This is a genomic window from Streptomyces sp. SM18 (assembly GCF_002910775.2).
Lineage (GTDB): Bacteria > Actinomycetota > Actinomycetes > Streptomycetales > Streptomycetaceae > Streptomyces > Streptomyces halstedii.
The window spans coordinates 2,054,729-2,285,414 of sequence record NZ_CP029342.1; the positions used below are offsets into that span (position 1 = coordinate 2,054,729).

Annotated in this window: 185 protein-coding genes, 7 tRNA genes and 4 pseudogenes (2 of these 196 cut by a window edge); 75 read left to right on the top strand and 121 right to left on the bottom strand. The window is 71.7% G+C overall.

Features of this window, described 5'->3' with window-relative positions; genetic code table 11:
• Window positions 1-690 carry the 3' portion of a carboxyl transferase domain-containing protein gene (locus B9S64_RS09205; protein ID WP_103488591.1) on the top strand. The gene continues 642 nt to the left of window position 1, outside the view, so the window shows 690 of its 1,332 coding nt (coding positions 643-1,332); its start codon lies beyond the left edge, outside the window; its stop codon occupies window positions 688-690.
• Between the two features lie 156 nt (window positions 691-846).
• On the opposite strand, the gene B9S64_RS09210 is transcribed toward B9S64_RS09205, so the two are convergent.
• Window positions 847-2,112 carry an MFS transporter gene (locus B9S64_RS09210; RefSeq protein ID WP_103488592.1) on the bottom strand — a complete coding sequence of 422 codons (1,266 nt, stop codon included), beginning with the start codon at window positions 2,110-2,112 and terminating at the stop codon, window positions 847-849.
• Window positions 2,113-2,732: 620 nt separating this feature from the next.
• Here B9S64_RS09210 and B9S64_RS09215 point away from each other — a divergent pair.
• Window positions 2,733-4,538 carry a thiamine pyrophosphate-dependent enzyme gene (locus B9S64_RS09215; RefSeq protein ID WP_103489140.1) on the top strand — a complete coding sequence of 602 codons (1,806 nt, stop codon included), beginning with the start codon at window positions 2,733-2,735 and terminating at the stop codon, window positions 4,536-4,538.
• Window positions 4,539-4,786: 248 nt separating this feature from the next.
• Window positions 4,787-5,380 (top strand): hypothetical protein, encoded by a 594-nt coding sequence (locus B9S64_RS09220; RefSeq protein WP_103489139.1) that lies wholly within the window; start codon window positions 4,787-4,789, stop codon window positions 5,378-5,380.
• Between the two features lie 27 nt (window positions 5,381-5,407).
• Here the strand turns inward: B9S64_RS09220 and B9S64_RS34385 are convergent, their stop codons facing one another.
• Window positions 5,408-5,944 (bottom strand): SMI1/KNR4 family protein, encoded by a 537-nt coding sequence (locus tag B9S64_RS34385; RefSeq protein WP_181012142.1) that lies wholly within the window; start codon window positions 5,942-5,944, stop codon window positions 5,408-5,410.
• A gap of 403 nt (window positions 5,945-6,347) precedes the next feature.
• Between B9S64_RS34385 and B9S64_RS34945 the strand changes: the two genes are divergently transcribed.
• Together B9S64_RS34945 and B9S64_RS09235 are read left to right on the top strand one after the other, a co-directional pair.
• Window positions 6,348-7,613 carry a hypothetical protein gene (locus B9S64_RS34945; protein WP_258037708.1) on the top strand — a complete coding sequence of 422 codons (1,266 nt, stop codon included), beginning with the start codon at window positions 6,348-6,350 and terminating at the stop codon, window positions 7,611-7,613.
• Window positions 7,614-7,615: 2 nt separating this feature from the next.
• A complete protein-coding gene (locus B9S64_RS09235; protein ID WP_103489138.1) occupies window positions 7,616-8,209 on the top strand; it encodes a hypothetical protein in 594 nt (197 codons plus the stop codon).
• Between the two features lie 52 nt (window positions 8,210-8,261).
• Here B9S64_RS09235 and B9S64_RS09240 read toward each other — a convergent pair whose 3' ends face one another.
• Window positions 8,262-8,516 carry a hypothetical protein gene (locus B9S64_RS09240; RefSeq protein WP_103489137.1) on the bottom strand — a complete coding sequence of 85 codons (255 nt, stop codon included), beginning with the start codon at window positions 8,514-8,516 and terminating at the stop codon, window positions 8,262-8,264.
• A gap of 1,858 nt (window positions 8,517-10,374) precedes the next feature.
• Here B9S64_RS09240 and B9S64_RS09245 point away from each other — a divergent pair.
• Both B9S64_RS09245 and B9S64_RS34395 read left to right on the top strand, forming a co-directional pair.
• Window positions 10,375-10,605, top strand: coding sequence for a hypothetical protein (locus B9S64_RS09245; RefSeq protein ID WP_103505080.1), 231 nt, complete (start codon window positions 10,375-10,377; stop codon window positions 10,603-10,605).
• A complete protein-coding gene (locus B9S64_RS34395) occupies window positions 10,602-11,027 on the top strand; it encodes a type II toxin-antitoxin system HicB family antitoxin (RefSeq protein WP_181012141.1) in 426 nt (141 codons plus the stop codon). The genes B9S64_RS09245 and B9S64_RS34395 overlap by 4 nt, the downstream gene beginning before the upstream one ends.
• Before the next feature lie 359 nt (window positions 11,028-11,386).
• Here the strand turns inward: B9S64_RS34395 and B9S64_RS09255 are convergent.
• From B9S64_RS09255 to B9S64_RS09265, 3 genes are all read right to left on the bottom strand, one after another.
• Window positions 11,387-11,460: transfer RNA gene (locus tag B9S64_RS09255), tRNA-Ile, on the bottom strand.
• Window positions 11,461-11,682: 222 nt separating this feature from the next.
• Window positions 11,683-11,755, bottom strand: a tRNA-Asn gene (locus B9S64_RS09260).
• Between the two features lie 5 nt (window positions 11,756-11,760).
• A tRNA-Asn gene (locus B9S64_RS09265) sits at window positions 11,761-11,833 on the bottom strand.
• A gap of 181 nt (window positions 11,834-12,014) precedes the next feature.
• Here B9S64_RS09265 and B9S64_RS09270 point away from each other — a divergent pair.
• From B9S64_RS09270 to B9S64_RS09285, 4 genes are all read left to right on the top strand, one after another.
• Window positions 12,015-12,323, top strand: a complete 309-nt coding sequence (locus B9S64_RS09270) for a hypothetical protein (RefSeq protein WP_028439814.1) — start codon at window positions 12,015-12,017, stop codon at window positions 12,321-12,323.
• 207 nt (window positions 12,324-12,530) lie between these two features.
• The gene (locus B9S64_RS09275; protein ID WP_103489135.1) at window positions 12,531-13,985 is read left to right on the top strand and encodes an FGGY family carbohydrate kinase; all 1,455 of its coding nucleotides are present in this window, start codon (window positions 12,531-12,533) and stop codon (window positions 13,983-13,985) included.
• A gap of 124 nt (window positions 13,986-14,109) precedes the next feature.
• Window positions 14,110-15,843 (top strand): ABC transporter ATP-binding protein, encoded by a 1,734-nt coding sequence (locus B9S64_RS09280; protein WP_103489134.1) that lies wholly within the window; start codon window positions 14,110-14,112, stop codon window positions 15,841-15,843.
• Window positions 15,843-17,765 (top strand): ABC transporter ATP-binding protein, encoded by a 1,923-nt coding sequence (locus tag B9S64_RS09285; protein ID WP_103489133.1) that lies wholly within the window; start codon window positions 15,843-15,845, stop codon window positions 17,763-17,765. The genes B9S64_RS09280 and B9S64_RS09285 overlap by 1 nt, the downstream gene beginning before the upstream one ends.
• 108 nt (window positions 17,766-17,873) lie before the next feature.
• Here B9S64_RS09285 and B9S64_RS09290 read toward each other — a convergent pair whose 3' ends face one another.
• The 4 genes from B9S64_RS09290 to B9S64_RS09305 form a co-directional block, all read right to left on the bottom strand.
• Window positions 17,874-18,938 (bottom strand): RNA polymerase sigma factor, encoded by a 1,065-nt coding sequence (locus tag B9S64_RS09290; protein WP_103489141.1) that lies wholly within the window; start codon window positions 18,936-18,938, stop codon window positions 17,874-17,876.
• A gap of 218 nt (window positions 18,939-19,156) precedes the next feature.
• Window positions 19,157-21,064: a DNA primase gene (dnaG, locus tag B9S64_RS09295; protein WP_109492016.1), complete on the bottom strand. Its 1,908-nt coding sequence runs from the start codon at window positions 21,062-21,064 to the stop codon at window positions 19,157-19,159.
• A gap of 97 nt (window positions 21,065-21,161) precedes the next feature.
• The gene (locus B9S64_RS09300; RefSeq protein WP_103488424.1) at window positions 21,162-22,421 is read right to left on the bottom strand and encodes an NAD(P)/FAD-dependent oxidoreductase; all 1,260 of its coding nucleotides are present in this window, start codon (window positions 22,419-22,421) and stop codon (window positions 21,162-21,164) included.
• A gap of 138 nt (window positions 22,422-22,559) precedes the next feature.
• The gene (locus tag B9S64_RS09305) at window positions 22,560-23,903 is read right to left on the bottom strand and encodes a deoxyguanosinetriphosphate triphosphohydrolase (RefSeq protein ID WP_103488423.1); all 1,344 of its coding nucleotides are present in this window, start codon (window positions 23,901-23,903) and stop codon (window positions 22,560-22,562) included.
• 164 nt (window positions 23,904-24,067) lie between these two features.
• Here B9S64_RS09305 and B9S64_RS09310 point away from each other — a divergent pair, with 164 nt between their 5' ends.
• Window positions 24,068-24,820, top strand: coding sequence for a vancomycin high temperature exclusion protein (locus tag B9S64_RS09310; protein ID WP_103488422.1), 753 nt, complete (start codon window positions 24,068-24,070; stop codon window positions 24,818-24,820).
• Window positions 24,821-24,958: 138 nt separating this feature from the next.
• On the opposite strand, the gene B9S64_RS09315 is transcribed toward B9S64_RS09310, so the two are convergent.
• From B9S64_RS09315 to B9S64_RS34950, 3 genes are all read right to left on the bottom strand, one after another.
• Window positions 24,959-26,104: a methyltransferase domain-containing protein gene (locus B9S64_RS09315; RefSeq protein ID WP_103488421.1), complete on the bottom strand. Its 1,146-nt coding sequence runs from the start codon at window positions 26,102-26,104 to the stop codon at window positions 24,959-24,961.
• Window positions 26,105-26,124: 20 nt separating this feature from the next.
• Window positions 26,125-26,988, bottom strand: a complete 864-nt coding sequence (locus B9S64_RS09320; RefSeq protein ID WP_103488420.1) for a radical SAM/SPASM domain-containing protein — start codon at window positions 26,986-26,988, stop codon at window positions 26,125-26,127.
• Window positions 26,989-27,437: 449 nt separating this feature from the next.
• Complete coding sequence (locus B9S64_RS34950) at window positions 27,438-27,629, bottom strand: hypothetical protein (protein ID WP_258037651.1); 192 nt, start codon at window positions 27,627-27,629, stop codon at window positions 27,438-27,440.
• 181 nt (window positions 27,630-27,810) lie between these two features.
• Here B9S64_RS34950 and B9S64_RS09330 point away from each other — a divergent pair, with 181 nt between their 5' ends.
• Window positions 27,811-29,157, top strand: coding sequence for a transcriptional regulator (locus tag B9S64_RS09330; RefSeq protein ID WP_103488418.1), 1,347 nt, complete (start codon window positions 27,811-27,813; stop codon window positions 29,155-29,157).
• A 75-nt stretch (window positions 29,158-29,232) separates the two neighbouring features.
• Window positions 29,233-29,490: pseudogene (locus B9S64_RS09335) on the top strand (hypothetical protein); the annotation flags it as partial.
• 174 nt (window positions 29,491-29,664) lie between these two features.
• Here the strand turns inward: B9S64_RS09335 and B9S64_RS09340 are convergent.
• Both B9S64_RS09340 and cutA read right to left on the bottom strand, forming a co-directional pair.
• Window positions 29,665-30,153, bottom strand: coding sequence for a gamma-glutamylcyclotransferase family protein (locus B9S64_RS09340; RefSeq protein ID WP_109492017.1), 489 nt, complete (start codon window positions 30,151-30,153; stop codon window positions 29,665-29,667).
• On the bottom strand, window positions 30,150-30,488 hold the full coding sequence (gene cutA, locus B9S64_RS09345; protein ID WP_028439804.1) for a divalent-cation tolerance protein CutA: 339 nt from the start codon (window positions 30,486-30,488) through the stop codon (window positions 30,150-30,152). The genes B9S64_RS09340 and cutA overlap by 4 nt, the downstream gene beginning before the upstream one ends.
• 280 nt (window positions 30,489-30,768) lie before the next feature.
• Between cutA and B9S64_RS09350 the strand changes: the two genes are divergently transcribed.
• The 8 genes from B9S64_RS09350 (at window position 30,769) to B9S64_RS09385 (ending at window position 37,882) form a co-directional block, all read left to right on the top strand.
• Window positions 30,769-31,215, top strand: a complete 447-nt coding sequence (locus B9S64_RS09350; protein ID WP_103490068.1) for a hypothetical protein — start codon at window positions 30,769-30,771, stop codon at window positions 31,213-31,215.
• A 61-nt stretch (window positions 31,216-31,276) separates the two neighbouring features.
• Entirely contained in the window at window positions 31,277-33,439 is a 2,163-nt protein-coding gene (locus B9S64_RS09355) for a hypothetical protein (RefSeq protein ID WP_103490067.1), read from the top strand.
• A 3-nt stretch (window positions 33,440-33,442) separates the two neighbouring features.
• Window positions 33,443-34,090, top strand: coding sequence for a hypothetical protein (locus B9S64_RS09360; RefSeq protein WP_103490066.1), 648 nt, complete (start codon window positions 33,443-33,445; stop codon window positions 34,088-34,090).
• 489 nt (window positions 34,091-34,579) lie between these two features.
• Window positions 34,580-34,873 carry a hypothetical protein gene (locus B9S64_RS09365; RefSeq protein ID WP_103490065.1) on the top strand — a complete coding sequence of 98 codons (294 nt, stop codon included), beginning with the start codon at window positions 34,580-34,582 and terminating at the stop codon, window positions 34,871-34,873.
• Window positions 34,874-34,993: 120 nt separating this feature from the next.
• Window positions 34,994-35,788 carry an aminotransferase class IV gene (locus B9S64_RS09370; RefSeq protein WP_103490070.1) on the top strand — a complete coding sequence of 265 codons (795 nt, stop codon included), beginning with the start codon at window positions 34,994-34,996 and terminating at the stop codon, window positions 35,786-35,788.
• Window positions 35,785-36,270 (top strand): DUF5990 family protein, encoded by a 486-nt coding sequence (locus B9S64_RS09375; protein WP_103490064.1) that lies wholly within the window; start codon window positions 35,785-35,787, stop codon window positions 36,268-36,270. The genes B9S64_RS09370 and B9S64_RS09375 overlap by 4 nt, the downstream gene beginning before the upstream one ends.
• 334 nt (window positions 36,271-36,604) lie before the next feature.
• Complete coding sequence (locus B9S64_RS09380; protein ID WP_109492018.1) at window positions 36,605-37,225, top strand: hypothetical protein; 621 nt, start codon at window positions 36,605-36,607, stop codon at window positions 37,223-37,225.
• Window positions 37,226-37,249: 24 nt separating this feature from the next.
• Window positions 37,250-37,882: a class F sortase gene (locus tag B9S64_RS09385; RefSeq protein ID WP_103490095.1), complete on the top strand. Its 633-nt coding sequence runs from the start codon at window positions 37,250-37,252 to the stop codon at window positions 37,880-37,882.
• 51 nt (window positions 37,883-37,933) lie between these two features.
• Here B9S64_RS09385 and B9S64_RS09390 read toward each other — a convergent pair whose 3' ends face one another.
• From B9S64_RS09390 to B9S64_RS09425, 8 genes are all read right to left on the bottom strand, one after another.
• Entirely contained in the window at window positions 37,934-38,725 is a 792-nt protein-coding gene (locus B9S64_RS09390) for a TSUP family transporter (RefSeq protein WP_103490096.1), read from the bottom strand.
• Between the two features lie 187 nt (window positions 38,726-38,912).
• Entirely contained in the window at window positions 38,913-39,329 is a 417-nt protein-coding gene (locus B9S64_RS09395; protein WP_181012202.1) for a VOC family protein, read from the bottom strand.
• Between the two features lie 199 nt (window positions 39,330-39,528).
• A complete protein-coding gene (locus tag B9S64_RS09400; RefSeq protein ID WP_103490098.1) occupies window positions 39,529-40,542 on the bottom strand; it encodes a helix-turn-helix transcriptional regulator in 1,014 nt (337 codons plus the stop codon).
• A 548-nt stretch (window positions 40,543-41,090) separates the two neighbouring features.
• Complete coding sequence (gene ppdK, locus B9S64_RS09405) at window positions 41,091-43,802, bottom strand: pyruvate, phosphate dikinase (RefSeq protein ID WP_103490099.1); 2,712 nt, start codon at window positions 43,800-43,802, stop codon at window positions 41,091-41,093.
• A 573-nt stretch (window positions 43,803-44,375) separates the two neighbouring features.
• On the bottom strand, window positions 44,376-45,524 hold the full coding sequence (gene dusB / locus B9S64_RS09410) for a tRNA dihydrouridine synthase DusB (RefSeq protein WP_103490100.1): 1,149 nt from the start codon (window positions 45,522-45,524) through the stop codon (window positions 44,376-44,378).
• Window positions 45,525-45,707: 183 nt separating this feature from the next.
• Window positions 45,708-45,917: a DUF6243 family protein gene (locus tag B9S64_RS09415; protein WP_103490101.1), complete on the bottom strand. Its 210-nt coding sequence runs from the start codon at window positions 45,915-45,917 to the stop codon at window positions 45,708-45,710.
• A 202-nt stretch (window positions 45,918-46,119) separates the two neighbouring features.
• Window positions 46,120-46,320 carry a hypothetical protein gene (locus B9S64_RS09420; RefSeq protein WP_103490102.1) on the bottom strand — a complete coding sequence of 67 codons (201 nt, stop codon included), beginning with the start codon at window positions 46,318-46,320 and terminating at the stop codon, window positions 46,120-46,122.
• A 95-nt stretch (window positions 46,321-46,415) separates the two neighbouring features.
• Window positions 46,416-47,798, bottom strand: coding sequence for a glycine--tRNA ligase (locus B9S64_RS09425; protein WP_028439791.1), 1,383 nt, complete (start codon window positions 47,796-47,798; stop codon window positions 46,416-46,418).
• Between the two features lie 217 nt (window positions 47,799-48,015).
• On the opposite strand from B9S64_RS09425, the gene B9S64_RS09430 reads away from it, so the two are divergent.
• The 4 genes from B9S64_RS09430 (at window position 48,016) to B9S64_RS09445 (ending at window position 51,263) form a co-directional block, all read left to right on the top strand.
• Window positions 48,016-49,026 (top strand): metal ABC transporter substrate-binding protein, encoded by a 1,011-nt coding sequence (locus B9S64_RS09430; RefSeq protein ID WP_103490103.1) that lies wholly within the window; start codon window positions 48,016-48,018, stop codon window positions 49,024-49,026.
• A 40-nt stretch (window positions 49,027-49,066) separates the two neighbouring features.
• Window positions 49,067-49,867, top strand: a complete 801-nt coding sequence (locus tag B9S64_RS09435) for a metal ABC transporter ATP-binding protein (protein WP_103490104.1) — start codon at window positions 49,067-49,069, stop codon at window positions 49,865-49,867.
• 2 nt (window positions 49,868-49,869) lie between these two features.
• Window positions 49,870-50,763: a metal ABC transporter permease gene (locus tag B9S64_RS09440; RefSeq protein ID WP_103490105.1), complete on the top strand. Its 894-nt coding sequence runs from the start codon at window positions 49,870-49,872 to the stop codon at window positions 50,761-50,763.
• 65 nt (window positions 50,764-50,828) lie between these two features.
• On the top strand, window positions 50,829-51,263 hold the full coding sequence (locus B9S64_RS09445) for a Fur family transcriptional regulator (protein ID WP_103490106.1): 435 nt from the start codon (window positions 50,829-50,831) through the stop codon (window positions 51,261-51,263).
• 67 nt (window positions 51,264-51,330) lie between these two features.
• Here the strand turns inward: B9S64_RS09445 and B9S64_RS09450 are convergent, their stop codons facing one another.
• From B9S64_RS09450 to leuA, 5 genes are all read right to left on the bottom strand, one after another.
• A complete protein-coding gene (locus B9S64_RS09450) occupies window positions 51,331-52,143 on the bottom strand; it encodes an isoprenyl transferase (protein WP_103490107.1) in 813 nt (270 codons plus the stop codon).
• Window positions 52,144-52,164: 21 nt separating this feature from the next.
• The gene (gene recO / locus B9S64_RS09455) at window positions 52,165-52,911 is read right to left on the bottom strand and encodes a DNA repair protein RecO (RefSeq protein ID WP_028439786.1); all 747 of its coding nucleotides are present in this window, start codon (window positions 52,909-52,911) and stop codon (window positions 52,165-52,167) included.
• Between the two features lie 77 nt (window positions 52,912-52,988).
• Window positions 52,989-55,097, bottom strand: a complete 2,109-nt coding sequence (locus tag B9S64_RS09460; protein WP_103490108.1) for an MMPL family transporter — start codon at window positions 55,095-55,097, stop codon at window positions 52,989-52,991.
• A 384-nt stretch (window positions 55,098-55,481) separates the two neighbouring features.
• Complete coding sequence (locus B9S64_RS09465; RefSeq protein WP_103490111.1) at window positions 55,482-56,183, bottom strand: TerB family tellurite resistance protein; 702 nt, start codon at window positions 56,181-56,183, stop codon at window positions 55,482-55,484.
• 201 nt (window positions 56,184-56,384) lie between these two features.
• Complete coding sequence (leuA, locus tag B9S64_RS09470) at window positions 56,385-58,169, bottom strand: 2-isopropylmalate synthase (protein ID WP_103490109.1); 1,785 nt, start codon at window positions 58,167-58,169, stop codon at window positions 56,385-56,387.
• Between the two features lie 292 nt (window positions 58,170-58,461).
• Here leuA and B9S64_RS09475 point away from each other — a divergent pair, with 292 nt between their 5' ends.
• On the top strand, window positions 58,462-59,538 hold the full coding sequence (locus tag B9S64_RS09475) for a M4 family metallopeptidase (protein ID WP_103490110.1): 1,077 nt from the start codon (window positions 58,462-58,464) through the stop codon (window positions 59,536-59,538).
• A 54-nt stretch (window positions 59,539-59,592) separates the two neighbouring features.
• Entirely contained in the window at window positions 59,593-59,859 is a 267-nt protein-coding gene (locus B9S64_RS09480) for a protealysin inhibitor emfourin (protein ID WP_028439781.1), read from the top strand.
• Between the two features lie 188 nt (window positions 59,860-60,047).
• Here B9S64_RS09480 and era read toward each other — a convergent pair whose 3' ends face one another.
• Window positions 60,048-61,022, bottom strand: a complete 975-nt coding sequence (gene era, locus B9S64_RS09490; RefSeq protein ID WP_181012181.1) for a GTPase Era — start codon at window positions 61,020-61,022, stop codon at window positions 60,048-60,050.
• 50 nt (window positions 61,023-61,072) lie between these two features.
• Complete coding sequence (locus tag B9S64_RS09495) at window positions 61,073-61,426, bottom strand: cytidine deaminase (RefSeq protein ID WP_103489720.1); 354 nt, start codon at window positions 61,424-61,426, stop codon at window positions 61,073-61,075.
• 193 nt (window positions 61,427-61,619) lie between these two features.
• Here B9S64_RS09495 and B9S64_RS09500 point away from each other — a divergent pair, with 193 nt between their 5' ends.
• Both B9S64_RS09500 and B9S64_RS09505 read left to right on the top strand, forming a co-directional pair.
• A complete protein-coding gene (locus B9S64_RS09500; RefSeq protein ID WP_109492020.1) occupies window positions 61,620-62,879 on the top strand; it encodes a sensor histidine kinase in 1,260 nt (419 codons plus the stop codon).
• Window positions 62,864-63,511 carry a response regulator transcription factor gene (locus B9S64_RS09505; protein WP_103488622.1) on the top strand — a complete coding sequence of 216 codons (648 nt, stop codon included), beginning with the start codon at window positions 62,864-62,866 and terminating at the stop codon, window positions 63,509-63,511. The genes B9S64_RS09500 and B9S64_RS09505 overlap by 16 nt, the downstream gene beginning before the upstream one ends.
• Before the next feature lie 52 nt (window positions 63,512-63,563).
• Here the strand turns inward: B9S64_RS09505 and B9S64_RS09510 are convergent, their stop codons facing one another.
• The 5 genes from B9S64_RS09510 to B9S64_RS09530 form a co-directional block, all read right to left on the bottom strand.
• Window positions 63,564-63,917 (bottom strand): MmcQ/YjbR family DNA-binding protein, encoded by a 354-nt coding sequence (locus B9S64_RS09510; protein WP_028439778.1) that lies wholly within the window; start codon window positions 63,915-63,917, stop codon window positions 63,564-63,566.
• A gap of 20 nt (window positions 63,918-63,937) precedes the next feature.
• Window positions 63,938-65,236 carry a hemolysin family protein gene (locus B9S64_RS09515; RefSeq protein ID WP_103488621.1) on the bottom strand — a complete coding sequence of 433 codons (1,299 nt, stop codon included), beginning with the start codon at window positions 65,234-65,236 and terminating at the stop codon, window positions 63,938-63,940.
• Entirely contained in the window at window positions 65,233-65,730 is a 498-nt protein-coding gene (ybeY, locus tag B9S64_RS09520) for an rRNA maturation RNase YbeY (RefSeq protein ID WP_028439776.1), read from the bottom strand. Before ybeY ends, B9S64_RS09515 begins: the two co-directional genes overlap by 4 nt.
• Window positions 65,731-65,742: 12 nt before the next feature.
• Entirely contained in the window at window positions 65,743-66,762 is a 1,020-nt protein-coding gene (locus B9S64_RS09525) for a PhoH family protein (protein WP_078551702.1), read from the bottom strand.
• Between the two features lie 104 nt (window positions 66,763-66,866).
• Window positions 66,867-67,991 (bottom strand): carbohydrate kinase family protein, encoded by a 1,125-nt coding sequence (locus tag B9S64_RS09530; RefSeq protein WP_103488620.1) that lies wholly within the window; start codon window positions 67,989-67,991, stop codon window positions 66,867-66,869.
• Window positions 67,992-68,360: 369 nt separating this feature from the next.
• On the opposite strand from B9S64_RS09530, the gene B9S64_RS09535 reads away from it, so the two are divergent.
• Window positions 68,361-69,692, top strand: coding sequence for an MFS transporter (locus B9S64_RS09535; protein ID WP_103488619.1), 1,332 nt, complete (start codon window positions 68,361-68,363; stop codon window positions 69,690-69,692).
• Here the strand turns inward: B9S64_RS09535 and B9S64_RS09540 are convergent.
• The 7 genes from B9S64_RS09540 to hrcA all read right to left on the bottom strand — a co-directional run bounded on the left by B9S64_RS09540 (window position 69,677) and on the right by hrcA (window position 76,348).
• The gene (locus B9S64_RS09540) at window positions 69,677-70,669 is read right to left on the bottom strand and encodes an adenosine deaminase (protein ID WP_103488618.1); all 993 of its coding nucleotides are present in this window, start codon (window positions 70,667-70,669) and stop codon (window positions 69,677-69,679) included. The two genes, B9S64_RS09535 and B9S64_RS09540, sit on opposite strands and share 16 nt — an antisense overlap.
• 18 nt (window positions 70,670-70,687) lie before the next feature.
• Window positions 70,688-71,596 (bottom strand): ribonuclease Z, encoded by a 909-nt coding sequence (locus B9S64_RS09545; protein WP_103488617.1) that lies wholly within the window; start codon window positions 71,594-71,596, stop codon window positions 70,688-70,690.
• A 15-nt stretch (window positions 71,597-71,611) separates the two neighbouring features.
• A complete protein-coding gene (locus B9S64_RS09550) occupies window positions 71,612-71,971 on the bottom strand; it encodes a histidine triad nucleotide-binding protein (protein WP_028439770.1) in 360 nt (119 codons plus the stop codon).
• A 297-nt stretch (window positions 71,972-72,268) separates the two neighbouring features.
• On the bottom strand, window positions 72,269-73,012 hold the full coding sequence (locus B9S64_RS09555) for a 16S rRNA (uracil(1498)-N(3))-methyltransferase (protein WP_103489146.1): 744 nt from the start codon (window positions 73,010-73,012) through the stop codon (window positions 72,269-72,271).
• Window positions 73,009-74,085, bottom strand: a complete 1,077-nt coding sequence (locus tag B9S64_RS09560; protein ID WP_103489147.1) for a nitronate monooxygenase — start codon at window positions 74,083-74,085, stop codon at window positions 73,009-73,011. The genes B9S64_RS09555 and B9S64_RS09560 overlap by 4 nt, the downstream gene beginning before the upstream one ends.
• 106 nt (window positions 74,086-74,191) lie before the next feature.
• The gene (gene dnaJ, locus B9S64_RS09565; protein WP_028439767.1) at window positions 74,192-75,331 is read right to left on the bottom strand and encodes a molecular chaperone DnaJ; all 1,140 of its coding nucleotides are present in this window, start codon (window positions 75,329-75,331) and stop codon (window positions 74,192-74,194) included.
• Window positions 75,332-76,348, bottom strand: coding sequence for a heat-inducible transcriptional repressor HrcA (gene hrcA / locus B9S64_RS09570; protein WP_103489148.1), 1,017 nt, complete (start codon window positions 76,346-76,348; stop codon window positions 75,332-75,334). It lies immediately after the preceding gene.
• A gap of 163 nt (window positions 76,349-76,511) precedes the next feature.
• Between hrcA and B9S64_RS09575 the strand changes: the two genes are divergently transcribed.
• Together B9S64_RS09575 and B9S64_RS09580 are read left to right on the top strand one after the other, a co-directional pair.
• Entirely contained in the window at window positions 76,512-77,234 is a 723-nt protein-coding gene (locus B9S64_RS09575) for an MBL fold metallo-hydrolase (RefSeq protein WP_103489149.1), read from the top strand.
• A gap of 25 nt (window positions 77,235-77,259) precedes the next feature.
• Complete coding sequence (locus tag B9S64_RS09580; RefSeq protein WP_103489150.1) at window positions 77,260-78,078, top strand: DUF3097 domain-containing protein; 819 nt, start codon at window positions 77,260-77,262, stop codon at window positions 78,076-78,078.
• Window positions 78,079-78,241: 163 nt separating this feature from the next.
• Here the strand turns inward: B9S64_RS09580 and hemW are convergent, their stop codons facing one another.
• The 4 genes and pseudogenes from hemW to lepA form a co-directional block, all read right to left on the bottom strand.
• On the bottom strand, window positions 78,242-79,483 hold the full coding sequence (gene hemW, locus B9S64_RS09585; RefSeq protein WP_103504957.1) for a radical SAM family heme chaperone HemW: 1,242 nt from the start codon (window positions 79,481-79,483) through the stop codon (window positions 78,242-78,244).
• Window positions 79,484-79,485: 2 nt separating this feature from the next.
• A pseudogene (locus tag B9S64_RS09590) lies at window positions 79,486-81,445 on the bottom strand (SpoIIE family protein phosphatase).
• Window positions 81,446-81,779: 334 nt separating this feature from the next.
• On the bottom strand, window positions 81,780-83,669 hold the full coding sequence (locus tag B9S64_RS09595) for a long-chain fatty acid--CoA ligase (protein WP_103490190.1): 1,890 nt from the start codon (window positions 83,667-83,669) through the stop codon (window positions 81,780-81,782).
• 350 nt (window positions 83,670-84,019) lie between these two features.
• Window positions 84,020-85,894 carry a translation elongation factor 4 gene (gene lepA / locus B9S64_RS09600; protein ID WP_103490189.1) on the bottom strand — a complete coding sequence of 625 codons (1,875 nt, stop codon included), beginning with the start codon at window positions 85,892-85,894 and terminating at the stop codon, window positions 84,020-84,022.
• Window positions 85,895-86,110: 216 nt separating this feature from the next.
• Here lepA and rpsT point away from each other — a divergent pair, with 216 nt between their 5' ends.
• Entirely contained in the window at window positions 86,111-86,377 is a 267-nt protein-coding gene (gene rpsT, locus B9S64_RS09605; RefSeq protein WP_014045865.1) for a 30S ribosomal protein S20, read from the top strand.
• A 311-nt stretch (window positions 86,378-86,688) separates the two neighbouring features.
• Here the strand turns inward: rpsT and holA are convergent, their stop codons facing one another.
• Window positions 86,689-87,678 carry a DNA polymerase III subunit delta gene (holA, locus tag B9S64_RS09610; RefSeq protein ID WP_103490192.1) on the bottom strand — a complete coding sequence of 330 codons (990 nt, stop codon included), beginning with the start codon at window positions 87,676-87,678 and terminating at the stop codon, window positions 86,689-86,691.
• Window positions 87,679-87,879: 201 nt separating this feature from the next.
• Between holA and B9S64_RS09615 the strand changes: the two genes are divergently transcribed.
• Window positions 87,880-88,143: a hypothetical protein gene (locus B9S64_RS09615; RefSeq protein ID WP_103490188.1), complete on the top strand. Its 264-nt coding sequence runs from the start codon at window positions 87,880-87,882 to the stop codon at window positions 88,141-88,143.
• A 37-nt stretch (window positions 88,144-88,180) separates the two neighbouring features.
• Here the strand turns inward: B9S64_RS09615 and B9S64_RS09620 are convergent, their stop codons facing one another.
• The 15 genes from B9S64_RS09620 to B9S64_RS34410 form a co-directional block, all read right to left on the bottom strand.
• Window positions 88,181-89,065 (bottom strand): YceI family protein, encoded by an 885-nt coding sequence (locus B9S64_RS09620; RefSeq protein WP_103490187.1) that lies wholly within the window; start codon window positions 89,063-89,065, stop codon window positions 88,181-88,183.
• 308 nt (window positions 89,066-89,373) lie between these two features.
• Window positions 89,374-91,911, bottom strand: a complete 2,538-nt coding sequence (locus tag B9S64_RS09625; protein ID WP_103490186.1) for a ComEC/Rec2 family competence protein — start codon at window positions 91,909-91,911, stop codon at window positions 89,374-89,376.
• Complete coding sequence (locus B9S64_RS09630) at window positions 91,908-92,912, bottom strand: ComEA family DNA-binding protein (protein WP_258037767.1); 1,005 nt, start codon at window positions 92,910-92,912, stop codon at window positions 91,908-91,910. Before B9S64_RS09630 ends, B9S64_RS09625 begins: the two co-directional genes overlap by 4 nt.
• Before the next feature lie 748 nt (window positions 92,913-93,660).
• Window positions 93,661-94,506 (bottom strand): DegV family protein, encoded by an 846-nt coding sequence (locus tag B9S64_RS09635; protein ID WP_103488388.1) that lies wholly within the window; start codon window positions 94,504-94,506, stop codon window positions 93,661-93,663.
• 102 nt (window positions 94,507-94,608) lie between these two features.
• On the bottom strand, window positions 94,609-95,400 hold the full coding sequence (locus B9S64_RS09640; RefSeq protein ID WP_109492021.1) for a hypothetical protein: 792 nt from the start codon (window positions 95,398-95,400) through the stop codon (window positions 94,609-94,611).
• 145 nt (window positions 95,401-95,545) lie between these two features.
• Window positions 95,546-98,413 (bottom strand): leucine--tRNA ligase, encoded by a 2,868-nt coding sequence (gene leuS / locus B9S64_RS09645; protein WP_103493082.1) that lies wholly within the window; start codon window positions 98,411-98,413, stop codon window positions 95,546-95,548.
• A gap of 382 nt (window positions 98,414-98,795) precedes the next feature.
• Window positions 98,796-98,868, bottom strand: a tRNA-Ala gene (locus B9S64_RS09650).
• A 181-nt stretch (window positions 98,869-99,049) separates the two neighbouring features.
• Complete coding sequence (locus tag B9S64_RS34400; RefSeq protein ID WP_181387626.1) at window positions 99,050-99,223, bottom strand: hypothetical protein; 174 nt, start codon at window positions 99,221-99,223, stop codon at window positions 99,050-99,052.
• A 398-nt stretch (window positions 99,224-99,621) separates the two neighbouring features.
• A tRNA-Ala gene (locus B9S64_RS09655) sits at window positions 99,622-99,694 on the bottom strand.
• A gap of 116 nt (window positions 99,695-99,810) precedes the next feature.
• Window positions 99,811-100,464 carry a histidine phosphatase family protein gene (locus B9S64_RS09660; RefSeq protein WP_103493083.1) on the bottom strand — a complete coding sequence of 218 codons (654 nt, stop codon included), beginning with the start codon at window positions 100,462-100,464 and terminating at the stop codon, window positions 99,811-99,813.
• Entirely contained in the window at window positions 100,461-100,892 is a 432-nt protein-coding gene (gene rsfS / locus B9S64_RS09665) for a ribosome silencing factor (protein WP_103493084.1), read from the bottom strand. Before rsfS ends, B9S64_RS09660 begins: the two co-directional genes overlap by 4 nt.
• Window positions 100,893-100,960: 68 nt before the next feature.
• Window positions 100,961-102,688, bottom strand: a complete 1,728-nt coding sequence (locus B9S64_RS09670) for an LCP family protein (protein ID WP_109492022.1) — start codon at window positions 102,686-102,688, stop codon at window positions 100,961-100,963.
• A gap of 19 nt (window positions 102,689-102,707) precedes the next feature.
• The gene (gene nadD / locus B9S64_RS09675) at window positions 102,708-103,325 is read right to left on the bottom strand and encodes a nicotinate-nucleotide adenylyltransferase (protein WP_028439748.1); all 618 of its coding nucleotides are present in this window, start codon (window positions 103,323-103,325) and stop codon (window positions 102,708-102,710) included.
• A 39-nt stretch (window positions 103,326-103,364) separates the two neighbouring features.
• Window positions 103,365-103,523: a hypothetical protein gene (locus B9S64_RS34405; protein ID WP_037631821.1), complete on the bottom strand. Its 159-nt coding sequence runs from the start codon at window positions 103,521-103,523 to the stop codon at window positions 103,365-103,367.
• An 84-nt stretch (window positions 103,524-103,607) separates the two neighbouring features.
• A complete protein-coding gene (locus B9S64_RS34410) occupies window positions 103,608-103,760 on the bottom strand; it encodes a hypothetical protein (RefSeq protein ID WP_037631822.1) in 153 nt (50 codons plus the stop codon).
• Window positions 103,761-103,870: 110 nt separating this feature from the next.
• Between B9S64_RS34410 and B9S64_RS09680 the strand changes: the two genes are divergently transcribed.
• The gene (locus B9S64_RS09680; RefSeq protein ID WP_103489286.1) at window positions 103,871-105,013 is read left to right on the top strand and encodes a M48 family metallopeptidase; all 1,143 of its coding nucleotides are present in this window, start codon (window positions 103,871-103,873) and stop codon (window positions 105,011-105,013) included.
• Here B9S64_RS09680 and B9S64_RS09685 read toward each other — a convergent pair.
• The 13 genes from B9S64_RS09685 to B9S64_RS09750 form a co-directional block, all read right to left on the bottom strand.
• Complete coding sequence (locus B9S64_RS09685) at window positions 104,946-106,070, bottom strand: hypothetical protein (protein WP_103489285.1); 1,125 nt, start codon at window positions 106,068-106,070, stop codon at window positions 104,946-104,948. The genes B9S64_RS09680 and B9S64_RS09685 overlap by 68 nt on opposite strands.
• A gap of 307 nt (window positions 106,071-106,377) precedes the next feature.
• Window positions 106,378-106,968 (bottom strand): hypothetical protein, encoded by a 591-nt coding sequence (locus B9S64_RS09690; protein ID WP_103489284.1) that lies wholly within the window; start codon window positions 106,966-106,968, stop codon window positions 106,378-106,380.
• Window positions 106,969-107,216: 248 nt separating this feature from the next.
• A complete protein-coding gene (locus tag B9S64_RS09695) occupies window positions 107,217-108,500 on the bottom strand; it encodes a glutamate-5-semialdehyde dehydrogenase (RefSeq protein WP_103490205.1) in 1,284 nt (427 codons plus the stop codon).
• A gap of 272 nt (window positions 108,501-108,772) precedes the next feature.
• Window positions 108,773-109,258 carry a hypothetical protein gene (locus tag B9S64_RS09700; protein ID WP_028439743.1) on the bottom strand — a complete coding sequence of 162 codons (486 nt, stop codon included), beginning with the start codon at window positions 109,256-109,258 and terminating at the stop codon, window positions 108,773-108,775.
• Window positions 109,259-109,387: 129 nt separating this feature from the next.
• On the bottom strand, window positions 109,388-110,506 hold the full coding sequence (proB, locus tag B9S64_RS09705; RefSeq protein ID WP_103490204.1) for a glutamate 5-kinase: 1,119 nt from the start codon (window positions 110,504-110,506) through the stop codon (window positions 109,388-109,390).
• A gap of 340 nt (window positions 110,507-110,846) precedes the next feature.
• Window positions 110,847-113,564 (bottom strand): CDP-glycerol glycerophosphotransferase family protein, encoded by a 2,718-nt coding sequence (locus tag B9S64_RS09710; protein ID WP_103490203.1) that lies wholly within the window; start codon window positions 113,562-113,564, stop codon window positions 110,847-110,849.
• Window positions 113,565-113,789: 225 nt separating this feature from the next.
• Window positions 113,790-115,010, bottom strand: coding sequence for a glycosyltransferase family 2 protein (locus B9S64_RS09715; RefSeq protein WP_103490202.1), 1,221 nt, complete (start codon window positions 115,008-115,010; stop codon window positions 113,790-113,792).
• A 250-nt stretch (window positions 115,011-115,260) separates the two neighbouring features.
• Window positions 115,261-117,399: a hypothetical protein gene (locus B9S64_RS09720; RefSeq protein WP_103490201.1), complete on the bottom strand. Its 2,139-nt coding sequence runs from the start codon at window positions 117,397-117,399 to the stop codon at window positions 115,261-115,263.
• 153 nt (window positions 117,400-117,552) lie between these two features.
• Window positions 117,553-119,052, bottom strand: coding sequence for a bifunctional cytidylyltransferase/SDR family oxidoreductase (locus B9S64_RS09725; RefSeq protein ID WP_103490200.1), 1,500 nt, complete (start codon window positions 119,050-119,052; stop codon window positions 117,553-117,555).
• 469 nt (window positions 119,053-119,521) lie between these two features.
• On the bottom strand, window positions 119,522-120,958 hold the full coding sequence (obgE, locus tag B9S64_RS09735) for a GTPase ObgE (RefSeq protein ID WP_028439738.1): 1,437 nt from the start codon (window positions 120,956-120,958) through the stop codon (window positions 119,522-119,524).
• A 169-nt stretch (window positions 120,959-121,127) separates the two neighbouring features.
• The gene (gene rpmA / locus B9S64_RS09740; protein WP_014045902.1) at window positions 121,128-121,385 is read right to left on the bottom strand and encodes a 50S ribosomal protein L27; all 258 of its coding nucleotides are present in this window, start codon (window positions 121,383-121,385) and stop codon (window positions 121,128-121,130) included.
• 14 nt (window positions 121,386-121,399) lie between these two features.
• Window positions 121,400-121,720 carry a 50S ribosomal protein L21 gene (gene rplU, locus B9S64_RS09745; RefSeq protein ID WP_014045903.1) on the bottom strand — a complete coding sequence of 107 codons (321 nt, stop codon included), beginning with the start codon at window positions 121,718-121,720 and terminating at the stop codon, window positions 121,400-121,402.
• 193 nt (window positions 121,721-121,913) lie between these two features.
• Window positions 121,914-123,428, bottom strand: coding sequence for a N,N-dimethylformamidase beta subunit family domain-containing protein (locus B9S64_RS09750; protein WP_258037770.1), 1,515 nt, complete (start codon window positions 123,426-123,428; stop codon window positions 121,914-121,916).
• Window positions 123,429-123,713: 285 nt separating this feature from the next.
• Here B9S64_RS09750 and B9S64_RS09755 point away from each other — a divergent pair, with 285 nt between their 5' ends.
• The 3 genes from B9S64_RS09755 to wecB all read left to right on the top strand — a co-directional run bounded on the left by B9S64_RS09755 (window position 123,714) and on the right by wecB (window position 126,703).
• Window positions 123,714-124,316 (top strand): acyltransferase, encoded by a 603-nt coding sequence (locus B9S64_RS09755; RefSeq protein ID WP_103490198.1) that lies wholly within the window; start codon window positions 123,714-123,716, stop codon window positions 124,314-124,316.
• Window positions 124,317-124,400: 84 nt separating this feature from the next.
• Window positions 124,401-125,606 carry an acyltransferase gene (locus tag B9S64_RS09760; protein ID WP_258037769.1) on the top strand — a complete coding sequence of 402 codons (1,206 nt, stop codon included), beginning with the start codon at window positions 124,401-124,403 and terminating at the stop codon, window positions 125,604-125,606.
• The gene (gene wecB, locus B9S64_RS09765; protein WP_103490196.1) at window positions 125,603-126,703 is read left to right on the top strand and encodes a non-hydrolyzing UDP-N-acetylglucosamine 2-epimerase; all 1,101 of its coding nucleotides are present in this window, start codon (window positions 125,603-125,605) and stop codon (window positions 126,701-126,703) included. The genes B9S64_RS09760 and wecB overlap by 4 nt, the downstream gene beginning before the upstream one ends.
• A gap of 114 nt (window positions 126,704-126,817) precedes the next feature.
• Here wecB and B9S64_RS09770 read toward each other — a convergent pair whose 3' ends face one another.
• The 18 genes and pseudogenes from B9S64_RS09770 to B9S64_RS09855 all read right to left on the bottom strand — a co-directional run bounded on the left by B9S64_RS09770 (window position 126,818) and on the right by B9S64_RS09855 (window position 154,443).
• The gene (locus tag B9S64_RS09770) at window positions 126,818-128,371 is read right to left on the bottom strand and encodes a glycosyltransferase family 4 protein (protein WP_181012212.1); all 1,554 of its coding nucleotides are present in this window, start codon (window positions 128,369-128,371) and stop codon (window positions 126,818-126,820) included.
• 34 nt (window positions 128,372-128,405) lie between these two features.
• On the bottom strand, window positions 128,406-129,689 hold the full coding sequence (locus tag B9S64_RS09775) for a nucleotide sugar dehydrogenase (protein WP_103490194.1): 1,284 nt from the start codon (window positions 129,687-129,689) through the stop codon (window positions 128,406-128,408).
• Between the two features lie 5 nt (window positions 129,690-129,694).
• Window positions 129,695-131,314 carry a glycosyltransferase family 2 protein gene (locus B9S64_RS09780; RefSeq protein ID WP_103490193.1) on the bottom strand — a complete coding sequence of 540 codons (1,620 nt, stop codon included), beginning with the start codon at window positions 131,312-131,314 and terminating at the stop codon, window positions 129,695-129,697.
• The gene (locus tag B9S64_RS09785; protein WP_037877056.1) at window positions 131,311-132,339 is read right to left on the bottom strand and encodes a Gfo/Idh/MocA family protein; all 1,029 of its coding nucleotides are present in this window, start codon (window positions 132,337-132,339) and stop codon (window positions 131,311-131,313) included. Before B9S64_RS09785 ends, B9S64_RS09780 begins: the two co-directional genes overlap by 4 nt.
• Window positions 132,336-133,454, bottom strand: coding sequence for a DegT/DnrJ/EryC1/StrS aminotransferase family protein (locus B9S64_RS09790; RefSeq protein ID WP_028439731.1), 1,119 nt, complete (start codon window positions 133,452-133,454; stop codon window positions 132,336-132,338). The genes B9S64_RS09785 and B9S64_RS09790 overlap by 4 nt, the downstream gene beginning before the upstream one ends.
• Window positions 133,455-133,796: 342 nt before the next feature.
• The gene (locus tag B9S64_RS09795) at window positions 133,797-138,188 is read right to left on the bottom strand and encodes a ribonuclease E/G (RefSeq protein ID WP_109492023.1); all 4,392 of its coding nucleotides are present in this window, start codon (window positions 138,186-138,188) and stop codon (window positions 133,797-133,799) included.
• Window positions 138,189-138,416: 228 nt separating this feature from the next.
• Window positions 138,417-139,199 carry a TIGR03936 family radical SAM-associated protein gene (locus tag B9S64_RS09800; protein WP_037877061.1) on the bottom strand — a complete coding sequence of 261 codons (783 nt, stop codon included), beginning with the start codon at window positions 139,197-139,199 and terminating at the stop codon, window positions 138,417-138,419.
• Window positions 139,200-139,666: 467 nt separating this feature from the next.
• Entirely contained in the window at window positions 139,667-141,592 is a 1,926-nt protein-coding gene (locus B9S64_RS09805; protein WP_030625837.1) for a TIGR03960 family B12-binding radical SAM protein, read from the bottom strand.
• 51 nt (window positions 141,593-141,643) lie between these two features.
• Window positions 141,644-142,543 (bottom strand): annotated as a pseudogene (locus tag B9S64_RS09810) (CHAD domain-containing protein); the annotation flags it as partial.
• Between the two features lie 109 nt (window positions 142,544-142,652).
• Complete coding sequence (gene rodA, locus B9S64_RS09815; RefSeq protein ID WP_103491243.1) at window positions 142,653-143,843, bottom strand: rod shape-determining protein RodA; 1,191 nt, start codon at window positions 143,841-143,843, stop codon at window positions 142,653-142,655.
• Window positions 143,843-146,011, bottom strand: a complete 2,169-nt coding sequence (gene mrdA / locus B9S64_RS09820) for a penicillin-binding protein 2 (protein ID WP_103491242.1) — start codon at window positions 146,009-146,011, stop codon at window positions 143,843-143,845. The genes rodA and mrdA overlap by 1 nt, the downstream gene beginning before the upstream one ends.
• Before the next feature lie 145 nt (window positions 146,012-146,156).
• Window positions 146,157-146,816 (bottom strand): rod shape-determining protein MreD, encoded by a 660-nt coding sequence (mreD, locus tag B9S64_RS09825; RefSeq protein WP_103491241.1) that lies wholly within the window; start codon window positions 146,814-146,816, stop codon window positions 146,157-146,159.
• An 11-nt stretch (window positions 146,817-146,827) separates the two neighbouring features.
• A complete protein-coding gene (gene mreC / locus B9S64_RS09830; RefSeq protein WP_103491240.1) occupies window positions 146,828-147,886 on the bottom strand; it encodes a rod shape-determining protein MreC in 1,059 nt (352 codons plus the stop codon).
• A gap of 98 nt (window positions 147,887-147,984) precedes the next feature.
• On the bottom strand, window positions 147,985-149,004 hold the full coding sequence (locus tag B9S64_RS09835; RefSeq protein WP_028439723.1) for a rod shape-determining protein: 1,020 nt from the start codon (window positions 149,002-149,004) through the stop codon (window positions 147,985-147,987).
• 294 nt (window positions 149,005-149,298) lie between these two features.
• On the bottom strand, window positions 149,299-149,712 hold the full coding sequence (gene ndk / locus B9S64_RS09840; protein WP_103491239.1) for a nucleoside-diphosphate kinase: 414 nt from the start codon (window positions 149,710-149,712) through the stop codon (window positions 149,299-149,301).
• Between the two features lie 95 nt (window positions 149,713-149,807).
• Window positions 149,808-150,170, bottom strand: a complete 363-nt coding sequence (locus B9S64_RS09845) for a DUF4233 domain-containing protein (RefSeq protein ID WP_103491238.1) — start codon at window positions 150,168-150,170, stop codon at window positions 149,808-149,810.
• 3 nt (window positions 150,171-150,173) lie between these two features.
• Window positions 150,174-151,697, bottom strand: coding sequence for a folylpolyglutamate synthase/dihydrofolate synthase family protein (locus B9S64_RS09850; protein ID WP_028439720.1), 1,524 nt, complete (start codon window positions 151,695-151,697; stop codon window positions 150,174-150,176).
• Between the two features lie 124 nt (window positions 151,698-151,821).
• Window positions 151,822-154,443, bottom strand: a complete 2,622-nt coding sequence (locus tag B9S64_RS09855) for a valine--tRNA ligase (protein ID WP_103491237.1) — start codon at window positions 154,441-154,443, stop codon at window positions 151,822-151,824.
• A 136-nt stretch (window positions 154,444-154,579) separates the two neighbouring features.
• Here B9S64_RS09855 and B9S64_RS09860 point away from each other — a divergent pair, with 136 nt between their 5' ends.
• Window positions 154,580-155,566, top strand: a complete 987-nt coding sequence (locus B9S64_RS09860) for a hypothetical protein (protein WP_103491236.1) — start codon at window positions 154,580-154,582, stop codon at window positions 155,564-155,566.
• A gap of 69 nt (window positions 155,567-155,635) precedes the next feature.
• Here the strand turns inward: B9S64_RS09860 and clpX are convergent, their stop codons facing one another.
• The 5 genes from clpX to B9S64_RS09885 form a co-directional block, all read right to left on the bottom strand.
• Entirely contained in the window at window positions 155,636-156,934 is a 1,299-nt protein-coding gene (clpX, locus tag B9S64_RS09865; RefSeq protein WP_103491235.1) for an ATP-dependent Clp protease ATP-binding subunit ClpX, read from the bottom strand.
• A gap of 156 nt (window positions 156,935-157,090) precedes the next feature.
• Window positions 157,091-157,774 carry an ATP-dependent Clp protease proteolytic subunit gene (locus B9S64_RS09870; protein ID WP_030625847.1) on the bottom strand — a complete coding sequence of 228 codons (684 nt, stop codon included), beginning with the start codon at window positions 157,772-157,774 and terminating at the stop codon, window positions 157,091-157,093.
• 80 nt (window positions 157,775-157,854) lie between these two features.
• Window positions 157,855-158,460 (bottom strand): ATP-dependent Clp protease proteolytic subunit, encoded by a 606-nt coding sequence (locus B9S64_RS09875; RefSeq protein WP_030625849.1) that lies wholly within the window; start codon window positions 158,458-158,460, stop codon window positions 157,855-157,857.
• Between the two features lie 287 nt (window positions 158,461-158,747).
• Window positions 158,748-160,166 carry a trigger factor gene (gene tig / locus B9S64_RS09880; protein WP_164343735.1) on the bottom strand — a complete coding sequence of 473 codons (1,419 nt, stop codon included), beginning with the start codon at window positions 160,164-160,166 and terminating at the stop codon, window positions 158,748-158,750.
• A 163-nt stretch (window positions 160,167-160,329) separates the two neighbouring features.
• Window positions 160,330-160,406 (bottom strand) — tRNA-Pro (locus B9S64_RS09885).
• 167 nt (window positions 160,407-160,573) lie between these two features.
• Here B9S64_RS09885 and B9S64_RS09890 point away from each other — a divergent pair.
• Window positions 160,574-160,647: transfer RNA gene (locus tag B9S64_RS09890), tRNA-Gly, on the top strand.
• A gap of 111 nt (window positions 160,648-160,758) precedes the next feature.
• Here B9S64_RS09890 and B9S64_RS09895 read toward each other — a convergent pair.
• Window positions 160,759-160,953, bottom strand: a complete 195-nt coding sequence (locus B9S64_RS09895; protein WP_028439713.1) for a hypothetical protein — start codon at window positions 160,951-160,953, stop codon at window positions 160,759-160,761.
• A gap of 533 nt (window positions 160,954-161,486) precedes the next feature.
• Here B9S64_RS09895 and B9S64_RS09900 point away from each other — a divergent pair.
• Window positions 161,487-162,659, top strand: coding sequence for an acyltransferase family protein (locus tag B9S64_RS09900; RefSeq protein ID WP_103491233.1), 1,173 nt, complete (start codon window positions 161,487-161,489; stop codon window positions 162,657-162,659).
• A 59-nt stretch (window positions 162,660-162,718) separates the two neighbouring features.
• On the opposite strand, the pseudogene B9S64_RS09905 reads toward B9S64_RS09900, so the two are convergent.
• A pseudogene (locus tag B9S64_RS09905) lies at window positions 162,719-163,209 on the bottom strand (HD domain-containing protein); the annotation flags it as partial.
• 149 nt (window positions 163,210-163,358) lie between these two features.
• Here B9S64_RS09905 and B9S64_RS09910 point away from each other — a divergent pair.
• Complete coding sequence (locus tag B9S64_RS09910; protein ID WP_103491231.1) at window positions 163,359-164,537, top strand: cation:proton antiporter; 1,179 nt, start codon at window positions 163,359-163,361, stop codon at window positions 164,535-164,537.
• A gap of 156 nt (window positions 164,538-164,693) precedes the next feature.
• Here B9S64_RS09910 and B9S64_RS09920 read toward each other — a convergent pair whose 3' ends face one another.
• The gene (locus B9S64_RS09920; RefSeq protein WP_103491229.1) at window positions 164,694-165,839 is read right to left on the bottom strand and encodes a PP2C family protein-serine/threonine phosphatase; all 1,146 of its coding nucleotides are present in this window, start codon (window positions 165,837-165,839) and stop codon (window positions 164,694-164,696) included.
• A 104-nt stretch (window positions 165,840-165,943) separates the two neighbouring features.
• Here B9S64_RS09920 and B9S64_RS09925 point away from each other — a divergent pair, with 104 nt between their 5' ends.
• A complete protein-coding gene (locus tag B9S64_RS09925; RefSeq protein ID WP_103505252.1) occupies window positions 165,944-167,176 on the top strand; it encodes a GNAT family N-acetyltransferase in 1,233 nt (410 codons plus the stop codon).
• Window positions 167,177-167,223: 47 nt separating this feature from the next.
• Here B9S64_RS09925 and B9S64_RS09930 read toward each other — a convergent pair whose 3' ends face one another.
• The 3 genes from B9S64_RS09930 to B9S64_RS09940 all read right to left on the bottom strand — a co-directional run bounded on the left by B9S64_RS09930 (window position 167,224) and on the right by B9S64_RS09940 (window position 169,350).
• Window positions 167,224-168,036: an Fpg/Nei family DNA glycosylase gene (locus tag B9S64_RS09930; protein WP_103491228.1), complete on the bottom strand. Its 813-nt coding sequence runs from the start codon at window positions 168,034-168,036 to the stop codon at window positions 167,224-167,226.
• A gap of 83 nt (window positions 168,037-168,119) precedes the next feature.
• Entirely contained in the window at window positions 168,120-168,608 is a 489-nt protein-coding gene (locus B9S64_RS09935; RefSeq protein WP_028439706.1) for a ribose-5-phosphate isomerase, read from the bottom strand.
• A 148-nt stretch (window positions 168,609-168,756) separates the two neighbouring features.
• Window positions 168,757-169,350, bottom strand: a complete 594-nt coding sequence (locus tag B9S64_RS09940; RefSeq protein ID WP_103491227.1) for a biotin transporter BioY — start codon at window positions 169,348-169,350, stop codon at window positions 168,757-168,759.
• Window positions 169,351-169,723: 373 nt separating this feature from the next.
• Between B9S64_RS09940 and B9S64_RS09945 the strand changes: the two genes are divergently transcribed.
• Complete coding sequence (locus tag B9S64_RS09945; RefSeq protein WP_103491226.1) at window positions 169,724-171,130, top strand: amino acid permease; 1,407 nt, start codon at window positions 169,724-169,726, stop codon at window positions 171,128-171,130.
• A 44-nt stretch (window positions 171,131-171,174) separates the two neighbouring features.
• On the top strand, window positions 171,175-171,819 hold the full coding sequence (locus tag B9S64_RS09950) for a CatB-related O-acetyltransferase (protein WP_103491225.1): 645 nt from the start codon (window positions 171,175-171,177) through the stop codon (window positions 171,817-171,819).
• A 33-nt stretch (window positions 171,820-171,852) separates the two neighbouring features.
• On the opposite strand, the gene B9S64_RS09955 is transcribed toward B9S64_RS09950, so the two are convergent.
• Window positions 171,853-172,830, bottom strand: coding sequence for a helix-turn-helix transcriptional regulator (locus B9S64_RS09955; RefSeq protein WP_103491224.1), 978 nt, complete (start codon window positions 172,828-172,830; stop codon window positions 171,853-171,855).
• Between the two features lie 59 nt (window positions 172,831-172,889).
• Between B9S64_RS09955 and B9S64_RS09960 the strand changes: the two genes are divergently transcribed.
• The gene (locus tag B9S64_RS09960; RefSeq protein ID WP_181012282.1) at window positions 172,890-174,095 is read left to right on the top strand and encodes an MFS transporter; all 1,206 of its coding nucleotides are present in this window, start codon (window positions 172,890-172,892) and stop codon (window positions 174,093-174,095) included.
• Between the two features lie 60 nt (window positions 174,096-174,155).
• Here the strand turns inward: B9S64_RS09960 and B9S64_RS34955 are convergent, their stop codons facing one another.
• Window positions 174,156-174,473 (bottom strand): hypothetical protein, encoded by a 318-nt coding sequence (locus B9S64_RS34955; RefSeq protein WP_181012281.1) that lies wholly within the window; start codon window positions 174,471-174,473, stop codon window positions 174,156-174,158.
• Between the two features lie 54 nt (window positions 174,474-174,527).
• Between B9S64_RS34955 and B9S64_RS34960 the strand changes: the two genes are divergently transcribed.
• The gene (locus tag B9S64_RS34960) at window positions 174,528-175,211 is read left to right on the top strand and encodes a hypothetical protein (protein ID WP_181012280.1); all 684 of its coding nucleotides are present in this window, start codon (window positions 174,528-174,530) and stop codon (window positions 175,209-175,211) included.
• 112 nt (window positions 175,212-175,323) lie between these two features.
• Here the strand turns inward: B9S64_RS34960 and B9S64_RS09970 are convergent, their stop codons facing one another.
• Window positions 175,324-175,779 carry a GNAT family N-acetyltransferase gene (locus B9S64_RS09970; protein WP_103491222.1) on the bottom strand — a complete coding sequence of 152 codons (456 nt, stop codon included), beginning with the start codon at window positions 175,777-175,779 and terminating at the stop codon, window positions 175,324-175,326.
• Between the two features lie 82 nt (window positions 175,780-175,861).
• Window positions 175,862-176,593, bottom strand: a complete 732-nt coding sequence (locus tag B9S64_RS09975; protein WP_103491221.1) for a type 1 glutamine amidotransferase — start codon at window positions 176,591-176,593, stop codon at window positions 175,862-175,864.
• A gap of 215 nt (window positions 176,594-176,808) precedes the next feature.
• On the opposite strand from B9S64_RS09975, the gene B9S64_RS09980 reads away from it, so the two are divergent.
• Window positions 176,809-177,450, top strand: coding sequence for a superoxide dismutase (locus tag B9S64_RS09980; RefSeq protein ID WP_028439697.1), 642 nt, complete (start codon window positions 176,809-176,811; stop codon window positions 177,448-177,450).
• A gap of 182 nt (window positions 177,451-177,632) precedes the next feature.
• Here B9S64_RS09980 and B9S64_RS09985 read toward each other — a convergent pair whose 3' ends face one another.
• On the bottom strand, window positions 177,633-178,283 hold the full coding sequence (locus tag B9S64_RS09985) for a DsbA family protein (protein WP_103491220.1): 651 nt from the start codon (window positions 178,281-178,283) through the stop codon (window positions 177,633-177,635).
• 187 nt (window positions 178,284-178,470) lie between these two features.
• Between B9S64_RS09985 and pepN (B9S64_RS09990) the strand changes: the two genes are divergently transcribed.
• From pepN (B9S64_RS09990) to B9S64_RS10025, 8 genes are all read left to right on the top strand, one after another.
• Window positions 178,471-181,056, top strand: a complete 2,586-nt coding sequence (gene pepN, locus B9S64_RS09990) for an aminopeptidase N (RefSeq protein ID WP_103491219.1) — start codon at window positions 178,471-178,473, stop codon at window positions 181,054-181,056.
• A gap of 170 nt (window positions 181,057-181,226) precedes the next feature.
• A complete protein-coding gene (locus B9S64_RS09995) occupies window positions 181,227-182,234 on the top strand; it encodes a hypothetical protein (RefSeq protein WP_103491218.1) in 1,008 nt (335 codons plus the stop codon).
• A gap of 174 nt (window positions 182,235-182,408) precedes the next feature.
• Window positions 182,409-185,717, top strand: a complete 3,309-nt coding sequence (locus B9S64_RS10000; RefSeq protein ID WP_181012279.1) for a S8 family serine peptidase — start codon at window positions 182,409-182,411, stop codon at window positions 185,715-185,717.
• A 188-nt stretch (window positions 185,718-185,905) separates the two neighbouring features.
• Window positions 185,906-186,934: an aspartate-semialdehyde dehydrogenase gene (locus B9S64_RS10005; protein WP_103491217.1), complete on the top strand. Its 1,029-nt coding sequence runs from the start codon at window positions 185,906-185,908 to the stop codon at window positions 186,932-186,934.
• A gap of 168 nt (window positions 186,935-187,102) precedes the next feature.
• Window positions 187,103-189,679, top strand: coding sequence for an aminopeptidase N (pepN, locus tag B9S64_RS10010; RefSeq protein WP_103491216.1), 2,577 nt, complete (start codon window positions 187,103-187,105; stop codon window positions 189,677-189,679).
• Between the two features lie 212 nt (window positions 189,680-189,891).
• On the top strand, window positions 189,892-190,329 hold the full coding sequence (locus tag B9S64_RS10015) for a type VII secretion target (RefSeq protein ID WP_103491215.1): 438 nt from the start codon (window positions 189,892-189,894) through the stop codon (window positions 190,327-190,329).
• A gap of 186 nt (window positions 190,330-190,515) precedes the next feature.
• Window positions 190,516-191,553 (top strand): hypothetical protein, encoded by a 1,038-nt coding sequence (locus B9S64_RS10020; RefSeq protein WP_146060118.1) that lies wholly within the window; start codon window positions 190,516-190,518, stop codon window positions 191,551-191,553.
• A 26-nt stretch (window positions 191,554-191,579) separates the two neighbouring features.
• On the top strand, window positions 191,580-191,819 hold the full coding sequence (locus B9S64_RS10025) for a hypothetical protein (protein ID WP_103491213.1): 240 nt from the start codon (window positions 191,580-191,582) through the stop codon (window positions 191,817-191,819).
• Between the two features lie 103 nt (window positions 191,820-191,922).
• On the opposite strand, the gene alc is transcribed toward B9S64_RS10025, so the two are convergent.
• From alc to B9S64_RS10055, 6 genes are all read right to left on the bottom strand, one after another.
• The gene (alc, locus tag B9S64_RS10030; protein WP_103491212.1) at window positions 191,923-193,071 is read right to left on the bottom strand and encodes an allantoicase; all 1,149 of its coding nucleotides are present in this window, start codon (window positions 193,069-193,071) and stop codon (window positions 191,923-191,925) included.
• 105 nt (window positions 193,072-193,176) lie between these two features.
• Window positions 193,177-194,100 carry a LysR family transcriptional regulator gene (locus tag B9S64_RS10035; RefSeq protein WP_103491211.1) on the bottom strand — a complete coding sequence of 308 codons (924 nt, stop codon included), beginning with the start codon at window positions 194,098-194,100 and terminating at the stop codon, window positions 193,177-193,179.
• A 79-nt stretch (window positions 194,101-194,179) separates the two neighbouring features.
• Complete coding sequence (locus tag B9S64_RS10040) at window positions 194,180-194,407, bottom strand: hypothetical protein (protein ID WP_078551689.1); 228 nt, start codon at window positions 194,405-194,407, stop codon at window positions 194,180-194,182.
• Window positions 194,408-194,427: 20 nt separating this feature from the next.
• The gene (gene malQ, locus B9S64_RS10045) at window positions 194,428-196,578 is read right to left on the bottom strand and encodes a 4-alpha-glucanotransferase (RefSeq protein ID WP_103491210.1); all 2,151 of its coding nucleotides are present in this window, start codon (window positions 196,576-196,578) and stop codon (window positions 194,428-194,430) included.
• Window positions 196,579-196,890 (bottom strand): hypothetical protein, encoded by a 312-nt coding sequence (locus B9S64_RS10050; RefSeq protein WP_103491209.1) that lies wholly within the window; start codon window positions 196,888-196,890, stop codon window positions 196,579-196,581.
• A 247-nt stretch (window positions 196,891-197,137) separates the two neighbouring features.
• Window positions 197,138-197,728, bottom strand: a complete 591-nt coding sequence (locus tag B9S64_RS10055; RefSeq protein ID WP_103491208.1) for an HNH endonuclease — start codon at window positions 197,726-197,728, stop codon at window positions 197,138-197,140.
• A gap of 319 nt (window positions 197,729-198,047) precedes the next feature.
• Here B9S64_RS10055 and B9S64_RS10060 point away from each other — a divergent pair, with 319 nt between their 5' ends.
• From B9S64_RS10060 to B9S64_RS10145, 18 genes are all read left to right on the top strand, one after another.
• Window positions 198,048-199,106, top strand: a complete 1,059-nt coding sequence (locus B9S64_RS10060; RefSeq protein WP_103491207.1) for a mechanosensitive ion channel family protein — start codon at window positions 198,048-198,050, stop codon at window positions 199,104-199,106.
• Between the two features lie 233 nt (window positions 199,107-199,339).
• Window positions 199,340-200,554, top strand: coding sequence for an ROK family transcriptional regulator (locus tag B9S64_RS10065; protein ID WP_103491206.1), 1,215 nt, complete (start codon window positions 199,340-199,342; stop codon window positions 200,552-200,554).
• 85 nt (window positions 200,555-200,639) lie between these two features.
• The gene (locus tag B9S64_RS10070) at window positions 200,640-201,974 is read left to right on the top strand and encodes an ABC transporter substrate-binding protein (protein ID WP_103491205.1); all 1,335 of its coding nucleotides are present in this window, start codon (window positions 200,640-200,642) and stop codon (window positions 201,972-201,974) included.
• Window positions 201,975-201,978: 4 nt separating this feature from the next.
• On the top strand, window positions 201,979-202,920 hold the full coding sequence (locus B9S64_RS10075) for a carbohydrate ABC transporter permease (protein ID WP_103491204.1): 942 nt from the start codon (window positions 201,979-201,981) through the stop codon (window positions 202,918-202,920).
• A 3-nt stretch (window positions 202,921-202,923) separates the two neighbouring features.
• A complete protein-coding gene (locus B9S64_RS10080; RefSeq protein WP_103491203.1) occupies window positions 202,924-203,826 on the top strand; it encodes a carbohydrate ABC transporter permease in 903 nt (300 codons plus the stop codon).
• A gap of 1 nt (window position 203,827) precedes the next feature.
• Window positions 203,828-205,093, top strand: coding sequence for a 6-phospho-beta-glucosidase (locus tag B9S64_RS10085; RefSeq protein WP_103491202.1), 1,266 nt, complete (start codon window positions 203,828-203,830; stop codon window positions 205,091-205,093).
• Window positions 205,084-206,058, top strand: a complete 975-nt coding sequence (locus tag B9S64_RS10090) for an N-acetylglucosamine kinase (RefSeq protein WP_103491201.1) — start codon at window positions 205,084-205,086, stop codon at window positions 206,056-206,058. The genes B9S64_RS10085 and B9S64_RS10090 overlap by 10 nt, the downstream gene beginning before the upstream one ends.
• A gap of 348 nt (window positions 206,059-206,406) precedes the next feature.
• Window positions 206,407-207,792: a hypothetical protein gene (locus B9S64_RS10095; RefSeq protein WP_103491200.1), complete on the top strand. Its 1,386-nt coding sequence runs from the start codon at window positions 206,407-206,409 to the stop codon at window positions 207,790-207,792.
• 11 nt (window positions 207,793-207,803) lie between these two features.
• Window positions 207,804-208,838: a glutamate ABC transporter substrate-binding protein gene (locus tag B9S64_RS10100; protein WP_103491199.1), complete on the top strand. Its 1,035-nt coding sequence runs from the start codon at window positions 207,804-207,806 to the stop codon at window positions 208,836-208,838.
• 76 nt (window positions 208,839-208,914) lie between these two features.
• Entirely contained in the window at window positions 208,915-210,258 is a 1,344-nt protein-coding gene (locus B9S64_RS10105; RefSeq protein WP_103491198.1) for a hypothetical protein, read from the top strand.
• Complete coding sequence (locus B9S64_RS10110) at window positions 210,255-212,984, top strand: tetratricopeptide repeat protein (protein WP_109492024.1); 2,730 nt, start codon at window positions 210,255-210,257, stop codon at window positions 212,982-212,984. The genes B9S64_RS10105 and B9S64_RS10110 overlap by 4 nt, the downstream gene beginning before the upstream one ends.
• Window positions 212,985-212,986: 2 nt before the next feature.
• A complete protein-coding gene (locus B9S64_RS10115) occupies window positions 212,987-214,447 on the top strand; it encodes a PP2C family serine/threonine-protein phosphatase (RefSeq protein WP_103488655.1) in 1,461 nt (486 codons plus the stop codon).
• 115 nt (window positions 214,448-214,562) lie between these two features.
• A complete protein-coding gene (locus tag B9S64_RS10120) occupies window positions 214,563-215,921 on the top strand; it encodes a VWA domain-containing protein (RefSeq protein ID WP_103488654.1) in 1,359 nt (452 codons plus the stop codon).
• A gap of 80 nt (window positions 215,922-216,001) precedes the next feature.
• The gene (locus tag B9S64_RS10125) at window positions 216,002-217,375 is read left to right on the top strand and encodes an FHA domain-containing protein (protein WP_103488653.1); all 1,374 of its coding nucleotides are present in this window, start codon (window positions 216,002-216,004) and stop codon (window positions 217,373-217,375) included.
• Between the two features lie 77 nt (window positions 217,376-217,452).
• Window positions 217,453-217,857: a globin gene (locus B9S64_RS10130; RefSeq protein ID WP_103488652.1), complete on the top strand. Its 405-nt coding sequence runs from the start codon at window positions 217,453-217,455 to the stop codon at window positions 217,855-217,857.
• 151 nt (window positions 217,858-218,008) lie between these two features.
• Window positions 218,009-221,311 (top strand): ABC transporter permease, encoded by a 3,303-nt coding sequence (locus tag B9S64_RS10135; RefSeq protein ID WP_109492025.1) that lies wholly within the window; start codon window positions 218,009-218,011, stop codon window positions 221,309-221,311.
• Between the two features lies 1 nt (window position 221,312).
• Window positions 221,313-224,084: an FtsX-like permease family protein gene (locus B9S64_RS10140; protein WP_103492234.1), complete on the top strand. Its 2,772-nt coding sequence runs from the start codon at window positions 221,313-221,315 to the stop codon at window positions 224,082-224,084.
• Window positions 224,081-225,076 carry an ABC transporter ATP-binding protein gene (locus B9S64_RS10145; RefSeq protein WP_103492235.1) on the top strand — a complete coding sequence of 332 codons (996 nt, stop codon included), beginning with the start codon at window positions 224,081-224,083 and terminating at the stop codon, window positions 225,074-225,076. Before B9S64_RS10140 ends, B9S64_RS10145 begins: the two co-directional genes overlap by 4 nt.
• A gap of 54 nt (window positions 225,077-225,130) precedes the next feature.
• Here B9S64_RS10145 and B9S64_RS10150 read toward each other — a convergent pair whose 3' ends face one another.
• The 6 genes from B9S64_RS10150 to B9S64_RS10175 form a co-directional block, all read right to left on the bottom strand.
• Window positions 225,131-225,820, bottom strand: a complete 690-nt coding sequence (locus B9S64_RS10150) for a hypothetical protein (protein WP_103492236.1) — start codon at window positions 225,818-225,820, stop codon at window positions 225,131-225,133.
• Window positions 225,817-226,239 (bottom strand): thioesterase family protein, encoded by a 423-nt coding sequence (locus tag B9S64_RS10155; RefSeq protein ID WP_028439661.1) that lies wholly within the window; start codon window positions 226,237-226,239, stop codon window positions 225,817-225,819. Before B9S64_RS10155 ends, B9S64_RS10150 begins: the two co-directional genes overlap by 4 nt.
• A 2-nt stretch (window positions 226,240-226,241) precedes the next feature.
• Entirely contained in the window at window positions 226,242-227,906 is a 1,665-nt protein-coding gene (gene ettA / locus B9S64_RS10160) for an energy-dependent translational throttle protein EttA (RefSeq protein ID WP_103492237.1), read from the bottom strand.
• Window positions 227,907-228,272: 366 nt separating this feature from the next.
• Window positions 228,273-229,763, bottom strand: coding sequence for a Cys-Gln thioester bond-forming surface protein (locus B9S64_RS10165; RefSeq protein ID WP_103492238.1), 1,491 nt, complete (start codon window positions 229,761-229,763; stop codon window positions 228,273-228,275).
• 232 nt (window positions 229,764-229,995) lie between these two features.
• Window positions 229,996-230,421 (bottom strand): single-stranded DNA-binding protein, encoded by a 426-nt coding sequence (locus B9S64_RS10170; protein ID WP_103492239.1) that lies wholly within the window; start codon window positions 230,419-230,421, stop codon window positions 229,996-229,998.
• 97 nt (window positions 230,422-230,518) lie between these two features.
• On the bottom strand, window positions 230,519-230,686 hold the end of the coding sequence (locus B9S64_RS10175; RefSeq protein ID WP_109492026.1) for a GTPase. 2,031 nt of this gene lie beyond the right edge of the window; only the last 168 of its 2,199 coding nucleotides appear in the window; its start codon lies beyond the right edge, outside the window; the stop codon is at window positions 230,519-230,521.

The window sequence follows — 230,686 nt, forward strand, 5'->3', positions numbered from 1 at the left end:
ACGGCGCTCACGGTGACGGGCCCGGCGCGGCCCGCCCCGGTGCCGGGGGCGCTGTCGGCCACCGGGCTGCCGGAGACCGGCTGGGACGCGGTGGAACAGGCACGTGCGGCGGACCGGCCCCGCGCCGCCGCCTATCTGGACGCGTACTTCGACGACCGGCTGGCGCTGCGCGGCGACCGCTGCGGGGGCGTCGATCCGGGGATGCTGTGCGGGGTCGGACTGCGGGCCGGGCGGCCGGTGGCGTACGCGGCCCAGTGCGGCACCGCGACCCGCCCGGCCGGATACCGCACGGCGGCCCGGGTGATCCGGCTCGCGGACCGGCTGGGCCTGCCGGTGCTCACCCTGATCGACACCCCCGGCGCGGCCAACGACGCCGAGGCGGAGCGTACGGGGGCGGGCGCGGCCATCGCCGAGGTGTTCGCGGCCGTGGCCGGTGCCCGGGTGCCGGTGACGAGCCTGGTCATCGGCGAGGGCGGTTCGGGCGGCGCGCTCGCCCTCGCCGCACCGGGCAACACCCATGTGACCGCCGACAGTTACTTCTCGGTCATCGCCCCGGAGTCGGCGGCGGCGATCCTGAAGCGGGGCCCGGAAGAGGTACGCGCCACCGCGGGCCAGCTCCGGTTGCGCCCCCAGGACCTGGTGGACCTGGGGGTGGCCCGCTCGGTGGTGGGCCCGGTGTCCGGCGGCTGACCGACGCGGGTCGCGGCGCGGCTGCGGGCCGGCTGCGGCTGTGGGGCGGCTACGGCTGCGGTCTCGGCTCGGCCACGGCTACGGGTCGTGACTCGGCTACGGCTACGGCTGCGGGTCGCGGCTCGGCTACGGCTACGGCTGCGGGTCGCGGCTCGGCTACGGCTGCGGGTCGCGGGCGTCGTAGCGGGCGAACCCGCGTCGGCGCAGCCCCAGCAGGACGACCAGCAGCACACACGCCGTTCCGCCGCCGGTCACCGCGACGGCCGGGGACGCGAGGTCGGCCACCGAACCGGCCAGCAGGTCGCCGAGGCGGGGGCCGCCCGCCACGACGACGATGAACACGCCTTGCAGCCGGCCGCGCATCTCGTCCGGCGCGGCGGCCTGGAGCATGGTGTTGCGGAAGACCATCGAGATGGAGTCGGCGCATCCGGCGGCGGCCAGCAGCACCAGCCCGAGCCAGAGCTGCCGGGTCAGCCCGAACACCGCGATGGCCGCGCCCCAGCAGCACACGGCGATCAGGACCGCCAGCCCGTGCCGCCGGATCCGTCCCAGCCATCCGGAGAACACGCTGCCGAGGAGGGCGCCGAGGGCGGGGGCGGCGACCAGCAGACCGGTCGTCTTCGCGTCGCCGCCGAACCAGAGGACCGCGACCACCGGGAACAGGGCGCGGGGCTGGGCGAGCACCATGGCGCACATGTCGGTGAAGAAGGTCATCCGGAGATTGGGGCGGGTCCCCAGGAAACGCAGCCCGTCCGCGACCGACGCCCGCTCGGCCGCCTTGCCCGCAGTCCGGTCGGGAAGCATCGAGGGGAGCCGCCACATCGCGTAGAGGGAGGCGGTGAAGGTGACGGCGTCCACGGTGTACGCGGCCCGGTAGCCCCACCACCCGACGATGAGGCCGCCGAGCATGGGGCCGACCAGGCCCCCGGTGGTGGACGTCATCGCGTTGAGCGCGTTGGCGGAGGGCAGTTGTTCGGCCGGCAGCAGCCGCGCGATCATCGAGCTGCGGGCCGGTGAGTTGAGGGCGAAGCACACGGCCTGGAGGGAGACGACCGCGTAGAGGAATCCGACGTGCTCGATCCCGGCGAAGGCCACGGCGGCCAGGGCTATGGAGAGGACGAAGGACCCGGCGGCGCTGTAGAGGCCGAGCTTGCGCCGGTCGACGGTGTCGGCGATCGCACCGCTGTAGAGCCCGAGCAGCACCAGCGGCACGAACGAGCAGAGACCGATCAGCCCGACGGAGAACGCGGACCCGGTGATGTCGTAGACCTGGAGCGAGACGGCCAGCGCCGTCATGCCCTGCCCGACCCAGGAGACGGTGTTGCCGAACCAGAGCCGCCGGTAGTCGAGTGAGGTCCGCAGGGGCGTCAGGTCGGCGAGGATACGTATGTGGGGTACACGTGGTTCGGCTGTTTCGGTCACGAGGGATGGTAACGACCGGCCGCCGGACCCCGGCGCCCCGGGGCGGCGACCGCCCCGGCACCTGGGCGGCCACGGCCCCCGGCACCGGGCCGCCGGGGCTGGTCCGTCGGCCGGTGGTCCGCGGCCGGGAGGCCGGTCTCCTCGGGCGGGGAGCGCAGCACGGCACGGGACGTCCCCGCCGGCTCCCGTCCGCCACCGTGCCGGAGCCCGCGCGGGGGCCCGCGCGGTCGCGCGAACCGGGCGGGCGGTCCGGCGGGCTGGTCACCGCATGCCCCAACTGGCTTGGTGAGGTGCATATATGACTGCCCATCACGTACATGCTCAGGAAGCGCAGTTCGTCCGGCAACCCAGAATGTCCACGAGGACGCGGGACGGACCGCGGTCCCGCTTCCCGACGTACCCGGGCCGAGGTCCGCTCCCCGCCCGGGGGCGGCCGGCCCTCGGCGCGTACGCGGGACGACGCCGTACGGTCCCTCCTCGCCCGGTACCGGCCCAGCGGGGCACCCGGCCCGAACGGACGCCGTACGCGTGCGGCCCCCACCCCGGTCGGCTTGGCTGAACGCCGGACCCGAAGAACGTCCCGCCACGGCGGCCGCCGGGCGACGAGGGAAAGGCACGCCGTGGCACGGGCAGAAGCGAAGAAGACCACCTCCGACCTGATCATCGAACGCCTGCTGGCATGGGGGGTCGATACCTGTTTCGGCATCTGCGGTGACCAGGTCAACGGGTTCTTCGAATCGCTGCGCACCCACCCCGAGATGAAGTTCACGCACGTACGGCACGAAGAGAACGCGGCGCTGGCGTGCGTGGGCTACGCGAAGTTCACCGGCCGGCCCGCCGTGTGCGTGGCGACCGCGGGGCCGGGAGCGATCCATCTGCTGAACGGCCTGTACGACGCGCGCATCGACGGGGCTCCGGTCATCGCCGTCACCGGCCTCGCGTACCACGACACCGTCGGCGCGCACTTCCTGCAAGACGTGCCCTCCGACCGGCTCTTCGAGCAGGCGTGCATGTTCTCCGAGCGCGTGATGGGCCCGGCCCACGCGATCACCGCCACCGACCTGGCCGTACGCAGCGCGCTGATGAACCGCACTCCGTCACACCTGGCCATCCCCATCGACGTGCAGTCCTGGACCCTTGAGCAGGACACCGTCTCGGACAAGAACGTCCCCGGGCACACCTCGACGGCGGGGCAGCGCTTCGAGGTGATGCCGCCGCAGGAGCAGATCACGGCCGCCGCGGAGGTCCTGAACTCATGCCGCCGGGTGGCGATCTGCGCGGGTGCGGGCGCCCGGGGCGCCGGGGCCGAACTGGAGCGGGTCGCGGAGGCTCTGGGAGCGCCGATCATCAAGGCCGGCCTCGGCAAGGACTGCGTACCGGACGACAGCCCGTACACCACCGGCGGCATGGGCCTGATCGGCACCCGCGCCTCGCAGGAGGCGTTCGAGGACTGCGACGGGTTCCTGATCGTGGGTTCCTCCACCCCGTACTACGACTTCTGGCCCCGCCCCGGCCAGGCGCGCGGGGTGCAGATCGACCTGAACGCCGACCGCATCGGCATGCGCTACCCGGTCGAGGTCGGTCTCGTGGGCCACGCCGAGAAGGTGCTCCAGGCCCTGCTGCCGCACCTGGAACGCAAGGACGACCGCGCGTTCCTGGAGCGCGCCCGGAGCAGCTACCGGGCGTGGTGGGACCTCATCGGCGAGCAGGCCGCCTCTTCGGGCACCCCGATGCGGCCGCAGGTGGTCACCTGGGAACTGTCCAAGGCCCTGCCCGACCGCGCGGTGATCACGGGCGACGCGGGCACCGTCACCGCGTGGGGCGGACGGCTGCGGCTGCGCGAGGGCATGAACTACTCCTTCTCCGGCACCCTGTGCAGCATGGGCGCCGCCCTGCCCTACGCGATCGGGGCCCAGCGCGCACACCCCGACCGCCCGGTGATCGCCTTCACGGGCGACGGTTCGCTGTCCATGGGGATGGGCGAGCTGGCCACCCTCGCCCAGTACGACCTGCCCGTCAAGGTCGTCGTACTCCACAACAACTCCCTGGCCCTGGAGGTGTGGGAACAGACCGCCCTGCTGGGCAACCCCCAGTACGGCTGCGAACTCCACCCCATCGACTTCGGGTCGGTGGCGCGCGCCTGCGGCCTGCGCGCCTTCCGTATCGACGACCCGGCCGAGGCCGCGCAGATCTTCGCCGAGGCCATGGCCTACGACGGCCCGTGCCTGATCGAGGCGATCACCGACCCCTACGAGGCGCCGTTCGGCGAGAGCCTCAAGCCCGTCCACGCCCAGCACCTCGCCCAGGCGTTCGACAAGGGCGAGAGGGCGTCCGCCGCCATGGCCCGCAACCTCCTCGAAGAGCACCGGGTCGCCATGTCCCCCGCGCTCCAGCAGCACCAGGACGAACTCCGCCGACACCTGTGAGCGGCGGGACGGTACCGCCTGGGCGCCGTATCCGAGGGCTGTGGCCGCACGGGGTGCCGTAGCCTGCCCCCATGGTCGGCTCACACTCCCACCCGCCCTCTGCGGACGTCGCACACCGCGCCGTCCACCGAGCCGCGGCCGCCGGCACCGGCGCGCCATGTGGCCCTGCCCGCCGTGCCCGCCCGCGCGGCAGGGGCCGTCAGCTCGCCCACCACCGCTTCCCGCCGCTGCGGACGGGACGGTAACCGATGGACAAGAAGTGGTTGCCGCTGGCCATCACGCTCGGCGTCGCCGGGGTGGCCGTGGTGACGGCGAGCCTCTGGCCCGACCACGAGGAGAAGCCGCCGCTGTCACAGAGCCTGTGTCACGGCGCGCTCAGCCGGGAAACGGCGGAGCTGATAGACGACGGCCAGGGGGGCGAGGTCAGCACGGAGGAGTGGGAGAGCAGGGGCAAGAGCACCGACTACGTGTTCAAAGCATGCTCCGTGCAGCGCGCCGATCCGGACAGCGATTACCCCCGTAGCGTCTACAAGCTGATCATCGAAGACACCCCGAGCCCCCCAGGCCGCAAGAAGGGCTCCGTCCCTCTCGGCCCAGGGTTCACCGGCTGGGCACTCCCCGACGAGGCCACGGTCACGTTGCCGGCCGGCTGCGCCGCGGGCATGGGCTCAACCACCCCGTACATCAGGGCGTGGCTCGAAGTGCCCTCGCAGGATGAGAAGCGGTTGGCCAGGATGGAGGAGGAGCCGCCCGTCGACCCGGACACCGCCACGCACAACAACGCGACCGTGATGCGAGAAGTAGCCACCAGGCTCGCCAAGCGGTACGACTGCGCCGCCTGAAGCCAAGCCACCTCCCCGTGCCGATCCCTACACGCCGCGCCAGCTCACGAACTCATGCCCTCCGCGCGCCGAGAGCAGTTCGCTGAACGGGTGCGCCTCGCCGGTCAGAGCCGCCACGCACAACGCCGCCGTTCCCCCGTCGAACACGGTCCAGCGGCTCGTCCCGTGCGGCGTCTGCCTCCGGAAGACAGCCACCCGCCAGTCGTCGGGAGCGCCCTCGCGCAGCCAGAACGCGACATCGCTGCTCGCCGAGTCCGCGAAGGGCAGCAGCGGCGGCAGTACGCCTCCCGGCAGAAGGGCGCCCAACTCCACGCGGTCCCGGTCCGAGAGAGCGGGTCCGCCTCTGTCCAGGAGATCCCCGTACGGCGAGCCGGGGACCGGCGGCGTGCTCACGGACAGGTACGCGTCGATCTCACCGCCGCCGTACAACTCCACGAGCTCACGGTAGTCGGCCGGGAACACCAGCCCCGTCGTCCGCTCGACCCGCTCCCAGTCCACCGCGTCGCCACCGGAGCCGGGCGGCGGGAGCAGCTCGCGCAGACGGGCGACAGCGGGGTGAGACATACGGAGTTCCTTGCCCTTGCAGAGTGGACGGCCAGGCTCACGGCTGCCCTGGTGGCAGAAGGTCCGCGCCGGTGCGCCTGGCAATGGCGGGACGGACCATGTTCGCACCCAGTGCGTACGCGCATGATCCCGGCTCCCGGGAAAGCACGCGCGGGTGACCCGGTGGACCGATCTCCTCGACCAGGCGGTCCAGGCCGTCACCGACGCCGACGACGGCATCAGGCCGGCCCCTCGCAGCAGTCGTGGTCGACGCCGATTTCGTGGACGGGACCATGAAGTGGGGGTCATGGGCCCGCTGACAGGTGGAGCCCGGCGGACGCGGGCCCAGGAGCGTTCGATACGGAGGTTCCCACCGCCCACGAGCTCCGAGCCCTGACGCGGGATCAAGCAATGGCCACAGGTCTTGCGCGACTACCAGACCAAGGTGTGGGACAGGCACAACTGGAACTCCGGCAAATCGACTACGTTCCCTGGTGGTATCACCATTTCCGACGATGACATGGGGCGGCTGCACACGGTGGGCTTCGCTCAGGAATGCGACATGCGCGGTAGCAGCACCTGCACCCAGGATGTGAACAGTGGCTCAGCGCCCGGGCTGGCACCGGCTGCCCCTGGGCGCGAAGGGTCCCGCGGGGACGCCCTGCTACTCACGTCCTGTTCGAGTGGCGGCGGGGGTGATCACCGGGTGACGGGCGGACAGGCCTCGTACTGGGGGAAGGACATGGGTGCCGCAGAGGCATCAGCGTTCATGAAGGTGGCGGTGCCCGAGAGCGCGACCGAGGTGAAGCAGACCTCGGCCCGCACCGAGTTCGGCGCCGCTCTCGAGGCTGCCGCCACCGGCCGTGAGCCGGGCAGCCCGCTGCACGGGGTCCCCACCCACCACGACGGCGCGGAGACCGCGGTCTTCGAGCGAATCATCAAGGAATACAGCGGCGAGGACGCGCCGAAAAACCAGAGCTCCGTGCCCCTGTCGATGCGCTCGAGCGTGGGCAACATGATCGGGGACTATGCCTCGGACGTGCACCAGATCCTCGGCAAGAACATGGATGGGCCCACCGACTACAACCACCTCGAGATCGAGCGCGGCGACCTCCTCCGGACCATGCGCGGCGTCGCTGAGGATCCCAAGGCGTTCGGTGTCATGCACCACTCACAGAGTGTGGTCATCGCCGAGGGGATGAACGACTACCCGGCGAACTCGTTCCGTAAGGAGGACGAGGGGCTGCGTGCCTGGGTCAAGCAGTCCGCGTCTGTGCTTGGCCAACTCGACGGGGTGCGCGGCGATGTCATCTACGACCTCGGCCAAGCGGAGAAGGACACCAACGGCTGGAACAAGATGATGAACTACCACGTCATCGGCGCACCCCTGACAGCCATTCCCATCGTCGGCGACACGGTCCAGCGCGCCGTCGACGTGGGCACAGCCAGGTACATGAAGGATCTCAACGACACGGTCGACGCGGAAACCCGCAAGAACATGGTCGATCACTTCGAGAACGGCGAGAACCAGATGAACGCCATGATGCGCGAGATGGCGTTCAAGAAGGGCCTTACGACGGAGGAACTTGACGCGAGTCCAGGCGAGTACGAGGACCATCTCCAGACGACTACCGAGAACTGGTACCAGTACGGCATCGAGGACGCCCAGAAGAAGATGGGACAGCCGTAGCCATGAACAAGAAATACCTGGCCCTGCCCGCCGTACTCGTCGTCGCGGCAGCGGTCGTCACGACGATCAACCTCTGGCCGACGGAGCTCAAGAAGCTGCGCGAGCAGAACCTGTGCCTGGGCATGCTGACGGAGCGGACCGCGGGCCTGCTCCAGGACGGCAAGGGCGGAGCCGTCGTGGTCGACGAGTTCGTCCCGAACAGCGCGGGGTCTGCGACCAAGCCGGCGGACCCGGTCTTCGCCACCACATGCTTCGTCAACCGAGGGAATACTGACGACAAGAGCAGCATGCGGCTCCAGTACACGCTGGACGTGACGTCCACGAACACACTGAACGATCCTCCGAAGGACGCCACCCCCATCGGCAACGGCCTCACGGGCTGGATCGGCCAGCGGCAGAGCGAAGTCCAACTGCCGGACGGATGCGCGAAGGAAATGAAGCGGCCCGACGCCCAGCACATCGGAGTCACTCTCAAGATCTCGCCGGTCGCCATCGCAGGACGGGACTGGGATTACGCGTCGCTGATGAAGGATTCTCACACTGTGATCCTTGAGGCCGTGGAGAACCTGACCAAGCAGTACGGCTGCGCCGCCTGACCGGTCTGGCCGCTCGCCGCCATGTGCCCCTTCCACCAGACGGAAGGCCTCGCTACCCGCAGGGGGCTGCGACAGCCAATGCAGTTGCCTTTACGTACGAACCGTCGGCGAGTTCTTCCCAGGCGGTGCCGAGACGGTTGGGCTGAAGTCTGACCAGCAGGTTCGCGCCCGTCGCGGTGAGGGCGTGCGCGAACTCGACCGACCAGAAGCCGCGGTCGGCGATGACCAGGCCGCCCGGGACGGTAGAACTGGCCAGCGGGTAGGCGAGGCTGCGTACTGGCGTCGCGATAGCCGCCGAGGCGGGCATCGAGCACTCCGTGGGTTCCGATTTCGGCGAGTACCACCGCCCTCACCTGCGGGATTCCGAAGGGGATGCCGCTGGAGGAAGGACCGTCAAAGGTGTCACCGTTGCTTGCCGAGTCCGGAACGTCGAACTGTGTGCCGTCCAGGACGAGAAGCCGCAGTCCGCGCCACCATGCTCCAGGCGTGTCCGGAGTTGCGAGCGGCCCGGCCACCAGCCTGAACAGCTCCATGACGTCTTCACCGAGCTGTAAGCGAGCTCGGCATAGCGACGACCGGTTCACCCATGAGATCCAGCCGATTCAACTCGGCGCCCCCAGTAAGCGGAAGGCGGCCTTGTCCAGCGGTATCCGCTCCAGCGTCTCCCCGTTTCTTCAGATCCTCCAGGAGCTATTCTGCGTCGGGGAGATAGCACGTCCCGCCGAACATGCATCCCGGTATGCATCTGCAGTTCAGGCGTCCATCGAAACTACGGCGGGACGTTGCGCAGGGAAAAACCCAGAATCAACCTTCTGCTGACAACATGGGCAGCGCGTGACCGTGGCGGGATCCACCACGATCCGACCGAAATCAATCTGGCGAAGCTCTCGTTCACACCGTTCCTTCTCTACGGCGAGCCCTGAGAGGGCGCAGCGCATTTGGTGCAGCAAATCCCTCCGCTCGCTGCACCTTTTCTCTTCCAGTCCCACTCTCCACCAAGCGACCTCAGACGGATCGAACGCCGTCCCACATCTCTTGTTGACGAGTGCTACCACGCGCTGCAGATTGACGCGGATCGGAGTCTCGCTGTAGCACCCGTTCCTGAATGCCGACAGGACCTCGTCGCTGCTGGGCGGACGGTAGCCGTGGGCGTCGACCCCATACATCGCGCCTGAGTGCACGTCGGTGACATGGCACCGAAGCCAGCTCTCTTCCGGAGTACCGCACAAGCGCGGCCCGGCGTGCCTGCCACTGTCCCCATAGCGCAACATCTCAACATCGTGCATCTGCTCGGCCGCTCGCCGGATATTCTGAACATCACTTTTTGTTCCACACCCATACCCATAGACTCTTACAGCGAGACTGGGCCAGGTCATCCAAACTGGGTACGGCTCAGAAGTCCTTGCGGCGGCCAGCGCCTTCCTGATTCGTTCACGCACCGGCGCAACTCTTCTCGTCATGAGCACAGATGCTAGTGGCCCACCAGGAGAAAATGCACGCTCGTCACACACAATCACAGGAAGCAGTGCGAGGAAATCAATAGGCAAAGGTCTACATCCTAGGATTACCCTCTGATAGACCTCCCTTTAGTGGCGCCCGGTCAGCCTCTGGTTACTCCTTCCACGTAGTGGCGGCATCTTCAGGTCAAGCCAGGTTCGACCGTTCCCACGCCTTCCGAAGCGGTCCCTCACATCCTCCAGTAGATCGCCCGACCATCCCTGCCGCCCGATCCGCGTGCCGACGTACCCCTTCTCCAACTCCCTGCTGGGCCGCCGCCGAGAGGTTCGTGCCCTCCTCCCGCAGCACGTACCTCCGGGTGTGCGCTGCTGCCCGAGGAGGGGGCGCCCAGCCTCTGCGGTGCGCTTCCTCCTGCGTTCGACCACAGCGGCTGTCACCGTGTTGCGCCCCTGTGGTTCGAGCGCTCGCGGACAGGTAATCCGGTCGCACCAGCCCGCTCGATCGGCGTGTGGTCACGATCCTTGCCCTCCTGCAGGCGACACACGAGCGGACCCGGGCGAGCACCGCCACGAGCGGAGGGCGATCTCCGACTCGCCACCCCTTGAAGTCGCCTGAGGTCGCTGAACCTCCGAGGCTTCTAGAAGGGCACGAACCTCGAACTCAAATCACTCTTGAGTTTGAACTCAATCCGCACTAGAATTGCTCGCGTGAAGCGCAGAGACCTCATGAAACGGCTGAAGCAGATCGCAGCTGAGAAGGAGGTTGACTTCACGGGGCCGGAAGGCAGCGGGCGCGGGCGGCACGAGACGTACAAGATCGGCGCCGTCAAAGTCCATGTCCCCCGGCACTCCGAGATCGCGGAGGGCACCGCCGAATCGATCATCCGGACGGCCGTCTCCACACCATCGAGCCGAGCGAAAAAGGGGCGCACTGAATGACCACGTACAAGGCAACAGCAGAGCGTCAGGGACGCTTCTGGGTCGTGCGCATCGACGGCCTTCCAGTAGGAGAGCAGAACGTCACGCAGGGCCTCACCTGGACCGAGGCCCACGAGAACGCGCGGGAGTTGGTCAGTCTCGTTCTGGATGTCGAGGACGATCCGGCTGCCTATATCGTCGATCTCGTTCCGGCCGACCCGGCGATGTTCGAGGTCGTACAGGAGGCCGATCAAGCCGACACCGCCGTTCAAGAGGCGGAGAAGCGCCGCCGCGTAGCGATGACACGAGCGGCACAGACACTCGTCGGCCTCGGGCTGACACAGGCCGAGGCCGGTCGCATGCTCGGTGTCACGCACCAGCGCATTGCCCAGCTCGCGCCTAAGGCACCGAACAAGAGCACCAAGAAGAAGCCCGCCGCCTGACGAACACGCTGTGAGCGGTGGTGCCGCTGACACGTCCGACTCGCCGCCCTTGCCGACGAGTTCGACAGTCCCGCTTGCGGCATGCCGGCGCTCCCACCGCTCGCGGACCGGACGGGCCCAGTGCGCATGAGGCAGACCAGGTGCGACGGGACCGAGACGGGACCGTCCCCCTCAACAGCCACGGGACTGGCCATCACCCACGGGAAGGGCCCCGAAACACCCAGGTCACCGCCGTTCAAGGACCGCTCTGACGCAGGAAGGCCCACGCTCGCCACACCGCCGTGAGACGAACGCCGCACGTGAGAGCCCCAGAAAACGCGTATCCCCAGGCCAGAACGATTCTGCCTGGGGACGCCCGGTGGGGCGGGTGGGACTCGAACCCACGGCCGACGGATTATGAGTCCGCTGCTCTAACCGGCTGAGCTACCGCCCCGTATCGGCGTGGCGCGTACACCTGTGCGCGCCGTCTGCCGCAGCATAGCCGGTCATACGATCTCTCGCTGCGGATGGCCGGCTTCGCGTGACCATGAAGACAGCGCTGCGTGCTGCCCGGTTCCGGCCTGCGGGAGATTGCCCCGAAAGAGTCGCGGCCGGGGGCCCCGGCCGGGGCCGGACGGGACGCGAAAAAGGGCCCCGCGGGGCCCTCTTCCGATCGCTCCCCCGACTGGACTCGAACCAGTAACCCTCCGGTTAACAGCCGAATGCTCTGCCAATTGAGCTACAGGGGATCGCGCTCCCCCGACTGGACTCGAACCAGTAACCTGCCGGTTAACAGCCGGCTGCTCTGCCAATTGAGCTACAGGGGATTGCTGCTGCGCCTCGAAACGTACCTGCCTGGCTGCTGCCGAGCGGCGCACGTTCGCTGCGACACATACATTAGCGCAAGCAGGGGGGTGCTCCGCCAATCGGTAGGGCCGGGGTGATCTCGGGTGCCCGTGGGTAGGCGGGCAGGCACACGTCGCACAGAGCGTAGGAAGGGTGGCAGCCATGCGGTACCGGCTCACGTTCATCGCCGGAGTGGCCCTCGGATACGTGCTCGGCACGCGGGCCGGGCGCGAGCGTTACGAGCAGTTGAAGCAGTCCGTGCAGCGGCTGGCCGAGAATCCGGCCGTACGCAACGCGGCGGAGTCCGCCGCGCAGGGCGGACGGGACTTCGCGGGCAAGGCCTACCACTCGGTGAGCGAGAAGGTGGGCGACAAGGTGCCCGCGTCGGTCTCCGGCCGGGTGCGGTCGCTGCGGGAGCGCAGCGGGCACAACGGCCACGGCGGCGACGACTGGGGCACCACCGACACCTGACGGGCCCCGCGCCGGGTACCGACATCGGACGGTGCCGCGCCGGGTGCCGACACCTGATGGGGCCCCCGCCTTGCGCGGAGGAGGCCCGGCGCGGCACCGTCCGGGGGCCGGGAGGGCATCGGGAGGGCACCCGGTGTGATGCCCGATACGTGCCCGAATACGGCTCCCGGTGCCGGTCGGCTCCGCCGGTGCGGCAGAATCTCGGGTATGGGCATAGTCGCCGGCTTGGACAGTTCATCCGCCTTCACGCACATCGTCGTCTGCGACACGGACACCGGTGCGGTGCTGCGGCAGGGGTACGCCGCGCATCCCGTCGAGGCCAAGGCCACCGAGGTGGACCCGCAGGCGTGGCTGCTCTCCCTCGGTGAGGCGGCCTCCGGGGGCGTCCTCGAAGGCGTGGAGGCCATCGGTGTGTCCGCGCAGCAGCACGGGCTGGTGCCGCTGGACCGCCAGGGCAATCTCGTACGTCCGGCGCTGCTGGGCAACGACCGCCGGGCGCAGGCCTCCGCCGCGGACCTGATCGACGGGCTCGGCGGTCGGCAGGCGTGGGCCGAGGCCGTCGGGTCCGTACCGCAGGCCGCCCAGGCCGTCGCGAAGCTCCGCTGGCTGGCCCGGACCGAACCGGAGAACGCGCGGCACGTCGCCGCCGTCCTCCAGCCGCACGACTGGCTGGTGTGGCAGTTGCTGGGCCGGCCGGCCCGCCGGACCACCGACCGCGGCGCGGCCTCCGGTACCGGTTACTGGTCGGCGGGGTCCGGCTCCTACCGGCCCGACCTCGTGGAGCTGGCGCTCGGCCACCAGGCCGCCCTGCCCGAGGTGCTGGGCCCGGCCGACACCGCCGGGACGACGCCCGAGGGGCTGCTGATCTCGGCGGGGACCGGCGAGATCATGGCCGCCGCCTTCGGGCTGGGGGTCGCGGCCGGTGACGCCGTGGTGTCGCTGGGCGCCTCCGGGTCGGTGATGGCCGTGCACCACGAGGCGCTGGCCGACCCGCGCGGGATGATCACCTCGTTCGCCGACGCGACCGGGATGCACCTGCCGGTGGTCCACACCTCGAACGCGGTACGCGCGCTGCGCGGCACCGCCGAGATGCTGGGTCTGGACGGCGGGCCGGAGGAGCTGTCGGAGCTGGCGCTGAAGTCGACGCCGGGCGCCTCGGGGCTCGTCCTGCTGCCGTACCTGGAGGGCGAGCGCACTCCGCGCCTGCCGCACGCGGCGGGGACGCTGAGCGGGCTGCGGCGCGAGTCGATGAGGCCCGAGCACCTGGCGCGGGCCGCCTTCGAGGGCATGCTGTGCTCCCTGACCGACGCGCTGGACGTGCTGCGCGGCCGGGGGGTGGAGGTGCGGCGGGTGTTCCTGCTGGGCGCGGCGGCCGAGCTGCCGGCGGTGCGGGCCCTGGCCCCCGCGGTGTTCGGTACGCAGGTCGTCGTACCGCAGCCCGAGCAGTACGCGGCGCTGGGCGCGGCCCGCCAGGCGGCGTGGGCGCTGGGGGTCTCGCGCGGGACGCTCGATCCGCGTACGCCTCCGGCCTGGCGGGGCGCGGCGGCGCAGGTGCTGGAGCCCGGGGACGAGCTGGCGGTGGGCCGTGCCGTGCGCCAGCAGTACGCGGCGACGCGGGACCAGATCCACCCGGGGGCGTTCGGGGACGGGGACGCGGTCTGACGGCCCGACCCCTCGGGCATCACCCTGGTTTTGACCGGGGTTTGGGGAAAAGCGATGGAAGTCGTGGCGGCGTGTACCGCAGGATGGACCGGCCTCTGCCCTTCGCCGACTCCGAGAGACACGTGTGCTCATAACACTCCTGCGGGCTTTCCTGGGCCCGTACAGAAAACCGATTCTGCTGCTGGTGGCACTCCAGTTCCTCCAGACCTGCGCCAGCCTCTACCTGCCCAGCCTCAACGCGGACATCATCGACAACGGTGTCGTACGGGGGGACACGGGCTACATCCTGGAGTTCGGCGGCGTGATGATCGCCGTCAGCGTCGTCCAGGTCCTCTGCAACATCGGCGCGGTGTACTTCGGCGCCCGTACCGCGTCCGCACTCGGTCGTGACGTGCGGGCGTCGGTCTTCGCCCGGGTGCAGTCCTTCTCAGCGCGTGAGGTGGGGCGGTTCGGCGCGCCCTCGCTGATCACCCGGACGACCAACGACGTCCAGCAGATCCAGATGCTCGTCCTGATGACGTTCACGCTGATGGTGTCGGCCCCCATCATGTGCGTCGGCGGCATCGTGATGGCGCTCGGCCAGGACGTCCCGCTGTCGGCGGTGCTGCTGGCGGTGGTGCCGGTGCTGGGGATCGCGGTGAGCCTCATCGTGAAGCGCATGCGGCCGCTCTTCCGCACGATGCAGACCCGGCTGGACACGGTGAACCGGGTGCTGCGTGAGCAGATCACCGGTAACCGGGTCATTCGCGCCTTCGTCCGCGACACCTACGAGGAGAAGCGTTTCCGCGGTGCCAACACCGAGCTGACCGCCGTCGCCCTGTCGACCGGCCGGCTGATGGCGCTGATGTTCCCGACCGTGATGACGGTGGTGAACGTCTCGTCCGTCGCCGTGATCTGGTTCGGCGCGCACCGCATCGACAGCGGCGGGATGGAGATCGGCGCGCTGACCGCGTTCATCGCGTACCTGATGCAGATCGTCATGTCGGTGATGATGGCCACCTTCATGTTCATGATGGTGCCGCGTGCCGAGGTCTGCGCCGAGCGCATACAGGAGGTCCTGGGCACCGATTCGAGCGTGGTCCCGCCGAAGGCCCCGGTCACCGAGCTGCGGACCCATGGGCATCTGGAGATACGGGGCGCCGAGTTCCGCTACCCGGGCGCCGAGGAACCGGTGCTGCGGGCGGTGGACCTGGTGGCACGCCCCGGTGAGACGACCGCGGTCATAGGGTCCACGGGCAGCGGGAAGTCGACGCTGCTCGGGCTCGTACCGAGGCTGTTCGACGCGACCGGCGGTGAGGTGCTCGTCGGCGGCAGGGACGTGCGGACCCTGGACCCGGCGCTGCTGGCGGAGTCGGTGAGCCTGGTCCCGCAGAAGCCGTACCTCTTCTCCGGGACGGTCGCCACGAACCTGCGGTACGGGAACCCCGACGCCACCGACGAGGAGCTGTGGCACGCCCTGGAGGTGGCCCAGGCGAAGGAGTTCGTGGAGCGGCTGGAGCACGGCCTCGACGCCCCGATCGCGCAGGGCGGCACCAATGTCTCCGGCGGCCAGCGGCAGCGGCTCGCCATCGCGCGGACGCTGGTGCGGCGGCCGGAGATCTACCTCTTCGACGACTCCTTCTCGGCCCTGGACTACGCGACGGACTCGGCGCTGCGCGCCGCCCTGTCGCGGGAGACGGCCGGGGCGACCGTGGTGATCGTGGCGCAGCGGGTGTCCACGATCCGTGACGCCGACCGGATCCTGGTGCTGGACGAGGGCCGCCTGGTCGGCACGGGCAGCCACCGCGAACTGATGGACGGCAACGAGACCTACCGGGAGATCGTGCTCTCCCAGCTGACGGAAGCGGAGGCCGCCTGATGGCAGGACCGGGCGGACGGGCGGCCATGGGGCCCGCCGAGCGTTCCGCGGACTTCAAGGGGTCGGGCAAGCGGCTGCTGGGGCGGTTCAGCAAGGAGAAGTCCTCGCTGTACCTGATGCTGGCGGCCGGCACGCTGAGCGTGGCGCTCTCGGTGGTCGGGCCGAAGATCCTCGGCCGCGCCACCGACCTCATCTTCGCCGGGGTCGTCGGCCGGCAGATGACGGCGGGGACGACGAAGGAGCAGGCCGTCGACGGCCTGCGCGAACACGGCGACGGCGGGCTCGCCGACATGCTGGGCGGGGTGGACTTCGTCCCCGGCCACGGCATCGACTTCGGCGCGGTGGGCGACGTCCTGCTGCTGGCCCTTGCGGTGTACGTCGGCGCGGGGCTGCTGATGCTGGTCTCCTCCCGGGTGTCGATCCGGGTCATCAACCGGGTCGTCTTCCAGCTCCGCGAGGACCTCCAGACGAAGCTGGCGCGGTTGCCGCTCTCGTACTTCGACCGGCAGAAGCGCGGTGAGGTGCTGAGCCGGGCGACCAACGACATCGACAACATCTCGCAGACGCTCCAGCAGACGATGGGCCAGCTGGTCAACTCCCTGCTGACCATCGTCGGCGTGCTGTTCATGATGTTCTGGATCTCGCCGCTGCTGGCTCTGGTGGCGCTGGTCACCATCCCGCTCTCGGTGCTGGTCGCGGCGCGGGTCGGGAAGCGGTCGCAGCCGCAGTTCGTGGCGCAGTGGCAGACGACGGGCAGACTCAACGCGCACATCGAGGAGATGTACACCGGTCACGCCCTGGTGAAGGTCTTCGGGCGGCAGGAGGAGTCCGCGAAGGACTTCGCCGAGCAGAACGACGCGCTGTACGAGGCCGGTTTCAAGGCCCAGTTCAACAGCGGGATCATGCAGCCGCTGATGATGTTCGTGTCCAACCTGAACTATGTGCTGGTCGCGGTCGTCGGCGGGCTGCGGGTGGCGTCCGGCACGCTGTCGATCGGTGACGTGCAGGCGTTCATCCAGTACTCGCGGCAGTTCTCGATGCCGCTGACGCAGGTCGCCTCGATGGCCAACCTGCTCCAGTCGGGCGTCGCGTCGGCCGAGCGGGTCTTCGAACTGCTGGACGCCGAGGAGCAGGGGCCGGACCCGGTGCCGGCCGAGTCGCCGAAGGAGCCGCTCGGCAGCGTCTCGCTGGAGAAGGTGTCCTTCCGCTACGACCCGGAGAAGCCGCTCATCGAGGACCTGTCGCTGAGCGTGGAGCCCGGTCAGACGGTCGCGATCGTCGGCCCGACCGGCGCCGGCAAGACGACCCTGGTCAATCTGCTGATGCGGTTCTACGAGGTGACGGGCGGCCGGATCACCCTGGACGGGGTGGACGCGTCGAGGATGTCGCGGGACGGACTGCGCTCCGGCATAGGGATGGTGCTCCAGGACACCTGGCTGTTCGGCGGCACGATCGCGGAGAACATCGCGTACGGCGCGGCGCGCGAGGTCACCCGCGAGGAGATCGAGGAGGCGGCGAAGGCGGCTCACGCCGACCGCTTCGTGCGCACCCTGCCCGACGGGTACGACACGGTCATCGACGACGAGGGGTCGGGGGTCAGCGCGGGTGAGAAGCAGTTGATCACCATCGCGCGGGCGTTCCTGTCGGACCCGGTGATCCTGGTGCTCGACGAGGCCACCAGCTCGGTGGACACCCGTACCGAGGTGCTGATCCAGAAGGCGATGGCCCGCCTGGCGCACGGTCGTACGAGCTTCGTGATCGCCCACCGGCTCTCCACCATCCGGGACGCGGACGTGATCCTGGTGATGGAGAACGGGGCGATCGTCGAACAGGGCACGCACGACGAGCTGCTGGCGTCCGACGGTGCCTACGCCCGGCTGTACGCGGCGCAGTTCGCCGCGGCACCGGCCGAGGTGGACTGACCGGGCGCGGACACACCGGCCGGCTCCGGGCTCGGTCCTGACGGCCACGGAGCCGGCCGGCGCGGTCCCGGGCTCGGGCCCCGTTTCGGTCCCGGGTCCCCGGCCGGCTCAGTCCAGGTAGCCGCGGAGCTGGTCGGCGTAGGCGTGGTCCCGCAGCCGGGCGAGGGTCTTGGACTCGATCTGGCGGACCCGTTCGCGGGTCACGCCGAAGATCCGGCCGATCTCCTCCAGGGTGCGGGGCCGCCCGTCGTCCAGGCCGTAGCGCAACTGGACCACCTTGCGTTCGCGTTCGCCGAGGGTGGAGAGCACCGCCTCCAGGTGTTCGCGCAGCAGCAGGAAGGCCGCCGACTCGACGGGTGAGGGCGCGTCGCCGTCCTCGATGAGGTCGCCGAAGGCCACGTCGTCCTCCTCGCCGACGGGGGCGTGCAGGGAGACGGGTTCCTGGGCGAGGCGCCGGACCTCGACGACGCGTTCGGGGGTCAGGCCGAGCTGGGCGGCGACCTCCGCGGCGCCCGGCTCGTAGCCGCGTTCCTGGAGCAGGTGGCGCTGGACGCGGACGACCCGGTTGATCAGCTCCACGACGTGCACCGGGACCCGTATGGTGCGGGCCTGGTCGGCGAGGGCGCGGGACATCGACTGGCGGATCCACCAGGTGGCGTACGTGGAGAACTTGTAGCCCCGGGTGTAGTCGAACTTCTCGACGGCCCGGATCAGTCCGAGGTTCCCCTCCTGGACCAGGTCGAGCATGGTCAGCCCCCGCCCGGCGTACCGTTTCGCCACCGAGACGACGAGGCGCAGGTTGGCCTCGATGAGCCGGCGTTCGGCCGTACGCCCCAGGACGACCAGCCGGTCCAGGTCGCGGGCGAGCCGGGCGTCCGGGCCGGGGGTCCGGGCGAGGCGCTCCCCGGCGAAGAGTCCCGCCTCGACGCGGCGGGCCAGCTCGACCTCCTCGGCGGCGGTGAGCAGCGGGATCCGGCCGATCTCGCGGAGGTACTGGCGGAAGAGGTCGGACGAGGGCCCGCCGGGCTCCGGGCGGCCGCGCGGCTCGGGCGCGTCCACCGGCTCCTCCAGCACCGGTCCGGGCGCGGCCGTGTTCTCCGGGTGGCGGGCGGCCCGGTTCTGCGCGGGGATGGCCGGGATGTGCTCGGTCGTCGTCACGGTCCGGGTCTGCACGGGGGCGACCTCCAGGTGAGCGGACCCTCTCCACGCCCGTACCAGGTCCGGGCAGGCCCACGACGCCCTGCCCGGAGCGCCGTACTGGGCCTTGGGTACCGCCACCAGTGTGGGGTACGACACATCGCCGCCACGAGGGGCGTGCGGTGACTTTCTGGCCCCGGCGCGTGACGGGGCACGGTCGCTCGGAGCGCGCGGCGCCGGGACCACGCGGTCGCTCAGAGCGCCGCGGCCCCGTGGCTGCGCAGGGACTCGGCGTACTGCTGGAGGACCCACACCTCGTTCTGCGCGGCGGCGAGGTGGTCGGGGGCGACGTTGTGCCCGAGGCGGGCGAGGCTGCCCTGGACGTCGTGGATCCTGCGGTCCACGGCGCGCAGCCGGACATGGACGAGCTGCATGCCGGCGTACGTCTCGTCGATGGACTTGCCGTGGAACACCTCCACGGCCAGCTCGGTGACGAGGTTGCGCACGGTGTCGTCCGGGGCGGCGTCCAGGACGGCGGCGAGGTACTCACGGGTCTCGGCCAGGCCCTGTTCGGTGCCGCCCGCCTCCGCGACACACCGGCGCACCGCCGCGTACGGCGGGGCGGTGAACTCGTCCTCCCCGTAGGCGTCGAAGGCCGGGGAGACCAGGGCGGGCTTCTGGAGGGCGAGCTTGAGCAGTTCCCGCTCGGTGCGGTGGGCGGGGCTGCGGAGGTTGAGCGCGGGGCCGGAGGGCGCCCTCGGCGCGGGCTCCTGCTGCCGGGCGGGGCCGCCGCGCGAGGGGCCGCCCGGCTGGGGTCCGCGCTCGCCCCGGTCGCGGGCCCAGCGGGCGAGCTGGCCGACGCGCTTGACGACGAACTGGGTGTCCAGGATGCCCAGCAGCCCGGCCAGCTGGACGGCGACCTCGTGCTGCGAGGAGCTGTTCTTGATCCGGGCCACCACGGGCGCCGCCTCGTCGAGCGCGGCGGCGCGGCCCGCCGGGGTCTCCAGGTCGTAGCGGCCGACGATCTGGCGGAGCGCGAACTCGAAGAGCGGGGTGCGGGGTTCGACCAGGTCGCGCACGGCGTCGTCGCCCTTGGCGAGGCGCAGGTCGCACGGGTCCATGTTGTCGGGGGCGATCGCGATGTACGTCTCGGCGGCGAACTTCTGGTCGTCCTCGAAGGCGCGCAGGGCGGCCTTCTGCCCGGCGGCGTCGCCGTCGAAGGTGAAGATCACCCGGGCGCTGCCGTTGTCCATCAGGAGCCGGCGCAGGATCTTGATGTGGTCGTTGCCGAAGGAGGTGCCGCAGGTGGCGATGGCGGTGGTGACCCCGGCGAGGTGGCAGGCCATGACGTCGGTGTAACCCTCGACGACGACGGCCCGGCTGGCCTTGGCGATGTCCTTCTTGGCCAGGTCGATGCCGTAGAGCACCTGGGACTTCTTGTAGATCGCGGTCTCGGGGGTGTTGAGGTACTTCGGGCCGTTGTCGTCCTCGCGCAGCTTGCGGGCGCCGAAGCCGACGGTGTCCCCGGAGGTGTCACTGATCGGCCACATCAGCCGGCCCCGGAAGCGGTCGATGGGGCCGCGCCGGCCGTCCTGGGACAGCCCGGAGGAGATGAGCTCCCGGTCGGTGAAGCCCTTGCCGCGCAGATAGCGGGTGAGGTGGTCCCAGCCGGCCGGGCTGTAGCCGACGCCGAAGTGCGCGGCCGCGTCCTGGTCGAAGCCGCGCTCCGCGAGGAAGCGGCGGCCGGCCTCCGCCTCGGGTCCGTTCAGCTGCTCACGGTAGAAGTCGGCGGCGATCTTGTGCGCCTCGACCAGCCGGATGCGCTCGCCGCGCTGGTGGGAGGGGTTGTAGCCGCCCTCCTCGTACCGCAGGGTGATGCCCGCCTGGCCGGCGAGGCGCTCGACCGTCTCGGAGAAGGTGAGGTGATCGATCTTCATCACGAAGGCGATCGTGTCGCCGCCTTCCTGGCAGCCGAAGCAGTGGAAGAGGCCCTTGCTCGGACTGACCTGGAAGGAGGGGGACTTCTCGTCGTGGAAGGGGCACAGGCCCTTGAGGTTGCCGCCCCCGGCGTTGCGCAGCTGGAGGTACTCGGAGACCACGGCGTCGATCGGGACCGCGTCCCGGACCGCCTTCACGTCGTCGTCATTGATCCTGCCTGCCACGTGTGAAGTCTACGGGTCGGCCGCCGGTCCCCGGAGGGACGGCCCGGCCGGGGCGCCGCCCGGGTGCGCGGCGCCCCGCCGGGGCTCCGGGCGGCGCTCAGACCAGGGACTCCAGCGGCACCGACGGGTCGCCCAGGGCCTCGGGGTCCGTCTCCCGGCCGCCGCTGATGAGGCGCTGGATGTTCTCGGTGACATCCCACACATTCACGTTCATCCCGGCGAGCACCCGCCGGTCCTTCAGCCAGAACGCGATGAACTCCCGCTTGCCGGCGTCCCCGCGGATCACCACCTGGTCGTACGAGCCCGGCGGCGCCCAGCCCGAGTACTCCAGGCCGAGGTCGTACTGGTCGGAGAAGAAGTACGGCACCCGGTCGTACACCACGTCCTGGCCGAGCATGGCGCGGGCGGCGGCCGGGCCGCCGTTCAGGGCGTTCGCCCAGTGCTCGACGCGCAGCCGGGTGCCGAACAGCGGGTGTTCCACGGACGCGATGTCCCCGGCGGCGAAGATGTGCGGGTCCGAGGTGCGCAGCGAGGTGTCCACGGCGACCCCGCCGCCGTGCTCCGGGGCGGCCATGTCGAGCCCGGCGGCCTCCGCGAGCGCGGTGCGCGGGGCGGCGCCGATCGCGGCGAGCACGTCGTGCGCGGGGTGCTCCTCCCCGGTGTCGGTACGGGCGGCGAGGACCAGGCCGTCCTGGCCGGTGATCTCGGTGAGGCGGGCGCCGAAGTGGAAGCGGACGCCGTGCGCGGTGTGCAGATCGGTGAAGATCTGGCCCAGCTCGGGGCCGATGACGTGGTGCAGCGGGGTGGCGGCGGGCTCGACGACGGTGACCTCGGCGCCGTATCCCCGGGCGGCCGCGGCGACCTCCAGGCCGATCCAGCCGCCGCCCGCGATCACCAGGTGGCCGTTGTCGCGGCCGAGGGCGGAGAGCACGTGGCGCAGCCGGTCGGCGTGGGCGAGCCGGCGCAGGTGGTGGACGCCGACCAGGTCGGTGCCGGGGATGTCGAGGCGGCGCGGTTCGGCACCGGTGGCCAGGAGCAGCTTGTCGTAGTGGACGACGGTGTTGTCACCGAGCTGCACCGAGCGGCCGGCCCGGTCGATGGAGGTGACCACCTGGCCGAGGTGGAGCTCGACGTCGGCGCGCGCGTACCAGGCCGTCTCGTGGACGAAGACGCCGTCCCGCTCCTCCTTGCCGGTCAGGTACCCCTTGGACAGGGGCGGCCGTTCGTACGGATGGTCGCGCTCGTCGCCGATCAGGATCACGCGGCCCGTGAACCCTTCCTCGCGGAGTGTCTCGGCCGCCTTCGCTCCTGCCAGTCCACCGCCGACGATGACGAACGTCCGGTTTGCGTCGACCACTTGAAGCCTCCTCGGTGCTGTGCTGCGCGGCGCCACCACCCGCGAGCGTCCCGCACGCGGCGTGATGGCGAAAGGGGGTGTGCCCCGATCAGGTCACGTCCGGGGCCCGTCGCCGGTGCCCCGGGTCATGTGACCCGGTCATGTTCCAGTCTGCCGGGTGCCGGTGAGCGACCGGTGCAGGGTGCGGGCCGAGGCGTCCGTGAGGGCGGCGATCTGGTCGACGAGGACCCGTTTGCGTGCCCGGTCGTCGGGTGCCGCGGTGAACAGCGCGCGGAACTGGGGCTCCAGGCCGTCCGGCGCGCGGGCGGTGAGCGCGGCGGCGAGTTCGGCGATGACGATCCGCTGGTCGGCGCGGAGCACCTCCTGCTCGGCGCGCTGCATGACGTAGCGGTCGGCGACGGCCTTGAGCACGGCGCACTCGTCGCGGACGTGGGCGGGGACGACCAGTTCGGCACCGTACCGGGTGAGCGGGCCGGGGCCGTACACCTGACGGGTGGCCGTCTCGGCGGCCTGGCAGAAGCGGCCGATGAGCTGGCTCGTGGCGTTCTTGAGTCCGGCCTGGGCGACCGCGGTGCCGTCGTAGCCGTGCGGCCACCACTCCTGGGCGACGAGCCGGTCCAGGGCGTCGGCCAGCTCCGCCGGGTCGGTGTCGGCGGGGACGTACCGCCCGACGGCGACGCCCCAGATCTCCTCGCGCTCCGTGTCGTCGAGGAGCAGGGCCGGGTCGATGTGCCCTGCGTGCAGCCCGTCCTCGAAGTCGTGCACGGAGTACGCCACGTCGTCGGACCAGTCCATCACCTGGGCCTCGAAGCAGGTACGTCCCTCCGGGGCGCCCTCGCGGACCCACGCGAAGACCGGCAGGTCGTCCTCGTACACCCCGAACTTGGGCGAGTCCGGGTCGCTCGGGTGCCCGGCGCGGAGCCAGGGGTACTTGGTGGCGGCGTCCAGGGCGGCGCGGGTCAGGTTGAGGCCGACGCTGACGAGTTCGCCGCCGCGGGGATCGCGGACGAACCGCTTGGGTTCCAGCCGGGTCAGCAGGCGCAACGACTGGGCGTTGCCCTCGAAGCCGCCGCAGTCGGACGCGAAGTCGTTGAGCGCCTGTTCGCCGTTGTGCCCGAAGGGCGGGTGGCCCATGTCGTGGGAGAGGCAGGCGGTCTCGACGAGGTCGGGGTCGCAGCCGAGCGCGGCCCCGAGTTCCCGGCCGACCTGGGCGCACTCCAGGGAGTGGGTGAGCCGGGTGCGGGGGCTGGCGTCCCAGGCCGTGCCCCGGGTGCCGGGGGTGACCACCTGGGTCTTGCCGGCGAGCCTGCGCAAGGCGGCGGAGTGCAGCACCCGGGCGCGGTCGCGCTGGAACGCGGTGCGGTCGGGCCGTTTGTCGGCCTCGGCGTCCCAGCGTTCGGTGTCCTCGGCGCGGTAGGAGACGGCGCCGTGCTCCGCGGCGCCGTGCTCCTGGATGTCCCGGGTGTCGTACGTACCGTCCATGGACCCGACAGTAACGGCCTTCCCGTGGCGGGCGGCGCAGCCGCAGGGGCGCGGGCCGTGCTCCGGCCCGGGGTGCGGCGTCGGTCACACGGCCGGTGGCGAACCTTTTCCGTGCCCTGCCCGTCCCTGTCCCTGAGGCATCGGTGGACATGAGGGGGCACGGTATGGGGTCGGTGACGTGGCGGAGACCGGCGGTCGCGGGACGGCTGAGGGCTCTGCGGCCCCGGCTGCCGCGGACCCGGCGGGGCCGGCGGTGGCTGGTGCGGTCCGCGGTGCTCGCCTGTGTGGCGGCCCTGCTGCCCGCGACCTGGCTGCACCTGGTGGCCGACGCCCGGGTGCGCACCACGGCCGACGCGCCGGCCCAGCAGGTCGCCGTGGTGTTCGGCGCGGGGCTGTGGCAGGGCAGACCCTCGCCGTACCTCGCACACCGGCTGGACGCGGCGGCCGAGCTGTACCGCACCGGCAAGGTGAGGGTGGTGCTGGTCACCGGGGACAACAGCCGTGTGGAGTACGACGAACCGGACGCCATGCGCACCTATCTCACCGAGCACGGCGTGCCGGACGGGCGGATCGTCAGCGACTACGCCGGGTTCGACACATGGGACTCCTGTGTCCGGGCCAAGAAGATCTTCGGCGTCGACCGGGCGGTGCTGGTGAGCCAGGGCTTCCACATCCGGCGTGCCATCGCCCTGTGCAGGTCGGCCGGGATCGACGCGTACGGGGTCGGGGTCGACGCCGTCCACGACGCGACCTGGTACTACGGCGGCACCCGGGAGGTGTTCGCGGCGGGAAAGGCGGCCCTGGACCTGGTGTTCCGCCCGGATCCGCACTTCCTCGGGCCCCACGAGCCGGGCGTGGCCGAGGCACTGGCGGCGACCGAGCCCGCCGGGCCCGCGGGGGTGGACGGGGCGGGTTGAGGGACCGGGGGCAGGGGTGCCCGGTCCGGGGCGGGGGCGGGGGTCATGGGGCGGCGGGGGCGCCAAGGACCAGACCGGACGGGCCGGGTCAGCCCGGTCGCCCGTCCGACTCGGGGGTGTCAGACGAGCGGACGGGGCTCAGGGGTCACCCATGGAAGCGCGCCACTTCCCGCGGGAGAGGTGGCACACGCCATCGGGTGTGATGCGGACCCGCGCGCCGAGCAGCGGCAACGAGCCCTCGGCGTTCAGACGGTTTCGGATGCGTTCCAAAGCCGTCCAGAGCCGTCGCGGTCCGCCTTGGTGGACTTCCGGCGGGTCGGTCCATTCGGCGGACGCTCGCGCCCATGAACCGTCCGGGTGGACCAGGAAGGCGGTACGGGCTCGGCCGTGAGTCTCGTATCCGAGTTCTACGCCTGGTGCCGTGACTTCCAGCATGGACCGGAGTTCCCACGCTTCGGCCACGTCCACCACGGGATAGCGGCCCGTACTGCGCTCGTCCCCTTCCGCGCTCCGGGCGAGGGCGAACAGCTCGGCGAGGGCGGGCGGGTAGTCGTCGCCGGAACGGGTGAGCATGAACCCCGCCATGTCCCGTTCCACCTGTCCGAACACGTCCCCGTCCTCGTGCTTCCACCCCGTGATGATCAGGCAGGTTCGCCCGATGGTGGTTGCGATCCTTCCGCCGGGTTCCAGTGCGGCGAGGGCCGGACGGAGCCCAGGACCGGCAGGAAGCCCCACCGTGGACACAATGCGCTCGTACGTGCCGGGGACGTGTTCGGTCGCATCCGCGGTGACGAACCGAGGGTGATAGCCCATGGACGCGAGCCGTTCACCTGCCGCGCTGGTCACGTACGCGTCCACGTCCAAGCTCGTCACGTTCTCGGCTCCGAATCGGTCGGACGCGTACGCGGTGAGCCCGCCGGCTCCGGTGCCCAAGTCGAGCAACGGCAACCCGTCGCCGAGCCGCGCGTGTCGGAGCATCCGAACCACCAGACTCGGCAGCGTGGCGGATGACGTGGGCAGCCCCTCGGGACGGTCACCGGGGTTCGCATGGTCGGCGTGCAGCCTGCCGACCCTGGTGACCAACGACCGGTCCGCATAGGCGGATTCGACCCATGCTTCCGGGTCGCTTGCCCCGTCGCGGAGAATCCACGTGCCCGAGCTGTCCACGTCCCACCAGCGCGGGACCAGTTCATGACGGGGCACCCGGGCGACCGGGGCGAGCCACCGGGAATCCGGGTCCGTCACCCGGTCGGCGAGCCTGCCCGCCGTCTTGTCCCAATCCATGTTGCCGAGCCTTCCAGTCATCAGTACGCGGGGTCACACGCTTCGGTACTGGCAGGGTCGCAGTCGCCCGAGTCGTTCGGAGTGCACGCGGCACGCGGGACGGGGATGCTCGCGGACAGCTCCGCCCACCGTGGTCCCCCGAACAGATCGGCAAGCCGCGTGTTCCGCACGTTGCCCGCCGGGAAGTCCCGCGAGAGCACGCAGCCGGCGAGATCACCGTTCGGCAGCACGGCAGCCCGTCCGCGCGTACACCGCCCGCACATCTCGGCGAGGTTGGGCGCCTGCCCCGGCAGCGCGGCACGCCCCACCGCTCGCGCTCGGTCGGTGTTGATGTGCCTCACCCCCATGGATTCCAGCTCGGCGCGGGCTTCGGCGACGCGCTGCCCCGGCAGGATGTCCACGATTCCAGCCCTGACCGTGATCCCTCGGTTCACGGCTTCGCGGATGTTGCACCGGGCGCGGACGTAGCTTCCGGTCTTGCCCGTGATCCGGTCGTGTTCCTCGGGGTCATCGCTGTAATAGCTCGTCCCGAGGATGAGCCCCTCCCGCTGGAACAGCTCCCACCACGCGGGCTTGACTGTGAACAGGTTGGAATACACCTCCACATGCAGCCCGAGTGAGAGCCCGAGTTCGGCGAACTCCCGCCACTGCGGGTGAACGGTCGGCTCGCCCCCGATGAGCTGGATGGTACGGATACCGAGCCCGGCGGCGTCCACGATGACCCCCCGCCAGTCCTCGGGCGTCATGGTGCCGTGGGACGCTTGCGGGCTGGACTCAGACAGACAGTGCGTGCAGGTGAGTTGGCATTTCCCTGTGATCTCCAGTTCAAGAGACTGGATACCGGCCACCGGTTCGCGGGTGGGGGGCTCAACGAGCGAGGTCATGTGGTGTTCCCTCCGTGTCGTCTTGCTGGTCTGTGCTTGGGCCCGTCCGACTACCGCCGTGCGTGCCCAGGTGGTAGTCGGACAGGGGCTTGTGTGGGCCGCGCATGGGCGAGCACACCGGGCGCACGGCGGATGACGGAAGAACCAGGGCGTGCGCGGTGAGCGCGTACCACAGGTGTCGTCGTCATGTGCAAGGAACTCGTACGGGGGACCCCCGCTGAGCTGGTGCGACGCGTCGCCCTGGTGCTCGTCGTCCTCGGCCCGAAACCGAAGCTCGGCAGGTGCGTCCCGCTCGGCGTGCGTGACCGCACGCGGGGTCCAACTCGATGCGGTCCAGCTCGGCCGCTCGGTGCCTCTGCGGGGTGAGCGCCTCCGTGATCCGAAGGAAGCGGGTCCGTAACCGCATCTCCGCGGTCCCACAGCGAGGGTGAGCCATACGCGTAATCGGGTCACAGCACTTCCCCCCGGCTCTGTGCATTCGCGCGGGCAGTTCTCGCACACAGACGCTCTATGGGGTCCGCCGGGCGGACGTGATTCGGCTCGGCTTCCCACTCGGTACCGCCCCCGAGGGGCCGCAGGGACCAGTACGAGCCGGCGACCCCTCGGAATTCCCCGATGCGGCTACGGCTCGTGTCCACCATCAGCACACCCACGGGGGGCGGTTCCGGCTCTGCATTCACTCGCCCATGTCCCTTCCGCTGCGGACTCTCGTGTTCGCTCTAGGCAACCGCGTGATCACGCCCGGCGGTACTGTTGGGAAGCGCACAAGGATGAAGAGCGTTAAGCCGCTTGACGCAGTCGTGCATGGGGAGTTGAACGACCATGGGCACCAGGGAGCCGAACACAGGACTAGAGCGACTCTTCCGAGAGACCGGATGGACGCTGCGGCAGTGTGCGCAAGCGATCAACCGAGTCGGGACCGAGCGCGGCACCCCGAAGCAGTACTGTGCGCCTTCCGTTCACCAGTGGCTGAGCGGGAGCGTGCCGCGCGATGATGCCCGGCCGTTGATCTTGGAAGCGCTCGCCCGCAAGCTCGGGCGACCCGTCACGTACGCGGAAACCGGCTTCCCGGCCCCCGAGAGCGTGACGGGGGCGGCATCATCCAGCACGGTCGACGGGATCATTGATCTTGGAAGGCTGGACATGACCCCTTCCCGCCGCAGCGTGCTTGGCGTCGCCCTGTTCTCGGTCGCCCTCACTGTTCCGGACTGGCCCGACGTGGTGGGGCGTATGGAAGCCGCACAGGCAGGTACCCGAACCCGCATCGGCATGTCTGACGTGCACACGGTCTCTGCCATGACGGAACAGCTCTCATCGATGGATGACCAGTTCGGCGGCCGGACCGCTCGCCCCCTTGCTGCCACGTTCTTGGTAAACACCGTCGTCCCCTTCCTGCGGACAGACGGGCCCGAGGACGTACGGAAAGCCATGATGTCCGCAGCGTCCGATCTCTGCTATCTCACGGGGTACATGGCGGTTGATGAGGGATTGCACGGGCTCGCCCAGCGGTACTACCTCAAAGCCCTGGAGCTTGCGGGAGCGTCCGAAGATCACCTCACGTTCTGCACCACGCTCCGGGGCATGAGCGTGCAAGCGGTAGACCTAGGCCACGGGCCCATGGCTGTACGGCTCGCGGATGCTGCGGCGGCTTCCTCCCCCCACGCCGGTCCACGGATGCGCGCCTTTCTCGCCGGCCAGCAGGCGCATGCAGCCGCACAGACCGGAGACCGGCGGTCCGCGCGCATGTACTTGCAGGAAGCGGAAGTTGCCATGGACAAGGCAGAGTCCCGAGGGAAGGTGTTCGGATCGTATGACCCCGCATCGCTCAATTACCACACCAGTCAAGTGCGGTTCGAAATGGGCGACGCGCAAGGGGCGGTTGCCGCCATGCAGGAATCCGACCGGCTTCGGTACAGCATCTATAGACGTACGCGCGTCAAGGAACGGGCGATCCTCGCCGAGCGGCAACTGACCGTCGGGCATCTCGAAGCCGCGTGTAAGACGTGGGGGCTCGCACTGGACGATTACCCGCTAGTCAACTCGGGCCGGATCGATAAACGGATGACGGACATGTTCAATCTCATTCGTCCACACGTCCGCAACCATGACGCCCAAGCTCTGTACGAGCGCGCACGCGAGACCGTCCGGCCCGAGCTCGTCCCGGCATAGCGAAAGCCCCGCCACACCCCCCGGTCGGAAAGCACGGCGGGGCTGGTGGTCACGCTGCCCCGAGTCGAGGAACGCGACGGACGGATCGCCAGCGACTACGCCGGGTTCGGCACGTGGGACTCCTGTGTCCGGGCCAAGAAGATCTTCGGCGTCGACCGGGCCGTGCTGGTGAGCCAGGGCTTCCGCCCACGGCGGGCCATCGCCTGTGCGGGTCGGCCGGGATCGACGGTGTTCCAACCGGATCCGCACTCCCTCGGGCCCCACGAGCCGAGTGTGGCCGAGGCGCTGGCGACCGAACCCGCCGGGCCCGCGGAGGTGGACGGGGCGGGTTGAGGGGCCGGGGGGCCGGGGACGCCCGGTCCGTGGCGGGGGCCGGGTTTCACGGGACGCCCGGTCCGGGGCGAGGGTGCCCGGTCCGGGGCGGGGGCGGGGGTCATGGGGCGGCGGGTCCGGGGCGGGGGCGCCGGGTCCGGGGCGGCGGTGCCAGGCCCCGGGCAAGGGCCGGGATCACGGGGTGCCCGGTCCGGGGCGAGGGTGCCGGGCGAGCCAGTCGCCCCCGGGGACGGGCGTGCCACCGGTGCGCAGGGAGCGCGTCACGGCGGCGCCCGCGAGGTAGACCCAGGCCCGGACCGGGCGGGCCGGGCCGTCCGGGTCGGCCCGGTCGCCCGCGCGGTGCGGGCCGTCCGGGCGCGGGACCACGGGCCGGGCCACCCGTTCGTACAGGTTGCGGGGGTGGCCGGGGCCCAGGTAGCCCTCCAACTCGTCCAGCACCGCCAGCAGTTCGCCGTACGCGCCCGGCGCGGCGGTGACGAGCGCGCCGCGCACCTCGCCGGGTCCCTCCACGGCGTACGGATACCCGGGACCGTGGTACAGGAGCGCGCCCGGCAGCACCGCCGGGCACTGTCCTCGGACACGGCCGGTGAGAAAGCGGTCGTGGTTCCGTTCGCCGGGGAGCAGCGTCCCGTAGACGAAGAACGGCAGGCCGTCCTCGGTCACAGGGCGGCCGGGGGCGCCGTCTCGGCCGCCACCCAGGCCAGGTAGCGGGCGCTGCCGCGCACGACGGGGGTGGCGATGACCTCCGGGGTGTCGTAGTCGTGCGCGACCATGAGGTGGGCCTCCAGTTCGTCGTACCGCAGGGCCGTCGTCTTGAGCGTCACCTGCCACTCCTGGGCGGTCTCCACGGCGTCCTGCCACCGGTAGACGGAGGTGACGGGCCCGGAGACCTGCGCGCAGGCGGCGAGTCGCGCCTCCACCGCGCCCCGGGCGAGCTCCCGGGCCTTGTCCTCGCTGTCCGTGGTGGTCAGTACGCTCAGCCATGCGGGCTCGGTCATGCCGTCTCTCCTCGGTGCGGCCGGTGTGTGTCCCGACGATTGTCCGTCGCCGCGTCAGCTTCCGTGCGAGCGCCGCGTGTTGACCCGTGCGACCAGCGGCCGTGTCAGCGGCCCAAAAGGGGCGAACACCGTGATGCGCGGCAACTTCGGACGGAAGTCACCGCACGCATGTGAACACCTTGCACCGATCCCGCACACCGCCCTCCACCCCCACACACATTGCTAGCGTGTACGAGTAAAGGGCGCGGCCTGTTCGAATGGCGTACGGGGGGGTATCGACGTGGCATGGGACGAGTGGGAACAGCTCAAGAGCGACGCGGCGGACAAGCGTTCCGCCCACATGCGGCTCAACCAGGCGGTCGACAACGGGGGCGGGGGCGGTGACGACCTGGTCGTCCACGACGACGAGTTGGGGCAGATGGGCAACACGGCGTTCGAGTTGCGCCAGAAGTTCGGCACCGACAGCGACTTCGCCCGCCCCAGCACGTTCACCGCGTCGGTCGACCTGTTCAACGACGGGCTCGACATGGGGTCCGCTCTAACCGAGCTGCACGACGCGTGGAACACGCAGAGCCAGACCTTGAAGGAGGCGTGCGCACACATCTCGAACCACTTCGACTTCACGCGCGCACAGCACGCCAAGGACGAGGTGCAGATCAGGACGGGGATGAGGGACGCGGACGGCGACCTGATGTCCGTGTCGAAGATCAACGAATACATCAGGTAACTCTCTCCACGGTCATGGACGACAACAACGGGGGCTGGGCAACGGCATGTCGGCGGAAACGATGACGGCGAACGAACTCATCGCTCTGCGTCTGGGCACACTGGACACCGCGGTGTCCGACTGGGAGACGATGCACGGAAGGCTGGACACGCTGGCCACCGGAGGCGGGGGTGAGACGAGCGCGAAGACACTCCGGTCGCAGGCGAACGCCGCCGACTGGAAGGGCGTCAACGCCACCATCTCCAAGGAGTTCATCACCAAGACCGCCGTCGAGTTCCAGGACGTGGCCGCCCAGGCGAAGAGCGTGCTCGGCATCCTTCGCGATGCCAGCGCCGCGTTCAAGAAGCACAAGGCGGCACTGCGCACGGTCATCGACGACGTCTCCACACGCAACATCCTCATCAACGCGAAGGGCGGGGCAGTCGCCTCCGTTCCCTCGGGCGCGGCGGCGGGCGATGGTGACATCCACATGCCGAGCGACGAGGAACTCGCTGCGGCGGAGCGCCGGGTGAAGCGGGTGCTCCAGGAGGCGAGCGAGACCGACCGCATAGCCGCACGGGCGCTGCGGGCGCTCGCGAAGAACAAGTACGACTTCTCCGGCGACGGTCCGGGCGGGCTCAAGGAGGCCGACGACCGGCAGGGCAGGGAGGACGCCGACTACTGGGCGAAGAAGGCTCAGGAGTCGGACCCCGGGGAGTGGAGCGACAAGGACATAGCACGCTTCAACGAGACCCTCAGGAACCAGCGCGACAACCCGGGCTTCAGCGAGCGGTTCGCCACCTCGCTGGGCGCCGAGGGGACGCTCCAGTTCTGGCGTGACATGGCGGCACCGCCCGGTGGCGCGGTGGAGGGTGAGCGGGCCAAGATCCTCGCCGAGGTCCAGGACAACCTGAGTATGACGCTGGCCACCGCGACCCACAGCGACAGCCCGGCCATGGAGACCTGGAAGCGCGACGTCATCGCGGCCGGCGACAAGCCGTTCCCGATCCACGGGCTGCCGATGGGCCCCAACGGCTACCAGGTCATGAGCAGCCTGATGGGCAAGGGCACGTTCGACGAGGCATTCCTGCACGACTACGGCAACAGCCTGCTGAAGTACGAGCGCGAGTACCCCGGTGACCCGGCGGTCGCCTGGCGGGACACGGCCAACCTCCACTACCCGCCCACGGACGAGCCCAACGATCCTTTCGCCGGCTTCATGGAGGGGCTCGGGCACAACCCGGAGGCCTCGCTGGAGTTCTTCAACGACTCGACCACCGCCGACGGCAAGAAGCTCGACAACTGGGACTACCTGGTGGCCAAGGGCGACAACGCCCGCGAGTGGCCACCGGGTGAGGACGGCAAGCCGCTGGGACACGACGCCATGGGGCACGCCCTCGAATCGGCGACGATCGGTGTGCCGTACGACTCGGACGCGACACCGCCGAAACACTCGTCGGGCAGCGCGGAACTCGTCAACCGGATCATCACGGAGTACGGCAAGAACCACGACCGGCTCGACGATTCCCCGCTGAGCGACAGCCTCGGCAACATCACTGCGGAGTACATGCGGGACGTACAGGACGCGATGAACGGGTCCCGCCCGATCGAAACATACGGCAGCAACGCGAACCTGGGCTATCCCGACATGGACGACGGACGGTTGAAAGACTTCATCGCCGCAGTGGGCAAGGATCCCGATGCCTATGGGGCGATCATGACTGCCCAGCAGGCGGTCACCACCGAGCTGGTCAACGACGCCTACCAGGACAAGGCGAAGTACGAGGAGTTCGCGTCGGAGGTGGGAAACTGCGTCACCCCAGGCGCCGAGATCGCGGGAATCCTGGCGGAGTCTCGTACCCAGGCCGTCTACGACGCCAAGATCGCGTCCGACGAGGAGTTCAACGAGGGCCTGGCTCTCGCGGACAAGTGGGCGGACCGCGCGATCGACATGGGGCTGTCCAAGCTGCCCGTCGCGGGGGACGCCGCCGGGATGATCATCGGGGATATCAAGGAGGCGGTCGTGGACCACTACACCCGTGACTCCGGCGACGAGGCGGCACAGAAGCGGAGCGACTTTCTGGAGAGCCAGCGGACCAGTTCGTCAAACGCCGTGTACACGGTCACGTATGAGGCGGCCATCGCGGTGGGGCTCGATCAGGAGAACGCCCGGAGCCAGGCCGATGCCGCCGCCCGTCATGTCAAGGAGGGCTACGCCATGGGTCGCCAACGGGCGGGGAGTTGACCGGTGAACGTGAACGTGCGTACCGACACGTCGGCGGCGCCGACGAGCGACACCAGGCGGAAGAAGATCGTGTTCGCCGCTCTGGGCGCCCTGGTGGTCGCCGGAGCGGCGGTCGCCCTCTTCCTGCCGGACCAGAAGCCGGCCCTCTCCATACCCGACCGGGTGTGCGCGGAAGCCGTACCCAGTACCCACGTGAAGGCCCTGCTGCCCGAGAAGGGCGAGGCCTTCGAGGAGGAGCGAGCCTACAACTTCTTCACCGGCGCGACGCCGAAGGGCCTGGGCAAGTGCGAACTGTCCGGCGGGGGGAGGACGCTCGGGATCAGTTACAGCAGGATCCAGGAGCGTGAGTACGACCGCGAATGGGTGCGGGGGCTCGCGTCGAAGCCCGGCCACCACCCGATCACGTGGGGAGCGGCCGGGGGATTCGTCACTCGTAACAACGCCGCGCTGTTCGTCGACTGCCCGAACCCCAAGCGTATGAACCTCATGGAAGTCTCGGTGGGTATCGGAGGTGGCCCCGAAACCGAGGACCCGGCGATCATGGCGGAACTGTCCGCGCTGGCGGCCGACATCGCCCGCGCGGTCACCCGCGACATCGAACTGTGCAAAGGCGCCGAGGACCTCCCTGAGAACGACCCGACCCTCGACTGACCCCCTCAGGGGATCGTCACGAAGTACGGCGGCCGTCGCGGCCAAAACCGACCCGGAGAACGCCCGGAGCCAAGCCGATACCGCCGCCCGTCATGTCAAGGAGAGCTACGCCATGGGTCGCCAACGGGCAGGGATCTGACCAGACCGTGCGGAACAACGCGCCGTCCACGCCGACGAGCGGCACCAGACGGAAGAAGATCGTGTTCGCCGCTCTAGGCGCCCTGGTGGTCGCCGGAGCGGCGGTCGCCCTCTTCCTGCCGGACCGGAAACCGGCCCTGTCCATACCCGACCGGGTGTGCGCGGAAGCCGTACCCAGTACCCATGTGAAGGCCCTGCTGCCCGAGAAGGGCGAGCCGTTCGAGGAAGAACGTGCCGTCAACTTCACGCCGGACGTGTCCAGAGGACTGGGCATGTGTGACCTGTCCGGCGGCGGAAGAGTCTTCGAGATCAGGTACAGCAGGCTCCAGGACCCAATACAACCGGGAATGGGTGCGACGGGACGCGTCGAAGCCTGGCAACATCCCCCTCTCGCTCGGACCGGCCGGGGGGTACGTCGAGAGTCACAGCAGGGTCGAGCTTTTCGTGGACTGCCCGTACGCGAAGGGGCGTACGGATCTTCTGGAGGTGTCGGTCGGTATCGGAGGCGTCCCCGAGACCGTGGACACCACCAGGCAGGCGGCGCTCGCCGGGCTGGCGGCCGACGTCGCCCGGGTGATCGCCCGGCAGGTGGAACACTGCGAAGGCGCCGCCGACCTCCCCGACGGGGCTCCGGCCATCGGCTGACCCCCTCACACCACCACACCCGTAGCCGCAGCCCTCGCCCCTGCCCCGCCGCCGTTCCCCGGACGGCGGCGGAGGGCGGTCGTGGGAATCGGCCACGGCCGGCACCCCTACCGTGGCCCCATGACGACTCCCGCCTTCCCGCCGTACGTCGAGATGGACGGCCGCCCCGCGACCGCCGAGGATCTGCTGATCCCCGCCTTCGCCGGGTTCGGCCACTTCACCGCCCTCCAGGTCAGGGACCGGGCGGTACGCGGCCTCTCCCTCCACCTGGACCGGCTGGACGCGGCCAACCGCGAGCTGTTCGGTGTCTCTCTGGACCGGGACCGGGTGCGCGCGCTGATCGGGCACGCGCTCGACGGCGCGGGCGTACGGGACGCGTCGGTCCGGGTGCACGGGTACGCGCCGCCGGACCGCCCGGAGACCGCCGTGATGGTGACGGTGGGCGAACCGGCCCGGCCCTCTCCGGGACCATGGGCCCTGATGTCCGTCCCGTACGCGCGCGCGGTGGCGCCGGTGAAGCGGCCCGGCGAGTTCGGGCAGACGTACTACCGGCTGCGTGCCCTGCGGGCGGGCTTCGATGAGGCGCTGCTGACGGCCACGGGCGGTGTGGTGACCGAAGGGGCGACGACCAACGTCGGTTTCTGGGACGGCACTTCGGTGGTCTGGCCGGATGCTCCCGCGCTGACCGGGGTCACCATGGCGCTGCTGGAGGACGGCCTGGCGCGTACCGGCCGGGTGAGCGTGCGGCGGCCGGTGACGCTGGAGGAGCTGGGCGCGTACCGGGCGGTGTTCGTCTGTAGTTCGCGGGGCGTCGTGCCCGTCCACCGGATCGACGACCGGGCCTTCGCGGTGGACGAGGCGCTGATGAGGGACCTGGACCGGACGTACGGGGACGCGCCTCGGACGGAGGTGTGACCGTGCCGGACCATGGCGCCCTGCGGATCCGTATCGAGGCGACGGAACTCCCGGGCCTCCGCTGCTCTCCCGGCCCCGGCTCCCCCGCGTACGACTCCGTCCACGTCGGCGTGCAGCGCAAGGACCGGCCCGGGGAGCTGTACGGCCTGCACCCGGGCGACGCCCCGTCCGCCGTCTGGACCCTGGACTGCGCGGTCGTGGTCGCCGAGGACGGCGTCGAGGTGTCGGGGCCGTACGTCCAGGACCGGCTGGGCGGCCGCTTCGTCTATCTGTCCTGGGGGACGGTGGACGCGACAGGCCTCTTCAGCATGTTCCGGCGCGCCAAGCTGATGCTGGCGGACGTCGGCCCGGAGGTCCTCGCCGCCGCCGCCCGCACCGGCCGTCTCACCGCCCGGCTGCGGCTGAGCGACGAGGCGGGGCATCCGCGGTGCGGCCGGGTGCGCCCACCGGACATCGTGTGGTCGGCCACGGGCGGAGCATGACTTCGCCCCCACCGGCCCGGGGGGGGTGAGCCGGTGAGGGCGATCGCCGTGGGGCGGCGGGGGGATGCCGTCCCGTGGGGGGTGTCTACCGTGTTCCCGTCCCACGTCCCGCCACACATGTGAGGTACATCACATTGAGTGGTGGGTTCGTCACCCGATCGGCACCTCCCTGGTCGGACGGCCTCCACGAGGGCCGCGACCTGCGAAGGATCATGACTTAAGGCTCGTCCCCCAGGGCCGTTCGGGTGAAAGCTGACCGCCCGTCAACATGCGGCGGACCCCCGGCGCCCGTTGTCTCGGAGGCAGGACCCATCCGTCTGCCCGGAGGACTTCCATGCGCAGCCCCGCCCGCCTCGTGACCGGTACCGCCGCCGCGGCCCTCGCCGCCGCCGCGCTCGGCCTCACCACCGCGCCCTCCGCGTACGCGGACGGACTCGGCAGGGGGCCGGCGCTCACCGCGGCGACGGCCGCACCGGACGCCGGGGAGTGCCTGGACTCCTTCACGGCCGAGGACGCCGAGGCCTTCTGCGACGACGGGGAGGCGCTGGACGAGGAGGCCGCCGCCGAACTGGCCGCCGGATCGTCCGCCTGGTCCGGTACGGGCGACGAGGGCGACTCCCCCACGGGGACGAACCCGGGAACGAACGGCGGGGCGGACGCGGGGACGGACACCGGGACGAGTCCGGGAGCGAAGCCCGGGACCCGTCCCCCGCCGGTGCCCCCGCCGGGCACCGACCCCGGACCGGGCCGGCCGCCCACGGAGCCGCCGATGACCCGGCCCGCGCCCACCACCCCCACCGACCGGCCCTCCGGCCATGTCAGGACGGGGGTCGGCGGGAGCGCCGCCCCCGACAGTGCCCAGCTCGCGGTGGGCGGCGGCCTCCTCGGCGCGGCCGCCGTCGGCGGTGTGTGGCTCGTGCGCCGGAGCCGCGCGGACGGCACGCGGGGCGCCTGAGCGGCCGGCCGGCGAGGACGGGACATGGACCGTGGAACGCTCGGCGCCAAGGCCTGGACGGCGGGGGTCGTCGCGCTGTGCGGGCTCTGGCTGGTCCAGAGTGGTGCGGCGGACCGGACGGCCGCGCCCCAGCCGTCCGCCGCGCAGGCCTTCGAGGCGGACCCGGGGCCCCGCGCCGGTTCCGCGGTGGCCGTACCCCTGCGGGCCGCCGAGCCCGTTCGTATCCGCATCCCGCGCATCGAGGTGGACGCGCCCCTGACCCGGCTCGGCCTGGGCGCGGACGGCAGCCTCGACGTACCACCGGCCCGGGACCCCAACCTCGCGGGCTGGTACGGGGGCGGCACCCCGCCCGGTGCGAAGGGCACCGCGATCGTCGCCGGACACGTCGACAACGCCGAGGGGCCCGCGGTCTTCTACGCCCTGGGTTCCCTGAAGAAGGGGGCGGCGGTCGAGATCGACCGCACGGACGGCCGCACAGCCGTCTTCACGGTCGACGCGGTGGAGGTGTACGCCAACGACGCCTTCCCCGACGAACGGGTCTACGGCCCCTCTCCGGACGCCTCCCTGCGCCTGATCACCTGCGGCGGCGGCTACACGGACGAGACGGGCTACCTGGGCAACGTGGTGGCGTACGCCCACCTCACCGGGGTGCGGTGACCTCCGAGGCCCCGGGGGACGGTGACCTCCGAGGCCCCGGGGCGGGAGCGGTCAGGCCGTCCACTGGTCGAAGCCGAGCTTGGCGACCAGCGAGAACACCACGACGAGCAGGACCCCACGGACGAAGTCGGTGCCCCGGCTGAGCGCCATCCGCGCGCCGAGCATGCCGCCCGCCAGGTTGAACACGGCCATCAGCGCGGCCAGCTGCCACAGCACGGTGCCCTGGTAGGCGAACATCGCCAGCGCACCGCCGTTGGTGCAGACGTTCACGATCTTGGCGGTGGCCGAGGCCGTGACCAGATCGAGGTGGAGCACCGCTGTCAGGGCCAGCACGAGGAAGGTGCCCGTGCCCGGCCCGAACAGCCCGTCGTAGAAGCCGATGCCGCCGCCGACCAGCACGATCGCGGTGACCAGCCGGGCCCGGGTGACCGGGCGCCGTGACCCGTCGCCCGCCGCCGCCGTACCGAAGGACGGCCGCGCCAGTACGAAGGCCGCGACCGCCAGCAGGACCACCATGATCACCGGGCGGAGGACGTCACTGCTGATACCGGCCGCGAAGAAGGCACCGGTCATCGACCCGGCCAGGGCCGTCAGCCCGATCCGCACGGCGGTGCCCACCTGGACCGGCGCCTTGCGCACATAGGTGACGGCGGCGCCCGTGGTGCCGACGATGGCGACCGCCTTGTTGGTGCCGAGCACATGGGCGGCCGGGGTGTGCGGCAGACCGAGCAGCAGGGCGGGCAGCAGGAGCAGCCCGCCGCCGCCCACCACCGCGTCGATCCAGCCCGCGACGGCTGCGGCCAGGCACAGGAGGACGAGGGTGGTCAGCGATATGTCGGGCACGGGGTGACCCTAGGCAGGAGACAGGTGGCCCGTCCAACCAGTTGGTCGCGGGGCCCGCGGGGGCCGGACGACGGCGAGGCCGGTGTGCCCGCGGGACGGCCCTCGTGATCGGCGCGGGCCGTCCGTCCCCCGGCCGTGCCCGGACGGCGGTGGGGCGGTGCCGCTCACCCCGCCGCCGTCCCGGTCCTCAGGCCTGTCCGCCGTTCGCGGCGGCCTCCGGGTCCATCCACACGACCTCCCAGATGTGGTGGTCCGGGTCCTGGAACGAACGGCCGTACATGAAGCCCATGTCGATCGGGTCGTTGGCCGGGGAGCCGCCGGAGGCGAGCGCGGCGTCGGCCAGCTCGTCGACCCGGGCGCGGCTCTCCGCGCTCAGGGCGACGAGGACCTCGGTGGTCTTCCCCGCGTCGGCGATCTCCTTCTTGGTGAACTCCTTGAAGCGCGGCTCGGTGATGAGCATGGCGAAGATGGTGTCGCTGATGACCAGACAGGCCGTCGTCTCGTCGCTGAAGTGCGGGTTGAAGCCGAAGCCGAGCTTTCCGAAGAAGCCCTTCGACACCTCCAGGTCCTTGACCGGCAGGTTCACGAAGATCATCTGTGGCATGGTCATGGTTCCATTCTTCCGTCCTGGCACGTCATGTGCTCCTCGGCGCCGCGTTCCGGCGCTGTCGGGAGGTAGACGGTCGCGCCCGGCGGAACTCATCGGTCTCGCGGGAACACATGTACGAACGGGGCGCCGCCCGGTACGGCCACCACGCTGTGGCCTCCGGACGCCCCGGCCCACGCCCGCTCCGGATCCCGTATCAGGACAGGGCGAGCGGCGCCCCGCCCCTCAGCAGCGAGGCGCCGAGCGGGGTGAGCGTGTGCAGGACCGAGCTGCCGTGCCGCAGGCTCATGACGAGTCCGGCCTCACGCAGGACGCAGGCGTGCTGGCTGGCCGAGGCCAGTGACACCCCGGTCCTGAGGGCGAGTTCGCTCGTCGTACAGCCGTGGCCCACGGCCTGGAGGACCGCCGAGCGGGTGTGGCCCACCAGCCGGCCGAGCCAGGGCCCGGCCTCGGCGAAGGCCGGGGCCGCCGGGTGGGTGACCGGGTAGACGAGGACCGGCGGCAGGGCCGGGTCGCGGTAGACCACCGGGGTGCCGCGGCAGAAGAACGACGGCTGGAGCAGCAGTCCGCGCCCGTCCAGCCGTAGCTCACGGTCGACCGGGTAGTCCGCCTCCAGCACGGGCGGGCGCCAGCGGATCATGGACGGCAGGGTCGCCAGCAGCTCCTCGGCCCCGCCGTCCAGCAGGGCCCGCCCCCGGAACGCCCGGTCCGCCTCCACGCTGGCCCTGATGTGCGCCCAGTACGGCTCCACGGCGGCCCGGTGGTAGCCGCGCAGGGTGCCGATGAGCCGGCCGAGCGGCTCGGTGCGCCCCTCCGCGAGCGCCTCCAGCAGGGCGGTGGCCGGCCGCGCTTCCCCCGGGTGCCGCTGGCGCGGGGCGTGCCGGGCCAGCAGCCCCAGTTCCCCGCGGAAACGGTCCTCCGGGGTGTCGCGGAGCGCCTCCATTCCCGCGTCGAGGCCGAACGGCTCCGTACCTTCCCGAGAAGGCGTCAGAAAGTCCGGGAAATAGCCGCGAGGTGGCACGACGGAGGACAGCAGACGTGCTTCACCATTCAACCGGGCCCGGGATTCCGTCCGCCATTTCCCGAAGACCGTGGAACCCCGCCGGTCCCGCAGCCGGTGGAAACTGAGAATGGTTTCCCACATTGCGTCCGGCCTGGTGGCCATCCGGACCCTGGAAAGGTCCACCCCGGACATATGGATACGCAGCACCGAACCCCCACTGTTGCAACCGCAATCTCCCCCATCAAAGGGTATGCATATCGTCACAGGAGGTCACCACGGGGTTTCGGCCAGAGTTGAAACGTCTCGCCCACGCCGTCGCCACCCGAAAAGCTGTACGGCGTCGGGTGCGATTCCGGCGTCACCGAAAGAGCGAGTGAGGGCCGTGGGGGGCTTCGCCCGTTCGGCGGAGGTGACGGCGGAGCGGCTCCGTACCCGATGGGGGTGAGAGGGCCGGGCAGTACTGCCCGGTCCTCCCGGCCGGGTGCGGTCCATGGGTGGGGATCCATGGACCGCACCCTGGTCCGCCGGGCACCGGATTTGCTCGCCCAATGGTGAAAAGACGTAACGGCGCCGAATGGTTCGGTATTCACATGACGAAGCGGCGGCATCCCCGCATGACGAAGCGGCGGCACCCCCGCACAGGGCGCCGCCGCTTCCGGATTTCCGGGTCCGCCGCCGGCCCGGCGAGGGTGGGGACGGCCGGTCGGCGGACCCGGAATGAGGGCGGCCGGGTCACCGGCCGCCGGACGGGACGCTCAGCGGCTGTCGCTGCCCTTCGACACGGCGGCGGCCCGGCCCGCTTCCAGCCGGGCGACCGGGATACGGAACGGCGAGCAGGAGACGTAGTCGAGGCCCGCCTCGTGGAAGAAGTGCACCGACTCCGGGTCGCCGCCGTGCTCGCCGCAGACGCCGAGCTTCAGGTCGGGGCGGGTGGCCCGGCCGGCCGCCACGGCACTGCGCACGAGCGAGCCGACGCCGTCCCTGTCGATGGTCTCGAAGGGCGACACCCCGAAGATCCCCTTCTCCAGGTACGCGGTGAAGAACGAGGCCTCCACGTCGTCGCGGGAGAAACCCCACACGGTCTGGGTGAGGTCGTTCGTGCCGAAGGAGAAGAACTGCGCGGCCTCGGCGATCTGACCAGCCGTCAGCGCGGCCCGGGGCAGCTCGATCATCGTGCCGATGGTCAGCCTCAGGTCGGTACCCGTGGCGGCCTCGACCTCGGCGACGACCCGGTCGGCCTCCTCGCGGACGATCTCCAGCTCCTGGACGGTGCCGACGAGCGGGATCATGATCTCGGCGCGCGGGTCGCCCTTGGCCTTCTTCCGGTGCGCGGCGGCCTCCGCGATCGCCCGGACCTGCATGGCGAACAGCCCCGGGATGACCAGGCCGAGACGGACGCCGCGCAGGCCCAGCATCGGGTTCTGCTCGTGCAGCTTGTGCACGGCCTGGAGCAGGCGCAGGTCGTTCTCGTTGGCGTCCTTGCGGGACTCCGCGAGCGCGACGCGCACGGAGAGCTCCGTGATGTCGGGCAGGAACTCGTGCAGCGGCGGGTCGAGCAGCCGTACGGTCACGGGCAGCCCGTCCATCGACTCGAACAGCTCGACGAAGTCGGCCTTCTGGAGGGGCAGCAGGGTGTCCAGCGCGGCCTCGCGCTCGGCGTCGGTGTCGGCGAGGATCAGCTTCTCGACCATCGTCCGGCGCTCGCCGAGGAACATGTGCTCGGTGCGGCACAGCCCGATGCCCTGGGCGCCGAAGCGGCGGGCCCGCAGGGCGTCCTCGGCGTTGTCCGCGTTGGCCCGCACCCGCAGCCGGCGCATCCGGTCCGCGTACGCCATGATCCGGTGCACGGCGGCGACCAGCTCGTCGGCGTCGTCGGCGCCCGCGTGCATGCGGCCTTCGAAGTACTCGACGACCGGGGACGGCACGACGGGGACCTCACCGAGGTACACCTTGCCGGTGGAGCCGTCCACGGAGACCAGGTCGCCCTCCTCCACCACGGTGTCACCGACCGCCAGCCGGCGGCGCTTGGTGTCCACCTCGATCTCCTCGGCGCCGCAGACACAGGTCTTGCCCATGCCGCGGGCGACGACGGCGGCGTGCGAGGTCTTGCCGCCCCGCGAGGTGAGGATGCCCTCGGCGGCGATCATGCCGTCCAGGTCGTCGGGGTTGGTCTCACGGCGGATCAGGATGACCTTCTCGCCGGACCGCGACCACTTGACGGCGGTGTACGAGTCGAAGACGGCCTTGCCGACGGCCGCGCCCGGGGACGCCGCGATGCCACGGCCCAGCAGCACCGTGGTGGCCTCGTCGTCGAAGCGGGGGAACATCAGCTGCGCGAGCTGGGCGCCGTTGACCCGCTGGAGCGCCTCGGCCTCGTCGATCAGGCCCTGGTCGACGAGCTGGGTGGCGATCCGGAAGGCGGCACCGGCGGTGCGCTTGCCGACGCGGGTCTGGAGCATCCAGAGGTGACCGCGCTCGATGGTGAACTCGATGTCGCAGAGATCCTTGTAGTGGGTCTCCAGCGTCTCCATGATCTTCAGCAGCTGGTCGTAGGAGTTCTTGTCGATCGACTCCAGCTCCGCCAGCGGCACGGTGTTGCGGATGCCGGCCACGACGTCCTCGCCCTGGGCGTTCTGGAGGTAGTCGCCGTAGACGCCCTGGTGGCCGCTGGCCGGGTCGCGGGTGAAGGCGACGCCCGTACCGGAGTCGGGGCCGAGGTTGCCGAAGACCATCGAGCAGACGTTGACGGCCGTGCCGAGGTCGCCCGGGATGCGCTCCTGGCGGCGGTAGAGCTTGGCCCGGTCGGTGTGCCACGAGTCGAAGACCGCCTTTATGGCCAGGTCCATCTGTTCGCGGGGGTCCTGCGGGAAGTCCCGGCCGGCGTCGCGGGCGACGATCTTCTTGAACTGCTTGACCAGCTTCTTCAGGTCGGCCGCGTCCAGGTCCACGTCGACGGTGACGCCCTTGGCGTCCTTCGCCGCCTCCAGCGCCTCCTCGAAGAGGTCGCCCGCGACACCCAGGACGGTCTTGCCGAACATCTGGATGAGACGGCGGTAGGAGTCCCAGGCGAAGCGCTCGTCGCCGGACTGGGTGGCGAGCCCGGCCACCGAGGCGTCGGACAGGCCGATGTTGAGGACCGTGTCCATCATGCCGGGCATCGAGAACTTGGCGCCGGAGCGCACCGAGACCAGCAGCGGGTCGTCGGCCTGGCCGAGCTTCTTGCCCATCCGCTGTTCCAGCGCGGCGAGGTGCGCACTCACCTCACCGCGCAGTGCGGCCGGCTCGTCGCCGCTGTCGAGGTAGACCTTGCACGCCTCGGTGGTGATGGTGAAGCCGGGAGGGACCGGCAGTCCGAGATTGGTCATCTCGGCGAGGTTGGCGCCCTTGCCGCCCAGGAGGTCCTTCAGATCCTTGTTGCCCTCGGTGAAGTCGTAGACGAACTTCTGAGGATCTTTGTTTTCCGACACGGGTCTCGACTCCTCGAGGACGCGGTGGCTGCCCTGACGGCGAGGAACATACCCAGATCGAAGGTGCCTGGGTACGCCCACGTGCGCGTCATGGGGGCCTGACCACCCGTCCGCCAGCAGATCGAAAGTGACGGGCCGATTCGGGCCGGCCCGGGCCCTCGTTCACCTCTCGAAGTCATCACCACGGAGCGTGGCGAGATCTCGCCCATCCACCCACGGGCGGTAGCGGATGCGTCGATCGATCAAAGTACGGGTGACTGGCACCCAGTGCCGTCATTTGAGAAATGCAGCAACCAAATGAGCGCTCATCTGAGCCTTCACCCACTCAAGGGTGGCGAGAATCACTCTCCGGTGCACGCTCAGATGTCACCATACGGACGCCCGCGTCACCCACACCGGTCACGCTCCGGTACGCATCCCGTGCCGGTGGGTGACGTTTCCCCCTCGGGCGGCACCCCGGAGGGGCCGGGCCTCCGCGCATCGCGGCGCCGCGCGTCCGGAGCGCACACAAAAACCCGCTCATCTGAGCGGGCTCTGGTGGCGGGCACTGCGTGCCTCTCGCTGGTGGGCCGTTCAGCCGCCCGAGGTGTCCAGCTCGGCCTCGGCGCCGACGCCCGCGCAGTCGTACGGGTCCTTCAGCCAGCCGTCCGGGAGCGCCACCCGGTTGTTGCCCGAGGTGCGTCCGCGCGGGCCGTCGGCGCCGTCCGGCCACGGCTGGTCCAGGTCCAGTTCGCGCAACTGGGCGCCGAGCTCCTCCAGCGACGAGGTGACCGCGAGGTTCCGGCGCATCTGCGAGCCGACCGCGAAGCCCTTGAGGTACCAGGCCACGTGCTTGCGGAAGTCGATCACGCCCCTGCTCTCGTCACCGATCCACTCCCCCAGCAGCGTGGCGTGGCGCAGCATCACGTCCGCGACCTCCCGCAGGGTCGGTGCCCGCCGCTCCCCGGTGCCCTCGAAGGCGCTGACCAGGTCGCCGAAGATCCAGGGCCGGCCGAGGCAGCCCCGGCCGACGACCACGCCGTCGCAGCCGGTCTCCCGCATCATCCGCAGCGCGTCGTCGGCGCTCCAGATGTCGCCGTTGCCGAGGACGGGGATCTCCGGGACGTGCTCCTTGAGGCGTGCGATGGCCTCCCAGTCGGCGGTGCCGCCGTAGTGCTGGGCGGTGGTCCTGCCGTGCAGCGCGACGGCCTTCACGCCTTCCTCGACGGCGATGCGCCCGGCGTCCAGGTAGGTGAGGTGGTCGTCGTCGATGCCCTTGCGCATCTTGATGGTGACCGGGAGGTCGCCCGCGCCCGCCACGGCCTCCTTGAGGATCGCCCGGAACAGCGGCCGCTTGTACGGGAGCGCGGAGCCGCCGCCCTTGCGGGTGACCTTGGGGACGGGGCAGCCGAAGTTCAGGTCGATGTGGTCGGCGAGGTCCTCCTCGACGATCATCCGGACGGCCTTGCCCACGGTGACCGGGTCCACTCCGTACAGCTGGATGGAGCGGGGGGTCTCGCTCGCGTCGAAGTGGATCAGCTGCATGGTCTTCTCGTTGCGCTCGACCAGGGCCCGCGTGGTGATCATCTCGCTGACGAACAGCCCCTTGCCGCCGGAGAACTCCCGGCACAGGGTGCGGAACGGGGCGTTGGTGATGCCGGCCATCGGAGCCAGCACCACCGGCGGCAGCACCGTGTGCGGGCCGATGCGGAGCGGTGCGGGGGCGGGGGCGAACGTGGTCATCCCCCCATTGTCGCGTACCCCGCGAAGATCTCTCCCGCCGCCCGGGAAGCCGACTGGGAAGCCGACCGCGAAGCCGCCCCGGGAAGCCAGGGAAGCCGACCGCGCGCCCCGGACACGGGCACGGGCCCGGACCGTGGAGGTGGTCCGGGCCCGCGGGGCCGGCGTCGGCCGCCGGCCGGTGGGTCAGCTCTGCGGCGCGTCCTGCTCCGACGCGTCGTCGGTGGCCTCGGCGGCCCCGGCGCGCTCACGCATCTTGCGCAGCAGCTCCTGCTTCTGGTCGGCCGACGCCTTGCGGTCGGCGTTGCGTGCGGGGCCGTTGCCCTGCTGGTCGGCGCGGGACAGCTTCTTGCGCTGTCCTCCGACGCCGAGGAGGTTGTTGCGGCTCTTGGCCACGGCGTTCTCCCATTCGTGGTGCGACGTGAGGTCGGAAGTGATCGGGGGTCCGGTGGACCGGTTCGACGGCCGGCGGGCCCTGTCCGGTCCGGGCCCGCCGTGCGCTCACTCGTAGATCTGGAAGAACGAGGACATGCCGAAAAGGTACCCCGTAAACGGGGGCGTCCTCACCCGTATTTCCGGTGCGGGAGGGCCACCGCGCTCAGGCGGTCGGGTCGATCGTCGCCCGGTGGGCCTCGGCGAGGTGCTCCTGGGCCTTCAGCCAGGGGAGGAACTGCGCCCCCTGGCGCCAGTCGCAGGTGTCGCAGGCCAGCTCCCGCCGCGGCCCCGACTTCGTGACGTGGACGACGTGTTCGCGTCCGTCCTCGTCCCGCCTGCTGACCTTGCTCGTGGTGGACGCCATCGGAGCCTCCTGTGAACGGGGGTGTGCCCGGCGGTGTGCGCGAAGCCCCCGGCCGCGGTCGCGGCCGGGGGCTTCGTCACCACGGGGGTGCGGCGTCAGCAGCCCAGCAGACGGGAGCCGAGGTAGCTCTGGATCTGGTCCAGGGAGACCCGCTCCTGCTTCATGGTGTCGCGCTCGCGCACGGTCACCGCGTTGTCGTCGAGGGTGTCGAAGTCGACGGTGACGCAGAACGGGGTGCCGATCTCGTCCTGGCGGCGGTAGCGGCGGCCGATGGCGCCCGCGTCGTCGAACTCGATGTTCCAGTTCTGCCGCAGGTCGGCCGCCAGGCCCTTGGCCTTCGGGGAGAGCTGCGGGTTGCGGGACAGCGGCAGCACGGCGACCTTGACCGGCGCCAGGCGCGGGTCGAGGCGCATCACGGCGCGCTTCTCCATGACGCCCTTGGCGTTGGGGGCCTCGTCCTCGCTGTAGGCGTCGAGGAGGAAGGCCAGCATCGCGCGGCCGACACCGGCCGCCGGCTCGATGACGTACGGGGTGTAGCGCTCGCCCTTCTCCTGGTCGAAGTAGGAGAGGTCCGTGCCGGAGGCCTTGGAGTGCGCCGTGAGGTCGTAGTCGGTGCGGTTGGCGACACCCTCCAGCTCGCCCCACTCGCTGCCGCCGAAGCGGAAGCGGTACTCGATGTCGGCGGTGCGCTTGGAGTAGTGGGAGAGCTTCTCCTGCGGGTGCTCGAACCAGCGCATGTTCTCCTCGCGCATGCCGAGACCGGTGTACCAGCCCCAGCGCTGCTGCATCCAGTACTCCTGCCACTCCTCGTCCTCGCCCGGCTTGACGAAGAACTCCATCTCCATCTGCTCGAACTCGCGGGTGCGGAAGATGAAGTTGCCCGGAGTGATCTCGTTCCGGAAGGACTTGCCCATCTGCGCGATGCCGAACGGCGGCTTCTTGCGCGAAGTCTGCTGCACCTGGCCGAAGTTGGTGAAGATGCCCTGGGCGGTCTCCGGGCGCAGGTAGGCGACGGAGCCGGAGTCCTGGGTCGGGCCGAGGTGGGTGGACAGCAGGCCGGAGAACTGCTTGGGCTCGGTGAACGTACCCTTGTTGCCGCAGTTGGGGCAGTTGAGGTCGGCCAGGCCGTTCGCGGGCAGCTTGCCGTGCTTCTCCTCGTACGCCTCCTCCAGGTGGTCGGCGCGGTAGCGCTTGTGGCAGGAGGTGCACTCGGTGAGCGGGTCCGAGAACGTGGCGACGTGGCCGGAGGCGACCCAGACCTCGGGGGCCAGGATGACCGACGAGTCGAGACCGACCACGTCCTCGCGGGAGGTGACCATGTAGCGCCACCACTGGCGCTTGAGGTTCTCCTTCAGCTCAACACCCAGCGGTCCGTAGTCCCAGGCGGCCTTCTGACCACCGTAGATCTCACTGCAGGGGTAGACGAAGCCACGGCGCTTGCTCAGGCTGACGATGGTGTCGATCTTGTCGGCGGCCACGGTGCTCTCTTCATTACGACGGCGGAACTGACAGGGACGGCGCGCGGCGCCTCGGTGGGGGTGGTACTCGGGAGACGGGCGGGCGAATGACCCAGATTAGCGGCGGGCGCACCCCTTCGATCAAATCGGTGGGGGCTCCGGAGGCTTGGGAACCGGGATCCAGTCATTTCATCAGCCTTGTTGACAATCGTTTCCACTTTTGTTGAAAATGGATGTCATGAACGTACGCCGCCTCATACCCGCCACCGCCGTCGCCGGAGCAGCAGTCCTCGGCCTCACGACGCTCTCCGCCTGTTCCTCGTCCGACGCGGCCGACGGGAGGAGCGACGGCACCCTGGACGTCGTTGCGTCCTTCTATCCGATGCAGTTCCTCGCCGAGGAGATCGGCGGATCCCATGTGTCCGTCACCTCGCTGACCAAGCCGGGCGTCGAGCCGCACGACCTGGAGCTCTCCCCGAAGCAGATCGGCTCGCTGAGCGACGCCGACTACATCCTCTACCTCAAGGGCATCCAGCCCGCCGTCGACGACGCGGTGGGCCAGGCCGGGGTGAAGAACACCGTGGACGCGGCCTCCCTCACCACGCTGGAGGACCACGGCACCGAGGTCGACGGACACGACCACGGGGACGAGCACGCCGACGACCACGACCACGAGGCCGACGACCACGACGCCGAGGACGGCGACGACCACGGCCACGAGCACGTGGGCGCCGACCCGCACATCTGGCTGGACCCGGTGAAGTACGCCGAGGTCGCCAAGGGCGTCGGCACCTCCCTGGAGAAGGCCGACCCCGACCACGCCGCCGACTACCGCGAGAACACCGCGAAGCTGGTCGACGAGCTGAACGCGCTGGACACGGCCTACAAGACCGGGCTGAAGGACACCGCGACCAAGACCTTCATCACCACGCACTCCGCCTTCGGCTACCTCGCCGAGCGCTACGGCCTCACCCAGGAGGGCATCGCCGGCATCGACCCCGAGGCCGAGCCCAGCCCGGCCCGGATCAGCGAGATCCACCAGGTCGCGGAGAAGAACAAGGCCACCACCGTGTTCTTCGAGACCCTCGCCAGCGACAAGACCGCCTCCACCCTGGCCAAGGACCTCGGCCTCAAGACGGACGTCCTGGACCCGCTGGAGGGAATTACCGACAAGTCCAAGGGCGCTGACTACCTGGAGGTCATGAAGTCCAACCTGGCCGCGCTGCAGAAGGCACTCGGCGCGAAGTGACCCCGGTCCCACCACCCACCCCGCAGCATCGGAGGCGCTCATGACCGAGCCCGCTACGTCCCCACCCATGAGCGGCACGCGCCCGGAGCCCGTGATCAGCATGCGCTCGGGGACGGCGACGCTCGGTGCGCGCCCCGTGCTGCGGGGCGTCGACCTGACCGTCCACCGGGGTGAGGTGGTGGCCCTGCTCGGGGCCAACGGTTCCGGCAAGTCCACCGCCGTGCGCTCCGTCATAGGCCAGGTGCCGCTCACCGGCGGCACCGTGGAACTGTTCGGCACCCCGCTGCGCCGCTTCCGCCGGTGGGCCCGCGTCGGCTACGTACCGCAGCGCACCACGGCCTCCGGCGGTGTCCCCGCCACGGTCCACGAGGTGGTGTCCTCCGGGCGGCTCTCCCGTACGCGGCTGCGCCCGCCGGGCAAGGCGGACCGGGCGGCCGTCGACCGGGCCATCGCGCTGGTCGGCCTCGGCGACCGGGCCAGGGACTCCGTGGACGCCCTCTCCGGCGGTCAGCACCAGCGCGTGCTGATCGCCCGCGCGCTGGCCGCCGAACCCGAACTGCTGATCATGGACGAACCGATGGCCGGCGTCGACCTGGCCAGTCAGGAGATCCTGGCCACGACGCTGCGCGAGCAGGTCGCCGCCGGGACGACCGTCCTGCTCGTCCTGCACGAGCTCGGCCCGCTGGAGCCGCTGATCGACCGTGCGGTCGTGCTGCGGGACGGCTGCGTCACCCACGACGGGCCGCCGCCCGAGGCCGTCGGCCAGCACGCGCTGCCCGGCCACGACCACGTACACCCCCACGCGGCCTCGGAGCCCGTCCGGACGGGACTGTTGACCTGATCATGGAATTCCTCTCACCCCCCTTCATGCAGCGGGCCCTGATCGCGGCCGTGCTGGTCGGGATCACCGCGCCCGCCATCGGCATCTACCTGGTCCAGCGCCGGCAGGCCCTGATGGGCGACGGCATCGGCCACATCGCGATGACCGGTGTCGGCCTCGGCTTCCTGATGTCCACCAACCCCGTCTGGATGGCCACCCTGGTGGCCGTGGCGGGCTCGGTCGTGATGGAGCTGATCCGCTGGTACGGACGCACGCGCGGCGACATCGCCCTGGCCATGCTCTTCTACGGCGGTATGGCGGGCGGGGTGATGCTGATCAACCTCTCCGACACCGGGTCCAACGCCAACCTCACGTCGTACCTCTTCGGCTCGCTCTCGACGGTCTCCGAGGAGGACGTCACCACCATCGCCGTCCTGGCCGCCTTCGTGATCCTCGTCACGGTCGGGCTGCGGCGACAGCTGTTCGCCGTCAGCCAGGACGAGGAGTTCGCCCGCGTCACCGGGCTGCCGGTGCGCGCGCTCAACCTGCTGGTCGCCGTGACGGCGGCGGTCACGGTCACCGTGGCGATGCGCGTCGTCGGCCTGCTGCTGGTCAGCGCGCTGATGGTGGTCCCCGTCGCCGCCGCCCAGCAGATCGCGCGGTCCTTCAAGGTGACGTTCGCGCTGTCCGTCGTCCTCGGCACCGCCGTGACCCTGGCCGGCACCGTGACCTCGTACTACCAGGACGTACCGCCCGGCGCGACCATCGTGCTGCTGGCCATCGCCGCGTTCGTGGCCCTGACCGCGCTCGCCACGCCGCTGGCCCGCAGGAAGGCCCGCTCCCGCGCACCCGAACCGGCGGAGTGCACCCTGGAGGTACCGGCGGCCCGCCCGGGATCGGAGGACACACGGGTATGACCGTACGGAGAGGCCGGGCTGGCACAATGGCCCGACATACGTACGGGCGACATGAGGAGGCAGCTGTGGCGACGGCGCCGATCAGTGGCACGAACGCGGCTCCGGTACGCGGCCGCTCGACCCGGCAGCGGGCGGCGGTCGCGGCGGCACTCGACGAGGTGGACGAGTTCCGCAGCGCCCAGGATCTCCATGACGTGCTCAAGCACCGCGGGGACTCCGTGGGCCTGACCACCGTCTACCGCACCCTGCAGTCCCTCGCCGACGCGGGTGAGGTGGACGTCCTGCGCACCACGGACGGCGAGGCGGTCTACCGCCGCTGTTCCACCGGGGAGCACCACCACCACCTGGTGTGCCGGATCTGCGGCAAGGCGGTGGAGGTCGAGGGCCCCGCCGTGGAGCAGTGGGCGGAGACCATCGCCTCCCAGCACGGCTACGTGGACGTGGCCCACACCGTGGAGATCTTCGGCACCTGCGCGGAGTGCGCGGCCGCCGGGAAGTGACGGACACGGCCGAGGGCGCCCCCGGGATCTTCCCCGGGGGCGCCCTTCTTCGGTGCCGTGCGGCCCGTCAGGCGGAGGCGATCTCCTCCGCACCGCCGAAACGCCGGTCGCGCTGGGCGAACTCCAGGCAGGCGCGCCACAGGTCGCGGCGGTCGAAGTCCGGCCACAGGACGTCCTGGAAGACCATCTCGGCGTAGGCGCTCTGCCAGATCAGGTAGTTGGACGTGCGCTGCTCACCACTGGGGCGTACGAAGAGGTCCACGTCCGGCATGTCCGGGTAGTAGATGTACTTCGCGAACGTCTTCTCGTTGACCTTGGACGGGTCGAGCTTGCCCGCCGCGACGTCCCGGGCGATGCGCTGGGCGGCGTCGGCGATCTCGGCCCGGCCGCCGTAGTTGACGCAGAAGTACAGCGTCATCTTGTCGTTGTCCTCGGTCTGTTCCTGGGCGACCTGGAGTTCCTGGACGACCGACTTCCACAGCTTGGGCATGCGGCCGACCCAGCGGATACGGATGCCCAGCTCGTCCATCTCGTCGCGCCGGCGGCGGATGACGTCCCGGTTGAAGTTCATCAGGAACTTCACCTCGTCCGGCGAGCGCTTCCAGTTCTCGGTGGAGAAGGCGTACAACGAGAGGTTCTTGACGCCCATCTCGATGCACCCCTTGAGGACGTCCATGACGACGCCCTCGCCGACCTTGTGCCCCTCGGTGCGCGGCAGACCGCGCTCCTTGGCCCAGCGGCCGTTGCCGTCCATCACGATGGCGACGTGCTTGGGCACCAGTTCACCGGGGATCCTCGGCGGGACGGCGCCGGAGGGGTGCGGCTCGGGGGTCTTGTACTCACGCTTGTTACGGCCGCCGAGCATCCCGCGTACTGCCATGGGCTTCTTCGTCTCCCTGTGTCACTTCTCTACGTACCGCAGCGAGCGCAGGCCGCGCTCCAGATGCCAGTGCAGATAGGCGGACACCAGCCCGCTCCCCTCCCTGACATGACGCGCCTCGGACGCGTCCGCCGTCTCCCAGTCACCGGTGAGCAGCGCGCTCAGCAGTTCGACGGCCTCCGCCGAGGGTACGACGCTGCCGGCCACCCGGCAGTCGCCGCACACCACCCCGCCCGAGGCGACGGAGAAGAACCGGTTCGGTCCGGGCATTCCGCACCGGGCGCAGTCGTCGAAGCTGGGGGCGTAGCCGTTGACCGCGAGGGAGCGCAGCAGGAACGCGTCGAGGATGAGGCCCGGCGCGTGCTCGGCGCGTGCCAGGGTGCGCAGCCCGCCGACGAGCAGCAGGTACTGCTGGACGGCGGGCTCGCCCTCGTGGTCGGTGAAGCGCTCGGCGGTCTCCAGCATCGCGGTGCCGGCCGTGTACCGGCCGTAGTCGGTGACGATGCCGCCGCCGTACGGGGCGATGGTCTCGCTCTGCGTGCACAGCGGCAGACCGCGTCCGATCAGCTCGCTGCCACGGGCGAAGAACTGCACGTCCACGTGGGAGAAGGGTTCGAGCCGCGCCCCGAACTTGGACTTGGTGCGGCGCACCCCGCGCGCGACGGCGCGCACCCGGCCGTGGCCCCGGGTCAGGATCGTGATGATCCGGTCGGCCTCGCCCAGCTTCTGCGTACGCAGCACGACGCCGTCGTCCCGGAACAAGCTCATGGGCCCATTGTCGCGTACCGGGACGGCGGCCTGCCCGCGCGGCCGTCAGCGGGTCACCGCCGGCCGCGCGGTCGCCGTCAGCGGCGCGCCAGGAGTTCCGCGCCGTCCTCCCGCGCGCGGTCCTCGTCCTGGGGGCGGCGGCTGAGCGCCCCCGGCCACCAGATCCGGCGTCCCAGGGCGACACTGGCCGAGGTCACCAGGTACGTGCGGACCAGGAAGGTGTCCAGGAGCACACCGACGGCGACCACGAAGCCCAGTTCCAGCAGATTCGTCATCGGCATGTTCATCAGGACGGAGAAGGTCGCCGCGAGCACCAGTCCGGCCGAGGCGATGACACCGCCGGTGGTGCGCAGCGCGGTCAGTGCCGCGTCCGTGGGCCCCGCCCCGGCCAGGGTCTCCTCCCGCACCCGGTGCATCAGGAAGATGCCGTAGTCGACCCCGAGCGCCACCAGGAAGACGAAGGACAGCAGGGGCAGCCCGGGGTCGGTGCCCTTCGCGCCGAGGACCGGTTCGAGGACGAGGCCCGCGATCCCGAGCGAGGCCGCCCAGACCGCGACGACGGCGGCCACGAGCAGCAGCGGGGCGACGAGGCTGCGCAGCAGCACGATCAGGATCAGCAGGACCGCGACCACGACCAGCGGGACGACGGCCCTCAGATCGCGGCTGTTGGTCTTCTCCAGGTCCATCTGCTGGGCGGTGGGTCCGCCGACGTGGCTGCCGTCGAGCCCGTCGCGCAGGGCCTGGACGGTGGCCCGCTCCCCCGCCGACTCGGGCAGGTCCTGGGCGGTGACGGCGAGTTCGGTCCAGCCGCCGCCGTCGCGGACCCGCTCGGCACCGGCGACGCCCCGGATGCCGCGTACCTCGGCCAGTGTCTCGTCGGCCCGCCCGGTGGGGGTGATCACCGTGACCGGCTGGCTGGAGCGCTCGGGATAGGCGGTGGCGAGTGTCTCCATGGCCACGATCGACTCCGGCCTGCTGGTGAAGGAGTCCTCCAGCTTGAGCTCTCCGGGCAGGCTGAACATCCCCAGGGCCAGGGCGCCCAGCGCGACACCCCCGGTGACCAGCACGGCCACCGGCCTGCGCCCGGCGACACCGCCCATGGCGGCGAAGACCGAGCGGCGCTCGCGGGGCTCCTGCCCGTACGCGGGCACCAGCGGCCAGAAGACGCGGCGGCCGAGGAGGACGAGGACCGCCGGCAGCAGGGTGGTCATCGCGAGGAGGGCGCTCAGCACGCCGACGGCGGCGATGGGCCCCATGCCCCGGCTGCTGTTGAGGTCCGCGGCGAGCAGGCACAGCAGACCGGCGGCGACGGTACCGGAGGAGGCGACGACGGCCGGCCCGCAGCCGCGTAGCGCGGCGGTCATCGCGTCCAGGGGCAGGGCGCGGCGGGTCAGTTCCTCGCGGTAGCGGGCGACGAGCAGCAGGGCGTAGTCGGTCCCCGCGCCGAAGACCAGGATGGTCATCACCGCCGCGCTCTGGCTGCTGACGGTGGTGCCGAAGCCCTGGTGGAGCCCGTAGACCACCGCCATGGACAGCAGGTCGGCGAGGCCCGCGACGACCAGGGGCACCAGCCACAGGAACGGGCTGCGGTAGATCAGGATCAGCAGGATCGCGACGACGGCGACCGTGGTGTAGAGCAGCGGGCCGTCCAGGGAGCCGTACACCTCCATGGAGTCGGTGTTCATCGCTCCCGGTCCGCCGACCCGCACCTGGAGCCCGCCGCCCCCGCCCACGCTGTCCCGTACGTCCTTGACGAACGCGGTCCTGGCCTCGTCGTCCTGGCCCGGTCCGGTCGTGGAGAGCGGGTACATCACGGTCGTGCCGTCCTTGGACCCGATGCCCTCGGGCCGGGCGGACAGCGGGTGCTCGCGGGCGATCGCGGCCACCCGCTCGTCGGCCGTGGCCCGGTCGGCGGCGGTCAGCCCGCCGTCCCGGTGGTAGACGATGACGAGGTCGGTGGACTCGCCGCCGGGCAGGGTGTCCTGGATCTTCGCGACCTGGGTGGAGTCCGCGTTCGTCGGCAGGTAGTCCACGGCGCGGTCACTCTGTACGTCCCCGAGCTTGCCCGCGAACGGCGCGGCGACCGCGAGCAGCACGACCCAGAGGGCCACGACCAGCCAGGGCAGTCCTCGCCGCGCCCCCGCCCTCCGTAACCGCGTACCGCTCACGTCTGTTTCGGCCCCCATGACGTGGGCCCTCCCCTCCTGGACGATGGCTTTCCGTCCAGACTTCCGTCCGGCGAGGGCCCGTTCGTCCGGCGCGGGGGTGACATCACCGCTACTTCGAGGGGCGGTACGGCGCGTGGACTACTCCCGGGGGAGTAAGGCCGGGGAGTAGGCGCGGGGAGTCCGCGGGGGCAGCCCGTGCGGCGCACACGGCGCCTGTGAGGCCGTACGGGCGGCCGACGGTCCCGGGGGGCCGAGGGGGCCGCTCCCGGCGGTGTACGGGCCGCCTGGGCGCGTACAGGCGGTCCACGCGGGCGTACGCGCGGCGGGGACCCCGACGACGCGGGGCGGCGGGCCGCCGGCGGTTCGGGCGCCGGACTCCGCCCGCGACGGCGTACGCCCCGTCTACGACGGTGTACGGGCCGCTTCCAGAAGCTTCGCGGTGTCCGCGGGGCAGAGCTGGAGCGCGCTGCCCACGGTGGTCAGCACCTCCCGCTCGGCCTGGCTGTACGGTCCGTCGGCGAGCGCGATCCGGGCGCCCTGGAGCAGGACCGTCTCCCGCCCCGGCACGGCCAGGTGCGGGGCCAGCGGCTTCAGCACCTCGTGCAGCTCGATGGCGAGGGCCGCGCCGCAGGCCTCGGCGGCCGGGTCGCCGCCGCCGTCCTGCCCGGCGTCCGCCGCCAGCACCTCCACGATGGTGAACAACTGCTCCTGGGTGCAGTCGTCCAGCCCGGCGTCCCGGACGGTGGCCGCCGCGGTCTCCAGGACCGTACGGGAGGTGGTGCCGCCGGCCGTGAGCACGGCGAGCGTGACGGTGTGCACGGCCTCCCGCAGCATGGCGGAGAAGCGGGTCGTGGTGGGCCGGTCGAGGACGTCGGTCGGGAAGTGCCCGCGGCAGGCGGCGCATTCCACGACGGGCCCCGCGCTGCCGCGCGGCAGGAGGGGCAGACCGAGCACGGTGAAGCGGTGACGGCCGGTGAGGTGCCGGTAGTTGCGGTCGCCCCCGCAGCCCGGACAGAAGAACTCGCCGTCCCCCACGGTGTCCCAGACGGTACGGACGCCGCACATGCGCTGTCTTATGGCGCGTTGTCCTTTGGCTGGCCGCACGTCGCACACCTCCGTAACGCTCCGGCAACATTGCCGTGTTGGACGTGATGTTAGCCACATGGGCGAGGTGGCGTCAGTAGCCCGGCTGTCACAAAGCCCGGAGATGGCCGAACCCCGCCCACCCTGAACGGGCGGACGGGGCTCGGGAACGGTCGTCCGGGACCCGTGCGCGGCACGGGTTCCGGGCGCCGGACGGGCGGGTCAGCGGGTCGCGCGGTTGACCGCGGAGACGACCGCCTTGAGCGAGGCCCGGGTGGTGTTGGCGTCGATTCCCACGCCCCACAGCACCTTGCCGTCGATGGCGCACTCGATGTAGGAGGCCGCCTGGGCGCTCGCGCCCTCGCTCATCGTGTGCTCGGTGTAGTCCAGCAGGCGTACGTCGATGCCGATGGCCTGGAGCGCCTGGAAGAAGGCGGAGATCGGACCGTTGCCCGTGCCGGTCAGCACGGTGTCCGTGCCGTCGACGGTGGCCTCGACGGTGATCGTGTCCTGGCCGTCGGAGCCGGTCGTGGACTGGCCGGAACGGATCTGCACGCGGCCCCAGGCGTTGTCCGGGTTGGGCAGGTACTCGTCCTCGAAGACGGACCAGATCTGGGTGGGGGTGACCTCGCCGCCCTCCGCGTCCGTCTTGGCCTGGATGATCTTCGAGAACTCGATCTGCATCCGGCGGGGCAGGTCCAGCTTGTGGTCGTTCTTCAGGACGTAGGCGATCCCGCCCTTGCCCGACTGCGAGTTGACCCGGATGACGGCCTCGTAGGACCGGCCGACGTCCTTCGGGTCGATCGGCAGGTAGGGCACCGCCCACTCGATGTCGTCGACGGTCCTGCCCTGGGCGGCCGCGTCGGCCTCCATGGCGTCGAAGCCCTTCTTGATGGCGTCCTGGTGGGAGCCGGAGAAGGCGGTGTAGACCAGGTCGCCCGCGTAGGGGTGGCGCGGGTGGACCTCCATCTGGTTGCAGTACTCGCTGGTGCGGCGGATCTCGTCGATCTGCGAGAAGTCGATCTGGGGGTCGACGCCCTGGGAGAAGAGGTTCATGCCCAGGGTGACCAGGTCCACGTTGCCGGTGCGCTCGCCCTGGCCGAACAGGCAGCCCTCGACGCGGTCGGCGCCGGCCATCACGGCCAGCTCGGCGGCGGCGACGGCGGTGCCGCGGTCGTTGTGCGGGTGGACCGACAGGCAGACGTGCGCGCGGCGGGTCAGGTTGCGCGCCATCCACTCGAACCGGTCCGCGTGCGTGGACGGCGTCGAACGCTCCACGGTGGCGGGCAGGTTGAGGATGATCTCGCGGCCCTCCTCGGGCTGCCAGACGTCGCAGACCGCCTCGCAGACCTCCAGGGCGAAGTCCAGCTCGGTGTCGGTGAAGATCTCCGGGCTGTACTGGTAGCCGAAGATCGTCTCGTCGCCCAGGATCTTGTCGGCGTACTCCATGACCAGCCGGGTGCCGTCCACCGCGATCTGCTTGACCTCCTCCTTGGTGCCGCGGAAGACCACGCGGCGGAAGGTGGGGGCGGTGGCGTTGTACAGGTGGACGGTGGCCCGACGGGCGCCCACCAGCGATTCCACGGTCCGCTCGATCAGTTCCTCGCGGGCCTGGGTCAGGACGGAGATCGTCACGTCCTCGGGGATCGCGCCCTCTTCGATGATGGAGCGCACGAACGCGAAGTCGGTCTCGCCGGAGGACGGGAAGCCGACCTCGATCTCCTTGAAGCCCATGCGGACGAGCAGGTCGAACATCTCGCGCTTGCGGGCGGGGGACATCGGGTCGATCAGCGCCTGGTTGCCGTCGCGCAGGTCGGTGGAGAGCCAGCGGGGCGCCTTGGTGACGCGGTTGTCCGGCCACGTGCGGTCGGCGATGTCCACGGCCTCGTAGCCGCGGTACTTGTGGACCGGCATGCCGGACGACTTCTGCAGGTGCGTGGCGGTGGTGACCGGGGTGGGTCCGCCCACGGGTGCGACGGCGTTCACGGCGGAGGGGTCGGCAGTCATGGCGTAGGGCTCCTTGGAGGTCCAGCGGGGTGGCCGGCTGTGTCGCCGCAGGGGCGAACTCCGCGGGGAGGGAGCCGGCCTACGACTACAGGCCCTCGCCGCGGCAGCTAAGGAGAAGCAGCCCGAAACGCATGATGCGGCCACATTAACGGAGACCCTCCGGACACGTCGGCCCGTATCAGTATGCGGGATCATGCCCGCGCGGGGGAGAAAACAGTGACTCATCACTCTATTTCGTCAATCACCGTCGCAACCAGTGACAGTTCGGTGACGGAGTGCCACAGTCGTATCCATGCAGCCTCGACCGAACCACGGGCTCCGGCCCGTCTTCTGCACCATCGTCCCGCCCCACCTCCTCGACAAGCTGTCCCAGGCCGACGATCCCGTGCTGGCCGCTCCCGCCCGCCGCACCCTGGAGGCCGACGGCGCCCGCCGCCACCAGCGGCAGGTGACCGCGCTGGCCTTCGCACCCCACCCGCCCCGTACCGCGGACCCGGTCCCGACCAAGCCGCGCCGCACCCTGTACGACTGCCGCCACGGCACGGACCTTCCCGGCCACAAGGTCCGCGCCGAGGGGGACGAACCCACCCAGGACGCCAGCGTCAACCGCGCGTACGCCGGGCTCGGCGCCACGTTCGACCTGCTGCTCTCGGAGTACGGCCGCAGTTCGATCGACGGCAAGGGCCTCCCGCTCATCGGCTCCGTGCACTACGACGAGAAGTACAACAACGCGTTCTTCGACGGCGAGCAGATGGTCTTCGGGGACGGCGACGGCGAGATCTTCCTGGACTTCACCCTCGCCATCGACGTGATCGCCCACGAGCTCACCCACGGGCTGACCCAGTACACGGCGAACCTGGCCTACCAGGGGCAGTCGGGCGCGCTCAACGAGTCGGTGTCGGACGTCTTCGGCTCCCTGGTCAAGCAGTACTCGCTCGGCCACAGCGCCGAACAGGCCGACTGGCTGATCGGGGCCGACATCCTGGCCCCCCGGGTCAGCGGGGACGCCCTGCGCTCGATGAAGGCCCCGGGCACGGCGTACGACGACGACGTGCTCGGCAAGGACCCGCAGCCCGCCTCGATGGACGACTACGTCGAGACCCGGGACGACAACGGCGGGGTGCACATCAACTCCGGCATCCCCAACCGCGCGTTCTACCTGCTCGCCACCGCGCTCGGGGGCAACGCCTGGGAGCGGGCCGGGCAGATCTGGTTCGACGTGCTGACCGGCGGCGAGCTCACCCAGAGGGCCGGCTTCGCGGCCTTCGCCCGGCTGACCGTCGCGGCGGCGCGCAGCAGGTTCGGCGAGGGCGACGAGGCGGAGGCGGTGCTGAAGGCCTGGTCGGAGGTGGGCGTGGCGATGAGATGAGGGGGTAGGTCAGGGGCGGGGAGCGTCCGGGCGGGTCAGGCAGGAGCCATACGCATGCGCATTCAGGTGAGCCGGACCGGCGGGTTCGCCGGTATCGCCCGGCACGGCGAGATCGACACCGCGGGACGGGCCGACGCCGCGGAGTGGGAGGACCTGGCCCGGTCGGCGGTCGCCGGGAGCGGGGACGGCCCGCCCGCGGGGGTGCCGGACGGTTTCCGGTACCGCATCACGGTCGGCGACCACACCGTCCACTGCGCCGACCCCCGGCTCACCGAGGCACAGCGGAAGCTGATCACCCGCATCCTGAAGGAGGGCGCGTGACCGCGTGACCCTCACGGCACGGCCCGCGCCCGGTGGCCCCCGCCCCGGCGGGCCGCAGGCCGGGACCGGCAGCCGCCCGGGTCCCGGCCCGCGGCCCGCCGGGGCGGGCGGCCGTCACGGGGTGCGGGCCGCCCGTGACGAGGCGCGCGGGGTCTCGCTCAGAAGCGCCTCACTCGGAAGTGCCTCGCTCAGAAGCCCAGCTTCCGCAGCTGCTTGGGGTCGCGCTGCCAGTCCTTGGCGACCTTGACGTGCAGGTCGAGGAAGACAGGCGTACCGAGCAGGGCCTCGATGTGCTTGCGCGACTTTGTCCCGACGTCCTTCAGCCGCTTGCCCTTCGGGCCGATGATGATGCCCTTCTGGCTGGGGCGCTCGATGTAGACGTTCGCGTGGATGTCCAGCAGCGGCTTGTCCGCCGGCCGGTCCTCGCGCGGCAGCATCTCCTCGACGACGACCGCGATCGAGTGCGGCAGCTCGTCCCGTACGCCTTCGAGCGCGGCCTCGCGGATGAGTTCCGCGACCATGACCAGCTCGGGTTCGTCGGTGAGGTCGCCCTCCGGGTAGAGCGGCGGGCTCTCCGGGAGGAGCGGGGCGATCAGATCGGCCAGCAGATCGACCTGGCGGTCCTGGACGGCGGAGACCGGGACGATCTCCCGCCACTCGAAGCCCAGCTCCTCGCCCAGCCGGGAGACGGCGAGCAGCTGTTCGGCGAGGGTCTTGGAGTCCACCAGGTCGGTCTTGGTGATGATCGCGATCTTCGGGGTCTTCTTGATTCCCGCGAGTTCCTTGACGATGAACTTGTCACCGGGGCCGAGCTTCTGGTCGGCCGGCAGGCAGAAGCCGATGACGTCGACCTCGGCCCAGGTGGTCCGTACGACGTCGTTCAGCCGCTCCCCCAGCAGGGTGCGCGGCTTGTGGAGGCCCGGTGTGTCCACCAGGATCAGCTGGGCGTCGGACCGGTGCACGATGCCGCGCACGGTGTGCCGGGTGGTCTGGGGGCGGTTGGAGGTGATCGCCACCTTGCTCCCGACCAGAGCGTTCGTGAGGGTGGACTTGCCCGCGTTGGGACGGCCCACGAAGCAGGCGAAGCCGGCCCGGTGGGGGGCCGTGTTCTCCGCCTGCCGCGCAGCGGCTTCAGTGTTCGGTCGAGCGCTCATGGCGCCCATTCTCCCCGATCCCGGCGGCGCCGGTGCACAGCAGGGCGCCGCCACCGCGGTCAGCCCGCGGACACCGAGGTCCGCGGCGTCCCGTCCGGGCCGGCGAGCAGCACGGGTGTGTCCGGTCCGCCGAGGTCGCGTACGGCGGCGCGGTCCTGGTCGGAGAGGGTGTCGGCCTCGGAGACGACCGCGGCGGCCTCCAGCGAGGTGGCGCCGCCGGCGACCGCCATGGCCACGGCGGTCTGCAGGGCACTGAGCCGCAGCGACTCCAGGGCCACGGTGCCCGCCGCGTAGGTGCGTCCCGTCTCGTCGCGTACGGCGGCGCCCTCGGGCACGGCGTTGCGGGCACGGACGCTGCGTGCCAGCGTGACGATCTTGCGGTCCTCGGGGCCGAGTTCGGTGCTCTCTGTCATGTGCTGAGCATACGAAGCCCGGACGCGCGTTCCCCGCAGGGGCCTCGGCCCACACGGGGGTGGGGCCAGACCCACGTCCGTGCCGATCCGGTACGCACCGGGCTCCGTGCCGTGCAGAGTGGGAGCACGGGCCGGGTCCGCGGGGGAAGAGCGGAAGCGCGGCCGGGTGGCGCGGCGGAGAGGGAGGAAGATCATGCGGGAAGTGGGGTCGTGGGCGGGGCAGGCCTGCGTGGGGTTCGTGCGCGCGTGCGTCGTCGTGGCCGTGGTCATGCTGGTCCCGGCCGTGTGGGTGGCCGCCGCGGCCCTGGGGATCCGGTGGGGGCCGGGCAACCCGTGGTCGTGGGTGGCCCCGGTCGTGCTGGTCTGTGTGGGCACGCTCACCCTGGCCCGCCCGGTCTGCCGGACGGTCCGCTTCCTCCTCGCGCGGTGGACGGACACGGTCGTCCCCGCCGGCTACCGGGAGGCAGGGCCGGTCGTCCAGCTGTCCACCGGCCACTGGTGGAACGGCTACGCCTACGAACGCACCCGCCGTGACGCCCTCCTGGACCAGAAGTGGCGGATCCGGTGGCCCGATCCGGCGAACCGGCGTGATCTGCGGTTCATGGTGATCGCCCCCTTCACGGCGGGCCTGATCGCGGCCGTCCCGCCCGCCGGGCTGGCCGTGGCGGTCCTCGGGTCCGGCCGGTCGTCGCCCGCCGCCTCGGCCGCCGGGGTGCTCGGCCTGGTGGTGGCCGTCGCCACCGCCCCGTACGCCTGGCGCCACGCCGGGCCGGTGGCCGCCCGCCTCCTGCGCCCGTCGCCCGGGATGGCGCTGGCGGACCGGGTGGACGAGCTGACCGCTCAGCGCGCGGACACGACCGTGGCGCAGGCCGCCGAGATCCGCCGCATCGAGCGGGACCTGCACGACGGGGCACAGGCCCGGCTGGTCTCCCTCGGGCTCACCCTGGCGACGGCGGAGAAGCTGATGGAGACCCGCCCCGAGCAGGCCAGGGCGCTGATGCGGGAGGCGCGGACGGGCGCCGCCACCTCACTGACCGAACTCCGTGAACTGGTCCAGGGCATCAACCCGCCGGTGCTGAGCGACCGTGGCCTGGTGGACGCCGTACGCGCCCTGGCCCTGGACAGTCCGCTCCTCGCGACGGTCGAGGCGGACGTCCGGCTGTCCCTGGACCCGCCGATCGAGTCCGCCGTGTACTTCGGGACCGCCGAGCTGCTGACCAACGCGGTCAAGCACGCCCGTGCGACCCGGGCGCGGATCTCCCTCACGGGTGACGGCACGGGTCTCACCGTCGAGGTGGAGGACGACGGCCGGGGCGGAGCGGTCGTGCGCCCCGGCGGCGGACTCGCGGGACTGCGCCGCCGGCTCGCGGTCTTCGACGGGACCCTGGAGGTCGCCAGCCCGGCCGGCGGCCCGACGCGGGCGAGGATCATGGTGCCATGCGCGTCGTCGTAGCCGAAGACCTCTACCTCCTCCGCGACGGCATGGTCCGTCTCGTCGAGGCCTACGGCCACGAGGTGGTGGCGACGGCCTCCACCGGGCCCGAGACGCTCGACGCGCTGCTGACCTGGCGCCCGGACGTCGCCGTCGTGGACGTCCGGATGCCGCCGACCCAGTCGGACGAGGGGCTGCGAGCGGCTGTCGCGGCGCGCGCCGCGCTCCCGGGGCTCCCCGTCCTGATCCTCTCCCAGTACGTCGAACAGCTCTACGCCCGCGAGCTGTTGGCCGACGGCACCGGCGGCATCGGCTACCTGCTCAAGGAGAGCGTCTTCGACGCCGACCAGTTCGTCGACGCCCTGGAGCGCGTGGCCGGCGGCGGGACCGCCATGGATCCGGCCGTCATCGCCAAGCTGCTGTCCGGCGGGTCCTCGCACTCACGGCTCGGCCGGCTCACCGCACGCGAACACTCCGTGCTCGGCCTGATGGCCGAGGGACTGTCCAACCAGGCCATCGGCCGGCGGCTCTTCCTCAGCGAGAGCGCCATCGGCAAACACACCACCTCGCTGTTCGGCAAGCTCGGCATCACCGACGACGGCGACGGCAACCGCCGCGTCCTGGCCGTACTCGCCTATCTGCAGGGTCCCTGACGCGTCCTGGCCGACCGCCGTACCGGGGCGGGGCGTTCCCCGGCAAGGACCGTCACGGCCGGTCGAGGCGGAGGCGCTGGGCCTTCGGGAGACCGGCGACGACCAGGTCGTAACTGTCCTCGATCAGCTCGCGGAGCATCGGCGCCGGGAGTCCGGAGACGGTCACCGTGTTCCAGTGCCGCTTGTTCATGTGCCAGCCGGGGGCGATCGCGGCGTGCTCCGCGCGCAGCCGTACCGCGTCGTCCGGGTCGCACTTGAGGTTGACGGTGTGCGGCCTGGCGTCCAGCGCGCTCAGGGCGAACATCTTCCCCAGGACCTTGAAGACCGAGGCCTCGGGGCCGAAGGGGAACTCCTCGGTGCTCGCGTTGAACTCCAGGCAGAAGGCGCGCAGTTCCCCGGGGGTCATCCCGGGTACCGCTCCGGGTGTCATTCCGCTTCCGCCTCCTCCGGTTCCGCCGCCTCGGGTTCCACGAGCACGGTGACGATCTTGTTCCGGCGGCCGGCGGGTGACTCGGCGGTGAGCCGCACCCTGCGTCCGTCGGGAAGGCCGACGACCGAGGAGGCTCCGGCGATCGGGACCCGGCCGAGCTCCTTCGCGAGCAGTCCGCCGACCGTCTCCACGTCCTCGTCGTCGTACTCGTCGAGGCCGAACAGGTCGCCGAGGTCGCCGAGGTCGAGCCGGGCGGTCACCCGGAAGCAGCCGTCGCCCAGCTCCTGGACCGGCGGGATCTCCCGGTCGTACTCGTCGGTGATCTCACCGACGATCTCCTCCAGGATGTCCTCGATGGTGACGACACCCGCCGTGCCGCCGTACTCGTCGATGACGACGGCGACGTGGCTGCGGTCCTTCTGCATCTCGCGCAGCAGGTCACCGGCGTTCTTGGTGTCGGGGACGAACGCGGCGGGACGCATCGCCGTGGAGACCAGGTTGGCTTCCGCCTCCCGGTTGATGTGCGTCTTGCGGACCAGGTCCTTGAGGTAGACGATGCCGACGATGTCGTCCTCGTTCTCCCCGGTGACCGGGATCCGGGAGAACCCGGAGCGCAGGGCGAGCGTCAGCGCCTGGCGGACCGTCTTGTAGCGCTCGATGCACACCAGGTCCGTGCGCGGCACCATCACCTCGCGCACGAGGGTGTCCCCCAGCTCGAAGACCGAGTGCACCATGCGGCGTTCCTCGTCCTCGATGAGCGACTCCCGCTCGGCGAGGTCGACCATCGCGCGCAGTTCCGCCTCGCTGTCGAAGGGGCCCTTGCGGAAGCCCTTGCCGGGGGTCAGGGCGTTGCCGAGGAGGATCAGCAGTTGCGGGACGGGCCCCATGATCCGGGCCAGCGGCAGCAGGACGTACGCGGACGCCGTCGCCGTGTTGAGCGGGTGCTGGCGGCCGATGGTGCGCGGTGACACCCCGATGGCGACGTAGCTGACGAGGACCATGACGGCCATGGCGACGGCCAGCGCCTGCCAGGTCTCGGTGAACTCCTGGAGGCAGGCGTAGGTGACGAGCACCCCGGCGGCCATCTCGCAGGCGACCCGGACGAGCAGCGCCACGTTGAGGTAGCGGGTGGGGTCGGCGGCGACCTGTTCCAGCTTGGCGCTGCCACGCCGGCCGGCCCGGACCGCCTCGGCGGCCCGGAAGCTCGACGTGCGGGCGATCCCGGCCTCGGCGCAGGCCGCCAGCCAGCCGACGACGACCAGCAGGACGGCGCCGGTGAGGAGGCCGACGCTCACGAGACGGTGGGGGCGGGAGACGGGCCGGTCAGCCCGCGCTCACCACGCCAGCCGTCGACGATCGCCGCCTGGAGACCGAACATCTCGGCCTTCTCGTCCGGCTCCTCGTGGTCGTACCCGAGGAGGTGCAGCACCCCGTGGACGGTGAGGAGCTGGAGTTCCTCGTCCATGGAGTGCCCGGTCGGGGCCTCCTCGCCCTGACGTTTCGCGACCTCCGGGCAGAGCACGATGTCACCGAGGAGCCCCTGCGGGGGCTCCTCGTCGTCCTTGGCCGGCGGACGCAGCTCGTCCATCGGGAAGGACATGACATCGGTGGGACCCGGCAGGTCCATCCACTGGATGTGGAGCTGCTCCATGGCGGCGGAGTCCACCACGATCACCGAGAGCTCGGAGAGCGGGTGGATCCGCATCCGGGCCAGCGCGTAGCGGGCGATGTCGAGGACCGCCTGCTCGTCGACCTCGGTTCCGGACTCGTTGTTGACGTCGATCGACATGGTGCGCTGCGACTACTTCCCGTTGCGGCCGGTCGGGCCCTGTGCGTGGTCGTACTTCTCGTACGCGTCGACGATACGGCCGACGAGCTTGTGCCGGACGACATCCTCGGACGTGAGCCGGGAGAAGTGCACGTCCTCCACGTCCTGGAGGATCTCCTGGACCTGGCGCAGACCGCTCTTGGTGCCGCTCGGCAGGTCGACCTGGGTGACGTCACCGGTGACGACGATCTTGGAGTCGAAGCCGAGGCGGGTGAGGAACATCTTCATCTGCTCGGCGCTGGTGTTCTGCGCCTCGTCGAGGATGATGAACGCGTCGTTCAGGGTACGGCCGCGCATGTACGCCAGGGGCGCCACCTCGATCGTGCCCGCGGCCATCAGCCGGGGGATCGAGTCGGGGTCGAGCATGTCGTGCAGGGCGTCGTAGAGCGGGCGCAGATACGGGTCGATCTTGTCGAAGAGGGTGCCGGGCAGGAAGCCGAGCCGCTCCCCCGCCTCGACCGCCGGGCGGGTCAGGATGATCCGGCTGACCTGCTTGGACTGGAGGGCCTGGACCGCCTTCGCCATGGCGAGGTAGGTCTTCCCGGTGCCCGCCGGGCCGATGCCGAAGACGATCGTGTGGCGGTCGATCGCGTCGACGTACCGCTTCTGGTTGAGCGTCTTGGGGCGGATGGTGCGGCCGCGGCTGGAGAGGATGTTCTGGGTGAGCACCTCGGCGGGGGTCTCGCCGCCGTCACCGCCGTCGCCGTTCGCCCTGAGCATGGCGATCGACCGTTCCACAGCATCCTCCGTCATCGGCAGACCGGTGCGCAGCACCAGCACCATCTCGTCGAAAAGGCGCTGGACCAGGGCGACGTCCGCCGCGTCCCCGGTCGCGCTTATCTCATTGCCCCGGACATGGATATCGACGGCCGGGAACGCCGTTTCGATCACGCGCAGGAGCGAGTCGCCCGATCCGAGCAGCATCACCATGGGGTGTGCGGGCGGGACCGTGATCTGGGCACGCGCCTGAGGCCGTGTGGGTGAGTGAGTCATGGGCCGGCCCTCGGGCCTGCGCATACCTCCCGTTGAGGGGCGTCGCCGGTCGACGTCCACCGGACTACCAGCGTACGTCTCCCCGCCGGTGACGCAGAGGGGATTTACCCCGCCGCCGTCCGGCCCTCGCTGCGGAAGCCGATGGTCGGTACGGCCCGGCGCAGCGGCCACGCCCGCCGGGTGGCGGGCAGCAGGTCCGCCAGGAAGGCGTACCGCTCCAGGGCGGCCGGGTCCTGGCCGGCGCAGGTGCCCACCCGCTGCCACCAGGCGGCGACCTCGGTCCAGCCGGGCGCGGAGAGCGAGCCGCCGAACTCCTGCACCGAGAGCGCGGCGGTCAGCCCGGCGAAGGCGAGCCGGTCGGCCATCGGCCAGCCGGCCAGGGTGCCGGTGACGAATCCGGCGACGAAGACGTCACCGGCGCCGGTGGGGTCCAGGGCCTCGACCTCGATGGCGGGGACCTCGGCGGCGGCGCCGGTCGCCCCGTCCACCGCGTACGCGCCCTCGGCGCCCAGGGTGACGACGGCGAGCGGCACCCGTTCGGCCAGGGCGTGGGCGGCGGCGCGGGGGCAGTCGGTACGGGTGTAGCGCATGGCCTCCTCGGCGTTGGGGAGGAAGGCGAGGCAGTGGCCGAGGTCGGGCAGCGCGTCCAGGTCCCAGCGGCCGGTCTCGTCCCATCCGACGTCGGCGAAGATCATGGCGCCGTTGCGGGCGGCGGCGGCCACCCACGGCTCGCTGCGGCCCGGGGTGAGCGAGGCGACGGCGGCGCGGGCCCGGGGCGGGCAGTGCGGGAAGGGGAGCCCCGGGGGTGTTCCGGCGGCGGGGGGCGGGGCCTCGTGGCCGTGCGAGACCATCGTGCGCTCGCCCTCGTACGCCATGGAGACGGTGACCGGTGAGTGCCAGCCGGGGACGGTGTGCGACATCGACAGGTCGATGCCCTCGCCCTGGGCGAGGGCGTCCCAGCAGTACTCGCCGTAGTGGTCGTCGCCGAACGCGGCGGCCAGCGAGGTGCGCAGCCCGAGCCGGGCCAGCGCGGTGGCCATGTTGGCGACCCCGCCGGGGCTGGAGCCCATGCCCCGGGCCCAGGACTCGGTGCCGCGGACCGGGGCGCTGTCCAGGCCGGTGAAGACGATGTCCAGGAAGACCGTGCCGGTGAGGAAGACGTCGCAGGCGGGGTCCTGCGGGGCGCGCAGCCCGAGCAGCGGGTCGATGCCTGGGTTGTGTGTGCTCACCGTGCGCCTCCCGGCCCCTGACGGATCTGGGCTTGCTGATTTCGGCCAGTGTGCCCGATTCGGGTCTCCGTCCGGGGGGACGGGTGCCGTCGCGGGCGCGGCCGCCCCCACCTGCGTAAACAGGTGCGGCTACCCGGGGGTGACGCGACTAAACGCGATAGTGATTCAGATCACATAAGTCTGTCTTTCCGTTCGCCGCGCGCGCTTGATACAAATTGCCCCGCGAGCACCGTTCGGGACAGTTGACGACGAGTGCCGCGTCTCCCCGCGTTTCCGGCTTTCGCCTCCTTCGCCTCACCCTCCCCCGCCTTTCCCGCTTCACCCTCCCCTGCCCTTTTCCTGCCTTTCGGCATGTCTTCAGGAACGCCCATGTCCCCGCGCCCTCGCGCCGCGTGGCCCCTGGTCGCCGTGTTCACCGCCGGTTACCTCGCCGCCTATCTGCTTCCCACCGTCGTCGGCCGCCTCGACGCCCATCTGGGGCTGACCACCACACAGGCCGGGCTGGTCGGCAGCGCCCTCCTGCTCAGCTCCGCCTGTGCCGGGCTCGCGCTGGCGGGGCGGGTGGAACGGTACGGGGCGCGCCGGCCCGCACGCGTCGGACTGCTGCTGGTGGCGCTGGGCTACGGCTGCGCGTCGCTGACCGCCACGGTGCCGCTGGTCCTCGCCGGTGTGGTGGTCGGGGGCCTCGGCTCCGGTACGGCGACCGCGGTGGCCGTGGCCGGCATCGCCGCGCAGCGCGACCCCCACCGGACCTCGTCGCTGGGGCTGCTGAGTGTCTCCGCGACGGCGGGCGCGCTCTACCTGACGATGCCTCACCTCGGCGGCGGCCACCGGCTCCCCTTCGCCTCCATCGCGCTGGTGGCGCTGCTCGTGTGGCCGGCCACGGCGCGGCTCGACGGTGCCGCGGCCCACGGTGCGGCGACCGTCCCGGTCCGGGGGCGGCTGCCGCACCGGCGGTCGGGTCTGGTGCTGGCGGGCGGCATGCTCGTGTGGTCCATGGCGCAGAACGCGCTGTGGGGCGTGAGCAGCCGCATCGGGGTCGAGCGGGTCGGTCTCTCCGAGGTGACGATCGGCGCGGTGTTCGCCGCCGCGCTCGGCGCCGGACTGCTCGGGGTGGCGGGCGCCGGGGTGCTGGGGGCGCGGCTCGGCCGTGCGGTGCCGATCGGCGTCGGCACGACGGTCATCGCCGGGAGCATCGTGCTCAGTTCGTCGGCCCGTGACCTGGGCGCGTTCGCGACCGGCGAGATCCTGTGGAACACCTTCTACCCGGTGGTCCTGTCGTACCTGATCGGGCTGGCGGCGTCCCTGGACGTACGCGGCCGGTGGGCGGTCCTGGCGGGCTCCGCGGCCTCCGTGGGCACGGCCTGCGGCCCGGTGCTGGGCAGTGTGCTCTCCGAGGAGGTGGGCTACGCGGTGATGGGCCTGATCCTGGGGTCCGCCACGCTGCTGGTGGCCGCCCCGGTCACCGCGGTCGCGCTGCACACCGGCGGCCGCCCGCTGGTCCCCGGTTCGGTACGGCGCAGGGGAGGTGCCCCGGCCGCGTGGCTGGCCGCGACCACCACCGGCCTGCCCGGAGCGGCGCCCGAACTGGGCGCGCCCGAACAGGCCGTGGCGGAGATCAGCGTGCCGGGCCTGCGGCGCAGGCGGCTGGTGCGCAGCGCGTTCCGGACGGCCGGCGGGCCCGGTCAGTCGAACACGTAGGCCTCGACCTCGGCGAGGTAGCGCGCCCTGCGCTCCTCGTCGTGGTCGAGGAAGGCCGCCACGAAGGAGTTGCGGGCCAGGGTGCGCAGCTCCTCGCGGTCCAGACCGAGCGCCTCGTGGACGGCGTGGAAGGTGTCCCCCACGTAGCCGCCGAAGTAGGCGGGGTCGTCGGAGTTGACCGTGCAGAGCAGTCCGGCGTCCATCATGGCCCGCAGCGGGTGCTCCTCCAGGGTGTCGACGGCGCGCAGCCGTACGTTGGACAGCGGGCAGAGCGTGAGCGGCACCCGGTCGGCGGCCAGCCGCGCGACCAGCTCCGGGTCCTCCATGCAGCGCAGCCCGTGGTCGACGCGCTCGACGCCGAGCACGTCCAGGGCCTCACGGATGTAGGCGGGCGGGCCCTCCTCACCGGCGTGGGCGACCTTGCGCAGCCCGAGGGCGCCGGCCGCCTTGTAGACCTCGCGGAATTTGGCGGGCGGGTGACCGGCCTCCGCCGAGTCGAGGCCGACGGCGCTGACGCGGTGCAGGTACGGCTTCGCCGCCTCCAGGGTCGCGAGCGCCGACTCGGCGGACTCGTCGCGCAGGAAGCACATGATCAGCTGGGTGGAGACGCCGTGCGTCTCCTCGCCGCGCTCCAGCGCCCTGCCGAGCCCTTCGATCACGGTGCCGATCGGCACACCGCGGGCGGTGTGGGCCTGCGGGTCGAAGAAGATCTCCGCGTGCCGGACGCCCTGGGCGGCGGCGCGGGCGAGGTAGGCGTCGGCCAGCTCGGTGAAGTCGTCCTCGGTGCGCAGCACCGCCATGAGGGCGTAGTAGAGGTCCAGGAAGCTCTGGAGGTCGTCGAAGAGATAGGCGGTGCGCAGCTCTTCGGTGTCCGCGTAGGGCAGTTCGACGCCGTTGCGGGCGGCGAGGGCGAAGGCCAGCTCGGGTTCGAGGGTCCCTTCGATGTGGAGGTGGAGTTCCGCTTTGGGGAGGTGCACGGTGGTTCTCGTAACTGGTTACTGGTGGCGGGTGGGTACGGGGACCGTGACGAGGTCCTGGGCGATGGTCAGTTCCCCTTCGAACCCGGCCGACCTGGCCTGGAGCTCGAAGAGCTGGGGGTCGTGGTACCGCTGGGAGAAGTGGGTGAGCACGAGGTGCCGCACGCCCGACTCCCTGGCCACCCGGGCCGCCTGTCCGGCGGTGAGGTGGCCGTGGTCGGTGGCGAGCCGGACGTCCTCGTCGAGGAAGGTCGACTCGATGACCAGCATGTCGCATCCCTCGGCGAGGGCGAACGCGCCGTCGCAGAGCCGGGTGTCCATGACGAACGCGAACCGCTGGCCGCGCCGGGGCTCGGAGACCTGGTCGAGCGTGACGCCGCGCAGGATCCCGTCCCGCTGGAGCCGGCCGACGTCGGGCCCGGCGATGCCGTGTCCGGCGAGCTTCGCGGGGAGCATCCGGTGGCGGTCGGGTTCGGTCAGCCGGTAGCCGAAGGACTCGACGGGGTGCGAGAGCCTGCGGCCCTCCAGGGTGTACGCGTCGGTGACGGCGAGAATCCCGTCCTCGGCGACCGGCGCCTCGGTCAGCGCGACGGTCTCGCGGTAGGCGGTGGCGTACCGCAGCCGGTCGAAGAAGCGCTGTCCGCTCGCCGGGAAGTGCGCGGTGACGGGGTGCGGGACCTGGTCCAGGTTGATCCGCTGGATCACCCCGGCCAGGCCCAGCGAGTGGTCGCCGTGGAAGTGCGTGACGCAGATCCGGTCGATGTCGTGGGCGGCGACGCCCGCCCGCAGCATCTGCCGCTGGGTGCCCTCACCGGGGTCGAAGAGGATGCCCTCGCCGTCCCAGCGCAGCAGGTAGCCGTTGTGGTTGCGGCGCCGGGTCGGGACCTGGCTGGCGGTGCCGAGGACGACGAACTCACGTACGGACACGGGTCCGGGGCCGCTCTAGCCGGGGGGCCACTGCATGCCACGTCCGCCCAGGACGTGCGCGTGCGCGTGGAAGACGGTCTGGCCCGCGCCCGAACCGGTGTTGAGGACGATGCGGTAGCCGCTCTCGGTGATCTTCTCGTCGGCGGCCACCAGCCCGGCCTCGCGCAGCACGTCGGCGGCGATGCCCGGTTCGGCCGCGGCGAGGGAGGCGGCGTCCGGGTAGTGCGCCTTGGGGATGACCAGGACGTGGGTGGGGGCCTGGGGGTTTATGTCGCGGAAGGCGACGGTCGTGTCGCTCTCCCGGACGATGGTCGCCGGGATGTCGCCCGTGACGATCTTGCAGAACAGGCAGTCGGTCTGCGGCTCTCCCGCCATGGCCCGGCCTCCTCGGTCGCGTGGGTGAGCGTGCCCCGCCCGGGGCCTCGCTCGGTGGTCGTCTGTGCTCCCGGCATGCTATCCGGCCCGGCGGGCGGCGTGAGCGGTCGCCGGGTCCGGGCCGGCCGGGCCGGGCGGCCCGCGCCGCGGACGACGGGCCGCCGGCCGGTCCGTCCCCGGTGAGCCCCGCCCGCGCGTCGCCGTGTCCGTCATCTCCCTCCGCCGGCAGGCGCGTTCATCTCCCTGCGGCGGTACGCGCGTTCGCGGTCCACGCCGTGAACGGCACCTCCCGGGACGTCAGCCCCAGCGGCCCGTACGTCCCATCAGCAGCGCCGCGGCCGCCGTCCCCGCGGTCGAGGTGCGCAGCACGCTCGGGCCCAGCCGGTACGGGGGCGCCCCGGCGTCGGCGAAGGCGGCGAGCTCCTGCGGGGAGACCCCGCCCTCCGGGCCCACGACGAGCACGATCGAGCCCCGGACGGGGAGTTCGGCGGTGGCCAGCGGGGCGCCGGGGGTGTCCCGGTCCTCGTGCAGGACACCCGCGAAGTCCGCCCCGGCCAGCAGCGCGGCGACCTCCTTGGTCGTCATCACCCCGGACACCTCGGGAAAGCGGACCCGGCGCGACTGCTTGCCCGCCTCGCGTGCGGTGGTGCGCCACTTGGCCAGGGACTTCAGCCCGCGGTCGCCCTTCCACCGTGTGACGCAGCGCGAGGCCTCCCAGGGCACGATCGCGTCCACACCCGTCTCGGTCATGGTCTCGACGGCGACCTCGCCCCGGTCGCCCTTGGGGAGCGCCTGGACGACGGTGATCCGGGGAGCGGGCGCGGGTTCCTCGCACACCGTCCCGAGGGCGACGACGAGCCGGTCCTTGCCCTCGGCCGCGCGGACGACGCCGTCCGCCCAGTGGCCGCGCCCGTCGGTGAGGACGACGTCCTCCCCCGCCGTCAGCCGCTTCACCGAGACGGCGTGCCGCCCCTCGGGCCCGTCCAGCACGAACTCCGGCCCGCCGGGCAGGTTGTCGACGACGAAGACCGGTGCTGTCACCGGGTGCTCCTCCCACTCACTGCCGCGCGCGCGGCATCCGTCTCGGCGGCGAGCAGTTCCACGAGTTCTCCGGCGGGCAGCTCGCGTGCCATCCGGTGGCCCTGGCCCGCCCACAGCGCCATGCCCTGGGCGTCCCCGGCCTGGGCGGCGGCCTTGCGCAGCCCACTGGTCAGCTGGTGCACCTGGGGGTAGGCGGCGGGGGCGTAGGGCCCGTGCTCCCGTACGAAGCGGTTGACCAGCCCCCGGGCGGGGCGCCCGGAGAAGGCCCGGGTCAGGGTCGTCGTGACGAAGAGCGGGTTGGTCAGGGCCTGTTTGTGCAGCCGGTGGGCCCCCGACTCGGGGCAGGCGAGGAACGCCGTCCCGAGCTGCCCGGCGTCGGCGCCCGCCGCCAGGACCGAGGCGATCTGGGAGCCGCGCATCAGCCCGCCCGCCGCGACGATCGGCAGCTGGACGCTCTCGCGGACCTCGGCGAGGAGGGCGAGGAGCCCGGTGCCCCCGAGCCCCGCCTGCGGGTCGTCGCGGTGCGTGGACTGGTGGCCGCCCGCCTCGACGCCCTGGACACAGACCGCGTGGGCGCCCGCCCACTGCGCGTTCCGCGCCTCCTGGGCGGAGGTGACCGTCACGACGGTGAACGTACCGGCCGCGGCGAACGCGTCGAGGACCTCGCGGCTCGGGCAGCCGAAGGTGAAGGACACCACGGGGACCGGGTCGTCCAGCAGGGTCGCGACCTTGGCCTCGTAGCCGTCGTCGCCACCGTCCGCGTCCGGGTCGCCGAGCGGGGTCTCGTACCAGGCGGCCTCGCCCGCCAGCTGGTGGCGGTAGACCTCGACGGCACCGGTGTCCGCGAGCTGGGGCTGCGGCATGAAGAGGTTGACGCCGAACGGCTGGGCGGTCAGGGCGCGCAGTTGTTTGATCTCGTGGTACATCCCGTCCGCCGTCTTGTATCCGGCGGCGAGGAACCCGAGCCCCCCGGCCTCGGCGACGGCGGCGGCCAGGGGCGGACCGGAGGCCCCGCCGGCCATCGGGGCCTGTACGACGGGATACCGGCTCAGATCGGTCAGCGCCAAGGACATGACGGCATCGTGCCATGCCCCGCCCCGCGAGGTCTCCCGGCCGTACGCCGCCCCGCCCGCCGGATACCGGGCGGGAGGACGGCGCGGGGCGGGAACGCCCGTGGGTTCAGCGGCCGTTGAAGGCGTCCTTCAGCCGGGAGAACAAACCCTGCTGTCCCGGCTGGAACTGGCCGGTGGGCCGCTCCTCGCCGCGCAGCTTGGACAGCTCCCGCAGCAGCCGCTCCTGCTCGGGGTCGAGCTTCATCGGGGTGGTCACCTCGACGTGCACGATCAGATCGCCGCGTCCGCCGCCGCGCAGGTGCGTGATGCCCCGCCCGTGCAGCGGGACCGACTGGCCGGACTGGGTGCCCGGCCGGATGTCGATCTCCTCCAGGCCGTCCAAGGTCTCCAGCGGCACCTGGGTGCCGAGGGCCGCGGCGGTCATCGGGATGGTGACCGTGCAGTGCAGGTCGTCGCCGCGCCGCTGGAACACCGCGTGCGACAGTTCGTGGATCTCGACGTACAGATCACCGGCGGGACCGCCGCCGGGGCCGACCTCGCCCTCACCCGCGAGCTGGATGCGGGTGCCGTTGTCCACCCCCGCCGGGATCTTCACGGTCAGCGTGCGCCGCGAGCGGATGCGGCCGTCACCGGCGCACTCCGGGCAGGGGGTCGGCACGACCGTGCCGAAGCCCTGGCACTGCGGGCAGGGGCGCGAGGTCATGACCTGGCCGAGGAAGGACCGGGTGACCTGGGAGACCTCACCGCGGCCACGGCACATGTCACAGGTCTGCGCGGAGGTGCCGGGGGCGGCGCCCTCGCCGCTGCACGTCGTACAGACGACCGCCGTGTCCACCTGGATGTCCTTGGTGGTGCCGAAGGCCGCTTCGTTGAGGTCGATCTCCAGCCGGATCATCGCGTCCTGGCCGCGCCGGGTCCGCGAACGGGGCCCGCGCTGGGCCGCGTTGCCGAAGAAGGCGTCCATGATGTCGCTGAAGTTGCCGAAGCCGCCGGCTCCGAAACCACCCGCGCCACCGCCGCCGCCCGAGGCGGACAGCGGGTCACCGCCGAGGTCGTAGACCTGCTTCTTCTGCGGGTCCGACAGCACCTCGTAGGCGGCGTTGATCTCCTTGAACCGCTCCTGGGTCTTCGGATCGGGGTTGACATCCGGGTGCAGCTCGCGCGCGAGCCTGCGGAATGCCTTCTTGATCTCGTCCTGAGACGCGTCGCGGCGCACGCCGAGTACGGCGTAGTAGTCCGTGGCCACTTACGACTCCGCCAGGATCTGTCCGACGTAACGTGCCACTGCGCGTACCGCTCCCATCGTTCCGGGGTAGTCCATGCGGGTCGGTCCGACCACGCCGAGTTTGGCGACTGCCTCGTCGCCCGAACCGTAGCCGACCGCGACGACGGACGTGGCGTTGAGGCCCTCGTGGGCGTTCTCGTGCCCGATCCGTACGGTCATGCCTGAGTCCGTGGCCTCACCGAGCAGCTTCAGCAGCACGACCTGCTCCTCCAGTGCCTCCAGCACCGGCCGGATCATCACAGGGAAGTCGTGCCCGAAGCGGGTGAGGTTGGAGGTGCCGCCGATGATCAGCCGCTCCTCCGTCTCTTCGACCAGAGTTTCGAGAAGGACGGACAGGACCGTGGAGACGGTCGCCCGGTCCTCGCTCTCGAAGGACTCCGGAAGGTCCTGCACCAGCTGCGGGACGTCCGCGAACCGGCGCCCGACGACCCGGCTGTTGAGCCGGGCGCGCAGGTCCGCCAGAGCGGTGTCACCGAACGGAGCAGGGCAGTCGATCATACGCTGTTCGACCCGGCCCGTGTCCGTGATCAGGACGAGCATCAGCCGGGCGGGGGCCAGGGACAGCAACTCCACGTGCCGCACCGTCGAACGGGTCAGCGAGGGGTACTGCACGACGGCGACCTGCCGGGTCAGCTGCGCGAGCAGCCGGACCGTACGGCCGACGACGTCGTCGAGGTCGACCGCGCCGTCGAGGAAGTTCTGGATGGCGCGGCGCTCCGGCGACGACAGGGGCTTGACGCCCGCGAGCTTGTCGACGAAGAGGCGGTACCCGCGGTCCGTGGGGATGCGCCCCGCACTGGTGTGCGGCTGGGCGATGAAGCCCTCGTCCTCCAGCACCGCCATGTCGTTGCGGACGGTGGCCGGGGAGACCCCCAGGTTGTGCCGCTCCGTGAGCGCCTTCGAGCCGACGGGCTCCTCGGTGCCGACATAGTCCTGGACGATGGCGCGCAGCACTTCGAGTCTGCGTTCGCTGAGCATCGCGCACACCTCCAGCGGTGGTTCTCGGTCCCTGCCTGGCACTCTGTCCGTTCGAGTGCCAGCAATCCCCCGGCCAGTGTACGGGGGCGGGGTGGGCCCGGGGCAAGGGCGACCGGCCACACCGTCGCGGGACGGCGCGGGTCGTTGCCGATAGCGTCGCCGTATGGACGTCGCTTGGGAAGACTTCGGCTGGGAGCGGTTGGGCAACGGTACGGGCCGCCGGCGCCTTCCCGGCTGGGACGCGACCGTCGCCCTGGTGGCCGGGGCCGACGCCGCCCTGCTCTACGACACCGGCTCCTCGCTCCGGGAGGGCGCCGAGCTGCGGGCCCAGGCCGAGGGCCTGCTCGGCCGGAGGGTGACGCATATCGCACTGAGCCACCCGCACTTCGACCATGTGCTGGGCACCGCCGCGTTCGCCGGGGCCGAGGTCTACGGCGCGGTGGGCACGGCGGACCTGCTGTCCCGGGGCGCCGCGGAGCTGCGCGCCGACGCCCTGCGCCACGGGATGGACGAACACGACGCCACCTCGGCGACGGACGCCCTGGTGGCCCCGGCGCACCAGGTGAGCGGCGAGTGGACGCTCGACCTCGGCGGCGGTCTCCAGGTGCTGCTGGCCAACGTGGGCCCCGGCCACAGCCGCCACGACCTGGCGGTCCTGGTGCCCGGCTCACCCGTGGTGGTGCTCTGCGGTGATCTGGTCGAGGAGTCGGGCGAACCGCAGGCGGGCCCCGACGCCGTACCCGCCCGCTGGCCGGCCGCGCTGGACCGGCTGCTGGAGCTCGGCGGCGAGGACGCGCTGTACGTCCCGGGGCACGGGGCGGTGGTGGACGCGGCGTTCGTACGGGCGCAGCGGGTCCGGCTGGCGGCCCGCTTCGGCGTGTCGTGAACGGGCCCCGGCCTATCGTCGGTCCATGCGCAGCTATCAGCCGGACCTGACCCCGCCGTGGAAGAGGTCCGCCCCCGTCCCCGAGGTCCCCGCCGAACCCGATCTGGTGGTGGAAGAGGTGTCCACCGGCTTCTGCGGTGCGGTGATCCGGTGCGAGAAGACGGCCCAGGGGCCCGCGGTCACCCTGGAGGACCGTTTCGGCAAGCACCGGGTGTTCCCGATGGAGCCGCGCGGCTTCCTGCTGGAGGGCACGGTGGTCACGCTGGTCCGCCCCTCGGCGGGCGGCCCGGCCCGTCCGGCCCGTACGGCGTCGGGGTCGGTGGCGGTGCCGGGGGCGCGGGCGCGGGTGGCCCGCGCGGGCCGGATCTACGTGGAGGGGCGGCACGACGCCGAACTGGTGGAGCGGGTCTGGGGCGACGACCTGCGGATCGAGGGCGTGGTGGTGGAGTACCTGGAGGGCGTGGACGACCTTCCGGCCGTCGTCCGCGACTTCGCCCCCGGGCCGGACGCCCGGCTGGGGGTGCTGGTCGACCATCTGGTGCCGGGTTCCAAGGAGTCCCGGATCGCCGCCCAGGTCACGGACGCGCACGTGCTCGTGGTGGGGCATCCGTACATCGACGTCTGGGAGGCCGTGAAGCCGTCGTCGGTCGGAATCCGGGCGTGGCCGTCGGTTCCGCGCGGCCAGGACTGGAAGACCGGGGTGTGCGAGGCCCTGGGCTGGCCGGAGAACACCGGCGCGGCCTGGCAGCACATCCTGTCGCGGGTGCACTCGTACAAGGACCTGGAACCCGCGCTGCTGGGGCGCGTGGAGGAACTGATCGACTTCGTGACGCTTCCGGCCTGAGGGGGCTTTGCGTGACGCTTCGGGCCGCTTGAGGGGCTGTCCGCCCCGAGGCCGGGGCGCGGAAGTCCGGGGTGCCGGCGGCCGGGGCGCGTCCGTTCGCGCGGGGGCGCGTGTGATGCGCCCCGCCTCGCGCCGGGACCGGGCCCCGCCCCGCCCCGCCCCGTCAGTCCACCAGGTCCCGGACCACCGCGTCCGCCAGCAGCCGTCCGCGCAGGGTGAGCACCGCGCGGCCCTCCGCGTACGGTCCGGGCTCCAGCAGCCCGTCCGCCACCGCCCGCTCCGCCGCCGCGAGCCCCGCCGGGGCGAGCAGGGACAGCGGGCAGCCCTCCACCAGCCTCAGCTCCAGCAGGATGCGCTCCACCCGCCGGTCCTCGTCACCGAGGACCTCCCGGCCGGCCCCGGGTGAGCGCCCCTCGACGAGCGCCTGCGCGTACGCCCCGGGGTGCTTGACGTTCCACCAGCGCACGCCCCCGACGTGGCTGTGCGCGCCGGGACCCGCGCCCCACCAGTCGGCGCCCCGCCAGTACAACTCGTTGTGCAGGCACCGGCCCTCGGGCGTACGGGACCAGTTCGACACCTCGTACCAGGAGAAGCCCGCGTCGGCCATCACCTCGTCGGCGATCAGGTACCGGTCGGCGTGGACGTCGTCGTCGGTCATCGGCACCTCGCCGCGCCGGATGCGCCGGGCGAGCTGGGTGCCCTCCTCGACGATCAGCGCGTAGGCGGACACATGGTCGGGGCCCGCGCCGATCGCCGCGTCCAGGGAGGCCCGCCAGTCGTCGTCGGACTCCCCCGGGGTGCCGTAGATCAGGTCCAGGTTGACGTGCTCGAAGCCGGCCGCGCGGGCCTCGGCGACACAGGCCTCGGGACGGCCCGGGGTGTGGGTGCGGTCCAGGACCTTCAGGACGTGCTGCCGGGCGCTCTGCATGCCGAAGGAGACCCGGTTGAAGCCGCCCTCCCGCAGGGCCTGAAGATAGGCCGGGCCGACAGACTCCGGGTTGGCCTCCGTGGTGATCTCCGCGTCGTCCGCGAGCCCGAACTCCTCACGGACCGCCGCCAGCATCCTGACCAGGTCGGCGGCGGGCAGCAGCGTCGGCGTACCGCCGCCGACGAAGACCGTGCGGACCGGCCGGGGGTCGTCGCCGAGCACCTTGCGGGCCTGGCGCACCTCCTCGACCAGGTGGTCCGCGTAGGTGTCCTGGGAGGCCCGCTCGCCCCCGGAGCCGCGCAGCTCGGTCGCGGTGTAGGTGTTGAAGTCGCAGTACCCGCAGCGGGTGGCGCAGTAGGGCACGTGCAGGTAGAAGCCGAGCGGGCGGCCGGCGGCGCCTTCCAGGGCGTGGCGAGGCAGCGCCCCGTCGTCGGGCACGGGTTCACCATCGGGCAGTACGGAAGGCATACCGTCCATTGTCACCCGACGCCGGAGTTCTCCCCTCCACGCTCCGGCGGGGCGGCCTGTCCGCCCTCCGGCGGGCCGACCTGGAGCACGAGCAGGGCGAGGTCGTCGTCGGGCGGCTGCTCGGCGAACGCGTGGACGTCCCGTCTGATCCGGTCGGCGATGCCGTCGGCCGAGAGCCCCGCGCAGGCGGACAGGGCCAGCGCGAGGCCGTCGCCGTCGTCGAACATCAGCCGTCCGGAGCGCCGCTCGGTCACCCCGTCGGTGACACACAGGAGGCTGTCGCCGGGCGCCAGGTCGAAGCTCTGGCTCTCGTACACGACGTCGTCGACCACCCCGAGCAGGACCTGCGGCTCGGCGGCCGGGCGTACGGATCCGTCCGGGCGCAGCAGCAGCGGCAACGGATGCCCGGCACTGGCCACGGTGCAGCGGACCCCGCCGCCGGGCAGCGGCACGATGTCGCCGTACAGCAGGGAGAGGAAGCGGGACTGGGAGCCGTCCTGGATCTGCCGGCCGCCCGCCGCCGCGACCATCAGGGCGGCGGCCTCGGCGGCCTCCATCGCGTCGTCCAGCAGCAGCCGGTTGAGCCGCTCCAGGACCTCACCGACGCCGAAGCCCTCCCGGGACAGCAGGCGCAGCCACGGCCGGGCGAGCCCGGTGACGACGGCTGCTTCGGGGCCGCTGCCCTGGACGTCCCCGAGGACGAAGCACCAGCGGCCGCCGGGGCAGGGGAAGAGGTCGTAGAAGTCGCCCCCGACCACGCCGTCGTCCCCCGGCTCGTACACCAGGGCGCTGGCGACGCCCGGTATGTCGGCGACCTTGCTGGGCAGCAGACCGCGCTGGAGGATACGGCTGATGGTGGCCTGCCGGGTGTAGGCGCGCGCGGCGCCCACGGCGAGGCCGACGCGGCGCACGAAGTCCGCGACGAGGGCCGCGACCTCGCCGGGGAAGTGCGGGACGCCCTCACGTCCCACGAGCACGGCTCCGAGGGTCCGCCCGCCGGAGGTGATGCCGTGCGCGAGGACCGTGCCGTCGGAGCCCCCGAGGCCGTCCCGGGCCTCGCGCGGCCACGGTACGGGGACGGCGCCGGGGCCGACCCCCTCGGGCAGCCGGAACGGCTCCTTCTCCAGCGCGGGGCAGCAGGTCGGCCGCGGCCTCGTCGCGGTGCCAGACCCCGGCGAGCCGCGGGGCCGCCCCGGGGCCGCCGCTCTCGCTCTCCAGCCAGATCGCGCACCAGTCCGCGAGCCGGTCCACCACCAGCTGTCCCGCTATCGCGGCCACCAGGTCCTCGTCGAGCTGGCCGGCGAGCAGGTCGGAGGCCTCGGCCAGGAAGGACAGCGCCCCGCGCCCGGCGAGGCCCGTGTCCCGCCCGTCGTCGTCCCCGGCGGCGGTGAGGGCGCCCGCCGTGGCGGCCCGGGACGCCGGCTTCCCGAACGGCGCGGGCGCGGGGACGGCGGGCAGGTCCTCCCAGTCGTCCGCGGGCAGCCGGGCCCAGACGGTCTTGAGGCCGGTGCGGTAGGTGATGCCCCAGGACTCCGCGAGGGTGGCGACGAGCTGGAGCCCGCGGCCGTACTCGGCGGGGTCGGGGCGCCGGTCCGGGTCGTCGCGCACCGAGCGGGCGGGGTGGTGGTCGGTGATCTCCAGCACGAGCGCGGCGGGTTCCGCGCCGGAGGCGCACTCCAGGCGCAGGAGCAGCTCGACCGCCGTGCCGGCGTGCACGACGGCATTGGTGACGAGTTCGTTGGCGACGGTCACGGCGTCGTCGGCGAGCCGGTCGCCGAAACCTCCGGGACCGGGCAGGCCGAGCGCGGCCCACTCGGCCAGCGCGGCCCTGACGAACCGGCGGCCCGCGGAGGGGGCCAGCGGAATGCCGGGCAGGCTCGTACGGGCGACCGAACGAGGGTCGTCGCCCTGACCGGCGACGACGCTTCCGGGACGGTGCACGATGTCCCGCTGCAAGGGAATGGGCCCCACGGTGCGGCTCCTGACGGTCTCGCGATACGCCGCTGACGGTCCGGGGCCTCTCGTCCGGAACACGGCGCAGGACGAAAGACCCTAGGACAGAGTGACAGACCGGGCGCACCCATAAGCACCGAGTGACCAAAACGATCCACGTCGGACAGAAACGGGCCGGGACCGGCGTGCGCCCGCGCACTCGCCCGTCCCGGCCCTGAAGTGCGCGCCTACCCGCGCGCCACGCCCTCGGTCCCCGTGGGTCACCCCTCGGTCATGTCTCGGTCACGCCCTCCGGCCCCGCCCCGTTCACGCCTCCGGCCGTGCTCCGTGCACGCCTCCGGCCATGCTCCGTTCACGCCTCCCGGGAGCCCGCGTACATCTCCTCGATGAGGTCGCCGTACTCGCGCTCGACGACCGGCCGCTTGAGCTTGAGGCTGGGGGTCAGCTCCCCGTGCTCGATGTCCAGGTCGCGCGGCAGCAGCCGGAACTTCTTGATGGTCTGCCAGCGCTGGAGCCCCTCGTTGAGCCGCCGCACATAGCCGTCGATGAGCGCGACGGCCTGCGGGGAGGCCACCACGTCGGCGTAGGGCTTGCCGCCCAGGCCGTTCTCCTCGGCCCAGCCGAGGATGGTGGGCTCGTCGAGCGCGATGAGGGCGGTGCAGTAGTTGCGGTCGGCGCCGTGCACCAGGATGTTCGAGACGAACGGGCACACCGCCTTGAACTGCCCCTCCACCTCCGCCGGGGCGATGTACTTGCCGCCGGACGTCTTGATCAGGTCCTTCTTGCGGTCGGTGATGCGCAGATAGCCGTCCTGGGAGAGCTCCCCGATGTCACCGGTGTGGAACCAGCCGTCGGACTCCAGGACTTCGGCCGTCTTCTCCGGCAGCCGGTGGTAGCCCTCCATGATCCCGGGGCCGCGCAGCAGGATCTCGCCGTCCTCCGCGATCCGTACCTCCGTGCCGGGTAGCGGCTTGCCGACGGTCCCGGTGCGGTAGGACTCGCCGGGGTTCACGAAGGAGGCGGCGCTGGACTCGGTGAGGCCGTAGCCCTCCAGGACGTGGATACCGGCGCCGGCGAAGAAGAAGCCGATGTCGGGGGCGAGGGCGGCCGAGCCGGAGACGCAGGCGCGGAGCCGGCCTCCGAACGCCTCCCGGATCTTCGCGTAGACCAGCGTGTCGGCGACCTTGTGCTTGGCCCCGAGGGCGAAGGGCACGGACGCGGTGCCGGTGCGCCGGAAGTTGTCCTGGGAGACACGGGCGTACTCGCGGGCCACCTCGGCCGCCCACCGGAAGATCTTGTACTTGGCGGCCCCGCCGTTCCGCGCCTTGGTGGCGACCCCGTTGTAGACCTTCTCGAAGATCCGGGGTACGGCGGCCATGTAGGTGGGCCGGACCACCGGAAGGTTCTCGATGATCTTGTCGACGCGGCCGTCCACCGCCGTGACGTGGCCGACCTCGATCTGCCCGGAGGTGAGGACCTTGCCGAAGACGTGGGCGAGCGGCAGCCAGAGGTACTGGACGTCGCCCTCGGTGATCAGCCCGGTCGCCACGGTCGCCTTGGCCATGTACGACCAGTTGTCGTGCGGCAGCCGTACACCCTTGGGCCGGCCCGTGGTGCCCGAGGTGTAGATCAGGGTCGCCAGCTGGTCGGCGGTGATCGCTTCGACCCGCTCGGTGACCGCGTCCGGGTTCTTCATGAGGTGCTCGGCGCCCCGCGCCTCCAGCTCGGTCAGCGTGAGGACCCAGCCCTCCGGGTCGCCCTCGGCGGGCTCGGCGCCGGCCGGGTCGATGACGACGACATGGGCGAGGTGGGGCAGCTCGGCCCGGTTCTCCCGCGCCTTCGCCAGTTGGGCGGCGTCCTCGGCGATCAGGACCCGGCTCTCGGAGTCGGCCAGGATGAAGGCGGACTCGCCGCTGTTGGTGGACGGGTAGACCGTCGTGGTCGCGGCGCCCGCGCACATCACCCCGAGGTCGGCGAGGATCCACTCCACGCGGGTGGAGGAGGCCAGCGCGACCCGCTCCTCCGGCCGGACGCCGAGATCGATCAGACCGGCCGCGATGGCGTACACCCGGGTCGCGGCCTGTGCCCAGGTCAGCGACTTCCAGGTGTCCGGCCCCTGCCCGGAGGCCGCCGCCACGGGGTAGCGGTAGGCCTCCCGGTCCGGGGTGGCCGCCACGCGGTCGATGAAGAGGGACGCCACGGAGGGCGGCCGGCTGTCGATCAAGGTCTGTGTGTCGCTCACGACGTCCTCCGGGCCTGCGGCATGTACTACGACCGGCTTCTCGGTGCTGCTGCTTGTCTTCCTGCTTCTCGTTCCCGCGCGGCCTGCTTGTTTAACTGGCGAGTAACTAACGGGGTGCTGCTCAGACTAGAGCGCGCGGGTCCGTGGCGTAAGGGGCAACAGGCCGCCGCTTGATAACGAACGGGCCCCCGGACCGCGGACGTGTCCGCAGCCCAGGGGCCTCCCGGCCGTGCTCCGCCACGCGGGGCGGGAGCGGCCGGTGTCCGCGCGGGTGGCGCCGGTGTTCGGCGCGAGAGCGCCGCCGGTGTTCCGCGCGGGGGCGCCGTCGGCGTTCCGCGCGGGGGGTGGGGCTACTTCTTGCCCTTGCCCTCACCGGCCGACTCGTCGGTCGACAGGACGGAGATGAACGCGTCCTGCGGCACCTCCACGTTGCCGACCATCTTCATCCGCTTCTTTCCTTCCTTCTGCTTCTCCAGCAGCTTCCGCTTACGGGAGATGTCACCGCCGTAGCACTTGGCGAGGACGTCCTTGCGGATGGCGCGGACGGTCTCACGGGCGATGACCCGGGAGCCGATGGCCGCCTGGATCGGCACCTCGAAGTTCTGCCGGGGGATGAGCTTCTGCAGCTTGGCGACGAGCCGGACGCCGTACGCGTACGCCTTGTCCTTGTGGGTGACCGCGGAGAACGCGTCGACCTTGTCGCCGTGGAGGAGGATGTCCACCTTGACGAGCTGGGCCGCCTGCTCGCCCGTGGGCTCGTAGTCGAGGGAGGCGTACCCGCGGGTCTTGGACTTCAGCTGGTCGAAGAAGTCGAAGACGATCTCGGCCAGCGGCAGGGTGTAGCGGATCTCGACGCGGTCCTCGGAGAGGTAGTCCATGCCGAGCAGGGTGCCGCGCCGGTTCTGGCAGAGCTCCATGATCGCGCCGATGAACTCGCTGGGCGCCAGGACCGTGGCCCGGACGACCGGCTCGTGGACCTTGTCGATCTTGCCCTCGGGGAACTCGCTCGGGTTGGTGACGGTGTGCTCGGTGCCGTCCTCCATCTCGACGCGGTAGACCACGTTGGGCGCGGTGGCGATGAGCTCCAGGCCGAACTCGCGCTCCAGCCGCTCACGGACCACGTCGAGGTGGAGCAGGCCGAGGAAGCCCACACGGAAACCGAAGCCGAGCGCGGCCGAGGTCTCCGGCTCGTACACCAGGGCGGCGTCGTTGAGCTGGAGCTTGTCCAGGGCCTCGCGGAGGTCCGGGTAGTCCGAGCCGTCCAGCGGGTAGAGGCCGGAGAACACCATGGGCTTGGGGTCCTTGTACCCGCCCAGCGGCTCGGTCGCCCCGTTGCTGAGGCTGGTGATGGTGTCACCGACCTTGGACTGCCGGACGTCCTTCACCCCGGTGATGATGTAGCCGACCTCGCCGACGCCGATGCCGTCGGCCGGGGTCATCTCGGGCGAGGAGACGCCGATCTCCAGCAGCTCGTGGGTGGCGCCCGTCGACATCATCCTGATGCGCTCACGCTTGTTGAGCTGGCCGTCGACGACCCTGACGTAGGTGACGACGCCCCGGTAGGAGTCGTACACCGAGTCGAAGATCATCGCGCGGGCGGGGGCGTCGGCGTCGCCGACCGGGGCCGGGACGTCCTTGACCACCCGGTCGAGCAGGGCGTCCACGCCGACCCCGGTCTTCGCCGAGACCTTGAGCACGTCGTCGGGCGAGCAGCCGATGAGGTTGGCCAGCTCCTCGGAGAACTTCTCCGGCTGTGCGGCGGGCAGGTCGATCTTGTTGAGCACCGGCACGATGGTGAGGTCGTTCTCCATCGCCAGGTAGAGGTTGGCGAGTGTCTGCGCCTCGATGCCCTGGGCCGCGTCGACCAGCAGGATCGTGCCCTCGCAGGCGGCGAGGGAGCGGGAGACCTCATAGGTGAAGTCCACGTGGCCGGGCGTGTCGATCATGTTGAGGACGTGGGTCCTGCCCTGGTCCGCACCCTCGGTGGGCGCCCACGGCAGACGGACCGCCTGGGACTTGATGGTGATACCGCGCTCGCGCTCGATGTCCATCCGGTCCAGGTACTGGGCGCGCATCTGCCGCTGGTCGACCACACCCGTCAGCTGAAGCATCCGGTCGGCAAGCGTCGATTTGCCGTGGTCGATATGCGCGATGATGCAGAAGTTACGGATCAGCGCCGGGTCGGTACGGCTCGGCTCGGGCACGTGGATAGGAGTCGCGGGCACGCAGGGTCCTGATTCTTGAGACGCCGGACGCCGTGTCTCGGGTCGAAGTCGGGTCGGACGGATCGATACGTAGCTTCCATCGTCCCACGCCTGGGCGGTACCGAGCGGTTTGGGCCGGTCGGAGGGTGACTGATACCGTGGGCAGCTGTGCCTCGTGGCTCTCCGAAGCGGCGTGGCACTCCAATGAAGATCCAACGAACCTGCAAAGGCTCTTTCGTGGCGAACATCAAGTCCCAGATCAAGCGGAACAAGACCAACGAGAAGGCGCGCCTGCGCAACAAGGCCGTCAAGTCGTCGCTCAAGACCGCGATCCGCAAGGCCCGTGAGGCTGCCGCCGCCGGCGACGTCGAGAAGGCCACCGTGGCCGCTCGCGACGCGTCGCGCGCGCTCGACAAGGCTGTCTCGAAGGGTGTCATCCACAAGAACTCCGCCGCCAACAAGAAGTCGGCGCTGGCAGTCAAGGTGGCCGGCCTCCAGGGCTGAGCTTGTGATGTGAACGCCGGAACGGACTCAGCGGGCCCTCTCTCCCGCTCCTGACCGGCACCCCGCGCCGCACACCGAACCTGCGTTCGCCACGCGGGTGCGGCGCACCGAGCATGAACACGAAGGCCCCGGGCCCGTCCTCCCCAGGACAGACCCGGGGCCTTCGCGCTGCCCGGGAGTCTCCGGCATGCCGCTGACTTCTGGGTTGCCCGGTGGGCTGGTGGCCGGGTGCGCGAGGCGTCGGGGTGGCCGGCGTGTCCCGGGGCGTGCATGCCGGTCTACGGGTCTACGGGTCTACGGCGGGTGCCGGCTCAGCGTCCTCCGGAACGGGCCGCGCGCGCGATCGCGACCACGGCCTTCTCCAAGGCGTACTCGGGGTCGTCCCCGCCGCCCTTGACCCCGGCGTCGGCCACGGCGACCGCCCGTAGCGCCGCCGACACCCCGTCCGGGGTCCATCCCCTCATCTGCTGGCGCACCCGGTCGATCTTCCAGGGCGGCATGCCGAGTTCACGTGCGAGGTCGGCGGGGCGGCCGCCCCGCGCCGACGAGAGCTTGCCGATGGCGCGGACGCCCTGCGCCAGCGCGCTGGTGATCAGCACGGGGGCGACTCCGGTCGACAGCGACCAGCGCAGCGCCTCCAGCGCCTCCGCGGCCCGGCCCTCGACCGCCCGGTCGGCGACGGTGAACGAGGACGCCTCGGCACGGCCCGTGTAGTACCGGCCGACGACCGCCTCGTCGATGGTGCCCTCGACGTCCGCGGCCAGCTGCGAGACGGCGCTCGCCAGCTCGCGCAGGTCACTGCCGATGGAGTCCACGAGCGCCTGGCAGGCCTCGGCCGTGGCGGAACGCCCCAGCGTCCGGAACTCCGACCTCACGAAGGTGAGCCGCTCGGCGGGCTTCGTGGTCTTGGGGCAGGCGACCTCACGCGCCCCGGCCTTCCGTACGGCGTCCAGCAGGCCCTTGCCCTTGGCTCCGCCCGCGTGCAGGAGCACGAGCGTGATCTCCTCGGCGGGCGCGGTGAGGTAGGCCTTGACGTCCTTGACCGTGTCGGCGGAGAGGTCCTGCGCGTTGCGGACGATCACCACCTTGCGTTCCGCGAAGAGCGACGGGCTGGTCAGCTCGGCGAGCGTGCCGGGCTGGAGCTGGTCGGAGGTCAGGTCGCGGACGTCGGTGTCGGCGTCGGACGCGCGGGCCGCTGCCACGACGTGCTGCACGGCACGGTCCAGGAGCAGGTCCTCCTGGCCCACGGCGAGCGTGACGGGGGCGAGCGGATCGTCGGTGGAATTCCTTCTGGTGGCCATCGCCCCCAGCATCCCACGCACCTGTGACAACGCCCTCTCCCCCCGCTCGCCTCTCCCGGGACCGGACCGGGACCGGGACCGGACAACAGGGCCGGGCCCGCCGGAACGAGAGCCCGGATACACCCGGCACCACCCGGTGACGCGCCGGGATGTTGTGCCCACGGACCCGCTCGACCGGGGCGGGGATCCGCCGGGACGCGGATGCCGGAGAATGTCCGGGTGAGCGATGTGAGACATGTACTGGTGCTGCCCGACCGCGACGCGGCCCAGGACCTGGCCGACGAACTGGCCGACCGCTTCGGCGTCACCGAGGAGCCCCAGCTCGTACGGGACGCCCTGGCCGGTGAGGACGACGCCGAGGACGCCCAGTGGCTCGTGGTCGTGGAGGACCCGGCCGGACGGCTGGACGCCACGGCCCTCGACGCGTTCGCCGCGGAGTACGAGGGATGGCTGGAGGCGCCCTGACAGCACCCGTCCGCCGTCACGGCGTCCCGGGCGGCCGTCAGCTCTTGGGAACGATCTGGATGTCCATGTCGATCGAGATGCTGGAGCCGACCACGGCGATCCCCCGGGCGAGCATGGTCTGCCAGGTGAGGGTGAAGTCCTCCCGGTGCAGCTCGGTGGTGGCCCGGCAGGCGGCGCGGACCTCGCCCTCCAGGCCGTTGCCGAGACCGAGGTACCGGGTGTCCAGGGTGACCGTGCGGCTCACGCCGTGCAGGGTGAGCGCACCGCTGACCCCCCATCGGCTGCCGCCCCGGTGGACGAAGCGATCGCTGTAGAACTCCAGCGTGGGGTAGCGGCCCACGTCCAGGAAGTCCGAGGACCGCAGATGGTCGTCGCGCATCTGGACGTTCGTGTCGATCGACGCGGCGTCGATGACGACATGCATGGCGGAGTCCTCCATGCGGTCGGCGATCCGGACCGCCCCGGCGAAGGTGTTGAACCTGCCGTGGATACGGGCCATCCCGATGTGGCGTGCGGTGAAGCCGATCTGGGAGTGCATCGGCTCGATCTCCCACTCCCCCGGCACGGGAAGCTGCGGCGGCTGGGACATCTGGAGCGTCACGTCCCCGAGGCCGGTGTGCCCGCCCTCGGACACCGTGGTCTGGCTGTGGAACGGGGTGAAGCCCTCCGCCGTGACGGCCAGGCGGTACTCGCCCGAGGGGACGGTGGCGACGACGCTTCCGAAGGGGTCCGTCTCGCCGCCGACGACCTTGCGTCCGGCAGCGTCGGTGACGGCGAACTCGGCCTGCCGCAGCGGTTCACCCACGGGGTCCAGTACCCGGCAACTGAGCAGACCGGCGGTGTGCGGCACCGGCAGTCCCGCGACGGCGCCGCCGAACGTGTGGCCCGACGTGGCCTTCTTGCCTAGCAAACGGCCGAACATGCGCACTCCCCAGGGCGGTTCTCACCTCGGGCCCCTGACGGCTGGACGTCGTTGTCGGAGCAGCGGCCCGCCGACGAATGAACATTCGACCACCATTGCCACGTTCGAGGCAAACGAGGCACCTCGACGCGGGTTGAGCCGAGGTGTGACCGAAGGTCCGAATTGACGGCCCCCCTTGAGCCCGTACGCGCGCCGAGCGGCCTCCCGCCCCGCTCGCCAGGACGGTGGTGCCCAGGGTGTGGCCCCCGGGTGTCACACGCGGCCGGCGCCCCTCCTCTCCCTCACCCATGAATGGCCCACTCCCTCGCTCATGAACGGCCCACCGCGCGCAGCCCGTCCCCGGCACCGGACACCGCGATCGCCCCGTCGATGTCCGTACGCAACACCCGTGCTCCCGCCGCCGTGAGTGCCTCGACGGTCCGGGCCGCCGGATGGCCGTAGGGGTTGTCCGTGCCGCAGCTGATGACCGCGAGCCGGGGACGGGCGGTGCGCAGGAGTCGGGCGTCCTGGTAGGCGGAGCCGTGGTGCGCCACCTTGAGAACGTCCACCCGTGGCAGCGCCGGATATCTGCGCAGGACCCCTTGCTGGGCGGGGGGTTCCAGGTCGCCGAGGAGCAGCAGGGTCAGCGCACCCGACCGCACGAACAGGGTGAGGCTGGAGTCGTTGGGCTCCGTCAGGAAGTACGGTGGCGCGCCCGCCACCTGAGGTGCCGGCCAGAGCACCTGCCAGTCGAGGGGCCCGAGCCGGCGACGCTCCCCCGGCACGGCCGGGACGACGGGGACGTGTGCCTCGGCGGCGGTGCGCCTCACGAACGCCGCCTGCTCAGCCGGTTTTCGCAGGCTCGTCGTCTGGACGGCGCCGACCTCGCGTCCTCGTAACACCCCCGGCAGGCCCCGCACATGGTCGGCGTGGAAGTGCGTCAGTACCAGGAGCGGCACATGCGTGATGCCGAGTTCACGCAGGCACCGGTCGACCGGCCGGGGGTCGGGGCCGGTGTCCACGACGACTCCGCTCCCCTGTCCGGCCGCGAGCACCATGGCGTCCCCCTGCCCGACGTCGCACAGCGCGAACGCCCAGCCCGGCGGAGGCCACCCGCTCATGATCCTGGTGAGCGGCACGGGCCGCAGCACCGCGAGGACCAGGAGCAGCACGGCCGCCGAGCAGACCCAGGGGTGGCGGGCCAGGCGGCGGGCGGACAGCACCAGGACGACGGTGACGGCGGCCAGCAGTCCTGCCCCCTGCCACCCGCCGGGCCAGTCGGCCTGGGCGCCGGGCAAGGATGCTCCGGTGCGGGCGACCGTGGCGATCCACCCGGCCGGCCATCCGGCGACCGTGGCCAGGGTCTGCGCCGCCGGTATCGACACCGGGGCCACGGCGAGCGCCGCGAAACCCAGGACGGTGGCGGGCGCGACGGCGAACTCCGCCAGCAGATTGCAGGGGATCGCCACCAGGCTCACCCTGGAGGCGAGGACGACGACCACCGGGGCGCAGACCGCTTGGGCGGCCCCGGCGGCGGCCAGAACCTCGGCGAGTCTCGGCGGGACCCCGTGCCGTTGCAGGGCACCGCTCCACCGTGGGGCGAGTGTCAGCAGCGCCCCGGTGGCCAGCACAGACAGCAGGAAGCCGTAACTTCGGGCCAGCCACGGGTCGTAGAGCACCAGCAGCAGGACCGCCGCGGCCAGGGCGGGGATCAGCGACCTTCGGCGGCCCGTGCCGATGGCCAGGAGGGTGATCAGCCCGCAGGCCGCGGCGCGCAGGACACTCGGCTCGGGCCGGCAGACGATCACGAAGGCGAGCGCGATGCCTCCTCCGGTCAGTGCGGTGAGGCGCAGAGAGAGACCCAGGCGTGGTGCCAGGCCCCGGCGTTCGCTCCGCAGGGCTGACCCCGGGGGCCCGATGAGGAGGAAGAGCAGAATCGACAGATTGGAACCGGAGACGGCCAACAGGTGCGTGAGATCGGTGGCTTTGAAGGCGTCGTCCAGTTCGGGACCGACCCGGGAGGTGTCACCGACGACCAGCCCCGGCAGGAGCGCCCGCGCGTCGGTGCCGAGCCCGTCGGTGGCCTCGCGCAGACCGGCCCGCAGCTTCCCCGCGACACGCTGCACCGGAGTGGGTGCCCTGATGACCTCGGGTGGCCTGCCCGCGTCCGCACGGATCACGGCCGCGATGCGTTCGCCTTCGTGCTGCGGCGGTGCGAACCGTCCACCGATCCGGAGCCCGGTGGTGGGCAGCAGCCGTTGCCACCGGCCGGCCGCCTCGCCCGGTGTGACCATGAGCAGCACGGGGGTGCGCAGCCGGGTGACCGTGCCGTCCGCGGTGGTGAGCCGGGTGACCTCGGCATCCACGAGCAGGGAGGCGGGCATGCTGTGATCTCCCCTGATCTGCGGCCGGGTCCTGCGCGGGTCGGACGTGACCGTCACCTCCGCGTCGGCTCGGGCGAAGCTCTGGGCCAGGCCGGGTACGGGCCCGCTCCGGGCGTCGGCTCCGTGGATCCCGGCGGCGGCCGCACCGGCCGCCGCGCAGAGCAACACTCCGGCGGCGGCGGTGCCACGCCACCACCGGTACGCCGGTGCACCGCCGCCGGCCTGTCCGGAACCGGGCCCAGGGCCCCGGACCCGGTTCACCCTGCCGACGGCCCAGGTTCCGCCCACGATGCCCAGGGCGGCACAGACGGCGAGCGCCACACCCATGGCCACCCAGCGCCCCGGCGCGTCCAGGGCGAGTGCGGTGGCGGCCCAGGCCGCCAGTGCGGGCGGGACGAGCCTGAGGTCGAGCGGCCCCTCCTGCCTCGGATCAGCCACCCCCAGCCGCCGTCCCGATGCGGTGTGGACAGCGGGGCCGCTCACGGCACGACCAGAGGGCGCAGGTCCGCGAACCGGCGGTCACCGATGCCGCTGACCTCACGCAGTTCGTCGACGGATCGGTAACCCCCGTGTTCGGTGCGGTAGTCGACAATGTGCTGGGCGAGCACCGGGCCGACACCGGGCAGGGTCTCCAGTTGTTCGGGGGTGGCGGTGTTCAGGCTCAGCGGCGCCGCTGGACCCGCCTGCCCGGTCCCCGTGGGGCCGCCGCCGCCCGCTGATCCGCCCGGTGCGGGCTGCACGCCTGGCAGGCCGACGACGACCTGTTCACCGTCCATCAGGACGCGTGCCCGGTTGAGCCCGGTCATGTCGGTGCCCTTGCGCACTCCCCCGGCGGCGCTCAGGGCGTCGGCGACCCGTGAGCCGGACGGCAGCCGTTGGATACCGGGGCTGCGCACCTTGCCGCTCACATCGACGACGATCTGGCCGCCCGAACCCACGGCCGGGGCCCCTCCGGCCGCCTCGGAGCCGGAGCCGGGGGAACCGGAGGCGCCGGAGTCCATGGCAGGCACCAGGGCCTCGGCGGCCGCCCCCCGCACACGCTCAGGGGCGCTCACGGTCTGAGGGCGGGCCGACCAGAAGTGCGCCCCGGCGAGGACGGCCGCCCCGACCAGGACGACGGCGAGCGCGGCCAGCGATTTCGGCTCCAGAGAGCATCGGAGCTGTAGCCACAGCGGTAACCGGTCGCGCAGGGCCGGGCCCACCGACCGCCACCATCGAGGCCGTGGCGGTGGCACCGTGGGCGGGACCCCGGGCTCGGACACCGGCCGCCGCCCGGCAGCAGACCCCCTCGCCCCCGCCACCTTGAGGCCCGTCCCGAGACGAGCACCGGCACCAGCACCAGCACCAGCACCAGCACCAGCGTGAACATGGGCATGGGGACTGGCCTCGGCACTGGCAGGAACGGGGCCGTGCCTCGGCAGGGGTGTCGCCGCGGAGGCCCACGAGGGAACCGGGCGCGCGCCCCGTGGCTCCGGGGAGAGCATCCTCCCGGACGGGCCTCCTGCCCCCGGCGGTGCTCCTGTTCCCTCTCGGCCGCCCACCCCCGGCACGGCTCCCGCGCCCAGGTCGGCACGGGCACCACCTCCGGCGCCCACGGCACCCGCACCGACGCCCGTACTCGCACCCGCACCTACGCCCGCACCCACACCCGCCTTCGCAGGCAGTGACACGCCCCCCAGCGGCCTCACAGGCGCGGGCGACCTCCCGGACGCGGGCGATCTCCCGGGCGCAGAAGGCCCACCGGGAGCGGACGGCCTCTCAGGCGCGGGCGGCCTCCTCAAGGGCTGCACGGGCGGGCCCGCGGCAGGATCGCCCCGGCCCGACCGCGCCGCCGGGCCCACCGCCGCCTCCGCTCCCCCGGCGGCGCGGAGCCCGGCCATCAGCGCGTCCGCGCGCAGCCGTGAAGCCGCCGCGTCCGGCGCGCGCGCCGGACGGCGTCGACGGGCATGACGGCCGCCGGGACCCGTGCCCGCCCCGCCGCCGGGAGCGACACCCGGCCCCGGCCGTGCGCGGGCGGCCGGATCCGGCAGGCGTCGGCCCGGCGGCCGAACCGGCCGGTCGGCGGTGCCGCCGCTCGGGCTGACGACTGCGACGACACGACGGGATACATGGAGTGTGCGGAGAGTCATGCCGCCGACGCTAGACACTCCTGCGGAAACGCGCTGAGCAGCGTCAATTCCGGTGGATAACCAGCTGGTTGTGGATAATCCCGCCACCCGTGAGGGTGAGCTTTCAGCGCGGTGACACGACCGCGCCCACCAGCCCCGGCCCGGTGTGCGCGCCGATCACCGCGCCCACCTCGCTCACGTGCAGCTCCGCCAGACCCGGTACCCGCTCGCGCAAGCGCTCGGCGAGCCCGTCCGCGCGGTCCGGTGCCGACAGGTGGTGCACCGCGATGTCCACCGCTCCGCTCCCGGCCCGCTCGACCACGATCTCTTCCAGGCGTGCGATGGCCTTGGAGGCCGTCCGCACCTTCTCCAGCAGCTCGATGCGCCCGCCGTCCAGTTGCAGCAGCGGCTTCACGGCGAGGGCGGACCCCAACAACGCCTGTGCGGTGCCTATGCGCCCGCCCCGGCGCAGGTAGTCGAGTGTGTCGACGTAGAAGTAGGCGGAGGTGCCCTCGGCCCGCTTCTCCGCGGCGGCGACCGCGTCGTCCGGTCCGCCGCCCTGTTCGACGGCGTCCACGGCGGCCAGCGCGCAGAAGCCCAGGGCCATGGCGACCATCCCCGTGTCGACGACGCGCACCGGGACCGGCGCGTCCTTCGCCGCGAGACACGCGGCGTCGTACGTACCCGAGATCTCCGCGGACAGGTGCAGGGAGACGATGCCCGACGCCCCCGCCTCGGCCGCGGTGCGGTAGGCGGCGGCGAAGACCTCGGGACTGGGCCGGGACGTGGTCACGGAGTGGCGTTTCTGCAGTGCCAGAGCCAGCGACCGGGCCGAGATCTCCGTACCCTCCTCGAAGGCCTGGTCGCCGAGGACGACGGTGAGCGGCACAGCGGTGATGCCGTGCCGTTCCATCGTCTGGCGCGGCAGGTAGGCCGTGGAATCGGTGACGATCGCGACATGGCGGGACATGAGCCGGAGATTACCCTCCGGGCCGGGCGCGGGGCAGGCCGGGCCCGCCGCGCCACACGTTCCGGAACGTACCCGGCCGGTCCGGTCCGGGGCGGGCCGGTGTCAGTTCGTGGTCTCCGGCCTGGCCGTCTTCTGCCAGGGGTACCCGCCGGTCCGCCGGGCGTCCGGCGGCGTCAGCGCCTGCGGCGTGTCCGTGCCGGCCGGGCCGCTCCGGCCCGGCCGAGCGCCGCCCACCGTGGGACCGGCGCCGCCCGCCGTGGGACCGCCCGCGCCGCTCGTGGCGGGACCCGCCGGACCCGCCGTCTCGCTCCTGGGAGGGCCACCGGCGTTCCCGCCCGGCACCGGCCCGTCCGTCGTCCAGTGCCGCAGGGCTCCCGCTTCCACGTCGATCTCGGCGTTCAGCGCGGCGAGGTCGTCGTCGGCGAACCGCCGCGCCCGGTCACGCGCCGCCCAGCGCAGCGACTCCGCCGAGTGCGTGATCCGCCCCGTGCGCTCCTTCAGCCCAGGCAGCAGCGTGGCGACGGTCGCCCGGTCCGGCTCGCGCTCCAGACGCCTGAGGTCGTCGTCCAGCTCCCGCCCGTGCACGCTCAGCCGCTCGAAGAGCTCCAGCGACTCACGCAGGGACGCGTCCTCGGCGACCCCGGCGTTCAGCGCGTCCTGGGTGGCCCGCATCGAGGTCCGCAGGCTGAGCCGCAGCTGTGCGAGCTCCCCCTGCACACCCGGCTGCCCGTAGCTCTTGGCCCGCAGCGTGGTGTCCTCCACGGAGCGGCGGGCCTGGGTGATCGTGCGGTCCACACCGCGCTTGGCGGCCCGCACGGCCTTGACCCCCGCGTACACCGCGAGCACCACGAACGCGACGAACAGCAGCGTCAGGATCAGGATGGCGGCTTCCATGAACGCCCCTCGGGTATCTGCGGCTGCCGGTGTGCGGTCGCCCTTCTACCGTAAACGGAACGGGCAGGCCGAGGGTTCCTGCGGAACCCCCAACCTGCCCGTAGGGGAAAGCCCTGGCCTGCCGTTCGGCGGCCGGAAAGCGCCGTTACGCGGGGACGATGTTGACCAGCTTCGGTGCCCGCACGATCACCTTGCGGATGCCCGCTCCGCCCAGTGCCGCGACGACGTTCTCGTCGGCCAGGGCCAGCGCCTCCAGCTCCTCGTCCGAGATCGACGGGGAGATCTCCAGGCGGGCCCGGACCTTGCCCTTGACCTGCACCACACAGGTCACCGTCTCGTCCACGACGTACGCCGGGTCGGCGACGGGGAAGTCCTGGTGCACGACGGACTCCGTGTGGCCCAGCCGCCGCCACAGCTCCTCCGCCACGTGCGGGGCCAGCGGCGCGACCAGCAGCACCAGCCGCTCGGCGACCGAGCGCGACAGCGGGCCGCCCGCCTTGGTCAGGTGGTTGTTCAGCTCGGTGACCTTGGCGATGGCCGTGTTGAAGCGCATTCCGGCCATGTCCTGGCCGACGCCGTCGATCGCCTTGTGCAGGGCCCGCAGCGTGTCCTCGTCGGGCTCGGTGGAGACGACGGTGACCTCGCCCGTCTCCTCGTCGACGATGTTGCGCCACAGCCGCTGCAGCAGCCGGAACTGGCCGACGACCGCACGCGTGTCCCACGGGCGGGAGACGTCCAGCGGTCCCATCGCCATCTCGTACAGCCGCAGGGTGTCGGCCCCGTACTCGCCGCAGATCTCGTCGGGGGTGACGGCGTTCTTCAGCGACTTGCCCATCTTGCCCAGGACACGGCTGACCTTCTCGCCCTGGTGGTAGTAGGCGCCGTCGCGCTCCTCGACCTCGGCGGCCGGCACCGCGATGCCACGGCTGTCCCGGTAGACGAAGGCCTGGATCATGCCCTGGTTGTACAGCTTGTGGAACGGCTCGGAGGACGAGATGTGCCCCAGGTCGTGCAGCACCTTCGACCAGAAGCGGGCGTACAGCAGGTGCAGCACGGCGTGTTCGGCGCCGCCGATGTACAGGTCCACGCCACCGCTGGGCTGCCCCTCCCGGGGGCCCATCCAGTACTGCTCGACCTCCGGGTCGACCAGCCGCCGGTCGTTGGTCGGGTCCAGGTAGCGCAGCTCGTACCAGCAGGAACCCGCCCAGTTGGGCATGGTGTTGGTCTCGCGGCGGTACTTCTTCGGCCCGTCGCCCAGGTCCAGGGTGACGTGGACCCAGTCGGCGTTCCTGGACAGCGGGGTCTCGGGCTGGGTGTCGGCGTCCTCCGGGTCGAAGGTGCGCGGCGAGTAGTCCTCGACCTCGGGCAGTTCCAGCGGCAGCATCGACTCGGGCAGCGCGTGGGCGACGCCGTCCTCGTCGTACACGATCGGGAACGGCTCGCCCCAGTAGCGCTGGCGGCTGAACAGCCAGTCGCGCAGGCGGAAGTTGACGGTGCCCTCGCCGACGCCGTGTGCTTCCAGCCACTCGGTGATCCTCGCCTTGGCGTCGACGACACCCAGACCGTTCAGCGAGACCTCGTCGTTGGCGGAGTTGACCAGTTTCGCCTCGTAGGAGGCGAAGGCGTCGTCCCAGGTCGAGGTGTCCGTGCCACGGTCGTCCGAGGGCTCGACGACACAGCGCATCGGCAGCTCGAAGGCGCGCGCGAAGGCGAAGTCGCGCGCGTCGTGCGCCGGTACGGCCATGATCGCGCCGGTGCCGTATCCCATCAGCACGTAGTCGGCGATGAAGACGGGGACCTTCTCGCCGCTGACCGGGTTGGTGGCGTACGCACCGGTGAAGACACCGGTCTTGTCCTTGGCCTCCGCCTGCCGCTCCACGTCGGACTTGGCCGCGGCCTGCTTGCGGTACGCGGTGACGGCCTCGGCCGGGGAGGCGTGTCCGCCGGTCCACACCGGGTGGGTGCCCTCGGGCCAGGCCGCGGGGATGATCCGCTCCACCAGCTCGTGTTCGGGCGCCAGCACCATGTAGGTGGCGCCGAACAGGGTGTCCTGGCGGGTGGTGAAGACGGTGATGTCACCGGCCCCGTCGACCGGGAAGTCGACGCGCGCGCCCTCGGAACGGCCGATCCAGTTGCGCTGCTGCAGCTTGATGGCCTCGGGCCAGTCCAGCCCGTCCAGGTCGTCCAGCAGGCGGTCCGCGTAGGCGGTGATGCGCATGTTCCACTGGCGCAGCTTGGCCTTGAAGACCGGGAAGTTGCCCCGCTCGGAGCGGCCGTCGGCCGTCACCTCCTCGTTGGCCAGCACGGTGCCCAGCCCGGGAGACCAGTTGACGGGCGCGTCCGAGGCGTACGCCAGGCGGTAGTGGCCCAGGACCTCCGCGCGCTCGACGGCACTCAGCGCGTCCCAGGGGCGGCCGTCGGGGGTGGCACGCTCACCGCTCTCGAACTGGGGGACCAGTTCGTCGATCGGGCGGGCCCGGCCGGCCTCGGCGTCGTACCAGGAGTTGAAGATCTGCAGGAAGATCCACTGGGTCCACTTGTAGTACTCCGCGTCGATCGTCGCGAAGGAGCGGCGCCTGTCGTGGCCCAGGCCCAGCCTGCGCAGCTGGACCTTCATGTTCCGCATGTTGGCCTCGGTCGAGGTCCGCGGGTGGGTGCCCGTCTGCACCGCGTACTGCTCCGCCGGGAGGCCGAAGGCGTCGAAGCCCAGGGTGTGCAGGACGTTGTGGCCGGTCATCCGCTGGTGGCGGGCGTACACGTCGGTGGCGATGTACCCCAGGGGGTGACCGACGTGCAGGCCCGCTCCCGACGGATACGGGAACATGTCCATGATGAACTTCTTGGGCCTGGCGGCCAGCGCCGGGTCTCCCGCCAGCTCACCGGTCGGGTTCGGGGCCTCGTAGGTCCCCTCGGCGTCCCAGAAGTCCTGCCAGCGTGCCTCGATGTCGGCGGCCATCGCGGCCGTATAGCGGTGCGGCGCGGCCACCTCGGCCGCGTTGTTCGTCTCGCTCATGATCCTCAAGCTCCATCGATCGTCATCTGCCGGCGCCCACGTCCACGGACACACGTCTACGGACACACGTCTACGGAAACGAAAAATCCCCTCGCACAGGAGGGGACGCCGCGCCGAGTCCGACCAGGCGTTCTCACCGGTCGGTAGTCGTCAGCGCGGCTCGCTAAGCAGAAGGCGTACGGCACGCATGGCGCCAGGGTACCGCACGGGCCCGGAGCGACGTCCGCGATATCCGCGCCGCCGGGGCCGCCTCCCCCACGGGCCGAACCGGTCGACCACGACAGGGAACGGCGCACAGGACAGAGAGCGGGACGTGACGCCGAGGTGCGGGCTACGACGCAAGAAGCGGGCCACCCGATTCGGATGACCCGCTTCTCCACTGTGGAGCTAAGGAGAATTGAACTCCTGACCTCCTGCATGCCATGCAGGCGCTCTACCAACTGAGCTATAGCCCCTCGCCTTTGCCGCCCGGTTCCCCCGGCGACATCGAGAACATTACACGGTCCACCCGGTGCATCAAAAATCGATTCGGTTCCGCCCGGTTCCACCGCCGCCGGCAGCGCCCGTCGGCCCCGTCCGCCACAGGCCACCGGCCTCAAGCCGTCCGCTCAGCCCGCCCGTCTCAGGCCGTCCGTCTCAGGCCGTGGCGAAGGAGTAGAAGCGCTTGAGGGTGCAGTGCTCCTCCAGGAGCCTGCCGTAGATGGGCTCCCCCTCCAGCTCCCGGTAGGTCTCGATGGGGTCGCCTTTTATGATCAGCGCCCGCGCGCACTCCTCGCACCAGTACTGGTACCGCGTGTTGACGGGGTCCATGTCCCGGACGATGGGCGTACCGCTGCCGCACCAGTCGCACTTCCGCCTGTGTGCACCCATCCGGTCAGCTCCGGGAGCGGCGGCGGGCCGTACACGCGGAGGAGTCCTCCGGCAGGGCGGCCGAGCCCGGTGATGTCGTGGGGACGAGGGGCAGGTCAGGGACCCGTACGCGGCTCGCAGGCATCGCGCTCCCTCCCGATCGGTCCGTCGCCCCTCCGGCGCTCCGATTCTGCCATGACCCCGCGAGCGGGTCAGCCCGCCGAGAGCCGGTGACCACCTTTGTCGTGAAGAACGGCCGGGAACCGGGCCCCGAGGCGGTGGCAGCGTGTACCGCGCCCGCGGAAGCCAGCACGCGTACCAAAAGATCCCGCCCCCTGCCGGGGACGGGATCCTGACTGTGGAGCTAAGGAGAATTGAACTCCTGACCTCCTGCATGCCATGCAGGCGCTCTACCAACTGAGCTATAGCCCCGCTGTTCGCTGTGTTTCCCTGCGTTTCCGCGCTGCGAACAAGAGGAACTTTAGCCTGTGACCTGCCGGAAAGTGAAATCCGGCCCCTGCCGCCCGGGAGCGGCCCGCGGGCACGCCCTAGTCGTCGTCGCCGAGGACCGGTTCGGGCAGGGTCCCGGCGTTGTGCTCCAGCAGGCGCCAGCCGCGCGCGCCCTCGCCGAGCACGGACCAGCAGCAGTTGGAGAGGCCGCCGAGGCCCTCCCAGTGGTGCGCTTCGAGGCCGAGCAGACGGCCGATGGTGGTCCGGATGGTGCCGCCGTGACTCACCACGACCAGGGTGCCGGCGTCGGGCAGCGCGCCGGCGTGCTCCAGAACCACCGGGGCGGCCCGGTCGGCGACCTCGGTCTCCAGCTCACCGCCGCCCCTGCGAATGGGCTCGCCGCGCTTCCAGGCGGCGTACTGCCCGCCGTACTGCTCGACGATCTCCTCGTGCGTGAGCCCCTGCCAGGCGCCCGCGTACGTCTCACGCAGGGCGGAGTCGTGGACGACCGCGAGGCCGGTGACCGCGGCGAGCTCGGCCGCCGTGTCCGCGGCCCGTCGCAGGTCGGAGGCGACGATGGCGTCCGGCCTCAGCGAGGCGAGCAGCCGGGCGGCCCTGCGGGCCTGGCCGAGGCCCGTCTCGGTGAGGTCGATGTCGGTGGAACCCTGGAAACGGCGTTCCAGGTTCCATGCCGTCTGGCCGTGCCGCCAGAGGACGATCCTGCGGCCCCTGCCGCTCCCGCTGCCGTTCAGCTCTGGTCACCTTCCACGCCGCCGTTGAGCTGGGCGTGCTCCTCGGCCTTGCCCCGGGTCCTGATCGCGTCCTCGGGGAGGTCGATCTCGGGGCAGTCCTTCCACAGGCGTTCGAGGGCGTAGAAGACACGCTCCTCGCTGTGCTGGACGTGGATGACGATGTCGACGTAGTCGAGGAGGATCCAGCGGGCGTCCCGGTCGCCTTCGCGGCGGACCGGCTTGGCGCCGAGCTCCTTCTGCAGCCGCTCCTCGATCTCGTCGACGATCGACTTGACCTGGCGGTCGTTGGGAGCCGAGGCCAGCAGGAAGGCGTCGGTGATCGACAGGACGTCGCTGACGTCGTAGGCGATGATGTCGTGCGCGAGCCGGTCGGCCGCGGCCTGGGCGGCGGCGTTGATGAGCTCGATGGAGCGGTCCGTGGCGGTCACATGCAGGCTTTCGTCGGCGGTCAGATCAACCCCTAGGGTCTCACGGACCGCCGACAGCCTGACGACGCCTAATCCGGGATCTTGTAGTTCTGACCGAGGACGACCGACACGTCGGCGTTGGCGGCGGGTTCGGCCTTCTTCGCCGCGCTCGCCGGCAGACCCAGGGTCTTGGCGACCTCGACCGCCTCGGCCTTGTCCTCCTCGGTCCGGTAGCGGACCTCCGAGGACGGCTCGGTGTCCGCCGTGCCGCCGTCGACGAAGGCGTAACCGCCGTTGACCAGCCGCACCCGGGCGTTCTGGGTGGCCTCCGCGACGCCGGTGGCGTTCTGGACGCCGACGCGCACCGTGTCGCCCTTCTCCGGGCTGGTGACCTTGCCGCCCAGTACGTCCTTGACGACGCTTTCCGTCGCCTCGGCCGTGAGGGTCCCGTCGTCCTGGACCGGCAGCAGCTCCGTCTTGTAGTCGCCGACCTTGGCGTGACCGGCGAGCTTCGCGAGCGAGGCCCCCAGGTCCTTCTCGGGCAGCGACGGGTCGAGGATCTGCGCGAGCGTCGCCACGGTGACCGTGGCGGCCTCGGGCTCCTCGGACATCTTGCGCAGCACGCCGCGCATGACCTCCCCGAAGCGGGTCAGCTGCTTGGTCTCCGGTTCGTCGGGACCCTGGTAGGTGGCGTAGGCGACGGCGGCCGGGCCGCCGAGTGCCTGGCGCTCGCCCTTGGTGACCAGGGGATCGGCGTTCTTCTTGGTGTCGGGCACGTCGGTGTCGGCGTCGATCTCGATGCCGCCGACGAGTTCGACGAGGTTCTCCAGGTAGGGGGTGTCGAGCCGCCAGGTCCCGCTGATCCGGGTGCCGAGGAGGGTGTCGATCGCCTCCCGGGTACCGGCGGACCCGTCGTCGTCGACGGACTCGCCGAGCGGGATGGTGGAGCCGTCGTCCGCGGCCACGGAGAGCGAGTTGGGCAGCAGGACGGTGGTGCCCCGCTTCGTGGTGACGTTGTCGACGAGCAGCGCCGTGGAGGTGCCGCCCTTCTTGGTGTTGTGCAGGTGGACGACGATGACGTCCCGCTGCTGCGGGCCGGTGGCGGTGGTCTTCCCCTCGTCCTGGCCCGAGATGCCGGGGATCTTGCCGGCGAACCAGAGGTAGCCGGCCCCGCCGACCACCACGAGGGCGGCGACGACGATCAGCGCGACAAGCCGGTTGCGTCCCCGGCGCCGGGCCTCCTCACGCCGTTCGCTGCGGCTCTCGGTGAACTTCAGCCAGTCGATGACGTCTTCGGAGTCCTCGTCGGGCTCCTCGATGAAGGAGAACTGCTCGGTGCGGTAGTCGCGGTCGGCGCGCCGCTGTTCGGGGACGACGGCGTCGGGTGCCGGCTCGGCCTCGCGCGGCGGCTCCGGCTGCGGCGGGGCGGCTGCCGGGGCGGTGACGGCCGCCGCCTCCCACTGCTGGGTGCTGTCCACGGCGGCCTGGCCGCCGGTGTCCTGCCCGTAGCCGCCGTGGCCGCCGTCGTCGTAGCCGTATCCGGGCTGCGCCGGCGGCGACTGGATCTGCTGTGCGTAGGGGTCGTACTGCTGCTGTGTGCCCCCGTACGGGTCGTAGCCGTAGCCCTGGGCCGTCCCGTAGCCCTGCTGGGTCTGCCCGTCCTGTGGGGACTGCTGAGCCTGCTGGGGCTGCTGCGCGTACGGGTCGTACTGCTGCTGCGCCTGCTGCTGATAGACCGGCTGACCGTACTCGTCGTAGCCGACGATCTGTGGCTGCTGCGGGTAGTACGGGTCGTACGGGTTTGGTCGGTCGTTCACCGGTGCCCCTCTCCGTGGCTCATTCGCCGCGGTACAACTGGCGCTTGTCGATGTAGCGGACCACACCGTCCGGCACCAGATACCAGACCGGCTCCCCCTGCGCGACCCTGGCGCGGCAGTCCGTGGACGAGATCGCCAGCGCGGGTACCTCGACGAGCGAGACCCCGCCCTCGGGCAGTCCGTCGTCCGTCAGCAGGTGACCCGGCCGGGTCACACCGATGAAGTGGGAAAGCGAGAAGAGCTCCTCGGCGTCCCGCCAGGTGAGGATCTGGGCGAGCGCGTCGGCGCCGGTGATGAAGAAGAGGTCCGCGTCGCCATGGACGTCACGCAGATCCCGCAGTGTATCGATCGTGTACGTCGGCCCGGCACGGTCGATGTCGCTGCGGCTGACCGAGAACTGCGGATTGGACGCCGTGGCGATGACCGTCATCAGATAGCGGTCCTCGGCCGGGGACACCGTCTTGTGGCTCTTCTGCCACGGCTGCCCGGTCGGGACGAAGACGACCTCGTCGAGGTGGAACTGGGCGGCCACTTCACTGGCCGCCACCAGGTGTCCATGATGGATCGGGTCGAACGTCCCGCCCATCACGCCGAGTCTGCGCTTGCCGCCGCCGGTAGGCACTTGCTGCTCTCCCATGCGTGCAGACCCTACTGGCACGGCTGTTCGCCCTCTGCCTCAGCGGTCTCGGTTGAAGCGCGTGGTGATCCACAGCAGGAACATCAGCACGAGGAACGCGCCCGCTCCGGTGACGTAGGGGCTGAGGCTTTCGTGGTTGCCGCCGCCCTCGCCCTCAGCGAGGGTGACCAGCTGCTGCGCGGTGTTCGTGAGGCTCATCTTCTTCGGGACCTATCGATCGGGGGTCGGAAGGACGACATCGCCCACATCGTATGCGGGGGCCACGGGCACCCTCACGCCGACTCAGTCGTTGTTGTCGTCGTTGCGGTATCCGCGCAACAGGAACCAGGCGAGCAGGGCCGCTCCCAGGAGAGAGACGAGCAGCACGACGCGGAGTGTGTTGCCCGGCCCCTGGTCCTCGGACACGGCGGCGAGCAGTACGGCGGTGTGCGACATTCCGGGCGCTCCTCAAGGTTGTCCACAGCCCCCCGCACACCGTAGCGCCAGCGCCTACGCTGGCATCTGTCAGGGGGACGAGCGTCATCTCGTACGAACAGGGGGCATCCATGACCGACCACAGTCACGAGAGCGTGCCGAGCAGGCAGCGCAGGCGTTACCCGGGAATCTCCTCCCGGGCCTACGAGCACCCGGCGGACCGTTCGGCCCTCGTGGCCCTGCGCAAGCTCAGCGGTTTCGACACCGTGTTCAAGGCCCTCAGCGGACTGCTGCCCGAGCGCAGTCTCCGGCTGCTGTTCCTGTCGGACTCCGTCCGGGTGAGTGACGCCCAGTTCGCGCACCTCAACGACATGCTGCGCGACGCCTGTTACATCCTGGACCTGGAGAAGGTCCCGCCGATGTACGTCAACCAGGACCCGCGGCCCAACGCCATGTGCATCGGCCTCGACGAGCCGATCATCGTGGTGACCACCGGGCTGGTGGAGCTGCTCGACGAGGAGGAGATGCGCGCCGTCGTCGGTCACGAGGTGGGCCACGCGCTCTCCGGGCACGCGGTGTACCGCACGATATTGCTCTTCCTCACCAACCTCGCCCTCAAGGTGGCGTGGATCCCGCTGGGCAATGTGGCGATCATGGCGATCGTGACGGCCCTGCGCGAGTGGTTCCGCAAGTCGGAGCTGTCGGCGGACCGGGCGGGGCTGCTGGTCGGGCAGGACATCAAGGCCTCGATGCGCGGACTGATGAAGATCGCCGGTGGCAACCACCTGCACGAGATGAACGTGGACGCGTTCCTCGCCCAGGCCGAGGAGTACGAGAAGGGCGGGGACCTCCGGGACTCCGTGCTGAAGATCCTCAATGTGCTGCCTCGCTCCCATCCGTTCACCACGGTGCGGGCGGCCGAGCTGAAGAAGTGGTCCGAGACCCGGGACTACCAGCGCATCGTGGACGGCCACTACCCGAGGCGCGACGAGGACAAGGACACCTCGGTGACCGATTCCTTCCGGGAGTCCGCGGCCCACTACGCCGACACCGTGCGCACCAGCAAGGACCCGCTGATGAAGCTGGTCGGTGACATCGCCGGGGGCGCGGGCGACCTGGGCGGCAAGCTCCGTGACAAGTTCACCGGCGCGGCCGGCGGCAGCGGCGGCGGTTCCGGGCGCGGCGGCGGGGCCACGACCAAGGACGCTACGGGCGGCTCGGACGGGACGTGGCGGCGTGCGGACCAGGAGGAGGGCCCTGGGGCGGAGAGCTGACCGTCAGGGTCCCGCAGAGCCCGGCCTTGGGCAGGCCCGTGGCGTACGGGTCGGTTCCGTCCGGTCCCCTGTCGTCCGCGCGCTCACCGGCGAGCAGCGGACGCAGGGCGCCCGCCGCGTCGGCCGAACAGGACTGCGGCCCGGCCTGTACGTAGGCGCTGTGCACCTCCAGCCGGTGCAGCCTGAGATCTTCCCGGTCGATGACGAAGTGCAGTTCACGCCGCACGGTGAACAGTGAGGCGTCGTCGGACCGGTGCGGGCCGGAGGCCGCGGGCCGCAGCGCGTAGGTGAAGGTGTGGTCGGACACCACTTCCAGGGTGTCCGAGCCCGTCTCGGCGTAGGACAGGCTGCCCTGGACGCGGATGTCGGTGTCGGCCAGTTCCACGTCGGCGGGGTCGAAGCGCACCAGCCAGCCGGTGGCCGTGTGGCGGCCGTCGTCCGCCGGAGCGCTCATGCTCCGGTCGAACTGCGCGGTCTGGTCCGGGTCGAGCAGCCGTCCGACCGGCCGGACGATCCGGCCGGAGAGCACGTCAGGGTCGAGCGACGACGCGACCAGGTAGTCCTTGACCGTGGCCAGGGCGGCGGTGACCTGGCTGTTCGAGAAGTTCTCGGTCCGCCGGACCGGCGGCAGGTTGACGCCCGAGGCGCCGGTCGGGAATTGCGCGGCCGGCCCCCCGGAGAACAAGTCGTCGGGTGCGCCGCCGGGCACGGCGTCCTGGGGGGCGAGGGGGATCACGGTGGTCCTCAGCGGCTCGACGTGCCGGCCGACGGGCTTGGGATAGGGGTTGCGGAAGCCGATGTAGACGGCGGTGGCGAAAGCGAGGGTGATCAACAGGACGAGAAGAACGGCGGCCCTGGAGCGCCGGCGGGTGCCCCGGCCGGTGAGGGAACCCACGGAGCGCACGGCGCGGGCCGGTTCGCCCATCCGTTCCCGCGCGGAGAACTCCTGGAGCCGGGCAGCGCGTACGAACGATTCGTCGAAGACGAGTGAGCGGTACTCGTCCTCGCCGCCCGGCGGCTCCGGGGGTCCTTCCGGCGGTTCTCCGCGGCCTGTCATGGCTTCTCCCGATCTCCGCGCCGCCGGCGGGGGCGGCGCGGGATCCGTCTCCGCCTCCGCCTCAGCCGAAAGGCGTCGAGCGGACCTGTCCGTCACGGGGTTCGACACAGGGGCATGGGATTGCAGGGACGTGCGATTGCGGGGACGTGCGATTGCGGGGACGTGGGGGCGGGGGGGGGAGGAAGAAGGGGAGAGGACCACGAGGGTCCTGCCTTCAGGGTGGGCCGATCGTCCTCAAGGTAAACGCGGCGCAGGTGGGAGCGCAGTCGGGAAGGCGTCTGGTTAGGCCACCGGACTGGCAGGCCCCTCAGGGCGTACGGGGAACGGCGGAGACCGCCGGGCGGGAGTAGTCCGCCGAGGCGGAGGGGGCCACGACCGGCTTGTCCACCCCGCTCGTCGTCGGCTGGGGCAGCGGTTCCTGCCGGTTCTCCGAGGCGCCCCGGTAGACGGCGCTGAAGGCCAGAGCGACCATCCCGATCCCCATCAGCAGAGCGAGGATCCAGGCGATCGGCCGGTGCCAGCGCGCGGTGCCACGGTACGGGCGCAGGGCGCCGCCGTGGCGGCCGTAGGGGCCGTCCTCGTCCTCGTCCACACCGTCGGGGTCGAAGGCGCCCCCGAAGCCCCTCTCGCGGCCGTACAGGCCGTCCGGCCCGTAGTCGTCGTCGTAGGGGTCGTCGTCCATGGAGCCGCCGCCGGAGCGTGCCCGGCTGGCTTCCGCCTCGGCACGTGCCTGCGCGGCTGCCAGCAGCCGCTCGACCGCGCTGGGTTCATGGATCTCGGCGGACCGGACGAAGTCCTCGTCGAACACCACGGAGGCGAAGTCCTTGTCCGCGCCCCCGCGGTCGTCGTCGGGCTCCCGGCCGTCCTGGAACGGCCCGCCCCCCACGTCGTCCGGCACGGGTTCAGCGTAGCCCCGGCGGGGGGTTTTGGGCAGAGACCCCGCAAACTCGCCCCCCGTCTGTGCGCGGTCCGGGGGCGTGCGCGCGGGCTGGGGGGCGCGGGCCGAGGTGCGCGGGCGCGGGCCGGGCGCCTGAACCGGTCCGCGCCGGCGCGGCTCGCCCGGACGGCGTGCCCAAGCGGCCCGGGGCCCTCCCGCCCGGGGCCGCTCTGCCGGGGCCGCTCCCGCCCGGACGACCCGGGCGCGGGCTACCGGATGTGGCCGTCGCCCGTGACGACGTACTTCGTCGATGTCAGTTCGGGCAGGCCCATGGGGCCGCGGGCGTGGAGTTTCTGCGTGGAGATGCCGATCTCCGCGCCGAAGCCGAACGCGCCGCCGTCCGTGAAGCGCGTGGAGGCGTTCACGGCGACCGTGGTGGAATCCACCAACTGGGTGAACCGGCGGGCCGCCGCCTGTGAGGTGGTGACGATCGCCTCGGTGTGGCCGGAGGACCACAGCCGGATGTGCGCCACGGCCGCGTCCAGCGAGTCCACGACCGCGGCGGCGATGTCGTACGAGAGGTACTCGGTCTCCCAGTCCTCCGGGACCGCCGCCACCACGGTGGCCTTGGACCCCTCGGCGTAAGCGCGCACCCGCTCGTCGGCGTGCACGGTCACCCCCGCCTCGGCCAGCGCGTCCAGGGCCCGTGGGAGGAAGTCGGCGGCGATGTCCCGGTGGACCAGGAGGGTCTCGGCGGCGTTGCAGACGCTCGGCCGCTGGGCCTTGGAGTTGATCAGGATCTCGACGGCCATGTCCAGATCGGTCTGCGCGTCCACGTACACGTGGCAGTTGCCCGTGCCGGTCTCGATCACGGGCACGGTGGACTCCTCCACCACGGTCCGGATCAGTGAGGCGCCGCCCCTGGGGATCAGCACGTCGACCAGGCCCCGGGCGCGCATCAGCTCGCGTACGGAGTCGCGGCTCTCGCCCGGCACCAGCTGCACCGCGTCGGCGGGGAGACCGGATCCGCCCACCGCGTCGCGCAGCACCCGCACGAGGGCGGTGTTGGAGGCGTACGCCGAGGACGAGCCGCGCAACAGCACGGCGTTGCCGGACTTCAGGCAGAGGGCGGCGGCGTCGACCGTGACGTTCGGGCGGGCCTCGTAGATGATGCCGACCACCCCGAGCGGCACCCGTACCTGGCGCAGGTCGATGCCGTTGGGAAGGGTCGAGCCGCGGACCACCTCACCGACCGGGTCGGGCAGGGCGGCCACGTCCCGCACATCGGCGGCGATCGCCCGGATCCGCTCCGGAGTGAGCGTCAGCCGGTCCACGATCGACTCGCTCGTCCCGGCCTCGCGGGCACGTGTGACGTCCTCGGCGTTGGCGGCGACGATCTCGGCGGTACGCACCTCCAGGGCGTCCGCGATCGCCAGCAGCGCGTCGTCCTTGGCCGCGCGCGGAAGTGGCGCGATCTCGGCGGCGGCGGCACGGGCCCGGTAGGCGGCCTGGACGACCGGGGACATGTTGTCGTACGGCGAGAGCGTGGTCATGCCCGCAGGGTAGTGCGCCCGCCGCGGGCGGCAGTCCCGCATTTCGTGATACGAGACGGACGTCCCGGTGCCCGGACCGCGCCTGGACGTGCCCGGATCGCGCCCGACTCCGGTCCGGGACCCCCGGCACATCGCACGTCCGGTCCGCGGTGCGACCGACGCGACGCGAGACCGTGCGCACCAGCGCAAGAACGGATCAGGCCAGGCCCGCCGCCAGGCAACCAACGACGGCCCGGCCGCCTGCCCGGCCAGGTGCCTGACAGGCGGCCTGATCAGTACGGATGCACCCCGACCGGGGCCGCCGGCGGCGGTCCGTATCCCTCGGCGACGCGCTGGTGGTAGGTCTCCCGGTCGATGACCTCCAGCCCGACGATCGCCCAGGGCGGCAGCCCCGCGCTGGACCGGTGCTCCCCCCACAGCCGCAGCGCCACCGCCGCGGCGTCGTGGAGGTCGCGGGCCTCCTCCCAGTAGCGGATCTCCGCGTGGTCGTTGGCGTACCGGCTGGTCAGCAGGAAGGGGTGATCGTGGGCCAGTTGTTCGAGCCCCCGTCTGACCTCCTTGAGCGGGACCTCGCCGCCGGAGACGCTGAGGGTGATGTGCCACAGCTTGGACCGGGTCTGTTGCTCGTCCGTCACCACCGGTTCCTGCTCAAGGCTCTGGTCGGTGCGTGGGCCGACGAAATCGGGTCCCGCTCCGACACTGGTCAGGGCGCGGCTGCCCGTTCCGCGGGGCGGCGCCCCCGGGCGCGCTCGTCTCACCGGCGGCCTCCTGTGAATGTGTAGCTGTGCTGACCCCTTGTGTCCCCGTGACAAAGTTGACCAGGCCAGGGCCCGGCTTGGGGCGGTTTTCGTGAAGGTCTCCGCCCGAAGGCTGGACTTTCGGCCGTTTCAGGGGGCCGGACGGGACGTGAGGACGACGAGATCGTCCCTGTGTACGACCTCGCGTTCGTACGCGGGGCCGAGTTCCCGTGCCAGGTCGCGGGTGGAGCGGCCGAGCAGCTGGGGGATCTCCTTGGCGTCGAAGTTGACCAGGCCCCGGGCGACCGCGCTGCCCGCCAGGTCCCGCAGTTCCACCGGGTCACCGGCGGAGAACTCGCCCTCGACCCCGCAGATCCCGGCCGGCAGCAGCGAGGTGCGCCGCTCGACGACCGCCCGTACGGCTCCGTCGTCGAGGGTGAGGGCGCCTCGCGGTGTGGAGGCGTGGGCCAGCCAGAGCAGCCGGTCGGCCGAGCGCCGTCCGGTGGGGTGGAAGTAGGTCCCGGTGTCACGGCCGGCGAGCGCGTCGGCGGCCCGGCTGGCGGAGGTCAGGACGACGGGTACGCCGGCGGCGGTGGCGATCCGGGCGGCCTCGACCTTGGTGACCATGCCGCCGGTGCCGACCCCCGCCTTGCCCGCGCTGCCGATCGTGACGCCCTGGAGGTCCTGCGGGCCGCTCACCTCGGCGATGCGGGAGGTGCCCGGGGTGCTGGGGTCGCCGTCGTAGAGGCCGTCGACGTCGGAGAGCAGGACCAGGAGGTCGGCGTGGACGAGGTGGGCGACGAGCGCGGCGAGCCGGTCGTTGTCGCCGAACCGGATCTCGTCCGTGGCCACGGTGTCGTTCTCGTTGACGACGGGGAGCGCCCCCATCTCCAGGAGCTGGTCGAGGGTGCTGTAGGCGTTGCGGTAGTGGGCCCGCCGGCTGGTGTCGTCGGAGGTGAGGAGCACCTGTCCGACGCGTACGCCGTAGCGGGCGAAGGAGGCGGTGTAGCGGGCGACCAGGAGTCCCTGGCCGACGCTGGCGGCCGCCTGCTGGCGGGCCAGGTCCTTGGGCCGGCGGACGAGGCCGAGCGGGGCGAGCCCGGCCGCGATGGCGCCGCTGGAGACGAGGACGATCTCGCGGTCCCCGCCGCCTCTGACCTTGGCGAGTACGTCCACGAGGGCGTCCACCCGGTCGGCGTCGAGGCCACCCGCCGCGGTGGTGAGTGAGGAGGACCCGACCTTGACGACGATCCTGCGGGCGCCGGTCACGCCCGGCCTGGCAGCTGACACGTACTTCCTCACACTCTGGCTCGCCCGGAGCCTCCCCAAGGGGCCCGCCGCCCGGTTGCCCGACGACACCGCCCGGAGGACCGGCGGCCGGCGCCGGGACCGCGTCGGAGCCGGGTCCCACGTCAGGGGCCTCGTCCGCGTCCTGGACCGGAGCGGCCTCTCCCCGGCACAGCACAGTACGCGAACGGCACCGTCCGGCGCCTTCCCGTTCCGCTCGGTGGACAGCGGAGGGGGCGCCGGACGGTGCCGGTGGTCCGGAGGCCGGGAGCCGGTGCCGGCAGCCGGATGTCCGGTGCCGGGTACCGCCGCCGGACACCGCTCACCCGTTGCCGAGGGCCAGCATCCGGTCGACGACGCGTGCCGAGGCCAGCCCGTCGGAGGGCTCGCAGAAGTCGGCCTTGAACCGGTCGTACTTCTCTCTGTACTTCTCGGTCACGTCGTCGATGTTCAGGATCGCGTCGACGAGTTCGTCGGACGTCTTGAGCAGGGGCCCGGGGGCCCGCGAGGTGAAGTCGAAGTAGAACCCGCGCAGGGTGTCCCGGTAGTGCTCCAGGTCGTACGTGAAGAAGAGCATCGGCCGGCCGGAGTGCGCGAAGTCGAACAGCACGGAGGAGTAGTCCGTGATGAGGACGTCGGCGATCAGGTAGAGGTCGGCGATGTCCGGGTAGTACGTGACGTCCCAGACGAAGCCCTGGCCGGCGCCGGGGATGCTGTCGAGGACCTTGTGGTGCTTGCGGTAGAGCAGCACGTGGTCCTCGCCCAGGCGCTTGCGCGCCGCGTCCACGTCGATCCGGTTGTCGAGCTTGAAGCGCCGCCCGCCGTACCGCTGGTCGTCGCGCCAGGTGGGCGCGTACAGGACGACCTTCTTGCCCGCGGGGATGCCCAGCTTCTCCCGGACGGCCGCCGCCCGCCGCACCCTGTCCGGGGCGTGGAAGACGTCGTTGCGCGGGTATCCGGCCTCCAGCACCTCGCACTGGAGCCGGAAGGCGTTGGTCATGATCGGGGTGGTGAACGCGTTGGGCGTGATGAACAGGCTGTACTGCAGGGACCGCTGGGGCAGGCTTCCGATGTAGGCGAGGTTGGCCTGGGGGGTGCCGAGGAGGTCGGCGCCGATGCGCTTGAGCGGGGTGCCGTGCCAGGTCTGGACGACGACCTGGCCCTCGCGGCGGACGAACCATTCGCGGATGCCGCCGTTGGTGACGATGTAGCGGCTGCGGGCCAGGGCCTCGTACCACTCCTCGCTGGCCCACTCCACGCCGCGCACGCCGGGCGGCAGGACGACCTGCTGGTCGTGGACCATCGCGATGTGCTCGACGTCGGTGCCGCGGCGCACCAGCTCTTCGTAGACCGCGCGCGGGGAGTCGGAGAACTGCTTTCCGCCGAAGCTGTTGTAGAGCACGGCCTCCCGCAGCGGCAGCTCACGCAGTTCGGTGCTGAACCGCCGGCGCATCTGCGCCTGCCGGTAGGCGCCCCGGAGTGCGTCGTCCAGGACCGGGCCCGACTCCAGGAAGATCCGGTCGTACTCGAACCGCTCGACGGTGTACGCGCGGTGCGCGCCCTGGTGGCCGAGCGGCAGGCTGCCGATGAGGTCGGGGCGGATCGTCACGGGGACGTCGTGCCGGTGGTCCCACTCGTCCCGCGCCCGCAGGAAGGGGAGCCAGCGTCCGGCGCGGAGGGAGAGCGTGCCCTCGTGCGCCGGCATGACGTCGGGGGTCACACGGGCGGTGAAGCGTCCGTCGGCGAACTCGACCGGGAACGGCTTGTCCTCGTTGCGGCCGCTGTGCCGCAGGACGAACTTCATCGTCTCGGCGGGCCCGGAGTAGGTGCCGGAGAGCACCAGTTCGCCGCCGTCGGACCACTCGGCCCGGTCGACGAGGGGCTGGGGGACGCGCATCTGCGGGGAGAAGTTGCCGGCCCCGTCGGTGCGTACGGCGAACTCCAGGCCGCCTTCGAGCTTCCGGACGCCGGTGCGCAGGCCCTGGCCGATGGTGGCCCGGCGTGTGGTGCCGTCCGCGAAGACGATGAACGCGCGGTAGGTCCTGGCCTTGCCGGCGACGACTCCGTCGACGGGCAGGCCGGCGAAGGGCACCCGTCCGGTGAACCGGATCCAGCCGTCGGCGCCGGGGCCGAGCTCCTGGAGCGGGAAGTCTGCGGTGTACTCGGTGGGTTCGTGGTCCAGGCGCAGCGCGGTGGGCGTCTTGCCCGCGGTGGCCAGGGCGCGGGAGCGCAGGGTCACCGACATGCCGTCGGTGTCCGCCTCCTGGGACTCGACCTCGGCCGGGACGATGTCCACGGTGAGCTTGAGCCGGTTGCGGTCGAATCCGGTGACGACCCGCACCCCGTCGTCGACGACGCGGACGGAGCTGTGCCCGGTGGCGCCCGCGTTGCCCTTGAGGACGCTGCCCACGGACATGCCGCCGGGGCGGGGGATGCCGATGCCCAGGCGCCAGGTGCCCGGCTGCCAGTGGCCGCGGGTGCGCAGGCGCGCGGGGTCGATGCTGAGCTCGAATCCGGACCAGTCGTAGTGGTGGTGGGCGCTCTTGGCCTCGGTGGTCGCCCTGGGTTCCAGGACGGTGCGCAGCCGCAGGGGGATGGCGCTCTTGCTTCCCTGGCGGCGGAGCACGGCGACGCGCAGCGACCGTTTGCCGGTGGCGGAGGGGATGTTGGGGATGTAGGCGTACCCGCGGACGTCCAGACGCCCGTTGCGCCAGGCCAGGCCGAGGAGCTTGCTGCGGACCGGGAGTTCCTTGCGCGTGAAGTTGCGCACCGCCGGGGGCAGTGAGGAGCTCTCTATGCCCGGGAGCTCGATGCGGGCGCGCCGCAGGCCGCGTACGGCGAAGGCTCCGGGGTTGGCGCGTTCGTACTCCAGGAGCCGGACGAGCTCGTCACCGCGTCCGGTGGCGGCGAGGTGCCATTTGACCCGTGCGATCGGGGAGAACTTCCGGGCGAGCTTGGGGGCGGCCTGCGCCAGAAACTCCTTCGCCGCGCTGTGGAAGGCGGGGCGCTCCTCGACCGGCGTCTCCGGGAAGTACTTCATGAGCCGGTTGAGCTCTTCAGGAATGGTTTCGACGGTTCGGGACGCCACGGCGAGAGGGCCTTTCCGAGGGGACTGCAGAGGTGAACCCCAGGAAGACGGGGCGTGACTGAGACGCATAATAGGGCCTCATCGTTGCTCCACAGTAAGCCGTGACCCCCCTCACATGACAGCCGCCCTCGGTTGCGATCCGCTGCTCGGGGGCGGTGAGGGGCCTCCCGCGCCCCCTCAGGCCCGCCGTGCCGGCGGTGCGGGGCGGACTGCCCGCAGGACCCTTCGGGCCTTGCGGACGAAACGGTGCACAAGGGAGGAAGCAGCCGCGACGGGCGGATCGATCCTTTTGCCGTTCCGCCACTCGGTCACCCGCACCTGGTACGCCGACTCGGGCAGCTCGGGGCCCTCGCGGAAGTGCGGGTACGCCAGCCAGAGCCGGGCGGGGCGCTCTCCGCGGACGATCTCCGGCTCCCGGCCCTCCTTGACGAAGCGCAGGATGTCCATGAGCAGGTCGGGGCGGCCCTTGGCCACGCAGATCAGGCGCAGTCTCTCCTGGACCTTGAGGGAGCCGGCCAGTCCGCGCGTCCAGTACTGGGCCATGAGCGGGGCGGCCAGCTCCATCTTCCTCTTCCGCACCGCGGCGGACTGCTTCAGGAACCCGGGTCCGAACTGGGGAAGCAGGGTGATGACGAACGGGCGCACCATCAGGGCGTCCCGCTTGGGCCCCGGCGGGACGTGCTCGGCGATGAGGCCCGTCAGGGCGCGGGCGGAATCGAAGCGGAGTTCGTAACTCCCGCTCTTGGTGACGTGTTTACCGTCTTCGCGGCCCACCAGGTAGTAGCAGGTGTAATCGGCGACGACGGAAACGCCGTTGCCCCGCAGATAGGCCTCCAGCGTGAAGAGGGCGTCCTCGCCGGTCTTCAGTTTCTCGTCGAACGACATCCCGAGCCGGACGAGGAGTTCGCGCCGGAAGAGTTTCTGGGCGCTCAGCGTGAATTTGACCTGGGAGAAATAGATGTCGGCGCGTTCGACGGTCTGCTTCCACATCGACTTGGCCGCGCCCCGGTTGACGCCGACGACCTTGCCGAGCACCACGTCCGTACCGGCCCGGTCGCCCATGGCGACCATGCGCTCCAGCGCCTCCTCGCCGAAGTAGTCGTCGGCGTCCAGGAAGAAGACGTAGCGGCCGCGGGCGAGGGCGAGGCCGGTGTTACGGGGGCCGCTGGGGCCGCCGGAGTTCTCCTGGTGGACGACTCTGGTGTCGATGGCGGTCCGCGCGGCGAAGGCGTCCAGGTACTCCCCGGTGCCGTCGGTGGAGCCGTCGTCGACGGCGATGATCTCCAGGCGCCCGGCGCCGAGTGTCTGCGCCTCGACGGATTCGAGGCAGCGGATCAGATAGGGCATCGCTTGGTAGGCGCCGATGACGACGCTGACATCCGGTGCGTTGCTGCTCATCGTTCCCCGGTCCGTGATTTCCATATTGATCAGGAGAGACGATGGAACGACAATTCATGCCGCACCTCGTGGACAGACACGCGAAACGGCCCGTGCGTTCCCCTCCCGCAGGAGGAGACGGACGGGCCGTTGCGCGGGTTGCCTCACGATCGAGAATTTTTTCGGACATCTGCCCGATAATCGATATCAGGCCAGGGTTATCTCCGGATCAGCGCACCGACGGGGTCTCCCCGCCGCTGCCCGCGTCCGCCTACGGCACGTCCGGGTCGGCGGCCGTCGTGGCCGCGGCCACGCTCTCCGCCTCGCCGTCGCCCGCCCCGCTGGAGGACGCCTCCGGGTCCGGCGTCGGCCCGGCCTGCTCCCCGATCCGCTGGGCGACGCCCGCGTTGCGCGCCTCGGCCTTCGCGGTCAGCGCCCGCACGGCGGCGTTGAACTGCTCCATCGAGGTCGGCTCGTCCGGGCCCAGCAGGTAGCGCTTCAGCTCCCGGCGCGGCCCGGCCAGCGGGTCGGTGGCCGGGTCGTTGACGGCGTCCAGCAGCTGCCCCAGCTCCTCGGCACCGTTGGACAGGATGACGGCGGCCCGTACGGCGGTGTTCTGCCGCTTGAACTCCTCCGCCCCGAGCTGGGCGGAGTCCGTGACCGCGTACGGCTTGCCGCTCGCGAGGAAGTCGGACACCACGCTGGAGATGTCCGAAACCATGGCGTCGGACTGGTTGAAGCAGTCGTACAGCTTCGGCTGCGCGCCGTCCACCGTCCGGTGCTCCCACCAGCCGAAGGTGCGCCAGTAGGCGTCGTCCCACGCGGCACGCAGCGTGGCGAGCTCGGCCTGCCGCGCCGGGTCGGCGAGCGAGACGCGCGACTCCTCCGCGTCGTCGCCGCCCGCCCGGCCCGGCTTCACCAGCTCGTCCAGCCGGGCCTCGATGCCGGCCAGCTCGGCCCGGGCGGCACGGAGTCCGGCGGCGGCGGAGGACGCCTCCTTCACCCAGCGCGGGTCGGCCGCGCGCTCCTGGGCGGCCTTGCCGATCATGGCCTTGATCCTGAAGTCGACGGCCTTGGCCTTGGCGCTGCGGATACCGGTGAAGGGGTGCGGCTTGTAGATCACGCGGACGGGCCGGTCCGCGTTCAGCAGTCCGCGCACGATGTTCTCCCCGGCCAGCAGCAGGGAGGTGTTGCCGGGGTTGTCGTCCCAGCCCTCCCAGGTGGGGGCGTACAGCACCGTGGGGACCGGGTTCTTCGTGGTGCCGGTCCAGGTCTCGATGGGCGCCAGCTGCGGGCGCCCGACCTCCACGATGTCCTCGTCGCGGACGCCCACGTCGGCCAGGGCGTACCGGTCGCGGCCCGCACGGCCGGCGGTCCACACCTCGTCGTACACCTTGGAGAAGGGGTTGACGCTGGCGAGCTTGTCGCTGTCGCCGTGCCCGATGAAGACGTGCTTCATGGTCGGGACACGCAGCATGTGGATGTTCTTGCCGACGTTGGCCGGATACAGACAGACCCGGACCGTGGACAGGTCCAGGTTCATCAGATGGGTACCGGCCGGGACGCAGACCACGGGGACGGAGGTGTCGGCGAGCTGGGGGACGAGGTTACGCTCCCGCATGACGATCAGCGGACGCCCCTCGACGGCGGCCATGGTCTCCAGCCACATGTTGCCCTGGTAGGCGGACTCGGCCGAGCCGGAGAAGTAGAGCACGACGGTCGGCCGGTACTCGCGCATCCAGGTGTCCAGCGCCTTCAGCACCGCCGGGGCCGGAGGCGCCAGGCGGCCGCGCCGCACGTACGGGAGGAGTGCAGCGTTGTAGGCGACGCCCAGGAGCAGGGTGAGGGCCGCGCCGGCGTAACCGAAGACGACGCTGCCGGTCTGCGCGGCGACGACGAAACCGGCCATCGCGGGGATGTCGAGGTGGAGCATCTTCTCCGCGGACCGGTGCAGCAGCCGCTGCGGCGGGGCGTCGGGGATGCGGACGGCGTGCAGGTCCACGTTGCGGGTGACGATCGGCATGGTGCGGCGCAGCCGGAGCAGGGTCGTCAGCGCGCCGTGCGGTGCCTGGAGGCCGTAGAAGACCAGGAAGCAGGCCACGGCGACGAAGAAGAGCGGCTCCTCGGCGAGGTCCAGCCGGGCCAGCAGGAGGATGACCATCAGCTGGCGGAGCAGGAAGCGGATCGGCAGTCCCGCCCGCACCTTGCTCAGCCGGTTGACGAGATAGCTGCCGCGCTGGTGCAGGTACCAGTCGCTGACGTACGTGACAGCCGTGGCCGCCGCGAAGAACCAGATGTCGGGAAGAAGTGCCGCGACCATGATGCAGGGGTAGCCCAGCATCATCAGTATCGCCGCCGCGAGTTCTGACCGACTGCCCACACGGGCCAGGCGAATGGCTGTCGAAATCACGAAGAACCTGCTCCAGGGGGTGCCGGTTGTTTCACATATTGAGGGATTAAAGAGAAATGCGATGATACGGCTGTACGCATACAGGCCTCCGCGGTCACCTTTCGGCGATCACAGAGGCCCGTACATGCACATATGTGCATTTGTCAAGGATTATTACACATCTTCCTGGCGGTCCAGCACGGAGGCCAGGGCCTGCTCGAAGCCCGAGGACCCGGCGGCCTCCCGCGTCGGGTCCTGCTGCCTCACGTCGATGACATGGCCCGTCATCGCGGACAGGAGGACGTCCAGCGAGGTGCGCGCGACGGCCTCCGAGGAGAGCAGGGAGCCCTCCGGCTCCTTGCCGAACGCCTTGGTGCGCATGGGAGTGGCGGTGCGCTCCGGGTTCACGCAGTTGACCCGGATGCCCTCGCCCGCCCACTCGTCCGCGAGCGCCTGGGTGAGGTTCACCATCGCGGCCTTGGTGGAGGAGTAGAGGCTGTACTCGGCGCGGCCGCGGGTGTAGCTGCTGGAGGTGTAGAGCAGCAACTGGCCCTGGGTCTCGGCCAGGTACTTGTACGAGGCGCGGGCGATCTGGACGGGCGCCAGGTAGTTGACGTTCAGCGCCTCCTGGATCGTCGTGTTGTCCGTCTCCGCCAGCTTGCCGATGCGCAGCACGCCCGCGGTGTTGATGACGTAGTCGACCCGGCCCGTCTCCGCGTAGGCCTTGGAGAGCGCGTCGTCGACGTGCTCCGGGTTCTCCACGTGCGTCCCGGTGGTGGAGCGGCCCAGCGCGTACACCTTCGCGCCGTAGCTCTCGGCCAGCGTCGCGATGTCCGCCCCGATGCCGTACGAGCCGCCGAAGACGACCAGCGTCTTACCGGAGAGCAGCTCGCGGTAGGCGGCCTCGTCGGCCTGCTGCGGAGCCGCGGTGGAGGCCAGCTGGAAGAGCTTGTCGGTGATGAAGACGTCGACCGGCTGGGTCACCTTCATGTTGTACTCGTCGCCGGCGACCACATGGATCGGCACGTCCGGGAGGTACCGCAGGACGACCGAGCAGTCGTCGGTGGCCTGGAAGTTCGGGTCGCCCGCCGCGATCTCGTACGCCTTGCGGATCGTGGAGAGCTTGAACGCCTGCGGGGTCTGGCCGCGGCGCAGCCGGGACCGGTCCGGGACGTCGGTGATGAACTCGCCGTCCTCGCCGTGCGTGCGGGTGACGATGATCGTGTCCGCGGACGGGATGGCGACGTCGACCGCCTGGTAGCGGTCGAGGGCCTCGACGCAGTCCTTGATGACCCGCTGTGACAGCAGGGGGCGCACGGCGTCGTGGAAGAGGACGTTGCGGTCCTCCCCTTCCGCGAGGCCTTCGCCGAGGGCCGTGATGGCCCGCTCGGTGGTCTCGTTCCGGGTGCTGCCGCCTTCGATGATCTTGGTGATCTTGGTCAGTCCGGCCTTGGCGACGATCTTCTCGACGTCGGGCACGAAACCCGGCGCCATCAGCACGATGACATCGTCGATGTCCTCGGCGTGCTCGAAGATGGTCAGCGTGTGCTCGATGACGGCCTTACCGGCGATCTTCAGCAACTGCTTGGGGATCGACAGACCCACACGCTGACCGGTGCCACCCGCGAGCACGACCGCTGTGGTCCGGGGCTTGGCTTCCTGAGGCACAGACACAGACGACCTACCTTGCGATGACAGGGGGGAGACAGTGTGATGGTCGCACTCTCCGTGACCGTCTCGCAAGGTGGACGTTTAACGCCGCTCTCCCCTGGGAAACCCCGTGTTCACCGTCTGGCCAGGCAGGTTGCCGCCCCACGCGCCCGCGCCCGGGGTGATCGACTCCACAGACGTGTTACGCAATCCGCACATCACAGGACCCGATACCCGCCCCGAGCTGGGCGTTCCCTGTGAGAACCGGGTGCTCCGCCGTCGGCGGAGGGGCACCCGTCGCCTCGCGTGCACGGGACTAGGGGGTGTTTCGAAAGTAGCGCCGTCCGCCCGGAGGGCGGGGCCGGCGGCGTCTGGTGCGTGCGATCGCAAGGCGGAGGGTCGCCCCGATACTGGATGTATCGGGGTGATCCCGACAACGCGGCGAGCGTGCGTGCCAGGCGTCGCCGGGCAGGCGGGACTTTCGAAACACGCCCTAGAAGGGGTCGAACTCGTCGTACGCGCGGTCCGCCTCGTCCCGGTCGGCCTCGCGCTCACGGCGCCGCTGCTCGGCGGGGCGCGGCTCCTCCAGCCGGTGGTCCTCGCCACGGCGGCCCAGCATCTCGGCGCCCGCCGTCACGGTCGGCTCCCAGTCGAAGACGACCGCGTTGTCCTCGGGGCCGATGGCCACACCGTCGCCGGCGCGGGCACCCGCCTTGCGCAGCGCGTCCTCGACGCCGAGGCGGTTGAGCCGGTCGGCGAGGTAGCCGACGGCCTCGTCGTTGTTGAAGTCGGTCTGCCGGATCCAGCGCTCGGGCTTCTCACCGCGCACGCGGTAGATGCCGTCGTCCTCCACGGTCACGGTGAACCCGGCGTCATCGACGGCCTTGGGCCGGATGACGACCCGCGTCGACTCCTCCAGGGGCTTCGCGGCACGGGCCTCGGCGATGATCCCGGCGAGGGCGTACGAGAGCTCGTTCAGCCCCTTGTGGGCGATGGCCGAGACCTCGAAGACGCGGTAGCCGCGTGCCTCCAGGTCCGGGCGGATCATGTCGGCGAGGTCCTGGCCGTCGGGGATGTCCACCTTGTTCAGGGCGACGATGCGCGGCCGGTCCTCCAGGCCGCCGTACAGCCGCAGCTCCTCCTCGATCATGTCGAGGTCGGAGACCGGGTCGCGGTCCGACTCCAGCGTCGCGGTGTCCAGGACGTGGACGAGGACGGAGCAGCGCTCCACGTGCCGCAGGAACTCCAGGCCGAGGCCCTTGCCCTGGCTGGCGCCGGGGATGAGCCCGGGGACGTCCGCGATGGTGTAGACGGTCGAACCGGCGGTCACCACACCCAGGTTGGGGACGAGGGTGGTGAACGGGTAGTCGGCGATCTTCGGCTTGGCCGCGGAGAGCACCGAGATCAGGGAGGACTTGCCGGCGCTCGGGTAGCCCACGAGGGCGACGTCGGCGACGGTCTTGAGCTCCAGGACGATGTCGCGGCTCTCCCCCGGCTCACCGAGCAGCGCGAAACCGGGCGCCTTGCGGCGGGCGGAGGCCAGCGCGGCGTTGCCGAGGCCGCCGCGGCCGCCCTGGCCGGCGACGAAGGTGGTGCCCTGGCCGACCATGTCCGCCAGGACGTTGCCGGCCTTGTCGAGGACGACGGTGCCGTCCGGGACGGGCAGCACCATGTCCTGGCCGTCCTTGCCGGAACGGTTGTCACCGGCGCCGGGCTGGCCGTTGGTGGCCTTGCGGTGGGGGCTGTGGTGGTAGTCGAGCAGGGTGGTGACCGACTGCTCGACGACGAGGATCACGTCGCCGCCACGCCCGCCGTTGCCCCCGTCGGGGCCGCCCAGCGGCTTGAACTTCTCACGGTGGACGGAGGCGCAGCCGTGGCCCCCGTTACCCGCGGCGGCGTGCAGCTCGACGCGGTCCACGAAGGTGGTCATGGTTGGTGCCTCCAGGTACTGCCGGTACATACGGGAATGTCGCTTGGTGTCTCTTGAGCTCTGGTGTGTCTCTTGAGCTAACGCGCCGAGGGCGGACCCGCTTCCCCGATTACCGGGAAAGCTGGGATCCGCCCTCGGAAGGTGCTGTGTCGTTCGGCCGGCGCCTGGGTCAGGCGGCGACGGGAACGATGTTCACGACCTTGCGGCCACGGTGCGTACCGAACTCCACCGCACCGGCGGTCAGCGCGAACAGCGTGTCGTCGCCGCCACGGCCGACGCCCGTGCCCGGGTGGAAGTGGGTACCGCGCTGGCGGACCAGGATCTCACCGGCGTTGACGGCCTGACCGCCGAAGCGCTTCACGCCGAGCCGCTGAGCATTGGAATCGCGCCCGTTCCGAGTGGACGATGCGCCCTTCTTGTGTGCCATGTGTTCTCAGTCCCTTACTTCGCAGCCGCGGGGATACCGGTGACCTTGATCGCCGTGTACTGCTGGCGGTGACCCTGGCGACGGCGGTAGCCGGTCTTGTTCTTGTAGCGAAGGATGTCGATCTTCGCGCCCTTGTGGTGGTCCACGACCTCGGCCTGGACCTTGATGCCGTCCAGGACCCACGGGTCGCTGGTCACGGCGTCGCCGTCGACGACGAGCAGGGTCGAGAGCTCGACCGTGTCGCCAACCTTGGCGGTGGAAATCTTGTCAACCTCAACGATGTCGCCGACAGCAACCTTGTGCTGGCGACCACCGCTGCGCACGATGGCGTACACGCGGATCTCTCTCTCACTCGGAACGGATCCCCTGATGCCAGCCGCCCGCGCGGGCCGGGGCCTACGACAGTCCGGAAGGATGAGCGGCCTCCCCCGGGGACGGATCACCGGGAGGGATGTGCTCAGGGGCAGACGCACACAGACACGCCGAGGGGCAAGGTTACGGGGGCGGGGTACGGGGGTCAAACCGGGCTCAGCCCCGCGGCGTCAGCATCCGGTCCACGAGGTTCTTCGTCGCCCGCTGGACGTGCTCGTTGGCGTGCGCGGGCGCGTGGAGAGCCAGGGGCCAGTGGAACGTCCCCGCGACGAAGACCAGCGTGCCGTCGCCGTGCACGCACAGGCTGGAGTTCTGGACCTTCCGGCCCCGCCCCATGCTGTCCCCGTAGGGGGAGGCGGAGAGAAGGGTCTGCTCGGTGTCCTCGGGCCGGGGCATGGACGGGTTGAACCCGTCGGCCTCGACGGCCACGAGATCCGGGATCTCGTCGCCGTCCCGGAGCCCCGTGCCGGCCCAGAACCAGTGTTTGCTCTCGCGGACGACGAGCGGCGCGGGCTCGTGGAGTATCCCGTTGTACTGGACTCCCAGCAGCCCCTGTTCCGCCCTGAGGTGCTTCTTGCCGAGCTTGCGCCACCGCACGGTGGGCCCCGCCTCGCCCGGTTCGGGGTCCGGGGCCTCCTTGTAGCAGGTCACCACCCGGCCGGGCCGCCCGTCGGCCGAGTCCTCCACGCGTATGTGGAAGTAGATGTTGTTGGAGGCCAGGAACGCGAGATGGGTACCGACGGCAACGGCTTCCTCGGCGCGGTCCCGCATCTCCTTGGACCAGTACTCGTCGTGCCCCGAGAACATCATGGCCGTGTAGTGCGAGGGGTCGACGCGCCCCTCGTGGAGATCGACGCTGGTCGCGTACGTGACGTCGTACCCATGGCTCTCCGCCCACCTGGCGGCGCTCATGTCCATGTCCAGCCAGCGCGCCATGCCGGACTCCGCGTAGGGCCGGTCGAAGGACACCTGGAACGCACGTACCTCGTTGCCGCCCAGCACTCCCTCGGAGGCGTACCCCTTGTACAGGTTCTTCCCGGTGTGCCCGTCGAGCGGCCATATGTTGTAGGCCTGGTACGTGGTGAAGGGGACGACCAGCAGGATGTCGGACTTCCGGCCGGTGTCGCGGACGACGAACGGCGTGTAGCTGCGGTACCCGTCGCGGGAGGTGAAGACGGCCAGGAAGAGGCCCGACACCCACGTCTCGGGCACGTCCAGGGTCCAGGAGACCGGCCAGTCGCAGGCGATGATCCCCGTCCCGGCGTCCGCGTCCGGCTTCGTACGCGGTTCCACGCGCACGTCGTCGCCCGTCACCATCAGGCGCGCTCCGACGCCTTCGTAGTGGCCGACGCGGTAGACGGCGACCGTGCAGGTCTGCTCCCGGTGCGACGAGATGTGGAAGCCGATCGACTCCCCCGGGGACACGGAGGTGGCCGACGCGTACCCCTGGATCTGCGCACCCTCGTCCCGCACGCCCTTCGTACCGGCGTTCCCCACGGTCCACGCGTCCGAACCCGGGGCGCGGTTCTCGGTCACCACGGGGTTGTCACCCGTCCTGGGCGCGGGCCGGACGACCGGGGAGGACGAGGACGCCGCCTCGCCGCGGAGCTGGTAGCCGACCACCCCCACCGCCCCGATTCCGATAGCACCGAGAGCGGTCCGACGCGACACCTTCGACACGGGTCCTCCGACGCCTGGGCGCCAGGCCTCGTGCCTCTCGCGCCACCATGTGCGTGTCGAGAAGGCCGTAGATGCTCCACCCCGCCCCCGCCGACGGCTGCTCATAGTACGGGGATCGCGAAGCACTCGTGCCGATGTTGTGCATGTGCGTTCAACCACATGTCACACACACGCAGTTGCGATGCGGGAGCCGGTGCCGCGGACGGCCCGCCGCGCGCCCGGATCCTGAGATCGTATGCTCGGCGGGATGATCCGCCCGCCAGGAAGGCGCAGCACGTGAACTACAAGGTCCAGCCCACCGCCCAGGTCGACGAGAGTGCCGAGATCGGCGACGGGAGCAGTGTCTGGGAACTGGCTCAGATCCGGGAGGGCGCCAAGCTCGGTGAGGGCTGCGTCGTCGGCCGTGGCGCCTATGTCGGCACCGGCGTGCGGATCGGGAACAACGTCAAGTTGCAGAACTACGCCCTGGTCTACGAGCCGGCCGAGCTGGGTGACGGCGTCTTCGTCGGGCCCGCGGTCGTCCTCACCAACGACCACAACCCGCGCTCCGTGGACCCCGAGGGCAAGCAGAAGCGCGGCGGCGACTGGGAGGCCGTGGGCGTGAAGGTCGCGGAGGGCGCCTCCCTCGGCGCACGCTCCGTCTGCGTCGCGCCGGTGCGTATCGGGCGTTGGGCGATGGTCGCGGCGGGCGCCGTGGTCACCAAGGACGTACCGGACTTCGGCTTGGTCGTCGGCGTGCCGGCCCGCCGGATCGGCTGGGTGGGGCGCAGCGGCGTGCGCTTGGTGGAGAGCGCGGACGCTCCGGGTACGTGGGAGTGCCCGCAGACAGGCGCGGTGTACGAGGAGCGCGAGGGTGTCCTCTCCGAGCGGGAGATCTGAGCCGGTGGGCGTGGGTCAGCACAGACCGGACATACAGGCGCCGTCGCGGGGCCCTGGGCCCGCTCGAAGAACATGGTGACCTCGGTGCGCGCGCCGGAGGCGTCACGCCCCGGCACGCGGGACCGGCTGGCATCCCTCACCGGATTGCGCTTCTGGGCCGCCCTGGCCGTCGTCCTCTACCACCTGTCCCGGCAGACCGGCACACTGCCGTGGATCAGTGACCTCACCTGGTACGGACGCAGCGGTGTCACCTTCTTCTTCGTTCTCTCGGGCTTCGTCCTGGCCTGGACGTACGACGGCAAGACGGTCCCGGCCGCGGTCTTCCTCTGGCGGCGGTTCGCGAGGATCTGGCCCCTGTTGGCCGTCTCGACCGCGGTCTCCGTCATCGTGTGGCGCGTGCTGGGGACGGACGTCTCCCTCAAGGGCGTCGCCGCCACTCTGGGCCTGGTCAACTCCTGGATTCCCGAGCGGGAATACCTCGTCGGCGGGAACCCGGCCGCGTGGTCCCTCAGCGACGAGGCGTGGTTCTACCTGATCTTCCCCGTCCTGCTGGTGCTGCCCGTCCTGCGTACGGCACGGGCCCGCCGGTGGAGCGTGGCCGTCCTGTGCGCCGCCTCGGTGGCCGTCTGGTTCGCCGGGGCGCTGATCGCCGAACCGGCCCTCCGTCTCTGGGCCCTGGACTACTTCCCGGTCACGCGTACGTTGCAGTTCGCCCTCGGTGTGGCCGCCGGCCTCGCCGTGAAGCGGGGATGGCGTCCTCCGGTCGGCCTCGCCTGGGCCGTCGCCCTGGTCGTGGCGTGGCACGTGGTGCTCGTACCGTGGTCCCGGGCCGTCCCCGACACGCTCTGGTACAGCCCGTACAGCGCCTCCCACCTGCTGTCGGCCCCCTTCTTCGCCCTGCTGGTGGCGGCGGCGGCGACGGCCGACCTGGAAGGCAGGCGGACCGGTCTCAGCGGCCCCTGGATGATCCGGCTCGGCCACTGGTCGTTCGCCTGGTACCTCTTCCACGAGATCGTGATCAGAGCACTGCTGGGGGAGACCGGGCGCCCCGGCACGCGCGGGGAGACCGCCGCGCTCTGGCTCGTCGTCCTGGTCGTGAGCCTGGCCGTCGCGGCCGTTGCCTACCATTGCGTGGAACATCCACTCGAACGTCTGCTTCGGCGCAACGGACCGGGCGGCGCCAACCGTTCGCCGGCGCCCCCCAGGCGAAGGACGCGGCGCCGCGGGAAGTCTGAAGCCGCGATCCTCAGCGGGCCAAGCCCCATGACCGAGAAGAAGAGTATTCAATGAAAGTCATCAGCATCGTCGGTGCCCGTCCTCAGCTGGTGAAGCTGGCGCCCGTGGCGGCCGCCTTCGCCCAGACCGACCACCAGCACGTCATCGTCCACACCGGACAGCACTACGACGCGGACCTTTCGGACGTCTTCTTCTCGGGGCTGGGGATTCCCGACCCGGATGTGCACCTGGGTGTCGGTTCCGGCAGCCACGGCGTGCAGACCGGATCCGTGCTCTCCGCGCTCGACCCGGTCCTCGAAGCCGAGCAGCCCGACTGGGTCCTGGTGTACGGCGACACGAACTCGACGATCGCCGGGGCGCTTTCAGCGGTCAAGCAGCATCTCCCGGTCGCCCACCTGGAAGCCGGCCTCAGGTCCTTCAACCGCCGGATGCCGGAGGAGCACAACCGCGTGCTCACCGACCACTGCGCGGATCTCCTGCTCGCCCCCACCGAGGAGGCCATGCGTCATCTGGCCAACGAGGGGCTGGCGCAGCGGGCCGAGCTGGCCGGCGACGTGATGGTCGACATCTGCCTGCGGATCCGCGACGCGGTCCTGGCAGGGGAACACCCGGCTCCGATGCTGCCCGAGGGCATCGACCCGGCCCAGCCGTTCCTGCTGGCCACCCTGCACCGGCCGGACAACACCGATGATCCGGCCCGTCTGGCTGCCGTCGTGGGGGCGCTGGCCGCTCTGCCGATGCCCGTGGCCCTGCTGGCACACCCCCGCCTGACGGCGCGCGCGGAGCAGCACGGTATCGACCTGGCCCAGGGTTCGATCCACGTGGGGCGCCCTCTCCCCTACGCCGGTCTGGTCGCCGCGGTGCTGGCCTCCTCCGGTGTGGTGACCGACTCGGGCGGCCTCCAGAAGGAGGCGTACCTGCTCGACCGGGTCTGCACCACCATCCGCCCGGAGACGGAGTGGATCGAGACGCTGGAGGGCGGGTGGAACCATCTGGTTCCCGACCCCCACGACATGGCCCGGGACGAGTGGGCCGCCCTGGTCACCCGGCGCGCTCCGGAAACCCCGCACGGGGCCCCGTACGGCGACGGCACCGCGGCCCAGCGAGTGGTCAAGCTGATGGAGCAGAGGGCGCCTCAGCACACGAGCTGACGGCCGCTGCGCACGAAGGGCTCACCCGCGTCGAGACGCGGGTGAGCCCTTCGCCGTCATCGGCTCGCCTTCGGCGCGTCCGTCCCGGCCTCGGCCCGGGCGGACGGCCGGCGGTCAGGCGAGGTCTTTCAGCAGCTTCTCGTAGAGAACGACGTACTTCTCCGCCTGGGCTTCCCAGCTCCACTCGTCGAGCATGCCCGGACGGTCGTACGGCTGGGTGTAGCGGTCCCGGTCGTCGAGGACCAGCCCCACCGCCCTGGCCAGGTCCTTGGCGTCCTCGGACCGGAAGACCTCGCCGTTGCCGACGCGGGTGACCTCGTCGGACATGGCCTTGACGTCGCTGACGACGACGGGCAGCCGGGCCTGCATGAACTCGAAGAACTTCGTGCTCAGCGCCACCTCGTGGTTGACCGGCCCCTTGCGCAGCGGGTGGATGCCCACATCAGCGGTCGAGAGGAAACGCACCAGGACGTCGTACGGCACGTAGGGCATCAGGTGTATCCGCTCGGACACACCGAGACCGGCGGCGAGTTCCCGGAGCGAGTTCACGTAGTCGCCGTCGAGATTGTTGATCATGAAGGCCGCGTGGATGTCCTGGGAGTACTGCAACGACTCCACGATGGTGTGCAGGCAGCGCTGCGGCGCCGCCCCGCCGCAGTAGACCGCCAGCGGAGTGTCCGGCCCCAGCCCGCAGGCGTCGCGGACGTCCCGCGCTCCTTCGGGTGTGGTCCACCCTGACCCGTCGTCCGCCCCGGGCACGAGCTTCGGCGGAGCGTTGAGCGTGACGATCGGCCGTTCGGCCAGCCCGTGCGCGGTCTCCAGCATCTCGGCCAGCGCCGGGGACACCGTGACGATCGCGTCGACGTAACCGATGTGCTCACGCTCGTAGGCCACCTGGGAGGCCAGCCACTTCTTCGACCGGTTGGCCTGCGCGAGGCCGGGCACGAACTCGTGCGCGTCGTAGACGACCCGTACGTTGTGCCCCGCCCTGCGCGCCCGCACCGCGGCACGGGCCGCGACGCCGATCATCCGGAAGTCGTGCGCGTGGATCAGGTCCGGGCGCAGCTCTTCTATCTTGTCCCGGTAGCTGAGTTCGTAGCGCAGCGGCAGTGGGTCCAGACGCCGCCACGCCCGGTCCCCCATCGTGGAGCTCCAGAAACGCCGCTCCACCTCCTCCCAGGCGCCGTCCTTGTCCCCCCAGTTCGCGGCACGGTGCTTCGTCTGCTGCACACGGGCCTTGATCGCGCCTCGCCGGAGCCTTCCCGCGGTGCGCTGCGCGAGCAACGGCAGCTGCGTGGTCCGCGGGCTCCGGGCGATGCCGGTGCGCGCGTCCGGGCCCGCGCTGCTCATCTCCAGCTCGGCCCACTGGACCTTGATGGTCCGTGTCTTGAGGAGGGCCTTCTCCTGGTTCTTGTAGGCCAGGGGATAGCGGAGTTTGGCCACTCTCTTCCGGAGCGTGGTACGGGGGGGCAGCCGCTTCAGTGACAGCCGGTGTATCTGCGCGTCACCGATCTGGTAGGTGTCGGGGCCCGACGCCGGCGCACGCCCGATGAGGTGGACCTCCCAGCCCGCCTCAGCCATGGCCCGGGCGCTCTTCTGCACCCGTGAGTCACCGTCGATGGTGTTGTCGACGAGCATCACGACTCGTCCGGGGCGGCTTCCTGACATCTCTTCAGTTCCTCTGTTGTTCCGGTTCCGCATGTCAGCCGCCGATGACGACGCGTCGCACGCCCGGCCAGTTGGCCGGGTCCGTGGTACGGCGTCCGTCGACCAGGACGCGGACGTCCGGCAGGTCGGTGGAGGCCAGCTCGCGGTACTCGGCGTGGTCGGCCTGGAGGACGGCGGCGGTGACGGTCTGGCCCTCGTGCGGCACCAGGCCGTGCGCGGTCAGCTCGTCGGCGGTGTACATCGGGTCCGACACGAACGGCACGGCGCCTCGGGCCTTCAGCGCCTCGACCACGCCGAAGACGCCGGAGAAGGCGGTCTCCTTGACGCCGCCGCGGTAGGCGGCGCCGAGCACCAGGACCCCGGCTCCGTCGAGGTCACCGTAGGCGGCGGCCAGCAGGTCCACGGCGTACTCGGGCATCGCGGCGTTGGCCTCGCGGGCCGAGCGCACCACGGTCGCCTCCGGGTCGTTCCACAGGTACATCCGCGGGTAGATCGGGATGCAGTGGCCGCCGACGGCGATGCCGGGCTGGTGGATGTGGCTGTAGGGCTGGCTGTTGCAGGCCTCGATGACCTTCTTGACGTCGATGCCGTTCTGGTCGGCGAACCGGGCGAACTGGTTGGCCAGGCCGATGTTGACGTCGCGGTAGGTGGTCTCGGCGAGCTTGGCCAGCTCGGAGGCCTCGGCGGTGCCGAGGTCCCAGACGCCGTTCGGCCGCGGCAGGTCCTCGCGGGCGTCGAAGTCGAGCACGGCCTCGTAGAACTCCACGCCGCGCCGCGTGGACGCCTCGTCGATGCCGCCCACCAGCTTGGGGTAGCGGCGCAGGTCGGAGAAGACGCGGCCGGTCAGGACGCGCTCCGGGGAGAAGACGAGGTGGAAGTCGCGGCCCGGCGTCAGACCGGAGCCCTCGGCGAGCATCGGCGCCCAGCGGGTACGGGTGGTGCCGACCGGCAGGGTCGTCTCGTACGAGACCAGCGTGCCGGGCTTGAGACCGGCGGCGACCGCCTTCGTCGCCGAGTCCATCCAGCCGAAGTCGGGGGTGCCCTCGGCGTCCACGAAGAGCGGCACGACGATCACGACGGCGTCGGACGCGGCGACCGCGGCCGTGGTGTCCGTCGTCGCGGTGAGCAGGCCGGCGCCCACCGTCTCCTTGAGCTTGACGTCCAGGTCGTGCTCGCCGGGGAACGGCTCGGTGGCCGCGTTGACCAGCTCGACGACCTTCTCGTTGACGTCGGCGCCGATGACCTTGTGGCCCTTGGCGGCGAACTGCACGGCGAGCGGAAGGCCGATCTTGCCGAGCGCGACTACACAGATGTTCATCGGGGTTACTTCCTCTTCGGCCTGGACATCTTGGAGCGCAGGCGACTGAACGCACCCGTCTCGGGCTCCCACAGGGGTGCCGTCGTGAGGACGAGGCGGCCCTTGGAGTTCACGTTGACGGAGGCACGGTGGGGCTCGGTCCGGCCCCAGCGGCGGGCCAGGGGCATGGCGGTGCCGTCGGCCCGCACGGGGATCTCGTACGTCGAGCCCGCCACGTCCACGTAGACCCGCAGGCCTCGCTTGACGGTGCCGGGCCGGATCGGGACGCGGGCGGTCAGCAGGGTCCCCCTGCCGTCCGGGGCGGCTTCGCGGACGAAGCTGCCCACCGCGTCCGGTCGTCGGACGTCACCGGGAAGCCTGCGGGCCCCGGGCTTGTCCGCGCTCGCCGGCATCGCGCCCTGCGCCGGCACGACCACCGCCGAGGCGGTGTCGCCGACGACGCCGATCCGCACGGTGAGGGCGAGCGCGAGGTCCTCGCCCTCCTGCTCCCACTCGGCCGATTCGAGCCGTGTGTGCTTGGCCAGCCGGCCCGCCACCCCTTCGCCCAGCACCTCGTAGAAGTGGTCGGGCAGTCCGACGGCGCCGTCCCGGAACCCCGGGTAGGCCGCGAAGGCCCGGCCGTCCTCCAGGAGGAACGGCGGGGTGCCGTGCTCGGCCTCGTCGGACAGGGCGCGGGAGAGCTCGTCGACGGCTCCGCGCCAGGCCAGACCGAACCGCACCCGTCGCACGACGCCCGTCCGGTCACGCAGCCCGTCGGTGAAGTACGCGTCCAGCAGGGCCGCGATCCCTTCACAGACCTTCCGTCGCGTGTCGGTGTCGAGGAGCAGGAAGTCCTTCTGGAGCAGCTTGGAGAGTTCCCACTCGAAGTGCCGCTTGAAGACGGCGTCCCGGTCGGGGCCCGCGGGGATGAGACCGGCCGCGTGCTCCATGATCCTGGCGGTGCAGCGGAGACGTGCCAGGTGGTCCGCCCGGTAGGTGATGTTGCTCGCGTCCCCGCGTTTCACCGCGTAGTAATACGTGTAGTCGGCGAGGACGGAGATCTTGCGGGCCCGGACACACGCCTCGATGGTGAACGGCTGGTCACTTCCGACCGGCAGGTCCTCGGGGAAGCGCAGCTTGTGCTCCTCCACGAGTGCGCGCCGGAACAGCTTCGTGTTGGCCAGCGTGAACGGAAGGGCCGAACGGTACAGGCTGATGTCCGGGTCGCTCTCGGCGTAGAGCTTCTGGTGGACGTAACGGCCGTTGGTACCGACCATCTTCCCGACGACCACGTCGGACCCGTGCTCGTCCGCGCACCTCACCATGCGCTCCAGCGCCTCGGTGCCGAGGTGGTCGTCGGACCCGATGAAGTAAACGTACCGGCCGGTGGCGAGGTCCAGCGCACGGTTGCTCGGTGCGGCCGGCCCGCCGGAGTTGCGCTGGTGGACGACCTTGACCGTGCCCGGATACCGCGCCGCGAACCGGTCCAGTTCGTCACCGCTCGCATCGGTCGAGCCGTCGTCCACGGCGATGACCTCAAGCCTGTCGAGACCGATACTCTGCCCCACGAGTGAGTTCAGGCACTCGGTGAGGTACGGCATCGTGTTGTAGACGGCTACGACAACGGTGACATCCGGGTCAGTCAACTGGACACGTCCTCACGCGCTGTCTCGTCCTCGTTCAGCCGTACGTTCAGTCCGCTCGCGGCCGACTCCAGCACCGCCGCCGCCACCTCCACGGTCCGCAGGCCCTGCCGCAGCGTGCAGATGTCGGCCTCTTCCCCCCGCACAGCGTCCCGGAACAGCTCGTGCTCGACAAGCAGCGGCTCGCGCTTCGGGATGGCGTAGCGGATCATGTCGCCCTCGGAGACACCGCGGAACGCGCGCAGCGCCTCCCACTCCGTGTTCACGGACGCGTTGGAGTGGAAGGTGAGGTCGGCGGTGAGGGTGTCGGCGATGAAGCAGCCGCGGGCGCCGGTGACCGAGGTGAAGCGCTCCTTGAGCGGGCTCAGCCAGTTGACCAGGTGGTTGACCATCGTGCCGTCGGAGAGCTGGCCGACCGCCGAGACCATGTCCTCGTGGGGGCGGCCGGACTTCGACACGGTGTGGGCCGCTATCGAGGTGTACCGCTGACCGGTCACCCAGCCCGTCAGGTCGATGTCGTGCGTGGCGAGGTCCTTGACCACGCCGACGTCCGCTATACGGTGCGGGAACGGGCCCTGACGACGGGTCACCACCTGGAACACGTCGCCGAGTTCGCCGGCCTCCAGGCGGCTGCGCAGCGAGCGCAGTGCCGGGTTGCACCGCTCGATGTGGCCGACACCGGCGACCAGGCCGCGGGACTCGAAGGCGTCGACGAGACGGCGGGCGCCCTCGACCGTGTCGGCCAGCGGCTTCTCGATCAGGGCGCAGACCCCGGCGTCGGCCAGTTGCAGGCCGATCTCCTCGTGCAGGCCCGTGGGGCAGGCCACGACCGCGTAGTCGACGCCCAGCGCGATGAGTTCCTCGACGGTCGACAGGACGGGGGCGCCCTGCGCCCAGCCGTTCTTGTCGCCCATCGGGTCGACGACGCCGACCAGGGTCACGCCGTCGAGCCCGGCGAGGACGCGCGCGTGGTGGCGTCCCATGGAGCCCAGGCCGATCAGTCCGGCCCTGAGTGCGGCGGCGGTCACAGGTTCTCCCCCAGCGTGTTCACGGCGGCGGCTATGCGCTCCAGGTCGCCCTCGCCGAGCGACGGGTGGACGGGCAGCGAGACGACCTCGGCGGCGGCCCGCTCGGTCTCGGGCAGGTCCCAGTTCCGGCCCGCCTTCTGGTCCGGCTCCCAGTAGGGCTTGAGCCGGTGGATGGGCGTCGGGTAGTAGACGGCGTTGCCGATGCCCGCCTCGGTGAGCTTCGCCATCGCGGCGTCGCGGTCGCCGCGCACCCGGATCGTGTACTGGTGGTAGACGTGGCGGGCGCCCTCGGCGACCGGCGGGGTCGTCACGTTCGGGGCGCTGATGTGCGCGTCGAGATACGCGGCGTTGGCACGGCGCTGCTCGGTCCAGCCCTCGACCTTGCCCAGCTGTACGCGCCCCACGGCGGCGGCCACGTCCGTCATCCGCATGTTGGCGCCGACGATCTCGTTGGCGTACCGCTGCTCCATGCCCTGGTTGCGCAGGAGGCGCAGGGTGCGGGCGAGTTCGGCGTCGGCGGTGGTGACCATGCCGCCTTCGAGGGAGTGCATGTTCTTGGTCGGGTAGAAGCTGAAGGTCCCGCCCGCGCCGAACGCGCCGACCGGGGTGCCGTGCAGGGCCGCCGCGTGTGCCTGGCAGGCGTCCTCGACCACGGCGAGCTGGTGCTTCTCGGCGACGGCCATGAGCCGGTCCATGGCCGCCGGGTGACCGTAGAGGTGTACGGGCATGATCGCGGCGGTGCGCGGGGTGACGGCCGCCTCGACGGCGGCCGGGTCCAGGCCGAAGCTGCCGGGCTCGATGTCCGCGAACACGACGTCGGCGCCGACGAGGCGGACGGCGTTGGCGGAGGCCGCGAAGGAGAAGGAGGGGACGATGACCTCGTCGCCGGGTCCGATGCCGAGGGCGAGCAGCAGCAGATGCAGGGCGGAGGTACCGGAGTTGACCGCGACGCAGTGACGGCCCTCGACCAGTCCGGAGAAGCCCTCCTCGAACGCGGCGACCTCGGGCCCCTGCACCACACGGCCGCTGCGCAGCACGCGGACCGCGGCTTCGATCTCCTCTTCACCGATGACCGGACGGGCAGCGGGTATCGGCTGCTCGTTGATGCTCGTCATGGACGTCCTCCTTGAACACCGCAAGAGCTCTTCACAGGCAGAGGTCTGGGGTGCGGGACGTCTTACGAGGCCGCGCGTACCCCACCGGCACAACGCCGACGCCCTACCGAGGAATCTGGGCCCGGCCTGTCCTGAACCGGATCGGTCACCGACCGTCACCCCCCTCCGGAGCCTCACAGTCAGCGACCGTCGTCAGATTATCAGGGATTTCTCAGGTGATTTCGGGCCCGCCGACCCACCTGTGCATCAGTTCTGAAACAAAGCCGTGTCCCGCCCTCACAGCGTGAGAGCGGGACACGGACCGACGTGCGACCGGTTACGAACCGGCCGGCCGGCCGGAGGTCACGCGTCCTCGGCGGGTGCCGAGGCCGTCACCGAAGGCGACGCCTGCTCGGCCGCGACGGTCTTCTTCGTCGCCGCCTTCTTGGCCGTCGTCTTCTTCGCCGTCGTCTTCTTCGCGGTGGTCTTGGCAGCCGTCTTCTTGGCGGCGGCCTTCTTCGCCGGAGCCTTCGCCGCCGGGGCCTTCTTCGCCGGCGCCTTCTTGGCGGTCTTGCGCGCCGTCTTCTTGACCGGTGCCTCCGCCTCCTCGGCCGCCGTGTCCTCCGGCTCACCGGAGACTCCGTCAGCTGCCTGTCCGGCCACCGGGGTGTCCGCGGGGGTGTCCGCGACCACGACGACCTCGGCCGCCTCGGCGCCTTCCGGCGAACCGGCCGGAGCGGTGACCTTGCGGGTCACCCGGCGGCGGGCGCGCGGCGGGGCGGCCGGGGCCGGCTCCTCCTCGACGGCCGGAGCCTCCGGTTCGGCGGCGGGCGCCTCGGCCGCGGGCGGCGGCGGGGCCACCGGGTCCTCGGCCGCGACCGGCCCGGCCGTGGGCTCGACCGGCTGGACCGGCTGCGGGACGTCGGCCTGCTTCGGCGAGCCCGCCGGAGCGGTCGCCTTGCGGGTGGCGCGACGACGCGTACGGGCCGGGGGCGCGGCCTCGGGAGCCTCGGGAGCCTCAGCCGCCTCAGGGGCTGCCGCTTCCGGTACCGCCCGCGGGGCCTCCTCCACGGGCTCGGGCCGCTGCGGCTCCGCCTCGACCGGGACCTGCCCGGCCTGGGGGGCCGGTGCGGCGGCCGCCTGCGGGGCGCCGGCCGGGGCCGTCGCCTTACGGGTGGCCCGTCGGCGGCCACGGCCGCGCGACGCCGCCGCCTCGGCCTCGGCCGGGCTGCTGTACAGCTCCTCGTCCGCGCCGAACTCCGGTTCGGGCAGCGCGACCGGGGCGGCCACCTCGGCGGCCACCTCCGCCTCGCTCTCGCCCGGGTGGTCGGCGTGCTCGTGCTGCGGCGCCTGCTGCTCGTGGTCGTGCTCGTGCTCGTGTCCGGCGCCGCCGCGGCCGCGCTTCTTGGACCGCTTGCCGCCGCCACCGCCGCCGCCCGTGGTGGTGGGCTGCTCCATGTGGACGATGACACCGCGCCCGTTGCAGTGGACGCAGGTCTCGGAGAAGGACTCCAGCAGTCCCTGGCCCACCCGCTTACGGGTCATCTGGACGAGGCCCAGCGACGTGACCTCGGCCACCTGGTGCTTCGTACGGTCACGGCCCAGGCACTCCAGCAGGCGCCGGAGCACCAGGTCCCGGTTGGACTCCAGCACCATGTCGATGAAGTCGACGACGACGATGCCGCCGAGGTCGCGCAGCCGCAGCTGGCGCACGATCTCCTCGGCAGCCTCCAGGTTGTTCTTGGTGACGGTCTCTTCGAGGTTCCCGCCCTGACCGGTGAACTTGCCGGTGTTGACGTCGACGACGACCATCGCCTCGGTCTTGTCGATCACCAGCGAACCGCCGCTCGGCAGGTAGACCTTGCGGTCCAGCGCCTTCATCAGCTGCTCGTCGATGCGGTAGGTCGCGAAGACGTCGACCTCGGAGGTCCAGCGCGACAGCCGGTCGTTGAGGTCCGGCGCCACCTGCGAGACGTATCCGTGGATGGTGTCCCAGGCGTCGTCACCACTGACGATCACCTTCGAGAAGTCCTCGTTGAAGATGTCGCGGACGACCCGGACGGTCATGTCCGGCTCGCCGTAGAGCAGCGTCGGCGCGTTGGAGCCGGTGGTGCCCTTCGCCTTCTTCTGGATCTCGTCCCACTGGCCCTGGAGCCGCTCGACGTCGCGGCGCAGCTCGTCCTCGCTGGCGCCCTCGGCGGCGGTGCGCACGATGACGCCCGCGTCCTCGGGGACGATCTTCTTGAGGATGGTCTTCAGCCGGGCGCGCTCGGTGTCGGGCAGCTTGCGGCTGATGCCGGTCATCGAGCCCTCGGGCACGTAGACCAGGTAGCGGCCCGGCAGCGAGACCTGGCTCGTCAGACGGGCGCCCTTGTGGCCGATCGGGTCCTTCGTCACCTGGACGAGGACGGACTGGCCGGACTTCAGCGCGCTCTCGATGCGGCGCGGTCCGTGGGCCATGCCCAGCGCCTCGAAGTTGACCTCGCCCGCGTACAGGACGGCGTTGCGGCCCTTGCCGATGTCGACGAACGCGGCCTCCATGGACGGCAGGACGTTCTGCACCTTGCCCAGGTAGACGTTGCCGACGTAGCTGGTGGCCTGCTCCTTGTTGACGTAGTGCTCGACGAGCACGTTGTCCTCAAGGACGCCGATCTGGGTGCGCTCACCGCTCTGGCGGACGACCATCACACGCTCGACCGCTTCGCGGCGGGCCAGGAACTCGGCCTCGGTGATGATCGGGACGCGTCGGCGGCCCTGCTCACGGCCCTCACGGCGGCGCTGCTTCTTGGCCTCCATGCGGGTCGAGCCCTTGATGGACTGGACCTCGTCGAAGCCGGTGCCGGGCTCGCGCTCGGCCTCCTTCTTGCGGGGCTCGCGGACCTTGACGACCGTACGCTCCGGGTCGTCCGCGCCCGTGTTGACCTCCTCGCCCGAGGCGTCCCCGCTGCGGCGGCGACGCCTGCGACGGCGACGGCTGCTGCTGGAGCCGGACGCGGAGGACTCGTGGTCCTCGTCCTCGTCCTCGTCCCGGGAGGTCCGCTCGTCCTCGGAGGACCCGGCGGCCTGATCGTCGTGCTGCTCCTGCTGCTCGCCGTCCTCCGTGTCGCCGCTCTCGCCCCGGCGGCGGCGACGGCCACCGCGGCGGCGACGGCGTGAGGGCCGGTCCCCGTACTCGTCGGACTCGTCACCCTCGTGCTCGGTGTCCGTGTCGGTCTCCGCCTCGGCCTCGGCCGTCTCCTCGCGCTGCTCGGCGGGGAGGGTGACCGGGGTCGCGGCGGGCTCGGTCTCGACGGCCTCACCGCGACGGCGGCGGCGACGGCGCGAACCGCCCTGCGGCGCCGTCTCGGTCTCCTGCACGGGCGCGGCGGTCTCGGCGGCCGGCTCGGCGGCGGGCTGCTGTCCGCCGCTCGCGCGCGGGGTCCGCTCCTGGGGCTTCTCGTCCTCGTACGTGTCGCTCTCGTCGTACGGGGACGCGGAACCGGACGCGGCCGCGGCGGCCGCGGCGGTCTCCGGGGTCTGGAACATCGGCTCGGCGAAGACCGGGGCCTGGAAGACGGCCACGGCGGGGCGCGCCGCGCGGCGGCCCTTGCGCACCGGCTCCTCGGCCTTGGCGGTGAACTCCGGACGGCCGGCGGGGGCGGTGGCCCGGCGGCGCTGGCGGCCTCGCGGTGCCGCCTCCTCGACCTCGTCGGCCTCGGCGGCCAGCTCCTCGGCCACGGCGGCGGGCAGGCTCTCGCCGGTCCCGGCGGCCGGGGTCTCGACGGGCTCCTCGGCGGCCTGCGGGGCACCGGCCGGGGCGGTGGCCTTGCGGACGGCACGGCGGCGGCCCCGGGGCGCCTCGGCGGCGGGCGTCTCGGCGGCCGCTTCGGCCGCGGGTGCCTCGGCGGGGGCGGTGGGCTCGGCGACCGGCTCGGCCGCCGTGGCGCTCTCGGCCTCGGCGGACGGGCGTACGCCCTGCGGCGTACCGGCCGGGGCCGAGGCGCGGCGCCGGCCACGACCGCGCGGGGCGGCGACGGGCTCGGCCACGGGGGCCTGGGCGACCGGCTCGGTGGCGGCGTGCTCGGGGGTGGCGGGCTCGGGGGTGGCGGGCTCGGCGGCCGGGACCGGCTCGGTCTCCTCGGCGGCCTGCGGGGCACCGGCCGGGGCGGTCGCCTTACGGACGGCTCGGCGGCGGGCACGGGGGGCCACGGGCGCCGGCTCCACGGCGGCCTCTTCGGTCTCTTCCGTCTCCTCCTCTTCGGGGGCCGCCTCCACGGGGGCCGCCTCTTCAGCGGCCACGGCCTCGGCCGGTTCCCCGACCGGCTTCGGCGCACCCGCCGGAGCGGTCGCCTTACGGGTGGCGCGGCGGCGCGGACGGGCGGCGGGCGCGGCCTCGACGGCCTCCGCGACCTCGTTCCGCTCGACGGCCCCGGTCGGCGTGTCCTGTCCGTCGCCGTCGGCGACCGGTGCGGCGGATTCCACGGTCTCGGCGGTCTGCGGGGCTCCCGCCGGGGCGGTGGCCTTGCGTACGGCGCGGCGGCGCGGGCGGGCCGCGGGCGCGGCCTCGGCCGGGGCGTCGGCGGCGGCCGTCGGGCTGTCCTCGGCCGGTATGGCCGGCGCGGTGTCCTCGGCGGCGGCCGCGCCCGGGGCGCCGGTCGGCGGTCCGGCCGGGCGGGAGGCGGCGCGGCGCCTGCGGCGCGGCGGCAGCTTGTCCCCGGGGGCGTTGCTGGTGTCGTCGGTGATTCCGGGCGTACCGGTTTCGTTCGGCTCGTGCATGCGGGCGGTTCTCCCGTCGCGCTCCCGGGCGCCGCGTCTGATTCCGGTCGGAACACCTCGCGTGATGTGCGCGAGGCGCCCTCCGGGGCGCGGGCGCCGCACGGGAGCTGATGTATGGCTCGCCGGTTCCGTACGCGGTCACGCACGGCCTGGCGAAAGTCTTATGGGGCGGTGCGCGGCCCGACCCAGGTGGTTCCCGGGTCCGAGGGCTGCGCTACAACGACCGCCTTACGCGGAAACTGCACCGTCAGGCGCCGTCGCGACGGCGGCCCGGTCGGCCGGAATGGAAACGGCCGGGGCTGCCTCGCGGTCGGGCGCGAGCGGGTCGGTCACCGTGCCGGACTCCTCGTCGAAGAGCCCCTGCGCCAGCCTGGTCACCGCTGCGGGGACCGGCGGCGCCAGGTCGGCCACAGCTCGGAGACCGGACAGGACGTCGTCGGGTCGCACGGCGGGTGTCTCGTGCCGCACAACCAGCCGCAGTATCGCACAAGGCGCGTCCCCGGACCTATCAGGCTGTGGATCAAGCACCTTCAGGTCCACGACGGCGGCGCGGGCGTCGAAGCTGCGCATCCCGTTCTTCGCCCGGCGCTGCACCTCGACGGTCCCGGCCGCGAGGAAGGCCTCGACGGCCGCGCGCGCGTCCTCGACCGCGACCCGGTCCAGCCGCATCTCCCACACGGAGGCGGTCAACCGGTCGGCGAGGCCCGGGGTACGGGCCTCCACGGCGTCGGTGATGTCGAGGCCCACGGGCATGGACGCGTCGAGCAGCTCGCGCAGGACGGCCGGGTCGCGGGCCTCGGTCAGGGCGATCTCCAGGAACTCGGCCTCGCTGCCGGTGCCGGTGGGGGCGGCGTTGGCGTACGAGACCTTGGGGTGCGGGGTGAAACCCGCCGAGTAGGCCATCGGTACCTCGGAGCGGCGCAGCGCCCGCTCGAAGGCACGCTGGAAGTCTCGGTGACTGGTGAACCGGAGGCGGCCCCGCTTGGTGTAGCGCAGTCGGATGCGCTGCACCGCCGGTGCGGGCGGCGGGCCTTCGGGCTGTCGCTTGCCCAGTGGTTCTTCTCCTCGGTGCGGGGCGGACGCGGTGGCGTACCGCCCACGAAGTACGGGGTTCCCCGGGGTGCCGCTCCGGCTCACCCCCGCCTGGCGGTCGGGGAGAACTCTGGTGCGGGCGCCGCACTGGGGACAGTCGTTGTCCTACCCAGGGTACGCGCAGCACACCCGTCGCGTTCCCGCACTGGCGTGACCTGCGGCGTTCCCAGCCGGACCCGGCGGGCGTCCCGGCGTGCCGCGTGCCCGGTGCGGAGGCAGGCGCTTCACGGGCCGCGCGCGGCGACACGGACGCCCGGACCTGTCCAGACCGTACGCGACACGAACACCCGGACCGGTCCGGACCCGTACGGGACACGAACGCCCGGACCGGGCGGTGCCGGGCCGGGCGTTCGTCACCGGGCCGTCGCCCGGGTGTTCCGCGGGTGCTACTTGACCACGGTGAGCGGCAGCAGCTTCTTGCCGGTGGGGCCGATCTGGATGCTGGTGTCCATCTGCGGGCAGACCCCGCAGTCGAAGCACGGCGTCCAGCGGCAGTCCTCGACCTCGGTCTCGTCGAGGGCGTCCTGCCAGTCCTCCCAGAGCCAGTCCTTGTCGAGGCCGGAGTCCAGGTGGTCCCAGGGCAGGACCTCCTCGTACGTCCGCTCGCGGGTGGTGTACCAGTCGACGTCCACGCCGGCGTCCGGCAGGGTCCGCTCGGCGCACTTCATCCACAGGTCGTAGCTGAAGTGCTCGCGCCAGCCGTCGAAGCGGCCGCCGGACTCGTAGACGGCGCGGATGACGGCGCCGACCCGGCGGTCGCCCCGGGAGAGCAGGCCCTCGACGATGCCGGGCTTGCCGTCGTGGTAGCGGAAGCCGATGGAGCGGCCGTACTTCTTGTCGCCGCGGATCTTGTCGCGGAGCTTGGCCAGCCGGGCGTCGGTCTCCTCGACGCCCAGCTGGGGCGCCCACTGGAAGGGGGTGTGCGGCTTCGGCACGAACCCGCCGATGGAGACGGTGCAGCGGATGTCGTTCTGGCCGGAGACCTCGCGGCCCTTGGCGATCACGTTGACCGCCATGTCACCGATCTGGAGGACGTCCTCGTCGGTCTCGGTGGGCAGGCCGCACATGAAGTACAGCTTCACCTGGCGCCAGCCGTTGCCGTAGGCGGTGGCGACCGTGCGGATCAGGTCCTCCTCCGAGACCATCTTGTTGATGACCTTGCGCATGCGCTCGGAGCCGCCCTCGGGGGCGAAGGTGAGACCGGACCTGCGGCCGTTGCGGGTCAGCTCGTTGGCCAGGTCCACGTTGAAGGCGTCGACGCGGGTGGAGGGCAGCGAGAGGCCGATCTTGTCCTCGGTGTACCGGTCGGCGAGGCCCTTGGCGATCTCCCCGATCTCGGTGTGGTCCGCGGAGGAGAGCGAGAGGAGGCCGACCTCCTCGAAGCCGGTGGCCTTGAGGCCCTTCTCGACCATCTCGCCGATGCCGGTGATGCTTCGCTCCCGCACGGGGCGCGTGATCATGCCGGCCTGGCAGAAACGGCAGCCGCGGGTGCAGCCTCGGAAGATCTCGACGGACATCCGCTCGTGGACGGTCTCGGCGAGCGGGACGAGGGGCTGCTTCGGGTACGGCCATTCGTCGAGGTCCATGACGGTGTGCTTGGAGACGCGCCACGGCACACCGGACCGGTTGGGGACGACGCGGCCGATGCGGCCGTCCGGCAGGTACTCGACGTCGTAGAAGCCGGGGACGTAGACGCCACCCGTCCTCGCCAGCCGGAACAGCACCTCCTCGCGGCCTCCGGGGCGCCCCTCGGCCTTCCAGGCGCGGACGATCTCGGTGATCTCCAGGACGGCCTGCTCGCCGTCGCCGATGACCGCGCAGTCGATGAAGTCCGCGATCGGCTCGGGGTTGAACGCGGCGTGGCCGCCGGCCAGCACGATCGGGTGGTCGACGGTCCGGTCCTTGGCGTCCAGCGGGATGCCCGCCAGGTCCAGGGCCGTGAGCATGTTGGTGTAGCCGAGCTCGGTGGAGAAGCTCAGCCCGAACACGTCGAAGGCGCCGACGGGCCGGTGGCTGTCCACGGTGAACTGCGGCACCTTGTGCTCGCGCATCAGCTCTTCGAGGTCCGGCCAGACGCTGTAGGTCCGCTCGGCCAGCACGCCGTCCCGCTCGTTGAGCACCTCGTAGAGGATCATGACGCCCTGGTTGGGGAGCCCCACCTCGTAGGCGTCGGGGTACATCAGCGCCCAGCGGACGTCGCTCTCGTCCCACGGTTTGACGGTGGAGTTCAGCTCGCCGCCGACGTACTGGATGGGCTTCTGCACATGCGGGAGCAGAGCTTCGAGCTGTGGGAAGACCGACTCGGCAGACATCTGAGGACCTTCGTGAGCTGGCAGGGGTGACCCTTGAGCCTACCGTGCGGCTCAGCCCTCCAGCGCCTTCCGCGGCCCGGGGCGCGAGGCGCGGGCCCAGACCCGGGGCAGCTCGCGTTCACGTGCGGCCGCGGCCGCCTCCTCCCGCCCGTACAGCAGGCCCCAGGTGAACGCGGACTCCCCAGCGCCGTGCGCCTGGACGGCGAGGGTGCGCAGGGCGTCCCGGGCGACGACGCTGTCCTGGTGGTCGCCGAGGACCTTCTGGACCGTCTTCATCCGTGCGGCGAACCGCTTGGCGGGGTGGCCCAGGGCGGGCCGGGCGGCCTCGGCGGCGTACCGGACGCGTTTGGCGGCCTTGCGGGCGTCGTGCAGGGCCCTGTCGCGGCCGGGGCCGGGCGGCTGTTCCTGGGCGTGCCGGATCCTCGCGGCCAGGCGCCGGTACTCCTTCAGCACGGCGCGGGGCAGGACGTCCTCGGGGGCCCGGCCGGCACGCGGCAGCAGCGGCGGGTCGGCGAGGAGGGCGTCCAGGGCGTCGAGGAGGGCGAGGTAGCGCTCCCCTTCGAGTACGGACAGCAGCCGGTGCCGTGCCTCGGCGCGCCGGGCGGCCGAGGAGAGCGTCAGCCGGGCCCGCACGGGGCCGAGGAGGTCGGTGCGGGGGGCGGCGTCGATCCGGGCGTGGAGGCGCGCGTCGAGGACTTCCCGGTCGCGCTCGGTGCCGAGTTCGGCGGCCAGCCACTTCAGTTCGTCGCGGACCGGCCCGGTGGCGTCCGGGTCGAGCACCGCGCGGTAGGTCCGCAGGGCGCCGCGCAGCCGGCGGGTGGCCACCCGCATCCGGTGCACGGAGTCGGGCAGGTCACGGCGTACGGCGGGGTCGAGCCGGACGAGGGCCGCGACCTGCCGGCGTACGTAGGCGAGCACATGGTCGCCGGCGGTGCGCGGGGCCCTCTCCGGCCCGTGTCCCCGCCGCCGCTCCGGCTCCGGGCCGGTTCCGCGTTCCGCGTCCGCCATGGGGTTCATCCTTCCCCGGGGTCCGGGGTCCCGCCACGGCGGAGGCGCCCGCTCAGGCCGTGATCGGCCGTTGCACCCGGATCGACTGGAGCAGCCCGACCGCGACCCAGACGGCGAACATCGACGATCCGCCGTACGACACGAAGGGCAGCGGCAGCCCCGCCACGGGCATGATGCCGAGGGTCATCCCGATGTTCTCGAAGGCCTGGAAGGCGAACCAGGCGATGATCCCGGCGGCGACGATCGTCCCGTACAGCTCGGTCGTCTCGCGGGCGATCCGGCAGGCGCGCCACAGGACGACCCCCAGCAGCGCGATGATCAGACCGGCGCCGACGAAGCCGAGTTCCTCGCCCGCGACCGTGAAGACGAAGTCGGTCTGCTGCTCGGGGACGAACTGGCCGGTGGTCTGCGAGCCCTGGAAGAGGCCGGTCCCGGTGAGTCCGCCGGAACCGATGGCGATACGGGCCTGGTTGGTGTTGTAGCCGACCCCGGCGGGGTCCAGGGCCGGGTTGGCGAAGGCGGCGAACCGGGCGATCTGGTAGTCGTCGAGGAGCCCGAGCTGCCAGACGGCCAGCGCTCCGGCCGTGCCCGTCCCGAGGAGACCGAAGATCCAGCGGTTGGACGCCCCGGAGGCGAGGAGGACACCGAGCACGACGACGGCCATGACCATGACGGAGCCGAGGTCGGGCATCAGCATGATGATGGCCATCGGCAGGAGCGCGAGGCCGAGTGCCTTGGCGACCGAGCGGTGGTCGGGGTACAGCTGGTCGCCCGCGTCGACGCGGGCGGCGAGCAGCATCGCCATGCCGAGGATGATCGTGATCTTGATGAACTCGGAGGGCTGGAGGGAGAACCCGCCGCCGATGATGATCCAGGCGTGCGCGCCGTTGACGGTGGCGCCGAGCGGGGTGAGGACGGCGAGGATGAGCAGGATCGAGATGCCGTACAGGAACGGGACCGCGCCGCGCAGGGTGCGGTGCCCGAGCCAGATGGTGCCGATCATCAGCGCCAGGCCGATACCGGTGTTGAGGACGTGCCGGAACAGGAAGTAGTACGGGTCGCCGTGGGTCAGCGAGTCACGGCCGCGGGTCGCCGACCAGATCAGCAGCGACCCGACGAAGGACAGCGCGACCGCGGAGCCGAGCAGCGGCCAGTCCAGCCGCCGGACGACGGAGTCACGGGCGACGATCTTGCCCCAGGTGGAACGCTCCGGGGCGTAGCGCGAGACGGAGAAGCCTGCCATCAGTCCCGCCTCCCCGGGGTCCCGGCGAGGGCGAGCGTCTGTGTGTCGTCGGCGGGCAGCGCGGGGGCGTACGGCTTGATCTTCGGGGCGACGATCGACCCGTCGGACCTGATCGTCGGCAGTCCCTTCTGGGGCTGGGGCAGCAGGGCCTTCTTGGTGTCCTGGTTGCCGGAGGCGTCCAGTCCGTAGAGCGCGTTGTAGATGTTGCGCACGGCGGGGCCGGAGGCACCGGAACCGGTACCACCCTGGGAGATCGTCATGACGATCGAGTAGTCCTTGGTGTAGGTGGCGAACCAGGAGGTCGTCTGCTTGCCGTAGACCTCCGCCGTGCCCGTCTTGGCGTGCATCGGGATCTTGTCCTGGGGCCATCCGCCGAATCGCCAGGCGGCGCTGCCCTGGGTCGCGACTCCCGCGAGGGCTTGGTCTATCTTGTCGCGCGTGTCGCCCTTGAGCGGCAGCTTGCCGTGCGCCTGAGGCTTGATCTCCTGGACCGTCTTGCCGTCGCCGCTGACGATCGCCTTGCCGACGGTCGGGTCGTAGAGGGTGCCGCCGTTGGAGATGGCGGCGTAGATGGTGGCCATCTGGATCGGTGTGACGAGGGTGTCGCCCTGGCCGATCGAGTAGTTGACGGAGTCACCGGCGCGCATCTTGTAGCCCTCGACGCAGCCCTCGTACGCGATCTTCTCGACGTAGGTGCCGTCCTTCTTGCCCTGCTTGCACCAGGCGTCCTTGTTGGCGTCGTAGAAGTCCTGCTTCCATTGGCGGTCGGGGACGCGGCCGGAGACCTCGTTGGGGAGGTCGATGCCGGTCTCCTTGCCGAGGCCGAACTGGTGGGCGGTCTTGTAGAACCAGTCGTTCGGGTTCTTCTTGGGCTTGTTCCCGCCGTCCTTCTCCCACTCCTTGTGGGCGAGGCCGTAGTAGACGGTGTCGCAGGAGACCTCCAGGGCGCGGCCGATGGTGATGTCGCCGTAGCCCTGGGACTCGAAGTTCTTGAAGGTCTGGTTGCCGATGGAGTACGAGCTCGGGCAGGGGTAGTTGCCGTCGAACGGGTACCCGGCGTTGACCGCGGCGGTCGAGGAGATGACCTTGAAGATCGAGCCGGGTGCCGAGGTGCCCTGGATGGCCCGGTTCAGCAGCGGGAAGTTGGACTTCTTGCCGGTGAGCTTGGCGTAGTCCTTGGCGGAGATGCCGCCGACCCAGGAGTTGGGGTCGTAGGTGGGCAGGGAGGCCATGGCCACGACGCGGCCGGTCTTGGCCTCCATGACGACGACGGCGCCGGAGTCGGCCTTGTACAGCTCGTTGGTGTTGCGGTCCATCTCCTTGCGGGCCGCCTCCATCGCCCCGTTCAGCTCGTACTCGGCGACCGCCTGGACGCGGGCGTCGATGGAGGTGATGACGCTGGCGCCGGGCTCGGCCTCGTCGTTCTGCGCCTGCCCGATGACGCGGCCGAGGTTGTCCACCTCGTAGCGGGTGACGCCCGCCTTGCCGCGCAGCTCCTTGTCGTAGGTGCGCTCCAGGCCGGAGCGGCCGACCTGGTCGGAGCGGAGGTAGGGCGAGTCGGTGTCCTGGGCCTTGGTCAGTTCCTCGTCCGTGACGGGCGAGAGGTAGCCGAGGACCTGGGAGGTGTTGGCCTTGCCGGGCGCGGCGTAGCGGCGTACGGCGGTGGGTTCGGCGGTGATGCCGGGGAAGTCCTCGGCGCGCTCGTGGATCTGGAGGGCCTGCTGGGTGGTGGCCTCGTCGGTGACCGGGATCGGCTGGTAGGGCGAACCGTTCCAGCAGGGCTGCGGGGTCTTGGCGTCGCAGAGCCGGACCTTGTCCATGACGTCCTTGGGCTCCATGTGCAGGACTTCGGCGAGCCGGGTGAGCACCCCGACGCCGTCGTCCTTCATCTTCAGCAGCTCGGTGCGGCTGGCGGAGACGACGAGCCGGGTCTCGTTGTCGGCGAGCGGCACGCCGCGCGCGTCGAGGATGGACCCGCGGACGGCGGGCTGGACGACCTGCTGGACGTGGTTGTTCTTCGCCTCGTCGGTGTACTCCTGGCCGTTGCGGATCTGGAGGTACCAGAGCCGGCCGCCGAGGGTGAGGAGCAGGGAGAAGACGAGGATCTGGATGACGACGAGGCGGATCTGGACCCGCTGGGTCCGGCCCGTCTCCGGAATATTGCTCACGGGGCGCCCCCGGTGGTGGTGGATCGGCCGGGGGTACGGGGGTCGCCCCCGGAAGACAACAGCCTCACGGGGCGCCCCCGGTGTCGGCCGGGGGTACGGGGGTCGCCGGGGCGGCCGGGGGCCGGGGTCCGGTGCTGAGGGGGTGTCACAGGCGCTTGACCCCCTTGATCCTGCCCGCCCGGGCGGCGCGGCCGCGGGCCGCCCTCACCCGCAGTCCGTTCTGCTGGCCGCCGATCCGCAGTCCCGTGCCGGAGGCCAGCCAGCCCGTGGCGACGTCGCCGCGGGAGCTCTCGGTGACCGGGTCGTTCTCGGTCCGTCTGGCGAGCGCCATGATCAGCGGGACCGTGAAGGGCGCGAGCAGCAGGTCGTACAGCGCGGCGGTGAGCATCAGGCTGCCCAGCCCCACGTGGCGGGCCGCCGTGTCGTTGACCAGGGCGCCGACCCCGGCGTACAGGAGGGTCGAGCCGAGGGCGGCCGCGACGACGACGGCCATCGGGGTGAGGGCCGACTTGAGCTGGCCGTTGGTGGGGCGGGCCAGCCCGGCGAGGTAGCCGATGACGCAGAGCACCAGGGCGTAGCGTCCGGCGGCGTGGTCGGCGGGCGGGGCCAGGTCGGCGAGCAGGCCCGCGCCGAAGCCGATGAGGGCCCCGGCGACGTGCCCGTAGACGAAGGCCAGGCCGAGGACGACCAGGAGCAGCAGGTCGGGGGTGGCGCCGGGGAGCTGGAGGCGCGCGAGTACGGAGACCTGGACGACGAGGGCGACCACGACGAGGACGACGGAGAGCACGGTCCGTTGGATGCGCATGGGGATCAGCTCTATTCCTGCTCGTTCGCCGTGTCACCGGCGGCGGTGTCGGCGTCGCCGCCCGCGGCGGCCTCGGTGTCGCCCGAGGTGTCCGTGCCGGGGCTCTCGTTGGCGTTTCCGACGACCTTGCCGTTGCCGTCGACGAGGTCGCCGTTGGGCTGGAGGGTGACGGTCACGGTGGGGGTGGGCTTGGGCTTCGCGGGCTTCTTGGGCTGGGCCGGCAGCACGAGGTCGCGGGGGTTCAGACGGGGTGCCTGGACCACGATGCCCACGACGTCGAGCTTGGTGAAGCCGACGAACGGGCGGACGTAGACGGTGCGCGTCAGGTCGCCGCCGGACGGGTCGACACGGACGACCTCACCGACCGGGACGCCCGGCACGAAGGGCTTGTCGTTGCTGGACCCGAAGGTGACGAGCCGGTCGCCCTTCTTCACGTCGGCCTTGCCGTTGAGGAACTGGACCGAGAGCGGCCGGGAACCCTGTCCGTTGGCGAAGCCGAGCTCGTCGGTCTTCTCCAGCCGGGTGCCCACGGTGAAGTCGGGGTCGTTGGCCAGCAGCACCGTCGCGGTGTTCGGACCGACGGTGGTGACGCGCCCGACGAGCCCCTCCCCGTTCAGTACGGTCATGTCGCGCTTGAGGCCGTCGTTGGCCCCGGCGTCGATGGTGATCGTCCAGGAGAAGCCCTGGGCCGCTCCGATAGCGACGACCTGGGCTGCCTTGATGCCGTACTGGCCGGCGCCCGCGGTCTTGAGCATGGAGTCGAGCTGGCGGACCTTGCTGCTGTTGCGGTCGTCGCTGCCGAGCTTGGTCTTCAGTGCGGCGTTCTCGTGCTCCAGGGCCGCGATCCGGTCGTGCCGGTCGCCGGAGTCCCGTACGGCGCCGATGGCGTTGCCCACCGGGTCCACCGCCGCCGCGACGCCGTTCTCGACCGGCCCGAAGACCGTGGCGGCTGCCTGCCGGGCACCGTCCACCGGTGACGCCTCGCCTCCGCGGATGTCCACCGTGATCAGGGCGAATGCGATGGCGATCAGCAGCACCAGGAGCAGCCGGCTCTCTCGTGTGTCCCTCACGTGCGGCGGCCGTGCCTTCCTCGTCGGAATGTTCGTGCTGGAGGGCGGCGTTCCGCCGCAGGGGCACGGCGGTGCCCGTACGGCGGAACGCCCGGGTTCTAGCGTCGGGGCTGGGCGTCCAGCACCTGCTGGAGCGCCTCGAACTCCTCGACGCACTTGCCGGATCCGAGCGCCACCGAGTCCAGCGGGTCCTCGGCGATGTGGATGGGCATGCCGGTCTCGTTGCGCAGCCGCTCGTCGAGGCCGCGCAGGAGCGCGCCGCCGCCGGTGAGCACGATGCCCCGGTCCATGATGTCGCCGGACAGCTCCGGCGGGCACTTGTCGAGGGTCGTCTTCACGGCGTCGACGATGGCGTTGACCGGTTCCTCGATGGCCTTGCGGACCTCGCCCGCCGAGACGACCACGGTCTTGGGCAGCCCGGAGACGAGGTCGCGGCCCCGGATCTCGGTGTGCTCGTCCTTGCCGAGGTCGTACGCCGAACCGATCGTGATCTTGATCTGCTCGGAGGTGCGCTCGCCGAGGAGGAGGGAGTACTCCTTCTTGATGTGCTGGATGATCGCGTTGTCCAGTTCGTCACCGGCGACCCGGATCGACTGGGCGGTGACGATCCCGCCGAGCGAGATCACGGCGACCTCGGTGGTGCCGCCGCCGATGTCCACGACCATGTTGCCGGTGGCCTCGTGGACGGGCAGCCCCGAGCCGATGGCGGCGGCCATGGGCTCCTCGATGATGTGCACCTGGCGGGCCCCGGCCTGGGTGGACGCCTCGATGACGGCGCGTCGCTCGACCCCGGTGATACCGGAGGGCACGCAGACGACGACCCGCGGGCGGGCCAGGTAGCGGCGCTTGTGCACCTTGAGGATGAAGTAGCGGAGCATGCGCTCCGTGATCTCGAAGTCGGCGATCACGCCGTCCTTCAGCGGGCGTACGGCAACGATGTTGCCCGGCGTCCGCCCGATCATCTTCTTGGCCTCGGCGCCGACCGCCAGGATTCCGCCGGTGTTGGTGTTGATGGCCACGACGGACGGCTCGTTCATCACGATGCCGCGCCCCCTGACGTACACCAGCGTGTTGGCAGTCCCGAGGTCGATAGCCATGTCACGGCCGATGAACGACATTGAGTTCCCCTTGTTCCCCATGAGGATGCGTCGGGCCTTCCCAGGAAGCGGAAAATGGCTTGTTCCAGGTAGGCGAGGGTTGGCGCTGCGGGCGTGGAAGCTTCCATCGTAGTGCCGTATGCACGGACACAGCGCGAGGGTCCTTCGCCTTTCGCGGGTGGAACAGCTACTCGTTCCACCCATGGTGACGTTACGTCGGGGGGATGCGTTCCCGCGACACGTGACCCTATGCCGAAGGGCGACCGAATTCCTTCGGTCGCCCCAGGTACCCAGCGCTGATTGGCCGAGCCGGTGTCAGGAAAGTCCCGGGAAGAACAGTTTCAGTTCTCGCTCCGCGGACTCCTCGGAGTCCGAGGCGTGGATGAGGTTCTCGCGGGTGATCGTGCCGAAATCACCGCGGATGGACCCGGGCGCGGCGGCGATCGGGTCGGTCGGGCCGGCGAGCGCGCGGACGCCCTCGATGATCCGCTCGCCCTCGGCGACCAGGGCGACGACCGGGCCGGAGGCCATGAAGGTGAGGAGCGGCTCGTAGAAGGGGCGGCCCTTGTGCTCGCCGTAGTGCTGCTCCAGGGTCTCCTGGTCGAGGGTCCGCAGCTCCAGCGCGGTGATCGTCCAGCCCGCCTTGCGCTCGATGCGGCCGACGATCTCGCCGATCAGTCCGCGCCGGACGGCGTCGGGCTTGAGAAGGACGAGGGTGCGCTGGGTCATGTGCGGCTCCTGGCGTACGTGGCGGTGCGGGTGAGCGCCCTGAGATTACAGGGGTACGGAAACGGGCGGACGACCGGGTTTACCCTGCGTCATCCTCAGGCCGGGGCTTCGGTGTTCTCCGGTTCCTCGGCGAGTGCCGCCCAGCGGGCCTTCGCCTCGTCGATCTTCCGGCCGTAGTGGATCGACGCCCACCACAGGGCGATGAAGGCCACGCCGAGGATGAACATCACCGGGACGAAGAAGCCGCTCAGCAGCAGGGCGATCTGGAGGGCCCAGCCGAGCTGGAGACCGCCGGGCCGGGTGAGCATCCCGCAGAGCAGGACGGACAGCAGCATGCCGATGCCGCAGACCGTCCAGACGGTGCCCATGGACAGGTCGTCGGACTTCATCGCGACCAGCCCGGCGAACCCGATCACCAGGAACTCGCTGATCAGCGTGGATGCACAGAGCGTACGCACAGGTCAGTGCCTTCCCAGGAGGAGACGGGCCTCGCCGACCGTGATCACGGATCCGGTCACCAGGACCCCGGCGCCCGCGTACTCGGCCTCTTCCTCGGCGAGGGTGATGGCCGCCTCCAGCGCGTCGTCCAGACGGGGTTCGACCTGGACGCGGTCCTGGCCGAAGACCTCGACGGCCACGGCCGCCAGCGCGTCCGCGTCCATGGCGCGCCCGCTGGAGTTCTGCGTGACGACGACCTCGGCGAAGACCGGCTCGAAGGCTTCGAGGAGGCCGCGCACGTCCTTGCCGTCGCTGGCGCCGACGACCCCGATCAGCCGGGAGAAGCTGAACGCCTCCGAGACGCCCTCCGCGGCGGCGCGGGCACCTGCCGGGTTGTGGGCGGCGTCCAGCACGACGGTCGGGCTGGAGCGGACGACTTCGAGGCGGCCCGGCGAGAGCACCGAGGCGAAGGCCTTGCGCACCGCCTCGATGTCGAGGCCGCGGGCCTGCTCCGCGCCGATGCCGAAGAACGCCTCGACGGCGGCGAGGGCGACCGCCGCGTTGTGTGCCTGGTGGGCGCCGTACAGCGGCAGGAAGACGGTGTCGTACTCGCCGCCGAGGCCCCGGAGCGTCAGGAGCTGGCCGCCGACCGCGATCTCACGGGAGACGACGCCGAACTCCATGCCCTCGCGGGCCACCGTGGCGTCCACCTCGACGGCCTTCTTCAGCATGACCTGAGCGGCGTCGACCGGCTGCTGGGCCAGGATCACCGTCGCGCCCTGCTTGATCACTCCGGACTTCTCTCCGGCGATCTCGGCCGGGGTGGAGCCCAGCCGGTCGGTGTGGTCCAGCGCGATGGGGGTGACGACGGCGACCGAGCCGTCGATGACGTTGGTCGCGTCCCAGGTGCCGCCCATGCCGACCTCGACGACGGCGACGTCCACGGGCGCGTCGGCGAACGCCGCGTACGCCATGCCCGTCATCACCTCGAAGAAGGAGAGGCGGTAGGGCTGCTGGGCGTCGACCATCTCGACGTACGGCTTGACGTCCTCGTACGTCTCGATGAAGCGCTCGGCCGTGATCGGGGCGCCGTCCAGGCTGATCCGCTCGGTGATCGACTGGACGTGCGGCGAGGTGTAGCGGCCGGTGCGCAGGTCGAGGGCGCCGAGCAGGGCCTCGATCATGCGGGCCGTGCTGGTCTTGCCGTTGGTCCCCGTGATGTGGATCGAGGGGTAGGCGCGCTGCGGCTCCCCGAGCACGTCCATGAGGGCCGCGATACGGGTCACCGAGGGTTCGAGCTTGGTCTCGCCCCAGCGGCCCGCGAGCTCCTCCTCCACGGCGCGCAGCGCCCTGTCGGTCTCGGGATCGGCGGGGCGGGCGGGGACCGCGTCGGCCGGCGCCGGGCCTCCCTGGGTGCGCAGCGTGCGGCTCCCGGCCTCGATCACCGCCAGGTCGGGGTCGCGCTGGGTCTCCTCGTCGACGATCTCCGCGAAGGTGTCGTCGGGATCGGACGCGTCGTGCCGGTCTGAAGGGCGGGGCTCACTCACAGGGCCAGTCTACGGATGGGCGCCGCCGGTGTGCGCGGCGCCCGGCGCCTGGCCCGTCCCCGCACGGCGGAGCCCCCGCGCTCCCCCGGCCGGGGCCGGGCGCACGGGGCTCCGTGTACGGGTGTCAGCCCTGCGGCAGCTTCGCCAGCTGGGCGGTGATCCGCTCGATGTCGGCCTCGGCCTTGGCGAGCCGGCCACGGATCTTGTCGACCACGTTGTCCGGCGCCTTGGCCAGGAAGGCCTCGTTGCCGAGCTTGCCGGTGGCCTGCGCCTTCTCCTTGCCGGCCGCCTCCAGGTCCTTGGTCAGCCGCTTGCGCTCGGCCGCGACGTCGATGGTGCCGGACAGGTCGAGGGCCACGGTGGCCCCGGCGACCGGCAGCGACGCGGTGGCCTGGAACCCGTCCCCGGCGGGCTGGAGGCGCAGCAGCTGGCGGATGGCCGCCTCGTGCGGGGCGAGCGCCGTACCGGTCAGGGTCAGCTCGGCCGGGACCTTCTGGCCGGGCTGGAGGCCCTGGTCGTTGCGGAAGCGGCGGACCTCGGTGACGACCTGCTGGACGAGCTCGATCTCCTGCTCGGCCGCGTCGTCGCGGAAGCCCGAGTCGGTCGGCCAGTCCGCGACGACGACGGACTCCCGGCCGGTGAGCGCGGTCCACAGCGCCTCGGTGACGAACGGCACGATCGGGTGCAGCAGGCGGAGCATCACGTCGAGGACCTCGCCGAGGACCCGGCCCGAGACCTCGGCCGGGCGGCCGCCGGCGAAGAACGTGGTCTTGGACAGCTCGACGTACCAGTCGAAGACCTCGTCCCAGGCGAAGTGGCGCAGGGACTCGCTGATCTTGGCGAACTGGAAGTCGTCGTAGTACGCGTCGACGTCCGCGACCGTGCGGTTCAGGCGCGAGAGGATCCAGCGGTCGGTGACCGACATCTCCTCGGCCGACGGCAGTTCGCCCTCGATCGTGGCGCCGTTCATCAGGGCGAAGCGGGTGGCGTTCCAGATCTTGTTGGAGAACTTCGCCGACCCCTGGACCCAGTCCTCACCGATCGGGACGTCGGTGCCCGGGTTGGCGCCGCGCGCGAGGGTGAAGCGCAGCGCGTCGGAGCCGTACGTGTCCATCCAGTCCAGCGGGTTGACCACGTTGCCGAAGGACTTCGACATCTTCTTGCCGTGCTCGTCGCGGACCATGCCGTGCAGGACGATGGTGGAGAACGGCGGGACGCCGTCGTTGACGTACAGGCCGAACATCATCATCCGGGCGACCCAGAAGAAGAGGATGTCGTAGCCGGTGACCAGGACCGAGTTCGGGTAGAACTTCGCGAGGCTGTCGGTCCGTTCGGGCCAGCCGAGCGTGGAGAACGGCCACAGGCCGGAGGAGAACCAGGTGTCCAGGACGTCGTTGTCCTGCGTCCAGCCCTCGCCGGTGGGCGCCTCGTCGTCCGGGCCGACGCAGACGACCTCGCCGTTCGGGCCGTACCAGACGGGGATGCGGTGGCCCCACCAGAGCTGGCGTGAGATGCACCAGTCGTGGAGGTTGTCGACCCAGTCGAAGTAGCGCTTCTCCATCTCCTGCGGGTGGATCGCGACCTTGCCGTCGCGGACGGCGTCACCGGCGGCCTTCGCCAGCGGGGCGACCTTGACCCACCACTGGAGGGACAGGCGCGGCTCGATGGTGGTCTTGCAGCGCGAGCAGTGGCCCACCGAGTGGACGTAGGGCCGCTTCTCGGCGACGATCCGGCCCTCGGCGCGCAGGGCGGCGACGATGGCGGAGCGGGCCTCCAGCCGGTCCAGGCCCTCGAAGGGGCCGGGGACGGTGATGACGGCGCGCTCGTCCATGACGGCGATGTTCGGCAGGTCGTGGCGCCGGCCGATCTCGAAGTCGTTGGGGTCGTGCGCGGGGGTCACCTTGACCGCGCCGGTGCCGAACGACGGGTCGACGTGGTGGTCGGCGACGACGGGGATGGTGCGGTCGGTGAGCGGCAGCTTGATCCGCCGGCCGACGAGGTGCCGGTAGCGCTCGTCGTCGGGGTGGACGGCGACCGCGGTGTCCCCGAGCATCGTCTCGGCGCGGGTGGTGGCGACGACGATGGTCTCCTCGCCCTCGCCGTACGTCATGGAGACCAGCTCGCCGTCGTCCTCCTGGTACTCGACCTCGATGTCGGAGATCGCGGTCAGGCAGCGCGGACACCAGTTGATGATGCGCTCGGCGCGGTAGATCAGCTCGTCGTCGTACATGCGCTTGAAGACCGTCTGGACGGCCTCGGACAGGCCCTCGTCCATGGTGAAGCGCTCACGGGACCAGTCGACGCCCTCGCCGAGGCGGCGCATCTGACCGGAGATCTGGCCGCCCGACTCGTCCTTCCACTGCCAGACGCGCTCGACGAAGGCCTCACGGCCCAGGTCGTGGCGGGACTTGCCCTCCTTGGCCAGCTCCCGCTCGACGACGTTCTGGGTGGCGATGCCGGCGTGGTCCATGCCCGGCTGGTAGAGGGCCTCGAAGCCCTGCATCCGCTTACGCCGGACCAGCGCGTCGATCAGGGTGTGCTCGAAGGCGTGCCCGAGGTGGAGGGACCCGGTGACGTTGGGCGGCGGGATGACGATGCTGTACGGCGGCTTGTCGCTGTGCTCGTCCGCCTCGAAGTACCCGCGCTCCACCCAGCGCTCGTACAACTTCCCCTCTACGTCGGCCGGCACGTACTGGGTCGGCAGTTCGGGGTTGCTGGCATGCGGCTGCTGAGTGTTCTCGGTCACGGGGGACAGTTTAGGCCCGTCACAGTCCTGCACTGAAACGGGTTTGTTCAGTAACGGTGTGCCTCGCGACACCCCATGTCAGCGCCGTTTCCGTCAGGATGTCCGCAACGCATAAGCATTCGGAGGGGACATCCTGATGAGTCACAACCAGCCGGGACCGTACGGCGGCCCGCCGCCCCAGGGCCAGCCGGGACCGTACGGCCAGCAGCCGAACCCGTACGGCGGCCCGCCGCCGCAGGGTGCTCCGCAGCCCGGTTACGGCTACCCGCAGCAGGCCCCGCAGGGTGTCCCGCCGCAGCAGCCCCCGCAGCCGGGCTACGGATACCCGCAGGCGCAGCAGCCCGGCCCGTACGGCCAGCAGCCGCCCGCCCCGCCGTACGGCGGCCAGGCCGGGTACGGCGGGGTGCCCCCGCAGCCGGAGGCGCCGAAGAAGAAGACGGGCCTGCTCATCGGCGTGGGCGTGGTGGCCCTGGCGGTCGTCGCGGGCGGGGTGTACTTCCTGACGGCCGGCGGGGGCGGCAACAGCGACGTCGCGGACTCCACCAAGGGGTACAAGCTGACGCCCGCCGCGTCGGTGGAGGAGTACAAGCAGGATCCCTCCGAGGCGGAGCCGTCGTCCGCGCTGAAGGGCGACAAGAAGGCCAAGGCCGAGGCGGCCGGGATCAAGGACCCGCAGACGGTCGGCGCCCAGTACCTCAGCGGCGACCTGGCGACGAACCCGCTGACCACGAAGATGCTGATTCTCCAGGGCACCTGGGGCGAGGTGGGGGACCCGGAGAAGGCCATCGACAGTTCCTTCGAGAACGCCAAGCAGGAGGCGGCGGCGAGTGAGGACGCCCAGGGTTCCCTGGTCGGCAGCCCCAGGAAGGTCACCCCGGCCGGTCTCGACGGGGCACTGATGAAGTGTCAGGACGTCAAGATCGTCAACGACAAGGCCGACGGCTCCGCGGAGAAGGGCCCCAAGGAGATGACCATGCCGGTCTGCATCTGGGCCGACTACAGCACGGTCGGTGTGGTCATCGGTTTCGACATCGGCGCGGCCATGACGAACAAGTCCATGTCGCAGGACGAGGTGGCGGGCCTCGCCACCAAGCTCTACAACACCTCACGCACCAAGATCTGACACGCGCGGTACACGCGAAGGGGCGCCCGGCCGGTGGCCGGGCGCCCCTTCGCGTGTGTCCTGGTGCCGCTACGCGGACTTCTCGTGGCGGCCGCCGTCGTTCTTGCCGATCGTGCGCGGCTCGCGCGGGACCAGCGTCGGGTTGACGTTGTCGCGGACGACGTCCGGGGTGATGACGACGCGGGCCACGTCCTTGCGGGACGGGACCTCGTACATCACCGACTGGAGGACCTCCTCCATGATCGCGCGCAGGCCGCGCGCGCCGGTCTGCCGCAGGATCGCCTGGTCCGCGATGGCCTCCAGCGCCTCGCGCTCGAAGTCCAGCTCCACGCCGTCGAGTTCGAACAGCCGCTGGTACTGCTTCACCAGGGCGTTGCGCGGCTCGACCAGGATCTGGAGCAGGGCCTCGCGGTCCAGGTTGTGGACCGAGGTCAGCACGGGGAGACGGCCGATGAACTCGGGGATCATCCCGAACTTCACCAGGTCCTCCGGCATGACCTCCTGGAACTGGTCGCTCGCCTGGATCTCCCGCTTGGAGCGGATCGTCGCGCCGAAGCCGATGCCCTTGGCGCCGGCCCGCGACTCGATGATCTTCTCCAGGCCGGAGAACGCGCCGCCCACGATGAACAGCACGTTCGTCGTGTCGATCTGGATGAACTCCTGGTGCGGGTGCTTGCGTCCGCCCTGCGGCGGTACGGAGGCGGTGGTGCCCTCCAGGATCTTCAGCAGGGCCTGCTGGACGCCCTCCCCGGAGACATCGCGGGTGATCGACGGGTTCTCGCTCTTGCGGGCGACCTTGTCGATCTCGTCGATGTAGATGATCCCGGTCTCGGCCTTCTTGACGTCGTAGTCCGCGGCCTGGATCAGCTTCAGCAGGATGTTCTCGACGTCCTCGCCGACGTAGCCGGCCTCCGTCAGCGCCGTCGCGTCCGCGATGGCGAACGGGACGTTGAGCATACGGGCCAGGGTCTGCGCGAGGAGCGTCTTGCCGGAGCCCGTGGGGCCCAGCAGCAGGATGTTCGACTTGGCCAGCTCGATCGCGTCGTCACGATTCGCGCCGCCGCCGTTCTCCCCGGCCTGGACCCGCTTGTAGTGGTTGTACACAGCGACCGAGAGGGCCTTCTTCGCGGGCTCCTGCCCGACGACGTACCCCTCGAGGAACTCGTAGATCTCGCGCGGCTTGGGAAGCTCCTCCCACCGCACCTCGGAACTCTCCGCGAGCTCCTCCTCGATGATCTCGTTGCAGAGATCGATGCACTCGTCGCAGATGTACACACCGGGTCCCGCGATGAGCTTCTTCACCTGCTTCTGGCTCTTTCCGCAGAACGAGCACTTGAGCAGGTCGCCGCCATCACCGATGCGTGCCACGAGGTGCTTCCCCTTCGCCTGGGAGCAGCCTGGTTCAGCGGCTCCTGGTGCCTCTATCCGACGGTACCTTGCCTGGCCCCCCGTTCGGGCCCCCCTTGGCACGGTTCACACGGCCGGGGCCGTACGAGGCGCATGTGCCAAGGGGAAAGACCGGCGTCAGACGGACGCGCCCGCGGTGGTCTTGCGGGTCGACACGATCTGGTCCACCAGACCGTACGCCAGTGCGTCGTCCGCGGTAAGGATCTTGTCGCGCTCGATGTCCTCGCTGATCTTCTCCAGCGGGGTGGTCGAGTGCTTGGCCAGCATCTCCTCCAGCTGCGTGCGCATCCGCAGGATCTCGTTGGCCGCGATCTCCAGGTCGGAGAGCTGCTCGCGGCCGGTCTGGGAGGACGGCTGGTGGATCAGGACGCGCGCGTGCGGCAGGGCCATGCGCTTGCCCGGCGTGCCGGCGGCGAGCAGGACCGCGGCGGCGGAGGCGGCCTGGCCCATGCAGACCGTCTGGATGTCCGGCTTCACGAACTGCATCGTGTCGTAGATCGCGGTGAGCGCGGTGAACGAGCCGCCGGGGCTGTTGATGTAGATCGAGATGTCGCGGTCCGGGTCCATCGACTCCAGGCACAGCAGCTGCGCCATGACGTCGTTGGCCGACGCGTCGTCGATCTGGACACCGAGGAAGATCACGCGCTCCTCGAAGAGCTTCGCGTACGGGTCGTACTCACGCACACCCTGCGAGGTGCGCTCCACGAAGCGCGGGACGACGTAGCGGTTGTCCACCTGCGGGCCGGTGTAGAGGCCGCTCGCGGAGGCGCCGGGGAAGTTGGTCATGTGGGTGTTCACCATCCTGGTGGCGTTCAGTGGGCTGGGGTCTCGGCGTACGAGAGGCGTACGAGAGGGTGCGGTGCCGGTCCGTACGGGCCGGATCAGGCGCCGGTGCCGCCGCCGCCCGGGATGCCCGACGCGAACGTGATGATCTCGTCGATGAGGCCGTAGTCCTTGGCCTCCTCGGCGGTGTACCAGCGGTCGCGGTCGCCGTCACGGATGATCGTCTCCACGGTCTGGCCGGAGTGGTGGGCGGTGATCTCCGCCATCCGCGTCTTCGTCCGGAGCAGGTACTCGGCCTGGATCTTGATGTCCGAGGCGGTACCGCCGATGCCGGCCGAACCCTGGTGCATGAGGATGTCGGTGTTCGGGAGCGCGAAGCGCTTGCCCGCCGTGCCGCCGGTGAGCAGGAACTGGCCCATCGAGGCCGCCATGCCCATACCGATGGTGACCACGTCGTTCGGGATGTACTGCATGGTGTCGTAGACCGCCATGCCCGCCGTCACCGAGCCGCCGGGGCTGTTGATGTAGAGGTAGATGTCCTTGTCGGGGTCGGCGGCAAGGAGCAGAAGCTGTGCGGTGATCTTGTTGGCGATGTCATCGTCGACCTGCTGGCCGAGGAAGATGATGCGCTCGCCGAGCAGTCGGCTGTAGACCTGGTCACCGAGGCCTCCACCGAGGGACGGCTCTCCGGCGGCGTAGGGCATCAGATTCGTCACGTATCCACCTGCTCGTCTCTGACGGCTCCGGCCGTCTCAGCGTCTTCGTACCGGGTGGGCCGGGACTACCCGACCCTTCCTCTTCATGGACCCTAACGCGCAGGTGGGACAACGCCATCCCGCTTCTCCAACTGTTCGCTGGGAGCGCAAGGTCAGCAGAGGGCACAAGGGTTGTGGGGGCTCGGGAGCCGGTACGACGGCGGGCCCCGGACGTGGTGCGTCCGGGGCCCGCCGCGTGGTTCAGCTCCGACCGGCCGGGCCGGTCAGGACGAGCCTCAGGCCTCGTTCTTCTCGTCGGCCTTCTCGTCGGCCTTGTCGGCGGACGCCTCGTCGGTCGCGGCCTCGGACTTCTCCTCGGCGGCGGCCTCGGTGGCCTCCTCCTCCTCGTCCTCCAGGTCGACGACCTCACCGTTGGTGTCGACGACCTTGGCGGCCTCGACGACGACGGCGAGCGCCTTGCCGCGGGCGACCTCGCCGACGAGCATCGGCACCTGGCCGCCTTCGACGACGGCCTGGGCGAACTGGTCGGGGCTCATGCCGGAGGAGGCCGCGCGCCGCATGAGGTGCTCGGTGAGCTCCTCCTGGTTGACGTTCAGCTTCTCCTTGTTGACGAGCTCGTCCAGGATGAACTGGGTCTTGATGCCCTTGACCGCCTGCTCGGAGGTCTCGGCCTCGAACTCCTCCAGCGTCTTGCCCTGGATCTCCAGGTACTTCTCCAGGTCCAGGCCCATCTGGCCGAGCTGGTGGTGCTCCAGGTTGTGCTTGCGGGTCTGGACCTCGTCCGCGAGGAGCTTCTCGGGGATCGGGACCTCGGCCAGCTTGAGCAGCTCGTCCAGGACGCGCTCCTGGGCCTGGGTGGCCTGGTCGTACTGCTTGGTGTTCTCCAGGCGCTTGCGGCTGTCCTCGCGGAGCTCGGCCAGCGTGTCGAACTCGCTCGCCATCTGCGCGAAGTCGTCGTCCAGCTCAGGCAGTTCGCGGGAGGCGACGGCGGTGACCTTGACGGTGACCTCCGCTTCCTTGCCCTCGGCGGAGCCGCCCTTCAGCTCGGAGGTGAAGGTGGCCTCGCCACCGGCCTCCAGGCCGGTCACGGCCTCGTCGATGCCGTCCAGGAGCTCGCCGGAGCCGATGGTGTACGAGACACCGGCGGCCACGCCGTCCTCCAGGACCTCACCGTCGACCTTGGCCTCCAGGTCGATCGTCACGACGTCGCCCTCGGCGGCGGCGCGCTCGACCGGCTCGGTGGAGGCGAAGCGCTCGCGGAGCTGCTCCACGGCCTTGTCGACGTCCTCGTCGCTGACCTCGAGGGCGTCGACGGTGACCTCGATGCCGGAGTAGTCCGGAATCTCGATCTCGGGGCGCACGTCCACCTCGGCGGTGAAGGCCAGCAGCTCGCCGTCCTTCAGCTCCGTGATGTCGACCTCGGGCTGGCCCAGGACGTTGAGCTCACCCTCGTTGACCGCCTCGGTGTAGAACTTCGGGAGGGCGTCGTTGACGGCCTCCTCCAGCACAGCACCACGGCCGAACCGCTGGTCGATGACCCGGTTGGGGATCTTGCCCTTACGGAAGCCCTTCACCGTGACCTGCTGGTTGATCTTCTTGTACGCCGCGTCGAGGCTGTCCTTGAGCTCCTCGAAGGGCACCTCGATGCTGAGCCGAACCCGAGTCGGGTTCAGGGTCTCCACGGCGCTCTTCACGGTTCGGTCTCCTTGGTGGCTGACTTCTTGGGGTTCTGCTGGGCCGCCGAGCGGCGGCTTCGCGGATCGAGCCCGGTACATCAGACACGCGGGCACGCAATTTGCATAGTAACGGCAAGCGCGATGACTCCCACAACGCGATCCCGCCGTGCGATCTGGCTGGTGGTCGGGGTGGCCGGATTCGAACCGACGACCTTCCGCTCCCAAAGCGGACGCGCTACCAAGCTGCGCCACACCCCGTCGGTGCGACACGTAGGGTACATGGCCGCGAGCACCGCTTCGGACGCGTCACGGGGCGGCTCGCGGGCGGCCGGACGGGGGCGCACCGATACGGGTGTGCGCGCACCTTCTCCGACCCGCTACGATGCTTCCCGTACCGCGGTCCCCGGACCGGCGGTGCGGTGCACGCGGGCGTAGCTCAATGGTAGAGCCCTAGTCTTCCAAACTAGCTACGCGGGTTCGATTCCCGTCGCCCGCTCCAACGGCTCAGGGCCGGGTCGGAGGTTCGTCCTCCGACCCGGCCCTGACGCTTTCACCAGGACGCGTCCGGACCGCCGGGCCCGCCCGGGATCCGTGGATCCCGGGCGCCGGGTCAGAAGCTGATCTGGTTGATCGTCTGGGCTATCGAGTCCATGAATCTGCTGATCGAGGGCGCGATGCCCGTCGACGCCAGGAAGAAGCCGAAGAGCACGGCGACGACCGCGGGGCCGCCCTTGAGTGATCCGCCGCGGATCAGCACCACCAGGACGATCCCCAGCAGAAGCACCACAGACAGTGAAATGGCCACGACTGATCACACCCTCGGTCGGTCCGCCTTGCCGGCCCGGCGGTGTGCGGCCGAGCACACCCCCGTCGGGTCCATCGTGCCACCAACTCCCCCCGGCCCGCTGTCGGCTGACACGCCGTACTGATCGGATCGCGCCATCCTCGCGCCCGCGTGCGCCCGGTGTGCTCCGGCGCGGGAAGGGAGCACGGGGCCCTTCGCCGGGTGCCGCACGGGGTGCCACCCCCGCGCCGGGAAAGCTGTGGATTCGCTGTGTACGAAAGCGGTCGAATTAATGCTCGACATGACCGTTTCCATATCCGCACGGTTCATCCACAGGTGTTCTCCAGCCCCTCGTCAGCCACCGTCCGAAATGCGTGCGAGGAATTTCACTTCACCGATCCACCCGCCAACTACGGCCCGCTATGTCCCCTTTGGTGGGGGTCAATCGCGCCATAGCGGTCACCGGGCGCTGGTTTCGCTTTTGATCAGCCGGGAACACGCGTTATCTCCGAGGAGTTTTACCGCTGCCGATCGACGGGTCTAAGGTGCCTTAAATGTTCAGTGCTCCGAGCGCGTTTCAGAGGGCCGCCGTCCCGCCGGACTCCCAGGAGCCGGAGTCCAGACACCCCCGGCCCACGGGTGAGGGCGCGGTCGCCACCGCGACGGCACCGGACCGCGCCTCGGACCCCACCACGGACCCCGCCCCCGCTCCCGCCAAGCACCGCGACGCCTGGTTCGACAATGTGAAGTACCTCGCGATCGTGCTCGTCGCCGTGGCCCACGCCTGGGAGCCGGTGATGGACGACAGCCGCGCCACGCGGGCGCTGTACATGGTCGTCTACGCGTTCCACATGCCGGCCTTCATCCTCGTCTCCGGCTACTTCTCACGCTCGTTCGACATGAGCCCGCGCAAGGTCAAGCGGCTGGTCAGCACGGTCGTCGTGCCCTATGTGCTGTTCGAGACGGCGTACTCGCTGTTCCGGCGGTACGCCGGGGGGTACGACGACACCCCGATCTCGCTGCTCGACCCGCTCTTCCTGACCTGGTTCCTGGTCGCCCTGTTCATCTGGCGCGTCACCACCCCGCTGTGGCGGTCGCTGCGCCACCCGCTGCCGATCGCCGTCGCCATCGGTCTGCTGGCCGTGACGACCCCGGAGATCGGTGACGACCTCGACCTGCAACGCGTACTGCAGTTCCTGCCGTTCTTCGTCCTCGGGCTCGTGCTGAGGCCCGAGCACTTCGAGCTGGTCAGGCGCCGTGAGGTGCGCGTGCTCGCGGTGCCGCTGTTCGCCGGCGCCCTGGCCCTCGCCTACTGGCTCGCGCCGCGCACACAGCTCGGCTGGCTCTACCACAGCAGCAGCGCGCAGGAGCTGGACGCGCCCTGGTGGTCGGGCGTCGTGATCTACCTCGCCATGCTCGCCTGCGCCCTGGTCCTCACGATCGGGTTCCTGGCCCTCACCCCGCGCCGCCCCCTGTGGTTCACGGTGCTGGGCGCCGGGACGATCTGCGGCTACCTGCTGCACGGCTTCCTGGTGAAGGGGGCCGGGTACTTCGGGCTGTTCGACCGCTACCCATGGCTCTCGAACCCGGTCGGGCTCGTGGTCGTCTCGGTCGTCGCGGCCGCCGCGGTGACCCTGCTCTGCACCCCGCCGGTCCGCCGGGCGCTGCGCTTCGCCACCGAACCGAACCTGGACCGGATGTTCCGCCGGGAGCAGGCCCGGCGCTGAGCCTGTCCGGATCGGTACCGTCCCCGGCCCCGCCGGCCGCCGCGCTCGACGTGGCGGCCCGCGGGGTTGGCCGAATTCCGCCGTCCCGGGGTCAGTTCGCCCCCGGTAGCCCCAACAACCCGCGCACCTGCGCATACTTCGCCGTCAGCCGGGTACGGACCGCCGGGTCCAGCACCGCGAGCCGGGCCGGATCCGTGTTGTGCGCCAGATCCGCCTCCTTGATCAGCAGGGCGCCCGGGGTGGCGAGAATCCGCCCGGTGTAGGCGCCGAGGTCCTCGCCGTTCCGCTTGGTGACGGCGAGGACCATCTCCTTGACCCGTGCGGGCAGCGGGGCCTCGTCCAGCCACCGGCGTGTGAGCGCCCCGTCCTCGACGGCGTCGTGCAGCCAGGCCGCGGCGATCTGCCCGTCGTCGCCGCCCCGCGCCCGTACCCCCTCGGCCACCGCGGCCAGATGTTCGGTGTACGGGCGCCCCGCCTTGTCCCGCTGGTCGCGATGGGCCTCGCGGGCGATCGCCTCGACCTCGGCCAGGGTCAGGTACGGGGGCGTCATGCGGCGACTGTAGCCCCCTGTTCCCGTACTTCGAAGGGTGCAGAGTTGCCGAGTCAATCGTTCGGTAAACTAATTACTGACGATTTCTTGACGCCCTCTTGACCGAGCAAAGGATCAGGCTCATCGGACACGCAGACATCCTCATCGCCATGGGAGGCGCCTTCCTGGCCGCCGCCGTCCTCGCCCGCGTCGGCGGCCGTATCGGACTGCCGACCATCCCCCTGTTCATCCTGGCCGGAATCCTGCTCGGCCCGCACACCCCCGGGGCCGTCATCGTCGACGACCCCCACGAGCTGGAGATGCTCTCCGCGCTCGGCCTCGTCCTGCTGCTCTTCTACCTGGGACTGGAGTTCCACCTCGACGACCTCAAAGCGGGTGGCCGCAAGATGGTGCTCGCGGGCACCGTCTATCTGATCCTCAACGTCGGCGCCGGTCTCGGTTTCGGCTTCCTGCTGGGCTGGGGCACGTCCGAGGCGCTGGTCATGGCCGGTGTCATCGGCATCTCCTCCTCGGCGATCGTGACCAAGATCCTGGTCGACCTGAAACGCCTCGGCAGCCCGGAGACCAAGCCGATCCTCGGCATCATCGTGGTCGACGACATCTTCCTGGCCCTGTACCTGGCCGCCCTCCAGCCGGTCCTGTCCCACTCGGACGGCCTCGGCGCGGCCCTGCGGGACGGCGGCAAGGCGTTCGGATTCCTGCTGCTGCTCGCCCTGGCCGCCCGCTTCGGCACCAGGGTCATCAGCAAGCTGATCAACACCCGGGACGACGAACTCCTGGTCATCTCCTTCCTCGGTGCGGCGGTCTTCGTCGCCGGGATCTCCGAGTGGTTCGGGGTCGCGGACGCGATCGGCGCGTTCATGGTGGGCCTGATGCTCGGCAGCACGACCTCCGGGGCCCGCATCCTGAAGCTGGTCCATCCGCTGCGGGACGCCTTCGGGGCGATCTTCTTCTTCGCGTTCGGTCTGTCCATCGACCCGGGCGACCTGCCCAGCGTGATGTGGCCGGTGCTGGCCGCCGTCGTCCTGACGGTGGCGATGAACGTACTGTCCGGCATGTTCTCGGCGCGGGTGTACGGCTTCGGGGCCCTCGCCGCGTCGAACATCTCCACCACCCTGATGGCGCGCGGCGAGTTCGCGCTGATCCTCGCCACCATGGCGGCGGGCGCCGGGCTGGACGAGCGGCTCTCACCGTTCATCGCCGGCTATGTCCTCGTGCTCGCGGTCCTCTCCCCCCTGGCCGCCGGGCGCTCCCAGTGGCTGGCCCGGATCCTGCCCGGAGGCCGCGCCGAGGAGCGGAAGGCGGAGAAAGAGCCGGCGCCGGTCTGAGGGTGTCCCGGGTGCGGCACCTCCCCCCTCCCGCACCCGGGCACCCACGTTCGAGTGGGAAGCGGACACCACATTGACGACCGATCCGTTTGTACGGTTTCGCCCGGCCCCGGAGCGGCTGGTTCGCCCGGCTCAGGCACGGCCGGTCCGCCCGGCTCAGGCGCGCCGGGAGAGCAGCAGCAGCGCGCGGTCGTCGTTGACGTCCTTCGCGCAGGCCTCGATGAGGTGCCAGGCCGCGCCCTCGAAGCCCGTGGCGACGTAGCCGTCCGCCTCGCCGGTCAGCCGGTCGATGCCCTCCGACAGGTCCCTCTCCGAGGTCTCCACCAGGCCGTCCGTGAAAAGCATCAGGACGTCACCGGGGGCCAGCGAGCCCTTCACGGCGTCGAACTCCGCGCCGTCGTACACCCCCAGCAGCGGGCCCCCGGCGGTCATCTCCTCCCACTGGCCGCTGCCCGCGTGCAGTTGGAGGGCGGGGGGATGTCCGGCGGAGAGGATCTCGTAGTCGCCGGACTCCAGGTCCAGGACCAGGTGGATCGAGGTGGCGAAGCCCTCGTCCCAGTCCTGGCGCAGCAGGTAGCCGTTGGCGGCGGGCAGGAAGCCGTGCGACGGGAGCGATCCCAGCAGGCCCCCGAAGGCGCCGGACAGCAGCAGGGCGCGGGAGGCGGCGTCCATGCCCTTGCCGGAGACGTCGGTCAGCACCACTTCCAGGGTGCGGCCCCCGTTGGTGCGGGCGGCGACGACGAAGTCCCCGGAGAAGGACTGGCCCCCGGCCGGCCGCAGGGCCATCTCGCGGTGCCAGCCCTGGGGCAGCCGCGGCAGGGCGCTCTGCACCCGGATGCGCTCGCGCAGGTCGAAGAGCATGGTGCCGCCGCGCCGCCAGGGCACCCCGACCCTCGCCCGGAACTGGGCCAGGACCAGTCCGAAGAAGCCGCAGGCGGCGATGGTCAGTACGGTCCCCGGGGTGACCGCGGCGGGTTCCTTCAGGTAGGGGCCGAGACGGACGGATTCCACGATCAGCGCGGCGGCCGCGGTGGCGTAGAGGCCCAGCAGGCTGGCCGGCCGCAGCAGCAGACCGCCGACGACGATCGGCAGTGCCAGCAGGGCGGGTGAGAACCACACCGGGTCGATCAGGGTGGCGAAGGTGATGGCCGGCACGAGCAGCAGCAGGCCGGCCAGGGCTATCCGGTCGGAGCCGTCGCCGCGGAAGGAGTCGACCCCGGACCGGCGCAGCGCGACGCGGGCCCGGTGCACCGATCTTCGCCACCGGGCCGTGTATGCGTCTGCTCCTCCGCGACGGGCCATTGTCGGGACCCTATCCATCCGACGGCCTCCGGTGCAGGGGGACCCCGTGACAAAGTGCCCGAACCGGTGTCGACCGAGCGAAGCGCCCCTGGTAAGCAGGTCACATGAACACAGAATTGCGGATTCCGTCTGTCGCCGACTGGGACGCCTGGCTCGGCTGTCTCGAACTTGCGTTCGGCGGGGTTCCGCTCACCCCCGAGTCCCGTGAGATGTACGCCACGCTGTCGCGTCCGGACCGTTCGCTCGGCCACTGGGACGGCGAGGAGTGCGTGGGCACGGCGGGGGCCTACCCGTTCCGGGTGACCGTGCCGGGCGGCGCCGCGGTGCCGGCCGCCGGGGTGACGATGGTGAGCGTCGCCGCCACGCACCGCAGGCAGGGCCTGCTGACGTCCATGATGCGCCGTCAGCTGGACGACGTCCGTTCCTGGGGCGAGCCGATCGCCGTGCTGAAGGCATCGGAACCGGCCATCTACGGACGGTTCGGCTACGGCGCGGCCACCCCCGAGACGGCGCTGCGGATCGACACCGACCGGGTGCGGCTCGCCCTGCCGCCGGGCACGGACGGGGTCCGGCTGCGGCGCGCCTCGCCGACCGGGGCGCTCGACGCCTGCGAGGCGGTGTACGCGCGGCTGGCGGCCGGCCGTCCCGGTACCCCGGTCCGGCAGCCCGGCTGGGAGAAGATGCCGGTGAACGACCCGGCCGCGCACCGGGAGGGCGGCTCCCCGCTGATCTGCGTCCTCGCGGAGCGGGACGGGAAGGTCACCGGCTATGTCACCTACCGGGTACGGCCCGCCTGGGAGGAGGCCGGTCCCCGGGGCACGGTCGCGGTCCGCGATCTCGCGGCGCTGGACCCCGCCTCGTACGCGGCGCTGTGGCGCTTCCTGTTCGGGATCGATCTCACGTCGGCGGTCGAGTGCGGCAACCGGCCGGCCGACGACGCCGTGCTCCAGCTGGTCTCGGACGTCCGGCGCTGCGAGGTGCGGCTGCGGGACGGACTGTACGTACGTCTGGTCGATCTGCCCGCGGCGCTCCAGGCCCGGCGCTACCGGGCCCCGGTGGACGTGGTGCTGGAGGTGGAGGACGCCTTCTGCCCCTGGAACACGGGGCGTTGGCGGCTGACGGGCGACGCCGAGGGCGTGGCGTCCTGCCGGCCGACCGAGGACCCGGCGGATCTGGTGCTGTCCGTACGGGAGCTGGGGGCCGCGTACCTGGGCGGGGTGTCGCTCAGCACCCTGGCGTCGGCGGGGCTGGTCCGGGAGGAGCGGGCGGGGGCGGTGGCGGAAGCGGCCCTGGCGTTCTCCTGGGACGTCGCCCCGTGGTGTCCGCACGAGTTCTGAACCGTGGCCGGGGGCGGCCCGTTCCCCGGCCGTCGTACGGGCGGGGTTCAGCGGGGGCGCTGGCAGGCCGGGCACCAGAAGAGGTTGCGGGCGGCGAGGTCCGCCGTGCGGATCCCGGTTCCGCAGATGTGGCAGGGCTGCCGGGCCCGGCGGTAGACGTAGACCTCGCCGCCGTGGTCGTCGACGCGCGGCGGGCGGCCCATCGCCTCGGGCAGGTGCTCGGGACGGACGGTGTCGATGCGGTTGGTGCGTACGCCCTCGCGCATCAGCACACGGAGGTCGGCCCACACGGCCTCCCATTCGCCCCTGGTCAGCTGCTTGCCCGGGCGGTACGGGTCGATGCCGTGCCGGAAGAGGACCTCCGCGCGGTAGACGTTGCCGACGCCCGCGACGACCTTCTGGTCCATCAGCAGGGCGGCCACCGTGACCCGGCTGCGGGAGATGCGGAGCCAGGCGCGCTCGCCGTCCTCGTCCTCGCGCAGCGGGTCGGGGCCGAGCCGGTCGTGTATCGCGCGCTTCTCGTCCTCGCCGATCAGCGCGCAGGTGGTGGGGCCGCGCAGGTCGGCGTAGTCGGAGGCGTTGGCCAGGCGCAGCCGGACGGTGTCGGTGGGCGGGGGCGCCGGGGTGGTGCCGAAGCCGAGCTTGCCGAAGAGGCCGAGGTGGATGTGGATCCAGTCCGGGCCGTCGAAGCCGAGGAAGAGGTGTTTGCCGTGGGCGTCGGTGTCCGTGAGGGTCCGGCCGTCGAGCAGGGCGGCGCTCGCGGCGAACTTCCCCTGCGGACTGCTCACCCGGACCGGGCCGCCCGCGAACCGTGCGCGGTGGTCCTCGGCGAGGCGGTGGATCGTATGCCCCTCGGGCACGGCGGGTCTCCTCGGTGGAACGACCGTGCCGCCGGGCGACGGGCCGGCGGCACGGGAGGACGGGGTGGGCTACGCGGCGGCTCTCAGCCCTGCTGCGGGTGGTGGGCCGGGACCGGCGGGAGCTCACCGGTGTTCTCGTACGCCGTGAGCATCTCGATCCGGCGGGTGTGGCGCTCCTCGCCGGAGTAGGGGGTGTTCAGGAAGATCTCGACGAACTTCGTGGACTCCTCCACCGTGTGCATGCGGCCGCCCACGGCCACCACGTTGGCGTCGTTGTGCTCGCGGCCGAGCGCGGCGGTCTGCTCGCTCCAGGCGAGTGCGGCGCGGACGCCCTTGACCTTGTTCGCGGCGATCTGCTCGCCGTTGCCCGAGCCGCCGATGACGACGCCGAGGCTGTCCGGGTCGGCGGCCGTCCGCTCGGCGGCGCGGAGGCAGAACGGCGGGTAGTCGTCCTGGGCGTCGTAGATGTGGGGCCCGCAGTCGACGGCCTCGTGGCCGTGGGCGGTGAGCCACTCGACGAGGTGGTTCTTGAGTTCGTAGCCGGCATGGTCGGAGCCGAGGTACACGCGCATGTGCGAAGTGTGACACGGACCGGGCCGGGCGGCCGTCGGCGGGGTCGGGGCGCGGCCGGGGCGCGGGGGGCCGCCGACCCGGTGCCCGGACGGCCGGGAGGCCCGCCGGCCGGGTGTGTCACCACGGTCCGGCGAGCCCGGTACGGCTTCAGCCGCGACGCCCGGCGATCTTCCAGGAGGCGGGCAGGGCCCCCATCGCCAGGGCGGCCTTCAGGGCGTCGCCGATGAGGAACGGCACCAGGCCGGCCGCGACGGCGGCGCTCATCGACATCCCGGTGGACAGGGCCAGGTAGGGCACGCCCACCGCGTAGATCACCAGGGAGCCGACGGCCATCGTGCCCGCGGTGCGCAGCACCGAGCGGTCGCCGCCCCGGCGGGCGAGGCCGCCGACGACGGTGGCGGCGAGCAGCATGCCGAGGACGTAGCCGAAGGAGGCGCCGCCGGGGCCGGAGCTGCCCTCGGAGAACCACGGCATGCCGGCCATGCCGACGAGCGTGTACAGGGCGAGGGAGAGGAAGCCGCGGCGGGCGCCGAGGGCGGTACCGATGAGCAGCGCCGCGAAGGTCTGGCCGGTGACGGGGACCGGGGAGCCGGGGACGGGCACGGCGATCTGGGCGGCGATGCCGGTGAGGGCGGCGCCCCCGACGATCAGCGCGGTGTCCACCGCGTAGCGGTGCCGGGCTGCGGGCAGCAGGTCGGCGAGGACCGCTCCGGAGCGGACGGGGGCGGCAGCAGTACTCATCGGGACTCCGCGGGTGAGGGGTCGGCAGGGGACTGAGGGCGACGTTAGCCGACCCGGCCTCGCGCGATCACCGTCAGCCGCCGACAAAGCGGCCGGTGAGGGGTTGGTGGGGTTCGCACAAAGACCCCGGCGCAATCATCTCTTGGCGTGATGCTGGTCACGGTGGTGGGAGCGGACATCCGCCTGACGCACGCTCATGACCCCGCGGGGGCGTGACTGTAGGGTCCCCATAACGCGGGCGGGCGTCGGGGCGGTGCGCGGGTGTACACCGTGTGTGAGCGTGGTGACCGTATTGCGGACATCCGTTCCCTGTGGCGGTACGCGTGCTCAGACTGTGGGACGACCGAGTACCGCCCAGCGAACAGAGCCGTTCATGTCCCGGACCTCCGCTCCGCCCCCCACGGACGCCGCACCCCCCGCCGACTCCGCCCTCACCCACGGCCTGAAGCAGCGTCACCTCTCGATGATCGCCCTCGGGGGCGTGATCGGGGCCGGGCTGTTCGTCGGCTCCGGCGCCGGTATCGCCGCCGCGGGCCCGTCCGTCGTCCTCGCCTACGGCATCTCCGGGCTGCTGGTGATGTTCGTGATGCGGATGCTGGGCGAGATGTCGGCCGCCAACCCGGCGTCCGGCTCCTTCTCCGTGCACGCCGAGCGGGCGATCGGCCCGTGGGCCGGGTTCACGGCGGGCTGGGCGTTCTGGGTCCTGCTCTGCGTGGCGGTCGGGCTGGAGGGCATCGGCGCCGCGCAGATCGTCACGGGCTGGCTGCCGGGCACCCCGGAGTGGGCCTGGGTGGCGCTCTTCATGGTGGTCTTCCTCGGCACCAACCTCGCGGCCGTGAAGAACTTCGGTGAGTTCGAGTTCTGGTTCGCCGCGCTCAAGGTGATCGCGATCGCGCTGTTCCTGGTGCTCGGGGTGCTCGCGCTCCTCGGGGCGCTGCCCGGCCACGACTCCCCCGGCACCTCGAACCTCACCGGCGGGGGCGGGTTCCTGCCGAACGGTTCGGAGGGCTTCATCATCGGGCTGCTGGCGTCCGTGTTCGCGTACGGCGGTCTGGAGACCGTCACCATCGCGGCGGCCGAGTCCGAGAACCCGGTCCGGGGCGTCGCCAAGGCCGTGCGCACGGCGATGTGGCGGATCGCGGTGTTCTACGTCGGTTCGATGGCGGTCGTCGTCGCCCTCGTCCCCTGGGACGACCCGAAGGTCGCGGAGGTCGGGCCGTTCTACGCGACCCTCGACCACCTCGGCATCAGCGGCGCGGCGGAGATCATGAACGTGGTCATCCTGATCGCCCTGCTCTCCGCGATGAACGCCAACATCTACGGCGCCTCGCGCATGGCCTGCTCCCTGGTGGCACGCGGCCAGGGACCGAAGCGTCTCGGCACGGTCTCCTCGGGGGTCCCGCGCACCGCGGTGCTGGTCTCCTCGCTCTTCGGCTTCCTGTGCGTGCTGCTCAGCTACTGGCGCCCCGACGACGTCTTCCCGTGGCTGCTCAACATGATCGGCGCGGTGATCCTGGTCGTCTGGATCTTCATCGCCGTGTCCCAGCTGATCCTGCGGGGCCGGACGGAGCGGGAGGCTCCGGAGAAGCTGGTCGTCCGCATGTGGCTCTTCCCGGTCCTGACGGTGGCGGCGCTGCTCGCCATGGCCGGCATCTTCCTGCTGATGCTGCGTCAGCCGGACACACGTGACCAACTGCTGGCCACCGGTGCGCTGACCGCGCTGCTGGTCGCCATCGGTCTGGTACGGCAGAAGCGGGCGGAGCGCGGTCCGGGCGCCTGATATTCCGGTGGCCGGCGGGGCGCCCGGGTTGAGACGGTGTCCGGATGAACTCGCCCCCCGACCCCACCGTGCTGCACCCGATGGCCGGCCAGCCGCGGGTGGTCCAGCTGAAGCCGCTGCTGACCTCGCCGCTGATCGAGGCCGGCGACTACTCGTACTACGACGACCCCGACCACGCGAGCGACTTCGAGACCCGCAACGTGCTGTACCACTACGGCCCGGAGCGGCTCGTCATCGGGAGGTTCTGCGCGCTGGCGACCGGTGTGCGCTTCCTCATGAACGGCGCCAACCACCGCATGGACGGCCCGTCCACCTTCCCGTTCCCCATGCTGGGCGGCGCCTGGGCCGACCACGCCGACCTGCTGAGCGACCTCCCGGCGCGGGGTGACACGGTGGTCGGCCACGACGTGTGGCTCGGCAACGGGGCGACCGTGATGCCGGGCGTACGGATCGGCAACGGCGCGATCGTCGCGGCCGGTTCGGTGGTCACCCGTGACGTGCCGGACTACGCCGTGGTCGGCGGCGATCCGGCCCGGCTGATCCGCCTCCGGTACGACGAGCCGGACATCGCCCGGCTGCTCGCGCTCGCCTGGTGGGACTGGCCCGCCGAGCACCTCACCGCGCATGTGCGCACGCTCATGGCGGGGAGCGTCGACGCGCTGGAGGCGGCCGCCCCGCAGCCCGGCTGAGCGGGGCGTACCGGCCGGGGCGCGTCGGCCCGGTCAGGCGGCGTCGGGCGGGCGTCCGGCGCGTACGAGCACCTCGCCCGCCTCCGTCCGGAAGTAGAGCACCGACCGGCCCGACCGCCGCCGCCCGGCCAGCCCCGCGTCGTGCAGAACCTTGAGGTGGCGGCCCACCGACCCGAGCCCCTGGCCGGTCAGCGCCACCAGCTGTGTCGTGCTCCTGGGGGTGTCGAGCAGGACGAGGACCCCGGCGCGGGCGGGCCCGAGCAGGCGGCCGAGGCTGTCGGGAACCGGCGGCCGCTCGGTGCCGGACAGGACGCCGGAACTGCTGTACACCACGGCGTACCGCCGCTCCTCCGCGTCCCAGGACACCCAGCCCTGACGGGGTGTGACGGGGACGAACACCAGGGAGGCACCGGTGAGTTCGCGTGGCGGGTAGGGGCGCGGGTTGACCTGGAGCCGACTGTCCCCGAGCCATCGCATGCCGGGGTTCATGGACTCCAGCACGGCCGCCCAGCCGCCCTGGCTCAGCCGTGCGGCCCGTGCCACGATGTCGGCCTCCATGATCCGGCGGCGGCGCGGCCAGTCGGGGCCGACGATCCGCTCCCACACCCACTCCAGCAGGTCCGCCGCCTTCTGTGGCAGGTCGGGGCGGCACAGCGGGGAGGGCAGCGGGCCGCCCCGGGACACCTCCAGGTCGGCGCGCGCCTGGTCGGGCGGTGTCCGCCGCACCAGGGCCAGGTCTTCGGCGAAGGTGCTGGTGCCGGTGGGGGTGGGCGTGAGGAAGTCCGCGTTCCAGAGGCCTCCCAGGCCGGTCGCCACGAGCTGCGCGGTGGCCGGGTCCCCGGCGAGCCGCTCCCGGTAGGCGGGCCGGTGCGTGTCGAACCACGCCCGCTCGGCGGGATGGGAGGCCGTGCCGCGCTCCAGGGCCTGGAGGGTCGCGGTCGTCTCGACCAGCTCGGACACCAGGAAGCGGCCGGCCGCGAGGGTGTCCGCGCCGACATGCCACCAGCCCATGGTTTCGCCTCCCCGCGAAACGGTAACGGCCCCGCGGCGGCCCGGCCAAGACTCCGGACATGCTCACCTACCGCGACGTGTTCCGGGTCCCGCGGTTCGGTCCCCTCTTCACGGCCGGCGCCCTCCAGGGGGCCGCCTCCACGACGAGCGGACTGGCCCTGGGCGTCCTGGTGTTCACCACGACCGGGTCGCCGCTGCTGTCCGCCCTGTCGATGTTCGGTTCCTCGCTGGCGCAACTGCTCGGCGCGACGCTGCTGATGTCGGCGGCGGACCGGCTGCCGCCGCGTGCCGCGCTGACCGGTTCGGCCCTCTTCTTCGGCGTCGGCACGGCGGTCCTGGCGCTCCCCGGTCTGCCGTTGCCGGTGCTGTTCGCCGTGCTCCTCGGGCAGGGCGCCGTCGCGGCGGTGGCCGGTGGGGTGCGGTACGGGCTGCTCACCGAGATCCTGCCCGAGGACGCCTATCTGCTGGGGCGTTCGCTCCTCAACATGTGCGCGGGGACCGCCCAGGTCGCCGGGTACGCCGTGGGCGGCGCCCTGGTGGCCATGCTGTCGCCGCGCGGCACGCTCCTGGTCGCGGCGGCCCTGTACCTGGCCGGCGCCCTCACCGTCCGGTACGGCCTGGCGCGCGTCCCGCCCCGGTCCGCCGGGCGGCCGTCGGTGGCCGCGACCTGGCGGACCAACGCTCTGCTCTGGTCGTCGGTGCCGCGCAGGCGGATCTACCTGGCGCTCTGGCTGCCCAACGGGCTGGTCGTCGGCTGCGAATCGCTGTTCGTCCCCTACGCCCCGGACCGGGCGGGGCCGCTGTTCGCCTGCGCGGCGCTCGGGATGCTGGCCGGGGACACCCTGGCGGGCCGCTTCCTCCCCGCCCGTCTCCGGGGCGGGGCCGCGTCCACCTGGCTGCTGCTGCTCCTCGCCGGGCCGTACCTCCTGTTCGCGCTGCGGCCGGGCCCGCCCCTGGCCCTCGCCCTGGCCGCCGTGGCCTCCACCGGATTCTCGGCGAGCCTGCTGCTCCAGGAGCGGCTGGTGGCGCTGACCCCACGCGCCATGACGGGTCAGGCGCTCGGCCTGCACTCCTCCGGGATGCTGACGACGCAGGGGGTGGCGGCCTCGGTCGCGGGTGCCGTGGCCCAGTGGGTACCGGCCGGGACGGCGATCGCCCTGATGGCGGGGGCCTCGATCGCGGTCACCCTGGCCCTCGCGCCGGGGCTGCGGCGTGACCGGGGACCGGCCGGGACCACACCGGCACCGGCCGACGGGCGCGCCTGAACCTCCGGGGCCGCCGCCCGGCCCCCGGCGCCGGGGTCACCCGCCGGGCGAAAACACGCCCTAGTCACCCCCGCCGCCGTCACCACCGCCGCCGGAGTCGCCGCCGTCGCCGCCTCCGCCGGAGTCCCCGCCGTCACCGCCGTCCGCGCCCCAGCCGTCGCCACCGCCGGGCTCGTTGTCGTCGCGGCCGCTGCCGAGGTTGCTGAACCAGGGGCGGTCCCAGTCCGTGTCGGGCGCGAGCGGTTCGCCGCCGCGCGTGTGCGCCGGGTACGGCACCGGGCGGAAGCGTGCCGTGCCGGTCGTGTCCCCCATCCCGAAGGTGACGGCGAAGACATGGGCCATGACCGCGTCCAGCGGGTCGGGGCTCTCGTACCGCACCGGGGCGAGCGGCGCCAGTACGGTGCCCGGCTCGCGGGCCGGCGCGGGGGGCGCGTGAGCAGGGCGACCCGCCGTTCGTCGCGCAGCAGCCAGGAACTCGTCGCGTTCTCCCGCCGCAGCACCCAGCGCGTGGTGGGCAGCCGCACCTCCACCGAACTCTTCGACTTGCGCAGCTTCTTGCTGAGTTCCAGCTCCGCGGTGGCCTCGCCCACGGTCACGTACAGGCCCTGGCCCGGCCCGGGGACGTCGCGCCGGAAGCCGTGCGGGGCCCGTATCCGTACGGCGGGGGCCTGCGGGCCCCACACGTCCACGCGTACCAGGCGGCGGTCCACGGCGACGGTGACCGGTCCGGCGGGCCCCGGCACGGATCTCCGCGCCATCCACAGCGGTACGCCCTCGGCCCCGGCCCGCGCCGCCAGCGCGGCCACCTGCTCGGGTCCCCCGCACCCGCGCACCGCCAACTCCCCCAGCGCGCGGGCGAACTCCGCCGCCCGGCGTGCCTTCACCGGGGTGGCGGTGCCCGTGACGCGGGTCACCGGCACGGTCCCGGCGGCCTCCGCCAGCCGGTCCAGCGGGCGTTCCGTCCCACCGCCGCCCAGCCAGCACCCGCGCAGGTACGCGTCGGCCATGGCGGCGAGGTTCAGCTCGCCCAGCGGTGTGACCCGGCCGCCTCTGCGGAGCAGCTCCTCGGTCAGCTCCACGGACTGCGCCAGCGGATTCCACGACCGCTCGCCATAGAGCACCTGGCTCATGAACACCCCCCATGTACAGCTGTACGGTTCAGCAGAGGGACACCCTCACACACGCCCGCCCGCGCACCGGGGCCGGGGGGGACGCCGTCTCGGGCGGATCAGGTGAGGGCCAGCTCCAGCAGGGGCAGCACACGGCCGGGGACCGACCCGGACGGGGTGGCGCCGACGCGTACCGCGCCCATCGCCGTGTAGAAGGGTTCGGCGTTCGGGTCGGCGTCGATGGTGAGCGTCCGGAAGCCCGACCGCCGGGCCAGCGCCGTCGTGTGGGTGAGGAGCAGCCTGCCCACGCCCTGCCCGATGGTGTCCGGTTCGACGAACATCATGCCCAGGGCGCCCCGGGGCGGCTCCCCGTCCAGCATGGTGAAGCCCAGAATCCTGCCGTCCCGCTCCGCCACCGCCGTACGACGGGCGGCCACCTCGTCGGGGGACACGAAGAGTTCGTCGCGGCAGGCGTCGATGAACTCCTCGTCGTACCCCCAGTGCGCCTTGGACCGCAGGGCCAGCGCGGTCAGCGCCGCCGCGTCCTCGGGCCGGCCCTCGCGTACGTGGGTCATCGGCGTCCTCCTCGTCCCGGCCGTGCCGCTCCGCACGAGACTAGACCCGAACGTCCCGCCGTCCACCGGGAATTCTCCCGGCTCACGCCCGGTCCGCCGAGGTCACCACGTCGGCGAAGCGGTGGGCGACCGTACGCCAGGTGACGGTGGCGGCCGGTTCGTCCTCCAGCGCGCGTCGGTACAGCACCTCGGGGGTGGGAGCGCCGTGTCCGGCCAGCCGGCCGGCGTCCCAGCGGCGGACGGTCCCGGCCGTCGTCTCCGGGTGGAACTGCACGCCCCAGGCCGAGGGGCCCACCCGGAAGGCCTGGTAGGGGCAGTCCTCGCCGCCGACCAGCCAGTGGGCGCCGGGCGGCAGCGCGGTGATGGCGTCGACGTGGTTCTCGATGGCCCGGGGCCTCGCGGGCAGCCCGTGGAAGAGCGGGTCGTCGGCCGCCTCGGGGCGCAGGTCGAGCCGGGTGGAGCCGAACTCGGGGGTGCCGTGCCGTCCGCGCACCTCGCCGCCCGCGACCTGGGCGAGCATCTGGCCGCCGAGGCAGATGCCGAACACCGGGGTCCGCGCGGCGAGGGCCTGGCGCACGAGCGCGCGGGTCGCGGGCAGCCAGGGCGCGCGGACGTCGTCGTCGGGCAGGTAGCCGCCGCCGAGGACGATGAGCGCGGGGTGCTCCAGGCGGTCAGGCAGTGCGGCGCCCTCGTGGGCCCGGACGACGTGGGCCGCGAGGCCGCGCTCCTCCAGCCAGCCCGTCCAGCGGCCGAGCCCTCCTCCGGGCCCGTGCTGGACCACCAGTGCCGTGGCCGTGGTGCTCGTGGCGCCCATCCCGCGTCCCTCACCGTCGTGTCCGTACGGGTCCCGCCCGCCTGACCGGCGTCCAGCCTACGCACGCGGCCCCGGCCCCGCCGGGCCTTCGCGGCCGGCCCCCACGGACACGGCCTAGGACCATCGGCTGATCACTTCGCCGCACTCCTCCTGCTAGCCTGCAATTGCGAAGGACTTGCAACAACAAACAGCCAGCAGTTGGAGGGTTCGCACCCATGGCCACCTACACGCTCCCGGAACTCCCGTACGACTACGCGGCGCTCGAACCGGTCATCAACCCGCAGATCATCGAGCTCCACCACGACAAGCACCACGCCGCGTACGTCAAGGGGGCGAACGACACCCTGGAGCAGCTGGAGGAAGCGCGCGACAAGGGGACCTGGGGGGCGATCAACGGCCTCCAGAAGAGCCTGGCCTTCCACCTCTCCGGCCACATCCTCCACTCGATCTACTGGCACAACATGAGCGGTGACGGCGGCGGCGAGCCCCTCGCGGCGGACGGTGTGGGCGACCTGGCGGACGCCATCGCCGACTCCTTCGGCTCCTACGCCGGTTTCAAGGCCCAGCTGACGAAGGCCGCGGCGACCACCCAGGGCTCGGGCTGGGGCGTCCTCGCGTACGAGCCGGTCAGCGGCAAGCTGATCGTCGAGCAGGTCTACGACCACCAGGGCAACATCGGCCAGGGCTCCGTGCCGATCCTGGTCTTCGACGCCTGGGAGCACGCCTTCTACCTCCAGTACAAGAACCAGAAGGTGGACTTCATCGAGGCGATGTGGCGCGTCGTCAACTGGCAGGACGTGGCGCAGCGGTACGCCGCCGCCAAGGAGCGCGCGGACGTGCTCCTGCTCGCCCCCTGACGGTTTCCTCAGACGTCCTGCCTCGTGATCGTCTTCTCCACCTTCACCCGGCAGGCGGAACACCGGAGAACCCCCGCGAGGACGTGACTCGCGGGGGTTCTCCCATGGGTGCACCGCGGCGGACCGCCGTGGACGCACCGGCCGACCGCCGTGCGCGGCCGGCCGGTCACCGTGCGTGTGCGTCAGTCGAAGACGGGTCCCCGCGTCCGGGTCCGCTTGATCTCGTAGAAGCCGGGGATCGAGGCCACCAGCAGGGTGCCGTCCCAGAGCTTCGCCGCCTCCTCGCCCTTGGGGGCGGGGGTGACGACCGGGCCGAAGAAGGCGATCTGCTCGCCGTCGGGGCCGGGGACCGCGATGACCGGGGTGCCGACGTCCTGGCCGACCTTGTCGATGCCCTCCTGGTGGGAGGCGCGCAGCTCGGTGTCGTAGGCGTCGGAGTCGGCGTACTCCAGCAGGTCGGCGGGGAGACCGGTGTCCGCCAGGGCGCCCGCGATCGCCTCGCGGGTGGGGCCCTCGCCCTTGTTGTGGAAGCGGGTGCCCATCGCCGTGTACAGCGGGCCGACGACCTCGTCGCCGTGCTTCTGCCGGGCGGCGACGACCACCCGGACCGGGCCCCAGGCCTGGGTCCGCATCATCTCCCGGTACTGCTCGGACAGGTCGTCCAGCCGGTCCTCGTTGAGGACGGCGAGGCTCATCACGTGCCACCGGACCTCGACGTCGCGGACCTTCTCCACCTCCAGCATCCAGCGGGAGGTCATCCAGGCCCAAGGACAGAGGGGGTCGAACCAGAAGTCGACCGGGGTCCTGCCGTTCGACGTGCTGTTCTCGGGCATGTCTCTCCTCATGAGCGGGGTTGTACCTGTGTGCGAAAACACCACCGGTGCCTCCCGCCATTCCCGTGCGCGGCCGTCCGGGGCCGCATGCGAGGATCAAAGCCGTTCGAATCGGGACCGACCGATGGCCGGGCGCCGCGGCACCGCCCCGGTCGCCGGTCGGTCCGAGACACAAAGGAGTGCTCCCGTGCCCGGTGAAAACCTGTCCCGCGACGAGGCCCGTCAGCGGGCCGAGCTGCTGACCGTCGACGGTTACGAGGTCGCCCTCGACCTGCGTTCCGCCGTCGGCGATCCCGACGGGGAGGCGGCCGGCCCGCGGACCTTCCGTTCGCTGACGACGATCCGCTTCCGGGCCGCCCGCGCGGGCGCCTCGACCTTCGCGGACCTGCTCGCCCCGTCGGTGGCCGAGGTGACGCTGAACGGGAAGACGCTGGACCCGGAGGCCGTCTTCGACGGCACCCGTATCGCGCTGGACGACCTCGCCGAGGGCGAGAACGTGCTGGTGGTCGACGCGCGTTGCGCGTACAGCCGGACCGGTGAGGGCATGCACCGCTTCGTGGACCCGGAGGACGGCGAGGTCTACCTCTACACCCAGTACGAACCGGCCGACGCCCGTCGCGTCTTCGCCAACTTCGAGCAGCCCGACCTCAAGGCCCCGTACCGCTTCGAGGTGACGGCGCCCGAGGGCTGGACGGTCCGTTCCAACGGCGCGGAGGAGTTCCACGAGGGCGAGGTGTGGCGGTTCGCGGAGACGCAGCCGATCTCCACGTACATCACGTCGGTCCTCGCGGGCCCGTACCACTGTGTGAGCGACCTCTACACCCGTACGTCCGACGACGGCTCGACGCTGGAGATCCCGCTCGGCGCGATGTGCCGCAAGGGTCTCGCGCGGTACTTCGACGCGGACGACGTCTTCCTGATCACCAAGCAGGGTCTGGACTTCTTCCACGACCACTTCGACTACCCGTACCCGTTCGGGAAGTACGACCAGGCGTTCGTGCCCGAGTACAACCTCGGCGCCATGGAGAACCCGGGCCTCGTCACCTTCCGTGAGGAGTACATCTACCGGTCCAAGGTCACCTCGGCCTCCTACGAGCGCCGTGCCAACGTCATCCTGCACGAGATGGCGCACATGTGGTTCGGTGACCTGGTCACCATGCGCTGGTGGGACGACCTGTGGCTGAAGGAGTCCTTCGCGGACTTCATGGGCTCGTATTCGATGGTGGAGGCGACCCGCTTCACCAACGGCTGGATCACCTTCGCCAACAACCGCAAGGCCTGGGCCTACCGCGCCGACCAGCTGCCCTCCACCCACCCGGTCACGGCCGACATCCGTGACCTGGAGGACGCCAAGCTGAACTTCGACGGGATCACGTACGCCAAGGGCGCCTCGGTGCTCAAGCAGCTGGTGGCGTACGTGGGCCGGGACGCGTTCCTGGAAGGCGCCCGCCGCTACTTCAAGCAGCACGCCTACGGCAACACCGAGCTGGGCGACCTGCTGTCGGTGCTGGCCGAGACGTCCGGCCGCGACATGACGGCCTGGTCCCGCTCCTGGCTCCAGACGGCGGGCGTCAACGTGCTGACCCCGGTGGTGACGTACGACGACGAGGGCCGCGTCGCGGAGCTGGCCGTCACCCAGGAGGCCGCCGCCTCGCACCCCGAGCTGCGCCCGCACCGGGTCGCGGTGGGCCTCTACCGGCTCTCCCCCGACGGCGCGCTGGAGCGGTACGCGCGGGCCGAGACGGACGTGGCCGGGGAGCGGACCGTGGTCACCGAGCTGGCCGGGGCCGAGAAGCCCGACCTGGTGCTGGTCAACGACGACGACCTGACGTACTGCAAGGTCCGCTTCGACGCGGGCTCGCTGGAGACCCTGCGCCGCCACCTCGGTGACATCGGCGACCCGCTCGCCCGCGCGCTGTGCTGGTCGGCGCTGTGGAACCTGACGCGGGACGCGCTGCTGCCCGCGCGGGACTTCGTCTCGCTGGTGCTGGCGCACGCCGGGCGGGAGAGTGACATCGGTGTCCTCCAGATGCTGCACGCCTGGGCCCAGTCCGCGCTGACCCACTACGCGGCTCCCGGATGGCGCGAGGAGGGCGGCCGGCTGCTGGCCGAGGGCGCGCTGCGGGAGCTGCGCCGGGCGGAGCCGGGCAGCCAGCACCAGCTGACGTGGGCCCGGTTCTTCGCGGCGGTGGCCACCTCGGGCGCCGACTTCCAGCTGCTGGGCGGCCTGCTGGACGGCTCGGCGGTGGTCGAGGGCCTGGAGGTCGACCAGGAGCTCCGGTGGGCCTTCCTGTCCCCGCTGGTCGCGCACGGCGTCGCCGACGAGGCTGCGGTCGACGCGGAACTGGCCCGCGACGACACGGCGTCCGGCAAGCGGCACCACGTGCGGTGCCTGGCCGCGCGCCCCTCGGCGGCGGTCAAGGCCCAGGCGTGGGCGTCGGTGGTGGAGTCGGACGAGCTGTCCAACGCGTTCGTCGAGGCGACCATCGCGGGCTTCGGGCAGCCCTCGCAGCGGGAGCTGCTGGCGCCGTACACCTCCGCGTACTTCGAGGCGATCGAGCGGGTGTGGGCCGAGCGCTCCATCCAGATCGCCATGGACGTGGTCAAGGGCCTGTTCCCGGGGCTCCAGGGCGACCCCGCGACGCTCACCGCGACGGACGCGTGGCTCACCTCGCACCCGGACGCGGCCCCGGCGCTGCGGCGTCTCGTCCTGGAGGCACGGGACGACCTGGCCCGTGCGCTGCGCGCCCAGGAGCGCGACGCGGCGTCCTGACACATCCGTGCGCGCCCCGTACACCTGTGCGGGGCGCGCGGTCGTGCGGACCCCGGCGGGCCGCCCGTTCCGGCCGTCGGGCTCCCGTATCAGTACGGCGTTGTCCTGGTACGTCGACGGACGTGTAACACCGGTCACCGTCCGGCGGGCCGGCGGGGAGCCTGCGGTGCATGAACCGGAACAGCCCGCTCTCCGCCCATCCCCTCCAGGACGTCCGCCACCGTGTGCGCTCGGCCGCGCAGTTACGGGCCTCGGGGGTGAGCGCCGCGCGGACCGCCGCCGCGTGCCTGCCCGGCGGTCCGTGGCAGCAGTTGCTCCCCGGCGTCTTCCTCCTCCACCCGCATCCGCCGACCGCGCGGGAGCGGGTGCACGGCGCCCTGCTGTACGCGGGCCGGCCGCCCGTGCAGGCGCGGCGGACCGTCCCCGCGCGGCCCGGCCCGGAGTACGGGGAGGCGATGGTGACGGGGCCCGCGGCGCTGGCCCTGCACGGCTTCACGTCCGTCCCTCCGCTGGACGCGCGGCACCGGATCGACGTGCTGGTGCCGCGTACCCGGCGGCTGCGCTCGACCGGGTTCGTCCAGGTGGTCCGGGCCTCGGTGCCGCCCCGGCCGGAGACCAGGCTCGGGACTCCGGTGGCCCCGGTGGAGCGGGCGCTGGCCGACACGGTGGCCTCGCTCACCGACGCCCCCGCCGTGCGGCGGCTGCTCACGGAGTCGGTCCGCGCCGGGTACTGCGAGCCGGCGTCGGTGGTCCGCGAACTGAGCGCGGCGAAGCTGCTGGGCCGGGCCCATGTGGTGGACGCGGTCGAGGAGTTGCTGGCCGAGGGCCGGGCCGTCGCGGAGGGCCGGCTCTACGCGATGGTGCGCCGCCACGGGCTGCCGGAGCCGTTGTGGAACGTGGACCTGTGCCTGCCCGGCGGGGCGGTGCTGGGCGGGGTGGACGCGTACTGGCCCGAGCGGGCGGTGGCCCTGGAGATCGTCACCCGCTCGCCCCGCCGGAGCGGCTCGGCCGGGCCCGCGGACCGGGAGCACCTGGAGCGGCTGGGGATCACGGTGGTCCGGGTGACACCGGGAAAGCTGCGCGGGGCGACGGCGCAGCAGGCGGTGGCGGTGCGTACGGCGATGTCGGCGGCCGAGGACCGTGAACCGGCCGTCTTGGTGGTGGCCCTGCCCAGGTGACCCGGGGGGCCCGGCTTTCGCCCTGTTCGTCCCGTGTGACGCATCGGCACCCGTGGCGGATCTACGCCATGTGCATGTCTAACGGCCTTCAAGTCTCCACAAACCCCTGTCATTTACGAAAGGCTGAGCGGTCATCCGGTACCGAATTCCGGACTCTCTCTTTCACTTACAGGGATGCTGATGACCAAGGAATCCCCCAGCTCCATACCCGGGGCCAGACGCGCGGCGCGGATCGCGGCCGCAGCGGGACTGGCGGCCGCCCTGGCCGCCACCGGCGCCGCCCCGGTCTTCGCCGCGGACGACCCGGCCACCGCCCCCGTCAAACCCGCCGCCACCGGCGACCCGGGCGACAAGCTCGGTGGGGCCGACGCCGAACTGCTGGCGAAGGCCCAGGCCAAGGGCGAGAAGAACATCACGATGATGGTCGCCACCACACCGGGTGCGACCCAGCAGGTCGTCAAGCAGCTGGACGGCGTCAAGGGCTCCGTGCTGGGCCAGACGTACGACAAGCTCGGTTACGTCCGGGCGACCGTGCCGACCTCGACGGCCGAGGCCACCATCAAGGCGACGCAGAAGCTGTCGAGCGTCCACGGCATCGATCTCAAGCAGGAGATCAAGCTGGACGACCCGACCCCGAAGGCCGACCAGGTCGCGGGGGCCAAGCAGCTGAAGGCGACCGGCAGTTACCCTGCGCCGGGCAAGAACACCCCGGCGAAGAACCCGTACAACCCGTCCTTCGAGACGGGCGCCGTCGACTTCGTGAAGAAGAACCCGAAGGCCGACGGCCGCGGCATCACCATCGGGATCCTGGACTCCGGTGTGGACGTCGCCCACCCCGCGCTCCAGAAGACCACCACCGGCGAGCGCAAGATCGTCGACTGGGTCACCGCCACCGACCCGGTCAGTGACGGCGACGGCACCTGGCTGCGGATGAGCACCACGGTGACCGGTCCGACGTTCACCGCCGGGGGCCGCACCTACAAGGCGCCCAAGGGCACCTACAAGATGCAGCTCTTCGCCGAGGCCGCCACCAAGGGCGGCGACATGGCCGGGGACCTCAACCGGGACGGCGACACCACCGACGTGTGGGCCGTGCTGTACGACCCGGTCAAGGGCACCGTCCGCGTCGACCTCGACAACGACGCGGACTTCACGAACGACGTCGTGATGAAGCCGTACAAGGACGGCCACCAGATCGGCTACTTCGGCAAGGACAACCCGAAGACCGAGGTCGCCGAGCGCATCCCGTTCGTCGTCGAGACCCGCCAGAACGTCGTCTACAACGCGGCGGGCGACAAGGCCGACTACGTCAACATCGGCGTCATCGAGAGCGAGCACGGCACGCACGTCGCGGGCATCACCGCGGCCAACAGCCTGTTCGGCGGCAAGATGAACGGCGCCGCGCCCGGCGCCAAGATCGTCTCCTCGCGCGCCTGCACCTGGTCCGGCGGCTGCACCAACATCGCGCTGACCGAGGGCATGATCGACCTCGTCGTCAACCGCGGCGTGGACGTCGTCAACATGTCGATCGGCGGTCTGCCGCCGCTCAACGACGGCAACAACGCCCGCGCCGAGCTCTACAAGCGGCTCATCGACATCTACGGCGTCCAGCTGGTCATCTCGGCCGGCAACGACGGCCCGGGTGTGAACACCATCGGTGACCCCGGTCTCGCCGACCACGTCATCTCGGTGGGCGCGTCCATCTCCAAGGAGACCTGGGCGGCCAACTACGGCTCGAACGTCACCAAGAAGTACGACATGCTGCCCTTCTCCTCGCGCGGTCCGCGTGAGGACGGCGGCTTCGCGCCGATCCTGACCGCCCCGGGTGCCGCGATCAACACCACCCAGACCTGGCTGCCCGGCGGCCCGGTCAAGGAGGCGGGCTACTCCCTGCCGGCCGGCTACTCGATGCTCCAGGGCACCTCGATGTCCTCGCCGCAGGCCGCCGGCGCCACCGCGCTGCTGCTGTCCGCCGCCAAGCAGAAGAACATCGAGCTGCCCCCGGCCGATCTGCGCACCGCGCTGACCAGCACCGCCTCGCACATCGACGGCGTGCCCGCGCACGCCCAGGGTGCCGGTCTGATCGACATCGTCGCCGCCTGGAAGCAGATCTCCCAGAAGGGCTCCCCGGCGCACGAGTACACGGTGAAGGCCCCGGTCGACACCGCGATCGACTTCGCGCTGAAGACCCCGGGCTTCGGCACCGGCCTGTACGACCGCGAGGGCGGCCTCAAGACCGGCCAGAAGAAGACGTACGACGTCGTCATCACCCGCACCACGGGCCCCGACAAGGACGTCAAGCACAAGCTGTCGTGGAAGAACGACGACGGCACGTTCAAGCTGACCGGCAAGAAGAACGTCTCGCTGCCGCTGGGCAAGCCGGTCACCGTCCAGGTGCAGGCGAAGGCCAAGAGCGCGGGCGTGCACAGCGCGATCCTCCAGGTCGACGACAAGAAGACCAGCGGGATCGACCACCAGATCCTCACCACGGTCGTCGTCGCCAACGACCTGGTGAAGCCCGGTTACGCGTTCAAGGCGTCCGGCTCGGTGCAGCGCAACGGCACCACGTCGTACTTCCTGAACGTCCCGGAGGGCGCCAAGACCCTTGAGGTCGCCCTGAGCGCCCTGCGTTCGGGCAGCCAGACCCGGTTCATCTCCCTCCACCCCTACGGGGTCCCGGTGGAGAACAGCTCCACGGTCAACTGCTACCCGAACTACGAGAACCCGGCCAACACCTGCCGCCCGGACGTGCGCTCCTACGAGGACCCGCAGCCCGGCGTCTGGGAGGTCGAGGTCGAGGCGCGCCGTACGTCGCCGCTGCTGGACAACCCGTACAAGCTGGACGTCTCGCTGCTGGGCGCCTCCTTCGACCCGGCGGTGCGCACGCTCCCCGAGGCGAAGATCGGCACCCCGGCCGCGGTGGACTGGACGGTCACCAACAACGCCGGTGACCTGGAGGGCACGCTGAAGGGCGGCTCGCTGGGCTCGGCCGACGTCGATCGTCCGTCGATCTCCACCGGTGACGAGTACACCCGTACGGTCACCATCGGTGCGGGCGTCGAGAAGCTGGACATCACCATCGGCAACACGGCCGACGCCAACGCCGACCTCGACCTGTACGTGTTCAAGGGCGACACCCAGGTCGGCGCCTCGACGACGGCGGGCTCGGAGGAGACGGTGAGCCTGGCCAAGCCGGCCGCCGGCACCTACACCGTGCTCGTCCACGGTTACTCGGTCTCCACCGGGACCACCGACTACGACTACCGCGACGTGTACTACTCCGCGTCGCTCGGTCAGATCACGGTGGACGAGTCGAAGGCCGTGAAGCTGGCCAACGGCGCGTCCGCCCAGGTCGGCGCCGAGGTCGTGGTCGCCGGAGCGGCTCCCGAGGGCCGGCAGTTCTTCGGCGAGGTCAAGCTGGTGAACGCCCGGGGCACCGCCGCGGGCACCGGCAGCGTCGTGATCGAGAAGGTCACGCCGTAGCGGCACACCGCTGACCGTGTGATCCCCGCGACACACCGCGGCTGTGGGGCGGGCGCCCGCAAGGGCTCCCGCCCCACAGTCCTGTCCGCCCCCTGTCCGCCTGCCGGACAATGGATTGGACAAGAAAGCCGTGGACATACGCATCATGGACCGGCAACGCGCCTGTTCGTCCATGAGAGGGAGTTCCAGTGAAGGTCGGAATCGTCGGCGCCACCGGTCAGGTCGGCACAGTCATGCTCAGCATCCTGGCCGAGCGGAAGTTCCCCGTCGCCGAACTGCGCCTCTTCGCCTCCGCGCGCTCCGCGGGCTCCACGCTCACCTACGAGGGCACCGGCATCACCGTCGAGGACGCCTCCACCGCCGACTACAGCGGCCTGGACATCGTCCTGTTCTCGGCCGGCGGCGCGACCTCGAAGGCGCTCGCCGAGAAGGTCGCCGCCCAGGGCCCCGTCGTGATCGACAACTCCTCCGCCTGGCGCAGGGACCCCCAGGTCCCGCTGGTGGTCTCCGAGGTCAACCCGCACGCGGTCAAGGACCGCCCCAAGGGCATCATCGCCAACCCGAACTGCACGACGATGGCCGCCATGCCGGTGCTGCGCCCCCTGCACGACGAGGCGGGCCTCGAAGCGCTGACCGTCGCCACCTACCAGGCGGTGTCCGGGTCCGGCCTGGCGGGCGTGGCGGAGCTGCACGGCCAGGCGTCCAAGGTCGTCGCCGACGCGGACAAGCTCACCCACGACGGCGGTGCGGTCGACTTCCCCGCGCCGGACGTCTACGCGCGGCCGATCGCCTTCAACGTGCTGCCGCTGGCCGGGTCGGTCGTGGACGACGGCTCCTTCGAGACGGACGAGGAGCAGAAGCTCCGCAACGAGTCCCGCAAGATCCTGGAGATCCCCGGCCTCAAGGTCTCCGGCACCTGTGTGCGCGTGCCCGTCTTCTCCGGCCACTCCCTCCAGATCAACGCCCGCTTCGCCCGTCCGATCGGCGTCGAGCGCGCCCTGGAGCTGCTGAAGGACGCCGAGGGTGTCGAGCTCTCGGAGATCCCGACCCCGCTCCAGGCGGCCGGCAAGGACGTGTCCTACGTCGGCCGCGTCCGGGTGGACGAGACCGTCGAGAACGGCCTGGCGCTGTTCGTCTCCAACGACAACCTGCGCAAGGGCGCGGCGCTGAACGCGGTGCAGATCGCGGAGCTGGTCGCGGCCGAACTGACCGCCTGACCCGTACGCCGTACGCCGTGGGGGCGGCCGCCGGATTCCGGTGGCCGCCCCCGCCGCGTCTCCCCCGCCCGCACGGCGCCGCGGGTCCTGCGGAAAAAGGGACATCGCGCCGGGCCCGCCCCACGTGGAAGGATGACGGGAAACGTCACAGACCAAGGAGATGACCGCGTGCCTGGCACGAATCTGACCCGCGAAGAGGCACAGGAGCGGGCGCGCCTGCTGACCGTGGACGCGTACGAGATCGATCTCGACCTCTCCGGAGCGCAGGAGGGCGGCACCTACCGGTCCGTCACCACCGTGCGCTTCGACTCCGCCGAAGACGGTGCGGAGACCTTCATCGACCTGGTCGCCCCGGCGGTGCACGACGTCGAGCTGAACGGCAAGGCGCTCGACGTGGCCTCCGTCTTCCGCGACTCGCGGATCGCGCTGAAGCACCTGAGGGCCGGCGCCAACGAGCTGAAGGTCGTCGCCGACTGCGCGTACACGAACACCGGCGAGGGCCTGCACCGGTTCGTCGACCCGGTCGACGAGCAGGCCTACCTGTACACCCAGTTCGAGGTCCCGGACGCCCGGCGGGTGTTCGCCAGCTTCGAGCAGCCCGACCTGAAGGCGACCTTCCGCTTCACCGTGAAGGCGCCGGCCGGCTGGACCGTGATCTCCAACTCGCCGACGCCCGAGCCGGCGGACGACGTCTGGTCCTTCGAGCCCACGCCGCGCATCTCCACCTACATCACGGCCCTGATCGCCGGTCCGTACCACGCGGTGCACAGCACCTACGAGAAGGACGGCCAGGTGGTGCCGCTGGGCATCTACTGCCGCCCCTCGCTCGCGGAGTACCTCGACGCGGACGACATCTTCGCGGTCACCCGTCAGGGCTTCGAGTGGTTCCAGGAGAAGTTCGACTACCCGTACCCGTTCGCCAAGTACGACCAGCTCTTCGTCCCCGAGTTCAACGCGGGCGCGATGGAGAACGCGGGCGCGGTCACCATCCGCGACCAGTACGTCTTCCGCTCCAAGGTGACGGACGCGTCGTACGAGGTGCGCGCCGCGACGATTCTGCACGAGCTGGCCCACATGTGGTTCGGCGACCTGGTCACCATGGAGTGGTGGAACGACCTCTGGCTGAACGAGTCGTTCGCCACGTTCGCCGAGGTCGCCTGCCAGGCGTACGCCGAGGGCTCCAGGTGGCCGCACTCCTGGACCACCTTCGCCAACTCGATGAAGACGTGGGCCTACCGCCAGGACCAGCTGCCCTCGACGCACCCGATCATGGCGGACATCCGCGATCTGGACGACGTCCTGGTCAACTTCGACGGGATCACGTACGCCAAGGGCGCCTCGGTGCTCAAGCAGCTCGTGGCGTACGTCGGCATGGACGAGTTCTTCACGGGTGTGCAGGCCTACTTCAAGGCGCACGCGTACGGCAACACGCGTCTGGCGGATCTGCTGGGCGCGCTGGAGGAGACCTCGGGCCGTGACCTGAAGGCCTGGTCGAAGGCGTGGCTGGAGACGGCCGGGATCAACGTCCTGCGCCCGGAGATCGAGACGGACGCGGCGGGTCACCTCACCTCCCTCACCGTCCTCCAGGAGGCCCCGGCCCTGCCCGCCGGCGCCAAGGGCGAGCCGACGCTGCGTCCGCACCGGATCGCGGTCGGCTTCTACGACCTGGACAACGAGGGCCGCCTCGTCCGTACGAACCGGATCGAGCTGGACGTCGAGGACGAGCGCACCGCCGTCCCGCTCCCGGCGGACACGGCACGCCCGGCGGTCGTCCTGCTCAACGACGACGACCTGTCGTACGCCAAGGTCCGGCTGGACGAGGACTCCCTGCGGGTCGTCACCGAGCACCTGGGCGACTTCACCGAGTCCCTGCCGCGCGCCCTGTGCTGGGCCTCCGCCTGGGACATGACCCGCGACGGCGAGCTGGCCACCCGCGACTACCTGGAGCTGGTCCTCTCGGGCATCGCCAAGGAGTCCGACATCGGTGTGGTGCAGTCGCTGCACCGCCAGGTGAAGCTGGCCGTCGACCAGTACGCGGCGCCGGAGTGGCGCGAGGCGGGTCTGACGCGCTGGACGGAGGCGACGCTGGCGCACCTGCGCGCGGCGGAGCCGGGCAGCGACCACCAGCTGGCCTGGGCCCGCGCCTTCGCGGCGACGGCCCGCACCCCGCTCCAGCTGGACCTGCTCCAGGCCCTGCTGAACGGCACCGAGGAGATCGAGGGCCTGGCCGTCGACACGGAGCTGCGCTGGGCGTTCGTGCAGCGGCTGGCCGCGTCGGGGCTGCTGGACGAGGAGGAGATCGCCGCCGAGTACGAGCGCGACCGCACGGCGGCGGGCGAGCGCCACGCGGCGGCGGCGCGCGCGGCACAGCCGTCCGAGGCGGCGAAGGCCGAGGCGTGGGCCTCGGTCGTGGAGTCCGACAAGCTGCCCAACTCCCTCCAGGAGTCGGTCATCAGCGGCTTCACGCAGAGCGACCAGCGTGAGCTGCTGGCGCCGTACACGGAGAAGTTCTTCGCGGCGGTCAAGGACGTCTGGGACGCCCGGAGCCACGAGATGGCCCAGCAGATCGCGGTCGGCCTCTACCCGGCCCTCCAGGTCTCGCAGGCCACCCTGGACGCCACGGACGCCTGGCTGGAGTCGGCGCGGCCGAACGCGGCCCTGCGCCGGCTGATCTCGGAGTCCCGCTCGGGCGTGGAACGCGCCCTGAAGGCCCAGGCGGCGGACGCGGCGGCGGCTTCCGCGTAGCGGGTCCCGCCCGCACCGACGAAGGGGACGCCTCTCACCGGAGGCGTCCCCTTCGTCGGTGCGGTGCACTCGGCCCAGGAGCCCCACGCGCTGGTGGGAGACGGTGGCCCGGGAGCGGGCGGGGCAGCGTGTCGGATACCGTGCACAGGCGGGCCCCTTCGCCCGGACGACGCGAACGGGGCCGCGATCAGCACGAGTTGAACGGGGGAGAAGTGTCTTTCGACGAGGAGTGGGCTCAGCTCAAGGAAGCCGCCCTGGCCAGACGGTCCACACAGATGCGGCTGAACGAGGCCGGAGCCGGACCGGGTGCGGGACCCGGACGGAAACTGCATGTGACACCCGCGGTGCTCCGGGCACGGGCGGGGATCGCGGAGGACAAGGCGGCGAAGGAGTTCCACGACGCCCACTCCACGGCCGTGTCGAGGACCTCGGAGGTCTCGGGGTCGATGAAGGGATTCGCCTCGGACGAGGCTCTCACCGCCTTCGTCGAGTCCTGGAAGAAGGGCGTACGCCGGGTGACCGGTCTGATCGGGAACGACGGCCTCGCCAAGAACCTGAGGTCCGCGGCCGACACCTTCGACACCGATGACACCGACGGCGAGAAGAAAATCGGGAGTGTACCTGTGTACAAACCGGGCGACGTGATCTAGGGCGTGTTTCGAAAGTCCCGCCTGCCCGGCGACGCCTGGCACGCACGCTCGCCGCGTTGTCGGGATCACCCCGATACATCCAGTATCGGGGCGACCCTCCGCCTTGCGATCGCACGCACCAGACGCCGCCGGCCCCGCCCTCCGGGCGGACGGCGCTCCTCTCGAAACACGCCCTAGGGGGCCACCATGTCGTTGACGTACACACAGCTCAGAGACGTGAACCTGGAGAAGCTCTCCACGGCCGTGGACGCGTGGGCGAACCTGCCGAAGCTCGTCCACGGGGCCGGGCAGACGTTCAAGAACGAGGTGGCGAAGGGTCTGAGGGAGTCGGACTGGGAGGGTGAGGCGGCGCAGGCCGCTTTCACGTCGCTCAACGGCATCTCCTTCCAGATCGACAACGCCGAGAACGAGGCGGGAAGCGTCCACAAGCTCCTGAACTCCGCGCTCGACGCCTTCCGCTCCGCCAGGGGCGAGCTCCAGAACATGGCCAACGGGGTCGAGGGACACGAGCACCTCTCGCTCGACCCGCACACCGGGGCGGTCTTCGTGGACCCCGCCAAGGTCGGGCCGGACGACCTCGCGGACCTCACCCGGGCGTACGAGATCACCCTCACGTCGTACAAGGACCGGACCCGTCAGGCCCTGGCGGACGCCGACGAAGCGGATTCCACACTCCGCTGGGCCCTGCGGGACATGAGCCACGGGTACGACATCGGGTTCCTCCCCACCGCCCCGGCCTCGCTGGCCGAGGCCCGGCGGATGCGCGAGGACCAGGGGAAGAAGAGCGGCGAGGACATCTCCCTCAAGGAGCTGTCCGACAAGGAGATCCAGACCCGGATCGACCAGGCGTCCGAGGGCAAGTTCGGAAACAGCACCCTCAAGCCGGTGGCCGAGTTCCTCTCGTACCGGGCGTGGATGAACAGCGCCGACGGCATCCAGAAACGCGACTGGGAGAGTGCCAAGGCGAATTTCGTCGGAGGTACACCCGCCTACGCCGCCGGCCAGGGGTCGTGGCTGCTGGAGACCTCGGGCGGCGGCGGTCTGCACCGGAAGCCGACCCTTCTGAACAAGGCGGGCGTGTTCGGCGGCAAGGTGTTCGGATTTCCCGCCGCGGTGGTCGCCACCGGGCTGGACTTCTACTACACACCGGGGATGCACGCCTCGGAGCGCCCCGACGCGAAGATCATGGCCCCCAAGGATCCGGGCAGGGTCCACTGGAAGTAGGAAGCCGGGGAAGAGAGAGGGAGCGGATGCCACAGCGGGGTACGGGATTCCTGGTGCGCGCCGTCTTCGGGAACCACAGGATCCTCGTCATCGGGATCCTCGGCACCTTGGCGGGTGTGACGGGGTCCGTCGCCGCCGTCTCGGAGGGAGCGGGGGTGCTCGGCCTGCTGGCGTTCCTCGGCATCGGCGTGGCGGGGCTGTTCCTCACGCTCGGGTACGTGCGCACGGCCGCGAGCCGGCGGGAGGCGACGCGGCGCCCCCGCTGACTCCCCTCCACGGACGCGGGGCACAGCCGGTGCGTGGAGACCGCCCGGCGGACGGGCGCGAAGGCGCTGCCGTCCGCCGGGCGGAGACTCGGGAGGGCGGCGGTTACGCCACCGACTCCTCGTAGCGGCGGGTCAGTTCGGCTGTTCCGGCCTCCGTCGGGGAGCCGTACAGCCGCATCCGGGCCACCCCGCCGTCGGGGAACGCGTCGAGCCGGACATGGGTGACCACGGCCTCGCTGTCCAGAACGAAGCGGTGCACGGTGTCGGGCTGGAGCCGGGTGCGCGGGAGGATGTCGAACCACTCGCCGCTCTCGCCGTCGCGGCCCTTGAGGGCGATCCAGCCGGCCGCGTTGCCCTTGAGGTAGGCCGTGTCGATCTCGACGGCACGGACCGCGCCCTGGGCGGGGAGGCGGAAGCGGACCCAGTCGTGGGAGTCACGGACCCGGCGGCGGCGGTTCTCCCAGCCGTCGTCCATCTTGCGGGAGGTGTCCGGCAGGATGATCTGAGCCGGTGAGGAGTAGAAGCGGTCCGAGGCGTCCTCGTAGGTACCGCCGTTGAGGATCGAGATCAGGTCGGTCGTGCCGAGCGCCGCGAGCCAGGCCGGGTCGGGGACGACCTCGCCGTGGACCCGGAACCGCGCGATGCCGCCGTCGGGGTGCTGGCACAGGCGCAGGTGGGTGTAGCGGCGGCCGCCGGTGACCTCGAAGGCGTTGGCCGCGTGGCCGCGTACGGGGGTCGGCGGGACGATCTCCTCCCACTTCACGTCGTCGGCGAGGAGGTCCTCGGCGCTCGGGGCACCCTCGACGGCGGTCGCCTGTACGGAGACGCGCTGCGGGTAGTTGCCCCGGAAGTGGGCCGTGTCCACGATCAGGCCGCGGACGATGCCCGGGGCACCGAGCCGGACGATCGCCCAGTCGTGCTCCTCGGGGGCGGGGAAGGGGTGGCCGGCGTCGGCGCCCCGGCGGCGGCGGGTCTCCCAGCCGTCCATGATCTTGCCCTTGTGGCCGAAGCGCTCCGGGTCGAAGACCGCGGGTTCGCGGATCAGGAGGTTCTCCCGCTCGGCGAAGAACTCGTCGTTGGCGGCCATCACGCCCGCGCCGAGACGGCGGTCCGCGAGGTCGACGAGGTCGGTGAAGGGAAGGCCGGTGGCCGCGCGATAGTCCGCGTACGGGTCGCCGCCGCCGTAGGGGGCCGCGTCATTGGCGTGGGGGTCGGTGTCCTGGAATGCCGTCTCGCTCGCGTCGGTGGTCATGCCACGACTGTCGCCCACCGGGACCCGTCAGGTCCATCGAAAGTTTTCGCACAGTCCTTTCAGTTCTGCTGAACGATCTGCTGGACGACGGTCTGCCGAGCGGTCTCAGTCCCGCTGGACGGTCGTCTCCGCCACCCGGCGCAGGGCCGCCAGCACCCGCGCCACGGCGGGTCCCCGCTCCGCCCCCCGCCGTACGGCCGCCACCACATGGCGGCGTGGGCGGTCGGCCTCCAGGACGCGCACCGCCACACCCCCGTGCGCCCGCTCGGAGGCGGCCGCCATGCGGGGCACGAGCGCGACGCCCATGCCCGCCTCCACCATGGCGAGGATGGCGGTCCAGCCGGACGCGCTGTGCGCCTGCTCGGGGACGAAACCGGCCGCCTCGCAGACGGTCGTGGTGATGCGGGACCAGGGGCCCGAGCCGCCGAAGATCCAGGGTTCACCGGCCAGGTCGGCCAGCCGCAGACCGGGGGCGCGGGCCAGCGGGTGGTCCACGGGCAGCGCGACGTCCAGGGGGTCGGCCAGCAGCGGGAGCACCGTGAAGCGGGGGTCGCGGGCCGTGGGGGCGTGCGCAGCCAGGGAGAGCGCGAGGTCCACGTCACCGGCGGACAGCAGCTCGTAGGCCTGGGCGGCCTCGGCCTCGTGCACGCGCACCTCGGGCCCGGGCCGGTCCTCGTCCCTCATGAGCCGCACGGCCGGTACGACGAGGGCGGGCACGGCCGTCGAGAAGGCGCCGACCCGCACCTGGCCGGCCTCGCCCCGCAGATAGCCCGTCAGCTCGGCGTCGGCCCGCTCCAGCTGGGCGAAGACGGCCTCCGCGTGGCGCAGCACGAGGTGCGCGGCGTCGGTGAGCCGGACCCTGCGGCCCTGGGCCTCCAGGAGCGTCACGCCGAGCTGTCCGGCCAGATTGGTGAGCTGCTGCGAGACGGCCGAGGGGGTCATCCGCAGGGCCTCGGCCGTCGCGGTCACGGTGCCCCGGTCGCGCAGGGTGCGCAGGATGCGGAGCTTCTTGACGTCCCACTCGGTCATGGCCGCAACCTACCGGTGGCGGGACACACGGACGCGCCGCGCGGTACGGGCGGGTACCGGCGGCGCGTGGTGACAGCCCTTAGGCCTTCTTGGACTTGTCGAGGACCATGACCAGGCCGACGATCACCAGGAAGACGACGATCGGCAGCACGACGAAGACACCGACGGTCTCCAGTGCCCCGATCCCCTGGCCCGGGTCGTCACCGTCGTCGCGGGTGAGTGCGAGCGCGGGGGACGACATGAGCAGCATCATGAGCGTCGTACCGGCCGCGACGGCGCCGGCGCGCATAGCGTTCTTCTTGTCCACGGTGCAAACGTAGCGAACGGCTACCGGCGACGCGCGGCCGGGGGTGCCGTAGAGGACCCCGGAGGGTCCTCGGGGGCGCGGAAGACCTCCATCAGCCGGTGCAGCCGGGGGGAGGCGGTGATCTCCTCCAGGGTGACGGGGTGGCCCTCGGCGTCGGCGACGGGCAGGCGCCAGTTGGGGTACTGGTCCCAGGTGCCCGGGAGGTTCTGCGGGCGGCGGTCGCCGACGGTGTCGGGGAGCCAGATCCCGGTCATCCGGGCCGGGGTGCGCAGCAGGAAGCGGTGGACGGCGCGGACGGCCGCCTCCTCGTCGCCGTCCCCTTCGGGCAGCAGCCGGAGCCGGGCCAGGAAGGAGAGCCACTCGGCGGTGCCGGTGGTGTCCTCGGCCAGCTCCTGTTCCAGGGGGCGGGTCAGCAGGCCCAGGCGGTGGCGGAGCGTCACGTGCTCGCCCGTCAGCCGGGCGGCCGTGGACGGCAGGTCGTGGGTGCTCGCGGTGGCCACGCAGTCCCGGCGCCACCGCTCGGGGGCCAGCGGCCGCCCGCCGCCGTCCCAGTCGCGCTCGAACCAGAGCACGGAGGTGCCGAGCACCCCGCGGCGGGCCAGCGCCTCGCGTACCCCGGGCTCGACGGTGCCGAGGTCCTCCCCCACGACGACGGCACCGGCCCGGTGCGCCTCCAGGACGAGGACGGCGAGCATCGCCTCGGCGTCGTAGCTGACGTAGGTGCCCTCGGTGGGCGGGCGGCCCTCGGGCACCCACCAGAGCCGGAAGAGGCCCATCACATGGTCGATGCGCAGGGCGCCCGCGTGGGCGAGGAGGCCGCGCAGGAGGTCGCGGTAGGGGGCGTGGCCGGAGGCGGCCAGGGCGTCGGGGCGCCACGGGGGCAGCCCCCAGTCCTGCCCCTGGGCGTTGAAGGCGTCCGGGGGCGCGCCGACGGACATGCCGTGCGCGAAGGCGTCCTGCCGGGCCCAGGTGTCGGCCCCGTCGGGGTGGACGCCGACGGCGAGGTCGTGGACGATCCCGACGGCCATCCCGGCCTCGCGCGCGGCCCGCTGGGCGTCGGCGAGCTGGGTGTCCGTGAGCCAGGCGAGCCGGCAGTGGAAGTCGACCCGGTCCATCAGCTCGGTGCGGGCGCGGGCGGTCGCCGGGGAGCGCGGGTCGCGCAGGGGCGCGGGCCAGTCGCGCCAGCGCGGGCCGTACGCCTCCGCCAGCGCGCACCACAGGGCGTGGTCCTCCAGGGCCTGGCCCTGCTTGGCGAGGTAGTCGCAGTAGGCGGCGCGGCGGCCGGGGGTGAGCGGGACCCGGACGATCAGCTCCAGCGCCTGCCACTTGAGCTCCCGGACGGCGTCCCGGTCGATCAGGGCGCCCTTGTTCAGCACGGTGTCGCTCAGGGCCGCCGCGTCCTGGCGCAGGTCGCCCAGGGCCGCCCGCTCGGGTACGTGCCCGTACTCGGGGACGGACTCGACGCGCAGGTGCACCGGGTCGGGGAAGCGCCGGGAGGAGGGGCGGTACGGCGAGGGGTCGCCGGGCCTGTCGGGGACGGCCGCGTGCAAGGGGTTGACCTGGACGAATCCCGTACCCAGGGTCCGGCCCGACCAGGCGGCCAGATCGGCCAGGTCGCCGAGGTCGCCCATGCCCCAGGAGCGGGCGGAGAGCAGCGAGTACAGCTGGACGAGGAAGCCGTGCGTACGGCGGGGCGGCTGGGGTACGCGGCCGGGAGCGACGACGAGGGTGGCGGCGGTACGGCGGTGGCCGGGGGCGCGCACGGTCACGCGGTGGACGCCCGGCGGCGGCTCGCTCCACCAGGACGGCGTCCCCTCGCCCGTGGCCGGCGGCGTCTTCGGGATCCGCATCCGCAGCGGCGGCGGTTCCCCGGTGGCGCCCGGACGGCGCTCGGGTTCGACGGTGAGCGACGCGTCCGGGGGCAGCGCGGTGAGGGCGGGCGGCAGCGGCTCCCCGGACCAGACCACCACCGTCGGCGGGAGCAGCCGGGAGGCCGCGACGGATTCGGCCGCGGCGAGCGACCTGGCCACCTGGGCGGGGGTGGCGGCGTCGATGCCCAGCGCGCCGAGCACCGCGACGACCGTGCGCTCGGGGACGGGCACCGTGACGCCCGCGGACGGGGAGAAGGAGGTGGCGACGCCGTGCAGTGCGGCGAGCCGGGACAAGCCCATTCAGACTCCTGGCAGCTCCATGCCCCCCGCGGTGCCGGGTGCGGTCGGCTCGCTGGTGAGAGGGGCGACGGCGGCGAGCGGAGGCTCGCTCGTGAGGGGGGTGGCGTCGGCGAGCGGGGGCTCGCTGGTCAGCGGGGGCTCACCGGTGGGGGTGGTGGTCTCGGCGGGGGCGGGCTCACCGGTCAGGTGGTGGGAGACGTGGGCGAGCGGCAGTTCGCTGATCATCGGCGGCGCGGTGGCCGGGACGGGGACCGCCGGGCTCGGTACCTGTTTGGAGAGCGCGGAGAGAAGAAGCTGTGCGGATGCGGGCACGGTGGCCTCCTGGCCGTGGACAACAGGACACAGCAGGCCTACCCAGCGGGCGCGGGAGCAGGCACGGACGTGACACAGGCGTTATGACAACGACCTCATCGTGCCGTAGGTCACACTCCGTTTCCCGTACGCCACACAGGGGCCGTTCTCAGCCGTGCGGCGGGGTGCGAGGGGCGCGTCCCCGCGGTGTCCGGGCGGCGCGCCGGGCATGTCCCGCGCCGGGCATCTCCCGCGCCGCCTGCCCGCGCTACGCCGTCGCCGAGAACTGCCGCGGGCCCCCGGACGGCGAAGGCCCGGACTCCTTGGCGCCCACGCCGTCGATCCGGGCCATCACGTCGTCCGCGCCGAACGGCTGCAAGTAGGGCAGCCAGCGCGGATCGCGATGGCCCGTGCCGATGATCCGCCAGGCCAGACCGGTGGGCGGGGCGGGCTGGTGGCGCAGCCGCCACCCCAGCTCGGGCAGATGGCGGTCCGCTTTGACGTGGTTGCAGCGGCGGCAGGCCGCCACCACGTTGTCCCAGGCGTGCCGGCCCCCGCGGCTGCGGGGGATGACGTGGTCCACGCTGGTCGCGGCGGCTCCGCAGTACATGCAGCGGCCGCCGTCCCGGGCGAAGAGCGCGCGCCGGGTCAGCGGCACCGGGCCCCGGTAGGGCACCCGGACGAACCGTTTGAGCCGGATGACGCTGGGGGCCGCCACGGCGCGGGTGGCACTGTGCAGGAAGGCGCCGGACTCCTCGAGGCAGATGGCCTTGCTCTCCAGGACGAGGACGAGCGCGCGGCGGAGCGGTACGACGCCGAGCGGCTCGTACGACGCGTTGAGAACCAGGACGTGCGGCACGGTGGATGCCTCCTTGTACGCCGGCGGCGCGTGGCTCGCGCCGGGACGATCCGGTCTCAGTCTCCCCTCATGGCTGGTCGTAGCGCCACCACGTACGGGTAACGGGCCGGGAGGATTTTTCCGCTCACCCGGCCGGGCGTCCCCCCGCAGCAGGCGGTTCGGCCCGGCGGCCGGGGCCGCTGTGTGATCGGCCACACCGCCCGGGGCGCCTCCGGGGAGGGTGAGACGTGTCTCTCCGCGCCCGGACGGCGGTGGGCCCTCACCCCGGCTTCGTTACTCTTGTCGGTCTCCCCGTCGCCCCTTCCCGGAGGTCCCCGCCGTGCCCCTGTCCGTGCTCCTGGCCGCGACCCCGTCGCCCGAGCCGGGCGGCTCGCTGGACGAAGCCGCCGAGCGGGCCGGCGACGCCGCGGGGTGGGTCCAGGAGAACTGGTCCACCTGGCTGAACACCGGCCTGCGCATCCTGCTCATCCTGGCGGTCGCCCTGGTCCTGCGGTATGTGATCCGGCGGGCCCTGACCAACCTCATCGCCCGGATGAACCGCAGTGCCCAGGCGGTGGAGGGCACCGCGCTCGGCGGTCTGCTGGTCAACGCCGAGCGCCGCCGCCAGCGCTCGGAGGCCATCGGCTCCGTGCTCCGCTCGGTCACCTCGTTCCTGATCCTGGGGACGGCCGCGCTGATGGTCCTCGGCGCGTTCCAGATCAACCTGGCACCGCTGCTGGCCTCCGCCGGAGTCGCCGGGGTGGCGCTCGGCTTCGGTGCGCGCAACCTCGTCACGGACTTCCTGTCCGGGGTGTTCATGATCCTGGAGGACCAGTACGGCGTCGGTGACCAGATCGACGCGGGGGTCGCCTCCGGCGAGGTCATCGAGGTCGGCCTGCGGGTGACCAAGCTGCGCGGCGAGAACGGCGCGATCTGGTACGTCCGCAACGGCGAGGTGAAGCGGATCGGCAACCTCAGCCAGGGCTGGTCCACGGCCGGGGTGGACGTCATGGTCCGCCCCACGGAGGACCTGGGGCGGGTGCGCGAGACGATCGCCGGGGCCACGGAGACGCTGGCCAAGGAGGAGCCCTGGTCGGAGCGGCTGTGGGGCCCGGTGGAGATCCTCGGCCTGGACGCGGTGCTGCTGGACTCGATGACCGTCCGGGTCAGCGCGAAGACGATGCCGGGCACGTCGGTGGGCGTGGAGCGCGAGCTGCGCTGGCGCATCAAGCAGGCGATGGACGAGGCGGGCATCCGGATGCTCGGCCCCACCGCCGAGGCGGACGGCGAGGCGTCCGCGGACCCGACCGCCGGGATGTCCGCGCCGTCGGCCTTCGCCTCCGCCACCTCCCCGCAGTCCCTCGCGGCGACGCCGATACCGCCGCCCCTGGCGAAGTAGGACGTCCCCACCGGCGCCTGCGGCCCCTGGCGAAGCAGGACCGTCCACCGGAGCCCCCGCACACCGCCGTGCGGGGGCTCCGGCGCGTCCGCGCCCTCCACGGCTCCGACGCCCGGCGCGGATAACGCTTCGGCAGTACGGGCCCGCGACCCATTGACGACCGGGTGACACGCGCCCTACCGTCCTCCCAACGAACAGGAAACTTTCCTAACAGAGGGCGGGGCGCATCCTCCATGGCCGGCACCACACCAGGCATTCCGGGCACTCCGCGCGTGCTGCGGGCCATGAACGACCGGGCCGCCCTGGACCTGCTGCTGGAGCACGGTCCGCTGACCCGGACGAAGATCGGGAAGCTGACGGGCCTGTCCAAGCCCACCGCCTCCCAGCTCCTCGCCCGCCTGGAGGCGGCCGGACTCGTCGTCGCCACCGGCACCAGCGAGGGACGGCCGGGGCCCAACGCCCAGCTGTACGCGGTCAACGCGCGGGCCGCGCACGTCGCGGGGCTCGACGTGACCGCGGACCGGATCGTCGCCGCCGTCGCGGACGTGACCGGGGAGACCGTCGGCACGTACGAGCTGCCCACCCGCGGACGGCGCGCCGACGGTGTGGTCCGCCAGGTGACCCAGGCGCTGGACGGTGCCGTGAAGGAGGCCGGGATCACCCGTGCCGAGGTGCACCGGGTCGTCATCGGCACACCGGGCGCCTTCGACCCGGGCACGGGCCGGCTGCGCTACGCCTCGCACCTGCCCGGCTGGCACTCCCCCACCCTGCTGGACGAGCTGGCCGCGTGCCTGCCCATGCCGGTGGAGTACGAGAACGACGTGAACCTGGTCGCGGTGGCCGAGCAGCGGCTCGGAGCCGCCCAGGACCACGAGGACTTCGTCCTGCTGTGGAACGAGGAGGGGCTCGGCGCCGCCCTCGTCATCAACGGCCGGCTGCACCGAGGCTTCACCGGCGGCGCGGGTGAGGTCGGCTTCCTGCCGGTGCCCGGCACCCCCCTGGTGCGCCAGGTGGTCAAGGCCAACGCCGGTGGCTTCCAGGAGCTCGCGGGCGCCCAGGCGGTGCCCCGGCTCGCCACCTCGCTCGGCATCGAGACCCCGCACCAGCCGTACGCCGAGGTCGCGGCCGGACTGCTGACCCGGGCCGTCGCCGCCTGGGAGCGGGACCCGGCGCTGACCGAGCTGCTGCGGCAGTACGCCCAACGGCTGGCCACCGGTCTCGCCTCCCTCACCGCGGTCCTCGACCCCGGGCTGATCGTCCTCTCCGGCCAACTGGTCTCCTGCGGCGGCGAGCTGCTGCGCTCCCTGGTCCAGTCCGAACTGGCCGAGCTGGCCGCCTCCCGGCCCCGCCTCGTGCTCGGCCGCATCGACCACCACCCCGTCCTGCGGGGCGCCCTCGAACGGGCCCTCGCCGACACCCGCGACGAAGTGTTCGACACCTCACGCTGAACACCTCACGCCGCACCGATCCCCTCCGCGCTTCACCGACTTCACCGCCTTCACCTCCTCATCCCCCGTCCCTGGGAGCTTTGTCATGCGCAGAAGCCGCACGATGACCACCGCCGCCGTCGCCGTCGCCGCGATCTCGGTGCTCGCCACCGCCTGTACGGGCCAGGCCGAGTCCGGTGCCGACGACGACCCGAAGGCCAGGACCACGATCAACTTCTGGCACGGCTGGAGCGCCCCCTCGGAGGTGAAGGCCGTCCAGGACACCATCGACCGGTTCGAGAAGACCCATCCCAACATCACCGTCAACGTCGTCGGCAACATCAACGACGACAAGCTCAACCAGGCGCTGCGCGCGGGCGGTTCCAACGGCCCCGACGTGGTGTCCTCCTTCACCACCTCCAACGTCGGCAAGTTCTGCTCGTCGGGCGCCTTCGCCGATCTGGCGCCGTTCATCGAGAAGTCGGGGCTCGACCTGGAGAAGACCTTCCCGAAGGTCCTCCTCGACTACACGCAGTTCGAGGGCGACCGCTGCGCCCTGCCCCTGCTGGCGGACGCCTACGGCCTGTACTACAACAAGGACGCCTTCGAGAAGGCCGGGATCACCGCGCCGCCGAAGACGATGTCCGAACTGGCCTCCGTCGCCAAGAAGCTGACGATCACCAAGGGCGACAGCTACGAGCAGCTCGGCTTCATGCCGACCTTCCACGGTTACGAGACGGTCGCCGACCACTACCTGTCCTCGTGGGACCACACCTACTTCGACGCGGACGGCAAGTCGAACATCGCCAAGGACCCGGCCTTCGCCGAGATGTTCACGTACCAGAAGAAGCTCGTCGAGGACCTGGGCGGCTACGCGAAGCTGGAGAAGTACCGGGGCACGTTCGGTGACGAGTGGGGTTCCAAGCACCCCTTCCACACCGGGCAGGTCGCGATGCAGCTCGACGGTGAGTGGCGGCTCGGGATGGCCACCGACGCGAAGGTGCCGTTCGAGATCGGGGTGGCGCCCATGCCGGTCGCCGACGACGAGGCCGACAGCTACGGCAAGGGCTTCCTGTCCGGCACGATCATGGGCATCGCGCCGTCCAGCAAGAAGCAGAACGCGGCCTGGGAGCTGGTGAAGTTCATGACCAGCGACACCCAGGCGGTGGTCGACTTCGCCAACGGCATCCGCAACGTGCCCTCCACCTTCGAGGCGCTGAAGTCGCCCAACCTGAAGTTCGACCCGCGCTTCAAGACCTTCCTCGACATCGCCCAGCACCCCAAGTCCAACACCCCGGACGGCGCGGTCAACGGCGCGACGTACCAGCAGACGCTCCAGGACTTCGGCTTCCAGTACGAGAAGGGCGCGGTGAAGGACCTGAAGGCCGGTCTGGAGAAGACCGCCGCGCAGATCGACACCGACATCGCCAAGGCGAAGTAGTCCGATGACCACGCACACCCTCCGGTCCAAGCGCCGCAGATCGGCGCTGCGGACGGCGGCCTTCATGTCGCCCTGGCTGATCGGGTTCAGCGTCTTCTTCGCGTACCCGATGGTCTCGACCGTGTACTTCTCGTTCATGAGGTACGACGGCTTCGGGGCGCCGTCCTTCAACGGGCTGACGAACTGGACGTACGTCTTCTCCGACTACCCGATGTTCTGGCCGTCCCTGGCCAACACCCTGTGGCTGGTCCTCGTCATGGTCACCTGCCGGGTCGTGTTCGGGCTCGGGATCGGGATGCTGATCACCAAGATCAAGACGGGGACGGGGCTCTTCCGCACCTTCTTCTATCTGCCCTACCTGGCCCCGCCGGTCGCCGCGACGCTCGCGTTCGTCTTCCTGCTCAACCCGGGGACGGGCCCGGTCAACTCGATCCTGGGCGACCTCGGCCTGCCGACGCCCGGCTGGTTCAACGACGCCACCTGGTCGAAGCCCGCGCTGACCATGCTGGCCGTGTGGGGCATCGGGGACCTGATGGTCATCTTCATGGCGGCGCTCCTGGACGTCCCCAAGGAGCAGTACGAGGCGGCCGAGCTGGACGGTACGTCGCCCTGGCAGCGGTTCCGCTTCGTCACGCTGCCGAACATCTCGCCGATCGTGCTCTTCGCCGTGGTCACCGGGGTGATCCAGGCGATGCAGTACTACACCCAGCCGCTCGTGGCGGGGAAGGTCGCCTCGGGGGTGATCGGGGGCTCCGGGCAGCAGTTCGAACCCGGATATCCCGACAAGTCGACCCTGACGCTCCCCCAGCTCGTCTACAACCTGGGCTTCCAGCGCTTCGACTACGGCTCCGCCTGCGTGGTCGCCCTCGTCCTGTTCGCCCTGGCCATGGCCTTCACCGCACTGCTGATGCGGGGCCGCAACAACCTGATCCAGGCCGGTGACTGAGCCATGACCCAACTCCTCGACCCGCCCCGGCCGCCGGCCGCCTCCCCCGAGGCGCCCTCGCCCGCCCTGCGCACCGCCCGCCGCAAGGCGGTGCTGCACTGGATCGCGGTGCACTCCCTGGGGGTGGCCGCCGCCCTCTTCTTCGTCCTGCCGTTCGTCTTCGTGGTGCTGACCTCGCTGATGAGCGACCAGCAGGCGCTGACCCGGGACCTGATCCCCCGTACCTGGGAATGGGACAACTACCGGCGTGTGTTCGACACCCCGGGCTTCCTGACCTGGTGGCGCAACACCCTGCTGTACGCGGGGGTGGGCACCGTGCTGACGGTGGTCTCCTCGGTGCCCGTCGCCTACGCGCTGGCGAAGTTCCGCTTCCGGGGGCGCCGGCTCTCCCTGATGCTGGTCATCTCGATGATGATGCTGCCGCCCCAGGTGGTCATCATCCCGATGTACCTGTTCTGGGCGAAGCAGCTGGACCTGTCCGGCACGCTCTGGCCGCTGATCATCCCGATGGCGTTCGGTGACGCGTTCTCCATCTTCCTGCTGCGGCAGTTCCTCCTCACCATCCCCGACGAGTACCTGGACGCGGCGAAGGTGGACGGCTGCGGCGAGTTCCGCACCCTGATCAGGGTGGTGCTGCCGATGGCGAAGCCCGGCATCGCCGCGATCGCCCTGTTCCAGTTCTTCGCCGCCTGGAACGACTACTTCGGGCCGCAGATCTACGCCTCGGAGAACCCGGGTGCCTGGACCCTCAGTTACGGGCTGGAGTCCTTCAAGGGCGCGCACCACACCGACTGGAACCTGACCATGGCCGCGACCGTTCTGGTCATGGCCCCCGTGATCGCCGTCTTCTTCTTCGCCCAGAAGGCGTTTGTCGAGGGCGTCACACTGACTGGAGTGAAGGGCTGAAATGAAGCTCGCAGTAGTGGGTGGCGGGTCCACCTACACCCCCGAACTGATCGACGGTTTCGCACGGTTGCGGGACACGCTGCCCATCGAGGAGCTGGTGCTCGTCGATCCGGCGGCCGACCGGCTGGACCTGGTCGGTCCGCTGGCCCGGCGGATCTTCGCCAAGCAGGGCCACCCGGGGCGGATCACCACGACCGCCGATCTCGACGCGGGGGTGGAGGGCGCCGACGCGGTGCTGCTCCAACTGCGCGTCGGCGGGCAGGCGGCCCGCGAGCAGGACGAGACCTGGCCGCTGGAGTGCGGCTGCGTCGGCCAGGAGACCACCGGGGCCGGCGGCCTCGCCAAGGCGATGCGCACGGTGCCGGTCGTCCTGGACATCGCGGAGCGGGTCCGGCGCACCAACCCCGACGCCTGGATCATCGACTTCACCAACCCGGTCGGCATCGTGACCCGGGCCCTGCTCCAGGCCGGGCACAAGGCCGTCGGGCTGTGCAACGTGGCGATCGGCTTCCAGCGGAAGTTCGCCCGGCTGCTGGACGTCGCCCCGTCCGAGGTGCACCTGGACCACGTCGGGCTGAACCACCTCTCCTGGGAGCTGGGGGTGCGCCTGGGCGGCCCGGACGGCGAGGACGCGCTGCCCCGGCTGCTGGCGGAGCACGGCGAGGCGATCGCCGCCGACCTGCGGATGTCCCCCGCCCTGCTGGACCGGCTCGGCGTCGTCCCCTCGTACTACCTGCGGTACTTCTACGCGCACGACGAGGTCGTCCGGGAGCTGGCCACCAAGCCGTCCCGCGCGGCGGAGGTCGCCGCCATGGAGAAGGACCTCCTCGCGTTGTACGCCGACCCGGCGCTGGACGAGAAGCCCGCGCTGCTGGCGAAGCGGGGCGGCGCCTTCTACTCGGAGGCGGCCGTGGACCTGGCGGCCTCCCTGCTCGGCGGCGGCGGCTCCGAGATCCAGGTCGTCAACACGTACAACAACGGCACGCTGCCCTTCCTGCCGGACGACGCGGTCATCGAGACCCAGGCGCGGGTGGACGGCTCGGGTGCCGTGCCGCTCGCGGTCCCGGCGCTCGACCCGCTGTTCGCGGGGCTGGTCGCCGGTGTGACGGCGTACGAGGACCTGGCGCTGGCGGCGGCGCTGCACGGCGGCCGCGACCGGGTGTTCAAGGCGCTGCTGGCGCACCCGCTGGTCGGCCAGTACGCGTACGCCGAGCAGCTCACCGACCGGCTGATCGCGCACAACCGGGAGCACCTGGCGTGGGCGTGAACGCTTCGGTCCTCGCCGTCGACGCGGGGAACAGCAAGACCGACGTGGCACTGATCGGTGAGGACGGCTCGGTGCTCTCGACGGCGCGCGGCGGCGGGTTCCAGCCGCCGGTCGTCGGCGTGGAGGCGGCGGTCGACGTGCTGGCCTCCGCGATCGGCCGGGCCCTGGCCAGGGCGGGGCGGCCGGTGGGCGCCGTCGCGCACGTCTCGGCGTGTCTGGCCAACGCCGATCTCCCGGTGGAGGAGGCCGAGCTGACCGAGGCCCTGCTCCGCCGGGGGTGGGGCCGCACCGTCGAGGTCCGCAACGACACCTTCGCGATCCTGCGGGCCGGGGTGGACGAGCCGAGGGGGGTGGCCGTCGTCTGCGGCGCGGGGATCAACTGCGTGGGCATGGTGCCGGACGGCCGCACCGCCCGCTTCCCCGCGATCGGCCGGATATCCGGGGACTGGGGCGGCGGTTCGGGTCTCGCGGAGGAGGCCCTGTGGTACGCGGCGCGGGCCGAGGACGGGCGGGGCGAGCCGACGGAACTGGCGCGCGCGCTGCCCGGCCACTTCGGGCTGGACTCGATGTACGCGCTGATCGAGGCCCTGCACCGGGGGCGGATACCGCAGGAGTCGCGGCACGAGCTGACCCCCGTGCTGTTCGCGACGGGCGCCGCGGGCGACCGGGTGGCGTCCGCGCTGGTGGACCGGCTGGCGGACGAGGTGGTCGCGATGGCCTCGGTGGCGCTGGACCGACTCGGGCTGCTGGACGAGGAGGTGCCGGTCCTGCTGGGCGGCAGTGTGCTCGCGGCCCGGCACCCCCGGCTGGACGAGCGGATCGGCGCGCTGCTGGCCGAGCGGGCGCCGAAGGCGGTGATCCGGGTCGTCGCCCAGCCGCCGGTGCTGGGGGCGGGACTGCTGGGCCTGGACCACCTCGGGGCGGCCCCCGGGGTGCACGACACCCTGCGGGCGCACTACGCCTGACGTACCGAAGGCACCGGGGGCACCGGCGGCGCGTGGCGCCCCGGTGCCCCCGTCGTCGTGCCGCGCCCCGGCGGCACCGGCCGCGCGAATCGCCTCATCCGTACGGGAACCGATCAGATGTCCCGAACGTGTTCATGGTGGGGGATCGGTGCGTTCCGGGGCCCGTGGGGCCCGCCCGGCGACGCGCCTTGATCGGCTGTGCTCGTCCTGATCGAATACGGGGGCCGGGGGTGAGGATCAGGGCGTTCCTGGTGAATGACGGTTCCTGCGGCCATACTTCTGGCCAGGGACCTTTCCTCCGACCGGCCGGAGGACCGGGCAGCCGCCAGTGACCGAGGGGGAGGTCAAGTGACATATCCGCCGAACGCGGACCCGCGGCGGGAGCCTGCGCCCGATCGGCCGGACGCGTCCGCGGCCGTACCCGGGCAGCGCGGTGTCCGGTCGGTGGCCGCCGAGCGGCTGCGGGCCGTGGCGACGACCGAGCCGGGCCGGCTCCAGGTCATCGGTGCCGTACTGGCCCTGCTGGTCGTGGCGTTCGGGGCGGTGACCGCCCTGGAGGTGTCCGGGCGGGCCTCGGCCGCCGACGACGTGGTGACGCGCAGTCAGCCGCTGAGCGCGGACGCGGCGGACATCTACCGTTCGCTGGCCGACGCGGACACGATGGCGGCGAGCGGCTTCCTGGCCGGCGCCGAGGAGCCCGAGGACGTCCACGCCCAGTACGAGGAGGACATCAGGGAGGCGTCCCGGCTGCTGGTGAAGGCCGCGGCCGGCACCGACGCCTCGTCCTCGTCCGCCGGGGAGATCAGGACCCTCAACGAACTGCTCCCCGAATACGCGGGCTTGGTCGAGCGGGCCCGCGCCAACAACCGGCAGGGGCTGCCGCTCGGCGGCGCCTACCTGCGGTACGCCAACCAGAAGATGACCAACGACCTCCTGCCGGCCGCCGAGCGGTTGTACGCGGCGGAGACCGGCCGGCTCTCCACCGACACGGCCGACGCCCGGCGTTGGCCGTTCCTCGCGCTCGGCGCGGGCGTCGTGGCGCTGGCCGCGCTGGTGTGGACGCAGCGCCGCGCCTACCGCCGCACCAACCGGGTCTTCAGCCGGGGGCTGCTCGCGGCGACCGCGGCGGCCTCGGTGGTGCTGCTGTGGCTGGCCGTGGGCCACACGGTCGCCCGCGCGGAGCTGCGCGCCGCGATGACGCACGGTCAGGAGTCGCTCGACGTCCTCAACAAGGCCCGGATCAACTCGCTGAAGGCACGGGCCAACGAGAACCTCACGCTGGTGGCCCGCGGGGCGGTCCTGACGGCCGACGGCACCCAGGACAAGTACGAGACGGACTACGGCGCGGGCATGAAGGCCCTCGGCGAGCAGCTGACCACCGCCGGCCGGCTCGCCGACGACTCCCGGGGCAGGGAGCCGGTGGCGCGGGCGGCCGACGCCGTGTCCGAGTGGCAGGAGCGCCACCGCAGGGCGCGGTCCACCGACGACCAGGGCGACTACGACGGCGCGCTGAAGCAGATCATCGGCGCGAAGGACTCCACGGGTGAGTCCTTCGCCCTGGTGGACGAGGCGTTGGAGGAGGCGCTCGGCCAGGAGCAGAGCGAGTTCACCGGTGCGGCGAAGAGCGGGCGCGGGGCGCTGGGCGGACTGCCGGTGGGGGCCGGTGTCCTGGCGGTGCTGGGCGCGGTCGCCGCGATCGCCGGGATCAACCGCAGGCTCTCGGAGTACCGGTGAAAGGGGGAGCGATGAGAGGGACGGGCCACCGGTCGGCGCGTGTGCGGATGCGCGGCTGGGGCGGAGTGACGGGCATGGCGGTTGCCTGCGCGGTCACGGCGGCGGTCACCCTGCTGCCGCTGACGCACGGGGACGGTTCCCACGGCGGGCAGGACACCGGCCGGGGGGTGACGTCGGTGGTGCGGACCACGGCCGAGTCGTGCGTGGACCCGGAGGCGAGCCTGCCGCCGTCCGGTGGGGGTGGGCCGAACATCGACAAGATCCGCGCGCGCGGGAAGCTGATCGCCGGTGTCGACCAGAACAGCTTCCGGTGGGGCTACCGCGATCCGGAGAGCGGCACGCTGGAGGGCTTCGACATCGACCTGGTGCGGGCGGTCGCCAAGGACATCCTCGGTGACCCCGACGCGGTGATCTTCCGGGCGATCCCCACCAACCAGCGCATCGCCGCGCTGGAGCACGACCGGGTGGACATCGTCGTACGGACCATGACCATCAACTGCGACCGGCTGAAGCAGGTGTCGTTCTCCACCGCCTACTTCCAGGCCGGGCAGCAGGTCCTGGCCGCGAAGGGGTCGGACATCACCGGGTACGACCGTTCGCTGGCCGGCAAGCGGGTGTGCACCGCCGAGGGCTCCACGGCGTACGAGGCGCTGGAGAAGGAGTCGTTCGGCGCGGTGTTCAAGGACGAGCACGAGGGCACCGCGGCCGACCCGGACCTGCTGACCGTCCCCAACCAGCTGGACTGCCTGGTGCGGCTCCAGCTCGGCAAGGTGGACGCGGTGGTCACCGACAACGCGCTGGCGGCGGGGCAGGCCGCCCAGGACCCGGCGGTGGAGCTGAAGGGCGACAAGCCGTTCACCACCGAGTACTACGGCGTCGCGGCGAAGCTCGGCGCGGACGACCTGGTGGCGCGGGTCAATCACGTGCTGGAGGAGTACCGGCGGGGCGGCGCGAGCAGTCCCTGGATGCGGTCGTACCGGGAGTGGCTGGAGGAGGGGCTGCCCGGCGTCACCGGGCCCCCGGCGGCCACGTACCGGAGCAACTGAGCCCCGCCGGGTGCCCGGCCGGGAAGCTGAACCCCGCCGGGCACCCGGCCGGGACGAGAGAACGGAGAGGTGAACGATGGGCGTGGCGGGATCCTTCCCCGGCTACGCGGGCGGGCCCCCCGGCCGGGTCATGGGCCGGGACGAGGCGGACCGTACGCTGGCCCGGCTCGCCGCGGAGCACGAGGCCATCGAGACCTCGCTCCTCGCCCTGGAGGAACACGCCGGCCGCCGTCTCCTGGAGGGCGCCGAGCTGACCGGTGTCACCAAGGAGCGCTGGGCCTCGGCCACGCGGTCGATCACGCTGCTCTGGCGGTACTTCGAGGCCTACGCCGGAGCGCTGGCCTCGGCGCGTGAGATCCGGGCCAGGCGCCGCTACCCGGGCAGGAGCGACCTGCTGGCCCTGACCGAGCTGCTGCGCGGCGACGGGGTGACCGTGGCGAACCGGGGAACGGCGGGTCCGGGCGCCTCGCTCACCGGCCCTGCCCGGCTCTCCGAGCGGTTCACGCTGGAGGAACTGGTCGCCCGGATGAACGACCTGTACGCCCACGCGCTGGACATGGTCCTCTCGGCGGACGCCGTGTGGTCGGCGCTGCCCGCCCGGATCGACCTGCTCACGGCCGAGCTGCGCCGCACCCGCTCGCTGGCGCACTCCGTCGGGGTGCGGCCCGGGGAGCATCCGGCCGGTGACGACCTGGAGTCGATCACCGAGGAGCTGACCGCGTTGCGGGCGCGGGTGGTCTCCGACCCCCTGGCGTTCTGGGTGCCGGGCCCCCGCAGTTCCGCGCCCGGCGGCGGGCGGCCCGACACCACGCGCTACGACCGGGCGGCCCTCGCCCTGGAGGACGTGCGCCGCGAGATCGAAGCGGTGCTCGCGGTCCGGCAGGACTCCGAGCGGCGCCTGCTCCAGCTGCGTGACCTGCTGTCGCGCACGACCCGTACGCTCGCCGAGGCCCGGCTGGCGCGCGGCGAGGTGCTGGCGAAGATCGCCGCCTGCGAGGTGCCCGCGGTCAGCGGGCCCCCGACCGCGTTGCAGGAGCGGCTCGCGACGGCGGCGGCGTACCGCAGGCACGCCCAGTGGAGCCGGCTCTCGCCGCTGCTGGACTCGCTGGAGCGGGAGGCCGAGGACGAGCTGATGCGGGCCCGGGAGTCGCTGACCTCGGTCACGGCGCCGCTCGCGGTCCGCGCGGAGCTGCGCGGCCGGCTCGACGCGTACCGGGCGAAGGTGGCCCGGCACGGCATGGCGGAGGACCCGCTGCTGACCGAGCGGTACGACACGGCCCGCCGGATGCTGTGGAGCGCTCCGTGCGATCTGCGCGTCGCCGAGCAGGCGGTGCTGCGCTACCAGCGGGCCGCGGCGGATCTGCCGGCACCGCGCCGCGCGGGCGGCCGGGGCGGCCACGGGGACGGGGAGACATCATGAGTACGCAGTGCCAGCGTCCCGCGTGCGAGGGCGCCTACGAGGACATGGGCGGCGGTGAGCTGTACTGCGACACGTGCGGGCTGGCGCCGGTCGTGTCGCCGACGGGGATGGTGAGTTCGCCGCCCACGGGCATCGCCCAAGGCGGCGGGGCGGGCACCCGGGGCGGTGACAGCGGCTCGCAGCGCTCGGCCTCACGCGCGTCCGCGCGGTCCTCCTCGCGCTCGTCCACCTCACGGCGGTCGGTCTCCGGCCGGCTCTCACGCGCGCTGTCGGGCGCGTCCACCTCCCGCCCGGTGTCGGTGCGTTCGTCGGGCAGTACGACGGGGACGGCGTCCGGGCGCAACCGGCTGGGCGCGGGTCTGGTGCTCGTCCCGGACGTGCCGCGCCCGGACCCGCGCACGGCGGTGATGGAGAACCCGGAGGTCCCCGAGCGGAAGCGGTTCTGCTCCCGCTCGGACTGCGGCGCCCCGGTGGGCCGGGCGCGCGGCGAGCGGGCGGGCCGTACGGAGGGCTTCTGCACCAAGTGCGGGCACCCGTACTCCTTCGTGCCCAAGCTGCGCGGCGGTGACGTCGTGCACGGGCAGTACGAGGTGGCGGGCTGCCTGGCGCACGGCGGGCTGGGCTGGGTGTATCTCGCGGTGGACCGCGCGGTGTCGGACCGCTGGGTGGTCCTGAAGGGCCTGCTGGACACGGGCGACCAGGACGCCATGGCGGCGGCCATCTCCGAGCGGCGCTTCCTGGCGGAGATCGAGCACTCCAACATCGTCCGCATCTACAACTTCGTGGAGCACCTGGACCAGCGGACCGGGTCGCTGGACGGCTACATAGTGATGGAGTACGTCGGCGGCAAGGCGCTCAAGGAGATCGCCAACGGCCGCCGCGCCCCGGACGGGAAGCGGGACCCGCTGCCGGTCGAGCAGGCCTGCGCGTACGGCATCGAGGCGCTGGAGGCGCTCGGCCACCTGCACAGCCGCAATCTGCTCTACTGCGACTTCAAGGTGGACAACGCGATCCAGACCGAGGACCAGCTCAAGCTCATCGACATGGGCGCGGTGCGGCGGATGGACGACGACGAGTCGGCGATCTACGGCACCGTCGGCTACCAGGCGCCGGAGGTGGCCGAGGTCGGCCCGTCCGTCGCCTCGGACCTGTACACGGTCGCGCGGACGCTCGCGGTGCTCACCTTCGACTTCCAGGGGTACACGAACATCTTCGTGGACTCGCTGCCCGACCCGGACAACATCGAGGTGTTCCGGCGGTACGAGTCCTTCTACCGGCTGCTGGTCCGGGCCACCGACCCCGATCCGGCACGGCGGTTCGCCTCGGCGGCCGAGATGGCGGAGCAGCTGACCGGGGTGCTGCGTGAGGTGGTGGCCCTCCAGACGGGCCGCCCGCGCCCGGCGCTCTCGACGCTCTTCGGGCCGGAAGTGCGCGTCACCGACACGGAGTTGTTCGCGGAGCTGACCGAGGAGGTCTCGCGGCTGGGTGTCCGGGCCGCCCCGGCGGGCCGGGGGCGGCGCCGGGGCCGGACGGTGCCCGCCGGGGCGCCCGCGGCCGGGCCGCCGAACCCCGTCACCGCCGCCCCGCCCCCGGTCGTACCGGCCCCGGCGCTCCCCGCGCCAGGTGCGGGGCCGGTCCACGCCCCCGACACCCACGTCCGGGGCGGCAGCGCGGGCGGGCCGGGCGGCGCGCCCGCGTACGCCCCGGCGCGGACGGCGGTGCCGGCCCCGCGCGCGGCCCCCGGCCCCGCTCCGGCCGTCGTGGTGTCCGGCGGGCGCCCGCGGCTCGCGGCGTTCGACGCGCGGGCCACCTCGCTCGCCCTGCCGGTCCCCCGGGTCGACGCGAACGACCCCAACGCCGGTTTCCTCGCCGGTGTGATGACCTCGGCGCCGGCCGAGCTGATCTCCGCGCTGCACTCCGTGCCCGCGCCGTCGCTGGAGACCCGGCTGCGTGAGCTGCGCGCCCGGCTGGAGATGGGCGAACTCGACTCCGCGGTCCGGGCGCTGACCGCCGTGGAGGAACGGCATCCGGACGACTGGCGGGTGGTGTGGTACCGGGGCCTGGCCTCCCTGGTGACCGGAGAGAACGAGCACGCGGCGCTGGCCTTCGACGCGGTGTACGACGCGTTCCCCGGTGAGCCCGCGCCGAAGGTGGCGCTCGGCATCTGCGCGGAGGTGCTGGGCCAGCTGGACAACGCCGCCGAGTACTACCACCTGGTGTGGACGACCGATCCGAGCTTCGTGAGCGCGGCGTTCGGGCTGGCGCGGGTGCGGATCGCGGCGGGCGACCGGGCCGGTGCGGTCCGGGCGCTGGAGTCGGTCCCGGAGGCGTCGATCCACTACACGGCGGCGCGGGTCGCCTCGGTGCGGGCCCGGCTGCGCGGGCGGTCGCCCGAGGAGCCGCTGCTCGACGACCTGTCGGCCGCCGCCGCCCAGGTGACGGCGTTGCGGGGGTACGGCCTGGACGCGGTGCGCCGTGAGCGGTTGTCGACCGAGGTGCTGGGTACGGCGCTGGACTGGGTACTCTCCGGTGGTCCCACGCCTCGGACGGCGGACCCGGCGGCCTCGGCGCCGGGGAAGCTGCTCGGCAGCGAGCTGGACGAGCGGGGTCTCAGATTCGGCCTCGAACGCTCGTACCGGATGCTCGCCCGGCTCGCGCAGCGGGGCGACGAGAGGATCGAACTGGTGGAGCGGGCCAACCGCCTCCGCCCACGGACCTGGGTGTGAAGATGTCACAGAGCCACCAGCGGGCCTCCTTGCCGGGATGCCCCAGCTGCGAGGAACCGCTGGAGTCGGGGGACCGGTTCTGCGGGGCGTGCGGGTACGACCTCTCGGCCGTCCCCGCGCCTCCCGCCGACCGCCCGACGGTCGCGATCACGCTGCCCACGCCGGGTGCGGGAACGCCCGCGCCGGACACGGGTGCGCCCACGCCCGGTTCGGGAACGCCGGACACGGGAACGCCCGCGCCCGGCACGGGTACGCCTCCCGGCGGGCCGTCCGAAGCCGGGGCCGTCCAGTGGCCGGCCGCGTCCGAGGTGGACAGCTCCGACCTGCCCGCGCCCACGCACCGCCCGAGCGACCTCCCGGGGACCGACTCGGGCGGCCGCCCCCTGCCCGAGGAGGCCCCCGCGCCGGCCCCTTCGGCGGTCCGGGTGGACGGCCCGGACGCCGAAGGCCCCGACGGCGGCGACGACTTCGAGCTGGCGGCACCCGACCCGCGCCAGGCGGAGCACGCGGCGGCGGCCGCCCCGGCCGGAGGCACGGTCTGTGTCGCCTGCCGCTCCGGGCGCGTGGACACCGACGGCTACTGCGAGAACTGCGGCCACGCCCAGCCCCGTGAACGCGACCACATGGAACGGGAGCTGGGCGCGGTGGCGGCGGTCAGCGACCGGGGACTGCGCCACCACCGCAACGAGGACGCGTTCGCTGTCTCCAGCACCGCTCTGCCGGACGGCTCCCCCGCCGTCGTCGCGATCGTCTGCGACGGCGTCTCCTCCGCGAGCCGCCCGGACGAGGCGTCCGCCGCCGCGGCGGCCGCCGCCGACGCGTCGCTGCTGGAGTCGCTGCCGCGCGGCACGCATCCGCAGCAGGCGATGCACGAGGCGATCCTGGCCGCGTCCGAGGCGGTCAACGCGCTGGCCCAGGGCCCCGGCCGGGCGATGGAGCACGACCAGCACCGCCACCAGAACGCCCCGGCCTGCACCCTGGTCGGCGCAGTCGTGGCCGGCGACCTGCTGGTCGTCGGCTGGGTCGGCGACAGCCGCGTCTACTGGGTGCCCCAGGACCGCGCCCACCCGGCCGCCCGGCTCACGGAGGACGACTCCTGGGCCGCGCAGATGGTCGCCACCGGCCTGATGAGCGAGGCGGAGGCGTACGCGGACGAGCGCGCCCACGCCATCACGGGGTGGCTCGGCGCCGACGCCTACGAACTGGAGCCGCACACCGCGTCCTTCAAACCGGACCGGCCGGGCCTGGTGGTGGTGTGCACCGACGGACTGTGGAACTACGCGGAGGCGGCGGCCGAGATGGCGGCCGCCGTACCGTCCGACGCGTACGAACGGCCGCTGCGCGGGGCCCAGGTGCTGGTCGGTCACGCGCTGGACGGCGGGGGCCACGACAACGTAACGGTGGCGCTGCTGCCGTTCGCCGTGCCGTCGCACGGGGCAGGATCGGCCTGCCCGGCCGGCTGAGCCGCGCCCGCCGCCCTCCGCGCGCGCCCCGCGTCCCTCCGCTGCCCGGAGCCGCCCGTACCTCTGTCTTCACCTGACCATGTGGAGCACCAAGGAGCATCGAGGAGCCGTTCAGATGGCCAACTTCTCCAAGTCGCACGTGCCGCAGTTCTCCGTCGAGGTGTACCAGAACGCCTATCTGCCCGAGGGCGGGCGCGAGGTCAACGCGATCATCACCGTCACCTCGACGGGCGGCGGCACCACCGGGGGCGTGGCGCCGGCCGACGCGGGCCCGCGCCCGGTGGGCTCCGGGCGGGGGCCGGACGCCGCCGTGGTGCTCATGGTCGACTGCTCGGGGTCGATGGACTACCCGCCGACGAAGCTGCGCAACGCCCGGGACGCCACGGCCGCGGCCCTCGACACGCTGCGCGACGGCACCCGGTTCGCCGTGGTGGCGGGGACCCATCTCGCCAGGGACGTGTATCCGGGCAACGGACGGCTGGCGACCGCCGACGCGCAGACCAGGGCGCAGGCGAAGGACGCCCTGCGCCGGCTGACCGCGGGCGGCGGGACGGCGATCGGCACCTGGCTGCGGCTGGCCGACCGGCTGCTGGGCTCCGTCGACGTGGACATCCGGCACGGCATCGTCCTCACCGACGGCCGCAACGAGCACGAGTCCCCGGAGGACCTGCGCGCCGCGCTGGACGCCTGCGCGGGCCGGTTCACCTGTGACGCCCGGGGTGTCGGCACGGACTGGGAGGTGAAAGAAGTCACAGCCATCGCCTCCGCCCTGCTCGGCTCGGCCGACATCGTCGCCGATCCGGCGGGCCTGGCCGCCGACTTCACGCGGATGATGGAGAACGCGATGGGCAAGGAGGTCGCGGACGTGGCTCTGCGGCTGTGGAACCCCGTCGGGGTGGAGATCGTCTTCGTCAAACAGGTCGCTCCCACGGTCGTCGACCTGACCGACCGCCGCACCGGGGCGGGCCCCCGCGCGGGGGACTATCCGACCGGGTCCTGGGGCGACGAGTCCCGGGACTACCACGTCTGCGTCAGGGTTCCCGAGGCCGGAATCGGCCAGGAGATGCTGGCGGCCCGCGTCTCGCTGATCCTGCCGTCCGCCTCGGCCGGGGAGCCCCCGCAGACGCTTTCGCAGGGGCTCGTCCGCGCGGTGTGGACCGACGACATGGTGGCCTCCACCTCGATCAACCCGCAGGTGGCGCACTACACCGGGCAGGCCGAACTGGCACAGGTCATCCAACAGGGCCTGGACGCGCGCAAATCGGGGGATTTCGACGGCGCGACCGCCAAACTGGGCCGTGCCGTGCAGCTCGCGTCGGTCTCCGGAAACGCGGATACGGCGAAACTGCTCGCCAAGGTGGTGGACGTCGTCGACGCGGTGACCGGTACTGTGCGACTGAAAGCGAGAGTGGCGGAAGCGGACGAGATGACGCTCGAAACCCGCTCGACCAAGACTGTTCGCGTCAAGAAGTGACCACGAACAGCGCCACGGACGACACAGTCGACAGAGCATGACGGCCTGCGGGCCGGAGTAGGAGAGGGGGAAGCGCCGACATGCCGACCTGCCCGAACGGACACCAGTCGGGTTCCGAGGACTGGTGCGAGGTCTGCGGACATCGCATGGCCGGGGCGGGTGCGCCCACGGGCGCCGTGCCCCCTCCGCCGCCCGCACGCGGTTACGGCTACCCGCCGCCGGGCCCGTCCGGCCCCGGGGAGCCGACCGCGCAGGCGGAGCTCTGCCCGCAGTGCCGCACCCCGCGCGAGGCGATGGCGCCGTTCTGCGAGGAGTGCCGCTGGAACTACCTCACGAACACGGCCACCTCGTACACCCCGCTGGCGCCGCAGCCCGGCCCGGGTGCCCCGGCGCCCGGTCTCGGCCTGCCGCCCGGTTTCACGGCGCAGACAGGCCCGTCGTCACAGCGGCAGCGTGACCCGTTCGAGTACCAGAGCTCGCGGCCCTCACAGGTGAACCGCCCCGCCGAGCCGCTGGCGCCGGAGCAGGGCGGTGCTCCGCCGCCGCATCCCTTCCGGCAGGGGCCGCCGCCCCCGCCCGCCTTCCAGCAGCAGTCGCCGTCGCCCTTCGACGGCCAGGGCAGGCCCTCGCCGTTCGACCCGCAGAACCGGCCGGGACAGCCGGGACAAGCTGGGCAGCCGGGACCGTCCGGCCCGCAGGCGCAGCCCGGACAGACCGGTGCGCAGGGCCCGCCGCCCGGTGCGCCCTCGCCGTTCGAGCCGCAGCGCCAGGGCCCGCCGTCGTCGTTCCAGCAGCAGTCGGCGCAGCAGTCCGCGCCGCCCCGGCCCCAGGCGCCGCGCTCCGGTGACGACGACTGGATGCTGCCCCCGCCGTCGCGGCAGCAGACCCCGCAGGCCTTCCAGCAGGGCCCGCAGTCCCCTCCGGCCGCCTCGGCGCCCCAGGCCCCGCAGTTCCCGGGTCAGGGCCCGGTGCCCGGTCAGCCGGGGCCTGACTCACAGGGCCCCGCCCAGGGCGCCCAGGGTGCCGGGCCGGGCGCGGACCGGGACGAGGCGGGCTGGACGGCGGTCGTCGCCCCGGACCGCGACTACTTCCTGGCGATGATGCAGCGCAGCGGCCCGGAGGCCACCGGGCTCAACCTGCCCGCGTACTCCCCCGAGCAGCGCCTCGCGCTGACCGGCAACCAGGTCACCGTCGGCCGGCGTCGGCAGAGCACCGGGGAGTCGCCCGACATCGACCTCGCCGTGCCGCCGGAGGACCCGGGCGTCTCGCACCAGCACGCGGTGCTGGTGCGGCAGCCGGACGGCAGTTGGGCCGTGGTGGACCAGAACTCCACCAACGGCACCACGCTCAACGGCGCCGAGGACCCGATCCAGCCCTACGTGCCCGTCCCGCTCCAGGACGGCGACCAGGTGCACGTCGGTGCCTGGACGACGATCACGGTCCGCCGCGACTGAACGTCGGGGGCACCGGCCGGGTGCGGGAAGGTCGTACGACCTCCGTACTCGGCCGGTGCGTCTGCGACCATGGACGGGTGACAGAGATTCCGCGCGACACGCTTCAAGAGCAGACCTTCTACGAGCAGGTCGGCGGCGAGGAGACGTTCCGGCGCCTGGTCCACCGCTTCTACCAGGGCGTCGCGGACGACCCGCTGCTGCGGCCGATGTACCCCGAAGAGGATCTGGGGCCGGCCGAGGAGCGCTTCGCCCTGTTCCTGATGCAGTACTGGGGCGGTCCGCGCACCTACAGCGACCGCCGGGGCCACCCGCGGCTGCGGATGCGGCACGTCCCGTTCCGGGTGGACCGGGCGGCGCACGACGCCTGGCTCGGCCATATGCGGGTGGCGCTGGACGAGCTGGGCCTCTCCCCCGAGCAGGACCGGAAGCTGTGGGACTACCTCACGTACGCCGCCGCGTCGATGATCAACACCGCCGACTGACGCGGTCCACACCCGGAATCCGGTACTCCGCCACCGGATAACGGTCACGATCCCATCACCCACGTCCACCAGCCGTTTCCAAAGCCGGTGTCCTCTGAAAACATCCTGACAGCGTCGGGGGGCGTGGGACTGCTGAGGTTCGGGGGATCAGGTGACGGGGTTCGTCCTTCTGCGCGTACGGGCGCACCGGCTCCTGCTCGCCGCCGCCTTGTCGGCCGTGCTCCTGACCACGAGCGTGCTGGCGGCGCTCACCGCCTTCTCGGGCTCCATGGGGGACGCCGCCCTGCGGCACACCCTCACCAACCGGTCCGCCGAACCCGCCTCGCTGTTCGTCACCGCCGGAACGGACCGGGAGCGGCGCGACGAGGCGGACGCGGCGGTGCGCCGGGCCGCGGGCGCGGCCTTCGACGGGCTGCCGGTGACCGTGCGGACGCTGGAGAGCTCGGGACCGTACGCGTTGCCGCGCGGGCTCCAGACCCCGGCCGCCCGGCGAGGCGAACCGGATCTCACGCACTTCGCCTCGCTGGACCCCGGCCAGGTCCGGCTGACCGCCGGGCGGCTGCCCGCCGGGGGCGCCGGAAAGGACGGGGACCCGGTGCCGGTCGCGCTGCCCCGCGCCGCCGCCGACGTCCTGAAGCTGAGGCCGGGCGCCCGGCTGACCCTCACCGACCGGCTGGGCGGGGCGTCCCTGCGGATCGAGGTCACCGGCCTGTACGAGGCGGCGGACCTGGCCGACTCCTACTGGCGGCTGGACCCGCTCGCCGGGCGGGGCGCCCGCACGCTCGACTTCACCACGTACGGTCCGCTGCTCACCGATCCCGCGGTGTTCGGCGCGGACCGGCTGAGCTCCGGTGACCGGTCCTGGCTGGCCACCGCAGACTTCCGGACGCTGACCACCGACCGGACCGGCGCCCTGCGGGAGGCGTCGGCCCGCGCCCCGGAGGAGTTGAAGGCGGTCCCGTCCCTCGGTGACGGGGCCACGGTCCACACCTCGCTGCCCACCGTCATCGACCAGATCGAGCGTGCCCTGCTGGTGTCCCGCTCCACGATCGCGATCGTCGCCGTGCAGCTGGTGCTGCTGGCCGGGTACGCGCTGCTGCTGGTGGCCCGCCTGCTGAGCAGCGAGCGCGCCGGGGAGACCGAACTGCTGCGGGCGCGGGGCGCCTCACGGGGCCGGATCGCCTCACTGGCGGCCGTCGAGGCGCTGCTGCTGGCGGTGCCCGCCGCGGTGGCCGCCCCGCTGCTCGCCGGCCCGCTGACCCGGCTGCTCGCGGAGCACGGCGGGCTCACCCGGATCGGGCTGCGGCTCGACGGCGGCGCGAGCGGCACGGTGTGGCTGGTGGCCGTGGCCGTGGCGCTGGCGTGCGCGCTCGCCGTGGTGGCGCCGGCGCTCGCCGCGAGCGCCGGAGGGCGCCGGGGCGCCCGGTCCGCGGCGCTGCCCACGCCGGTGCGCGCGGGCGCGGACATCGGGCTGCTGCTGATCGCCGGGGTGGCGTACTGGCAGCTGGACCGGCAGACCGGGACGTCCGGCAGCGGCGCGCTCAGCGGTGACCGGCGGGGTGACCTGGGCATCGACCCGCTGCTGGTGGCCGCCCCCGCGCTGGCGCTGCTGGCGGGCACGGTGCTCACCCTGCGGCTGCTGCCGCCCGCGGCCCGGCTGGCGGAGCGCCGTGCGGCGGGTGGCCGGGGGCTGTCCGCGGCGCTGGCGGGCTGGCAGTTCAGCCGCCGCCCGCTGCGCGGCGCGGGCCCGGTGCTGCTGCTGGTACTGGCGGTGGCGACGGGCATGCTGGCCATCGGTCAGGCCGCGTCGTGGGACCGTTCGCAGAGCGACCAGGCCGACTTCCGGTCGGGCGCGTCGGTGCGGGTGACGGCCGGGGTCGGCGACGACGCGGTGGAGTACACGGACCTGCCGGGGGTACGCGACGCCGCTCCGGCGTTCCGTACGGCGGTGGAGATCTCCGGCGGCCGCACGACCGACGTGCTGGCCCTGGACACGGCCCACGCGGGCGAGCACATGCTGATGCGCGAGGACCTCTCCGGCACCTCACCGGAGAAGCTGTTCGAGGCGATCGCCCCGCCGAGGAGCGAGCGCGCCGGGGTGGTCCTGCCCGCGCACAGCACCCGGCTGCTGTTCGACGTGCGGCTGCGCGACGCCACGGCCGCGGACGGCCGCTCGGCGACCGGTGCGGCGCCGGTGGTGACGGTGCTGCTGGAGGACCGGTACGGCACCGGCTACCGGGTGGCCGCCGGCAAGATCCCGGTGGACGGCCGCCCGCACCCGGTGTCCGTCCCGGTCTCCGCCGCGAACGGACCGGCCGTCACCGGCTTCGAGCTGGACAGCGCCGTCCCCGGGAGCACCCCGGAGACGCGGCTGCTGTCGGTGACCGGGCTCAGGACGCTCACGGACGACGGCGAACGGCCCGTACCGACCTCGGACGCCGTGCGCTGGCGGGCGGCGACGGCCGTCACGTCGGGGGGCGGCGAACGGGCCGGTGAGACACCGGTGACGCTCTCCGGTACGGGCGCGGCGCCCTCCTTCCGGTACACCACCGGGTCCCTTCCGCCCGAAGACCATACCGACGAGCGGACGGACACCCTCCGGATCACCGCGGCGCGGGCGAAGGCCCCTGCGCTGAAGGCGGTGGCCACCGACGCGTATCTGGAGTACTCCGGGGCGAAGCCCGGACAGCGGATCGACCTCACCCTGGCCGGGAACACGGTCCGGGTGACCCTGGTGAAGGCGGTGCGGCATCTGCCCACGACCGGTCCGGCCGGCACGGTCGTGGCGGGGACCGCCGGCCCCGCCACACGGCCCGGCGGGAGCCTGCTGCTGGACCTCAGGGCCGTGTCCGAGGTGCTGGCCCACCGGTCCGGGGCCACGCTCGTGCCCACCGAGTGGTGGCTGAGCACCGCGCCGGGCGACGGGCCCAAGGTGGCGGCGGAACTGCGCGAGCTGCCGGGGGTCGATCCCGCGCAGGTCCTCGTGCGGGACGAGACGGCGCGCGAGCTGGCGGACGACCCGCTGGGAGCCGGACCGCAGTCCGCGCTGCTGGCCGTCGCCGTGGTCGCCGCGGCCCTCGCGGCGGTCGGCTTCGCGGTCGGGCTGGTCGGCTCCCAGCGCGAACGGGCGGCCGAGTTCGCGGTGTTGCGGGCGCTGGGTGCCTCACGGCGTGGGCTGGCCCGGATGACCGCCGCCGAACAAGGGGTGCTGATCACCCTGGGGGTGCTGATCGGGCTGGCCCTGGGAGCGGTGCTGACCCGGGCCGTCGTACCGCTCGTCGTCCTGACCGGGCAGGCCGCCCGACCGGTGCCGGACGTGCTGGTGACGCTCCCGGCCGGGCGGATCGCCGTACTGCTGGCGGGGGTCGCCCTGCTGCCGCTGCTGATCGTGGCCGCGCTCACGCTGCGCCGGGCCGATCCCGCGGTGTCGCTGCGCCACCAGGGGGACAACTGACATGACCGCCACCAAGATCCCGGCCGCCTGCGCCCCGTGGGTGCGTACCCGGCTGCGTACCGCCCCGGGCGTCTCCGTCGCCCTCGCGCTCCTGGTGTTCCTGACGGCGTTCCTCGCCGCCGCGTTCCCGCGCGCCGTGGACGCGTACGAGACGAAGGCGCTGCGCCACGACATCGGCTCCGCGTCACCGGCCCGGAGCGTGCTGGAGGTCAGCACCCCGCCGCCGTCGCTCGGGCTGCCGCGGGAGGCGCGGGAGAAGGCGCTGCGGGAGGAGTTCCTGGCGGACAGCTACCGCTCCCTGGTGAAGGTGCTGCCCGAGCCGGTACGGGCCGATGTGCCCCGGTCCTCGTTCGGCGTGCACACCACGAAGCCGGTGGTGGCGGACGAGCCATGGCTGCCCCGCCCCAACGCCCTCCCCCCGCAGTTCCGTTACGCCGTCCCGTCGGCGCTGGCCGAGCACGGTGAACTGAGCGCGGGCCGCTGGCCCGAGACGCACGGCACGGTGACCCTCGACACCCGTGAGGTGGAGGCGGCCGTCACCGAGGAGACGGCGCGCGAGCTGGGCATGAAGCCCGGATCCACCATCGAGGTGCCCACCCAGAACGGGAAGCCGCTGACCGTACGCGTCACCGGCGTCGTCACCCCGCTGCGGCCGGAGAGCGGCTACTGGTCCGTCGATCCGCTCTACCGCGCCCCCTCCCTGGTCCCCGACCCGGGCTCCTCGAACCCGGTCTTCTACTGGGCGGCCACACTGCTGCTGGCCCCCGACTCCGGGCCGGCCCTGCTGGCCACGACGGGGGAGCCCGAGCTGTACTGGCGTCTCGCGCCGGACGCCTCGGGCCTCACCTCGGCCGACGCGCCCGCGCTGCGGACGGCCGTCACCTCGCTGAAGAGCGGGCCCGAACTCCTCAAGGTGCGCGACCTGGTGAGCCCGACCACCACGGTGTCCACCGGACTGGACGCCGTACTCGACACGTACACGGCGGTCCGCACCGCGATCAGCCCGGTCGTCACGGTCGCCGCGGTGGGGATCGGTGCCGTCGCCGCCGTCGTCCTGCTGATGACGGGCGGGCTGATCGGCGCCCGCCGGCACGGGGAGCTGGCCCTGCTGCGCTCCCGTGGCGGCTCCCTGGCCGGGATCGGCGGCCGGCTGCTCGCCGAGACCGCGGTGGCCGTGGTTCCCGCCGCCGCCCTGGGTCTCCTCGTGGCGGTCCTGCTGATCGGTGAGGCCCGGTGGTGGCCCGCGGCCGTGGGCGCCGCCTCGGTCGCGGCCCTGGTCTGCCTGGTCCTGCCGCTCCGCACGACGCTGAACCACCGCAGACCGCTGCTGCACGGCGCCCGCGACGACGTGATGGACGCCCGTCCCTCGCGGCGGCGTACGGTCGTCGAACTCACCCTGCTCGTCCTGGCCGTTGGGGCGGTCGCCGCGCTGCGCCGCCGGGGCACGGGGGCGGATTCCGCCGGTGACCCGCTGATCAGCGCCGCACCGGTCCTGGTGGGGCTGATCGCCGCGCTGGTCCTCGTCCGGCTGTACCCGCTGCCGCTGCGGCTGGCCTCCCGGTCGGTGGCGCGGCTGCGCGGGGCGGTCGGCTTCCTCGCGCTGGCCCGCGCCGGCCGGTCGTCGGCGAGCGGGATGCTGCCGCTGCTGGCCCTGCTGGTCGCGCTGACCACGGCGGCGTTCGGCGGTTCGGTGCTCGCCGGGATCGCCGACGCCCGCGACGACGCGGCGCTGCGGGCGGTGGGCGCGGACGCCCGGATCAGCGGGGAGGGCGCCCCCACCCCGCTGACGGACACCCTCGTCCGCGCGGTGCGGGCGGTGGACGGGGTGCGGGAGGTACAGCCCGTCCGCGTCGAGTACGGGGTCGTGCTGGACCCCGTCGCGGGCAGCACGGCGGACGCGAAGCGGGCGACGCTGCTGGGCGTCGACCCGGAACCCTATGCACGGCTGGCCCGCGAGAGCGGTCTCCCCTCCGTCCCGGCCGGAGAGCTGAAGGCAGGCGGGGAGAAGGGCACGGTGCTGCCGGCCCTCGCCTCGCCGTCGGTGGCCGAGCGGCTCGGCGGGGGCACGCACACCGTCAGGTGGCCGGGCGGGGAGATCCAGGTGGAGGTGGTCGCCGTCCGGGCGCGCACCTCGGCGGTGGACTCCCCCGACTTCCTGGTGGTCGACGCGTCGGGCCTCGCCGTGTCCGACCCCACGACCCTGCTGGTCGGCGGAGCCTCACCGGACGCGAAGGGGCTGCGGGCCGCGGCGGCCGAGGCGGGCCCCGGATTCGCCGTGCGGCTGTGGTCGGAGGAACGGGCGACGCTGGTGGACAGCCCGCTCCAGTCCGGTGCCGGGCAGATCTACACGGCCGCGGTCGCGGCGGGCGCCGGTTACGCGCTGCTGGCCGTGCTGCTGTCCCTGCTCCAGTCCGCGCCGGAGCGCACCACCCTGCTGGCCCGGCTGCGCACCATGGGGCTCACCACCCGGCAGGGCCGCAGGCTCCTCGCGTACGAGGCGATGCCGCAGGCGCTCCTGGCGGCGGGGGGCGGCCTCCTCGTCGGCTGGGCGACGATCGCCCTGCTGGCACCCGGTGTGGACCTGGCGGCGCTGGCGCTGACCGGCGGCGGCACGGCGGCACAGGGCTCCGCCACCCTGCGGACGGACGCCGTCTCGCTGGTCCTCCCGGCGCTCGGCGTGGTCCTCCTCACCGCCGCCGTGGCGGGCGTACAGGCATGGTGGGCGAGCCGCCGGGGCTCGATCAAGGAACTCAGGGCAGGAGACACCCGATGACGTCGTCGACCGAGACCACCCTGGCGGAGCTCGAACAGCGGGCCGCCGCACGCCGCGACCGCCCCTCGTACGGCCACGACGCCCTGATCGCCTGCGACCGGCTGGTCCGCATCTTCTCCCTGGACGGGGTGGAGGTGCAGGCCCTCCAGGGGCTCGACCTGCTCGTCACCGAGGGCGAGTTGATGGCGCTGGTCGGCGCTTCGGGCAGCGGGAAGTCCACCCTGATGAACATCCTGGCGGGGCTCGACGTGCCCACGGCGGGGTCGGCGAAGGTGGCGGGCCGCGACCTGCTGGCGATGGGGGCCAAGGAGCGGCTGCGCTACCGCCGTGACGTGGTCGGGTTCGTGTGGCAGCAGACCGCCCGCAATCTGCTGTCGTACCTGACGGCCGCCCAGAACATCACCCTTCCGATGCAGTTGCGCGGAGGCGGCCGGGCCCGTGAACGGGCGGCGCGGGCCGAGTCGTTGCTGCGGATGCTGGAGGTCGAGGACTGCCGGGACCGCCGCCCGGCGCAGATGTCCGGCGGCCAGCAGCAGCGGGTCGCGATCGCGGTGGCACTGGCCAACAACCCCTCGGTCCTGCTGGCGGACGAGCCGACCGGTGAGCTGGACTCGGCCACCGGGGAGCAGGTCTTCGCCGCGTTCCGCCGGGCCAACGACGAGCTGGGCACCACGATCGTGATCGTGACCCACGACCAGGCGGTGGCCAGCGAGGTACGCCGTACGGTGGCGATCCGCGACGGCCGGACCTCCTCCGAGGTGCTGCGGCACACCGAGGTGGACGCGGCGACGGGCCAGGAGTCCCAGGTGGCCCGGGAGTACGCGATGCTCGACCGGGCGGGACGGCTGCAACTGCCGGCCGACTACACCGAGGCGCTGGGCATGGAGCACCGGGTGATGCTGGAGCTGGAACGGGACCACATCGGGGTGTGGCCGGACGCGCCGGAGCAGCGGGAGACCTCGCAGAAGCCGGACGCGCCGGAGCAACCGTAGGCGCTCAGGCCCTTCGGACCGCTCGGGGCTCAGGTCCTTCGGACCGCTCGGGGCTCAGGCCCGCTGGACGGTCACCGCGAGCGCGCCGAGCCCGCCGCCGGCGCCCCTGAGGGCCACCGAGCCGAACGGGGTGCGCAGCCGCAGCCACGCACCGGCCGTGAGCAGGGCGACCGGGAAGTCGGGTGCCGCGCGCAGGAAGCCCAGGCACTGGGCGGCGTGCGCGGCACGCAGCGGGAGCTCGGTGGAGCCGAGGGTGCGGGACCAGATGTCGTGCCCGATCAGATCGCGCTCCGCCCGGGTGCGCCGCTCCTCGGGCAGGGCCGCGTCCCGCGCCCGGAACTCGGCGACGGCGTCGGCCAGCGCGGCATCCAGATCGACGGGGGACGGCAGCCCGTCGGTGGGCCGCCAGCCGCCGCGCGGAGGCAGCACCCCGGTCCACGGCGGGCCGGTGACGGGGCCGGGCAGATCGGCCGCCGGTCCGTCGCCGCCCTGCGGGTCGAGCGCTTCGAGGAGTTCACCGGCGGAGACGGTGACATCGAACGTGTGGCTGCCGGACAACCGTGCCGTACGGATCGCGAGGACCTCGAACGACGGCGGCCTGCCGAACACCGCGAGCGCGCCGCCGCCCGCCTGGAGGCGGACGGCGGCGGCCCGGTCGTAGTGGAGCAGCCGGCCGAGGAACGCGGCGAGATCGGCCGCCTCCCTCGTGTCGGCAAACCCCAGCGACCGTACGGGCACCGTCATACGGCAGCGGGCTCCTGATCCAGGTACTCCTGGAGGAAGAGCTTCTCCTCGGCGGTGATCCGCCGGGGCCGCTCCGCCGCCAGGTCGTACGGCACGACGATCGTCGAGGCCCGTACGTAGACCTGCTCGGGGTCCTTGATCTCGTAGGCGATCGTCAGTGACGCGGCGCCGATCTTCGTGACCCAGGACTCGACGGTCACCGGGGCGTGCCGGTGAACCAGCGGACGCACGTAGTCGATCTCGTGCCGGGCCACGACGGACCCGCCCGCGAAGGACGGCGAACCGTCCCCCGGCGCCAGCCGGAACATGAAGTCGATGCGCGCCTCCTCCAGGTAACGGAGGAAGACCACGTTGTTCACGTGGCCGAAGGCATCCATGTCCGACCAGCGCAGCGGGCAGCTGTAGAGGTGACGTGCCACGGTCAGCCTCGCGTGAGCTTCTTGTACGTGGCACGGTGCGGCCGGGCCGCGTCCGCGCCCAGGCGCTCCACCTTGTTCTTCTCGTACGACTCGAAGTTGCCCTCGAACCAGTACCACGTGGAGTCGCCCTCGTACGCCAGGATGTGCGTGGCGACGCGGTCCAGGAACCAGCGGTCGTGGGAGATGACCACGGCGGCACCGGGGAACTCGAGCAGGGCGTTCTCCAGCGAGGAGAGCGTCTCGACGTCGAGGTCGTTGGTGGGCTCGTCGAGGAGCAGCAGGTTGCCGCCCTCCTTCAGCGTCAGCGCCAGGTTCAGGCGGTTGCGCTCACCGCCGGAGAGGACCCCGGCCGGCTTCTGCTGGTCCGGGCCCTTGAAGCCGAACGCGGAGACGTACGCCCGCGAGGGCATCTCGACCTGGCCGACGTTGATGTAGTCCAGCTCGTCCGACACGACGGCCCAGAGGGTCTTCTTGGGGTCGATGTTGGCGCGGGACTGGTCCACGTAGGAGATCTTGACGGTGTCGCCGACCTTGATGGAACCGGAGTCCGGCGTCTCCAGGCCCTGGAGCATCTTGAACAGCGTGGTCTTGCCCGCGCCGTTCGGACCGATGACGCCGACGATGCCGTTGCGCGGCAGCGTGAACGAGAGGTCGTCGATGAGGACCTTGTCGCCGAAGGCCTTGGAGAGGTGCTCGACCTCGACGACGATGGAACCGAGCCGCGGGCCCGGCGGGATCTGGATCTCCTCGAAGTCCAGCTTCCGCATCTTGTCCGCCTCGGCCGCCATCTCCTCGTAACGGGCGAGACGTGCCTTGGACTTGGTCTGCCGGCCCTTGGCGTTGGAGCGGACCCACTCCAGCTCTTCCTTGAGCCGCTTGGCGCGCTTCTCGTCCTTGCGGCCCTCGACCTTGAGGCGGGTGGCCTTCTTGTCGAGGTAGGTGGAGTAGTTGCCCTCGTAGGGCAGGGCGCGGCCGCGGTCGAGTTCGAGGATCCACTCGGCGACGTTGTTCAGGAAGTACCGGTCGTGCGTGACGGCGACGACGGCGCCCGCGTACTTCGAGAGGTGCTGCTCCAGCCAGTTCACCGACTCGGCGTCGAGGTGGTTGGTGGGCTCGTCGAGGAGGAGCAGGTCCGGGGCCTCGATGAGCAGCTTGCAGAGCGCAACCCGGCGCTTCTCGCCACCGGAGAGGTTGACGACGGGCCAGTCGCCGGGCGGGCAGCCCAGGGCGTCCATGGCCTGCTCCAGCTGGGCGTCCAGGTCCCAGGCGTTGGCGTGGTCCAGGTCCTCCTGGAGCTTGCCCATCTCGTCCATGAGCGCGTCGGAGTAGTCCGTCGCCATCAGCTCGGCGACCTCGTTGAAGCGCTTGAGCTTGCCCATGGTCTCGGCGGCACCGTCCTGGACGTTCTCCAGGACGGTCTTGTTCTCGTCGAGCTCCGGCTCCTGCATGAGGATGCCGACGCTGAAGCCGGGCGACAGGAACGCGTCGCCGTTGGACGGCTGCTCCAGGCCCGCCATGATCTTCAGCACCGTGGACTTACCGGCGCCGTTGGGCCCCACGACACCGATCTTCGCGCCGGGCAGGAAGTTCAGATTGACGTCATCGAGAATCACCTTGTCGCCGTGCGCTTTGCGCGTCTTGCGCATGGTGTAGATGTACTCAGCCAAGAGAAACCGTCCGGCAGCAATAGAGGTGTGGGCAGATACACCCATCTTGCCTGACGTCCGCGCCCGGAAGGAAACCCGTTCGGTCCCCGGTACCGGATGTCCCACCCCACGGGACGCCCGGGACCGGTCCGGGACCACCCGGAACGGTCCGGAACGCTCTGGAAGGGTCCGGAATGGTCCCGGACGGTCCGGGACGGTCCGGGACACCCGCACCCGCCGGCCGCCGGGAGCCGGAGGCCAGGTTGCCGGGGGGCCGGGGGGCCGGAGGAGGCCGGGGAGCCGGAACGCGACAGGGCCCGGTACGGATGTCCGTACCGGGCCCGTCACCGGCGCACTCCCACGAGGCGCCGGCGGTCACTGACTCATTCACTCACCGCTGATCTGCGGCTTCTTGCGGCGGAGCATGAAGACCGCGCCGCCGCCGACGACGACGAGGGCGATCGCGACGCCCGCGATGATCGGGGTGGCGCTGGAGCCACCGGTGGCGGCGAGGTCGCCGTCCGTGCCGGTCGTGCCACCGTTGTCGGTGCCGGTGCCGGTGGAGGCGACGGGCGACGGGCTGGCACCGGTCTGGGTGTCGGTTCCGTCACCGTCACCCGGTGCGGGGGTACCGGCGGTCTCGCAGTCCAGGACGCCCTTGAAGTTCTTCTTGAAACCACCGGGGCCGGTGATCGTGAAGTCGTAGGCCTCGTCCTCGCCGACCGGGATGGTCACCGTGCTGGTCTCACCCGCGGCGACGGTGTGCTCGGTACCGGCGAGCTCGAAGGTGAACGCCTCGTCGCCGCTGTTGCTCGCGGTGATGTCCACGCCGCCCTTGGCGCAGTTCTTCTCCGCGGTGACCGCCGGAACGGCGCCCTTCTTCGCCCAGGTCGCGGTCGCCGTCGCGGTGACGGTGGACTCGCTGGAACCGGCGAGGATCATCGTCTGGCTCTTGGTCAGCCCGGCGAAGACCCGGCCCACGGGCACGGAGGTCGAGGCCTGGACGGAGAGCGAGGCGGAGCCGTCGGCGGCGTCCTCGGGCACGGCGAAGTAGAGCTCGCTGCCGTTGGTGGCCTGGGTGACGGCCTTGCCGTCCTTGTCGGTGACCTGGACACCGCTGGCGGCGGCGTCGGCGGGCGGCGCCACCGAGACCTGGCCGGCGTCGGTGTGGACGGTGATCGGACCCAGCTGCTCACCGGCCTTGCCGGAGACCGCGGCGGGGGAGAGCGCCACAGAGGCCTTGGGCTCCGCGACGTTCGCCGCGTTCTCCTGGAGCCAGTCGGCGAGCTTCTCGGCGTTCTTGTCCTTGGCCGTGACGTCGGCCTTGTCCGAGAAGCGCCAGATGGCGACCTGGGTACCGGCGGCGGCGGTCTTTTCGGTCAGCGGTCCGGTCCCGGCCTTGGCGGCCAGCCCGGCCAGGTCGTCGACCTGCGGGTAGGAGTGCTGGAGGATCCAGCGGATCTTGCCCGCGTCGTCGTTGGCGCCGAGCGAGGACTGGTCCCAGGGGGTCTCCAGGTACTTCGCGCGGTCCTGCGTGGGGTTGTGGATGTCGATGCAGTACGTCTTCAGCGTGCCGCCGCCGTCGACGTTCATCTCGAACAGCCCGGCCGGAAGGTCCTGGGGCTTGCCCTTGCCGTTGTTGAGCTGCGCGATGCCGTAGGTCTTCAGACCGTCCAGCACCGCGACCGCACCACCCTGGTGCTGGGTGACATCGTCGGCCGCCGCCGCCGTCGCGCCGACGAGCGTGCCGGCCGCGACCAGACCCGAGGCGAGCACCGTGGCACCGACCCGGGCGAGGCCACGACCCCGCCCGCCCCGGCCTGGCTCCTGGCCGTGCCGGCGACCTCCGGTCCGGGCCTGTATGGAGTGCTCCGTCATCGCCTTGGGCGACGACGGAGTGGATGCTGAAGACGCTGAAAACACAGAATTCCCCTCCGGGCGAGACCTGCACGCACATGGTGCGCGTGTGGGAGGTGCCTCGCCAGCAAACTCAAGTGCCGCATGAGTACTGAGGAATCGTATGGATCAAGCGGAGGAGAGTCCCCCATCCAGCCATCAGATAACCATTCCGACTCGGAATCGTTATAGCCCGCCCGCGCGCCGCACTTGTTCAGGACACCGACGCCAGTACGGTGGCGGGTTCCTGACGGCGCGTCGGTTCGGTCAGGGCCGGGTCCGCGCGGAGGACCCTGCGGAAGGCCGCCGTGCCCCTGGTCAGGTCGTGGCCCACCGCCACGGCCTCGATGTCCACGGACGTCCTCCGCCCGCCGTCGCGTTCCTCCTCGCGCACCTTCAACCGGCCGTGCACCACCAGCGGTTCTCCCACCGAGACCGATCCGGCCAGGTTGGAGGCCAGGGTCCGCCAGGCCCACACGGTGTAGAAGCTGGTGTGGCCGTCCGCCCACTCCTGTTTCCCCCGGTCCCACCGCCGGGGCGTCACCGCCATCCGGAAGCGGGCCATCGGGCCCGTCGCCGTCTCCCGGTAGTCCACCGCCGTGGCCGCGTTGCCCACCAGCGTCACCATCGTCTCGTTCATGCCCGTCCCCCGGTCCTGTCCCTTCGGCCGCGCCGACCGCCGCCGTCCGTGTTCTCCATGCTGGACGAAGGTCGTGGATCCCGCCGGGGCCTGTGGACTACCGGCCGGTTGTGGAGAACTCCGTCACCGTCACGTACCGCTCCCGTACCTCGCGGTAGCGCGCCAGTTCCGCGGCGACCGGGTCGAGGACCCTGGCCCTGCCGCACGCGGCGGCCGCGTCCCGCAGCCGCCGTTCGGCCTCCTGCCCGTACCGTCGCGCGGGCCC

Bases quoted from the DNA above. Each gene is read 5' to 3' on its own strand.
- B9S64_RS09220 (WP_103489139.1), top strand. From the start codon at position 4,787: ATGGACAAGAAGTGGTTGCCGCTGGCCATCACGCTCGGCGTCGCCGGG.
- B9S64_RS34385 (WP_181012142.1), bottom strand. From the start codon at position 5,944: ATGTCTCACCCCGCTGTCGCCCGTCTGCGCGAGCTGCTCCCGCCGCCC.
- B9S64_RS09235 (WP_103489138.1), top strand. From the start codon at position 7,616: ATGAACAAGAAATACCTGGCCCTGCCCGCCGTACTCGTCGTCGCGGCA.
- B9S64_RS09240 (WP_103489137.1), bottom strand. From the start codon at position 8,516: ATGCCCGCCTCGGCGGCTATCGCGACGCCAGTACGCAGCCTCGCCTAC.
- B9S64_RS34395 (WP_181012141.1), top strand. From the start codon at position 10,602: ATGACCACGTACAAGGCAACAGCAGAGCGTCAGGGACGCTTCTGGGTC.
- B9S64_RS09270 (WP_028439814.1), top strand. From the start codon at position 12,015: ATGCGGTACCGGCTCACGTTCATCGCCGGAGTGGCCCTCGGATACGTG.
- B9S64_RS09275 (WP_103489135.1), top strand. From the start codon at position 12,531: ATGGGCATAGTCGCCGGCTTGGACAGTTCATCCGCCTTCACGCACATC.
- B9S64_RS09285 (WP_103489133.1), top strand. From the start codon at position 15,843: ATGGCAGGACCGGGCGGACGGGCGGCCATGGGGCCCGCCGAGCGTTCC.
- B9S64_RS09305 (WP_103488423.1), bottom strand. From the start codon at position 23,903: ATGGACGGTACGTACGACACCCGGGACATCCAGGAGCACGGCGCCGCG.
- B9S64_RS09310 (WP_103488422.1), top strand. From the start codon at position 24,068: ATGGGGTCGGTGACGTGGCGGAGACCGGCGGTCGCGGGACGGCTGAGG.
- B9S64_RS09315 (WP_103488421.1), bottom strand. From the start codon at position 26,104: ATGGATTGGGACAAGACGGCGGGCAGGCTCGCCGACCGGGTGACGGAC.
- B9S64_RS09320 (WP_103488420.1), bottom strand. From the start codon at position 26,988: ATGACCTCGCTCGTTGAGCCCCCCACCCGCGAACCGGTGGCCGGTATC.
- B9S64_RS34950 (WP_258037651.1), bottom strand. From the start codon at position 27,629: ATGGTGGACACGAGCCGTAGCCGCATCGGGGAATTCCGAGGGGTCGCC.
- B9S64_RS09330 (WP_103488418.1), top strand. From the start codon at position 27,811: ATGGGCACCAGGGAGCCGAACACAGGACTAGAGCGACTCTTCCGAGAG.
- cutA (WP_028439804.1), bottom strand. From the start codon at position 30,488: ATGACCGAGCCCGCATGGCTGAGCGTACTGACCACCACGGACAGCGAG.
- B9S64_RS09355 (WP_103490067.1), top strand. From the start codon at position 31,277: ATGACGGCGAACGAACTCATCGCTCTGCGTCTGGGCACACTGGACACC.
- B9S64_RS09370 (WP_103490070.1), top strand. From the start codon at position 34,994: ATGACGACTCCCGCCTTCCCGCCGTACGTCGAGATGGACGGCCGCCCC.
- B9S64_RS09380 (WP_109492018.1), top strand. From the start codon at position 36,605: ATGCGCAGCCCCGCCCGCCTCGTGACCGGTACCGCCGCCGCGGCCCTC.
- B9S64_RS09385 (WP_103490095.1), top strand. From the start codon at position 37,250: ATGGACCGTGGAACGCTCGGCGCCAAGGCCTGGACGGCGGGGGTCGTC.
- B9S64_RS09395 (WP_181012202.1), bottom strand. From the start codon at position 39,329: ATGCCACAGATGATCTTCGTGAACCTGCCGGTCAAGGACCTGGAGGTG.
- dusB (WP_103490100.1), bottom strand. From the start codon at position 45,524: ATGACCACGTTCGCCCCCGCCCCCGCACCGCTCCGCATCGGCCCGCAC.
- B9S64_RS09420 (WP_103490102.1), bottom strand. From the start codon at position 46,320: ATGGCGTCCACCACGAGCAAGGTCAGCAGGCGGGACGAGGACGGACGC.
- B9S64_RS09430 (WP_103490103.1), top strand. From the start codon at position 48,016: ATGAACGTACGCCGCCTCATACCCGCCACCGCCGTCGCCGGAGCAGCA.
- B9S64_RS09435 (WP_103490104.1), top strand. From the start codon at position 49,067: ATGACCGAGCCCGCTACGTCCCCACCCATGAGCGGCACGCGCCCGGAG.
- B9S64_RS09440 (WP_103490105.1), top strand. From the start codon at position 49,870: ATGGAATTCCTCTCACCCCCCTTCATGCAGCGGGCCCTGATCGCGGCC.
- B9S64_RS09450 (WP_103490107.1), bottom strand. From the start codon at position 52,143: ATGGCAGTACGCGGGATGCTCGGCGGCCGTAACAAGCGTGAGTACAAG.
- recO (WP_028439786.1), bottom strand. From the start codon at position 52,911: ATGAGCTTGTTCCGGGACGACGGCGTCGTGCTGCGTACGCAGAAGCTG.
- B9S64_RS09460 (WP_103490108.1), bottom strand. From the start codon at position 55,097: ATGGGGGCCGAAACAGACGTGAGCGGTACGCGGTTACGGAGGGCGGGG.
- leuA (WP_103490109.1), bottom strand. From the start codon at position 58,169: ATGACTGCCGACCCCTCCGCCGTGAACGCCGTCGCACCCGTGGGCGGA.
- B9S64_RS09475 (WP_103490110.1), top strand. From the start codon at position 58,462: ATGCAGCCTCGACCGAACCACGGGCTCCGGCCCGTCTTCTGCACCATC.
- B9S64_RS09480 (WP_028439781.1), top strand. From the start codon at position 59,593: ATGCGCATTCAGGTGAGCCGGACCGGCGGGTTCGCCGGTATCGCCCGG.
- era (WP_181012181.1), bottom strand. From the start codon at position 61,022: ATGGGCGCCATGAGCGCTCGACCGAACACTGAAGCCGCTGCGCGGCAG.
- B9S64_RS09495 (WP_103489720.1), bottom strand. From the start codon at position 61,426: ATGACAGAGAGCACCGAACTCGGCCCCGAGGACCGCAAGATCGTCACG.
- B9S64_RS09500 (WP_109492020.1), top strand. From the start codon at position 61,620: ATGCGGGAAGTGGGGTCGTGGGCGGGGCAGGCCTGCGTGGGGTTCGTG.
- B9S64_RS09505 (WP_103488622.1), top strand. From the start codon at position 62,864: ATGCGCGTCGTCGTAGCCGAAGACCTCTACCTCCTCCGCGACGGCATG.
- B9S64_RS09510 (WP_028439778.1), bottom strand. From the start codon at position 63,917: ATGACCCCCGGGGAACTGCGCGCCTTCTGCCTGGAGTTCAACGCGAGC.
- ybeY (WP_028439776.1), bottom strand. From the start codon at position 65,730: ATGTCGATCGACGTCAACAACGAGTCCGGAACCGAGGTCGACGAGCAG.
- B9S64_RS09525 (WP_078551702.1), bottom strand. From the start codon at position 66,762: ATGACTCACTCACCCACACGGCCTCAGGCGCGTGCCCAGATCACGGTC.
- B9S64_RS09535 (WP_103488619.1), top strand. From the start codon at position 68,361: ATGTCCCCGCGCCCTCGCGCCGCGTGGCCCCTGGTCGCCGTGTTCACC.
- B9S64_RS09550 (WP_028439770.1), bottom strand. From the start codon at position 71,971: ATGGCGGGAGAGCCGCAGACCGACTGCCTGTTCTGCAAGATCGTCACG.
- B9S64_RS09560 (WP_103489147.1), bottom strand. From the start codon at position 74,085: ATGTCCTTGGCGCTGACCGATCTGAGCCGGTATCCCGTCGTACAGGCC.
- hrcA (WP_103489148.1), bottom strand. From the start codon at position 76,348: ATGCTCAGCGAACGCAGACTCGAAGTGCTGCGCGCCATCGTCCAGGAC.
- B9S64_RS09575 (WP_103489149.1), top strand. From the start codon at position 76,512: ATGGACGTCGCTTGGGAAGACTTCGGCTGGGAGCGGTTGGGCAACGGT.
- B9S64_RS09580 (WP_103489150.1), top strand. From the start codon at position 77,260: ATGCGCAGCTATCAGCCGGACCTGACCCCGCCGTGGAAGAGGTCCGCC.
- hemW (WP_103504957.1), bottom strand. From the start codon at position 79,483: ATGGACGGTATGCCTTCCGTACTGCCCGATGGTGAACCCGTGCCCGAC.
- holA (WP_103490192.1), bottom strand. From the start codon at position 87,678: ATGGCCACCAGAAGGAATTCCACCGACGATCCGCTCGCCCCCGTCACG.
- B9S64_RS09615 (WP_103490188.1), top strand. From the start codon at position 87,880: ATGCCGGAGAATGTCCGGGTGAGCGATGTGAGACATGTACTGGTGCTG.
- B9S64_RS09620 (WP_103490187.1), bottom strand. From the start codon at position 89,065: ATGTTCGGCCGTTTGCTAGGCAAGAAGGCCACGTCGGGCCACACGTTC.
- B9S64_RS09630 (WP_258037767.1), bottom strand. From the start codon at position 92,912: ATGCTCTCCCCGGAGCCACGGGGCGCGCGCCCGGTTCCCTCGTGGGCC.
- B9S64_RS09635 (WP_103488388.1), bottom strand. From the start codon at position 94,506: ATGTCCCGCCATGTCGCGATCGTCACCGATTCCACGGCCTACCTGCCG.
- B9S64_RS09640 (WP_109492021.1), bottom strand. From the start codon at position 95,400: ATGGAAGCCGCCATCCTGATCCTGACGCTGCTGTTCGTCGCGTTCGTG.
- leuS (WP_103493082.1), bottom strand. From the start codon at position 98,413: ATGAGCGAGACGAACAACGCGGCCGAGGTGGCCGCGCCGCACCGCTAT.
- B9S64_RS34400 (WP_181387626.1), bottom strand. From the start codon at position 99,223: ATGGACCCCGTCAACACGCGGTACCAGTACTGGTGCGAGGAGTGCGCG.
- nadD (WP_028439748.1), bottom strand. From the start codon at position 103,325: ATGGGAGAGCAGCAAGTGCCTACCGGCGGCGGCAAGCGCAGACTCGGC.
- B9S64_RS34405 (WP_037631821.1), bottom strand. From the start codon at position 103,523: ATGAGCCTCACGAACACCGCGCAGCAGCTGGTCACCCTCGCTGAGGGC.
- B9S64_RS34410 (WP_037631822.1), bottom strand. From the start codon at position 103,760: ATGTCGCACACCGCCGTACTGCTCGCCGCCGTGTCCGAGGACCAGGGG.
- B9S64_RS09680 (WP_103489286.1), top strand. From the start codon at position 103,871: ATGACCGACCACAGTCACGAGAGCGTGCCGAGCAGGCAGCGCAGGCGT.
- B9S64_RS09685 (WP_103489285.1), bottom strand. From the start codon at position 106,070: ATGACAGGCCGCGGAGAACCGCCGGAAGGACCCCCGGAGCCGCCGGGC.
- B9S64_RS09695 (WP_103490205.1), bottom strand. From the start codon at position 108,500: ATGACCACGCTCTCGCCGTACGACAACATGTCCCCGGTCGTCCAGGCC.
- B9S64_RS09710 (WP_103490203.1), bottom strand. From the start codon at position 113,564: ATGAAGTACTTCCCGGAGACGCCGGTCGAGGAGCGCCCCGCCTTCCAC.
- B9S64_RS09715 (WP_103490202.1), bottom strand. From the start codon at position 115,010: ATGAGCAGCAACGCACCGGATGTCAGCGTCGTCATCGGCGCCTACCAA.
- obgE (WP_028439738.1), bottom strand. From the start codon at position 120,958: ATGACCACCTTCGTGGACCGCGTCGAGCTGCACGCCGCCGCGGGTAAC.
- rpmA (WP_014045902.1), bottom strand. From the start codon at position 121,385: ATGGCACACAAGAAGGGCGCATCGTCCACTCGGAACGGGCGCGATTCC.
- wecB (WP_103490196.1), top strand. From the start codon at position 125,603: ATGAAAGTCATCAGCATCGTCGGTGCCCGTCCTCAGCTGGTGAAGCTG.
- B9S64_RS09770 (WP_181012212.1), bottom strand. From the start codon at position 128,371: ATGTCAGGAAGCCGCCCCGGACGAGTCGTGATGCTCGTCGACAACACC.
- B9S64_RS09775 (WP_103490194.1), bottom strand. From the start codon at position 129,689: ATGAACATCTGTGTAGTCGCGCTCGGCAAGATCGGCCTTCCGCTCGCC.
- B9S64_RS09790 (WP_028439731.1), bottom strand. From the start codon at position 133,454: ATGACGAGCATCAACGAGCAGCCGATACCCGCTGCCCGTCCGGTCATC.
- B9S64_RS09795 (WP_109492023.1), bottom strand. From the start codon at position 138,188: ATGCACGAGCCGAACGAAACCGGTACGCCCGGAATCACCGACGACACC.
- B9S64_RS09805 (WP_030625837.1), bottom strand. From the start codon at position 141,592: ATGTCTGCCGAGTCGGTCTTCCCACAGCTCGAAGCTCTGCTCCCGCAT.
- rodA (WP_103491243.1), bottom strand. From the start codon at position 143,843: ATGGCAGGCTTCTCCGTCTCGCGCTACGCCCCGGAGCGTTCCACCTGG.
- mreD (WP_103491241.1), bottom strand. From the start codon at position 146,816: ATGCGCATCCAACGGACCGTGCTCTCCGTCGTCCTCGTCGTGGTCGCC.
- B9S64_RS09835 (WP_028439723.1), bottom strand. From the start codon at position 149,004: ATGTCGTTCATCGGCCGTGACATGGCTATCGACCTCGGGACTGCCAAC.
- ndk (WP_103491239.1), bottom strand. From the start codon at position 149,712: ATGACCCAGCGCACCCTCGTCCTTCTCAAGCCCGACGCCGTCCGGCGC.
- B9S64_RS09860 (WP_103491236.1), top strand. From the start codon at position 154,580: ATGAGTCACAACCAGCCGGGACCGTACGGCGGCCCGCCGCCCCAGGGC.
- B9S64_RS09870 (WP_030625847.1), bottom strand. From the start codon at position 157,774: ATGGTGAACACCCACATGACCAACTTCCCCGGCGCCTCCGCGAGCGGC.
- B9S64_RS09875 (WP_030625849.1), bottom strand. From the start codon at position 158,460: ATGCCCTACGCCGCCGGAGAGCCGTCCCTCGGTGGAGGCCTCGGTGAC.
- B9S64_RS09900 (WP_103491233.1), top strand. From the start codon at position 161,487: ATGTTCAGTGCTCCGAGCGCGTTTCAGAGGGCCGCCGTCCCGCCGGAC.
- B9S64_RS09910 (WP_103491231.1), top strand. From the start codon at position 163,359: ATGGGAGGCGCCTTCCTGGCCGCCGCCGTCCTCGCCCGCGTCGGCGGC.
- B9S64_RS09920 (WP_103491229.1), bottom strand. From the start codon at position 165,839: ATGGCCCGTCGCGGAGGAGCAGACGCATACACGGCCCGGTGGCGAAGA.
- B9S64_RS09925 (WP_103505252.1), top strand. From the start codon at position 165,944: ATGAACACAGAATTGCGGATTCCGTCTGTCGCCGACTGGGACGCCTGG.
- B9S64_RS09935 (WP_028439706.1), bottom strand. From the start codon at position 168,608: ATGCGCGTGTACCTCGGCTCCGACCATGCCGGCTACGAACTCAAGAAC.
- B9S64_RS09940 (WP_103491227.1), bottom strand. From the start codon at position 169,350: ATGAGTACTGCTGCCGCCCCCGTCCGCTCCGGAGCGGTCCTCGCCGAC.
- B9S64_RS09945 (WP_103491226.1), top strand. From the start codon at position 169,724: ATGTCCCGGACCTCCGCTCCGCCCCCCACGGACGCCGCACCCCCCGCC.
- B9S64_RS09950 (WP_103491225.1), top strand. From the start codon at position 171,175: ATGAACTCGCCCCCCGACCCCACCGTGCTGCACCCGATGGCCGGCCAG.
- B9S64_RS09955 (WP_103491224.1), bottom strand. From the start codon at position 172,830: ATGGGCTGGTGGCATGTCGGCGCGGACACCCTCGCGGCCGGCCGCTTC.
- B9S64_RS09960 (WP_181012282.1), top strand. From the start codon at position 172,890: ATGCTCACCTACCGCGACGTGTTCCGGGTCCCGCGGTTCGGTCCCCTC.
- B9S64_RS09970 (WP_103491222.1), bottom strand. From the start codon at position 175,779: ATGACCCACGTACGCGAGGGCCGGCCCGAGGACGCGGCGGCGCTGACC.
- B9S64_RS09975 (WP_103491221.1), bottom strand. From the start codon at position 176,593: ATGGGCGCCACGAGCACCACGGCCACGGCACTGGTGGTCCAGCACGGG.
- B9S64_RS09980 (WP_028439697.1), top strand. From the start codon at position 176,809: ATGGCCACCTACACGCTCCCGGAACTCCCGTACGACTACGCGGCGCTC.
- B9S64_RS09985 (WP_103491220.1), bottom strand. From the start codon at position 178,283: ATGCCCGAGAACAGCACGTCGAACGGCAGGACCCCGGTCGACTTCTGG.
- B9S64_RS09995 (WP_103491218.1), top strand. From the start codon at position 181,227: ATGAACCGGAACAGCCCGCTCTCCGCCCATCCCCTCCAGGACGTCCGC.
- B9S64_RS10000 (WP_181012279.1), top strand. From the start codon at position 182,409: ATGCTGATGACCAAGGAATCCCCCAGCTCCATACCCGGGGCCAGACGC.
- B9S64_RS10020 (WP_146060118.1), top strand. From the start codon at position 190,516: ATGTCGTTGACGTACACACAGCTCAGAGACGTGAACCTGGAGAAGCTC.
- B9S64_RS10025 (WP_103491213.1), top strand. From the start codon at position 191,580: ATGCCACAGCGGGGTACGGGATTCCTGGTGCGCGCCGTCTTCGGGAAC.
- alc (WP_103491212.1), bottom strand. From the start codon at position 193,071: ATGACCACCGACGCGAGCGAGACGGCATTCCAGGACACCGACCCCCAC.
- B9S64_RS10035 (WP_103491211.1), bottom strand. From the start codon at position 194,100: ATGACCGAGTGGGACGTCAAGAAGCTCCGCATCCTGCGCACCCTGCGC.
- malQ (WP_103491210.1), bottom strand. From the start codon at position 196,578: ATGGGCTTGTCCCGGCTCGCCGCACTGCACGGCGTCGCCACCTCCTTC.
- B9S64_RS10065 (WP_103491206.1), top strand. From the start codon at position 199,340: ATGGCCGGCACCACACCAGGCATTCCGGGCACTCCGCGCGTGCTGCGG.
- B9S64_RS10070 (WP_103491205.1), top strand. From the start codon at position 200,640: ATGCGCAGAAGCCGCACGATGACCACCGCCGCCGTCGCCGTCGCCGCG.
- B9S64_RS10075 (WP_103491204.1), top strand. From the start codon at position 201,979: ATGACCACGCACACCCTCCGGTCCAAGCGCCGCAGATCGGCGCTGCGG.
- B9S64_RS10080 (WP_103491203.1), top strand. From the start codon at position 202,924: ATGACCCAACTCCTCGACCCGCCCCGGCCGCCGGCCGCCTCCCCCGAG.
- B9S64_RS10085 (WP_103491202.1), top strand. From the start codon at position 203,828: ATGAAGCTCGCAGTAGTGGGTGGCGGGTCCACCTACACCCCCGAACTG.
- B9S64_RS10100 (WP_103491199.1), top strand. From the start codon at position 207,804: ATGAGAGGGACGGGCCACCGGTCGGCGCGTGTGCGGATGCGCGGCTGG.
- B9S64_RS10105 (WP_103491198.1), top strand. From the start codon at position 208,915: ATGGGCGTGGCGGGATCCTTCCCCGGCTACGCGGGCGGGCCCCCCGGC.
- B9S64_RS10110 (WP_109492024.1), top strand. From the start codon at position 210,255: ATGAGTACGCAGTGCCAGCGTCCCGCGTGCGAGGGCGCCTACGAGGAC.
- B9S64_RS10115 (WP_103488655.1), top strand. From the start codon at position 212,987: ATGTCACAGAGCCACCAGCGGGCCTCCTTGCCGGGATGCCCCAGCTGC.
- B9S64_RS10120 (WP_103488654.1), top strand. From the start codon at position 214,563: ATGGCCAACTTCTCCAAGTCGCACGTGCCGCAGTTCTCCGTCGAGGTG.
- B9S64_RS10125 (WP_103488653.1), top strand. From the start codon at position 216,002: ATGCCGACCTGCCCGAACGGACACCAGTCGGGTTCCGAGGACTGGTGC.
- B9S64_RS10140 (WP_103492234.1), top strand. From the start codon at position 221,313: ATGACCGCCACCAAGATCCCGGCCGCCTGCGCCCCGTGGGTGCGTACC.
- B9S64_RS10145 (WP_103492235.1), top strand. From the start codon at position 224,081: ATGACGTCGTCGACCGAGACCACCCTGGCGGAGCTCGAACAGCGGGCC.
- B9S64_RS10150 (WP_103492236.1), bottom strand. From the start codon at position 225,820: ATGACGGTGCCCGTACGGTCGCTGGGGTTTGCCGACACGAGGGAGGCG.
- B9S64_RS10165 (WP_103492238.1), bottom strand. From the start codon at position 229,763: ATGACGGAGCACTCCATACAGGCCCGGACCGGAGGTCGCCGGCACGGC.
- B9S64_RS10170 (WP_103492239.1), bottom strand. From the start codon at position 230,421: ATGAACGAGACGATGGTGACGCTGGTGGGCAACGCGGCCACGGCGGTG.